The sequence below is a fragment of the Lysobacter sp. Root494 genome (genome assembly GCF_001427225.1).
In the GTDB taxonomy this organism is placed as follows: domain Bacteria; phylum Pseudomonadota; class Gammaproteobacteria; order Xanthomonadales; family Xanthomonadaceae; genus Agrilutibacter.
Genome location: NZ_LMFH01000005.1, coordinates 395,348 through 624,151, shown reverse-complemented (window position 1 = coordinate 624,151; position 228,804 = coordinate 395,348). Strand labels below are relative to the sequence as shown.

Sequence of the window (228,804 nt, the reverse complement as noted above, 5' to 3'; positions counted from 1 at the left end):
GCCCTCGCCCACGGGACACACCGGTGTTTGCGGCTGTGCGCAGTCCGCAGGCGTCGGTGTTGCCTGGCAGCGCGTAGGACATTGCGAATCGGTCGGGCTGATCGAACATGGATCGACGGGCACATTGAGGATCCGCGTGGTCGCCGGACGCCCCATGGCGTCGGCTGCGGTCAGTGTCACGCCGACCCAGTGACGTTTCGGCAAGACATACGGGCGGCTGTCATTGAAGTCAGGAACCGACACCGCGTCGCTGGCGGCGACTTTGTTGAAATACAACGTTGGCACTGCTGGATCGTTGGTCTTCACCTGCGCCCAGCGGCAGTTGCTGACGGACCACTCCACCGCGACCCGGTCGCCGACTTTTCCGCCGTGCGGATTGTCCATCAGGCTCTGCGTATCGCAACGACCCTCGGCAACATGGATGGCAGTGATGCGCGTCGACGTTTCGCCATTGGCGTTGCGTGCGATCAGGTCGTACTGAAGCTTGTCGCCATGCTGCGGCACGTTTGGCGCACGGGCCGGGCTGATGGTCAGCATCAGTGCTGCCTCACCAGGAGCCTGGGGACCATCAGGATCGCCACCGGCTTGCTGCGGACAACGCAGATCCGTGTAGCGCAGCTGCCCTCGACAGGTCGATACGAGTTCGATCGTGTACGCGCCCGTCGTCGGCAGAACAGGACGCGCGACAAAACCGACCTGTTGGGGATCGGGATAACGCAGCATCGTGCCGCTCGGCGTGTTCGGCGAAGACGGCAACGGCGGCCCCGCATTCTGCGAATGGTTGACGCGCGCAGCCATCGATGGCAATTCCGCACCCGTCGCCACATCGCGCACGATCAGGCCATCCGCCAACAGGTTCGCACCAGACACCTTGACCTGGAACGAATACGGATTGCCAACCAGCACGTCATTCAACCAGCCACGCGCGAAATGCGGTTGGTGCGCATCCTGTGACTGCCACGGGATGCGCGAGAAAAAGAGGGTTGTCCTCGCTTCTCCCGGTATCGAATCGGGCGCGCTGCTGTTCTCGGCAACGTCCACGATCGACCACCGCGCGGGTAATCCGGCTGGCGCGGTGGCGCAGCCTACGAGCGTGCACAGCGTGATCATTCCGGCAAGAAGCCGTTGCGTATGTGACGTCATTTGTCGTCCCCGTCCTTCAGGACAAGTGCATTCCTGCCCGCTCTAACCAACGTGCGCGGCGGCCAATGGAGGCCATGCTTGAAGCGCAAATTGCAGCAACAGCCCACGCCCTTCTCGAAAGGAAAACAGGCGTCAGTGATGCAGGGCGGGCTCAAGCCCGGCTTACGCGAGTTTCCGCAGGATGCTCAACGCCACCGCTTCCGCGGTCTTGATGCCATCCACGCCCGCCGACAGGATGCCGCCGGCATAACCGGCGCCTTCGCCCGCCGGGAACAGGCCGCGGGTATTGAGGCTATGACCATCCTCGCCGCGGGTGATGCGCAGTGGCGACGAAGTCCGCGTCTCCACTCCGGTCAGCACCGCATCGTGCATGGCGAAACCCTTGATCTGCCGGTCGAACGCCGGCAATGCCTCGCGGATCGCGGTGATCGCGTAATCGGGCAATGCCTCGCCCAGATCACCCAGGCGCACGCCCGGGGTGTACGAGGGCAGCACCGCACCGAATTCGTGCGACGGCCGCTTGCGCAGGAAATCGCCGACCAGTTGCCCCGGCGCGTCGTACTCGCCGCCGCCGAGCACGAACGCGTTGCTTTCCCAATGACGCTGCAGCGCGACGCCGGCGAGTGGTCCCTCGCCGTAGGGCGCGTAATCCTCCGGCGTGATCCCGACCACGATGCCCGCGTTGGCGTTGCGCTCGTTCCGCGAGTACTGGCTCATGCCGTTGGTTACCACGCGCCCCGGCTCGCTCGCCGCCGCGACCACGGTGCCGCCCGGGCACATGCAGAAGCTGTAGACCGAACGCCCGTTGCGGCAGTGGTGCACCAGCTTGTAGTCGGCCGCGCCGAGCAGCGGATGACCCGCCTGCGGCCCGAAGCGTGCCTTGTCGATCAGCGATTGCGGATGTTCGATGCGGAAGCCGATCGAGAAGGGCTTCGCTTCGAGGAACACCCCGCGCTCGTGCAGCATCGCAAAGGTGTCGCGCGCACTGTGGCCGAGCGCCATCACCACATGGTCGGCGCGTAGCTGTTCCCCGTTCGACAAGGTCACGCCGCGCACGTGGCGCACGCCGGCGGCATCGGTTTCGACCAGCACGTCGTCGACGCGGCTGCTGAAACGGATCTCGCCACCGAGCGCCTCGATCGTCGCGCGCATGTGCTCGACCATCGACACCAGCCGGAACGTGCCGATGTGCGGCTTGCTGACGTACTCGATCTCCTCGGGCGCACCGGCCAGCACGAACTCGCGCAGTACCTTGCGCCCGTGATGCAGCTTGTCGCTGATCTGACTGTGCAGCTTGCCGTCGGAAAATGTTCCTGCCCCGCCCTCGCCGAACTGCACGTTCGATTCCGGATTGAGGACCCTCTTCCGCCACAACCCGAACGTATCCACCGTGCGCTCGCGCACCGCCTTGCCACGCTCCAGGATGATCGGCCGGAAGCCCATCTGCGCCAGCAGCAGCCCCGCGAACAATCCGCAGGGGCCCATGCCGATCACCAGTGGGCGCAGCGGCAGGTTTGCGGGTGCTTGGGCGACGAATTTGTAGGACGTGTCGGGAGTTGGGCCGAGCTTGATGGGGCTTGCCTTGCTTGCGCTTGCCTTGCTTGCGCTGCCCTTGCCATAGCGCTCTGCATCGGAAACCGCCTTGCCGCTCTCGCCCTCCAGAGCCCGCAGGAGCTCCGCCTCGCGCGGCGTCTCCACGTCCACCGAATAGATCAGCACGATCGACCCGCGCGTGCGCGCGTCATAGCTGCGCCTGGCAACCGTGTAGCCGGTCAGTTCGTCAGCGGAAATCCCGAGCCGCGCCAGGATCGCATCGCGAAGCGCGGATTCGGGGTGATCCAGGGGAAGCTTGATATCTGTGAGGCGCAGCATTCCCGAATTTCCTGATCCTTACGGCCGAACGGCGTCAGCGACAATTATCGAACAGGAACGTCACTGACGCCGTTTTTGCTATTGGCAGCCGCGTAGGCTGGGTTGGCTTCATCAACCCAGCACGTCCGCGAAATGAGGGCTGGGTTGATGAAGCCAACCCAGCCTACGGTCCTGATTTGTTCTTTTCCTCGCCGCTTCAGTGCCCACGCAGCAGCACCAACGGCAGCGCCATCAGGCCGAGCAGGAAGATGATCGCGAGCACCGTCAGCACGACGCGCAGCGGCTCGGCGCGCAACTGGGTCCAGAACGTCTCCGCGGTGCCGTCGCGTAGCGCGGCTTCGCGTTCGGCGCGTGCACGGGCACTGCGCTGCGCCTGGTAGTCGGCCATCAGGCGCTTGGCTTCCGCGACGTCCGCGTTCTCCGTGACCCAGATCCCGCCTGCCGAGATGCCCCATCGGCTGGGCGGTGTTTCATGGAACGCGATGCGCGCCGCATCGAGCATCGCGCGCACGTCGTCGGCCTCGTCGTCGGGCACGTTGCGGAGGTTGAGCAGGAGTTTGGCCATGCCGGGATGATAACGGCGGGCTAGAGGGACCAACGTTCCTCTCTCCCTGCCCGAATTCCGTGGGCGCACTAGCCCAAGGCATCCAACGGGGGCTTCCTTCGGTCGTAATGCGCCAGATGTGTCCGGCTCCGGACAATCATGCGGCGCAATTTCATTGCGCCCTACGGGATCTTCCTTCGGTCGTAATGCGCCAGATGTGCCCGGCTCCGGACAATCATGCGGCGCAATTTCATTGCGCCCTACGGGATCTTCAATCGCGCCGGAGATTGCGCGCAGCGGCGGCCGCGGCCTGCAGGATGCGGATGTAGTCCTCGCGGGCCCGCGGCGCCTGCTGTGCAGCGTTCTCCAGCCCCTCGATATACGAGGCCACCAACGCCTGCGCGTTGAAATGGTCGGCCAGCTCGTTCATCGTCCTGGCGACCGTATCGCGCAGATGCCAGTCCACGTTCTTGCCCTTCTGTGCCTCATTGGCGAGTTCGATAACCCGCAGGAGATGCGGCGTTACGAGTCCGACGACGGTGGTTCTCATCCTTTAAACCCTATTTTCGGAACGCCGCAAGACTAACGCGGCGGCTACACGTGGAGTGTAAACCGACGCACACCCCTCGCCCGCTTGCGGGGAGCGGGACAGCGTTGCGCAGCAACCCAGGGTGAGGCGCGGGGCAAGAAGCAAAAACGAGGTGGTCCCTCCGTCCCCTACTCCCGTGACTCGGCAATCAGCGCATGGAGGATGCTGGCGTCCTCGTCGTCGAGCGTCGTCGTGTCGATGCCACGATAGTGCAGATGGAAGGCGCGGATGGCGGCGGCGGGATCGTCCAGCTGATAACCGAGCAGTCGCAGCGCCAGCATCGGATCGAAGCCGGGTGGCGCCGGTGCGCGGTCCGCGGCAGGCCAGCGGCCGAAGCCGGCTTCGGCGAGGCGTTGCCAGGGAAACAGGCGGCCCGGGTCGATCTTCCGCGTCGGCGCCATGTCGGCGTGGCCGATCACATTGGTGCGCGGGACGTCGTAGCGCGTGCACAGATCGTCGAGCAGGCGCAGCAGCGTGGCTATCTGCGGTTCGGTGAACGGTTCACGGCCGTCGTTGTCGATCTCGATGCCGATCGAAGCCGAGTTGACGTCGCTGATCGTGCCCCAGCTGCCACCGCCGGCATGCCAGGCGCGACGCTCGTCGGCGACGAGCTGGTAGAGATCGCCCGCTTCGCCGATCAGGTAGTGCGCACTGACCGGCCCGTCGGGATTGCTCGTACGCAAGGTGTGCAGGCTCTGCGCTACCGATTCCTGCTCGGTGTAGTGCAGGACGATCAGCATGGGCTTGCGCGCGCTTTGGTTCGGCGACGGCACCCACTGCGCCATCGGGTTGCGCGGTGGGGCATGCGTGCATGCGGCCAGCAGTAGTGCCATGCACATCAACGCGAGTCGCCACAGGTTCGATTGCACGATTGCCTCCACGCCGCATTCGAAGGCACCCATGGTGCTTGCATCGAATGCATGAGTCCATGCCCCTGCATTCCGGTCGTCTACCTAGCGACGAAGGTATCCAGGTAGGGTGCAATCCCGCAAGGGGACTTCCTTCGGTCGTAAGCGAAGCGCATTGCACCGCCCGCAACCCCAATCGCGTCAAGGAGGACGCTTATGCCCAACTACCTGCGCCCGCACCGCCCCGGCGCCATCTGGTTCTTCACGGTCAATCTGCTTCAGCGCCGCAACAACGACCTGCTGGCCCGCAAGATCGCCCTGTTGCGGACCACGGTGGCCCATGTGCGCGCGAGCCACCCATTCCATATCCATGCGTGGGTGGTCTTGCCGGATCACATGCACTGCGTGCTTGAACTGCCTCCCGGTGACGCCGACATCGCCAATCGCTGGCGCCTGATCAAGCAGCGCTTCTCGAAAGCCCTACCGAAGACGGAACGCCGCTCCACGGTCCGCCAGCGACGCGGCGAACGCGGCATCTGGCAGCGCCGCTATTGGGAGCACCTGATCCGCGACGAAGCGGACTACCGGGCGCACGTGGATTACGTGCACATCAATCCGGTGAAGCACGGCCTCGTCGCACGAGTGGCCGATTGGCCTAACTCGACATTCCACCGCCTGGTCGAGCAAGGCGTATACCCACCAGATTGGGCCGACGAAGCCCAAGCCATCCGCCTTCCGTACGACGATTGATCCCGCCATCCGTAGGGCGCATTAGCCGAAGGCGTAATGCGCCGGATGCATCGGCTCCGGACAAACATGCGGCGCAATTNCTTCCGTACGACGATTGATCCCGCCATCCGTAGGGCGCATTAGCCGAAGGCGTAATGCGCCGGATGCATCGGCTCCGGACAAACATGCGGCGCAATTTCATTGCGCCCTACGGGACTCTGGTCGAGCAAGGCGTGTACCCACCAGATTGGGCTAACGAAGCCCAAGCCATCCATCTTCCGTACGACGATTGATCCCGCCATCCGTAGGGCGCATTAGCCGAAGGCGTAATGCGCCGGATGCATCGGCTCCGGACAAACATGCGGCGCAATTCATTGCGCCCTACGGGGCTCTGGTCGAGCAAGGCGTGTACCCACCAGGTTGGGCTAACGAAGCCCAAGCCATCCGTCTTCCGTACGACGATTGATCCCGCCATCCGTAGGGCGCATTAGCCGAAGGCGTAATGCGCCGGATGCATCGGTTCCGGACAAACATGCGGCGCAATTTCATTGCGCCCTACGGGCCTTCCGTACGACGATTGATCCCGCCATCCGTAGGGCGCATTAGCCGAAGGCGTAATGCGCCGGATGCATCGGCTCCGGACAAACATGCGGCGCAATTCATTGCGCCCTACGGGGCTCTGGTCGAGCAAGGCGTGTACCCACCAGGTTGGGCTAACGAAGCCCAAGCCATCCGCCTTCCGTACGACGATTGATCCCGCCATCCGTAGAACCGTAGGGCGCATTAGCCGAAGGCGTAATGCGCCGGGATGCATCGGCTCCGGACAAACATGCGGCGCAATTTCATTGCGCCCTACGGGCCTACGGCCTGCCTACCGCCCCGGCTTCGTATCGGTTCCGCCCCTGTCGCGCTCCGGCAAATGGTCGCGAAACGCCTCGAACCCCTTCCACGCCGGTACCGGCGGGGTGTAGCCGGGCCGCGGCGCGTAGGGCGAGAGCGCGTCCAGGTGCATACGATGGATGTAGCGCGGGCAGTTGGGAAAGATCGCCTGCGCAGCGACGCGCACCACGAACACCGCGCCTTCGAAGAGCGCAAGCAGCGGGTCGTCGGCGTGGACCGTGGCGGTGCCGTTGACGCGGATGCGCTTGGGGTTCTCGAAGTCGATGAACAGCAGGCCGACGTGCGGGTTGACCATCACGTTGCCCCAACTGCGATACATGCCGTTGCCGTCGTAGTCCGGGAACGCAAGCGTGGTGGCGTCGACCACGCGCACGAAGCCAGGCAGGCCGCCCTTGTAGGAGCAATCGGGGCGTCCCTCGGCGTCGGCGGTGGCGACGAAGAACAGCGGGCAGCCTTCGATGAAGGCCCGGTCCTCGTCGGTGAAGGCGGGGCGCAGGGTCACTTCGGAAAGGCGATCGGCAATGCGGCGCGTATCGCGCGCGTCCTGCAAGCGGCGCATGCCTTCGTGATAGATCGGGACGTCAGCCATGGAACCTCCCGTGCTCGCAGGCAACTGGCTACCAGCCACCCGATGCTACTCCGGAAAACAAGCGGGATCAGATTCACTTCCGACAGCGCATTCATCCCCAAATGAAATGCCTTGCCAGGTCGGACCCTGGCGCAGCGCATGGTGACCGTCGCGCGGTCGTGCATAACCGGATTCCGACTGCGCGTGACCGTTTTGCGGTGGCCGATGGCCGCGCCACGGTTGCGCGTGACCGTTTTCCGGTCGTCGATGACCGCGCCGTGGTTGAGCACGACCGTTTTCCGGTCGCCGATGACCGCGCCACGCTCGATCGCAACCGCTTTCCGGTGGCTGGCGACCGTTTTGCGGTCATCGACGAACGTTTTCCGGTTGCTCGCGACCGTGCCGCGGTTGCGGACGAGCGTTTTCCGGTCGCGCCCTGCCCGTCCGGGCAAAAAGAAGGCCGCCCGGAGGCGGCCTTCGGTCTTGCGGTGGTGGCGCCGGCTTATTCCGGCTTGGCCTCCGGCTTGCGGCGGCCGCGCGCCCAGCGGGCGCCGACTTCCTTGCGCAGGTCGTCGAGGCCGTGCGCGGCGCCGGACAGCTTGAGCTGGCCGTAGCCTTCCAGCGTGGTGACCATCACGTCGCTGCCCAGCGCGAGCAGCGTGTCGTCGAGTTGCGACACCAGGCGGCGCAGGCGTTCCACCACCGGGCGCAGCTGGTCGATGGCGGCGAGGTCCGCCTTCGCGCCGTCCACGTCCAGGCTCGGCGGCACGATGTGGCGATTCTGGTCCAGCACCCGCACCGTCTGCCGGCAGAACGGTTCCGAACGCGGCCCCATGAAGACCATTCCCGTGCGGTCTTCCAGCGGCAGCGACACGAGATCCGGCAACGCCGCCTCGGTCTGGGCGATGCCACCAAAGGCGGCGGCGATCTGTTCGGGGGTCAGGACGAAAGAAACAAGATCTTGAGGCACAGCAATCTCCCTTGCATTTCCATGTGTTTGAGGAGCCGGCAAACCGCCGGCACTCCGCCGCGTCCGTGTGGCGTGTTGGGATCGCTATGCGGGGCGATCGGAGCGGGCGGGAGTTTGGCAAAGAGATCGCGGGTTGAAAAGCACAAGACCCGCCGGGCGGCGGGTCTTGGTGATGCGGCTTGCGTCATTGAGCGGCTCAAAGACCTACTCTGCCCCCTATTTTCCCCATCCGTAGGCGCATTAGCCAAAGGCGCAATGCGCCGAATGCATCGGCTGTGACAACCATGCGGCGCAGTTTCATTGCGCCCTACGGGACTGTCCTTGCGATGCCGTTGCAAACATCAATGGAGGGGTCACATTGGCAGCACATACAGAATCCGAGGCTGCATATGAAGTTCCCACACACAACTATTGCCGAGACTTTCCTGGCATCAGTTGATAGCGAAGTAATTGTCCTTGACGTCTGGGCTGGCTATCAGCTGCTCAATCGAGGACGCAATGAGGCCTGCGCATTCCCGCCTGCGTACTGGATAGTCGAAGACCGCAACGGAAAGCAGTACCGCGTCANGTCATCGATCACGATACGTTCGAAGCCGATGACGGCAGCATTGCGAAACGTTGGACGGCCCGCGAGTACGGCGCAATTTCATTGCGCCCTACGGGGCCTACGAAGATCGAAAACCGTAGGGCGCATTAGCCGAAGGCGTAATGCGCCGAATGCATCGGCCCCGGACAACCATGCGGCGCAATTTCATTGCGCCCTACGGGCTCTGGCTATCAGCTGCTCAATCGAGGACGCAATGAGGCCTGCGCATTCCCGCCTGCGTACTGGATAGTCGAAGACCGCAACGGAAAGCAGTACCGCGTCNGTCATCGATCACGATACGTTCGAAGCCGATGACGGCAGCATTGCGAAACGTTGGACGGCCCGCGAGTACGGCGCAATTTCATTGCGCCCTACGGGGCCTTGAGGCACAGCAATCTCCCTTGCATTTCCATGTGTATGAGAAGCCGGCAAACCGCCGGCGCTCCGCCGCGTTCCGTGTGGCGTGTGAGGGATCGCTATGCGGGGCGATCGGAGCGGGCGGGAGTTTGGCAAAGAGATTGCGGGTTGAAAAGCGCAAGACCCGCCGGGTGGCGGGTCTTGGTGATGCAGCCTGCGTCATCGAGCGAATCGAAAAACTACTCTGACCCTGTTTTGCCCAAAGCAGTGGGCCAGGTCTCACCCTACGCATCATGAAATGAGAGGTCATAGGGCGGGCTCAAGTCCACCTTACGCGGGTTGACTCAGCTCGTCTCGGCACCTCGTTTTCTGCGAGGGGCCATTAAATAGCCAATCGGGAGTGGCTTGTATTTCCCAGCATTAGTTCCGTGTTCTTGAAAATCGCGCAAAGCCAAGTGGTCGAATGATGCAACGACGAAGAAGTCCCGATCACCTCCCTTGATGCGCACAACATCTCGTTCGTAGTCCACTTTGTATGGCGCCCGAATTCGACTGTCGCCATATTCGCGATTATTGATTTGAACAACCGGCGCATGGAGATCGTGTGAGGCGGACTCAACAAGATAGGAGAATGTGTCCACATCAGGATTCCATTCCAACACAAAGAGGCCATCAATCTGACCCTGCAATGCCCGCCGGTGATTGATGTTGGTCAAGTCGCTGCACAACAACACGGAAAACAAGAAATCCCCATGCACGTAGAGAGGACGCCCTCTGGGCGCCTTAGGCTCACGATAATGAAGCTTGGCCTTTTCCACATCTTCTGCCTCACGATGCGCCAACGCCATCTTTGGCTGCCGAAAAATGAGGCTGGCTTGGTATCCACCAAAATTCGTCACCAAAGAAACGAGCGCGTCGTTGCGGTATCGCCCTGCTTTGGGCGCCGTCTCTAGTCCACAGATAAGTGAAATTCCGACTTTAGAAAGGTTCTTGGCTATCGAAAACGCCCAATGAAAAGGAATACTGCTCTCAGGCAAAGCTATGTAGTTCACCTCTGGAGCCTGCCGAATAATTGAGTTCACCAAGGTGATAAGACGTTCGTATCTGTCTATCGAGAGATCGGGCGTTCCAACTAACGCTTGATCCCACTGTGAGCGAGTAGTAAGGAAGCTCGACACTGCTACTGATATCGCCCCTGGTTTCCGGCGAAATGGAACATGGTGATCGAAGAATCTCTTCTTTGCTCTGGCAATCCGCAGCCCTCGGCTTGACGTCGGAACTCCGGCACCTCGTATAGCCAACAACGCCTTTGCGACCCCTCCAGACTCCTCCAGCAATGCCGGCATCATCAAGCCAATCTCAGGAAGGGTCGGCGGTCGAGTTGCAAAGGCGATCGCTGGCCAGTGTGGATCGTTGAGCGACCGAACGAGATGGCGTTTGAGCCCAGAAACCAATTCAACCATCTGACGCACAAAGCGAACTTCGGGTATTGGGCGCGGACTCCTGCTTTTCGGATTCTCGTTGTACCAGTAATCCTTATAGGGTCTCCGCCCCAGGTCAGACAGCAACATCCTTGACGATTTTTCCTTCGCTGCAGAAGTGGTTATTTCTGAAATTCGGAAGTAGGTGCTACTCGGATCAAGGCGGCGCAGCAATTTCCTGAAACTTTTTGGGAACGTGAAACCAGCGACAGTGGATGCCGAGACGGCAGTTTCAAGAAAGCTTCGCCTATAAACATCGGCCATCGATGCCAGCTTTTCACTGCTGGCTTTGTCAATTCCATCGCGGACAGCCAGGAACACTTCATTTACACGATCTAGGAGCTTAGTAGCAGATGACCAGTCGCCACACGCCACCATCACACCAAAGACACGGGCGATATAACGCCAGTAATTGAACAAACCGATAGGCGTTATCACGTGCCGGAGAACTAGGCCATAAGCCTCCTTGCGCTTCTCTTCCCATTCGATTGGCAATACATCTCTGGCATAACCCTCGAGATTGCGAGTAGCAATCGACAGACCATGCCTTCGAATACTCATCGCCTCCGCCTTTCTTAGCGCGTCAGCCTCTATTGCTGCATCATCAGTCGCCAACAACGCGCTGGTCAGAACTTTGTTCACTTCACCAAGCGAAGGAACAAGCCGATACTCGCTGGAGGCTTGCCTAATGTGCTCTGATATTTGACGAACAAGATCCGCCCCATGGTGTCCGCTGAGAAGAAAGATCTTCTGCTTAGATCCAGCAAAAACAACGCGAGAGCCTTCCAGATACGGCAATGTCACCCTCAGGCCGGTTGACTCTCCCTTTGCCCTGTCTAGGACCACATACCCATCGAGCCGTTCTCGCATCCATCGAATTACTTCTTCGGCGTTAGAAAGACCTTCACCTCTAACAACTAGAAAGACGTCATCCACATAACGACCGTAATAGATGCAATCGAGACGTTCATTTACAGCCCTGTCAAACTCAACAAGCAGTACGTTGGCAATGATCTTTGAGGCAGATAAGCCCACCGGAACCGCACCAATACTAGAGCCATCAGAATCAGGCGTCCCCGCGTACCAGAACTCGAGAGCATCAACCATCTCAGCGGTAAAGCGGAGCTTCTCTTCAGAGAGGACAACTCCACTCGCAGCCAAGAACGATCGCGAAAGTAGAAATCGCGGTGAGATCGAGTGGTAATAACGCTGGGCATCCATCGTCACTGCGATAATCGAATCGCCGCCTTCGATCGCGCCACGCATCGCACGCAAGCCATTCTCACGCCACTCGCGATAGCCTGAGAAGTAGGGTTTAAAGAGTGCAAAAGAGTCGTCTTCAATAACGATTCCACCCTCTTCGTCTCGAACAGCCTTTCGCGGCCGATTTCCATATACACATCGGTCAGACAGCGCCGCGTCGTACACGCGCCCAACGTGCATGACCCAGAGTGCCGAAATGATCTGAAACTCGATACTAGGGACGATCACCAGTCGAAATTCAGCGTTCGCCCTGACTCCAGCCCTATGAAACTTGGATGTCCAGTCCCGGACTTGATCTCCTGTGGAGAAATGAGCTATCTCGCCCGCTTCTGCATTCACAGCAGAAAGACTTTTTGGGAGGTAGGTAAATCCGCAAACTATCTCCGGCCTCCGATACCACGGCTTAGCCTTGTTAGCGAGAATCCTGCCAAGTCTTTCTAGGTTCTGATCTAAATTGGCCTCGTACTCAACGAAGCTAAGCAAACTTGGCTGAGTCCCATCAAAGAATGCCTCGTGCTTCGCCTTGCGATAAGCGCGATACAGATCTTCCTTTCCGAACATTCATCCCCCTGACTCAAGTAGAAAGGGCGCCAATGGCGCCCTTCAACCGTTACATATTCCTTCGATACTCTCCACCCACGTCATAAAGCGCATGGCTAATCTGCCCCAAGCTATGCGTCTTCACCGCCTCCATCAAACTCGCAAACACATTGCGCCGCTCACGCGCCGTCGCCTGTAGCGGCTTCAACCCCTCAGCCGCATACCCATTGCGATTGCGCTGATACCCCGCAACGTTCTCGATCTGCTGCCCCTTCTCCGCTTCCGTGCTGCGGATCAGTTCGATCTCGGTGACGATGTCCCCGCCGTGGTCCTTGGGCAGGAAGGTGTTGACGCCGATCAGCGGCAGCGAGCCGTCGTGCTTCTTGTGTTCGTAGTAGAGGCTCTCTTCCTGGATCTTGCCGCGCTGGTACATGGTGTCCATGGCACCGAGGACGCCGCCGCGCTCGCTGATGGCTTCGAACTCCTTGTAGACGGCTTCCTCGACGATGTCGGTGAGCTTGTCGACGATGAAGCTGCCCTGCCAGGGGTTCTCGTTGAAGTTGAGGCCCAGTTCCTTGTTGATGATCATCTGGATGGCGACGGCGCGGCGCACGCTTTCTTCCGTCGGCGTGGTGATGGCTTCGTCGTAGGCGTTGGTGTGCAGGCTGTTGCAGTTGTCGAACAGCGCGTACAGGGCCTGCAGCGTGGTGCGGATGTCGTTGAACTGGATCTCCTGCGCGTGCAGGGAGCGGCCGCTGGTCTGGATGTGGTACTTCATCATCTGGCTGCGCGCGCTGGCGCCGTAACGCTCGCGCATCGCACGCGCCCAGATGCGGCGGGCGACGCGGCCGATGACGGTGTACTCGGGGTCCATGCCGTTGCTGAAGAAGAACGACAGGTTGGGCGCGAAGTCGTCGATCTTCATCCCGCGCGCGAGGTAGTACTCGACGATGGTGAAGCCGTTGCTCAGGGTGAAGGCGAGCTGGCTGATCGGGTTCGCGCCGGCTTCGGCGATGTGGTAGCCCGAGATCGACACCGAGTAGAAGTTGCGGACGTTCCTGTCGACGAAGTACTGCTGGATGTCGCCCATCATGCGCAGGGCGAACTCGGTGCTGAAGATGCAGGTGTTCTGGGCCTGGTCTTCCTTGAGGATGTCGGCCTGCACGGTGCCGCGCACGGTGGACAGCGTGTGCGCCTTGATCTTCTCGTAGACCTCGGGCTCGACGACCTGGTCGCCGGTGACGCCGAGCAGGCCCAGGCCGAGGCCGTCGTTGGTTTCGGGGAGCATGCCGGCGTACTGCGGGCGCTGCCTGCCTTCGAACATCGCTTCGATCTTGTTGTGCGCGGCGTCCCAGCGCGCGCTGTCTTCGCGCAGGTACTTCTCGACCTGCTGGTCGATCGCGGTGTTCATGAACATCGCGAGGATCATCGGCGCGGGGCCATTGATGGTCATCGACACCGAGGTACTGGGCGCGCACAGGTCGAAGCCGGAGTACAGCTTCTTCATGTCGTCGAGCGTGGCGATGTTGACGCCGGAGTTGCCGATCTTGCCGTAGATGTCCGGGCGCACGGCGGGGTCTTCGCCGTACAGGGTGACGCTGTCGAAGGCGGTGGACAGGCGCGCGGCGGGCTGGCCGACGCTGAGGTAATGGAAGCGGCGGTTGGTGCGCTCGGGCGTGCCCTCGCCGGCGAACATGCGGATCGGGTCTTCGCCGGTGCGGCGATACGGGTAGACGCCGCCGGTGTACGGGTAGTAGCCGGGCAGGTTTTCCTTCTGCAGGAAGACGAGCAGTTCGCCCCACGACTTGTAGGTGGGGGCGGCGATCTTGGGGATCTTCTGGTGGCTGAGGGATTCGCGGTAGTTCTCGACCTTGATGGCCTTGCCGCGGACTTCGTATTCGGTGACTTCGTCGGTGATGGACTTGAGGCGTTGTGGCCAGTCTCGGAGGAGCTTTAGGGCTTCGTTGCTTAGGGACTGGATGGCGTCGTTGTAGCGTTGGCGGAGGGTCAGGAGCGTGCGATCAGCCACCTTGTCGTCATCCCCGCGAAGGCGGGGATCCAGTGACTTTGCTTCGTCCGGCGAAAGTCGCTGGGTTCCCGCCTGCGCGGGAACGACGAGCAAGTGTTCGGCGGCGTAAAGGTCGAGGGCCTTCGGGAGTGCTTCATCGCCCAGGTCGTGCAACGACTGCCAATAGCTCTGCGCGCGATCGGCGACTTCCGCCTGGCTTTCGATCTTGCTGTTGATGCCGCGGCCCTGCTCGGCGATCTCGGCGAGGTAGCGCACGCGGGCGCCGGGGATCAGCACGGTGGCGCGCGGTTCCTTCAGGCTCGTGTCGATCTCGGGCGACCACTCCTCCGCCGGCAGCGACAGCTTGTCGCGCATCAGGCGGCACAGGTTGGCGAACATCCAGCTGATGCCGGGATCGTTGAACTGGGAAGCGATGGTCGGATAGACCGGGACGTCCTCGTCCCTGGTCTGGAAGGCGACGCGATTGCGCTTCCACTGCTTGCGCACGTCGCGCAGCGCATCTTCGGCGCCGCGCTTGTCGAACTTGTTGAGCACGACGAGTTCGGCGAAATCGAGCATGTCGATCTTTTCGAGCTGGCTGGGCGCGCCGAAGTCGGAGGTCATCACGTACATCGGGAAGTCGACGAGGTCGACGATCTCCGAATCGCTCTGGCCGATACCGGCGGTTTCGACGATGACGAGGTCGTAGCCCAGCGACTTGAGGAAGCCGATGCAGTCCTTCAACACGATGTTGGTCGCCATGTGCTGGCGGCGCGTGGCCATCGAGCGCATGAAGACGCGGTTGGAGCGCAGCGAGTTCATGCGGATGCGGTCGCCGAGCAGCGCGCCGCCGGTGCGGCGACGGGTCGGGTCGACCGAGATCACCGCGATGTGCATGTCGGGGAAGTTGCCGAGGAAGCGGTTGAGCAGTTCGTCGGTGACCGACGACTTGCCGGCGCCGCCCGTGCCGGTGATGCCGACGACGGGCGTCTTGCCGCCGGCGAGCTGCCATTCCTTGCGGAGGTGGGCAAGCTCGGATTCGTCCAGCGCACTCTCTTCGATCGCGGAAAGCATGCGGCCGATTTCGATCTCGTTGTCGAACGCGACCTTGTGCGGCTTGTCGATGGGCAGGCGCGCGGCTTCGGCGCGGCGCACGACGTCTTCGATCATGGAGACCAGGCCCATGTGCATGCCGTCGTTGGGGTGGTAGATGCGCTCGACGCCGTAGGCCTGCAGTTCCTTGATCTCTTCCGGCGTGATGGTGCCGCCGCCACCGCCGAACACGCGGATGTGCGAGGCGCCGCGTTCCTTGAGCATGTCGACCATGTACTTGAAGTACTCGACATGGCCGCCCTGGTAGGACGAGAGCGCGATGGCGTCGGCGTCTTCCTGCAGCGCGGCGCGGACGACGTCTTCCACCGAGCGGTTGTGGCCGAGGTGGATCACTTCGGCGCCCTGCCCCTGGATCAGCCTGCGCATGATGTTGATGGCGGCGTCGTGACCGTCGAACAGGCTGGCGGCGGTGACGAAGCGCAGCGGGCTGCGGCTCTGATCGAGAGCGCTCTCTTCGGGCGCGAGGGTGGCTTCGGGGAGGTTGCTTACGGGAGTGCTCATGACGCGCTCAGTACGGAAACGATCGAATCCGCATTGTAACGCGCCGGTGTGGAGGGCCTTTCCGAAGCGGGATGCAGGCTGCGTTGGCTCGACCGCCGGGCCATGCAGCCGCCTGCGGCCTCACGCAGGAACCGGAGGTGTGGCGTTGCAGCGGGTTATGGCACACGTGGTCGGAAAGCTGTCGATCGCATCGCCGTTGCAGGTTGCGTCCAGGCCGATCCACGCCGGCCTGCCATAAACTCGGGCACCACCAACCTTGCTTGCGCCCCTCGATGACCGACGACGCCGTAATCGCGCAACTCCGGCAGCGGGCCGCCAGCGGTTCGCCGCAGGCGCTGTATCAACTGGCCAGCGCGCTGGTGCTGCGCCAGGAGATCGACGAAGCCTTGCCCCTGCACCGGCGCGCGGCGGAACAGGGTCTGGTGAGTTCGCAGATCGAGTACGCGCGCATGCTGATGTTCGGCATCGCTGCCGAGCCTGACCCCGCGCAAGCGGCGCAGTGGTTCCTGCGGGCGGAGGCGGCAGGCAGCGCCGTTGCCGGATATTTCCTCGTACTCCTGTCGTTCGGCGACGGGATGGTGCCTGCGGACGGCCGCTTCAACGAACGTCTGCTCAACGCGGTCCGCGCCGACCACGCGCCTGCCCTGCGCGCCGCGGCGATCCACTTCGGCCGCAAACAGAACGAGGCCGACCAGGCCCGCTGCCTCCAGTTGCTGGAACGCGCAGCCGCGCGCGGCGACGCCATCGCGGCGCGGCTGTTGGCCGAACGCCTTGCACGCGGCGAAGGCTGCCCGCCACAGCCCGATGCAGCGCGCGAGATCACGCTCCAGCTGGCGCGGCACGGCATCGGTGCGATGCCCGCCATCGAAGTTGCTCCTGCCGGACGCGAAGCGATGCCGGCCGCTGGCGTTCTCGCGCTGGAGGAAGTGCTGCGGCCCACGGAACGAACCGAACAGGCTGAGCACCCGCGCGTCTGGTTGGCGGATGGGCTGTTGTCTGCGGACGAATGCAGGCTCCTGGTCGCGTGCGCCGAACCGCGGCTGCAGCGATCGCGCACCGTGGACCCGGAAACGGGTCTACCCGTACCGATGGAACTGCGCACCAGCGAGGACGCCAGCTTCGATCCCATCCTCGAGGACCTCGCGCTGCGCCTAGTGCAGCTGCGCATGGCGACGGCGGCTGGCATGCCCTTGTCGCACGCGGAACACCTCATCGTGCTGCGCTATCGCCCGGGCGAGGAATATCGTCCACATCGCGATTACCGGCCGCCGGCTTCAATCGAACACGACCGTCCGGACGCGGGAAACAGGCAGCGCACGATCTGCGTGTATCTCAACGAGCCCGAAGCCGGCGGCGAAACGGAATTCCCCGTCGCCGGATTGAAGATCGCACCGCGTGCAGGGCGTGCGGTGATCTTCGACAACCTGCATGCGGATGGACGGCCGGATACGGATTCGCTGCATGCCGGGCTGCCCGTGCAGCAGGGTGAGAAATGGCTGGCGACGTTGTGGATTCGCCAGGGGCGATACAGGGCGTACTGAAGCACTTCGTCGCGCAAGGTTTGCCGGTTCGGGGCCCCATTCACATACGCCGACGTACTGGAATCGGGCAGCGCACTCGCCTCTCCGGATACGGGCCGGCTCCGGACGATTGGCGTAGACTACGCCGCCTGCGGACGGGCACAGCCCCTGTTTTTTACCGCAGTTATCAAGCCCCTCAATGACTTACATCACCTTGTTGGCGCCGCTTGCCAAGCGCATCCCGGCCGCCAACCGGAGCATCCGATGATTTTTGAAACCCTCGACACCTTCGGCCATGAACAGGTCGTGTTCTGCCACAACAAGGACGCCGGCCTGAAGGCCATCATCGCGATCCACAACACGGTGCTCGGCCCCGCGCTGGGCGGCACCCGCATGTGGCCGTACAAGACCGAAGCGGACGCGTTGAATGACGTGCTGCGCCTGTCGCGCGGCATGACCTACAAGAACGCGGTCGCGGGCTTGAACATCGGTGGCGGCAAGGCGGTGATCATCGGCGATCCGGCGACGGACAAGTCCGAAGCGCTGTTCCGCGCGTTCGGCCAGTTCGTCGAGTCGCTGGGCGGCCGTTACATCACGGCCGAGGACGTCGGCATCGACGTCAACGACATGGAATACGTGTATCGCGAAACCGAGTACGTCACCGGCGTGCACCAGGTGCACGGTGGTTCGGGCGATCCCTCGCCGTTCACCGCCTACGGCACGCTGCAGGGCCTGATGGCGACGCTCAACAAGCGTTTCGGCGACGAGGAAGTCGGCAAGTATTCGTATTCGGTGCAGGGCCTCGGCCACGTCGGCATGGAATACGTGAAGCTGCTGAAGGAACGCGGCGCGAAGATCTTCGTCACCGACATCAACAAGCAGCTGGTCGAGAAGGCGGTCGAGGAATACGGCGCCGAAGCGGTCGGCCTGGACGAGATCTACGACGTGCCGGCCGACGTGTATTCGCCCTGCGCGCTGGGCGGCACGATCAACGAACAGACCCTGCCCCGCCTGAAGGCCAAGATCATCTGCGGCGCGGCCAACAACCAGCTGGCCAACAACGCCATCGGCGACGAAGTGGTCAAGCGCGGCATCCTGTACGCACCGGATTACGCGGTGAACGCGGGTGGCGTGATGAACGTGGCGCTGGAACTCGACGGCTACAACCGCGAACGCGCCATGCGCATGATGCGCACGATCTATCACAACCTCGCGCGCATCTATGAGATCGCCGAGCGCGATGCGATCCCGACCTACAAGGCCGCCGACCGCCTCGCCGAAGAGCGCATCAGCGCGATCGGCAAGCTGAAGCTCCCGCTGGGCCGTGCGCAGCCGCGCTTCCAGGGTCGTATCCGTGGCGGGCACTGACCGCTACCTGTAATGCAAAACGCCCGGCCTGTCCGGGCGTTTTCATTTGGGACGGAAGTACCGAAGCGATAGAATTCACGCGGGCCGCCACTTTTTTTCATCTTCAAGCAAGGATTCCCATGCGCCCTTTCCCCCTCGGTGAAGAAATCGATGCATTGCGTGATGCCGTGCGCCGGTTCGCCGATGCCGAGATCGCACCGCGCGCGGCGCAGATCGACCACGACAACTGGTTCCCGCAGGACCTGTGGCCGAAGCTGGGCGAAATGGGGCTGCTGGGCCTGACGGTTCCCGGCGAGTACGGCGGCAGCGACATGGGGTATCTCGCCCATCTCGTCGCGATGGAGGAGATCTCGCGCGCGTCGGGTTCCGTCGGACTGTCGTACGGCGCGCATTCCAATCTCTGCGTCAACAACCTCTTCGCCAACGGCAACGAGGAACAGCGCGCGAAGTACCTGCCGAAACTGTGCAACGGCGAATGGAAGGGTGCGCTGGCGATGAGCGAGCCGGGCGCGGGCTCGGATGTCGTCGGTTCGATGTCGTGCCGCGCGGAACTTCGCGACGGCGCCTGGATCGCGAACGGCAACAAGATGTGGATCACCAACGGTCCCGAAGCGGACGTACTGATCGTCTACATGCGCACCGCCGGCAAGGATGCGGGCAGCAAGTGCATGACGGCCTTCATCGTCGAGAAAGGCATGAAGGGTTTCAGCACGGCGCAGAAGCTCGACAAGCTCGGCATGCGGGGGTCCAACACCTGCGAGCTCGTGTTCGAGGATTGCGAGATCCCGCAGGAAAACGTGCTCGGTGAAGTACACAACGGAGTAAAGGTCCTGATGTCGGGCCTCAACACCGAACGCCTGGTTCTCACCGGTGGCCCGCTGGGACTGATGCAGGCTGCACTCGACATCGCCCTGCCCTATGTTCGCGAACGCAAGCAGTTCGAGCATGCCATCGGCACGTTCGGCCTGATGCAGGGGAAGATCGCCGACATGTATACGTCGCTGCAGTCGTCGCGCGCGTTCGCCTACCAGGTCGCGCGCGATTACGACGCCGGCCACAAGAGCCGCATCGACGCGGCGGCCTGCCTGCTGCATGCGTCGGAAGCCGCCGTGCAGGTCGCGCTGGAAGGCATCCAGGCACTGGGCGGCAACGGCTACATCAACGAATTCGCCACCGGACGGATACTGCGCGACGCGAAGCTCTACGCGATCGGCGCAGGCACCAACGAGATCCGGCGGATGCTGATCGGACGCGAGCTGTTCGACGGCCGCAGCTGAAAACAAAAAAGCCGCCCATCAGGCGGCTTTTTCGATCATGCGGTTGTTCAGAACGGCCTGGCCCAGCGCAGCATCGCCCGCTGGTAGTCGGCCACTGCTTCATGACGATTGTCGGGTCAAGACGAAGCATCTTGCCGCTGCTCCAGCGCGGTTCGATATCGAATCCACAGGCTTGCCCAACCTGGAGACACCGCAGTTGGGCTCGCGGAACGAGCGATTTGCGGCACTGCAACAAGGAAGCCCATAATCCAGGGGTTCCGGCCGCGCGCCGGCCTGTCCAACTCCGGAGTCCTCCATGAGTGACGTTGTCATCGTCGGTGCCAAGCGCACCGCCATTGGTTCCTTCCTCGGTCAATTCACGGGCGTCCCGACGCCGACGCTCGGTGCCGCAGCCATCACTGGCGCGCTGGAACAGGCGGGGGTTGCTCCTGATCAGGTCGACGAAGTGATCATGGGTTGCGTGTTGCCGGCCGGCCTCGGCCAGGCCCCCGCCCGCCAGGCGTCGCTGGGCGCCGGCCTGCCCGCTTCAGCGGGCTGCACCACCATCAACAAGGTCTGCGGCTCGGGCATGAAGGCGATCATGCAGGCGCACGACGCGATCAAGGCCGGCTCGTCAAAGGTGATCGTCGCAGGCGGCATGGAGTCGATGACCAATGCCCCGCACCTGCTCAACAACTCGCGTACCGGCACGCGCTACGGCAGTGCCGAAATGCTCGACCACATGGCATGGGACGGCCTTACCAATCCGTATGACAAGCAGGCGATGGGCGTGTTTGGCGACATGGCCTGCAACAAGTATGGCTTCGATCGCGCTGCGCTTGATGCGTTTTCCGAAGAGAGCGCGAAGCGCGCGCAGGCGGCGGTGTCCGGCGGAGCATTCAAGGACGAAATCGTTCCTGTCACGGTGAAGGGCCGCAAGGGTGACGTCGTCGTGGATACGGACGAAGAGCCCGGCAAGATCGATACGTCGAAGATCCCGACCCTGCGCGCCGCATTCGGCAAGGACGGCGTTCTCACGGCCGCCTCGTCGTCGAAGATCTCCGACGGTGCAGCCGCTACCGTGCTGATGTCCTCCGGCGAAGCCGCGAGCCGTGGCCTCAAGCCCCTCGCACGCATCGTGGCGCACGCCACCCATTCGCAGGCGCCGGAATGGTTCACCACCGCGCCGGTGACGGCGATTGCCAATGTCCTGAAGAAGGCCGGATGGGAAGCGGCCGAGGTGGATCTGTTCGAGATCAATGAAGCCTTCGCCTGCGTCGCCATGGCGCCGATGAAGGATTTCGGCATTCCGCATGACAAGGTCAACGTCAACGGCGGGGCCTGCGCGCTTGGCCACCCGATCGGTGCCAGCGGTGCCCGCCTGGTCGTGACGCTCATCAATGCCCTGCGTCAGCGTGGCGGCAAGCGCGGCATTGCTTCCCTCTGCATTGGTGGTGGCGAAGCCACTGCAGTTGCAATCGAAATCATCTGAATCTCGCGAGTCGCATGCCATGCGTAGTTCGTGCGCGCCACACGCATGGCAATGTGCAAATGAGGTGAAAAACATAACGATCGTTTTACGCAGCCGTGATGCTTCTGAATGCGTCCGAGCGGCTAACAACGTAATAACGAAATAAAGACGGCCTCCCGCTTGACACGGGTAGCGGCCTTGTCATCATGTTGCTGACGCGCTCCCTGCGCGTTGACCCATTCCACGACGAGGAAACGAACATGACTTTCAATAAGGCGCTGATCGCCCTGGCTCTGGGCTTCGCTCTGGCCGCGTGCTCGAACCAGAACCAGGCCGAAGAAGCGGCTGCTGACGCCTCTGCTGCCGCCACCGACGCCCAGGCTTCCGCAGATACCGCGGCTGCCACCGGTGACCAGGCGGCTGGCGATGCGGCCCAGCAGGCTGCCGACGCTGCCGCCCAGGCCGCTGACGCCGCTGCCACTTCGGCTGACGCCGCCGCCACCGCTCCGACCAATGCCGCTGCCGACACGGCTGCCGACACGGCCGAAGAGGCTGCCGACACCGCGAAGCAGGCTGCGGACACCGCGGAAGAAGCTACCGAAGAAAAGAAGTAACAGATCTTCCTTAACAGGCTGAATCTGTTAGAGTGAACAGGGAAGGGCCGTCGGCTTGCCGGCGGCTCTTTCCATGTGGGTCAGTGAACGATAGGAAGCCGGCTCCTTGCCGGATCGCTGCGCGCACTGGCGTTGCCTGACGGTAAACCTAGTTTTTCAGACAACTCCTCGGAGACATCCATGAACACCAAGCTCTACGTCCTCCTCGCCGCTGCGGTCCTCGCCCTGTCGGCCTGCAACAAGTCCGATGAAGCCGCTGCCGCCGCCGACCAGGCCCAGGCCGCTGCTACCGACGCCGCCACCGCTGCTGGTGACGCTGCCACCGCCGCTGGCGATGCCGCTGCTGCTGCCACCGACGCTGCCGCTACCGCCACCACCGACGCTGCTGCTCAGGCCGGTGACGCTGCTGCCGCTGCCGCGACCGACGCTGCCGCCACGACCGCCGACGCTGCTGCTGACGCCGCTGCCGCTACGGCCGACGCCGCCGCTGCCACGGCCGACAAGGCCGACGCTGCTGCCGAAGAAGTCAAGAAGTAATAGCGACTTCGCAAGCAACACTGGAAGGCCCGCGAAAGCGGGCCTTCTTTTTTGCCCAAGTTGAATGACACAGCCGGTTTCAAGATTCCGACCCGGCGCATTCCAGCGTGACTCTCCTCGCCCCGGTGTGGTTTGATGCCGCGTCTTTCGCCGCAGCCCACCGATGCCCGCGCTTACTTCCCAGCTAGACCCCCGCTCGCAGGAGTTCCAGGACAACGCCACGTATCACCGTGCGCTTGTCGAAGAACTCGATACCCGCCTCGCCCGCGCAGCCAGCGGCGGAGGCGAGAAGGCGCGACTGAAGCATACCGAGCGCGGCAAGCTGCTCGCGCGCGACCGCATCACCGCCCTGCTCGATCCGGGTTCGCCCTTCCTGGAAATCGCCCCGCTCGCCGCCGAAGGCATGTACGACGATGCAGCACCTGCGGCGGGCATGGTCTGCGGAATCGGACGCGTGATGGGACAGGAAGTGGTGATCGTCGCCAACGACGCAACCGTCAAGGGCGGCACCTACTTTCCGATGACGGTCAAAAAGCATCTGCGCGCGCAGGAAGTCGCACGCGAGAACCAGCTGCCATGCATCTACCTGGTCGATTCCGGCGGCGCATTCCTGCCGCTGCAGGATGAAGTATTCCCTGACAAGGAACACTTCGGCCGGATCTTCTACAACCAGGCCCGCATGAGTGCGGAAAACATTCCCCAGGTCGCCGTGGTGATGGGATCTTGCACTGCGGGCGGCGCATACGTTCCTGCGATGTGCGACGAATCGATCATCGTCAAGGAACAGGGCACGATCTTCCTCGGTGGTCCGCCACTGGTGAGAGCCGCGACCGGCGAAGTCGTGGATGCGGAGGCTTTGGGCGGCGCGGACGTGCACACCTCCGTTTCCGGAGTCGCCGATCACTTCGCCGAAGACGACCGGCACGCGCTGCAGATCGCACGCGACATCGTCGGTACGTTCAATCGCTCGAAGACGCTGCCCGTTGCCGCGCGACCGTCATGCGAACCGCTGTATCCAGCCGAAGAACTCTACGGCATCGTTCCGAAAGACACCCGCCGTCCCTTCGACATCCGCGAAGTCATCGCGCGCGTCGTGGACGGCAGCGAGTTCCAGGAATTCAAGGCGCGCTACGGCAAGACCCTGGTGACCGGCTTCGCGCACCTGCACGGCTATCCAGTGGGCATCGTCGCCAACAACGGCATCCTCTTCGCCGAATCCGCGCTCAAGGGCGCGCACTTCATCGAGCTGTGCAACCAGCGCGGCATCCCGCTGGTGTTCCTGCAGAACATCACCGGCTTCATGGTCGGACGCAAATACGAAAACGCAGGCATTGCAAAGGATGGCGCGAAGATGGTGACTGCCGTGGCGTGCTCGCACGTGCCGAAGTTCACCGTGGTGATCGGCGGAAGTTTCGGCGCCGGCAACTATGCGATGTGTGGTCGCGCGTACGGAGCGCGCTTTCTCTGGATGTGGCCTAACGCGCGCATCAGCGTCATGGGCGGCGAGCAGGCCGCATCGGTGCTCGCCACCGTGAAACGCGACGGTCTCGAAGCTGCAGGCAAGGTATGGACGGCCGGGGACGAAGAAGCGTTCAAGTCGCCGATCCGGGAACAGTACGAAACGCAGGGCAATCCGTACTACGCGACGGCACGCCTGTGGGATGACGGCATCATCGATCCGGTCGATACCCGTCGCGTGCTGGGTCTCGCGATATCCGCCAGTCTCAATGCACCGATCGGGGATCGCACGCGTTTTGGCGTGTTCCGCATGTAACTCACGCGCAGCTGGCTTTACTCGGATCCGCTTGAGTACCTGAACGCTTTCGCCTCGTCTCCAGCATTTCCTGCGAGCGCCGGCTTTTGCTGCACCGTGTCACAGCGCGACCACAGCTATCGCGTGATAGGCTCGAAAACCCGCATTTCGACTATTCCTGTCCCCCCACAGAGGAGTCCGCGTCATGGCGATTTTCAACCAGCCTTCCGCACCCAAGCGCGATATTCCGGCGCCGCCGGAACCGATCAAATCCCCGGAAACTGCGCTCAAGCGTGAGCCCGATCCGAACGAATTCAGCCCCGTCGCTCCTGCGCCTGTTTCGCGTGCGGCACCAGCCGAGCGCAGCGACGGCAAGGAATCGCTGATCGCCTCCGACCTCACCATCGAAGGCAAGATCGAAGGTGCCGGTCACATCCGCATTGCGGGCCGCTTCAAGGGCGACGTGCACGTGCAGGGCGATCTCACCATCGAAGTCGGCGCCAAGCTCAATGGCGGCGTGCGCGCGCGCAAGGTCGTCATCGCTGGCGAACTCGAAGGCAACATCGAAGCCGCGCAGCGCGTCGAACTGCTTTCCAGCGGCGTGATGGTCGGCGATCTCAAGGCCGAAACGCTTACGGTGGCAGCCGGCTCGCGCATGAAGGGCCAGATCGACTTCGGTGGCGAAGGCAAGGGCACCAAGTCCACCAACGGCACCGCGGAGCCTGGCGCGGCGTCATGAGCACCCCGCGTCCGGGCATGCCGGGAGCAACCCGGACGTGCCCGCACTGCAAGACCATCATCCTGGAGAGCGCCAGCGTCTGTCCGGCGTGCCGGCACCACCTGCGCTTCGACGAATCCGCGATTGCAGGGGCAAAAGCAAAGATCTCGCCCCTGCATGTCGAAGGCACGATCTCGCCGCCGGCGGGTGAAGTGGCGTGGGAATACTCGATGGTGGTGTCCATCAAGAACGAGCGCGGCGAGGAAGTCGCGCGTCAGGTGATCGGTGTCGGCGCCTTGTACGCCGATGAGCAACGTACGTTCACGCTCGCGGTCGAGATGACGGAAGCGACGGGCAGTAAGGCAAGACGCAGACACTGAGGCTTGTGCTGCGCTCGCGCTCGCCTCATGCACGCGATGTCAATTCAACATAAGCACATGCCGGGTACTTCCCGGCATTTATTTGCCCGTGTCGCAACTGGTGCATCCGCCGCAGTCGCCGGCATTGGACACCGGTGCAGGCGCAAGCCATCGGCCCATTCGCTGCAGCCATGGATTCCTTCCCTCGCGCACCAGCGGCACCGCGCAAACGATACGCAGCCGGCGCACGCCAGCGGGAAACTGCTTCTTGGCGACGAATACGATGCTCAGCAGCACCGCGATCGCGATCATTGTGTATTGCGCGAGCACGCCGGCGTCCATCAGCCAGCCCCCAGCGCGACCGCGACCTGATAGGTAATCAGCGAAGCGAGATAGGCCAGCCCGAACAGGTAACCGGCGCTCATGCCCACCTGCTTCCACGACTGCGTCTCGCGTTTGATGGTCGCAAGCGTGGAGATGCACTGCGGCGCGTAGATGTACCAGACAAGCAGCGACAGCGCGGTCGCCAGCGACCAGTCATGCGTGATCAAGGGCGCCAACGCCTGGGCGGCGGCGGCATCATCGGCAGCTGACAGCGCGTAGACGGTCGCCAGTGATGAAACCGCTACCTCGCGCGCCGCAAGGCCCGGGATGAGTGCGATGCAGATCTGCCAGTTGAAACCGATCGGCGAGAACACCGCAGTCATCGCACGGCCGATATGACCGGCGAAGCTCTGCGTGACGTCGCCACCACCGTTCGGAAAATACAACAGCACCCACAGCAGCACGGTCAACGCGAGGATGATGCCGCCCACGCGCTTGAGGAAGATCGCCGCGCGTTCCCACAAGCCCAGTGCCAGATCGCGTGGGTGGGGAAAACGGTACGAGGGAAGTTCCAGCAGCAACACGTGTTCGTTCTTGTCGCGACGCCACTTCTTCATCACCCAGGCCACGGCCAGCGCACTCGCGATGCCGGCCGCGTACAACGCGAACAGCACCAGGCCCTGCAGGTTGAACAACCCGACCTTCTGCTGCGGAATGAAGGCACCGATCAGCAACGCATACACCGGCAGCCGCGCCGAACACGTCATCAGCGGCGCAACGATGATCGTCGCAAGGCGGTCGCGCGGATCCTGGATCGATCGCGTGGCCATGATGCCCGGAATCGCGCAGGCGAAGCTCGAGAGCAGCGGAATGAAGGAGCGTCCCGACAGGCCGGCGGACGCCATCAGCTTGTCGAGCAGGAAGGCGGCACGCGGCAGGTAACCGCTCTCTTCCAGCGCAAGGATGAAGGCGAACAGGATCAGGATCTGCGGCAGGAACACGATCACGCCGCCGACACCTGCAATGATCCCCTTCACAATCAGGCTGTTGAGTGGGCCCGGCGGCAGTGTGGCTTCGGCCCATGCACCTAGTGCGGCGGTTCCTGCGTCGATCAGGTCCATCAGTGGCGTGGCCCAGGCGTACACGGCCTGGAAGATCAGGAACATCACGACCGCCAGCGACAGCAATCCGACGACCGGATGCAACAGCCAACGATCGAGTGCGTCGTCGATCTCGGCGGTCCGGCGCGGCATTGTCACGGCGAGCGACAGCAGTCGGCGGGTCTCAGCGTGCAGCGCTTCGGGTTCGAGCGCGCCGTTTCCGCTAAGGAGGGGCGCGCGCGGCTCGTGCAGCGATTCGGTAACGGCATCGAGCCTGGCGATGAGTTCGTGTGCCCCATCGCGACGCACCGCGATCGTGGGAACGACCGGGACACCCAGCTCGCGCTCGAGTGCCACCAGGTCAACTTCGATGCCGCGGCGGCGCGCCGCGTCCATCATGTTGACCGCCACCACCATCGGCTTGCCGAGCGCGCGCACTTCGAGCGCGAAGCGCAGATGCAGTCTCAGGTTGGTGGCGTCGACGACACAGACGATGACGTCCGGCGCAGGTTCGCCAGGGTAGAAGCCGCGGCAGAGATCGCGGGTGATCGCCTCGTCCAGGCTCGCCGCGTGCAGGCTGTAGGCACCGGGAAGATCCAGCAGCGCATAGTGCCGGCCCGAAGGCGCGTGGAAGCGGCCTTCCTTGCGTTCCACGGTGACGCCCGCGTAGTTGGCGACCTTCTGCCGGCTGCCGGTCAGCAGGTTGAACAGCGCGGTCTTGCCACAGTTCGGGTTGCCGACGAGTGCAAGCCGGATGGCGGACGCGCTGCTCACGCGGGCACCTCGACGGCACCGTTGTCGGCAACGACCCGCACGCGGGCCGCCTCACTGCGGCGCAGCGCGAAACGGGTGAAGCCGATCTGGACAAGCAATGGTTCCGCGGCAACCGGCCCGGCCGCCATTACTTCCACGCGTTCGCCGCGGACAAAGCCGAGTTCGCGCAGGCGGCGCGCGATGGCATCGTTCGGCACCTGGTCTTCCACCCGCTCCACGGTGGCGGCGATGCGGCGTGGCAGTTCGGAGAGCTTCAAGATCGTTCACCCGGTGGCTGGCATGGCCACAAATGGGAATTGTTCTCATTCTAGCAGGCGCGCGAGCGCACCGTGACAGGACCGTGAGAAGCAGTGGACGGGTCCTGCTCGCTATCATTCAGGCTTCACGACACGGACTGCCCATGAGCCATCCCCTGTTGAGCCTGCGCGAAGGTCCGGTCTGCCGGCTGCGCATGAACCGTCCGGATCTGCACAACGCGTTCGACGCCGTGCTCATTGCGGCGTTGACCGGTGCACTGGAAGCCGCAAGCGGCGACGAAGCCGTCCGCGTCGTCATCCTCGAAGCCGAAGGCCCATCCTTCTCCGCCGGCGCCGACCTGAACTGGATGCGCGGGATGGCCTCGGCAAGCGAAGAAGCCAACCGCCAGGACGCCCTCGCCCTCGCCCGCCTGATGCGCACGCTCGACGACCTGCCCAAGCCGACCATTGCACGCGTGCACGGCGCGGCCTTTGGCGGCGGCGTCGGCCTGGTCGCCTGCTGCGACATCGCGATTGGCACGCCGGAAGCAAAGTTCGGCCTGACCGAAAGCAAGCTCGGCCTGTTGCCCGCCGTAATCTCGCCCTATGTGATCGAAGCCATCGGCGCGCGCCAGGCACGGCGATGGTTCGCCACTGCGGAGATCTTTAATGCGGCCGAAGCCCAACGCATCGGCCTGCTGCACGACGTGGTGAATGCAACGGCGCTCGACAGCGCCGTGCAACGCCAGGTCGACTTCCTGCTGAAAGCCGGCCCGATCGCGGCGGCATCGGCCAAGCGCCTGGTGCGCCGGGTCGCTGGCGAAACCGACCGCGACCGGCTCGATGCCGACAATGCGGCGCTGATCGCGAAGCTGCGCGTTTCGCCCGAGGGACAGGAAGGGCTCGGCGCCTTTCTCGAAAAACGCAAGCCGTCCTGGACAGGCCCGAACTGAGATGCTGGATCACGTCGACTTCGCCGTGACCGACCTGGCGCGAAGCCGCGCCTTCTACGAAGGCGCACTCGCGCCATTGGGGATGTCGCTCGTTGTCGAGATCGATCGGAAGGACGGCGATGGTCACCAGGGCAGTGGGTTCGGGTTCGCCGATCGCCCGGTCTTCTGGATAGGCGCTGGGCGTCCGCCCAGTGGCCGGCTCCATGTGGCCTTCGCTGCGCAATCACGCGCGGCCGTGGACGCCTTCCACAAGGCTGCGGTCGCCGCCGGTGGCATCGATAACGGCGCGCCTGGCCTGCGACTACGCTATCACCCGAACTATTACGCGGCGTTTGTGCTGGATCCGGACGGACACAACATCGAAGCCGTCTGCCACAGCAAGGAATGACGATGTTCTCCAAGATCCTGATCGCGAACCGCGGCGAAATCGCCTGCCGTGTGATCCGCACTGCGCGTCGCCTCGGCATTCGCACCGTGGCCGTGTATTCGGAAGCGGATGCGGATGCACAGCACGTCCGGCAGGCGGACGAGGCGTATTGCATCGGTGGTTCTCGTCCGCAGGCGTCCTACCTCCGCGGAGATGCGATCATCGAAGTCGCCCGACGCAGCGGCGCGCAGGCGATCCATCCGGGCTACGGCTTTCTCAGCGAGAACGCCGACTTCGCCGACGCCGTGGAAGCGGCAGGCATCGCCTTCATCGGGCCCAAGGCGGCTTCGATGCGCAAGATGGGCAGCAAGGCCGGCGCAAAGGAACTGATGCACGCAGCCGGTGTGCCCGTGGTGCCGGGATACACCGGCGAAGACCAATCCGCGGACGTGCTGCAACGCGAGGCCGACGCGATCGGTTATCCGCTGATGATCAAGGCGGCGCATGGGGGCGGTGGCAAGGGCATGCGAATCGTGCGCTCTGCCGCCGAGTTCGCGGCCAATCTCGAAAGCTGCCAGCGCGAAGCGCGCAACGCCTTCGGCCGCGACCGCGTGTTGCTGGAGCGCTACGTCGAGAAGCCGCGCCATATAGAAATCCAGGTATTCGCCGATGCGCATGGCCACACGCTGCATCTCAACGAGCGCGAGTGTTCAGCGCAGCGCCGGTACCAGAAGGTGCTGGAAGAGTCGCCTTCCGTTTTCCTCACGCAGGAACTGCGCGAGGCGATGGGCAGCGCAGCCGTCGCGGCCGCGCGCGCGATCGACTATGTCAATGCGGGCACGGTGGAATTCATCGTCGGCCAGGACGGTCGCTTCTACTTCATGGAAATCAACACGCGCCTGCAGGTAGAGCATCCGGTAACGGAATTCGTCACCGGGCTCGACCTGGTCGAATGGCAACTGCGCGTGGCCGCGGGAGAAACACTGCCGTCGCGGCAGGAAGACATCCGCCAGGAAGGCCACGCCATCGAAGTGCGGCTGTATGCGGAAGATCCGGAAGCCGGCTTCCTGCCGGGTTCCGGCAAGCTCGAACGGCTGCGCCTGCCCCTTGGCGATGCGCACGTCCGCATCGATTCCGGCGTGATCGAACACGACACGGTCACGATCTTCTACGACCCGATGATCGCCAAGCTGATCGTCTGGGATCGCGATCGCCCGCGTGCCCTCGCCCGCCTGCGTGATGCGCTGGGCCAATGCGACATAGCGGGCCCGAAATCGAACATCGATTTTCTCGAGCGTCTCGCCCGCCATCCGGCCGTCGTCCAGGGCACGATCGATACCGGCTATCTCGATCGGCATCTCGACGAGTTCGTCCAATCATCGGCACGCGACGAGGCGGTCGCGGACACCGACCTGCTGCTCGCGGCAACCACGGTACAACTGCTCACGCAGGAGCGGGCCACGCGCGTTGCGGCGCGGGCTTCGGCCGATCCGGGGTCACCCTGGGCAATCGCGGATGGCTGGCGCCTCGGCCACGGCGGCCATCGCAGCCTCGCGTTCCTGCATCGCGGGCTGCGCCTGGAACTTCGAACACATGGCAGCAACGGTGAGTACCGCATCGAAGGCGTTGGATCGAACGATGCAACCCCCACCCTTTCGGGTGCACGCCTTGAAGGCGATAGCCTGACCCTGCGCATCGATGGCCGCTCGCGCCGTTTCACCGTGCTGGAGCAGGGCCGCCGCGTTGTCGTGCACGATGGTGAAAAGCGGCTGAGCCTGGAACCGGTCGCGATGTATCGTCACGAGCAGGCCCATGCCGGCAGCGGTGCGGACCGCGTCACCGCACCGATGCCCGGTCGCGTGGTCATGGTGCGCGCCACAGTCGGCGACCAGGTCGAAGCCGGCCAGGAGGTCATGGTGATCGAAGCGATGAAGATGGAACTGAGCCTCAAGGCGCCGCGTGCCGGCATCGTCAAGGAAGTGCGCGCGGCCGGTGGCGATTTCGTCGAGGCCGACGCGGTGCTCGTCGCGCTGGAGGCCTGACATGTCCATGCCCGCACTTGTACGCATCGTCGAAGTGGGTCCGCGTGACGGTCTGCAGAACGAAAAGACCACCATCGCGACCGCAGACAAGATCGCACTCATCGATCGCCTCTCGGGGACGGGACTGCGCAGCATCGAAGCGACGAGCTTCGTCAGCCCAAAGTGGGTGCCGCAACTGGCCGATGCCGCCGAAGTGTATTCGGGCATCCACAAACGACCGGGCGTGAGCTATCCCGTGCTGGTCCCCAACGAACAGGGCTATGGACGCGCACGTGCGGTTGGCGTCGAGGAGATTGCGGTCTTCACCGCCGCATCCGAGGCATTCAACCAGCGCAACATCAACGCCACCATCGACGAATCGCTCGCCCGCTTCACACCGGTGATGGAACGTGCAAAAGCCGACGGCGTAAAGGTGCGCGGCTACGTTTCCACCGTGCTCGGCTGTCCGTACCAGGGCGAAGTACCGCTCACCGACGTGGTGCGCGTCGCCAAAGCCCTGCATGCGATGGGCTGCTACGAAGTCTCGCTCGGCGACACCATCGGCGTGGGCACACCGGGCAAGGCGCGTGCCATGCTGAAGGCGGTCGCCAGTGAAGTGCCGATGTCCTCGCTGGCGGTCCATTTCCACGACACCTACGGCCAGGCGCTTTCGAACATCCTGGCCTGCCTGGAAGAAGGCGTGGCCGTGATCGACTCGGCCGTATCGGGAACCGGCGGCTGCCCGTATGCAAAGGGCGCCAGCGGAAACGTCGCCAGCGAAGACGTTGTGTATATGCTGCACGGACTCGGCATCGGGACCGGGATCGATCTCGACGGGCTGGCCGAAACAGGGCGCTGGCTTGCCGCTCTTCTCGGGCGCGAGACCGGCAGCAAGGCAGGAAAGGCGCTGCTTTCGACATGATGGGATCGAAATGAACATCACGGGGCCGTTGAGGGTCGTCGAACCGGCATCGGAAACCGATGCGGCTTCCACCCTTGCGGCTCTCGAGCAAGCCTGCGGCGATGCTTCCCTGCCGGAGTACGTGCGCACGCTGCTGCTGCAAGCCCGGGATGCACTGCGCAAAGCCGGCCAGGCCGCCGATGTCGAACGCAGCCGGTACCGCGCAGTCTTCGACGCCGTTCCCGATCCGGTCAGCATCATCGATTGGGACGGCACGGTGCTGGACGTCAACAAGGCCGGCATGGCGGCGTACCAGCGCACGCTCGATGAAATCGTCGGCAAGCCGATCGAGTTCCTCAATCCGGACCTGCCACGCGACCACCTGCGTCCGGTATGGGAATCGCTGAGCCGTGGCGAAACCTATGTCATCGAAGTCACCAACATGCGCGCCGACGGGACGCGCTTTCCGGTGGAAGTGCATTCGGCGGGCATCAACATCGACGGCAAGATGCGCATCGTTGCCGTCGCGCGCGATCTCAGTGGACGCCATGCAGCGGAGCTGCGCTATCGCGAACTGATGGAAACGATCGACAAGGGCATCGTCGTCCGCGATGCGCAGGGCACCATCATCCACGTCAATCCGGCCGCGATGCGCATCCTGGAAATCCGCGACGGGGCCACGCTGGAAGAGGACCTGCGCGCCGACAACTGGCAGACCTTCGACGAGCACGGCCGCGAAGTTTCCGAGATGGAACAGCCGGCGACGTATGCCCTGCGGACCGGCAGGATCGTCGAGAGCACGGTGCTCGGCTTCTACAACAAGCGCGTGCGCCAGCTGAAGTGGTTGTCGGTGACGTGCGTGCCGCAGTTCGCCGCCGGCGCGAGCAGCCCCGAACAGGTGCTCTCGCTGTTCTCCGACGTGACCGAACTCAAGCGCGACAGCGCGTTGTTCGATCGTGCGCAGGCGCTCGCGCATATCGGTGGCTGGGAATGGGACACCGGACGGAACACGCTGTACCTCACCGAGGAAGCGCGCCGCATCGTCGGCCAGGAACCCTCGCCCGTCACCATCGACGAGCTGATGGCCTGCCTGCGCGAACCCGATCGCCGCCGCCTGCGCACGGCGCTCGACCACGCGCTCGCGGACGGACGCAGCCTCAACCTTGACCTGCAGGGCTGGCAGGCGAACGGCCATCTGTTCTGGGTCCGCGTGATCGGCGAAGCCGACACCGCCGACCCGCTCAGCACGCACGTCACCGGTACGCTGCAGGACATCACCGAGCGCAAGCAGGCCGAAGAAACCCTGCGCGTGCAGGCGCGGACCGATCCGCTGACGGGCCTGCTCAATCGCGATGCCGTGCTGGAAGAACTCGAGACACGCCTGTCGGACGCGACGCTTGCGCGCGCGGCGGTGCTCTATATCGACCTCGATCGCTTCAAGATCGTCAACGACGTACTCGGCCATGCCGCGGGCGATCGCCTGCTTTCGGCCGCTTCGCGCCGCATCCAGCGTGCGGTCGGCAGCGAGGGGCTTATCGCCCGATTCGGCGGCGACGAGTTCCTGGTGATCTGTTCCATCGGCGACGAACCCACGCGACCAGAACGCCTTGCCGACGCGATCCTCGAGGCCTTCTCGGAAAGCTTCCGCATGGATGGCGAGGAATTCAGCATCACCGCCAGCATCGGGATTGCCCAGGCGCCGATCGACGGCCGCCGCGCGCAGCAGCTGATCCAGAACGCCGACGTCGCGATGTACGCCAGCAAGCGCCGTGGCCGCAACGACTGGCAGGCTTTCACCGCCGAACTCGCCGAGCAGCAGCTGCAACGCCTGCAACTGGAAACCCACCTGCGCCGCGCGGTGATCAACGACGAATTCAACCTCGTCTACCAGCCGCTGGTGCAGATCGAAACCGGCAAGGTCGTCGGCGCCGAAGCCCTGATCCGCTGGAACAATCGCCTGCTCGGCGAAATGCGCCCGGATCATTTCATCAGCCATGCCGAAACCACCGGCGACATCGTCGGCATCGGCGGCTGGGTCCTGCGCGAAGCGTGCCAGCAGATGCGCCGCTGGCTCGATCGCGGACTGCAGCTCGAGCGCATCGCCGTGAACGTGTCCTATCGCCAGTTCCTCGGCGAGGATCTCTCCGGACACGTGCGCGCCGCCCTCGCCGAATCCGGCCTGCCCGGCAGCGCGCTGGAACTGGAATTCACCGAGCGCGTGCTGATCGAGGACGCGCCGGACACCGTGCGTACCTTCGCCGCGCTTCGCGACATGGGCATCGTGCTCACGATCGACGACTTCGGTGAAGGCTACAGCGCCCTCAATTACCTGCGCCGCCTGCCGATACACGGGCTCAAGCTCAGCCAGCTGTTCGTGCAGGGGGTGCCGGATCGCGCGTCCGATGTCGCGGTCTGCCAGGCCGTCACCGGCATCGCGCGCAGTCTTGGTCTTGGCCTCGTTGCCGAAGGCATCGAAACCGAACGCCAGCGCCGCTTCCTGCTGGACCTCGGCGTCACGGTCGGCCAGGGCTTCCTGTTCGCACCCGGGCTGACCTCGGAAGAACTGCAAGCTGCGTATCCACCCATCAAGGAGCCCCGTTGAATGTTGTCCCGTTGGAAGATCAGACCCATCGAACCCCGTGACGATGCGGCCGTGGCTGCGATCATCCGCACCGTGATGCCGGAATTCGGTGCGATCGGCGATGGATTCGCCATCAACGATCCGGAAGTCGACTGGATGCAACGTGCTTATTCGCAGCCGCGCAGCGCCTACTTCGTGGTGGAACTCGAAGGCAAGATCGTCGGCGGTGGCGGCGTGGCGCCGTTGGCGGGTGGCGACGAGGACACCTGCGAGTTGCGGAAGATGTATTTCCTCAAGCACGTCCGCGGCCAGGGCATCGGCAGCGAAATGCTCAAGCGTTGCCTCGAAGCCGCGCGCTCGTGCGGCTTCCGCTTCTGCTACCTGGAAACGCTGAGTGGCATGAACGACGCGATCCAGCTCTACGAGCGCCACGGCTTCAAGCGCATCGGCACGCCACGCGGCCGCACCGGGCATGGCGGCTGCAACACCTACTACCTTCGCGAGCTGTGATGTCGCGTTTGCTCGCGACTGTGTGCGCTGGCGTGCTCCTGCTAGGGGCTGTTTTTTCTGCGCATGCGGGCGCACCGGTTTCGACGTTCCTGCTTCGTCCGGACAAGGTATGGACCGGCGACGACGCACCGGCGCATCCGGGTTGGGCGGTGCTGGTACGCGATGGCGTCATCGTCGCTGCCGGCGAGGAGCGGACCCTTTCGGTTCCCGCAGGCGCACGACGCATCGACCTGCCGGGCACCACGCTGACGCCCGGCCTCATCGACCTGCATTCGCACCTGTTCCTGCATCCGTACAACGAAGCCGCCTGGAACGACCAGGTATTGAAGGAACCGGAGGCGTATCGGACGGTGCTCGCCGCCAGGCACGCGCGTGACACGCTGATGGCCGGCTTCACCACGCTGCGCGATCTCGGTACCGAAGGCGCCGGTTATGCGGATGTCTCGATCAAACGCGCGATCGACGAAGGGCTGATTCCCGGTCCGCGACTGTTCATCGCGACTCGCGCCATCGTCGCCAGCAGCAGCTACGGGCCGGCGCCGCGCGGCTTCCGTCCCGACATCGAGTTGCCGCAAGGCGCGCAGGAAGTCACTGGCCGCGAGGAAGCCATGCGCGCCGTGCGCGAGCAGGCCGGGCGCGGCGCCGACTGGATCAAACTTTATGCCGATTACCGCATCGGCAGCGAAGGCAGCGCGCAACCGACGTTCACCGCCGGAGAATTGCAGGCGATCGTCGAAGCAGCACACCTGTCGGGACGCCCCGTGGCTGCGCACGCCGCCAGCGACAAGGGCATGCGCATGGCGATCGAAGCCGGCGTCGACAGCATCGAACACGGTTATGCCGGCAGCGAAGCGACATTCCGCCGGATGCGCGATCGCGGTGTCGCCTACCTGCCGACGCTGACGGCCGTCGAAGCCACCGAGCAATACTTCAATCACTACCAACCGGGCCAGCCGCCGACGCCGAAGATGCAGGAAGCCGAACAGGGATTCCGCAGGGCGCTGGCGGCAGGCGTGACCATTGGCTGTGGCAGCGACGTGGGCGTGTTCCGCCACGGCGACAACTGGCGCGAACCCACATGGCTGGTAAAGCTGGGAATGACGCCTGCGCAGGCGCTGCGTGCCTGCACCAGCGTGGCCGCAGGAATCCTGCGTCAACAGGACCGCATCGGCCGCATCACGCCAGGACTGCGCGCCGATCTCGTCGCATTCACCGGCGATCCAAGCGAGCGGATCGAAGCGCTGCAGCAGCCCGTATTGGTGATGAAGGACGGCGTGTTGCTTCGCCAGCCCTGAAGCAACCGTTGCTCGCCACGGCCAGCGGCGCGCGGCTTTGGCCCGTGGTACGCCCGGCTACCCCCGAGCGGCTAAAATCGCCTCTTTCCGCCTTCAGGGACTCTCCATGCAGCTCAATACCGTCCGCGCCATCGTCACCGGCGGCGTCTCCGGCCTCGGCCTCGCCGTCGCGAAGCATCTCGTCGCCAACGGCGGCAAGGTCGCGCTGTTCGATGTCAACGATGACAAGGCTGCCGCCGCTGTTGCCGAACTGGGCGACGCCAACGCGCGCTACTTCAAGACGGACGTGAGCAACGAAGCCGGCGTGACTGCGAATGTCGAAGCCGCAAAGCAGTTCCTCGGCGGCCTCAATGCGGCAATCAACTGCGCGGGCATCCTCGGCGCGGGCCGCGTGATCGGCAAGGAAGGCCCGATGCCGCTGTCGCAGTTCCAGACGACGGTGATGGTCAACTTGGTGGGCAGCTTCAACGTCGCCAAGGCCGCTGCCTCCGTGATGCAGAACAACGAAGCCGGCGAAGACGGCGAGCGTGGCGTGATCGTCAACACCGCGTCGGTCGCCGCCTTTGAGGGCCAGATCGGCCAGGCCGCGTATTCGGCGAGCAAAGGGGGCGTGGTCGGTATGACCCTGCCAATGGCGCGCGAACTCTCGCGCTTCGGCATCCGCGTAATGACCATCGCGCCGGGCGTGTTCTGGACGCCGATGGTCGATGGCATGCCGGAATCGGTGCAGCAGTCGCTCGCAGCGACCATCCCGTTCCCGTCGCGGCTCGGACGTCCGGAAGAATTCGCGGACCTCGTCGCCTACATCCTCGGCAACCGCTATCTCAATGGCGAGACCATCCGCCTTGATGGCGCCACCCGGCTACAGCTGAAGTGAACTTCGGCCAGCGCACCGAGTTGTGGATCCGCGAACAATGGCCGGCCATCCGTGCCCGTGGGTTCGCGCGCTTCGTACTGGTGCGCGGGCTGCTGACCTATGGCGGGAGCATGGCCGTGGCGATCGCCGTCATGGTCACGCTCACGTTGGGAACCGATCATCCTCGCCTGCCTATGCTGCTCGGCATCGCCATGCCGCTCTGCGCCATCGGCGGACTGCTCTGGGGCGCGCTGACCTGGTGGGTCAACGAGCGTCTCTTCCGATCCCTCACTTCAAGATGAATCCATGAAGGCTTACGACGTAAAAAAAGGCAACGTTGTCGAATACAACAACGGCGTGTACCAGGTGCGCGACATCGAGCGCAGCTCGCCGCAAGGCCGCGGCGGCAACGTGAAGTACCGTTTCACCATGTACAGCGTTCCGGGCGGCAACAAGCTCGACGTCAGCATGGGCGCCGAGGACGAGCTCAAGGAAGTCGAACTGAGCCGCCGCGAGGCCACGTTCTCGTACAAGGACGGCGATGCCTTCGTGTTCCTCGACGACGAGGACTACACGCCCTACACGCTCGACGCGGATGTCGTCGGCGATGCCGCAGGTTTCATCGTCGATGACCTGACCGGTTGCTACGTGCAGATCATCGACGACCAGCCGGTCGCGTTGCAGCTGCCACAAAGCGTGGCTATCGAAGTCGTGGAAACCCCGCCGGAACTCAAGGGCGGCACCGCCACCAAGCGCCCGAAGCCGGCCAGGCTGTCGACGGGCATCGAGATCATGGTTCCCGAATACATCGGTTCGGGCGAGAAGGTACTGGTGAACACGACGACCGGCGAATTCGCGGGTCGCGCCGACTGATCCGCAGTTCGCTGCGGACCAAACCCAGGGCCAGACCGCATATGCGTCTGGCCTCTTGCTTTCACGCGAACCGATCGATTCGAGACAGCCACTTCCCCGCCATGCGCCGCATGGATTCGTCGGCGCCGGCGGCGTCCGCAATGCCCGCGATTTCGCGCCACGCGAGATCATGTGACTCGTCGCTCACGACGTATTCCTCGTCAGCTCCCGCACGCACGACATAACGCACGTCGTAGTGCCAGTGCCCGGGCACGTCGCCGCGCGCGGGGATCCAGTGACGATCGAGATCGAAGATCTCGCGTACCACGTCCAGCTCCTGCAGCCCCGATTCTTCCTCCGCCTCCCGCAGCGCCACGCGCGCCAGATCGCGATCGCCGTCGGCGTGGCCGCCCAGTTGCAACCAGCGATCGAGCTTGCGGTGGTGCGTGAGCAGCACACGCATGCCTGTCCGGTCGACGAGCCAGCAGGACGCTGTGAAGTGTCCTTCCAGCCGCTCGCGCGTGAACGGATCCGCCGCGTCGTGATCCGCCAGCAAGCCGCCAAACAAATCCACTGCAGCAGCCTCGTCGGGCCAGCGCCGCGCATAGTCGCGCAGCGCATGATGCAGTGCGTCATCCAGGGAAGGCGTGTCGGCTGTGGCGGCGATCTCGTTCATGGTCAAGCAGCTCGTGGGGTACGCAATTATCGCCCCTGCCAGCCGCACCTTGTGCCTTTGCGGCGCCGCACGGTATGGTGCGGCCGGCTCACGTACCGCCCCAACGCGGGAAACCGTGTGTCTGGTCAACCGCTTTTGGGGGAGAACGTAATGCTGTTTCAACGCAGGAAACCGCTGGACCTGATTCTGGAGACCGCCGGCAAGCGCGCACTGACGCGCCAGCTCGGCGCGTTCGACCTCACGATGCTCGGCATCGGTGCGGTCATCGGCACGGGCATCTTCGTGCTGACCGCCGTGGCGGCCAACAAGGCCGGTCCCGGCATGATGTACTCGTTCATCATCGCGGGCATCGTCTGCGCGCTGACCGCGCTGATCTACTCCGAAATCGCCGCGATGGTGCCGGTGTCCGGTTCGGCCTATACGTACTCGTATGCCGTGCTCGGCGAGCTGATCGCCTGGATGGTCGGCTGGGCGCTGATCCTGGAATACGCGGTCGCGGCGGGGGCGGTGTCGGTCGGATGGTCCGGCTACGCCAACGGCTTCCTGCATGTACACAACATGGGACTGCCGGCGGCGCTCACGGCCGGTCCGTTCGACACGATCACGCTTCCCGACGGCACCACGGCAAAGGGCAGCTTCAACCTCATCGCCTTCCTGCTGGCGCTGGTGGTGACCTGGCTGCTCGCAATCGGCACTTCGAAATCGGCGAAGGTCACGGCCGTGCTGGTGATGATCAAGATCGCCGCGCTCAGCGCCTTCGTCCTGCTCGCGTTCCCCGCCGTGGAAAGCCAGAACTTCGTGCCGATGCTGCCGAACGGCTGGGGCACCCCGCTGGCCGGCGTGGGCGTGCTCGGCGCCGCGGCTTCGATCTTCTTCGCCTATGTCGGATTCGATGCGGTTTCCACCGCCGCGGAAGAAACGAAGAACCCCAACCGCAACATCCCGATCGGCCTGATCGGCTCGCTGGCGATCTGCACCATCTTCTACCTGCTGGTTGCCTACACGGCCGTGGGCTCGATGGGTGCACAGCCGGGCGGCCCGCTTTCGCAGAGCAAGGAGCCGCTGGCGTTCGTGCTGCGCAACATCGGTTGGCCGCGCATCGGTGACCTGGTCGCGGGTGCCGCCATCATCGCGCTGCCTTCGGTCGTGCTGATGATGATGTTCGGCCAGACGCGCATCCTCTTCACGATGTCGCGCGACGGCCTGATGCCCGAAGCCCTCTCGCGCGTGCATCCGAAGTTCCACACGCCGTACATCGTCACCTGGATCACCGGGATCTTCGTGGCCTTCTTCGCCGCGCTGTTCCCGGTGGGCGAGCTGGCCGACATCTCGAACGCCGGCACGCTGTTCGCGTTCTTCATGGTGGCCGCGGGCGTGATGGTCCTGCGCATCACCGAACCGTCCCGTCACCGCCCCTTCCGGACGCCACTGATCTGGGTCGTCGGCCCGCTGGCGATGGCGGGCTGCGTGCTGCTGTTCTTCAGCCTCGGCTGGAATCCGACCATCAAGTTCTTCTGCTTCTGGGCCGTGTTCGGCCTCGCCATCTACTTCTTCTTCGCCCGGCGCCGCAGCCACCTGGCGCCCGGCAACGAACACCTGTTGCACGGCATGATCGAGAAGCTGCCGCCGGATCCGCTGGTGCACGAGGGCCCGAGCACCGGCCCATAACGCAGCAGTCAGTCCGTGTGAAAAGCCCGGCTCCGGCCGGGCTTTTCCGTTATGGCACCGTCGGCATGCCGCCGAAGCGGGGTTGATACAATTTGCGCATGAATCCTCCCCCGCCCTACGACCCCGAGCGCCTGGCGCAGTGCGCCGGAGAAATCATCGCCAACGTGCGCGAGCTGTCCGAACGCGGCTGGACACCCGCGACGAGCAGCAACTTCTCCCAGCGCATGGACGAACGGCACGTGGCGATCACCGTGTCTGGTCGGGACAAGGGCAAGCTCACCGAAGCCGACATCATGGTCGTGGACGTGGACGGACAGCCTGTTGCCACCGATCTGAAGTCGTCCGCCGAAACCCTGCTCCACACCCAGCTCTACAAGCGCTTCCCCGAAGTTGGTTGCGTGCTGCACACGCACTCGCATAACCAGACCGTGGCTTCGCGCCTGTTCGCCGGCATGGGACACGTGCACCTGGAAGGCTATGAGTTGCTGAAGGCCTTCGCCGGCAACACCACGCACGACACCGAAATCGACGTGCCGGTGTTCGCGAACACGCAGGACATGCATACGCTCGCCGCGCAGGTCGATGCCCTGCTCGACAAGCAATGCATGTGGGGCTACCTGATCGATGGCCATGGCCTGTATGCCTGGGGCCGCGACATGGGCGAAGCGCGCCGTCACCTGGAAGCCTTCGAATTCCTGCTCGGCTGCGAGCTGGACCTGCGCCGCCTGCGCTCGTAGGGCGGACTCGAGTCCGTCGATCGATCCCATCACTTGCCGGTGGGCCAGCGCCCACGCTACAGAAGAGCACCATGAGCCGCCTGCGAATCTTTGCCGAAGACAATCCCCGCGAACCGCAGCTGACCACCGGCGACCAGGCCGAAATGGCCCGCGAACTGGCGAAGATCAATGTCGGTTTCGAGCAGTGGGCGGCGGACAAGCCCGTTGCGCCCGGCGACGCGCCGGACATCATCCTCGATGCGTATCGCAGCGACATCGACCGCCTCATCGCCGAACGCGGCTTCAAGACGGTCGATGTCGTCAGCATCGCGCCGGACAATCCGCAGAAGGAAGCGATGCGCGCGAAGTTCCTCGACGAACACTTCCACAAGGAAGACGAGGTGCGCTTCTTCGTCGCCGGTTCCGGCCTGTTCACCCTGCACGTCGGCGACAAGGTCTACGAGATCAGGTGCGAGGAAGGCGACCTGATTTCCGTTCCCGACAGCGCGCTGCACTGGTTCGACATGGGACCGGAGCCGAGTTTCGTGGCGATCCGCTTCTTCACCGAGCCGGATGGCTGGGTCGGGCACTTCACAGGCACCGATATCGCGCAGAAGTTTCCACGTTACGAGCCACGCCTCGAGGAAGGGCAGTAACGATCCGTTCCAACGCCTCGCGGAAACGGCGCGCCGCGCTCTTCTTCCCGCTGCAGCCTGACGTATGAAAGCGACTGCCTGCCGCCCGTAAATTGATGACCCCATGCCCATCCGCGCCATCCTCACCGACATCGAAGGCACCACCAGCAGCATTTCCTTCGTCAAGGACGTGCTGTTTCCTTACGCGCGCCGTGCGCTGCCGGCATTCGTCGCCGCGCGCAGCAGTGAACCGGGCGTGCGCCGCTGGCTCGACGCGGTCGCCACTGAGAACGGTGGCATGTGCGACGACCGCATGATCGTCGAGGTGCTGCAGGGCTGGATCGACGAGGACCGCAAGCACACCGCGCTGAAAGCGCTGCAAGGAATGATCTGGGCCGACGGTTACCACAGCGCCGATTTCACCGCGCACATCTATCCAGACGCTGCTCCTGCACTCGCCGCGTGGAAGGAAGCGGGCATTCCGTTGTACGTGTATTCCTCCGGCAGCGTGCCTGCGCAACGCCTGTTTTTCGGGCACAGCGACGCAGGCGACCTGACACCGTTGTTTTCCGGCTGGTTCGATACCGAAATCGGCGGCAAGCGCGAGGCTGCGAGCTATCGCCGGATCGCCGAATCCATCGGCGTCGAACCGTCCGCGATCCTGTTCCTCTCCGACATCGTCGAGGAACTGGATGCGGCGCGCGAAGCTGGCCTGGCGACCGTGCTGGTCGACCGCCGCGAGGACTACCTGCAACCGCGCAGCGGCGACGCCACGCACGGCCACACGCGCGTCGAGTCGTTCGCCGATATCCCGCGGGAACTGTTCGCTTCCTGAACCCCCACGACAGGAATCCTATTCGGCTGCTTCGTCAAGCCGATAGTTCGTTTCCGCCAGTTGTTCCCCCTGCCAGCGGTCGAATGCGCGCACCTGCACGCGATGCGCGCCGGCAGGAAGATCGGTCGGCAATACACCGCGCCACAGGTGCGGCGACGGCTTGGCGGGCGGCGCGCGATCGTACCCGCGCAATACCGACGCCTGATCGTCCTTGAGGTTTTCGGCGAGCAACCGCGGATCGGGTTCCGCAACCATCTTCATGGATTGCCACGCACCGCCATCGACGCGGTATTCCACCTTTATCTTCGCATCGCCCATGAACACGTTGGCATACACGCCGAAAGATGGCCACGATCCGCGACGCAGCACGTTCGGCGCGTACAGGAACATCGCCGGGGTAACCGCGGTATCGCCGGCGGGCAGTCGCACCGGATGCCAGGAGAGACGGTAGTCGCCACCCGCACGTACCTCAAGCCGCGCATACCCGTTGGGCGTGCCGTCCTGCATCGTGGAATCCGGAATGCCGTCGGCATCCTTCACTCCGGACCAGAACGCGCCGCACGCCGCGCCGACGTTGTATTCGTGCAATGGCGTTTCACCGTGCCAACCGCCATCGGCGCCGTGCCACACGTGCTGTTGTGCGTGGGCATGGCCGCTGAGCAGCAACACCTTCGGAAACTGACGAAGCAGCGCGAACAAGCGATCGCGATCGGCATGGCGGAAGGTCTCGACGCCAGGCGCGGTATCGAAAAGCGGGATGTGGACTGCAAGCACGAGTAGCCGATCCTTCGGTACCGATGGCAGGTAACGTTCGAGGAAGGTGAACTGCTCTTCGCGCAGGCCACCGACGTAGGCCGGCGCATGGCCGGGACTGGCGACAACGTCGTCGAGTACTACAAAAGCTGCTTCAGGCTCTTCCCACGCCCAGGTATCCGGACCGAAGTGGCGATGGAAACTGACCAGCGAATCCTCGTCGTCCTTTGCACCCACATCGACATCGTGGTTACCGGCTGCATGCAGCCAGGGCACCCCGAGCTTCGCGGTTGTCGCGATCACCGCCGGATACAGCACAGGCTGGTCATTCACGATGTCGCCAAGGCTCAGGCCGAGATCACCGGCCAGGCCCTGGAAATAGAACTGCCCGAAGCCGTGCCCCATGTCGACCGCACGTTCACGCTGCAGGGGTTCGACGATATCGCGACGGTAATAATCGACATCGCGCAACGATTTTACTTGCGGATCAGTCATCACGATCACGCTCAGCTGCTTCCGGCGATTCGGCGACGGCCGCGATGCCCGCAGCGCGAAATCGCATGCGGAGCTTTCCGCCCCCTGATCGGTGGAACGCCACAGGTCAGGCAAGCCGTCGGCGCGGCGCACGCTGTCGTAGTTCGCAGGCTTGATGGCAAACAACGCGCGATCGCCGGATGCGGCGAGTTCGTACTGGCCTTGCGAATCGGTGGAACTCAACTGCACGCCGTCGGAAAGTTTTACGCCTGCAATGCCCGGCTCGCCGGCGTCGCGCTTTCCATTCCCATTGCGGTCCTCGAAAACGGTGCCCGAGTTGCACCCGGTTCCCGCCAGCACGTCGGTGACCAACAGCGAGAGAACGATGGCAAATACGATCCGCATGCAACCTCCTATGGCTGCAGCGATTATCCGAGCCTCCGGCTACTTCGCAAGCCGGTCAGGCGACAGGTCGTGAAGCCTCGGCGTGACGGGAACGCAAGACTTCCGTTGCATCATGGAGCGACAACCCGCGCGAGCGCAGCAACACGATCAGGTGGAACAACAGGTCAGCCGCTTCGCCCAGGAGCGCCCTGTCGTCCTGTGCAACGGCAGCCAGAGCGGCCTCCACGCCCTCCTCGCCCACTTTCTGCGCGATCGCACGAACGCCCGCGTCGAAGAGTTTCGTGGTGTAGCTGCCGGCCGGGCGCTCGCAGTCGCGGCGATCCACCAGACCCTGCAACTCGGCGAGGAAATCCCCCTTCGCGGTGGCGAAGCAGCTGGCCCGCTGCAGATGGCAGGTCGGCCCGTTTGGACGCGCGGTGACCAGCAGGGTGTCGCCATCGCAATCGGCTTCTATCGAAACCAGATCGAGGAAATGTCCCGATTGCTCGCCCTTCATCCACAACCGGCCCCTGCTGCGGCTGAAGAACGTGACGCGACGGCTGTCCAGCGAGACCTGCAAGGCCGCACGGTCCATGTAACCCAGCATCAGGACGCGTAACGTGCCTGCATCCTGCACGATCGCTGGCAGCAGTCCGTCCTGCTTGTCCCAGGCGAGTGCGTCGATCTGTTCAGCCTGCATCGCGCACCTCGATGTCCTGCTCGCGAAGTGAACGCTTGAGTTCCGGAATGCGGATCGCCCCGGAATGGAATACCGATGCGGCCAGAGCGCCATCGACATCGGCATCGCGGAATACCTGCGCAAAGTGTCCGGCGGTGCCGGCTCCGCCCGACGCGATCAGCGGCACATCGCAGAGTTTACGCACCGCCCGCAGCTGCACCAGGTCGTAACCATTACGCACACCGTCGCTGCCCATGCAGTTGAGCACGATCTCGCCGGCACCAAGCTGCTGCGCTTCCACGACCCAATCCAGCATCCGCTTCGCGAGCGCGCGCGTCCGCGAGGGGTCGCCGGTGTACTGGCGCACGCGCCACTCGCCGTCTTCGTCGCGCAGGCTGTCGATGCCGACCACGATGCACTGGACCCCGAATGCGGCCGCGAGCTCGCCGATCAATCCAGGGCGCTCCAGCGCAGGCGTGTTGACGGAAATCTTGTCCGCACCCGCGTAAAGCAGCACGCGTGCGTCTTCGACGTCGCGGATGCCACCCGCCACGCAGAAAGGAATGTCGATGACTCGCGCCACGCGTTCCACCCAGCTGCGATCGGCGCGCCGGCCTTCTGGGCTGGCGGTGATGTCGTAGAACACGAGCTCGTCCGCACCTTCGTCGCGATACCGCAACGCAAGTTCAAGGATGTCGCCCATGTCGACGTGATCGCGGAACTTCACGCCTTTCACGACGCGGCCATCGCGCACATCCAGGCAGGGAATGATCCTGCGGCTCAGCATGCGCGTTCCTCCACCAGACGTTCCTCTGCCAACGCCGCAGCCAGGTCGAAGTGGCCTTCCAGCAACGCCTTGCCGAGCACGACGCCAGCGCAACCTGCGGCGCGCGCCGCGACGATGTCTTCGATACCGCGCGCGCCGCCTGAAGCCTGAAGCTGCAACCGTGGCGCCTGCGCGAGGATGCCGCGATACAGGGCGAGGTTCGGACCCGCCAGCATGCCGTCGCGATCGATGTCCGTGCACAGCGCATGCCGCAGTCCGGCTTCGGCATAGATCGCGATCATGTCGGCTAGCATCATCCCGCTCTGCTGCGTCCAGCCCGCGATCGGCAACTGCCAGCTGCCACCGACGTTACGTGCGTCAAATGCTACGGTGATATTTTCCGCACCGACGGTTTGCAACCAGCCGAGTACGGTATCGGGATCGCGCACGGCGAGCGAACCGATCACGACGCGATCCGCGCCCGCTTCGAGCATGCGATTCACGTCGTCGCTGCTGCGCACGCCGCCGCCGGTCTGTACCTGCAATCCCGTCGCAGCCTTGATGGCACCCAACAACGGCGACAGCGTGTAACCGCCTTCGCGCGCCGCGTCGAGATCGACGAGATGCAGCCAGCGCACGCCCGCTTCTGCGTATCGCTTCGCGATCGTAAGCGGATCGTCGGAATAGCGGGTTTCCTGTTTGTAATCGCCCTGGCGAAGCCGGACGACGCGGCCTTCGCGCACATCAACAGCGGGCAACAACGCGAAGTCGCTCATGCCAAACGCTCCGACAGGAAGTTCTCGAGCAGCTTCGCCCCAACAGCCGCGGAACGCTCCGGATGGAACTGCGCGCCCCAGCAGTTTCCATGGCGCACCACCGCGGCGAATTCTTCGCCATGCGACGACGTCGCCAGCGTGTCTTCGCCCATGGGAGCGACATAACTGTGGACGAAGTAGGCCTGCGCGCCTTCCGGCACACCGCTGAGCAAGGAATCTTCACGAAGCGGCTTCAATGTGTTCCAGCCCATCTGCGGGACGCGGATGCCCTGGCCGCCCGCCAACTTGCGCACACGCCCGGGAACGAGGCCCAGGCACTGCGTGTCGTCCTCCTCCGAGGAGTCGAACAACAACTGCATGCCCAGGCAGACGCCGAGCAGCGGCTGCCTGACTGCGCGCACCACGTCGACGAGTTCAAGTTCGCGCAGCCTTGCCATGCCTGGCCCTGCCGCGCCTACTCCGGGCAGGATCACGCGATCGGCGCTAGCTATGACCTGCGGATCTGCCGTGAGCTGCGCGTTCACGCCCAAGCGTTCCAGCGCGTATTTCACGGAGCCGATGTTGGCGCCGCCCGAATCGATCAGCACCACTTGCATCACAGTACGCCCTTGGTGCTCGGCAATGCGGTTCCTTCGCGGCGAACGGCTTCCCGCAGTGCGCGCGCCAGCCCCTTGAATGCACCTTCGATCATGTGGTGGTCGTTTTCGCCGCGCAGCTGCACGTTGATGTTGATGCCGGCCGCATCGCTCAGCGAACGGAAAAAATGCGGAACCAGCTCGGTCGGCAGGTCGCCGACGCGCTCGCGCCTGAACTCGCCTTCGAAAACGAGATATGCGCGGCCGGAAAAATCGAGTGCTACCTGCGCCAGCGCCTCGTCCATCGGCAGCACGAAACCGTAGCGGCCAATGCCCCGCTTGTCGCCGAGCGCATCCTTGAGCGCCTGCCCCAGCGCGAGCGCGGTGTCCTCGACGGTGTGGTGCTCGTCGATGTGCAGGTCGCCTTCGGCGCGAACCGAAAGCGCGATGCCGCCGTGCTTGCCGAGCTGTTCCAGCATGTGGTCGAAGAACGGAAGGCCGGTGTGGACCTGTGGTTCGGCTGCACGATCCAGGTCGATTTCGACGGTGATGTCGGTTTCCTTGGTCCTGCGCCGGACCTTTGCGGTACGCGGTGCGTCGGCGAGTTCGTGGGCGATGCCCGCCCAGTCCCATTCGCCGCCGAACTGCGGCGTCTTCAGCTGGAATGCGCGGATGCCCATGTTCTTCGCGAACTGGTTGTCGGTCTCGCGATCGCCCACCATCGCGGATGTGTCGAGGTCGATGCTGCGATCGCGCAGGTAATGCATCGCGAGGCCGATGCCCGGCTTGCGCGTAGGCAGGTTTTCCTCGGGGAAGCTGCGATCGATCAGTTCCTCGCGGAAGGTGATGCCCTGGCTTTCGAACACCTGCAGCATCAGCCTGTGCGGGCCGTCGAAGCTGCCCTGCGGATACGTCTCGGTACCGAGGCCGTCCTGGTTGCTGACGATGACGAATTCGTAGCCTGCATCGCGCAGCTTGAGCAGTGCCGGGATCACGCCATTGACGAAGCGCAACTTCTCGAAGCTGTCGATCTGGAAGTCTTCCGGCTCCTCGATCAGCGTGCCATCGCGGTCGATGAACAGTATTTTCGTGCTCATGCGGCGGCTGCCTTGCGTTTATCCAATGCTGCGATCACGCGATCGTTCTGTTCCGGCGTGCCGATGCTTATCCTCAATGCGTTGCCTAGCTGCGGCGCGGCGCGCTGGTCGCGCACCACGATGCCGGCTGCAAGCAGCGCGCGGAACGCGGCTTCGGCGTCGCTGAAACGCACCAGCAGGTAATTGCCCTGCGACGGATAGACGCGGAGCACGCCGGCCATCGCGTCAAGCACGGGCAGCAAACGAGCGCGCTCGCCCTGGATGGTTTCCACGCGCTGGCGGGTAAGATCGAGCGCCGCTTCGGACAAACCGGATAGCGCGAGTTCGGCGCACGGTGTCGGCACGGGATACGGTGCCTGGCAACAGCGCAGCACGTCGATCAGTTCGGTGTTTGCGACTAGCGAACCGATGCGTGCGGCAGCCAGTGCGTGCGCTTTCGACAGCGTGCGCAGCACAGCGATGTTGGAGAACCCGTCGAGCAACGTGATCGCCGAAGGAACGTCGGAAAACTCGCCGTAAGCCTCGTCTACGACTACCAGGGCACGGCCTTCGAGCCTGCGCGCCAGTGCTTCGACTTCCGCCAGCGGGATCGCGGCGCCGGTGGGATTCGACGGCGAGCACAGGAACACGAGCTTGGCCTGGTTAGTCAGCGCCGTTTCGGTGATTGCTTTGAAATCAGGCGTGAATCCCGCTTCGCCATCCACCAGCGGCACGTCGATGCGACGCGCATCCTGCAGGCGCGCGCAGACCGCGTACATGCCGAACACCGGAGGCGTCACCACGACAGCGTCGCGGCCCGGCTCGCACAATGCGCGCACCAACAGGTCGATGGCTTCATCACTGCCGCGCCCGATCAGCAGTTGTGATGCATTGCAGCCATACAGCTGCGCAAGCCGCTCGCGCAACGCCTGCGGTTGCGGATCGGGATAGCGCCGGCTGCCGCCGCTGTCGTCGGCGGGATTAGCCCAGGCCGATTCGTTGGCGTTGAGCCAGATCTCTCCCTGCAACGATTCGGTCCGTGCCGAGGAATAGCCGGCGAAGCCGCGCAGGTCGCTGCGCACGAAATCGAGCACGCTCATGCCGCAAGCGCCTCCAAGCGCAGTTGCACTGCAAGGCGGTGCGCATCCAGTCCTTCGGCGGACGCGAGCTCGACGGCGCAAGGACCAATGTCGCGCAGCCCACCGATCGTCACTTCCTGCACCGTGATCGCGGTCTGGAAGCTCGCCACGCTAAGGCCACTGCACCAGCGCGCTGCGCCGCTCGTGGGCAGCACATGGTTCGTTCCGCTGCAGTAATCGCCGAGCGCTTCCGGCGCCCAGTCGCCGAGGAAGACAGATCCTGCGCTGCGCACTCGCGGCAGCCAGCCGCGCGCATCGCGCAAGGCGAGAATGAGATGCTCGGGCGCGTACTGGTTGCTGATTTCGAACGCCTGTTCCAGCGAATCCGCGCGGATCGCCAGCGAGGCGTTCAACGCTGCTCGTGCGATCGCTTCGCGCGGCAGGCTGGATACCTGGCGCTCCACTGCATCGCCGACGGCATCGAGGATCTCGCTGCCATTGCTGATGAGCACCACCTGCGAATCGGTGCCGTGTTCGGCCTGTGACAGCAGGTCGGCCGCGACGAATTCCGGGTTCGCGCCGGTATCGGCTATCACGAGTACTTCGGAGGGACCTGCGGGCATGTCGATGCCCGCGCCGCCTTCCATCATCGAGACCAGGCGTTTGGCTTCGGTCACGTACGCATTGCCGGGACCAAACAGCTTGTCGCAGCGCGGTACCGATTCGGTACCGAACGCCATGGCCGCAATCGCCTGCGCCCCGCCAATCTTGAACACGCGGCGGATGCCGCAGCATTGCGCAGCGAACAAAACGGCCGCGTCCGCCTTGCCGTCGGCACGCGGCGGCGTGCACAACGCGATGTCATCGCAGCCGGCGAGCGATGCGGGAACGCCCAGCATCAAGGCAGTGGATGGCAAGGGTGCCGAGCCCGCCGGCACATATAGTCCGACGCGCGGAATGGCGCGAAGAATGCGGCCGCAGTGCACGCCGGCAGCGGTATCGACAGTGAATTCGCCGCTCATGCCGGCTTCGTGAAAACGGCGGATGCGCGAAGCCGCTTCGATGATGGCCGCACGCAGAGTCGCGGATAGACCGGCTTCCGCGGCAGCGAACTCGGCAGCTGTCACTGCGAAATCTTTCAGCTCAACACGATCGAAACGCGCCGTGTAGGCGCGCAGCGCGGCATCCCCGCCAGCCCGCACCGCATCCAGTATTTTCGCCACGGCAGCACTGGTTTCGGGTGCGGTGACCTGCGACGGACGGCGCAACACCGATGCACGTTTCCCGGCATCGAGCTGGCTCCACTCGATGCGCTTCATGCGAGCAGTCCTTCCACCGGCAGCACCATGAGGCCGCGGGCGCCTGCGCGCTTGAGTTCCTCGAGGCGCTGCCAGGTCAGTGCGCCGTGGCACAGCGCCTGCAACGCGAGCCGCTCCTCGCCATCGATCAGCATCACTGTGGGTGCTTCGGCATCAGGCAACAGCGGCAACAGCGTCGGCAACAATTCGCGCGGCGCCTGGAACATCAGCAGCTTGCTGCGTCGAATGCGCAGCGCTCCGTCGAGGCGCCGAAGCAGCAACTCCATCAATTCGCCGCGCACATCCTCCAGCTCCGCGGCGGGGCCAGCCAGAACGGCTTCGCTCTCGAACAATGTCAGCACGGGCTTGAGCTGGTTCGCCGCGAGCGTTGCGCCGCTGGAAACCAGATCGCAGATCGCATCGGCCTGGCCGAGGCGCGGTGCGATTTCCACCGAACCCGACAGCAACACGACCTGTGCTTCGATGCCCTGCTCCGCCAGCCACTTCGACAACAGCTGCGGATAGCTCGTGGCGATGCGCTTGCCGGCGAGTTGCGATGCATCGCGCCAGGTCCAGCTGTCGGGCACTGCGACCGCCAACCGGCAACCACCGAAGCCGAGCGGCTGCAGTTCGCGGAAACGCGCGCCGGACCCATTGACCTTCCCGGACAGATCCTGCTCGCACAGTACATTGCGGCCGACGATGCCCAGATCGCAGACGCCCTCGGCGATCAGGCCGGGAATGTCATCGTCGCGCACCAGCAGCAGGTCGATGGGAAGGCTCTCGCCGTAGCAGAACAGGCGGTCGCGGCTCTCGCGCCAGCTCAGACCGCACGAAGCGAGCAAGGCACGCGCGGGTTCAGCCAGGCGGCCCGACTTCTGGATGGCGATGCGCAGACGGTCGCGGCCTGCTACCGGGGTGGCTGGAGTCATCACAGCGCCCTCAACGCGAGCCACGGCGCTTGAGTGCCGCCGCATAACCGCCCGCACCGCGCTCGAACGTGCGCGCTACGCGGCCGATGGTGGTAACACTCACCAGGGTCCGCTCGTGGATTTCCCGGTATGGCACGCCATCGGCGACGAGCGGAACCACCTTCCAGCGGTCGCTCATCGCTTCCAGCTCCGCCGGGGTGCACAGGTCTTCCAGGAATGCGCGCACCTGCGCGGCGGTATTGAGCCGCTGCAGGGCGTTGGCGAGGTCGTCGATGGCGTCCTCGGCCTGGTCGGTGTCGTTGGGGCGGCGTTTCATGTCTGTCCAAATGTATTAATGCGCTAATACATTAGTCCATCATCACCACACCGGTCAACACGCCCTTGGTACTCCTGTCTGAATGCGCTCATCGCTCGCGACCCCGCGAATTCCCTGAAGTACACTCGCCGCTGGACATGCAGGCCGTGCAAGCGGCTGCCGAGGGGCGGATGGGGATCGTGCGCGCGCTGCTGGGAACCTGCCTGGGCTGCCTGCTGTTGCTGGCCGCGGTTCCTGCGCTTGCGGACCACACGGTGGTCCTGACCGATGGCACGCCACGCGTTCCACTGTCCCCTTATGTCGTGTACTACCACGACATGGCGGCGAAGGATTCGCTTCAGGTCGCCGCCCACAAGCTCGCGGGAAACCAGTTCACCCGGCTGCCGGACGAAAGCGCCGCATTCGGTTTCCAGAAGGGCGCGTACTGGTTCCATGTGCGCCTGCTCAATCGGTCGCAACGTGAGCAGCGCTGGCTGCTCGTCCAGCAATACGCGCTCAGTGATCACCTGGACGTCTACGCGAATTACGCCGACGGGCGCACGCAGCACTGGAAGGGCGGCGATGCCCTGCCCTTCAACGAAGGTCGCAGCATCCGTTACCGCCATCCCAATGTCCTCGTCGACCTGCCGCGCGAACAGCCGGTCGACGTATTCGTTCGCGTGCAGAGCCAAAGCTCGATGCAGGTCCCGCTGACGCTGTATACGCAACCTGCTTTCACCGAGATGTCGCGCGATGCGCAGCTCGGCATGGGCGTGTACTACGGCATCCTGCTGGCGCTGTTCTTCTACAACATGGTGCTGTGGTTGTCCCTGAGGGATGCAAGCTACTTCTGGTACCTGTTGCACATCAGCGCGTTCGGGCTGGTGCTCTTCACGCTCAATGGGCTCGGCTTCGAATACCTGTGGCCGAACTCGACCTGGCTCGCCGACAAATCGGTTCCGCTGTCGATCTGCCTGTCGCAGGTTGGCATGCAGCAGTTCACGCGCACGTTCCTGGGGTTGCGCGAGCGCTGGAAGCTGGGCGACCGCATTACCTTGGGCATCATCGCGTTCTATGTCGTGCTTGGCCTCGCGGCCACGCAGCTCCCGTACCACATCTCCACCCCCATCGCGTCGGCCTCCGTCTTCCTCAGCATCACCTGGGTGGCGACGCTGGGATTGATGATCACGCGGCGCGGCTACAAGCCGGCGGTGATCTTCCTGCTCGCATGGGCGATGTTCCTGCTAGGAACGGGGATGTTTGCAGCGGTCGCCTTCGGCCTGGTGCCGAAGGTGTTCTTCACCGAATACGGCAAGGAGATCGGTTCCGCGCTCGAAATGCTGCTGTTGTCGATCGGCCTGGGTTACCGCTATTCGGCATTGCGCACTGAGAACGAACGGATCATCCGCGAGGCGCGCGACCAGCTCGAACAGAAGGTGAGCCAGCGCACCGCCGAACTCAGCAACGCACTCGGCCAGCTCGCCGATGCGCACGCGCGCCTGCGCGAGTCCAGCCAGCGCGACGGCCTGACTGGTTTGCACAACCGTGCGTATTTCCGCGAAGGCTTCGAAAGCCTCTTGTCGCAGGCGCGCAGCGGGCGGCGGCTGTCGCTGCTGATGATCGACCTCGACCACTTCAAGCAGATCAACGACCGGCATGGACACCTGGTCGGCGATGAATGCCTGCGCTGGGCCGCCGGCGTGATCGGCCAGACATTGCGGCAGCACAATGCATTGCTGGCGCGTTTTGGCGGCGAGGAATTCGTGGTCGCACTGCCGGGCATGGACCTCGACGCCGCTGCAGGCGTGGCCGAAGAACTGCGTTTGCGACTGCGCGCCGAGCCGTTCAAAAGCCAGGGTGCAACGATCGTGGTGACCGCCAGCTTCGGCGTTCATGCAGTGGATACGAACGTGCGCGGCGGCGTGGAAACCGCGCTGCAGATCGCCGACGACGCGCTCTACCGGGCGAAAGCCGACGGCCGCGACTGCGTGCGTACGTCGGCCGTTCTCGCCGCCTGAAGACCGCGCCGCGGGTCAGCCGCGCGCGGCGGACAGCACCACGCCTTCCCTGACCAGCCACACCGCGGTGGCGACTTCGCCATCGAGTGCGCGATCGCGCGCCAGGAACGGAATGTGTTCGCGAATTGCCGCATGCGCGCGAGCAACCGCGTGACCCGGATGGAACGCCTCGGCGCCAGCCAGCTCGGCGCGCAGGCCTTCGACTTCACGCAGGAAACCATCGTGGTCACCGCCGCCGGCGAGGGGCGGCCCCTGCACCTTCGCAGCCAGTCCGACGGCATCGGTATGCGCAGCGAGCGAACGCGCCGCGTTGATCATGTCGCGGCGCAGGTCCAGCGCCTGAGCGGCGGTGTACAGCTCCAGCGCGAGCACCTTGCCCATGTCGTCGGCCATCGCGAGCACGTGGCGCGCTTCGTTGGCGCCCATCGACACGTGGTCTTCGGCATTTGCGCTGGTCGGGATCGAATACACCGACGCCGGCATCGCGCGGCTGGCGAGATCGTTGACGATCGCCGCCGCGGTGTACTGCACGATCATGAAGCCGGACTCGGTGCCGTCCTCGTTGCCGATCAGGAAGCCTGGCAGCCCATCGTTGGTAGCACCGTCGACGAGCTTGTTGAGGCGGCGCTCGGAAATGCTCGCCAGTACCGGGATTGCCGCCTTCACGTAACTCATCGCCAGTGCGAGCGGCATACCGTGGAAATGACCTGCGGAGATCACCTGCTGCTCGACGTGTTCCGCCTTCGCATCCGGGAACACGATCGGATTGTCGGTGAGCGCATTGAGTTCGATGTCGAGCACGCGTCCGGCCTGCGCCAAGGCGTCGCGCACGGCGCCGTGCACCTGCGGGATGCAGCGCAGCGAATAGCTGTCCTGCGGCTGGTGCTTCTTGCCCCCACGGAACGGGCGGAAACGCTGGTAGAACTTCTCGCGGCCATGGCGTTGCGTGAAGGGCACCCAATCCCAACCGATGTCGAAGCGAAGCTGCTGCGCCTCGGCGTCATCCCAGCTCTCCGGCAGCCACGGGCGGAAACGCGGCACCAGGTGGTAGGCGATGTCGCACAGCGTCGAACCTTCCAGCAGGCGTCGCAGGTTGGCGGCGGTTTCAACCTGGCCCGGATGTGGACGCAGTGCATGCACTTCTTCGGCGAAGGCGCCCAGGCGGCCGGCGAACGCGTCAATCGTCATCGCGGCGGCGAGGTCCGCGGTCTCCACCAGCACTTCGAGTTTGGCGAGCGCCAACACGCCGGTCGCGAGCATCTGCGCGGTACCGTTGTTGAGCGCGAGGCCTTCCTTGTACGAGAGCTTTACCGGTTGCAAGCCGGCGCGTGCAAGCGCATCGGCACCGGCAAGCCGCTCGCCCTGGTAGAGGGCTTCGCCGCCACCCAGCAGTACGATGGCGAGATGCGACAACGGCGCGAGATCGCCGCTGGCACCGACCGAACCGAGTTGCGGCACGACCGGCACGATGCCCGCATTGAGCAGATCGGTCAGCGCCTGCAGGATCTGCACGCGAATTCCCGAATGCCCGCGCATCAGCGTGTTGATGCGGATGCACAGCATCGCGCGCACGACTTCCGGCGCGAAGGGCTCGCCCACGCATACGGCGTGGGTCACGATGAGGTTGCGCTGCAGCTCTTCATGCAGCGTTTCGTCATTCGCCTCCCGGCCCGGCAGCGAGTCGCGCAGGCGATGCGCCCCCAACAACTTGTCCGCGTTGCTGCCGAAACCGGTGTTTACTCCGTAGATGGGCTCCTCGCGACGGGCCTGTTCGGCAAGGAAATCCGCGGCTCGTTGCACTGCCGGCAACTGCTCCGGGGCGAGTTCGACCGCCGCACCATGCGCAACGGCAACCAGTTGCGCCCGCGTCAGCGAACGTCCATCGAGGCGAACGGGTTTCATGCTTGCTTTCCTTGCAGAACTTCCGCCTGCGCGAGTTCCACGCGCAATGCGCTAACCAGTTCGTGGCGGCTGATGGTGAACTGGTCCTCGCGGCGCAGGTCCTTCACGGTGACCGTGCCGTTCGCGATCTCGTCCTCGCCAAGCACGATGACGAAGCGGACGCCTCCGCGATCGGCGTACTTGAACTGCCTTGCGAGCTTGCCAGCCTCCATTACCACTTCGGTATTGAAACCGCCGCGGCGCAGGTCGTTGGCCACCGCCAGGCAATGCGGCAGGTGCGCCGCTTCCATCTGCGTAACCAGTACCTGCACGGTGCTGCCCGTCGCGGTGCGCAGCAGGCCCGCTTCGCGCAGCTGCCAGAACAGGCGGGTCAGACCGATGGAGATGCCGACGCCCGGAAGCTTCGACTTGGTGTAGTGGCCGGCGAGGTTCTCGTAACGGCCGCCGGAGCAGATGGAACCGATCTGCGGATAGTCGTTGAGCGTGGTTTCGTACACCGTGCCGGTGTAGTAGTCCAGGCCGCGCGCGATGGAGAAGTTGAGCGCGTAGTGCGTTTCAGGCACGCCCATCGCATGCACGAGCTCGAGTACTTCGCGTAGTTCTGCAACGCCTTCGCTCAGTGAATCGTTGCCGTCACCCAACGCGTCGAGCTGCGCCAACGCATCGGCGCGCGAAGTCGAACGCACGTTGACGAACGCCATGATGCGGTCGACCGCCTCGGTGGAGAGCCCGAAACCTTCGCCAGTCAGTGTTTCGCGAACGTAGTCCTCGCCGCGTTTGTCGAGCTTGTCGACTTCGCGCAGCACCAGTGCCTGCAGCTCGCCATCGGCGACGCCCTGCGCCTCGAAGAAGCCGCGCATCAGCTTGCGGTTGTTCATCTGGATCGTGAACGCGCCGATGTCCAGCTCGGAGAAGACCGAATAAATGACTGCCGGAATCTCCGCATCGAAGCGGACGCTCAGCGAATCCTTGCCGATCACGTCGATGTCGCATTGGTAGAACTCGCGGAAGCGCCCACGCTGCGCGCGTTCGCCGCGATACACGCGTTGCATCTGGTAGCGGCGGAACGGGAATGCGAGATCGTGCTCGTGCTCGGCGACATAGCGCGCCAGCGGCACGGTGAGGTCGAAGCGCAGTGCAAGTTCGGGGAGGCCTTCGCCCTGTCCTTCGGCGGCCTTGCTCAGCGCGCCGGTCGACTGCACGAAATACACCTGCCGCTCCGTCTCGCCACCGGACTTGGTGAGCAGCACGTCGGACAGTTCCATCACCGGCGTTTCCACCGGCAGGAAACCGAAACGTTCGTAGTTGCGGCGGATCACGTCCAGCATGCGCTGGAAGGCGATCTGGTCAGGAGGCAGCAGCTCCATGACCCCGGGCGGGGTGCGAGGCTTGATCAAGCAGGTGCTCCAGTATCTGGGGGCCCGAAAACACGGCTTTCGTAAGAAAGTCCGGCGCGGAAGCGCGACGTCACAGTTTAACTGGCGGCAGGGCGCGAAGCCTCGTTTTCGTGGCCGTGGCATCTGACCACTTGCCCGGACATACTTGCCGGAACCGGGACGCACCTTTAGAATGCCGGGCTCTGCCGTCGGGGTGTAGCTCAGCCTGGTAGAGCGCTACGTTCGGGACGTAGAAGTCGCAGGTTCAAATCCTGTCTCCCCGACCAACCGATTTGCGAAACAGCCGGCCTTGCGCCGGCTTTTTCGTTTGCATGTCCCTTGCCGGACCTAGGTTCTCAGCCGGGATCCGGGGTGCCGCACCTGCCCTTCCCCACGCACGACGAAACGCTCGATCGTCAACGACTCCGCGCCCATCGGCCCGTAGGCATGCAGGCGGGTCGTCGAGATGCCGATTTCCGCGCCGAGGCCGAGTTCGCCGCCATCGTTGAAGCGGGAAGACGCGTTCACCATCACCGCCGAACTGCGCGTGCCGCGCACGAAGGCTTCCGCTGCAGCCCCGTCTTCCGTGGCGATCACCTCGGTGTGGTCGGAACCATGCCGCGCGATGTGCGCGAGGGCGTCGTCCAGGCTGTCGACGACACGTGCCGCGATGATCAGGTCGAGATATTCGGCGTCGAAGTCGGCTTCGTCCGCCGGCTTCACCTCCACGCCGGCATAAGCCGATTGCAGCCGCGTACGATCGCAGCCCCTTGTTTCCACGCCATTTCGGGCTAGGAGCGACAGTGCGCGCGGTAGGAAGCGGGCGGCGATGTCGCGATGGACCAGCAGCGTTTCCACGGCATTGCACACGCCGGGACGCGAAGCCTTGCCGTCCACGAGAAGATCCAGTGCCCGCTCCACGTCGGCCGCGGCGTCGACATACAGATGGCACACGCCCTTGTAGTGCTTGATCACTGGAACCCGCGCATGCTCGGCGACGAAACGGATCAGGCTTTCACCGCCGCGGGGAATGGCGAGATCGACCAGGTCGCTCAGCTGAAGCAGTTCCAGCACGTGTTCGCGGGCGGGATCGGCGACCAGCGAAACCGCCGCTTCCGGCAACTCCTGTGCGCGCAACGCGGCATGGAGACATTCGGCAATGGCGGCATTGCTGTTGCGCGCCTCGGAACCGCCACGCAACAGCACCGCATTGCCCGCCTTGAGGCAGAGTGCGGCGGCATCGGCGGTCACGTTCGGGCGCGCTTCGTAGATCATGGCGATCAGTCCCAGCGGCACGCGCTGGCGTTCGATCACGATGCCATTCGGCCGTGTCTCCCGACGGGTTACCTCGCCCAGTGGATCGGGTTGCGCGGCGATCTCACGCAGTGCATCGGCGATTGCAAGAAGACGGGGTTCGTCCAGCAACAGGCGATCGAGCATGGCCGTGCCAATACCGGCTTCGCGTGCGCGTGCGATGTCCTGTGTGTTGGCTTGGAGGATTGTCGCCGTGCCGCGTCCGATTTCATCGCCCATGCGGCCAATCAGCGCTCGGCGCTCGTCAGGATGAAGCACGGCGATCGCGGCCTGCGCCTCGCGCGCCTGCAGTGCCATGTCGCGCACGTACCCGCTCATTCGGCCACCTCCAGCAGCACAAGGTCGTCGCGGTGGATCACCGACTCACCGTAGCGGAACCCGAGCACGGTTTCGATGTTGTTGCTGTGGCGCCCGACGATGCGACGGATTTCATCGGCGCCGTATTGGGCAAGTCCGCGCGCAAGCGGCGCAGCCCCGGCAACTGAAACCACTTCGATCACGTCGCCGCGACGGAAATCGCCCTCCACTCCGGTGACGCCACCTGGCAGCAGCGAAGCACCGCGCCGATGCAATGCCGATGCCGCGCCTTCGTCGATACGCAGGCAACCTGAAGCGGGTGCGTGGCGCAGCCATTGCTTGCGTGCGCGCAGGCGGTCGCCCTGTGCGCGGACCAGCGTGCCGCGTAATTCATCCTTCGCCAGCGCGCTCACCACTGCTTCGTCGCGGCCACAGAACAGTGCAGTGGCAATGCCGGCCGTGGCGGCCTTGGCCGCCGCTTCGAGCTTGGTTCGCATGCCGCCCGTGCCCAGTACGCCGGCTGCGCCACCGGCGGCGGCGAGCAGTTCGGGCGTGACGCGTTCGACCTGCGTGATCGGCACGGCATCCGGGTCGCGCTGCGGGTGCGCGGTGTAGAGGCCATCGATGTCCGTCGCGATCAGCAGCAGGTCCGCATCGACGAGCGACGCGACGGCGGCGGCAAGATTGTCGTTGTCCCCGAGCTTGAGTTCGTCGACTGCAACGGTGTCGTTTTCGTTGATGACCGGCAGCGCGCCCAGGCGCAACAGTTCGCGCAGCGTCGCGCGCGCATTGAGATAACGTCGGCGATTGCGCAGGTCATCATGGGTCAGCAGCACCTGCGCGACCGGCGCATCGAGCAGCTGCTGCCAGAACGATACGAGCGATGCCTGGCCAAGAGCGGCAAGCGCCTGGCGAAGTACCAGTCCATCGCCGCCCGATGCGACACGCGAACGTCCCGCGGCAACCGCGCCCGAAGACACCAGCACCACCTCGCGCTGCTTCGCCCGTGATTCCGCGATGAAGCGCGCGATTCCGGCCGCGTGGCGGGGATCCAGGCCACCCTCGCCCGCCAGCAGGCTGCTGCCGATCTTCAGGACAGCGCGGCGCCACTGTGGCAGCGGTTGTGGGGTGAAGCCGGGACCGCTCATCGAAAAACGCCTGTGTAACCGGGCAAGCACCCGTTGATTGAGTCGCGCCCGGCAACGACTTGCGGTCGTATCCGGGCTACTTCATCCGAGCATTCTTCGCATCACCAACGCCAACGCGATGACGAAGCTTCATATCCTCATGCGGCCGGAATGGCTTCGAGCCGCTGTTTCAGTACCTGCAACCTGAGATCCGCCGCTGCACCCGGCGAAACGCGAGCCGCGAGGCTCGCCTCCGGATCGCCTTGGGCCCAGCGTGCCGGATCGGCGGCCTGGCGGTAGGCCTCGCGGAACGGCAGGCCTTCGCGTGCGAGGTCGACAGCGAGATCGGTTGCGTACATCGACGGGTCCAGCGCGGCGCGCATCGCGTCCGACCTCCACTCCAGATTGCGCAATAGGTCTGGCAGCAACTCGAGTGCACCCAAGCCTCGACCGAAGGCGTGGAAGATCGCGCCCTTGGAGAACTGCAGGTCGCGGTGGTAACCCGATGGCAGCGAGAGCAGTTGTTCGATTTCCGTGCGTGCGGCCGCGGCCGCGGAATAGCTCGCGCGCATCAGTTCGATCACGTCGGGATTGCGCTTGTTCGGCATGATCGAACTGCCGGTCGTGTACTGCGGCGGCAACGCGACGAAACTGAATTCGGCGCTGGTGAACAGGCTCAGGTCCCACGCCAGGCGGCGCAGGTCGAGCAGCGCCGACGACAGGGCCTCGATCGCAGCCATCTCGAACTTGCCGCGCGAAAGCTGCGCGTATGCCGCCGACACCTGCATGCGGCCGAAACCGAGCGCTGCCGTGGTGTGGTCGCGATCCAGCGGCAGGTTGACGCCATAGCCGGCCGCGCTGCCAAGCGGATTTGCGTCGACCCACTCCAGCGTCTGCCGTGCGCGCAGTGCGTTGTCGATGAAACCTTCTGCCCACGCAGCCCACCACATGCCCAGCGACGACACGACGGCACGCTGCAGGTGGGTGTATCCCGGCAGTGGTACCGAAGCTTCGGCTTCGGCACGGGCCAATGCGATTTCCGCGGACTCCCGGCTCAGCGCGACCACGCGCGCGAGGCGATCCTTCAGCCACAGGCGCGTGGCGACGAGGATCTGGTCGTTGCGGCTGCGACCGGTATGGATCTTCTGGCCGGCATCGCCGAGGCGTTCGACCAGGCGCGCTTCGATCGCGGAATGGCCGTCCTCGAAATGTTCATCCAGGATGAAATTGCCCGCACGGAACTCATCGGCGAGCACGTCCAGTTCGCGCTCGAGCCCCGCGAGTTCATCGGCCGTGAGGATGCCGATGCGTTGCAGCCCCTGCGCGTGCGCGCGACTGGCCTGGATGTCGAAAACGAAGAACTCGCGATCGAGGATCACGTCTTCGCCAGCCAGGAACTGCTGGATGCGTGCATCGACCTTGACGCCGGGTTTTTGCCACAACAGATCGGACATGGTCGTATTCCGTGGGGTGGGCCCTGGCCCACCATTATTTTCGGCTCGCGGCGGGCCTGGGGCCCGTCCTACACCGGAATCCCGGTGGTTTCCGGGAATCCGAACGCGAGATTGAGATTCTGCAATGCCTGTGTCGCCGCGCCCTTGAGCAGGTTGTCTTCGGTGGATACCACCACCAGTCGCGTTCCATCCGCGCTCAGGGTGAACCCACCGACATCGACGTGGTGGGCATTGGCGATGTGGCTTACCCACGGCGCCTCGTCGACCACGCGTACCAGCGGCTCACCGGCGTAACGCTGGCGGTAGCGTTCGACCACTTCTTCGCGCGTGAGCGCGTTGCGCAGGTGAAGATTGGAAGTGATCGTCAGACCGCGGAAATGCGGGGCGACATGCGGCATGAATTCGATGGCATGGCCAAGCTGGTGTCCGACCTCGCGCTCGTGCACGTGGTTGGCCAGCGAATACGGCATCAGGTTGTCGCGCAGCTTTTCCGGATCGTTTTTGTCCGACGGCGTGGTGCCCGCGCCGGAATAACCCGATACGCCGAAGCACTGCACCGGACCCTCGATCTCACCGAGCATCGGTGCAACCGCGAGTTGCATCGCGGTCGCGTAGCAACCCGGGTTGCTGATGCGGCGCTGGCCGGCGTACTTCGCACGGGTGAGTTCGGGCAGGCCGTAGTACCAGCCGTCGTCGAAGCGGTAGTCGGCCGATAGGTCGACCACCAGCGTGTCCGGCGCTATGCTGTCGAGCGCCGCAACGAACGGCGCGGCCTTGCCGTTCGGCAGGGCAAGTACCAGTGCATCGACGCCCCGCCCTGCGGCCTCCTCCGGACCATAGGCGACGTACGCCAAATCGCCTCGATAGCCCGCCTCGTGATCGGCCAGCTTCTGGCCAGCACGCTCGCGCGAGGAGACGAAGGCGAGCTCCAGCTCCGGATGCGCGGCGATGAGGCGGATCAGTTCCGATCCGACATAGCCACGCGCACCGATGATGCCAACGGACCTGGCCACGTCAGAGTTCTCCCTTTTGATCGCGTTGCTTCGAAGAATTCAGTTCGAGCTTGTGGGCCAGGTTGCGCTTAACCGCCGGCCATTCCGACTCGATGATCGAGAACGCCACGGTGTCGCGCACACTGCCATCGGCATGGCGCCGATGACTGCGCAGCACGCCATCCTGCTTCGCACCCAGGCGGGCAATCGCTGCACGCGAAACCTGGTTGAACCAGCTGGTTTCGAAGCCGACGCAGATGCATCCCATCGTTTCGAAGGCATGGCCGAGCAGCAACAGCTTGGCTTCGGTGTTGAGACCGGTGCGCTGAACGCCCGGCGCGTACCAGGTATAGCCGATCTGTACGCGTGGAACGACCGGGTCGACGTCGTAGTAGCGCGTGCAACCCACGATCACTCCTTCCGCATTGCGAACTACGAACGGCAGCGCCTGTCCCTTCGCCTGCATTTCCAATGCGGCGGTTATGTAACCACCTGCCTGTTCCGGGGGCGGCACGTTCGTGTACCACAGCGTTGAAAGCTCGCCGTTACCGAGTGCGGCACGCAGCCCGTCGGCATGCGAAAGGTGCAATGGTTCCAACACCACGTGGCGACCACGCAATGTCGGAACGGTCGTCCAATGAGACGCGTCAGTATCCATCAGTCCGCCAACGTGGGAACGCGCATCGCGCAATGCGCCACGCAGCGTTCGATCTCGCCGAACCCCTCCACCCCGTACCAGAACACCTTCCACTTCTCCTGCTTGTAGCAGCCGTCCGACTCCGAGTAGTAGAACGGATTGACGGAATTGCCGTGGCGGGAACGCCAGAACAGCCGCGGATTCTGTTCGCGCATCACCTGCCATACCGCGCGGCCGAGTCCTTCGCCCTGCGCTTCGTCGAGCACGGCGAACTTGTCGAGATAAATGCCTGCATCTTCCGCGGTGAGGATCACCGCGGCGCGGTAGTTCTCGCTGACGTAAGCGCGATGCAGGCGCGTGCGTTCGAAGTAATCGGGCACCAGGCGGCGGCCGAAGGCGGATTCGATCAACCCGCGCAGGCGCTCCGGATCAAGGTCCTTCCACTCCGACACCTCCAGTACGCGCTCGCCACGACGAACCAGCGTGCCGGAACCCTTGTGCGTGAACAGTTCCTTTGCCAGTTCGGACGGCTTGGTGATCGACACCGAAGACGTGAGCGGCAGCTTGTCCAGCAGGTCCTTGATCTGCTCGATCTTCACGCGCATGCCGCCGTTGATCCACGGCTGTTCGATGAGATGCTCGTATTCGGTGGACAGGTTGATCGAATCGATCACCCGCCCGTTGTCGTCCAGCAAACCACCGGTGCCGGTCAGGAACACGATCTTGTACGGCTGCAGCACCTGCACCAGTTCGTTGGCGGCGAAATCGGCGTTGACGTTGAGGATCTGTCCGCCGGCGGTCTCGCCCAGGCTGGCGATCACCGGAATGGAGCCGGCCTTGAGCGCGGCCTCGATCGGCGCGAGGTCCACGCGCTTCACTTCGCCAACGAGGCCATAAGTGTCGCGATCCAGGTATTCGGCTTCGAACACGCCCGAGACGATCGAAGTCGCGCGCGCGTCGAATGCCTGCAGCGACTCGACGAGCTTGAGGTTCTGCGAATGGAAGACCCGGCGCACGATCGCCAGCGCTTCCGGCGAGGTGATGCGCAGGCCATTGACGGTCTGCTTGACGATGCCAGCCGCCGAGAGTTCCTCGTCGAGCTGCGGGCCTGCGCCGTGAATCACGATCGGCGTAAGGCCGACGTCCTGCAGGAACGCCAGCGAGGACGTCAGTGCGTCGAGGTCGTCGCGCAGCACCGCCCCGCCGACCTTGACCACGGCAAAGCGCTTCGCGTCCAGCTGCGAAAAGCGCTTGAGGTACTGCGAGATCTCCTTCGCGCTGGCCATGCTCGAAAGCAGGCGGACGATGGTCTGGCGCGTCTGGATGTCACGGGCGTCGTTCATGACGGTGATGTTCAACCGAGGATCCTGGTAATCGATGTTGTGTAAGCGTTGAGTTGTTCGAGCGACACCCATTCATCGGCAGTGTGTGCCTGGGCGATGTCGCCGGGGCCGTAGACGAAGGCAGTGAGGCCGGCTTCCGAGAACAACGAGGCTTCGGTCCAGAAATCGACCGCGTTGCCGATGGGGAATTCCAGCGAATCGGCCAGGTCGCGCGCGGCAAGGCGCCTCTGCTCTGCATTTGCGACGTTGCCGCTCGGCAGCGAAGGGCCGTGAAACGTGGCTTCGTAGGATTCGAGCGCATTCGATCCGGGCAGCGCGCGGAAGTGTTCATGCAATGCGTCGATCGGCATCGACGGCAACGGACGGAAACCAAAGCGCACCTCGGCGCTCGGCGCGATCATGTTCGCCTTGATGCCGCCTTCCACGCGACCGATGTTGAAGCGCAAGCCGGTGAGTCCGCCGAAGCGCTGGTGCGATTGCGACTCGACGAATTCGAGCGCCGCATTGCCCCAGCGCATAGCGTTGTGCAGGGCACTCGCCTGCAGTGCGTTGGCCCCGGAAGCGTGGCCGGCATTGCCGCGGAACTTCATCAGCACCGAAGCGATGCCGCGGTGGGCCAGTACCGCTTCGCAGTTCGTAGGCTCGGCGATGATCGCTTCGCGGAAGCCGTGGTCCTTCGCGAGGAAGGCGGCGATGCAGCGCGCATCGTTGGCTTCCTCGTCCGTGCTGAAGAGGAACGCGGCATCCCCCTTCGTCGCCGAAGCGGCCACCAGGAGACTCGCGGCGGCCCCCTTGATATCGCAGGCGCCGAGTCCGATCGCCCGGTCGCGGGTGATGCGCAGCTTGTGCGGATCGGCCGACCAGGCTTCCGACGACGGCACGGTGTCGAGGTGCACGTTGAACAGCCGCGTGGGATTGCCACGCACTGCCAGCATCGACACGGCACCGGCACCGTGATCCGTAACTTCGATACGGAAACCGTCGAGTTGCGAACGCAAGTAATCGAAGATTCCCCCCGTGCTGATGTCGCGCGGCGGGTTACGGGTGTCGTACGACACCAGCGCTTCGAGATGTTTGATGACGGTATCGAACATGTGGTTTCCGGCTTGGCCTGCCTTGGCCTTGTAGAGCGGCTTGCTCCGCTGCACTTCGGCGTTTTGGGAGAAACGGCGGAGCAGTTCCGCTCTACACAGTGGGTTACTGGCGATTGACCTCGGCCCAGAGCGTCGTACTCATGCCAAACAGCTTGATGAAGCCCTCCGCCTCTTCGACGCCCCAGTCCGCCGACTGCGCATAGGTCGCGCCCTTGGCGTTGAGGATGTGCTTCGAGTCGATGGCCACGGCGTTCACTACACCACCCTGCGTTTCGAGCACCACCTCGCCGGTCACGGTGGACTGGCTCGACGCGAGAAACGCTTCCAGGTCGGTCTTCAGCGGATCGTGGAAGAAGCCTTCGTACACCAGCTCCACCCACTTGCGCGCGACCTCAGGCTTGAAGCGGTTCTGCTGCTTGCTCAGCACGGCTTCTTCCAGCGCGCGATGCGCGGTGAGCAGCGAGATCAGGCCCGGCGCTTCGAAGATGATGCGGCCCTTGAGGCCGATCGTCGTGTCGCCGGTGTAGATGCCGCGGCCGACGCCATACGGTGCGAACAGCGCATTGAGCTTCGCGAGCAGCTTGTGGCCTTCGATCTTCTCGCCGTCGAGCGACACGGCTTCGCCGTCGACGAAACCGAGCTTCACGCGCAGCGGCTGCGCCGGCCATTCGGCGCGCGGCTTGCACCAGCCGCGTGCGCCTTCGCCCGGCGCTTCCCACTTGTCGATCTCGCCACCGGACATGGTCAGGCCGAGCAGGTTCTCATTGATGGTGTAGGCCTTCTGCTTGGCGCGCACGCCGAAGCCGCGCTCTTCCAGGTACTTCTGCTCGTAGGCGCGCGTCTGCGTGTGTTCCTTCTGGATTTCGCGGATCGGCGCGACGATCTCGTAGTCGCCGAGCGCCTTCACGGCGAGGTCGAAGCGCACTTGATCGTTACCCATGCCAGTGCAGCCGTGCGCGATCGCCTTCGTGCCGAGTTCGGCGCAACGCTTCAGTGCCGCATCGACGATGAGATAGCGGTCGGACACCAGCAACGGGTACTGGCCCTGGTAGCCCTCGCCCGCCCACACGAACGGCTTCACGAATCCTGCCCAGATCGCCGGACCGCCGTCGACGGTGACATGCGAGGCAACGCCCAGTTCGGCGGCCCGCTTCTCGATGAAGTCGCGCTCTTCCGCGTCCACGCCGCCGGTATCGGCGAACACGGTATGCACGTTCCAGCCGCGCTCCTGCAGGTAGGGAACGCAAAAGCTGGTGTCGAGGCCGCCGGAGAAGGCGAGGACGATGTCTTTGTTGGCCATTGCTTGTTTCTCGTCGGTGGAGATATCCACCTGGGTCGCGGGGAAGAAGTCGGGGAAGAAATCAGGACACCAGCGCGGCCATGATCGCCTTCTGCACATGCAGGCGGTTCTCGGCTTCGTTGATGGCGATGCATTGCGGCGAATCCATTACCGCGTCGCTGGCCTTGACGTTGCGACGCAGCGGCAGGCAATGGCTGAAGACGCCGTTGTTGGTGAGCGCCATCTTCTGTTCGTCGACCATGAAGTGCCTGTACTGGTCGCGGATGGGCTTCTCGGGACCCCAGTTGCCGAAGAACGGCAGCGCGCCCCAGCTCTTCGCATAGACAACGTCAGCGCCGCGGTAGGCGCTCTCGATATCGTGGCTCACGTTGAGCGAACCACCGCTTTCGGCGACGTTCTGTTCGGCCCAGCCCATGTAGCGCTCGTCGAGGATGTAATCGGGCGTCGGGCACAGCAGGGTCACGTCCATGCCCATGCGCGTGGCGATCGTCAGCGCCGAATTCGCAACCGCGGTGTTGAGCGGCTTGGGGTGGTAGGTCCAGGTGAGCACGTACTTCTTGCCGCGCAGGTCGGTGGTGCCGAAGTGCTCCTGCAGCGCGAGGATGTGCGCGAGTTCCTGGCAGGGATGTGTGATCGTTTCCATGTTGATCACCGGCACGGGCGAGTACTTCGCGAAGCTCTTGAGGACGATGTCCTCGCGGTCGTAGGCCCAGTCGATGAACTTCGGGAACGCGCGCACGCCGATCAGGTCGACATAGCGACCCAGCACCTGCGCGACTTCCTTGATGTGTTCCTCGGTGTCGCCTTCCATCACGGTGCCGAGGTCGAATTCGATCGGCCACGCATCCTTGCCAGGCTGCAGCACGACGGCATGCCCGCCGAGCTGGAACGCGCCCAGTTCGAAGCTGGTGCGTGTGCGCATCGACGGGTTGAAGAACACCAGCGCGACCGACTTGCCCCTGAGTTCGTCGCCGAGCCTGGTCTGCTTGAAGATCGCGGCCTGGGTCAGCAGCGCGTCCAGGTCCGGACGGGACCAGTCCTGGGTATTAAGGAAATGCTTTATCGAGGCGGGCTTCATCGCGGTCTCCTGAACGAATCGGTGAACTGCCGGGCCCGAAAAGCAAAAAAGCCCAGCGCAGAGGCTGGGCTTTCCGTGTGTCATGCCGTCGTGACAACCGACGGCGCGTACGCGCGTTACCCAGCCAGGATTGGCGGCAACGGTCGGCGCGCGCGCGAGGTCATGCCCGCCGCCATCCAGGCGGAGGTCATCACGTCAGCGTCGGCGCGCAGGGTCTTCATGAGGGCGCGAATGCTCGCACGACAGGTCCATGGGCGCAACCCGCGTGCCATCACCATCGGGAATATCGCCGCGTCAGGGCGTGGTCGCGCCGGGCACGGCCGGGGTAATCGCGATGCGGATGCGCAGGCGATTGCCCGGATCCTCGGGCAGGCGCGAGCGGAACTTGGCGCCTTTGTAGACGTAGTCGACGTCATACGCGATCGGGCGGCGGAACTCGCGCTCGACCGGGACGGCACGGCAGTTGCCGTCGGTCTGCTGGGCTTCCTCGCGGCGCAGCGCATCCTTGATCGCCCCGACCGCACGCGAAATACGCGAATCCGATTTCGCCTGCGGCTCGCAGCGCTGCTCGGTGCGGGTGGCGGTGAGCGTCTGGTAAACCGGGGTCACGCGCAGGACCTGGGCGTAGTCGTAGCGCACGTTCTCCTGCTGGATCACCGTGTGCTGCGCGGCGACCGGGCCCGTCCAGAGCACGAGACAGGTGAGCAGGAAGGGCAGCAACAGACGGAGAAGGATCATCGCACTCGGGTTCGCCAGGACCGGACGATTGTAGGCGACAGTCGCGCCGAAGCCCTGAATCCCGGCTTTAGGCCGCTAGAATTGCAGCCAATCACCGCGGTATTCCCATGAGCCTGCAACTCTTCAACAGCCTGACGCGCCGCGTCGAACCCTTCGCGCCCCTCGATCCGTCCCGCGTGACCATGTATGTCTGCGGCCCGACGGTCTACAACTACGTGCACATCGGCAACGCACGTCCGTACGTGGTGTTCGGCGTGCTGGCGAACCTGTTGCGTCGCCGGTACGGCGCGGTTCGTTATGCCCGCAACATCACCGACGTCGACGACAAGATCAACAACGCCGCCCGCGAACAGGGCGTGCCGATCGGCGTGATTACCGCTCGCTTCGCGGCCGCTTATCGCGAAGACATGGCGGCGCTGGGCATCGCCCCGCCGGACATCGAGCCGGAAGTCACCGCGCACATCCCGCAGATCATCGAGATGATCCAGCAGCTGATCGCCAACGGTCACGCGTACGAAGCCGAGGGCCACGTGCTGTTCGCGGTCGGCAGCTTCGGGGGCTACGGCAAGCTGTCACGCCGCGACACCGATGAAATGCTCGCCGGCGCCCGCGTCGAGGTCGCCCCCTACAAGCGCGATCCCGGCGATTTCGTCCTGTGGAAACCCTCCACCGATGATCTCCCCGGCTGGGATTCGCCGTGGGGACGCGGCCGTCCGGGCTGGCACATCGAATGCTCGGCGATGGCGGCGGCACACCTGGGCGAGACCATCGACATCCACGCCGGCGGCGTCGACCTGCAGTTCCCGCACCACGAGAACGAGATCGCGCAGAGCGAATGCGCCCACGGCGGCCGCATCTTCGCCCGTTACTGGCTGCACAACGGCATGCTCAACTTCGGCGGCACCAAGATGAGCAAGTCGCTGGGCAACATCGAGAAGATCCACGATCTCGTCCGCGCGCATCCGCCCGAAGCGCTGCGCTATGCGCTGCTCTCCGCGCAGTACCGGCAGCCGCTGGAATGGTCGGACGGACTGATCGAACAGAGCATCCGCACGCTCGATCGCCTCTACGGCACCCTGCGAGACTTGGCAGACGTGGATGCGCCGGCAGTGATTCCGCCGGGCGTGGAAGCCGCGCTCGATGACGACCTCAATACGCCTTCGGTACTGGCCGAGATCGCACGCATCGCCGGTGAGGCGCGCAAGGCGGAATCGAACGAGGCCCGACAGCAACTGAAGTCCGACCTGCTCGGCGCCGGCTTCGCGTTGGGCCTGCTGCAGCAGGATCCCGCCGCCTGGTTCGCGCGCGGCACTTCCGGCGACGACGACGTCCGCATCCAGGCGCTGATCGACGAACGCAATGCGGCGAAGAAGTCGCGCGATTTCACGCGTGCCGATGCGATCCGCGACCAACTGGCCGGCGAAGGCATCCTGCTGGAAGACACGCCACAGGGCGTGCGCTGGAAGCGGGCGTGACGGGTTGTGCGCTGGGCGAGGCAATCTCGTCCACCCCTGCCCTGCGTGTTGATCACGCAAAGATGTCGCGGGGATGTCCGCGGTAAAATCACCTCCATGGATGCCTCGACCTTCCCCCTCGAAACCAGCGCCATCGACGCGCAGGGCGCCATTCGCGATGAATTCGCCTTCTTTGGCGACTGGTCGGAGCGCTACCAGTACCTGATCGATCTCGGGCGCAAGCTGCCGCCGTTCCCCGATGAGTGGAAGAGCGAGGAAAACCGCCTGCACGGCTGCCAGTCGATGGTGTGGATCGTCGCCTCCGGCAATGCCGACCGGCTGGACTTCCAGGCGATCAGCGACTCGGCGATCGTGTCGGGCCTCGTCTATCTCGCCCTGCGCGTGTACTCGGGTCGCAGCGCGAAGGAGATCCTCGCCACCGAGCCGGACTACATCGCCGACATCGGCCTCGCGAAGCATCTTTCGCCGACGCGCAGCAATGGCCTGATGGCGCTGCTCGGCTTCATCCGCGACCGGGCGCAACAGGCACTGTGAGTGCCGCGGACGCGGGCGCCGCTGGTGGCATTGCGGCGCTGTTGCGCAACCGCGGCTTCACCGGGCTGCTCGGCTATCGCCTGCTGGCGCTGCTGTCGTACCAGATCGTCGCGGTCACGGTCGGCTGGCACATCTACGAGATCACCCGTGACACGCTCGCGCTCGGCCTGATCGGCCTGGCCGAAGTCATTCCTTATTTCTGCTTTGCCCTGTTCGCCGGTTATGCGGTGGACCACCTGCCACGACGCAAACTGGGCATGGCGGCGTGCCTGGGATTGTCGGCGACCACGCTGGTGCTGGCAGGCGTTGCGGGTGGCGTGGTGCCCGCGGGATTCGGTCGCTTCGAAACGATCACCATCTACGCGGCGATCGCTGTCAACGGCATGGTGCGCGTGTTCTTCGCACCGGTGTACATGTCGCTGCTCGCGCGCGTGCTCAAGCGTGCGGACTATCCGCGTGGCGCTGGCATCAGCAGCGTCGTCATGCAGAGCGGGCTGGTGCTGGGCCCGGCACTGGGCGGCCTGCTGGTGGCATGGGGCGGCAAGACCACGGCGTATCTCGTAGCGGCCATATTCGCCGTCGTCGCGTCCGTTGCCGTGATCACCCTGCGCGTGACCGAACCGCCCCTGCCTTCGGAACGCGCGCCAGTCTTCAAGAGCATCGGCGAAGGCCTGCGCTTCGTGTTCAACAACCAGGTCGTATTTGGGGCGCAGGCACTGGACATGTTCTCGGTGCTGTTCGGCGGCGCGGTGGCGCTGCTGCCCGCCTTCATCAAGGATGTGCTGCATTACGGGCCGGAAGCTCTGGGACTGCTGCGCGCCGCTCCCGCTGCAGGCGCGGTCGTCATCGGCATCTACCTGGCCCGCCGTCCGCTGCAGCGGCATGCCGGGCGCGTGCTGCTGATCGCGGTCGCCGGGTTCGGCGCGTGCATCATCGGCTTTGCGCTTTCACGGGAGCTGTGGCTCTCCGCGCTGTTCCTGATGATGTCGGGCATGTGCGACGGCGTTTCAGTGGTGCTGCGCTCCACGATCCTGCAGCTGGCCACGCCAGACCACATGCGTGGGCGCGTGTCTTCGATCAACGGCATCTTCATCGGCTCATCGAACGAACTGGGCGCATTCGAATCGGGTGTCGCCGCGCGCCTGCTCGGGCTGGTGCCCTCGGTGGTATTCGGCGGCTGCATGACGATGCTGGTCGTTGCGGCGACGACGAAACTGGCCCCGAAGTTGAGACGGCTGGATCTGCGCGAATTGCATTGATTTGCGCGGTTCGCTCGTATGCGCAGCGCAGGCTACAGAAGCAAGAGGGACCGTAGCGTGCTGTGCGCACGAGACGCACCGCGAACTGATGGCGACATGAAAGCGCCAGAAACAAAAAACCCCGCTTGAGGCGGGGTCTTCTTTTTGCACATCCGGGAAATCAGTCTCCCATCTGCTTCTGCATGTGCTCCCAACGCTCCTGCGCGTCGATCGTGCGCTCGGCAGTAAGGCGGGCTTCCAGGCGCTCCAGGCCGATTTCCTCGCCGGTGTCGACGCAGAAGCCGTAGTCGCCCGAATCCACGCGCTTGAGCGTGCTGTCGATCTTGCTGATCAGCTTGCGGTACCGATCGCGCGTGCGCAGTTCCAGCGAGTTCTCGGTTTCGCGGGTAGCGCGCTCGGCTTCGTCGCCGACATCGCGCACTTCGTCCTTGAGATTCTCGATGGTCTGCTTGGATTCCTCGACCAGGTCCGCGCGCCAGTGCAGCAGGCGCTGGCGGAAGTACTCGAGCTGCAACGGGCTCATGTATTCCTCGTCCGGCGAGGGCACGTAACCCTTGGGGACGATCGGGCGGCCAGTGGCCTCATCGGTCTTGTATTCCACGACTTTGACCTTGCCGCGCGGCGCCGGGACCCTGTCCCTGGTGGCGGCGACGGCGACGGCGACCTTGCCGGCCGGACGCTGCGGCGGTGCGGGGCGCGACGGAGCATTACCGATGCCCGTCGTGCCGGTGGAGGCTTTCTTTGCGGTTTCCACGGACTTGCTCACTGCGGGCTTGGCCGGTGCAGCAGCCTTCGCGGGAGCGGCAGGCGCAGCATTGACGGGAGCCGATTTGGATGCCGGGCGCGCGGCCGGCTTCTTCACTACCGTGGGCTTGGCGGCGGGAGCCGGCGCAGCCTTGGCGGGAGTGCTCTTGACGGGAGTTGCCTTGACCGGAGCAGCCTTCGCGGGCGCGGCCTTCTTGTTGGCTGGGGCCACCTTCTTCGCCGCAGCCTTGGCCGGTGCCGCCTTCTTGGCGGCCGGCTTCTTGACTGGAGTCGCCTTCCTGGCAACAGGCTTCTTCGCTACGGGCTTCCTGGCCGGAGCTGCCTTCTTCGCTGCGGGCTTGGCGGCCGGCTTCTTTGCCGCGGACTTCTTCGGGGCGGCCTTCGCAGCCGGCTTCTTGGTGGCCTTGGCGGCCTTCTTCGCGGGTTTCTTTGCTGCCACGAGCGGCGTGTCCTCTGTTCCTTCGAATGAACTGCGCGGAGATCCTGCAAGGTTGTCGAAACAGCCTGCAAGAGTCCGGACAGCCAGAGTTGGGGTCTTGAGCGGGAAAAGCAATGCGCCTTTCGTCAGCCCTTGCAGCGCGACCCTGTTTCTGGAAAGCGCGCTGTTATACCCTGCCCCGGCTACCGCGGCAACCGCATTCCCATTGCGGTTTTTTCCTGGTCGCCCCGTACTTGAATACATGGCGAAACGGGCGCACACATGCCCCGTATGAACAGTCGCCAGTAACTGCCTGTAGGCATGAAGGAATCGTGATAGATCGCCTGCTTATCCTGATGCTGCGTGGCTACAAGCGCTGGATCAGTCCGCTGATCGGTCCCGCCTGTCGCTTCCATCCCACGTGTTCCGTATACGCGATGGAAGCGATCGCGCGCTTCGGCGCACTCAAGGGCAGCTGGTTGGCACTGCGGCGCCTCGTGCGCTGCCATCCGCTGCATCCGGGCGGCTTCGATCCGGTGCCGCCGCACAATCGAAATTCATCCGACAGGACCGCCGAATGCCATCGACACTGATCGTCAACGCCCGCCTGGTCAACGAAGGACGTGAATTCGACGGCGACCTGCGCTTCGCGAACGGTCGAATCGACCAGATCGGCACAGGCCTGCATGCGCGTGATGGCGAAACCGTGATCGATGCCGAAGGGCGTCGGCTGCTGCCGGGAATGATCGACGACCAGGTGCATTTCCGTGAGCCGGGGCTCGAATACAAAGCCGACATCGGCACTGAATCAGCAGCGGCGGTTGCCGGCGGACTCACCAGTTTCATGGACATGCCCAACACGTCGCCGCCGACGCTCGACTCAGCGGCACTGGAGGACAAGTACCGGCGTGCGCACGGGCGGGCATGGGCCAACTACGGATTCTATCTCGGGGCGAGCAACGACAACCTCGAGGCCATCCGCCGATTGGATCCGAGCAGCGCACCCGGCGTGAAGGTCTTCATGGGCGCGTCGACCGGCAACATGCTGGTGGACAATCCCCAGATCCTGGATGGCATCTTCCGCGATGCGCCCGTGCCGATCATCACGCACTGTGAAGACACACCGATGATCGAAGCCGAACTCGCCCGCTTCAAGGCGAAGTACGGGGACGACATCCCGCCATCCTGTCATCCCGACATCCGCTCGCGCCAGGCGTGCAAGAAGTCCACCGAGCTGGCGATTTCCCTCGCGCGCAGGCATGGCTCGCGCCTGCATGTGCTGCACATCAGCACCGCGGACGAGCTCGCGCTCTTCGACTCCGGTCCGATCGAGGGCAAGCGCATCACCGCCGAGACGTGCATCCATTTCCTGCGCTTCGACCGCGCCGATTACGAGCGCCTCGGGAACCTGATCAAGTGCAACCCCGCTATCAAGGATGCGTCCGATCGCGAGGCGCTGGTCATGGCGCTGGCCGATGACGTGATCGACGTGCTCGCCACCGACCACGCGCCGCACACGATCGAGGAAAAGGCGAAGCCCTACCTCTCCGCACCTTCGGGCCTGCCGCTGGTGCAGTACGCGCTGGTCGCCGCGCTCGAACTGGTGCACGAAGGCAAGCTCACCACCGCGCAGGTCGTGCAGAAATTCGCGCATGCGCCGGCGAAGCTTTTCAACGTGAAGAACCGCGGCTTCCTGCGCGAAGGCTATGCAGCCGACCTCGTGCTTGTCGAAGACACGCCGATGACCGTGCACGCGGACGACGTGTTGTCGAAATGCGGCTGGTCGCCGTTCGAGGGGATGACGTTCCACTCACGCATAGCTTCCACGTGGGTGAACGGCGTGCTCGCCTGGGACGGTCGTCAGCTCGTCGGCGATGCCATGGGGCAGCGACTGGAGTTCGATCGTTGAAATGCTTCGTCGTTGCGGCGGCCCTGGTGTGGCTAACTGCCTGCGCGAGCTCTGTCAACGTGAAAGCAGCCGCGGCAACGACGACAGCCGACATCACGCCTGTCCCCGCAGCTGCTGCAGTCGACCAGCGCATCGTGTTTCCCGCCTCCGCTTCGCAAGGCGCGCTCGTGTTCGGCAAGGTCCCCGCCGGCAGCATCGTCCGCTATGCCGGGCGCGTATTGCGACCGACACCTTATGGCACGGTCGTCTTCGGCATCGGCCGCGATGAAAGCGGCCCGTTGCTCTTCGACGTGCAACATGCCGACGGCCGCATCGAAAGCGCCAGCATCGCAGTTACGCCTCGCGACTGGCCGATCGAACGCATCGATGGCGTGCCACCCAGCACGGTAAATCCCCCGCCGGCGATCGCCGAAAGGATCGAACGCGAGCAGGCTCTGGTGGTCGCCGCGCGCGAACGAGACGACGATCGCGCCGACTTCGCGCAGAGCTTCGCCTGGCCTGTGCAGGGACGCATCAGCGGGCGCTTCGGAAATCAGCGCGTTTACAACGGCAGCGCGAAGTCGCCGCACTCGGGCATGGACATCGCCGCGCCCCAAGGCACGCCGGTACTCGCTCCAGCTGCGGGGGTCGTGACCTTCGCGAATGCCGACCTGTATCTCACGGGAGGCACCGTCCTGCTGGACCACGGACATGGCGTGAGCTCCAACTTTCTGCATTTGTCGCGCATCGACGTGAAAGTCGGCGATCGCATCCAGCAGGGTCAGGTGATCGGTGCAGTGGGTGCCACCGGACGTGCGACCGGGCCGCATCTGCATTGGGGCATGAACTGGTTCGACGTGCGCATCGATCCTCTGCTGGTGCTCGAGCGCAAACCGTAGTCGTTCTGTGGCTCACCCGTGTTGCGCGCCTCGGCGTTCGTCCCTGGCTCCGGGAAGGTGCGTGCGGCTCGATGCTCGGACCGTCTACTGCTCGCGCTTGATCGCGGAAATTGGGATCGCCATTCCCGCGAAGATGGGAATCCAGGGACTGCTGCTCAAGTAAAATTGGCGCCAGGATTCCCGCCTTTGCAGGAATGGCGAGAAATCAACGAAGCGACCTGGACTGCGTGTTTTGCCAATGCCCGTGATCACTGCGGCGGGCGCCCTTCCGGCAGGATCAGCCGCGGCCTTCACCGCTTACGCGCGCAACTGCGTCATGCGCATGCAGGCTTTCAAAATGCGACACCTGCGCGTCGTATCGTTCGACTCGCGGGTCGGCCGACAGGGCAGCAGCCACTCGACGCGCGGCATCCTCGCAGAACATGAGGTTCTCGGCGTTGAGGCGGGCAAACGCCTGTTCGTCCTCGCGCTTCACTGCAGTCTGGACCGGCGTGCCCAAGGCCTGCTCGGTCGCGTCCACCAGGGCGACCAGCGGCAACTCATCGAACGCCGGCCGCAGCTCGACATGCATATCGGCACGGCTGCGTTGGGCATGTGGAGTGGCTGCCAGGCCGCGTTCCGAAGCCAGCCATTCGTGGACGGCGCTCGACAACGGTCGCGTATCGGCGAAGTCCTCGGCGAAGCGTTCCGCATTGAGCTGGCGCGACAGCGCGGCGGAAGCCGGGCACGTGCTCGAATACTCCACTGAGAAGCGCAATCCCAGTCTCAGGTGACCGTCGATGAGCGACGCGTCGATCTCGACTGGATACCGCTTCCAGCCGGCATGTTCGCTGGCGAGCGCCGGCCGCAGCATGAGGTGTTCGTAGCGCAATACGAGGCGCGCCCTCGTGGACAGGCCGCCCTGCGTTTCGATCAGCGTCTGCAGCACGCGGCGCAGGCCAGCCGGGGTGACGACCTCGCTCGCGAAGGCGTGCTGCAGTTCCAGGTACAACCGCGACATATGGATGCCGCGCGCGCTCGCATCGCGCAGGTCGACGAAGACATCGACCGAGGCCGGCACCGTGATCGTCTCGTTCGCCGAGGCCACGCGCAGGGGCAGCGCGATGTTCGACATGCCGACCCAGTCCAGCGGACGCGCCAATGCTGCGGCGTCGAATGCGACGTCGGGAAGGTGGCGGACCTGGTCTGGGCGTGAATTCACGGAGCTGATGTGGAGTCGAGGGGGAGGATCGCAATGCGGGGAATTCTACCGGGCCCGACTGGAGCGGCCTTCACTCCGCGCGGAACGGTCTGGTCCAGACATTGCCTGGTCTCAGCCGCGCGCGGCACGCCATGCCACCCATAAGGCGTGCAGCGCGGACACGGGTTGCACGGCTTCACCACGGCGCAGGCGTGCCCATGCGAGCCCCCCGAGTATCCGTCGCGGCCGCACCGCGGTACCGGAGGGCGCCTGTGCCGCGGCCAACTGGCGCGTCCACTCGGCAATCGCGGCACCCTCGCCGGCCTGCGCCAACGCCTGCAGCGGCGCCGCATCCGCGGGATGATGCGCGAGGCGCATGTGCAGCAGGTTCGCCGCGATGGTCTCGTCTGCTCCGGCGGATCCGTCGAACAGGACCTGTTCCGTGGCGGCCACTGCGGCGGCGAACTGCTGGATCTGGGCGAATGCATCCGCCGCATCGACCGGACGCTCGCGACTGACACGCAGCTGCGGCAACGACGCAGCCAACTGCACCCACGGCGCTGGAAATTTCTGCAGCACCTGTCCCAACGGATGGCGGCGAATACCGCGCGACCAGCCCTCCAATTCTTCGACCCACCAGCCGAGCTTGGCTTCGCCCGGCCGAGGGTCGCTGCCGCCCCAGGCGGCGTCGGTGAGTTCCTGCAGCAGCGCCATCCAGGCGAGCACCGTCTCGCGCTGCCCCTGTGGAATGAAGACTTCCGCGACCGACCATTCCGGCCAACGCATGCGCCACTTGTCGACGAAGCTGTCGATGGCTTCCTGGTCGCTCATGTGCGATCCACTATGCGCGAGCGCCGGGCCACGCCGCGGCTTCGCACAGCTCGCGCGGTTCGTGCACGAGGACGTCGCCCTGCCACGCGAACGGATCGTCCTCGTGCAGGCGGTAGCCCCACAGCGCAACCACGGACGGCATGCCAGCAGCGCGCGCCGCAAGGATGTCGCGTTCGTCGTCGCCGACGTAAACGCAGTCGCTCGCCGCAACGCCGATCGACTCGGCCGCGTGAAGCAGCGGCAGCGGATCAGGCTTGCGCACCGGCAAGGTGTCGCCGCCGATCAGCACGGCGCAGCGCGATTCCCAGCCCAGCACGGGCATCAGCTTCCGTGCGAGGTACTCCGGCTTGTTGGTGACGATGCCCCAGGTGGTGCCATGCGTTTCCAGCGCGCCGAGCATCCGTTCGACGCCGTCGAAGGGGTTGCCATGCAGGCCGAGCCCGGCTTCGTAGCGATCCAGGAATTCCTGCACCCAGGTTTCGCGTTCGCCTGCGGGCACATCCGGAAATGCGGCAGCGAGCATCGCGCGCGAGCCCTTCGACACTACCGGTCGCAGATCGGCCATTGCCATCGTGTCGCTACCGCGATCGGCACGCATGCGGTTGATCACCGCGATGAAGTCGGGAGCACTGTCGACCAGCGTGCCGTCGAGATCGAACAGGACGGCTCTCGGGAATGCCATCGTCACGCCTGCCCTTCGCCCTTGCGGGCACAGGCGAGGTAATTGATGTCCGTGCGCGAAACGACGCGCGCCGCCTTCCGCCATGGTTCGTACATGAGCCCGCTCACGTCCTCCAGCTCGAAGCCGGCGGCGCGCAACCATGCGGCGAGTTCGGACGGCTTGATGAAGTCGCGGTACTGGTGTGTGCCCTTCGGCAGGATGCGCGCGATGTATTCCGCGCCCACGATCGCCAGCGCGAACGCGGCCGGCGTACGGTTGAGCGTGGACAGGAACAGGCGGCCGCCCGGCTTGAGCAGTGTTGCGCAGGCACGGATGATCGACGCTGGATCAGGCACATGCTCGAGCATCTCCATGCACGTGATCGCATCGAACTGGCCGGGCACCTCCGTGGCCAGCGATTCGGCCGACTGAAGCCGATAATCGACGCTGACGCCGCTCTCGAGCCGATGCAGCCTGGCGACCTTGATCAGCTCCGGGGCGAGGTCCAACGCCGTGACCTGCGCCCCGTTGCGCGCGAGCGCTTCGCTCAGCAGGCCGGCGCCGCAGCCGACATCCAGCACCGTGGCGCCCTGCAGTTTCACGCGTTCGGCGACGTAGCCCAGGCGTGCAGGATTCAGTGCATGCAGCGCCTTTTGCGGGCCTTCGGGGTCCCACCAGCGCTGTGCCAGCGCACCGAACTTGTCGAGTTCGGCCTGGCTGAAGTTTTCGTGGTTCGCGGAAGCTGCACTCATGTGGTTCACCGGTTGCCGCAGCGCGCACGGCGGGAAGACAGGTTACGAAACCCGGATGGACGCGATGCGATCACGCCATTGCCGTGCGTTGGCGACGAGTGCGTCGGTATCGATGTCGACCAGCACGCGCTCAAGCAGCTTGGCCTTGCCGGCAATCCACACGTCGCTGACCTGATGGCGGCCCGCGGCATAGATGAGCTGCGAGATGACATGGTGCAGCGGCTGGGTTTCCAGTTGTCCCAGGTCGACGCACGCGAGGTCGGCCTGCTTGCCTGCCACGATAGAGCCGACCTGTGCATCGAAACCAAGCGCCTTCGCGCCGCCCAGCGTCGCGGCGCGCAGCGCGCTTGGCGCGTCGAAGGCCGAAGCGTCTTCGGCCACCGCCTTCGCCAACAACGCCGCGGTGCGCGTTTCGCCGAACATGTCGAGGTCGTTGTTGCTCGCGCAGCCGTCGGTGCCGATCGCGATGTTCACGCCGGCCTTCTGCAGCTTGCCGATGGGACAGAAGCCGGAGGCGAGCTTGAGGTTGGATTCGGGGCAATGCACGACGCTCACGCCACGCTGCGCGCACAGCGCGATCTCGGCGTCGGTGAGCTGGGTCATGTGCACGGCGATCAGGCGATCATTGACCAGGCCAAGGCGGTCGAGGCGTGCCAGTGGCCGCTGGCCAAGTTTCTCTCGCGATTCGGCGACTTCGTGCGCGGTCTCGTGCGTATGCAGGTGCACGGGCACGTCGAGCTGGTCGGCCAGCATGCGGATGCGCTCGAAGTTCGCGTCGCTCACCGTGTACGGCGCGTGTGGCGCAAAGGTGGTGGCGACAAGCGGATCGTGGCGCCATTGGTCGTGCACTTCGGTGGCGCGATCGAAGTATTCGTCGGAGGACTTCGCCCATGCGGTGGGAAAATCGATCACCGGCAGGCCCACGCGAGCGCGGAATCCGTGTTGCTTGTAGATCGCGGCCTGCACGTCGGGGAAGAAGTAGTTCTCGTTGGCGCAGGTGGTGCCGCCACGGAGCATTTCGGCGATCGCGAGCGCGACGCCATCGGCGACGAATTCGGGGCCGATCACCGCGCCCTCGATCGGCCAGATGTGACCCTGCAGCCATTCCATCAGCGGCAGGTCGTCGGCGACACCGCGCAGCAGGGTCATTGGGTTGTGCGTGTGCGCGTTGACGAGGCCCGGAATCAGCGCGCCGTCGGGACGCGTGACGGTTTCGGCAGCGACATAGCGTTGGCGCGCTTCATGGATCGGCAACAGGTCGATGATCACGCCGTCGCGAATGGCAACAGCGTGGTTTTCGAGGACCACGCCGTGCGGCTCGACCGGGACCACGAAGCCGGCTTCGATGAGGAGGTCGCAGGCTTCGGGGTGGGTCGTGGGCGTCATTCAGTGGTCCTTGTGGATGCCGCTTGTGGCTTTTGCCCGTCATTCCCGCGAAGGCGGGAATCCAGGGACTTTGCTTCTGCCCTGGATTCCTGCCAAGGACGGCGGAGCGAGATCCGCTCTACAAGGCAATGGCAATGACAACAGCAACAGCAAAGTCGCTGGATCCCCGCTAAAAGCATGCGGGGATGACGATCTGACAAAACCGTGGCCGCTGCGGCCACGGTTCAAATCGTCACTTCACGCGCGAAACGTACTCGCCGGAACGGGTATCGACCTTGATCACTTCGTCCTGGCCGACGAACAGCGGCACGCGGACCACGGCGCCGGTTTCCAGCGTCGCCGGCTTGCCGCCACCGCCCGATGTGTCGCCGCGGACGCCCGGATCGGTCTCGGTGATCTTCAGTTCGACGAAGTTCGGCGGCTGCACTGCGATCGGCGTGCCGTTCCACAGTGTCACCACGCATTCTTCCTCGCCCTTCAGCCACTTCTCGGCGCCGCCCATGCCGGCCTTGTCGGCCTGGACCTGCTCGAACGATTCCTGGTTCATGAAGTGCCAGTACTCACCGTCGGCATAGAGGAACTGCATGTCGGTGTCCACCACGTCCGCCTGTTCCACGTTGTCGGTGGCCTTCATCGTCATTTCGACGACGCGGCCCGACTTGATGCTGCGGTACTTGATGCGCGTGAAGGCCTGGCCCTTGCCCGGCTTGACGTATTCGGTCTCGGTGATGATGCACGGGTCGTTGTTGACCAGGATCTTCTGTCCGGTCTTGACGTCGTTCATGCCAAGGCTGGCCATGCGTGTAACTCCTGAAAGTGATCGTGAATGCGGATGGGCGGGTGCAGACCGCCCCGCTGCCATGCTGCCTGCGGCTACGGGCGCGGCAGACGGCTAGAATGGCGGGCTGCGCCGCGAAGGTCGGCAGCGCCGGAAAATCGCGATCCGACATGATACCCGTTGCCCCTGCCCTCAGACAGCACGCCGCTGACCCGCAGCTCCCTGCCGCGCCCCCTCCCCGTTGGCAACAGCTGTGGCGTGAAGCCGTGCGCGACCCGCGCGAACTGCTCACCCTGCTCGGGCTCGAAGGCGCCGTGACCGATATTTCCGAAGCCGCGGCGCAACAGTTTCCCCTGCGCGTGCCGCGCGGCTTCGTGGCGAAGATGCGGCATGGCGACCCGCACGATCCCTTGCTGCGGCAGGTCCTTCCCCTCGACGACGAGATGAAGCCGATGCCCGGCTTCGCCTTCGACGCGGTCGGCGATGCGGCGGCGAAGGCGGCCGACGGGGTGATCCGCAAATACCAGGGCCGCGCCCTGCTCGTCACTACGGGCAGTTGCGCCGTGCATTGCCGTTACTGCTTCCGACGCCACTTCGACTACGCCAGTGAAACCGCCGCGGCCGACCACTGGCGCGAAGCCGTCGACCTGATCCGGGCCGATGCCGGACTCGATGAGGTCATTCTCTCCGGTGGCGACCCCTGGTCGTTGTCGACCGCCAAGCTGACCGAGCTGACCGATGCGCTCGCGGACGTCCCGCACCTCAAGCGCCTGCGCATCCACACGCGTTTGCCGGTAGTGCTGCCCGAACGGGTCGATGCGCCCCTGCTTGCCTGGATACGCAGCCTGCCGTGGCCAGTCACCGTGGTCCTGCACGCCAACCACGCAAATGAAATCGATTGCAGTGTCCGGCAGGCCTGCAGGGCATTGCGAGCGACCGGTGCGACCCTGCTCAACCAGGCCGTGCTGCTTCGCGGCGTCAACGACAGTGTCGATGCATTGGCCGCACTGAGCGAACGCAGCCACGAGGCGGGGGTCCTGCCCTACTACCTGCACCAGCTCGACCGCGTACAGGGCGCGGCCCACTTCGAAGTCGGCGATGACGAGGCGCGGCAGCTGCACGGGGCACTGGCCGCACGCCTTTCGGGCTATCTGGTACCGCGACTGGTGCGTGAAGTCGCGGGAGATCCGGGCAAGCGGCCGCTCTGATCAGCAGGAGTCGTTGGAACGAATGGGGTTTCCCCCATCACCGGCCGCAACCTGAGGGGAGAGTGCATGCCGCCGAAAAGCAAGCGAACTGTCGAGCCCGCCACACCGGGCGTTACAGCCCGTGGACGCAAGCTGCGGCTTCATGTCATAAACGCTGAATATGGTGCGGCTGGGCAGGATGCAGGGGGACCGCCGCGAACGGAGGTAGGAAGAATGCAATTCGGCAAAGACATGGCCCTGCGAGTGCTGATCGTCGACGACAGCGTCGAAGCCGCCGAGGCCATCGTCAGCGGACTGCGCAACGCGGGCATCGCGGTGCGCCCGTCGCGCCCGGAAAACGAGGACGAGTTCCAGTCGCTGCTCGAATCGCAGCCGCTGGACATCGTGCTGGCCTCGCAGAACGCCAGCAGCGTCCCGCTCGCCAAGGTGATGGAAAAGGTCGGCGCGAGCGGCAAGGACCTGCCCGTGCTGGTGCTTGTCAATGCGCTCGATGAAGCCGCGCTGCTGAAGATGATGTCCATTGGTGCGCGGGGCGTAGTCCTGCGCGAACACATGGATCACATACAGAACGTAGTGCGTTCGGAATGGGTGGACCTCGAAGCGCGCCGTTCCTATCGCCGCCTCGAAGCGCAGATGCGCGAACTCGAGCGCCGCTGCGATGCGCTGATCGACTCGTCGCGCGATCCAATCGCCTATATCCACGAAGGCATGCACATCCGCGCGAACTCCGCCTACCTGGAGATGTTCGGCTTCGAGTCCTTCGAGGACATCGAGGGCATGTCGCTGCTCGACCTCGTTGCCTCCAAGAAGGTCGACGAATTCAAGAAGCTGTTGAAACAGCTGTCAAAGGGCGAGACACCACCGCCTCGTTACGAAACCGAGGCCGTCACCCTGGACGGGAACCATTTTCCGGCAGTGATGGAGTTCACGCCAGCGACCTACGAAGGTGAGAACTGCCTGCAGGTGATCCTGCGCAAGCAGGAGGAAGTGTTCGATCCCAAGGCAGCGGAGGAACTCGAGCGCCTGCGACAGGTCGACCAGGTCACCGGGCTGCTCAACCGCCAGACCTTCCTGCGCGCGCTTGAAGACGCGGTGGCCGAAACGGCCGCCAAGGCGACCGCGCATGGAATGCTGCTGGTCGAACCCGATCACTACACGCGCCTGCTGCAGGAAATCGGCCTGGACGCCGCCGATGACCTCGCGGTAGCCATCGCAGGACGCCTGCGTTCCGTGGCGGGTCCGGACGATGTCATCGCACGCTTCGGCGAGCACCAGTTCGCGGTGATGACCCGCAACAGCGACCATGCGCAGACCTCGCGGCTTGCCGAATCGCTGCGCAGCGCCTTCGCCGACAGCGTGCTCGAGGCACGCAACCACTCGCTCAACGTCACCCTGAGCATCGGTGGCGTGCAGGTGGGCGAGAAGATCGCCAACGTCCCGGCCATCCTCGCCAAGGCCAGCCAGGGGCTGCAATCGACGATCGGCGTCGGCGGCAACCGGGCCGAACTCTACGATCCGAGCGCCACCGATCGCGCCGAACTCGAACGCGTCGCAGCCTGGGTCACGCGCATCCGTGACGCGATCGCCAACGACCAGTTCGTCATGTATTTCCAGCCACTGGTGCCGCTCCACGGCACGCCGGACGAGATGTACGAGACGCTGCTGCGCCTGCGTGGCGAGGACGGCAGCCTGGTGCAACCGCTCACCTTCCTGCCGATCGCCGAGGAACACGGACTGCTCGGCGAAATCGACCGCTGGGTCATCGGCCGCGCGATCCGCCTGATCGCGGATCGCCAGCGGCTCAACCGCCGCACGCGCCTGCTGGTAAAGATCACCCAGGCATCACTGCAGGACGAGAGCCTGGCACAGTACATCGGCGAACAGCTGAAGATGCATGCCGTCGACGGCCGCCTGCTGGTGCTGCAGATCCCCGAGTCCAAGGTCTTCACCAACCTGCGCGCCGCGCAGCAGCTGCAGTCGGCCGTGGCGCAGTTTGGCGTGCGCGTGGGCCTGGAACAGTTCGGCATCGGCCTCAACTCGTTCCAGCTGCTGTCGCACTTCGATGCGGCCTTCATCAAGATCGACCGCTCCTTCATGCAGGAACTCGCGGCGAATCCGGAACACCAGCAGCGCGTGCGCGAATTTGCTTCGAAGGCGCAGGAACTGGGCAAGCAGACCATCGCCGAACACGTCCAGGACGCCGGCAGCATGACCACCCTGTTCAGTGCGGGCATCGACTACGCGCAGGGACACTTCCTCGCGCCTGCCGGGCCGGAGATGGACTACGAATTCGGCTGATTCGCAAAGCGCGCAAGAAAAAAGCCCGCCAACAGGCGGGCTTTTTTGTTTCATCGAACCTCTGCGTTGCGCATCAACCCTGGCGCAGGCGCTGGATGCGCTCTTCCAGTGGCGGATGGCTCATCATCAGCCGGCGCAGGCCATGACCCACCGCCCCGCTGATGCCGAACGCCTGGATCTGCCCCGGCAGCGTGGTGTGCCCGTAGGTCTGCGAAAGGCGCTGCAACGCCGCTACCATCTTCTCGCGGCCCGCCAGCGAGGCACCGCCCTCATCCGCGCGGAATTCACGATAACGCGAGAACGCCATCGCAATCATGCTGGCGAACAGGCCGAACACGACGTCCAGCACCATCACCGTGACGAAGTAGCCGATGCCGCCACCGCTGCCTTCGCGGTTGCCGTTGAGGAAGCCGTCAATCACGCGGCCGACCACGCGCGACAGCACGATCACGAAGGTGTTCAGCACCCCCTGGATCAGCGCCATCGTCACCATGTCGCCGTTGGCGACGTGGCTTACTTCGTGGCCGAGCACGGCTTCGGCTTCGTCGCGATTCATCGAACGCAGCAGGCCCGTCGACACGGCGACCAGCGCGTTGTTGCGATTGGCGCCGGTGGCGAACGCATTGATTTCAGGCGCATCGTAAATCGCGACTTCCGGCTTGCCGATGCCCGCCTTCTCGGCCTGGCGATGCACGGTCGACACCAGCCATTGTTCGAGTTCGTTGCGCGGCTGCTCGATGACCTGCGCACCGGTGCCGCGCTTGGCGACCCATTTGGACATCAACAGCGAAATGATCGAACCGCCGAAGCCAAACACTGCAGCCATCACCAGCAAACCGCCTTCGTTGCCCAAGCGGATGCCGAAGAAGTTCTGCAATACGGACATGACGATGCCCAGCAGCACCAGCACGGCAAGGTTGGTGGCAAGGAACAGGGCGACACGTTTGAACATGGGTTTGGACCTCTCGCGCGCAGGCGCGGATTGATGGCTTCCGGGTGAAGATGTGGCAGGCTCGCTGAATTTCAAGCTGAATGCTTTACGCAGGCTGTCGCGCTGCGTTGCCGATCCCTAGCCATGCCTATGACCCGCCCCGATTCGTACCGCGGCCGTTTCGCGCCGTCGCCTACCGGCGACCTGCATTTCGGCTCCCTGCTCGCCGCCGTTGGGAGCTGGTTGCTGGCACGGCACGCCGATGGAGCCTGGCTGGTACGCATCGAGGACGTGGATCCGCCGCGTGAAATCCCGGGCGCGTCGGTACGACAACTGGAAACGCTGGATGCGTTCGGCCTGCACCCGGACGAAAAAGTGGTGCGGCAAAGTCGGCGCGGCCACCTGTATCAGGATGCGCTCGATCGCCTGCTCCGTTCGGGCGACGCCTTCGAATGCCATTGCAGTCGAAGCGATCTCGCCGCTTCCGGCGGCGTGCACCGGCGATGCGTCGCGCGTTCGCCGCGTCCCGACCCAGCCATTCGCCTGCGCGTGCCTGACGGCACCGTCATCGGGTTCGAAGACGCCATCCAGGGCCCCCAGGAACAGGATGTGTCCCGCGACGTCGGCGATTTCGTCCTGCGCCGGGCGGAAGGCTACTGGGCGTACCAACTGGCGGTCGTGGTCGATGACAGGGCGCAGGGCATCACCGACGTCGTGCGCGGCGCCGATCTGCTCGGATCCACGCCACGCCAGATCTTCCTGCAGCAGGTCCTCGGACTGCCCACGCCGCGGTATGCCCACCTGCCGCTCGTGGTCGATGCCCACGGGCGGAAGCTGTCGAAGTCGGACGCTGCGCTTCCGGTGGATGCGGGCAACCCGCTTCCGGCCCTGAAAGAGGCATGGCGTGCGCTGGGACAGGATCCGGTAATGATTGAAGCCGCCGACGGTGTCGCTTCGCTGCTGGAACGAGCCCGCGCCGGCTTCGATCCCGATCGCATTCCGCATTCGGGTCACATCGCCCTCGCCGCAACGCACAACGATGGTTTCATATTTGCTCCATAGAATGCCTGCGGGCTTCCTTCGCCGCTTCATGGAGAGAAAAAATGCAATCACGCGTCGCACTCGTTACGGGCGGTACCGGCGGCATCGGCACCTCGATCGTCAAACGCCTCGCTGGGATGGGACACAAGGTCGCTACCAACTATCGCAACGAGGAAAAGGCGAAGGCATGGCAGGAACAGATGCGCGCCCAGGGCGTGGACGTTGCGCTGGCACCTGGCGACGTGTCCTCGCCTGAAGATGCCACGGCGATGGTGCGCGAAGTGGAACGCCAGCTCGGTCCGGTCGAAATCCTGGTCAACAATGCCGGCATCACCCGCGACACCACCTTCCACCGCATGACGCCGCAGCAGTGGAACGAAGTGATCACCACCAACCTGAATTCCTGCTTCAACGTCACCCGCCCGGTGATCGAAGGCATGCGCGACCGCAAATGGGGCCGGATCGTGCAGATCAGTTCGATCAACGGCCAGAAAGGCCAGTACGGTCAGGCCAATTACGCAGCGGCCAAGGCCGGCATGCACGGCTTCACCATTTCCCTGGCCCAGGAAAACGCGCGCTTCGGCGTCACCGTCAATACGGTCTGCCCGGGCTACATCGCGACCGACATGGTGATGGCGGTACCGGAAGACGTGCGCAACAAGATCATTGCCCAGATCCCGACCGGCCGGCTCGGCTCGCCCGAGGAAATCGCCTACGCCGTGTCGTTCTTCATTCCCGACGAGGCCGGCTGGATCACCGGCGCGAACCTGTCCGCCAACGGCGGCCAGTACATGGGCTGGTAACCGCAGACGCCCGTTTTCGCCGTCCCCGCCGCAGCCGGCGGCACATATCCGGGGCGAGTTGCAAGGCAACCGCCCCTGCGCCATGCTGCGCAGCATCACGATTTAGAGTCGGCGCTCGATGAGTTCGCACCGCATCATCAAGAAGTACCCCAACCGTCGTCTCTACGACACCGAGATATCGAGCTACATCACCATCGAGGATGTGCGGCAGCTCATCGTCGATGGCGAGGACTTCGAGGTCCGTGACGCGAAGTCGGGCGAGGACCTCACCCGCCAGGTACTCCTGCAGATCATCGCGGAGCACGAGTCCGACGGCGACCCCGTCCTGTCGACACAGTTGCTGAGCCAGATCATCCGGTTCTACGGCGATTCGCTGCAAGGCTTCATGGGCAACTATCTCGAGCGGTCGATGCAGATCTTCCTCGACCAGCAACAGCAGTTCCGCACCCAGATCGGCGGACTGCTGGGCCAGACCCCGTGGACGATGATGAACCAGCTCACCGAGCGCAATCTCGCGATGTGGCAGGAATTCCAGAAGAACATGGCCGGCAGCATGGGCACCAGCGCCAATCCGGGAACCGCAAAGCCGAAGGCCGACACGAAGCGCTGACGGCGTCGTTCCGACACGTTCGCTTCAACCAGAAGAGCCGGGTTTCCCGGCTCTTCTGTTTTGCAGTTCACCGCGTGCACGCGCGCAGCACGCGTTACAGCGCTGGTCTTCTCGTTCCCTTCGTTTTCCGGGCGAAACTATCGACCAGGCTTCAGCGCAGGGGCGGCTGCCCGGCGCAATATTTCGAGTAGAACGCTTCCGCCGTAGGCATCAGGGACTGCAATGTCTGGATGCGGTTCGCCGGGTCCGGATGGGTCGACGCGAATTCCGGCGGACGCTCGCCGCCGCCCAGCTGCGACATGCGCTCCCACAAGGGAATGGCTTCGCGTGGGTCGTAGCACGCCGCCGCCGCAAGCATCAGGCCTACCTTGTCGGCCTGGGTCTCGTGGTTGCGTCCGTAGGGCAGGATGAAGCCGTACTGCGCGCCTGCGCCGAGCGCCGCCATCACCGCCTGTTGCTGCTGCGGATCCATGCCACCCAGCGCGACACCCGCGGCCATCTGTCCCACCTGCACCAGCTTCTGCTGCGCCATGCGCTGTGAGCCGTGGCGAAGCAGCGCGTGTGCGATTTCATGGCCCATCACGATCGCCATCGCGTTCTGGTTCTCCGCAATCGGAAGCAGCCCCGTGTACACCGCCATCTTGCCGCCCGGCAGGCAGAACGCGTTTGCCTCCTCGGACTGGATCACGCTCACGTCCCACTGGAAGCTCTGGTACGTGCCCGGGACCTGCTGCTGGTTCATCGCAGCCAGATCCGCCGTCACCTGAGGCACGCGATTGACCAGGCGGCTGGCGATCTCCCGGATCTGCTGGCTCACTTGAGAGTTCGCAGGGAGGAGTGCGCCCTGCGCCGCCGCGTCGCTCTGGACCTGCTGGTAAGCCTGCGCGCCGAGCTGCACTTCTTCCTCGGGCGAGGCGCCGTAATGTGCGGTTTCGCCGGTGTAGGGATCGGTTTCGGCACTGCCGAACCATGACCACGCCGCATAACCGGCGAACAGGATCAGGATCCACCAACGAATGCCACCCAGTCCGAAGCCGCGCCGGCGAGGCGCCTGCTGGTTGCCGAAAGGATCAACTCTCATCGTGGTCTCCGTGTCGTGATCGGCCACGATGATCATCGCGGCCGATGCGGGCCAGCATGCCTCAATTCAGATTTCCCGCACCAGCCGGAACCCTACCCGCGCGTTCGTGTTGTTGATGTCGGTGCCCTGCCGCCAGGCCGAGCGCGTGTGCGCCGGCGAGTTCGCCCACGAGCCGCCACGGATGACCTGGTTGCGGCAGCCCGGATTCACCCAGGAGCGGCCATCGCGGGGCGCGCGCCGGTAACTGCTGTGCCAGCAATCCTCGACCCATTCGCTCACGTTGCCTGCCAGATCGTGCACGCCCCAGCGATTGGGCTGGTAACTGCCCACGGGAGCAGGACCCCAGGCACCATCGCCGTATCCCGCGAACGCGTTCGTCCACCGGCGCCCGCCCGGCGACACATCGTTCGCACCGGTGACGTTCCCCGCGCGGGCCGGTGGCGATCCTTCGCCCCACGGATAGCGCGACTGATTGCCCGCACGCAACGCGTATTCGAACTCCGCTTCGCTCGGCAGCCGGTAGCGCTGTCCGGTCTGCTCGGACAACCACTCGGCATAGCGCGTCGCGTCGCCCACGCTGACATGCAGCACCGGCATGTCATCGGCCGCGGGCCTGCCCACGTAGTCGGACTGCCAGTCGACATTGCCCGCTCGCACGAAGTTGCCGCTGCGCTCGTCATAGATCGTCGAATAGCCGCGCCGGCTGGCACGCGCCCGATGACCGGTCGCTCTCACGAAACGGCGGAACTCCGCCACGGTGACTTCGGTTCGCGACATCGCGAAGCCGCGTTCGAAGCGGATATTGCGCGCAGGCCGTTCGGCATCGGTGGAGTCGAGCTCTGCTTCCGCCGCCCCCATGCGGAACGCGCCATGCGGCACGACCACCAGCTGCGGACCACGACCACCGTTCACCATCGCATCGGTGAATGCCTGTCCGGAACGGAACAAGCCATAGTGCGCCGCCATTTCGATGCGCGTACGCAGTTCCATCACCGCCGGATCCGCGGGCGCCGCAATGCGCAGCAGTTGCCCGAGTTTTTCGCGCGCGCGCCGCAATCCGGGCGCGGTCGGCGTCGCAAGTTCGGCAATGCCCGCGTCTCGCAAGCCATTCACGCGCGTTGCGCGCAGCATCGCGATGCGTCCACGTGCGTCCGGCACCGTACCGAATTTGGGGCGGACGATGCTGGCCGAGTCGAGCCAGCGGGCGGCACCTTCAAAATCATCCTTGCCCGCCGCCATTTCGGCGCGCCGAATCAACGCGCTTTCCGCGGCGGCCAGGCCCTGTTGCGCGCGACTGTCGGCAGGCCGTTGCTCCAGCGCTTCCCGGAAGTAGGCGATTGCACCGTCGGCTTCGTTCTTTTCACCGATGCGTCCGGCATTGAGGGCGATCTCGCCCAACTGGTTGGCATGCGCAGCCTCGTCCGCACTGTCGAGCTTGTCGAGGAACGCCTCCACGCGCGCATCCCCTGGCGCGACCACGCGCGCCACGGCCGCGATTTCGTGCGCATGGCGCAATTCCTGCGGATCGTCGTCGATCGCGGCCAGTGCATCAGCGCCTTCACCCAGCAATGCACGCAAGGCTTCGCGCAATGCCTTGCGGATGTTCGCGTCCTGCGGCGCGTGCTTCTGCAGCGCGAGATACAGCGGAATGGCGGCATCGGCGTCATTGGCATCGCCGTACAGATGTCCCGCCTTCAGCGCCGCTCCTGCGCGCTTGCGCAATGCCGTCGCGCTCTCGTCGGTCACTTCGATGGCGGGGGCGCGCCACGCGGGCACGGATGACACCGACTGGTCTTCGCCGATGGTGACCAAAGGCGTGCGGGACGCGACCTTCTCCTTTTCAGCCTGCTTTCGGCCGCAACCACCTGCCAGCACCAGCAGCACGAGGCAAAGCCCGATCCCCGATGCCAGTCGTGGTGAGGTTTGCCGCTTCCGGTTCAAGGCCACCCAACTCCCCGCACGCAATGCGAAATGTCGACGGACGTGGCTCCGCTGCAGATGAATCCGGAGCCGATCGCGCCAACGCGAAAGTAGGCTATTGTCGCCCGCCGCGGCAACCTGCCCTATCCTCCCCTTCATGCACGTCTGGATTTCCGACCCCGCCGCATTGCTGGCGCACTTCTCGCACGTTCCCGCTCGCATCGGGCTCGATACCGAATTCATCCGCGAGCGCACCTATTGGCCGCAACTCGCGCTGGTGCAGATCGCACTCGACGACAGCAGCGGGAATCCGGCCGTGCTGCTGATCGATCCTCTGGTTCCAGGCATGAATGCCGCGCTCGCGCCGATCCTCGCCAACGAGGCGATCCTGAAGGTGATGCACAGTCCCAGCGAGGACCTCGTCGCCTTCAGGCACGCCTGCGGCGTGGTGCCCAAGCCGCTGTACGACACGCAACTCGCCGCGGCGCTTGCGGGCATCGGCGCTGGCGTCGGCTACCAGAAGCTGGTGGAACAACTCACCGGCGTCGCCCTGGCCAAGGGCGAAACCCGGTCCGACTGGCTGCGCCGTCCGCTCTCGCCCTCGCAGCTCGAATATGCCGCCGACGATGTACGGCATCTCGCCGCCATGCATGACACGCTCGACGGGATGCTCGCGCAACTGAACCGTCGCGAGTGGCTTGTCGAAGACGCGATCCGCACGATCAGCAATGCCGAGAACGAAGGCCCGGAACGCTGGCCGCACCTGTCCATGCGCAGCGCGCAGTTCCTCGACATGCCAGCCCAGCAGCGGCTCGTTCGCCTGCTGCGCTGGCGCGATGCCTACGCCCGCGACAACGATCGTCCGCGCGGCTGGATCCTCGACAACGAACTCGCGGTTGCGCTCGCGCGCATGCCACCCGCCGATCGCGATGGCCTGCAGGCGCAACTCGACGCGCATCCGAAAGCGCCACGCAAACTCGGTGACGCAATCTGGCGCGCACTGACCACGCCACTCGCGGACGAAGCCGATGCTCCCGATGCCAGCGTCGGGGAAACCCGCGACAAGCAGCGCCTGAAGAAAATGCAGGATGCCGTCAGCAAGCGCAGCGCCGAACTCGGGCTGCCGGACGGTGTGCTCGCATCCCGTCGCTGGCTTCAGGCCCTGCTCGATGAAGGCCGGTGGCCCGCCGCCCTCGCCGGGTGGCGCCGGGAGGCGCTGGAACCTGCCCTGGCCACACTGCTCGCCGCGCAGGACTAGCGCCCCCTGAGTTCGGCCGGTAGACTTTGCAGCCTTACGTGGGGCGGTAGCTCAGCTGGGAGAGCGTCGCGTTCGCAATGCGAAGGTCGGGAGTTCGATCCTCCTCCGCTCCACCAATTCATCCAGTCTCGAAAGCCCCGGAAAAACAGCTTCCGGGGCTTTCCTGTTTCTGGGTGATCGGTTACTGCCCGTAGTCGCGCAGATAGGCGACGCTGAATCGCAACGTGCTGGCGCCGGCGATCAGTTGCCCCGCATCGTTCTCGACATCGTGCGTGGCGCGCCACTCGTTCGCGATGTACTGCCCGGCCCGCGCCTGTACGCGTGCACGGAATGCGTCGACGGCCGCGATGGCGGCGGGATAGTCGGCGGCATCGACAGCCGCATCCGCCTGGTCGAGCAACGTATCCAGCGGTGCTCGTTCGGAGACCGGCAGCGCAGCGACGTGGTTGCGCAGCCATCCGATCTTTTCGTCGACCACCATGCGGGTGGGACGCAGGTCGACCAGGATGAGGAATTGCGAGAACCCGCCGTACGTCGTGCGGGCCCGCACGCTGCCTTGTGCGATCTCATCGGTGACATCGCGGAACGGTCCCAGCAACGGCGCCTTGAAGACGCGAAGCGAACTGCCTTGCGTGTAAGGCAACAGGTGCGTGTGGATTTCGAGCCGGCCGGTGCCGCGGAAGCTGAGGCCGCCATTCGCCGGTGGCTCGATCGTGACCAGTATGTTGAGCGTGTCGGTGAGTGGCGTGAGGTTGAGGTCGGCCAGGCGTGCCAGGAGACCGGCATCGCCGGGATTCACCAGTCGCGCGGAAGCGCCAAGCGACGAAGGGCTCAGGCCCGTGGCGTCCTGGAAGTCGAGACTCACCTCCAGCAAGGGCAGGATCGGTTCGCCGACCTGCATCTCGGCATGGTTCCCGCTTGCGCTGACGCTGACGGGCAGTAGTGCCGCCGCGGCCTGCGTGAGGTCTGCGGTGGTGTCGGCCAGGGCCGCAGTATTTTGCTTCGGCGAGTTGACGGCGTTGGACAGCTGTTGTGCCGATACCAATGGACTGGCGCCAGTCAACAACGCGATACAGAGCAAGCGGATGCCCCAGGACGCAGTCCTGGAAGCACTCCGCGAATGCGTGCGCAACATGGGTCGCATGAGCGGGCTCCTGATCACCCCCGGTGATCCAGGCTCCTGCCTGGACCGGCACCGCCACAGGGGCAGCGCCGTTCGCATCCTATTGCGCTTCGATCTGCCTTGCACAAGCTGCGACGGCCACGCCCTGCTGGTCGAATACCGACGTCAGATGCCGCTGGGCCAGGTCTCCGGCGGCTCGTCGTGGTGCCAGCGTACTCCGGGCTCCAGCGGTCCCAGTGCGCGCGTCTGGTCGACATGGATCATCCAGTCGAACTGATCGCTCAGTCGGGCATTGAAGTAATGGCTCAGGCGTTCGGTCTCGGGCCGGTAGATCACGCCGATCGCGCGTTGCAGCAGCGGGCCGCGCAGGTCCGCCTCGAGCGCTGGATTGGCGAGATCCAGCTGGAAGCGCGACAGCCCGGTTTCGTGAAACAGCTTCTCGTAGCTGCCGGCCATTCCGGGACGAACCCGGCGTCGCTGCGCGGGTTCGTCCCAGTTCGTCGCCGCGGTGACCGTGCCTTCGTAGGTGCTGAAGCCAACCAGCACGCTACGAGCCGCATGGTGCTCGCGAACCAGCTGTCCCAGGTTGAGTTCGCCCCGCTCGCCCATCTCGGTCGCACGCGCATCGCCCAGGTGCGAGTTGTGCGCCCATACCGCCACCTTCAGTGGACGGCCGCGCTGTTCACCACGATCGATCAACGCCTGCAGTGTTTCCATCATGTGCGTATCGCGCAGGTTCCACGACGAAACCCGGCCACGGAACATGCTTCGGTAATATGCCTCCGCATTGCGCACCAGGCGCGCGTTCTGTTCGGCGAAAAACAGATCGTCGTCGCGATGGCCGTCGATGCGCGATGCGGCGCGGCTGATCTCGCGCAATTGCGCCACGACTTCGTCCTCGCAGCTCTGCGACAGGTCGAAGCTGGCTGCGTAACCGTAGGCCTGCACGTCCTCGCCGAAGTGGTCGAAACAGGAATAGCGATAACGGGCGCGCTGCGCGGCCTCCGGATCGGTCTGGTGCAGGTAATCGAGCACCGCTGCAATGGAGCCGTGCAGGCTGTAGAGATCGAGCCCATAGAAGCCGACGCGTTGCGACTCGGCGACGCCGTCGTTGTGCTGCCGCAGCCAGCCGACGAAGTCGCGCACCACCTCGTTGCGCCACATCCAGGTCGGGAAGCGCAGGAAGCCGGACAGCGCGGCGTCCGCATCGGCATCCTCGTCATCGCCGCGGACGAAGCGATTCACGCGATAGGCATCGGGCCAGTCGGCTTCCACAGCGACCGCATTGAAGCCACGCTCGGTGATCAGCCGTCGCGTGATGTCGGCCCGCGTGCGGTAGAACTCGTCGGTACCGTGCGACGCCTCACCCAGCAGTACCACCGGCGCATCACCGATACGTTGGAGCAACACGTCGAAATCGGCGTCCGCGCCGGCCATCGGCAGCACGTGCTGCAGCAGGCGCTGCGACGCCCTGCTTCGTTTCGATGGCGACCCATGCGTGCCGACCACCGCCCCTGCCGAAGCAGCCAGCAGTTGCCGCACCTCGTCGTCCCCGGTCTGGCTGAAGTCGTCGTACCAGGCCCCCACCCCGCCGAAGGGCTCGGGTGTGTGCAGGCAGATCACTTCATCCGCTTCGCGGCGTAGCGCTTTGCAGGTGTCTTCCGCACCGACCGGCACGGCTACCACGACCTGCCTGGGCTGACGCATCCGCAACGCCTTCACCGCAGCGCGCATCGTCGCGCCGGTGGCGAGGCCGTCGTCGATGATGATCACGACCCTGCCACGGACATCCACGTCGCTGCGGCCCTCGCGATAGGCGGTTTCGCGACGCGCGAGTTCGCGTTGTTCGCTCGCTGCGACCGGTTCGATGTGGGTCTTGTCCAATCGCAGCGCGCGTACGATCTCGTCGTTCATGACGCGGACGCCGCCACTGGCGATGGCGCCCATGGCAAGTTCTTCGTGTCCGGGCACGCCAAGCTTGCGTACGAGAAAAACATCCAGCGGCGCGCGCAACGAACGAGCCACCTCGAACGCCACCGGCACACCGCCGCGCGGCAGCGCCAGCACCACCACGTCATCGCGGCCGGCATAGCGCGACAACGCTATCGCCAACGCCTGTCCGGCATGGCGGCGATCGCGGAACTTCATGGTGTTGTCCCGCTGGACAGATGGCGCTTGAACCATTGCGCCGCGAGGCGCGCCGCGATATCGAGCGTGCCGGCCTCCTCGAACAGATGGCCGGCACCGGGCACGATCTCGATGGCCTTGGTCGTCCGCAGTTCCCGCAACGCCATCTGGTTCAACGTGATCACATCGGTGTCGTCGCCGCCGACGATGAGCAGCGTGGGCGCGCGGACTTCGTGCAGCGCGGCCCCCGCGAGATCCGGACGACCACCACGGGAAACAACAGCGCCGATATCGAAGCCGGCTGTTCCAATATCCTGCGCCTGCATGGCGGCTCCCGGTTTCGCAGCGGCCACCAATGCTGCCGCTGCGCCGGTGCTCGCACCGAAATAGCCGATCGGGAGCGATTTGAGCGAAGGCTGCGCCCTCACCCACAGCGTCGTCGCGAACAGGCGTTCCGCCAGCAGGCCGATGTCGAAGCGAAGATGGCGCGTGTAGCGCTCGCGCTCTTCTTCTTCCGCCGTGAGCAGGTCGAAGAGCAGCGTAGTCAAGCCGGCTTCATTGAGCACCGTGGCAACGAACTGGTTGCGTGGACTCCTGCGGCCGCTTCCGGAGCCATGCGCGAACACCACGATGCCCCGCTCCTCGCCCGGTCGCCCCAGGATGCCCTGCAACCGCAAGGAGCCGAGGACGATGTCCACGTCGCTGTGGACGGTCATTGAACCCTTCGCGTCCATCGGTCGAGCGTAGTGGCCGCGAGGTGATTGGCCTGCGAACAGCATGAAGACTCATCTTCCTGATCATGCATGTCGTTGCCGCACACTCGTGATGCATCCGTAACGGCAGCGAATCGATACTGGCCGCGAACACGAACCGGACACGCCCGAGGTGCTCACGCCGCGCCGCGACATCATCGTGATCGGCGCTTCTTCCGGAGGCGTGCCGCTCATGCTCGACATGGCCGCGGCGCTGCCCGTGCCGTTCCCCGCGTCCATACTGCTGGTTCAGCACATCGGCACGCACGAAAGCGTCCTGCCGGAACTGCTCAGGCGGAGCGGCCGCAACCCTGCGATGCACGCGCGGTCGGGACTCTCCATCGAACCCGGCCACATTTACGTGGCACCGCCGGATCACCACATGCTGGTGGTCGGCAACGAGATCCGCCTGACGCGCGAAGCGAAGGAAAACCACACCCGTCCCGCGATCGATCCGTTGTTCCGCTCCGCCGCCATCTCGATGGGCCCGCGGGTGATCGGCGTCGTGCTGAGCGGAAGGCTGGACGATGGCACCGCAGGCCTGCAGGCGATCAAGGCCTGCGGCGGATTGGCGGTCGTGCAGGAACCCACGGATGCGGAAGCGCCGGACATGCCCGCAAGCGCGAGCGCGAATGTCGCCGTCGACCATTACGTTACCCGTGCGACGCTGGCCGCCACGCTCACGCGACTGGCCGATGAACCGGTCAGCATTCCGCGCGTAGCCGCACCACCGGAAATGGTGCGCGAATTCCAGCTCAGTCTCGGAGAGGGAAACCCCATGGAACAGCTCGATGCCATCGGTCGCCCGTCGAAGATCACCTGTCCCGACTGCAGTGGAGTGCTCTGGGAAATCCGCAACAGCCATCCGCCGCGTTACCGGTGCCACACGGGTCACGCGTATACGCAGCAAACGCTCGAGCATACCCAGGGAACGCGTACCGACGAAGCGCTATGGAGCGCGCTGCGTGCCCTGCAGGAGCGCGAAGCGCTGCTCAGTTCGATGGCCGGCGCCTGCCGCGAACGCAGCGATGCGCACGAGGCGGAGCGGCTGGAAGCGGAAGCCGTGCACATGAAGACCCATGCGCTGCAGCTGCAGCGGATCATGGCGGGGGAGTGATCCACTGAAGCCTCCAGTGTCGAGGCGGAAGCAGACTGCTGCCGGCTTCACGGCGCGTTGCCCCTCCCCTCTTTGCGGCGGATACTTCCGGGACACCGGCCCCGGCGCAGTTGATGACTTCTTCCGAAAAGACCCGAGCACGCCCGCGCAAGGCCACGCCGACCGAACAACCTGCGACCCCGCATGAATTCGCGGAGGGACGCGGCGATCATCCGCGCACGCCGCTCATCGTCGGCATCGGCGCCTCGGCCGGGGGACTGGAGGCATATCGGGCCTTCTTCGGCCACATGGAAGCCAGCGAGGACATCGCCTTCGTCCTGGTCCAACACCTCGCGCCGGACAAGAGCAGCCTGCTGGCCGAACTCATCGCCAGGAGCACCGACATGCCGGTGCTGGAAGCGACGGATGGAACGGTCGTGGAAGGCAGGCACATCTATGTGATTCCGCCGGATGCCACGCTCACCATCCAGCATGGCGTCCTGCAGCTGAGCAAGCCCGCGCCACCCCGGCAATACCGCTGGCCGATCGATACGTTCTTCACCTCGCTCGCCGAGGACCAGGGCGACAACGCCGTCGCGATCGTGCTCTCGGGCAGCGGCAGCGACGGCGCGCGCGGACTGCACGCGGTGAAGGACTGCGGCGGCCTGGTGCTCGCCCAGGCCGGCTTCGACCACGTCGCCATGAGCGGCATGCCCGCCAGCGCCGCCGCCACCGGCTTCGTCGACGACGTGCTTCAGGTCGAAGGCATGCCCGCCCGGGTACTGACGCACCTCGCCTATCTGCGCGCGACGCAGGGCAGCAAGGGGCCCGATGGCGCGCGCCGGGACCTGGCCGGGTACCTGCAGACGATCAGTAGCCTTATCCGTGCGGAACTCGGACACGACTTCAGCCAGTACAAGGAAAAGACCCTCGTGCGCCGGATCCAGCGGCGCATGCAGGTGGTGCAGACCGACACCGTGCCGGGCTACATCGAGTACCTGAAACAGAATCCGCCCGAACTGGAGAATCTCTTCCGCGAGCTGTTGATCAGCGTGACGGAGTTCTTCCGCGACCCCGAGGCGTTCGAGGCGCTGCAGAAGCAGGCGATCCCGATGCTGCTGGCGGACAAGGGCGCCGCCGACATCCTGCGCGTGTGGATACCGGCGTGCGCGACGGGTGAGGAAGCGTATTCGATCGCGATCGCCTTTGCGGAAGCCATCGCGCAACTGCGCGGCGGCGGGCCGAAGGTGCAGATCTTCGCCACCGACATCGACGACCGCGCGATCACCGCCGCGCGCAGCGGACGCTTCCGCGGCCCCTTGCCCGGCGTATCGCCCGAGCGGCTGGAACGCTGGTTCACCGCCGACGGCGAGTACTTCGTTGTGGTGAAGCCGATCCGCGAAATGATCGTGTTCTCGCCGCACAGCGCGATCAAGGATCCGCCCTTCTCGCGGCTCGACCTGGTGTCGTGCCGCAACCTGCTGATCTATCTCAATTCGGAGCTGCAGGAACACCTGATCCGCACGTTCCATTACTCGCTGCATACCGGCGGCGTCCTGATGCTGGGGCCTTCCGAAAGCCTCGGGCGCAGCACCGCGCTGTTCTCGACGCTCGACAAGAAGCACCGACTGTATGTGCGCCGCAGCGACGGACGTGCCACGTTGCCGGTGGCCCTCCCCCGCCGCACCGTGAACCCCGGAGCCGTCGCGCGCCAGGCAAGCACGCGCGCCACCAGCACGGAAGACGCCATCGACCGCAGTGCGCGCAAGCTGCTCGAACGCCATGTTCCCGCCTACGTCGTCATCGACGGCAACCACGACGTGCTGCGTTTCTCGGGCGACACCGGACGTTATCTCGGGCCATCGTCGGGGACGGCGAGCCTCAACCTGTTCGGGCTGCTGCACAAGGGACTTCGCGCACCCGCGCGCGCCGCCGTGCAGCAGGCATTGAACAAGCGCAGCACCATCGCGCAGGAAGGCCAGATGCTGGCGCCGGGTGGCGAGCGCGTCACCGTGAGCCTGATCGCCGAAGCCATTCCCGATGAGACCAGCGGCACCGACCGCCGCACCTCGTCGCAACTGTGCCTGTTGATGTTCAAGGACGTGCCGGCACCTGCAACCACCGCATTGCCCCACGTCGCCACTGCGAAGAGCGATGCGAGCGGCGAAGCGCGCCGCGTGCAGGAACTCGAACTGGAACTGGCGACCACGCGCGAGCAACTGCACACCGCGATCGACGAGCTGGAAACCGCCAACGAGGAAATGAAGTCGGCGAACGAGGAATACCAGTCCGTCAACGAGGAGTTGCAATCCTCGAACGAGGAACTGGAAACCTCCAAGGAGGAGATGCAGTCCATCAACGAGGAGCTGCAGACCGTCAACGTCGAGCTCCACAGCAAGAACGAAGTCCTCGCCCGTCTCAACAGCGACCTGCAGAACCTGCTGGAAAGCACGCAGATCGCGACGCTGTTCCTGGACTCGTCGCTGCATGTGAGCGGCTTCACGCCGGCGATCAGCGACCTGTTCCACCTGCGCGAAGGCGACCACGGCCGCCCGATCACCGAGATCACCGCGCGCATCCCCTACCCCGAGCTCAGGCAGGACGTAAAGCAGGTCCTGCGCACGCTCGCCATGGTGGAACGCGTGCTGCAGGGCGGCCAGGATGGCGCGGTCTACCTGCTGCGCATGCGTCCGTACCGCACGACGGACAACGTCATCGACGGCGTCGTGCTCACCTTCATCGACATCACCGAGCGCCAGCAGCACGAATACGAACGCGGGCGCCTGGCCGCGATCGTCGAATCCTCGCAAGACGCGATCATCGGCCACGCCATCGACGGCACCATCCATACCTGGAACAAGGGCGCCGAGCAGATGTTCGGTTACCCCGCTTCGCGCGTGCTCGGAAAGTCGCTGGGCATGCTGCTGCCGAAGGACGCCGACCAGCACCTGCGCGACATGCTGTCCTCGTGTGCCGGCACCTCGTCGCAGAACGAGATGGAGATGAGCTGGCAGCACCAGAATGGCACCTCCATCCAGGTGTCGGTCCGCTGCTCTCCAATCTTCGATCCGTCCGGTGCGATCGTGGGCGGGTCGACCATCGTGCGCGACATCACCGGCCGGCAACGCGCGGCGCGCAGGCTCCTGGAAAGCGAACGACGGCTGACCGCGATCATCGAACAGACTTCCGTCGGCGTCGCCCAGACCGACCTCGCGGGCCGCTTCGAGCTGGTCAATCCACGCCTGTGCGAAATCGTCGGCCGCAGCGCGGAGGAACTGGGCAACCTGCGCATGCAGGACCTCGTCCGTCCCGAAGACCGGGTTGAAAGCGAAGCGAAGTTCCAGGCGCTGGTGGCGGGAGGATCTCCCTTCAACACCGAGAAGTCCTACGTGCGGCCGGACGGATCGACGGTGTGGGTGAGCAAGTACGTCTCCCTCATCTGCGACGACGATGGCCGGCCCATGCATGCAGTGGCCGTCGTCCTCGACATCACCCGCCGGAAGCTCGAAGCCGAGCACCGCGAGCTGCTGCTGCATGAACTCAATCACCGGGTCAAGAACTCGCTGGCCACCGTGCAGGCCATCGCCATGCGCACGTTCGCCAGTGCGACGGACCTCGCCTCGTTCCGCGATGCTTTCATGTCGCGGTTGCTGGCGCTTTCCGGCGCGCACGACCTGCTGGCACGCGAGTCCTGGCGTGGCGTGGAGCTGCGCGACCTGGTCGAGGCGGAACTGACGCCTTACGCCGAGGCGGGCCGCCAGTCGCCGGACATCTCGGGTGACCCTGTCCATCTGAATCCTAGAACCGCCGTAGCCCTCAGTCTTGCCCTGCACGAACTGGCCACGAATGCAGGCAAATACGGGGCCTTGTCGGTGGCGGACGGACGGGTGGACGTGCGATGGAAAGCGTTCACCCGCGACGGCCAGCCCTGGGTCGAACTGGTGTGGAGCGAACGCGGCGGTCCCGAGGTTGCGCCACCGCAACGCCGCGGGTTTGGCTCGCGCCTGATCGCCGAAGGCATCACGCACGAACTGGCGGGCGAGGTGTCCCTTGACTTCCCCATAACGGGCGCGGTCTGCAGAATCACGATCCCCCTCGCGGACCCGGATGCCAGCGATGACTGAGCCCCGCATCCTGATGGTCGAAGACGAGATGTGCCTCGCGATGATGCTCGAGGACGTGCTCAGCGATGCGGGTTACCAGGTGGTGCGCGCCGCACGCCTGAAGGACGCCATGAACATCGCCCGCCAGGAGCACATCGACGCGGCGATCCTCGACGTCAACCTGCACGGGGAACCGGTGTATCCACTGGCCGCGCAGCTGCACGAATCCGGCGTGCCTTTCATGTTCGCTTCCGCCTATGGCAAGCCGGGCATCCCTGAAGCATTCAGCCGTTACCCGGTGATGGCCAAGCCCTACCCGATCCACGAACTGATCCCGGCGGTGGAAGGCCTGCTGGAAATGGGGAACCGGTATGCGGCCAACGACCTGTTGCAAGGCGGTTTCCAAGCGAGCCCGCAGGTCCGCTGAGGCGGTCGCGCCATCAATGCGTTGCGTGTGGCAGTCGGTCTGCCCAGCGGTTTCCGCGCGACCCTCCGGTCGTTGAATACCTTTGCGACACCTCACCCGATCGGGTGATGGTCCGTCCCGCCGACGGCCGGCGTTAGCCGATGAACGCGACGCCGCGCTAACAAAACGCGTAGAAAATAGGCTCCCGGCACCTCAACAGCGCCGGTTCCAGTCGCGGCGAGGAGGACGTTGCGTCATGGCCAGCAGGCTCAATCTGATGCGCGAGATTGCAGAACTGGACTTGCAATTGTCGAAGTGCGGGGATCACCGGCCGCAGGAGCAGACGAGCACCTTGAACAAGTGCGCCGAGATCCTCGACAGTGCCGAAGAAGATGATGAGTACGCCATCTGCCAGGCGATCCATTACCTGATGCGGAAACATCATCTGCAGCCGACGGGTGGGTGGCCGGATGCATATGGTCACTGAGCTGCGACCTTTCGCGGGTATCGGCCACACCCACCCACGCTTAAATTAAGCCGAGCCGCGAAGCGGCTTCGCTTGAAATCTTTGCCGTAGAAGTAGTCGCAGGAACACTGGTTTTCTACCGGTGCATTTTTGATCAGCTGTCGGCGATCAAGATTGAAGAGATTGATGGCAAGGCCTTGACCGTCAAGCGTGAACGGCTTGAGGTGGCACCGCGGGACGAAATGTTGGTTTTTGTTGGTCGCCAAGAATCGTTCCATCAGGCCAAACGCCTGAATTAAATCGAGCCGCGAAGTGGCTTCGGCCTGAATGAATTGTTAGGGGGACGCGGGACGAAACGTCTCTGGGTTGTAGGCCCTATCGAATTTTTCGCGATCGATTGTTTTTCCACTCTCGATGAGTCTCCGGGTCTCGCCCTTTACGCTATCAAGATAGATCAGAAAGCTTTCATGATGCCCAGTGCCAGGGGATAAATCAGGCCTGGCTTGGTGCGCCAAGTGATACTCGACCTGCCACTTTAGGGAGGCGCAATGCTGGTACTCAGCGCTTGCCTTATCGGCCCACGCCTTTCCAGCCTTGACGATCTTTGGGCTCATGCCATTTGCAAAGTGCTCGTCATGAATGTCGACTGTTATTGCCTTGAACTCAGTGATCCCGCTATTAATCTGATCAATCAGAGCGTGAATCATCTGAAAAGAGATTCTTTGCTGCTGGTTTAGCGAAAGAAGGGCGTCTTTGTAATAGCCCTTAAAAATTGGGTTGGAAATGCCGGCGGCGCTAGAGTTGCCGATGCCTTTAGCGCCATGAATCTGAAGCTGGCGGCCATAAAACATGAGCAGTCGATCGATCTCCAGAAGAACGTCTCGTAGTTCTTCAAGTAGGAGCTTCTTGATTTTTCGTCGTTGGAACCAAGTTTTTGCAGCACCAGTGAACTGCGCCAGAATCCAGCCAACAAAGGCGGAGGTCACGCCAATTAAGACCTTTAGTAAGTCGTCGCCCGACATAGATGCCTGCCCCCTAACGACCTAATTAGACGGACCTCGGTCCGGTTATACACATCGTAACGTACCTGTCCAACTCCTTGATCGCGCAACAGAACCTGACGCCAAGCGCGTGGCAGTGAGCGGCTAGGAGCGGACACTCGGAGTAAGCGCACTGTGGGTTCGCTTCGCTTGCCGGGCAGTCGGCCTCGTTGCAACAGAAGCAGCGATTTTCGTGGCGTCCTTGCTCGGGGAATTCGTCGCCTTGTTGTTGAGGCGAATGCTCGAGTCCAAGGTTGCCAGAAGGATCGCGTCCGAAAGGAATGGAGCCGCCGCGCGACAGCAGCTGCGGTCTACAACAGCCCGAACCCCACCTTTCCATTCACGAAGTCCTTCACCACCTTGAGCGCAGCGTTTAGCGCCGCCTGCACTGCTATGGCAGTCATCCCCTCGGTGGCGGTCAATACCGCAGAAGCCGCAACTTTCTGCTGATTCAGCAGGATTTTAGCCTCGGCTTTGGACATCTCACCCGTTGTGGATGCCTCGATAATCATCCTTAGGGTAATTGCCAGCTTTTCACTTTCGGCCTTCAGGTAAGCACGAACGGCTGGGAACCTCGTTCCAAACGACGCCTTGGCCGCCAAGAACATCTTGTCCCCAAGATTCGCGGAGCTAATTCTTGATGCGGCCATGTCGCTACCCTCTATCAGTCGCCAACTTTCTTCGCGAGCTCCAACGTGAGTGCTGCGCCAATTGTCTGGTTGATGCTCCGCCGCGATGCCTCGAGTGCCACCTTCGTAGGACCAGCTTTCCCTGAGTTGCAATGCAAGTCCCGCAAGCTTGCGCCGTCGGGATCGCATCTCCCTGATCCGAGTAGCACAGATCGAATATCTCCGACCAGCTTCACGGTGGGTGTATTTGCATGAATGGACGACACCCGAAATTCCAATCGACGGAGCTTCTGATCGGCAGCCTGATAGAAGTCCTGATGATGCCCATACGAATTGGCGTCTTCCGATGCGTGCGCAATGAGGTCGACGATAAAGTCATCGCTTGATTGCTGAAGCTCCGTGAGCGCCTTGTCTGTTGGCTCGTCATACGGCGAGACTGGCGTGATTGTGCTGCACCCCGCTAAAAACAGGCTGGCTAGAAATGTGGCGCAAGCTTTGCGGTGTTTAGCAGACAAAGCAATCATGTGCCTTCTCTCTCCTCGGTGCTTAAACGACTTCACTCGTACAAGATGTAGCCTTTGTTGATTTCACCGACCTTGCGCACCAAGGCATAGACGCCCCCACCCTCGCGGGTTTTCGAGGCGTCCGTATTGCCCTCAATCGTATCGAGCATTGCTCCGCGCACGCTGGCAACGAAACCGGTGTGACCAAGCCCGCCTCCCGATTCAATGACGAAGATCATGCCAGGAGCGATCAACTTCGGATCTGCCTTTGCAGCTTTCGCGTTGACTCGCCTGATACGGTTCTCGCCAGCTCGTTCCCACTGTTTCATGACGCCAGCACTCTTAGCACAAGGATTCGGTGTTCCTACTTGTTCGGAAGCTTGCTCGAGGCACCAGTAGACAAAAGCGGCACACCATGCATTGCCCGGCGGGCACCGCACTGATTGCAGGTACCTTTCGACGTCAGGTCCTCTATTCGAGTTGCGAGGATGTTCTCGAACGCCGACTTGGGACTGCGCAACTGCGATCGCGGCCTTCGTTAGGCCGTTGGCGGCCTTGCGACTTGTCTCCGGCGCAACATCAAAGAGAGTGCCCCAGGTCAGTGGTCCGATCTGGCCATCTGGCACCAAGTTGCGGCCGAATAGGTCGACGTTACGGATTTGAAAAAGCTTGACGTGCGCCGCGAGGTCGGTGTCGTAAGCGCCATACGCGCGCACGTCGAACTGTAACGCCCTCAGGCGTCCCCGAACCGCAGCCATTACCGTCCGATCGGCCTCTCCAATCTTGATAATGCGCCTTGGATAGTCCATGGCTCTGCTCCATCAACTTACTTTCCGGGAGCTCCGAATCGAAGCAATTTCATGAGCATTGTGTTCAAGACGAACGACAAAGGTCCGCATTGGAGGCCACTGGAAATGCGGCCGAGTCGCTTGCGGCTGTCGCTCCTACCCGAATCGACCGGTGTGAAGTATTAACGACCCAGCCCTCTCGAACCTTTGGCCGCTGATCGATCCAAACTGCGTTGCCCCACAAGGCAGGACATGAGCGCCAACTCTGCAGTCGCACAAGCCATGAGGACTTGGGTACGCATGCGCAAAAAGCGATGCCCCTGCATCGCGCAAGTTGCCTGCGACGACGCGGCAAATGGTGGTGAATCGGAGGAGAGAGACGGCGCCGACGCGTGACCGGGGCTTCTTTGCTTCGTTACCTGGCTCCCCAACGGGAATCCGAACTGGTCGTGACCCAGTCGAGATATCACGCCTGCCACGAGGAACCGAGCGGAGCATACGGCCATGATCGCGTGGAAACAAAAGACCTTCCAACTGCCTGATGACGCCAATGCGCACCGCACCGAGCCCGTGGTCTTGCATTGTCAGGATTATGCCTCTGAGTCTGAGAATCTAGTGCTTTTCGTGCATGGCTTGGGCGGATCGCGCTATGGCACGTGGAAGCAGTTTCCGAAGTTTGTCTTTGAGGATTTCCCCGACGCAGACGTCGGTCTGTATCAGTTCACCTCGGCATTCGGCCGATGGCGGCTGTGGGAATCGATCGACCTGGACCAAGAAGCACGGACTTTCGCCGGACTGCTGCGCGACCGCTTGAGCCACTACAAGCAGATCACTTTGATTGGTCACAGCATGGGTGGCTTGCTGTGCAAGGCGGCAATCCACTATCTGGTGACGGAGGGGGACAACGTCGCGATCGAGCGCATCTCGGGCTTAGTCTTGATGGCCACGCCCCAGTTGGGTTCGCGTTGGGTCACGCCATTCTTGGGGCGGCTGACGCCCGATGGCCGCGCCCTGCGCATCCATAGCCAGCTGATGACGGATGTGCAATCGACCTTTGCGAACAAGATCGCCATTGACGAAGGCGTTCACACTCGCCGCAAGATCACGATTCCTACTTGGGCTGTTCTGGCCGACGGGGACTTTTGGGTCGATCCATTGAGTGCCCGCATCGGCCTGACTTCGGCACGTGTCCAAACCGTCCGCGGCTGGCACACCTCGATCGTCAAGCCAACGGACAAAAACTCGGATGCGTACACGTTCGTCAAGGACGCCATCTTTAAGAGCTTTCGGCGGTTCGCATTCGATGTCTTTGTCGCCGCGCCGATGGCTGCCTTCGGCTCTGACCTGGACTACCAGGCCAACCGCGCCGCCGTCTTGCAGTTGCTGGAGGCGCTCAAGGCCAGCGGCTTCAATTCGGTCTTCTATGCCGGCGAGAGATTCTCCACCAAGAGATCGTTTGACCCGCATGCGATGGCCCTCATCGATGATATCGTCGCGCTGCGGCAAAGCCGCTATTTCTTGCTCTATTACCCGCAACGCGTTGCCTCGAGTGCCATTTTCGAGGCAGGCTGGGCTCTGATCATGGGCAAGCCGGCAGTCTACATCGTGCAAGACGACGCCCATCTTCCGTTCCTGATGAAGGACGCGTCCCAAGCCTTTGATACCCGCCAGGTGCGCATCTTGGAATGCTTGACTGTCGAGGCGGCGACGGAGACTGTGCGTAAGTTTGGCGCCAAGCTGTTCCGTGACCAAGCCAGGTCGCAGATGATCCCGAACTAGGGACCGCCTCAGGACCAGAGGGCAGATCCTCATCTGCCATTGGCGGGGAGAAGGCGGGCTTGTACTTACATCAACGCGAGTACTTGCAGTTGAACTGCATAACTGGCCGTCTCGACGGTGCTGTTGCCGGCATAGTCCGTCTACATGGCACAGACAACGCGTCACAATGAAGATCCCGGCGCCGGCGCGGGCGTCCCTGTCACGCGCATGCGGCCAAGCGGCCGGGGACGCGAAGTGTATTTGGCAGCTCGTCGGAAGTAACTAAGAAAAGCCCTACCTTGCCGACCGCTCTGCCACCGTGCGTTGGCTTTAGAACGCTAAGGCGGAGCATGACTATGGTTAGCGAGAAGCTGGGTAAGGCCCGTACCAAAGCGGCAAAGCAAAGCCGGGCAAGAAGCCGGGACGAAGCAGTGGCTGCAGTCGGGCCCAGCACCCCTCAGCTGCGTTCGCGCCGGCTCCAAGGCCCGAGCCCTAAATTGCCAGCAGGACTCTATGCGGCGACGATGGAGGCTCACATTGGAGCCGCTCAATGAATGAAATGGATGCCCTGCTAGACGACCTGTGCGCCGTGGCGATCGATGGTGATGCAGAAGCCGCCGTGTTCCTGCGGATGTTCGCGCCGTGGGTTACCGAAATGCGCGTGAACTCGCCTTTCGACCAGAATAGTACGGACTTCGATTAGAGCGGCGATCGCATCTCAGCGTAAATGGCGAGGTCTAGCTGGTTGCTAGAAGGCCCCGATAATGCCGAAGCGTTATCGAGGCCTTACAAGCTCAGGCTGACCTTGGCGACATAACTTATGCCGATTCGTCGGAATTCGGATTAAGTTCACGCCTCGACTTGGACCAGCGCGCCGATAAATCACGATGAAGGCCGTCTAGGCCTTGGCGCTTTCCTGAAACTTTGAGAAGTCCGTAGCCTTCCAAGGCGGCATCCATTACATCACTGCCCACCGCCATTTGGGTGTCAGTCCCGCGCTGAGCCAGTCGTCGTAGTCGTTCAACTATTGGATACAGTTGTTCGAGTGCGCCCAGCTTCGACAGAGCAGTTGCAAGATCCAAACTGGGTGGAACGATCTGCGGATTCAGTTCTAAGCCAATTAATGCTTGACGGCAAAACCCCTCTGAGCGCTTACCCATCTTCGTAAGGCCACGACGAGTTGTGTTGTCCAATGCAATAAGCCCTGAAAGAGTTGTCTCCAACACACCTAAGGCTTGCAACGCTTCAGATACCTGGACCGCAGTGAGACTAAACGCATAACGATTCTTTGCCATCTTTGTATTCCGTAGTGGTGACGTGACCCGTTCCATTCGGGTGACGACATCATCCGCAACGTTCACACTAAAGAAATCAGAAAACTACCCAGTTTTTGGTCAGAAAAATCTGAAATGGAGAAAAGAACAGTCATCGAAGCCCCCGGAATTTGTTCCGGGCATCTCGGAGCTCTTATCGAACAGATAAGAACACTGGCGATGATCAAATTTTGTCCACTTAAAGGACGGATTTCAGCTTTTGATTTGCAAATCTGAGCGGCTAAGCAGAGGAGAAGACCAACGCCGCAATGCAGGGGTTTGCAGAGCAAGCAATTGTCAGCTCGTAATCAGCAACTTTCTTCTCAGCCGGTGCGTTGCTCTTAGTTGATGTAGTTCTGGACACTCACGCGAGCCGAATGCGCAGCTGCGGCCCCGGACGTAGAAAGGGCGCGCGACCGCCATGCAGCCGCGCGCCCAAGGCCCCCAATCAGGTGCCGGAATTCGTCTGCGGCGTCGCTTCCTGCTGCGACGCCTGCTCCGGTGTCTATTACGGCTGCGGCATGGTGCCCGGCATCGCACGCATATCCGCGTAGTCGATCACCAGCGACACGTGGCGGTTGTCGCGCCCCGCTTCGCCCAGTGCACCGCCGCGCCCGTCACCGGCGGGCAGACCGTCGTCTTCCATCGCCGCGTTGGGTAGTCGCGCGACTCTTCGCGAACTCCGGGAAGGTCTCCGCTATCGACTCCGCCTCCGGCAAGACGTAGAACACCCCGCCCCGCTCGAACGTCGGACGGACGATCCGCTCGTAAAACTCGGGCGAGACGTTGATGCAGCCATGGGTGATGCGGTTGTCGTCCGGCGTAGGCGATGCGAGGCGTTCGGCGCGTTTCTCGGCCGGGACGTCGGTAGCGGTAGGGTGCATGGAGACCGCAGAATCGTAGTCAACCCACAGCACGCGCCCAGCGTCGATCGACGGACCGAAACCGCCCACAAAGCGACCCGCAGGCGTCGTGCGATCCCGGCCCGGAATCGCGCGAAGTGCCAGACCGGCGACGCCGGGGGCCGTGTGATCGCCGACTCCCGAGCCAAAGAGCCCAGGTGCCGCGCCACGAAGCCGGCCGTCCCCGCCGAACACCAGGATCTGTGCGTTGGCCTTGTCTATGACCGCGAACGGATAGCCTTGGGTGTCCTTGGTCGCGACCACCCAGCCCGCCAGCTCGATCACGGTGTCGGAGACCTCTTGGCCTTGCGGAAGCTCGTCGATGGGGGCGACCGGTTGCCCGCGGGCACCCTTGGCGCTCGCTACGCCGAAGGTCGCGAACGCCAGCACCAATGCAGCGGCCCGGATCGCAGGATGTATGTATGTACGAATGGGATGGTTCCTTAGAACGAAAACGGGTGGAGATAAGGAGACCGGCGGCCAGCAAAGGCCACCGGGTCCCAGTTCAGGCCTTTCATTGCGAATGAGCGATTAACCGCGCGGCTTGCGGGTCGGGGCTGCTTCGAGCTGCTGGACGCGACCTTCGATCTGATCCAGCCGTTGGTTGGCCTGCTGCGCCGCCTGATTGGCGGACTCGGCGCTCTGGGCCGCGCCCTGCACCTTCGTGTCGAGTTGATCCAGGCGCGAGTTGATCGTTGCGAACTCGTCCTTGTAGGTGGCGCAGGCGCCAAGGCTCAGGGCGATGATCGCCACGCCGAGAGTACGTGCCGTCGTTAGATGTTGCTTGGTCGGAAACATTCGAATCCTCCTGCGTTCAGGTTGTTGAGGAGTCCACTGAATCGCACAGCAGTTGTGAACGCTGCGTTGGCTAGATGTTCATACGGCGTGAACGAATTTGCCTCAAACCCTGCGAAACAAGGGGTTTCCGCGACTTTGCGGCGGCACGCATTACACAGCCGCCGTTAGGGTTCACTTCAGCTCGAAGCTGTCCGCGTCGAGCATCGCAGGGAAATGGTCGCGGTGCGCAATCAGCGGCGCGGCTTGCAGGAGGGTGGTGGAAACGACTTCCTCGTCGGTGGCTTCGCTGAGCGGATGGCCCATGAAGTCGATGAGCGCGCTGTCGCCCGAGTAGTTCAGGCCGTTGCCGTCGGTGCCCACGCGGTTGACCCCGGCGACGAAGCACAGGTTCTCGATCGCGCGCGCCCGCAGCAGCGTCTTCCACGGATAACTGCGCGCCGACGGCCAGTTGGCGACGTAGATCAGCAGGTCGTAATCGAGCATGCCCTCGCGCTCCACGTTGAAGCGGTTGCGCGAGAACACGGGGAAGCGAAGGTCGTAGCAGACCAGGGGACAGATGCGCCAACCCTTCCATTCCACGGTCACGCGGTCGCGGCCGGCGGCGTAGCGCTCGTGCTCGCGCGCGTAGCGGAACAGATGGCGCTTGTCGTAGGTGTGGAACTCGCCGTCCGGCTTCACGAACATCAGGCGGTTGAACACGCCCTCCTCCGTGCGGATCTGCACGCTGCCGCAGATCGCGGCGTCGATGCTGTCGGCGCGCTCGCGCATCCAGTCCAGTGTCGGGCCTTCCATGGTTTCGGCATCGCCGATGGCGTCGTTGCTGAAGCCGCTGGTGAAGGTCTCCGGCAGGATGACCAGGTCGGTGGTGTTGTGCAGCGGCTCGATGAGGTCGGCGTAGTAGGCGCGGTTGCTGGCGGGGTCGTGCCAGCGGGTCTCGCCCTGGACCAGGGATACGCGGAGGTTCTTCATGGGAATACTTTACCGCCGCCGGCTTGCTTGCGGCACCAGTGCACCTTGGCCTCCACTGCCGTCCGGCTTGTGTCCTCACCCGGCAACGACGACGGCTTCCGTAAAGAGCTGAAGCATTCAAGCGTTTAGCGTTTCATGCACACCGCTGGCGCGATGAAGTAACGACGCCACGCCTACCGTCGCACCTGCCACGCACGTGGCCGAAAGCACGAGGAAGCGGAGATTCCATCATGCCTACCAGTCAGAAAAAACCGAACGGGCGCAGCGATGAAAAAAGCAGCAAGAGCAGCAAACAGGCCTCAGGTTCAGAGAACTCGCAGCGCAAGAGCAGCTCCGGCCCCAGCCAGGACCGGAGCCACGGCAAATCCTCTAAGGAACGTTGATCCGGTCGTCAGGATCCAGACGCAGGCGAAGCGGATCGTGCATTGACCGCCACGACGGGTTCCGGATTGGTTGGAAACCCGGTCGTATCGAATGAGTGACCAGCGGGGTTGGGCTTTCGGGCCCAACCCCGTTTCGCGTGCGGCGGAGGTCGCGCGGCGCGCGCTTTGTCATTCGTGCGTTCGCATGGGGCGCCTGTTTACAGCAAGGGACACGCGGTGCCTTGTGTGAGGTGCATGGCCCGAGAGCATGGGCGGCGCTCGCCGCTTCGGAATCGAATGGCTGGGGACTGTCCCCAATCGGGAAACAGTCATTCACGAATTCGCTGTCTAGGCCGCTCCAGGACGGATACCCATACTCCTCGCCAACGCAAAGGAACCCGCCCGGGTATCCGCAGCGCAGGCAGATCCATTCCGTTCCGCACCCTTTCCAGGGAGTCAGCCATGAACCACCTCGCCACCCTGCTCGGCCGCATCGGCCTGGCCCTCATCTTCGTCGTTTCCGGCTGGAGCAAGATCGGCGGCTACGCCGCTACCCAGGGATACATGGACGCGATGGGCGTTCCCTCGGTCCTGCTGCCGATCGTCATCGCGGCCGAGCTCCTCGGCGGCCTTGCGGTCCTGTTCGGCTTCGCCACCCGTTGGGCGGCCCTTGGGCTGGCGGTATTCGCGCTGCTTACCGGCTTCCTCTTCCATGGCGCGGCCGGCGACCAGAACCAGGCGATCCACCTGATGAAGAACATTGCGATCGCGGGCGGCTTCCTCGTCCTTGCTGCAAACGGCGCCGGCCGCTTCAGCGTCGACCACGCCCTGCAGGTTCGCCGCGCCCGCATCTGATCGCGCGCACCGCGACACGACATCGTTTCATCGCATTGCACCACGTCCGGCCGGAAGGCTTGCCTCCGGCACGGCCAAGATAGGAGTTCCCATGATTACCGCCCGCCCCGCCAACGAACGCGGCCACGCCAACCACGGCTGGCTCGATTCGTGGCACAGCTTTTCCTTCGCCAACTATTTCGATCCCGACCACGTGCACTGGGGTCCGCTGCGTGTGATCAACGAAGACCGCGTGCAGGCGGGCCAGGGCTTCGGCACGCACGGTCATCGCGACATGGAGATCATCAGCTACGTGCTCGACGGCGCGCTCGGCCACCAGGATTCGATGGGCACCAAGGCGAGCATCGTGCCGGGCGAAGTGCAGCGCATGAGCGCGGGCACCGGCATCACCCACTCGGAGTTCAACCACAGCAAGGACGGCACGACCCACTTCCTGCAGATCTGGATCATCCCTTCACACGGCGGCTTTGCGCCGTCGTACGAACAGAAGACCTATTCCGCGGAAGACAAGCGTGGCCGCCTGCGCATCGTGGTGAGCCCGGATGGGCGCGATGGTTCGGTCAGCATCCACCAGGATGCGAGCATGTTCGCGGGTCTGTTCGATGGCGAGGAATCGGCGACGCACGATTTCGCACCCGGCCGCCTGGGTTACGTGCATGTCGCGCGCGGCGAAGTCACGGTGAATGGCCGTGCGCTGAAGGCCGGCGACGCGCTGATGTACAGGGACGAGCCGCAGGTGACGGTCGAAAACGGCAACGGCGCCGAAGTGCTGGTGTTCGACTTGCCGGATGTGCGCGCAGGCTGATCGCGGCTACGAAGCCCGGGCGACGCGGGTCGGCCGGGCTTTTTATTTGCGCAATGACTTTCCGCAGCGCTAGCGATTGCCGCCCAGCGACGACGCCATGAAGTCGATGAAGGCGCGCGTCTTCATCGGCATCCGCCGTGCCGAAGGAAACACCGCGTTTACCGTGATCGGCGGCGCGCTCCAGTCGGTCAACAGCGGCACGAGACGGCCGGCTTCGACGGCTTCGCCGACGATGAAGGCCGGCAATAGTGCGATCCCCATGCCGCCTTCGGCCGCGACCGCCAGCACGTCGCCGTTGTTCGCAAACAAGGGGCCGGTGGTATGCACGCGCACGCTCTCGTCGCCGCGCGTCAGCAGCAAGGTCGCACCGCCCTGCCGGTAGCCGTATTCGAGGAAGGCGTGGCTTTCGAGGTCGGCTGGGCTCTGCGGCACGCCGGCGCGTTCGAGATACGCGGGCGATGCGACGAGCAGCCGGGGTGCCGGCATGATCGTTCTCGCCGCAAGCGAGGAATCGGGCAAGCTCGCGATGCGCACGGTGACATCGAAGCCGCCCTGGATGGGATCCACGACCTGATCCGACAGCACGATTTCCAGTTCCACTTTCGGATGCGCCGCGTTGAAGAGAGGGACCAGGGGCGCCAGCACGCGGATGCCGAACGACATCGGCGCGTTGATGCGCAGGGTTCCCTTCAGTTCACCCGTGCCTGCCTGGGCACATTGCTCGGCTTCCTCGATGGCGGCGAGGATGTCGCGCGCCGATTCGAAGTACTCGCTGCCCGCCGAAGTGAGGTGGAGGCTGCGCGTGGTGCGCATCAGCAGCTGCACACCGAGCTCTTCCTCGAGCGCCTGGATCTGCTTGCTGACCTTCGACCGTGGCACGTCGAGCGTGCGCGCCGCAGCGGCAAAGCCGTTCGACTTCACCGCTTCGACGAAGGCACGCATGCACTCGATCCGGTCCACGACTGTCTCCTCCCGGGTGAATTACGAAGCGCGCTTCGACCGCGCGTGTGTCGGCGCATGCGATGCGAGCTTACCGGATGCACGCAACCGCTCGTCATGGCTTCGCCAATTTCCCGAGCGTCGCCAACGCGCCTTCGATACGTGCATCGAACGGATGGCCGCAATTGAGCCGCAGGCAGTTGCGGAAGCCACGACTCGCGGAAAACATCGGACCGGGCGCGATGCTGATGCCCTGCTGCGATGCGCGCTGTTGCAGCTGCAGGGTGTCGGCGCCTTCCAGCAGTTCGAGCCAGAGGAAGTAGCCACCGGCAGGACGCGTCACGCGCGTGCCTTCGGGAAATGCATCGGCGATCGTGGCGATGTAACGCGACTGCTGTTCGGCGAGCGTGCTGCGCAGCCGGCGCAGGTGGCGATCGAAGCCGCCGCGTTCGAGATGCTTTGCCAGCGCGATCTGCGCCGGCACGTTGGTGTTGAGTGTCGAGGTGAGTTTGCGTCGCGCGATTTCCTGCGCACGGCGGCCTGCCGCCACCCAGCCGATGCGGTAACCCGGTGCGAGGCTCTTCGAAAACGACGAGCAGTGCATCACCTGGCCATCGCGGTCGAACGCCTTCGCCGGCAATGCACGCTTTCCGGCGAAATGCAGTTCGGCATAGACGTCGTCCTCGACCAGCGGGATGTCGTGGCGCGCCAGCAGTTCGACGAGGGCGCGCTTGCGTTCTTCCGGCATGGTGCTGCCGAGCGGGTTGTGAAAGGTCGGCATCAGCCAGCACGCGCGCGGCGAATGGCGTTCGATCGCGGCTTCGAGTGAATCGAGATCGATGCCGTCGCGCGGATGCGTTGGCACTTCGATGGCGCGCAAGCCGTAGCGTTCGAGCGATTGCAGGCAGGCGTAGAAGCAAGGCGATTCCACCACGACGGCATCGCCGGGTTTCGTCACCGCGGCAATGCACAGGTTCAATGCTTCGAGCGCGCCGTTGGTGATGACGATTTCGTCGGCGCTGACATCCATGCCGTCGATGAGGTAACGCAGCGCGATCTGCCGGCGCAGCGCCGCATTGCCCGGCGTGAGGTCGTCGACGGTGCTCCAGGGATCGAGGTGCAATGCCGCGCTGGCCATCGCGCGGCCGATGCGATCGAGTGGAAACAGCCTCGGACTCATGAAGGCGGAGCCGAGCGGGACGACATCGCGGTGCATCGACGACTGCAGGATCTCGAAGACGAGATCGCTGACATCCACCGCGCGCGATTCGCCGTCGGGGCGCGATGCGGTTTCGGGTTCCGGCGGCAGTGTCGCGACCGCGCGGGTGACGTAATAGCCCGAGCGCGCACGCGACTCGATCAGGCCCTGCGCTTCGAGCCGGTAGTAGGCCTGGAAGATGGTGGCCGGGCTGAGCTTGCGTGCGGTGCTGGCCTGGCGCACGGACGGCAGGCGCTCGCCCGGCTTGAGCAGGCCGCTGCGGATCGAGCGGGCGATGTCGTCGGCGAGGGCTTCGTAGCGCTTCATGTCGCGAGGTCACCCCTTGCCGGACTGAACGGTTGCCTTGGCCGGAACTGATACGGTTTTTTTGCTCGTTTGTGATTCTAGAACGACTGATACGGTCGGCCTAGCATGGCGGCATCTCCCCATCCGCCCCCCTGTTTCCATCCATGAATCCCCGTCCATGAATCCACTGGTCGAACTCAACCTGGCCCTGATCCTGTTCCTGCCCTGGTTCACGATCCTGGCTGTCCTGTTCTGGAAATTCCCGCGCGCGCCGCGCGGCTGGCAGCGCACGCTGTTCGATTCCACGAGCCTGTTGCTGGCGATGGCCGCGGCGGCCGCCGGCATGTACTGGAGCATGGAAAACGCCGACCCGACGTTCGGGCACATGTGGCAGCAGGTGCTGGCGACGTCCGTCTCCTACGGGCTGTTCCTGCTGGTCGTCACCGTCGCGCTGATCGTGCGCTGGCGCTGGCTGCGCGGCTTTTCTTCTTCCACTACGGCGCCCGCCAACGGGGCCACGGGAGCGCTTTCATGAAGACGCTGGTGATCGTCGCGTTCCTCGGCCTGATCGTCTACAACCTGGGCGCCGGGCTCTACTACATGCTCGTCGACGTGGGCACGACCAAGCGCACGGTGAACGCGCTGACCAAGCGGATCGCGCTTTCGATCGTGCTGATCCTGCTGGTGGTGGCGGGGATTGCGACCGGGGTTATCGAGCCGCATGGGGTCGGGCGTTAGGACTCGACTCGCCAGATGGATTTCTCGCGCAGATCAATGCCCTTCTCCCCGCATGCGGGGAGAAGGTCGAAGCGGCGACAGCCGCTGAGGGCAGGGCCGATGAGGGGCGGCTGTTGCCGAGACCTTGCATGACGTCCCCTCACCCTGCTTCGCTGCGCGAAGCTGTCCCCCTCCCCGTAAACGGGGCGAGGGATATTCAGAGGAGGAATGTTCAGACCTTGCGGAACACCAGCGTCGCGTTGGTGCCACCGAAGCCGAAACTGTTCGACATCACCGTGCGCAGCGGCGCTTCACGCATTTCGCGCAAAACCGGATAGCCCTCGGCTCGCGGATCGAGCGAGTCGATGTTCGCCGAAGCCGCCATGAAACCGTGCTGCAGCATCAGCAGGCTGTAGATCGCTTCGTGCACGCTGGCGGCGCCGAGCGAATGGCCGGTGAGTGCCTTGGTCGACGACAGCGGCGGAATCTCATCGCCGAACGCACCGCGCACCGCTTCCAGTTCAATGATGTCGCCCACCGGCGTCGACGTGCCATGCGTGTTGAGGTAATCGACGCGGCCGACGCCCTGCCCGTCGAGTCCCGCCAGCGACATGCGCATGCAGCGCACCGCGCCTTCGCCATTGGGCGCGACCATGTCGGCACCATCGGAGGTCACGCCATAGCCCACCAGTTCCGCGTGGATGCGCGCGCCGCGCGCCTTTGCATGTTCGTAGTCCTCGAGCACCAGCATGCCGCCGCCCGAACCGATGACGAAGCCGTCGCGGTCAACGTCGTACGGACGCGAGGCGCGCTCCGGCGAGTCGTTGTACTGCGTGGACAGCGCGCCCATCGCATCGAATTCGCAGGTCATGCCCCAGTGCAGTTCCTCGCCTCCACCGGCGAAGACGACGTCCTGCGCACCATGGCGGATCAGATCGGCGGCGGCGCCGATGCAATGCGCGGAGGTCGCGCACGCCGCCGACAGCGAATAACTCAGGCCGCGGATGCCGAACGCGGTGGCAAGATTGGCGGACACGGTCGACGACATCGTGCGCGGCACCATGTATGGACCGACGCGGCGCACGCCCTTCGTGCGCAACAGGTCGCCGGTTTCGATCTGCCATTGCGGCGATCCGCCGCCGGAACCCGCGATCAGGCCGGTGCGCGGATCATGGACGGTGTCCTCCGTGAGGCCCGCATCGGCGATCGCATCGCGCATCGACACGTACGAATACGCCGCGGCGTCGCCCATGAAACGCTTGAGCTTGCGGTCGATCGCTGCTTCGAGGTCGATGTCGCAAACGCCCGCAACTTGGCTGCGCAGGCCGAGTTCGGCGTATTCCGGCACCGCGCGCAATCCGCTGCGACCCTCACGCAGTGCGCTGGCGACAGTTGCGGCATCGTTGCCGAGCGGCGAGACGATGCCCATGCCGGTGACCACGACGCGTCGTGTTGAAGCCGCTCCCATCAGAAGCCCTCCGTGGTCTGGAACAGACCGACGCGAAGATCCTTCGCTTCATAGATCAGGCGATCGTCGACATAGGTGCGACCGTCGGCGATGACGAGCTTGAGCTTGCCGCGCAGCACGCGCTTGACGTCGACTTCGTAGCGCACCACGCGCGCGTCGGGCAGCACCTGGCCGGTGAACTTCACTTCGCCGACGCCGAGTGCACGGCCACGGCCCGACTCGCCCAGCCAGGGCAGATAGAAACCCGCGAGCTGCCACATCGCATCGAGACCGAGGCAACCCGGCATCACCGGATCGCCTTCGAAGTGGCATGCGAAAAACCACAGGTCCGGACGGATGTCGAGTTCGGCGACCAGTTGGCCCTTGCCGTACGTACCGCTGGTTTCATCGATGCGGGTGATGCGATCGAACATGAGCATCGGCGGCGCCGGCAGGCGCGCGTTGCCGGGACCGAACAGCGCGCCACGGGCACATTCGAGCAACTGGTTTTTATCGAGTGAAGCAAGCCGTGTCATGGGCGGCGCCGTGCAAGGGAGATGGCACAGCTTGCCTGATGTTGCGTGCGTTGCCGTGATCCTTATCGGGTGATTTACCCATGCGGGGGCGCATGGTGCGATTGCGGTCACTGCGCGCTGCTGCGGCCGGCGGCATCGATCCCCGTCTTCCTGCAATTCAGTCAGCCGCGAGCCCAGCGTCTCCCCATCGGGGCCCGGGATGGTGCGCGACATCGTCGCGACTCATCGGTCGTTGCAATACCGACTACCGATATTGCGGCAACGCTTGGACAGGCGATGTGGAACAGCGCGATGCGTTCGCCTGTACGGCACGGAACGAATCGACATGAACTCAATCTGGCGAGAGGTAGCGCACCACAAAGAAAAAGCGGGCCGAAGCCCGCTTTTTCATCTGGAGCAAAGGAACAGGCAGCGGCTTATTCGGCCGGCACGCCCTCGCCTTCTTCCACGGCCTTGATCGACAGGCGGATGCGACCCTGCTTGTCGACTTCCAGCACCTTGACCTTGACCACGTCGCCTTCCTTGAGCTTGTCGGAGACCTTCTCGACACGCTCGCTGGAGATCTGCGACACGTGCACCAGGCCGTCCTTGCCCGGCAGGATCGTCACGAACGCACCGAAGTCCATGATCTTGGCGACCTTGCCTTCGTAGATGCGGCCAGGTTCGACGTCCGAGGTGATCTGCTCGATGCGGGCCTTGGCGGCCTCCGCGGCGGCGGCGTTCACCGATGCGATGACGATGGTGCCGTCGTCCTGGATGTCGATCTGGGTGCCGGTTTCCTTGGTGATCGCCTGGATGGTCGAACCGCCCTTGCCGATCACTTCGCGGATCTTGTCCGGGTGGATCTTCATCGTCAGCAGGCGCGGGGCGTACTCGCTCAGCTCGCCACGCGGCGCGGTGAGGGCATTGGCCATCTCGCCGAGGATGTGCAGGCGGCCTTCCTTCGCCTGGGCGAGGGCCGTCTTCATGATCTCTTCGGTGATGCCCTGGATCTTGATGTCCATCTGCAGGGCGCTGATGCCTTCCTTCGAGCCGGCAACCTTGAAGTCCATGTCGCCCAGGTGGTCTTCGTCACCGAGGATGTCGGACAGGACGACGAAGCGGTCGTCTTCCTTCACTAGGCCCATCGCGATGCCCGCGACCGGCGACTTCACCGGCACGCCGGCGTCCATCAACGCGAGCGAGGAACCGCATACCGAAGCCATCGACGAGGAGCCGTTCGACTCGGTGATTTCCGAGACGACGCGGATGGTGTATGGGAATGCTTCCAGCGACGGCATCGTCGCCAGCACGCCGCGCTTGGCGAGGCGGCCGTGACCGATTTCGCGGCGCTTCGGGCCCATCATGCGGCCAGTCTCGCCGACCGAGTAAGGCGGGAAGTTGTAGTGGAACAGGAAGTTTTCCTTGTACTCACCCGAGACGGCGTCGATGACCTGGCCGTCGCGGGCGGTGCCGAGGGTCACCACGACGATCGCCTGCGTTTCACCGCGGGTGAACAGCGCCGAGCCGTGGGTGCGCGGCAGCACGCCGACCTTCGAGGTGATCGGGCGAACGGTGCTCAGGTCGCGGCCGTCGATGCGGACCTTGGTGTCGAGCACCGAGTTGCGCATGGTGCTGTATTCGAGGTCGCCGAATTCCTTGTTGTACTCACCCTGCACCCAACCCGCTGCTTCAGCGCGGCCGGAGAGCTGCTCCCAGGTGTCTTTGCGGATCGCCGAGATCGCATCGCGGCGCTCGGCCTTGTTGCGGATCTGGTAGGCCTGCTTCAGCGGTGCGCCGGCCAGTTCGGTGATGGCGGCGATCAGCGCGTCGTTCTTCGCCGGAGCGACCCAGGTCGACGGCTTGGTGCCGGCTTCCACGGTCAGTTCGTTGATCGCGTTGATGACCTTCTGCATCTCGCGATGGCCGAACATCACGGCACCGAGCATCACTTCTTCCGACAGCATCTTCGCTTCGGATTCGACCATCAGCACGGCATTGGACGTGCCGGCGACGACGAGTTCGAGGTCGCTGTCGGCCAGTTCGGTGGCGGTCGGGTTGAGGATGTACTGGCCGTTCTTGTAACCGACCTTGGCAGCGCCGATCGGGCCCTGGAACGGAGTGCCGGCGAGCGCGAGCGCGGCCGAGGCACCGATCAGGGCGGGGATGTCGCCGTCGACTTCCGGATTCATCGACATGACGGTCGCGATGATCTGGACTTCGTTCTTGTAGTCCTCGGGGAACAGCGGCCGGATCGGACGGTCGATCAGGCGCGAGATCAGCGTTTCCTTCTCAGTGGCGCGGCCTTCGCGCTTGAAGAAGCCACCCGGGATGCGGCCGCCGGCGTAGAACTTTTCCTGGTAGTCGACGGTGAGCGGGAAGAAGTCCTGACCTTCGCGCGCGCTCTTCGCGGCAACCGCGGTCACGAGCACGACGGTCTGGTCCATCGTCACCATGACAGCGCCGCCGGCCTGACGGGCGATCTCGCCGGTCTCGAGCGTCACTGTGTGGTTGCCGTACTGGAAGGTTTTGGTGATTTTCGCCACGTTGGATAGTCCTGTTTTCTGATTCGTTCCGCGCGAGCCCCTGCCCGTCGCGGTCGGCTGCGGAGTGGCAGCCATTTGTTCGTTCGATCGGTTTACGACTGGGTGACCTGTTTACGCTTCGGGCGGTTAACACCCGGTGGTCTGCGCTGGCCAGCCGCCGTGCGGCCTGATCTGTTTCGTGCGTTTGTCGCACCCGAAAAAAACCGCGGCGCATCGCTGCGCCGCGGTCGGATTCGGTTTATCGGCGCAGACCGAGCTTTTCGATCAGTGCCTTGTAGCGCTCGTTGTCTTTGCGCTTCAGGTAGTCGAGCAGGCTGCGGCGGCGGTTCACCATCTGCAGCAGGCCGCGACGGCTGTGGTGGTCCTGCTTGTGGACCTTGAAGTGGCCGGTCAGCTGCTCGATGCGGGCGGTGAGCAGGGCGACCTGCACTTCCGGGGAGCCGGTGTCGCCGGCGGCGCGCTTGTGTTCTTCGATGATCTTGCTGGTGTCGATGGACATCGTGTGTACCTGTTGTAGATGCGAGGCCTGCAGAACGCGAATCGGCAACGACATTGCCGACGCACCGCCTGGTCCGCCGTTTGCGGGTGTGAACTGGTTATGCGAACGCTTTCCAAGTGCTTGAAAAGCGGGGCGGATTGTAACAGTGGGAGGGGCGCCGCGGAAGAAATTCGCCCTCGTGAACCCCAACGCGCCGCCGCGCGGGCAAGAACAGGCGTCCCCGACGCCTGAAAGCCGGCCACCCGCAGATGCAACCGGCCGGAACATCGCACGACTACCGGACCCGGCCTCCTGCCGCTGCTTCCGTGGTCCATGTGAAGAGACGACCCGGGCGGAGAACCCCATCCGAATCGATTTCACCCAGGCCAAGCACCCGGCTCGTCTCATCGTAGATGGCGACCTGGGCCGCGGGCGTGGCGACTTCTACCGGGAAGCGTTGTCCCTGCCCCAGCCGCAGCGCCTGTCCGGGATCGAGCACGACGCGCGGGAAGCCGACGAGTCCTGCTTCGATCGGCAGCAGACAGGCATCCAGCGCTGCTTCGCCCTGCGTTTGAGCCAATGCCTGCAGTTCCTCGAGGCTGTACATCCGCGGCATGGTGAAGGGATCGACCCAGAGCCTGCGCAGCGTCGCGACGTGGGCGCCGCAGCCGAGGTTCTCGCCGAAGTCGCGGACGAGACTCCGGACGTAGGTGCCCGAACCGCACTCGACGAGCAGCCGGATGCGGTTGCCTTCGCGTCGAAGGACGCGAAGCTCATGGACGACGACGTCCCGCTCCGGCGCTTCGATCGACTCGCCACGGCGCGCCTTGGCGTACAGCGGCTCGCCGCCCTGCTTCAACGCCGAATAGATCGGCGCGCGCTGGCGGATCGCTCCGCGCAACGGGACCAATGCGGTTTCGATGCGCGCGTAGTCGAGATCGGCGGGCACTTCGCGTTCGAGCAAGGGCGCGCCGTCGGCATCATCACTATCGGTGGTGAGCCCCAGTGCGGCCGTGGTTTTGTAGGCCTTGCGCGAACCCAGCAACAACCCGGCGATCTTCGTGGCTTCGCCGAAACACACCGGCAGCAGGCCGGTCGCCAGCGGATCGAGACTGCCGGTATGTCCGGCTTTCTCTGCGCGGAACAGATGGCGTACTCGTTGCAGCGCCTGGTTCGAACTCAGCCCCTGGGGCTTGTCGAGCAGCAGGATGCCGTCGAGCTTGCGAAACACGGTGCGAGGTTTCTTGCTCATCGGCGTGAAAACGTAGGGCGGGCTCAAGCCCGCCAGAAGATCGATGGGATCACGAATTCGCGCGCAGTTGGGCCTGGGCCCACCCTGCGTCAATCGGCGTCGCCGTCGTCAGTCGCAATGGCGGGATTGTCGCGCAGCAGGTTGTTGATGCGTTCGCCGCGATCGACCGAATCGTCGTACTGGAAATGCAATTCGGGAACGTGGCGCAGCTTCATCGCGCGTCCCAGTGCATACCGCAGTTCGGGGGCGATGGTCTTGAGCGCCTTCACCGCTTCGGCCGAGCGCTCCGCCTGCAGCGCGGTCACGAACACCTTGGCGTGGGCCAGGTCGCGCGTGACTTCAACGTCGGAAACGCTGACCGACGGCAGGCCATGCTCGCGCACCGCCGAGTGCACGATCGCGCCCAGCTCGCGGCGGAGCTGGGCGGAGACACGGTCGGTGCGATGGAACGATTTGCTTGGCATGTCGATGGCGCCGCCTTACAGCGTGCGCTGGACCTCGATGCGTTCGAAGCACTCGATCTGGTCGCCCGGCTTCACGTCGTTGTACGCCTTCACGCCGATACCGCACTCGGTGCCCTGGCGGACTTCGTCGACGTTCTCCTTGAAGCGGCGCAGCGATTCCAGTTCGCCCTCGAAGATGACGGTGTTGTCGCGCAACACGCGGATCGGCTTGCTGCGCTTGACCACGCCCTCGACCACCATGCAGCCGGCGACCGCGCCGAACTTGGAGCTGCGGAACACGTCGCGGACTTCGGCGGTACCGATGATCTCTTCGCGGATTTCCTTGCCCAGCACGCCGGAAGCGATCTGCTTCACCTGGTCGATCACGTCATAGATGATCGAGAAGTAACGCAGGTCGACGCCGTTGCCTTCGATCACGCGGCGCGCGGACGCGTCGGCACGGACGTTGAAGCCGATGATCGTGGCCTTCGACGTTGCGGCGAGCGTGGCGTCGGATTCGGTGATGCCACCGACGCCGCCGCCGATCACGTTGATGCGGATCATGTCGTTGGACAGGCCGGTCAGCGCTTCGCGCAGGGCCTGCACCGACCCATGCACGTCGGCCTTGACCACGAGGTTGAGGTTCTGCTGGCCGGCGCCCTCGCCCATCTGGGCCATGACGTCTTCCATGCGGTTGCCCGCCTGGGCGACGAGGCGCGATTCGCGGCGCTTCGCATCGCGCTGCTGCGCGACGTCCTTGGCCAGGCGTTCGTCTTCGACCACGACGAAGTCGTCGCCGGAATCAGGCACGCCGGACAGGCCAAGCACCTGCACCGGAATCGACGGACCGGCGGCATCCACTTGCGAGCCGGTTTCATCGAACAGCGCGCGCACGCGGCCGTACTGCACGCCGCAGACGAGATAATCGCCCTTGCGCAGTTCGCCCTGCTGCACGAGCACGGTCGCAACCGGGCCGCGACCCTTGTCGAGCGAGGATTCGATGACCACGCCAGTGGCGCGGCCGGTCGGCACGGCGCGCAGGTCGAGCACTTCGGCCTGCAGCAGGATGTTGTCGAGGAGGTCGTCGACGCCCTGGCCGGTCTTCGCGGAGAGTTCGACCATCTGCGTGTCGCCACCGAAGTCCTCGGCCACGACGCCCTCGGCCAGCAGCTCGTTCTTCACGCGCAGCGGGTCGGCACCGGACTTGTCGATCTTGTTGATCGCGACGATCAGCGGCACCTTCGCCGCCTTCGCGTGCTGCACGGCTTCGCGCGTCTGCGGCATCACGCCGTCGTCGGCAGCGACCACCAGGATCACGATGTCGGTGAGCTTGGCGCCGCGTGCACGCATCTGCGTGAACGCCGCGTGGCCCGGGGTATCGAGGAAGCTGACGACGCCCTTCGGGGTTTCGACGTGGTAGGCACCGATGTGCTGGGTGATGCCGCCGGCTTCGCCGGAGGCCACCTTGGTGCGGCGGATGTAGTCGAGCAGCGAGGTCTTGCCGTGGTCGACGTGGCCCATGATGGTGACGACCGGCGGACGCGTGACCTTTTCGCCCTGCGTTTCTTCCACGTGCGCCAGCAGCGCGTCTTCGGCCGTGTTCTCGCTGGCCTTGACGACGGTGTGGCCGAGTTCTTCGGTCACCAGCGCGGCGGTGTCGTGGTCGATGCTCTGGGTGATGGTGGCCATCACGCCCATCTTGAACAGCGCCTTCACCACGTCGCCACCCTTCAGCGCAAGCTTCTGCGCGAGGTCGGCAACCGTGATCGTGTCGCCGATGGCGACTTCGCGCACGATCGGTGCGGTCGGCCTGGAGAAGCCGTGCGCACCGCCGCCCGAACGGGCCTGTTCCGCCTGGCGGCGCGGCTTGGTCTTGCCGCGCGCACCGGTGGTGCGGCGGGCACGCTCCTGCGCACTGAGATGCAGCTGGCCGGCGAAACGGCTGGCGGCATCGTCGTCTTCCACGCCGGCGACCATGACATGCGAGCCGCGTGCCTTGTGCTTGGGTGCGTTGCGGTCGTCCACGCGCGGCGCGACCGGAGCCGGATGCGGGTGCTTGGGATGACCGTGGCCGGTCGGCTTGCGCACGACGGGCTCGTCTTCGCCTGCGGCCAATGCAGCCTCGGCAGCGGCACGGGCTTCTTCTTCGGCCTTCAGGCGCGCGGCTTCTTCCGCCTCGAGACGGATACGCTCGGCCTCTTCGGCACGGCGGCGATCGGCATCGGCCAGGCGCTGCTGCTCCGCGGTGTTGCGGGCGCGCGATTCTTCGAGCTTGCGCAGGATCTCCGCGCGCTCGTCGGTCACGGGCTCGCCAGTCTTCTCGGTCGGCTTGACCAGCGTGACCTTCTTGCGAACGACGACATCGACGGTCGACTTGTTCTTGCCACCGCCAACGGTGAGTTCTTCCTTGCGGCTGCGGTTCAGCGTGATCTTCTTCGGCGCGGCAGCGGCTTCGGCGGTTTCCGCCTTGCCGTGCGAGCGCTTGAGGAAGCCAAGCAGCTTGACCTTCTCGATGCTGGTCACGACCTGGTCGGGGCCGCTGAACTTCATGCCGGCCTCGGCCAGTTGTTCAAGCAGCTTCTCGACCGGCGTGTTCACCAGTTCAGCGAGCTTGCGGATGGTGGTTTGCTGCGACATTCGGTTCCGTGTCCTCGTGGCGCGGGACGCATCCCGCGCGTGATGGAGCGATTCTAACGTGTGGCTTCCGGACGGGCCGTCCAGACGGCCGGACCAGCCGGTTGGCACGCGCCTTTCGACGCCATGCCGGGTTGCTGCTTGAACGTGTTACTCGAACCAGTGCTTGCGCGCTTCCATGATCAGCGCCTTGGCACGGTCCTCGTCTACGCCTTCGATATCGGTCAATTCGTCGGTGGCGAGGTCGGCCAGGTCGTCGCGGGTGATCACGCCACGCGCGGCGAGCGTGAACGCGAGTTCCTCGTCCATGCCTTCCAGTTCGAGCAGGTCGGCCGCGGGCTGGTGTTCGTCGAGCTCTTCTTCGGCGGCCAGCGCTTCGTTGAGCAGCGCGTCGCGGGCACGCGAACGCAGCTCTTCGACGATGTCTTCGTCGAAGCCTTCGACGGCGAGCAGCTCGCCCACCGGTACGTAGGCGATTTCCTCGACCGTGTTGAAGCCTTCCGATACCAGGATCGTCGCAATTTCCTCGTCGACCTCGAGCTTGTCCATGAACAGCTGGCGCGCTGCGGTCTGTTCGGCTTCCGATTTCGCGGTGACCTGATCCTGCGTCATAACGTTGAGCTGCCAACCGCTCAGGCGGCTGGCGAGGCGCACGTTCTGGCCACCCTTGCCGATCGCCTGGGCGAGGCGGTCTTCGGCGACCGCGAGGTCCATCGAGTGCTTTTCTTCATCGACGATGATCGACTGCACTTCAGCCGGTGCCATCGCATTGATGACGAACTGCGCCGGGTTGTCCGACCACAGCACGATGTCGACGCGCTCGCCATTGAGTTCATTCGACACCGCCTGCACGCGCGAACCGCGCATGCCGATGCAGGCGCCGATCGGATCGGTGCGGTTGTCGTGCGCCTGCACGGCGATCTTGGCGCGGTCGCCCGGATCACGTGCGCAGGCCTTGATCGACACGAGGCCCTGGCCGACTTCCGGCACTTCGAGCTTGAACAGCTCCATCATGAATTCCGGCGCAGCGCGGCTGATGAACAGCTGCGGGCCGCGCGGCTCGGTGCGCACGTCGAACAGGTAACCGCGGACGCGGTCGCCGGCACGCAGCACGTCGCGCGGGATGCCCTTGTCCTTCGGAATGATCGCTTCGGCATTGCCGCCGAGGTCGACGTAGATGTTGCCGCGCTCGGCGCGCTTAACCACGCCGGTCACCAGTTCGCCGATGCGATCCTTCCATGCATCGACGACCTGCGCGCGCTCGGCTTCGCGGACGCGCTGCACGATCACCTGCTTGGCGGCCTGGGCGGCGATGCGGCCGAATTCGGGATTTTCGATCTGCTCTTCGATGTAGTCGCCGATCTCGACGCCTTCGGCTTCATCGACGGCGTCCATCATGCGGATCTGGCGATCCGGCGATTCCATCACTACGTCGTCGGCCACGACTTCCCAGCGGCGGAAGGTTTCGTAGTTGCCGTCCTTCTGGTCGATCGCAACGCGGACCAGAACGTCCTGGTCGTGGTAACGCTTCTTCGCGGCCGACGCCAGCGCGGCTTCGATCGCGTCGAAAATGACTTCGCGCGGCACGCCCTTCTCGTTGGCGACCGCGTCAACGACCAGCAAAAGTTCCTTGCTCATCTTTCTTACTCCGCACTGGACGGCTTGTTGGCCGCCGGCTTGTTGGTGGATTTCTTGTCTGCTTGCTTCTTCGAAGGCACGCCTTTCGACGGCTTGGCGCCCTTGCCTGGCTTCGCCTTCTCGGCGCTCAAACCAAGCGCTGCCCAATCGGGAACCAGGCGCGCCTTCTCGATGTTGTCCGCACGCACGGTGATTTCGTTTCCGTCGACGTTGAACGTGATGTTCTCGCCATCAACGCGCGCGATTTGGCCCTGTAAACGACGGCGGCCGTCCTGCGGCAGGCGCAGGGCGACCTTCGCCGACTCGCCGAGGAAGCGCGCGAACTGCATGGCACCGAACAGCGGACGGTCGATACCGGGCGAAGACACTTCCAGCGTGTAGTGGCTGCTGATCGGGTCCTCGACATCGAGCTGCGCGGAAACCTCGCGGCTCACGGCTTCGCAGTCTTCGATGGTGACCGCGCGCGGCTCCTCGCCCTCGCCCGCCGAATCGGCCGGCACATCGATGTACAGGCGCAGCATCGCGCCACCCGGGGAGGGCAGGTATTCGGCGCCGAGCAGTTCCAGGCCCAGCGACGCTACCGTCGGAGCCAGCAATGCGGCGATTTCGTTGGCCTTGTCCGTCATGTCTGTCTTGTCCAGCCGTGCGCATCGCACGGAATTCCGGAAAACGTTGCTTTGAAGCTACGTTGCCTTGCATGGAGCTGGTTCGTGAAGCCGCGATATGCAATGAGGCCGCTTCGAACACGAACCGGAAACGCAAAAACAACAAGGGGCCCGACGGGCCCCTTGTCCGTTACAACTGGATTTCGGTGCAGCGACTCCGATACTCCGGTGCCGCTGCAAAGCCCGAGCCTTGCGACTAAAAAGAAAAGCCTCGTGAGAGGCCTTTCTCCAGCCGAAGCTGGTAGCGGGGGCAGGATTTGAACCTGCGACCTTCGGGTTATGAGCCCGACGAGCTGCCAGACTGCTCCACCCCGCAGCAGGAGCGGAATTATGACGGCTTGTGAAAATCCTTGCAAGCCAAAATTTGAACGAATGTTGGGGTAGCTGAAAAAACGCCTGGAAACAGGGATTTCATGCGCCGAAGGCGTACTTGCACCACGCCATGATCGGGTTCCATGCGAAACCCAGCGCCAGCAAGGCCAGCGCATTGACGCCGAAGAGCACATGCAGCGGCCGATCCTGGTTCGGCGCGTGTTGCTCACCCTGCGCCTCTTCGAAGTACATGGCCTTGACGATGCGCAGGTAATAGAAGGCACCCACGACTGCGAACACCAGACCGACGATCGCCAGCCACCACAGGCCGCCCTCGAATGCTGCGCGCAGCACCGCCAGCTTCGCCCAGAACCCGAGGAACGGTGGCACACCGGCCAGCGACGCCATCACGCAGAGGATCAGGCCCGCCAGCCACGGGTTGCGCGAATTCAGGCCCTTGTAGTCGTCGATGTTGTCTGCTTCGAAGCCACGACCGGCGAGAACCACAATCGCGCCGAAGGCTGCGGCCGACATCACCGCGTAGCTGATCGCATAGAACAACGCCGCGGCCATGCCTTGCGCGCCACCACCGGCCAGCCCCATGAGCAGGAAGCCCACGTGCGAAACGGTCGAATACGCCAGCAGGCGCTTGAAGTTGCTCTGCACCAGTGCGCTGAGGTTGCCGATCACCAGCGATGCGACGGCGAGCGCAGCCAACAGCAGGCGCCAGCGATCATCGAGCGGGCCGGCGCCGGTTTCGAGCAGGCGGAATGCCATGCCGAAATACGCCAGCTTGGGTGCGGAACCGATGAACAGCGTGATCGGTGTCGGCGCGCCGTGATAGACGTCGGGCAGCCACATATGGAACGGCGCCGCGCCGAACTTGAAGGCGATGCCGGCGACCGTGAACACCACGCCGGTGATCAGCAGGGTCGAGCTGGTGGTTGCCCCCGCGGCGGCACCGATGGTGGCGAGATCCAGGGAGCCGGTGGCGCCGTAGATCAGCGACATGCCGTAGAGAATCAGGCCCGACGCCAGCGAACCCAGCACGAAGTACTTGATGGCCGCTTCCGACGCGATCGGGCTGTCGCGGTCGACCGCCACCAGCGCGTACGAGCACAGCGCCAGCATTTCCAGGCCGAGGTAAACCATCAGCAGGTTGCCCGCAGACACCAGCAGCATCATGCCGGCGATCGCGAACAGCATCAGCACCGCGATTTCACCCTGGTAGAGGTTGCGCTGACGGAAGTAAGGCCAGCCGTAGACCAGGGCGAAAGCGCTGATGCCACAGATCGCCACCTTCATCACGTCGGCCGCTGTGTCGCGCACGAACATGCCGTTGAGCACCGTGCCCTGCCCGCCTACGCCGCTCGCGATCATCGCGATGACAACCACCAGCGTGGCCACCGCCAGCACGTGGGTGATCACGCGTTGCCGCGCATCCAGGAACAGGTCGAGCATCAGCCAGGCGAACGCGGCGCCGACAAGCACCAGTTCGGGCAGCAGCGGCATCAGGTCGGCGGCGGTGGGTATGGTCATCTGCATGTCTGGATCTCTGAAGCGAGGGTTGCTGCTTCACCCTGTGGAAGCGTCTGTGGGCGCCACCGTTCCATGGCTAAGCGTCGCGCCCAAGGGCTCTCCTACAACTTGGAAGTGGCGATCTGTGTGGCGAGATTGGCGATCGAAGGTTCCATCAGGTCGGTGAGCGGCTTCGGGTAGATACCGAGCACCAGCACGCCGATCGCGAAAACACCAAGAACGATTGCCTCGCGGAAGTTGATGTCCTCCATCTCGGCTACATGCGCGTTGCCCACTTCCCCCCAGATCACGCGCTTGACCAGCCACAGCGTGTAACCAGCACCGATGATCAGCGTGGCAGCGGCGGCGAAGGCAATAAGCGGGTGCGTCTGGAAGCTCGACAGGATCACCATGAATTCGCCGACGAAGCCCGACGTGCCCGGCAGGCCCGAATTGGCCATCGCGAACAGCACGAAGAACGTCGCGAACCACGGCATGACGTTCACCACGCCGCCGTAATCCTTGATCATGCGGCTGTGCATGCGGTCGTACAGCACGCCGACGCAGGTGAACATCGCGCCGGAAATGAAGCCGTGGCTGATCATCTGCACCATCGCGCCCTGCAGGCCGAGGCGCGCCGCGTCGTAGTTGCCGTACTCGCGCACCAGCGCGAACGATATGAACGTGCCCAGCGTGACGAAGCCCATGTGCGAAACCGACGAGTAGGCGATCAGCTTCTTCATGTCGTCCTGCACCAGCGCCACGAGGCCGACGTAGACCACCGCGATCAGGCTCAGCGCAATGACGAACATCGCCCATTCGGTTCCGGCGTCCGGCACGATAGGCAGCGTGAAGCGCAGGAATCCGTATCCGCCGATCTTCAGCATGATCGCGGCCAGGATCACCGAACCCGCGGTCGGTGCTTCCACGTGCGCATCCGGCAACCATGTATGCACCGGGAACATCGGCACCTTCACCGCGAACGCCGCGAGGAAACCGAAGAAGATCCACGTCTGCTCCGTCGCCGACAGCTGCAGTGCGTACATGTCCGCGAGCTGCCAGCTGCCACCCTTCAGGTACATGTAGATCAGCGCGGCGAGCATGAATACCGAGCCGAGGAACGTGTAAAGGAAGAACTTCACCGCCGCATATACGCGACGCGGACCGCCCCAGACGCCGATGATCAGGAACATCGGGATCAGCATGGCCTCGAAGAACACGTAGAACAGCATCGAGTCGAGCGCCGAGAACACTCCGACCATCAGGCCTTCCAGGATCAGGAACGACGCGTAGTACTGGCTGACGCGCTTGTCGACCGAACCCCACGCGGAGATCAGGACGAGCAGCGAGGTCAGCGTCGTCAATCCGATCAGCGCGACCGAAATGCCGTCGGCGCCGAGGCTGTAGCGGATGTCGTACGCGGGAATCCACGCGTGTTCTTCGCCGAACTGCATGCCCGGACTGGTGTAGTCGAAGCCGGTGAACAGCGGGATGCTAGCCAGCAACGTGGTGAATGCGACGGCGATACCGAACCAGCGCGCGGCATTCGCGCGCTCGTTGCCGAATGCGAGGGTGACGAAGCCACCGAGGATCGGCAACCAGATCAGGAGGCTAAGCAAGGGCCAGGAAGTCACGTTGCGAGGTCCTTTAGCGCCAATAGCGGATGAGCACGGCCAGCGAAGCAATCAGGCCGAGGATCATCGCGAACGCGTAGTGGTAGAGGTAACCGGTCTGGCCGCGACGCACCAGGCGCGCGGTGAAATCGGTGACGCGGGCGCTGGCGTTGACCAGGCCATCGATCACATTGGTGTCGAACCAGCGCGAGAGCTTGCCGATCAGCACGCCGCCACCGGCAAAGCCATTGATCCAGAGCGTGTCCATGCCGTACTTCTCTTCGAGCACGCGCACCGGCAGCGCAAAGGTTTCGCGCAGCTTGCCCGGCAGCTCAGGCTTGATCAGGTACAGGAATGTCGCCAGTGCGAAGCCTGCGAACGCCAGCCAGAATGCCGGCGCCATGAAGCCATGGAGCGCAAACGCCACCGGGCCGTGGAATTCCTCGGACAGCTGGCCAATGGTGTCCTGCGCGGCTGGCAGGTCGATCGCACCAAGGAAGAACGGCAGCTGCTTGTGATGGCCCAGCATGTCGGTGCCGAACAGCATCGGTCCGACCGTGAAGAAGCCGATCAGGATCGACGGGATCGCCAGCAGGATCAGCGGAACCGTCACGACCCACGGCGATTCATGCGGCGTGTGCGCATGATCGTCATGGCCGTGGCCATGGTCGCCATGGTCGCCATGGTGCGTGGCGTCGCCAGCGCCGTGCACTTCGTGCTCGTGGGCGATGGAAGCTTCGTGCTCTGTGCTGTCCGCTTCGGGCGCGACGTAATTGGCCGGCGCCGGATCGTGGAAGTGTTCCTTCCCGTGGAAGGTCATGTACAGCAGGCGGAAGCTGTAGAAAGCGGTGACGAAGGCACCAAGCAACACGGCCCAGTAGCCATAGGTCGCGACCCAGTTGTTCGCTTCGTGCGCATGGTGTGCCGCGGCCTCGATAATGGTGTCCTTCGAGTAGAAGCCGCTGAAGAACGGCGTACCGACCAGCGCGAGCGTGCCGATCACCATCGTGATGTAGGTGATGGGCATGTACTTGCGCAGGCCGCCCATGCGACGCATGTCCTGCTCGTGGTGCATGCCGATGATCACCGAGCCCGCGCCAAGGAACAGCAGCGCCTTGAAGAAGGCGTGCGTCATCAAGTGGTACACCGCGCCCGAGTAAGCCGACACGCCCAGCGCGACGGTCATGTAACCCAGCTGCGACAGCGTCGAGTACGCGACTACGCGCTTGATGTCGTTCTGCACGATGCCGATCAGGCCGGTCCAGAACGCCGTCGTCGCACCGATGAAGAGGACGAAATTCAGCGCCGTCTCGCTCAACTGGAACAGCGGCGACATGCGGGCGACCATGAAGATGCCCGCCGTCACCATCGTCGCGGCGTGGATCAGCGCGGAGATCGGGGTCGGGCCTTCCATCGAATCCGGCAGCCACACGTGCAGCGGCACCTGCGCCGACTTGCCCATCGCACCGATGAACAGGCAGATGCAGATGACGGTCGCCACGGACCACTCGTGTCCGCTGAGGATGGTGATGGTCGTATTCGCGATCGTCGGCGCGTTTGCGAACACCGTCGCGTAGTCGAGCGTGCCGACATACATCAGCACGGCGGCGATGCCCAGCAGGAAACCGAAGTCGCCCACGCGGTTGACCAGGAACGCCTTGAGGTTCGCAAACACCGCCGTCGGGCGCTTGAACCAGAAGCCGATCAGCAGGTACGACACCAGGCCGACCGCTTCCCAGCCGAAGAACAGCTGCAGGAAGTTGTTGCTCATCACGAGCATCAACATCGAGAAGGTGAACAGCGAGATGTAGCTGAAGAATCGCTGGTAGCCCGGGTCGTCTTCCATGTAGCCGATGGTGTAGACGTGCACCAGCAGCGCGACGAAGGTGACGACCACCATCATCATCGCGGTGAGCTTGTCGATCATGAAGCCGACATGCGCGTCGATGCCGCCCACCTGGAACCAGGTGTAGACGTTCTCGTTGAACGGCGCGGCGCCCTGCGAGACCAGCTGCCACAACACGTACATGGACAGCGCGCAGCTGATGGCCACGCCGCCGATGGTCACGCTGTGGGCACCGACGCGGCCGATGCGGCGACCGAACAGGCCCGCGAGGATCGCACCCAGCAAGGGCGCGAGCACGATGATCAGCAGATGGGTTTTGGAGATTGCCATTTGTTATCCGTTGATCAGAACCGTATGGCGCGGACCGTTAGCGTTCTTGTTTTCTTCTTACTGCCATCCATGGCGACATCGAGAGGACCTTCGAAGAGCCCGGCCCAGCCTCGCCGCGCTATCGCACGGTTCGATCTGGCCGGGTGTTCGCGGTCACGCGCGGATTGCCGCGCAAAAGCAACCGCTCACCCCTTCAGCGTGTCGATCTGTCCGACGTTGATCGTGTGGCGGTTGCGGAACAGCGTCACGAGGATCGCCAGGCCGATTGCCGCTTCCGCCGCAGCCACGGTCAGGATGAAGAATACGAATACCTGCCCCGCGGGATCGCCGAAATGGCGCGAGAACGCGACGAAGTTGACATTGACAGCGAGCAGCATCAGCTCGATCGACATCAGCAGGATGATCACGTTCTTCCGGTTGAGCACGATGCCCGCGACGCTGATGCAGAACAGCGCGGCGCCGAGCGCGAGATAGTGGCCGAGAGCCACGCCTTCACCCAGCAGATTCATGGCTGTCCCTCCTCGCTCGCGGCAGGCAGCTGCGGCTTCACGGCATCCATCTTGATGATGCGGATGCGGTCGCTGGCGCGAACACGCGCCTGTGCGGACGGATCCTGATGACGCGCACCGACGCGCCGGCGCAGCGTCAGCATCACGGCCGCGATCACGGCGATGGTCAGGATCACCGCGGCGACCTCGAATGGCAGCATGAAATCGGTGAACAGCGCACGTGCCAGCCACGTCGTGTTGGGAATGTCACCGACGTTGTCGGCGAACGGCGTGGCGATCGCCGCCTTGACGCCAATCAGCGTCAGCATTTCAGCCAGCATCACGACCGCGACGATCAGCCCGACCGGCAGGTAGCGGACGAAGCCTTCGCGCAAGGGCGCGACGTCGATATCCAGCATCATCACCACGAACAGGAACAACACCATCACCGCGCCGACGTAGACCAGGATCAGCGCGATGCCGAGGAACTCGGCGCCAGAGATGATCCAGGTGCAGGCAACGGAGAAGAACGTCAGCACCAGCAGCAACGCGGCGTGCACCGGGTTGCGGACGGTGACAACGCCTGCCGCCGCGATGGTGGCCATCGCAGCGAAGGCGAGGAAGGCAATCTGCGCGAAATCCATGGCAGTCCTCAGCGGAACGCGGCGTCGGTGGCGCGGCGCTCGGCGATCTCGGCTTCAAGCCGGTCGCCGATCGCCAGCAGCTGCGGCTTGGTGACGATGTTCTGGCCGCGCTTGTCGAAGTGGTATTCGTGGATGTGGGTCTCCACGATCGAGTCGACGGGGCAGGACTCCTCGCAGAAGCCGCAGAAGATGCACTTGAACAGATCGATGTCGTAGCGCGTGGTGCGACGCGTGCCGTCGGCCCGCTTCTCGGAGTCGATGGTGATCGCCAGCGCCGGGCATACCGCTTCGCACAGCTTGCAGGCAATGCAACGCTCTTCGCCGTTGGGATAACGGCGCAGCGCATGGATGCCGCGGAAGCGCGGCGACTGCGGCGTCTTCTCCATCGGGTACATCAGCGTGTACTTCGGCTTGAACAGATACTTGAGCGTCAGCCCAAGCCCCTGCAGCAGCTCGATGAGCAGCAGGCTCTTGAAGTAGGAAGTAATGCGAGTCATGCCTTTCTCACTGCCCCGGCGTGAACACGTTGAAGTACGCCAGCAGCGCGGTGACGCAGATCCACGCGATGGTGATCGGAATGAATACCTTCCAGCCCAGGCGCATGATCTGGTCGTAGCGGTAGCGCGGGAACGACGCGCGGAACCAGATAAAGCAGCTGGCGAAGAAGAACACCTTCGCGAGCAGCCACCACCAGCCATCGACCGACAGCAGCGGAATGCCCAGGCCCTGGAACGGGCTCAGCCAGCCGCCGACGAAGAACAGCGACACCAGGAAGCTGATCAGGATCATGTTCGCGTATTCGGCGAGGAAGAACAGCGCGAAGGCCGACCCCGAATACTCGACCATGTGGCCAGCGACGATTTCCGACTCGCCTTCGACCACGTCGAACGGAGCGCGGTTCGTCTCGGCGACACCCGAAATGAAATAGACCACGAACAGCGGCAGCAGTGGCCACATGAACCACTCGAACGCGCCGGCATTGCCGGACTGCGCCATCACGATCTCGCTGAGGTTCAGGCTGCCCGCTGCGATCAGCACACCGACCATCGCGAAACCCATGGCGATTTCGTAGCTCACCATCTGCGCCGCGGCGCGCATCGCACCGAGGAACGCGTACTTCGAATTCGACGCCCAGCCGGCAAGGATGATGCCGTACACGCCCATCGATGTCATCGCCAACAGGTACAACAGGCCGGCGTTGGCGTTCGAGAGCACGAGCTTCGCGTCGAACGGCACCACGGCCCAGGCGGCGAATGCAGGCGCCAGCGCCAGCAGCGGAGCGAACTTGAACAGGAACGGCTGCGCGCGCGTGGGCTGGATGACTTCCTTGAACAGCAGTTTGAAGACGTCGGCGAACGCCTGCAGGATGCCCTTGCCGATGTACATCGGACCGCGGCGCACGTGCATCCAGCCGATCAGCTTGCGCTCCCACACCACGTAGAACGCCACGGAGATGATCACCGGCATCGCGATCAGCAGGATCTTCAGCACGATCCAGGCAACGTTGCCGCCCGCGCCGAAGTCCAGCATCCAGTCGCGGAAAGAATCCACCATCTGCATGGTTACGCCCTCCCCGCCTGCACGCGGCCCGCACCGAGTGGTGCAGTTGCTCCGTGGCCGCTCTCGATCCAGATCGCGCCGCGCGCGACCTTGTCGCTGATGGCGACCGGTAGCGTGGCGGTCCCCGCAGCAGCAGTGAACTTGCCGATCACCCCCTCACGGAAGCCGAGCGCTTCCGCATCGGCCGGATGCAGCACGGCATGCGGTTCGACGTTCAACGGATGCGACTGCAGGCCTGCCGCGCGACGGACTACCGCGTCGCTGCGATAGATGCCGGTGCTGACAGCGAGTTCGAGGCCCTCGCCGGAGACGACCGGCGCGGCGCCCGGCGCGGGGCGAACATCCTGGCGATGGATGCTGGTGCGCAGTCCGGCCAGGTCGGTGAAACCGAACCCTTCGGCGTCGAGCTCGCCACCGAGCGCGCGCAGTACGCGCCAGCCGGCACGGGCATCGCCAGGCAGCTTGCCGCCAGCGACGGTGGACTGGTCGACGCCGGCAAGGTTGGTGAGCGTTGCTTCGATCTCCGGCAACGCGCCGATCGGCAGGATCACGTCCGCGACTGCACGCGTGGAGCGGCAGGCAAAGTGACTGAACGCGACGACCTGCGCGGAAGCCAATGCCTTGTTGGCCGTCGCGACGTCCGCAAAATCCAGCCCCGGCTCGATGCCATAGAGGACGTAGGCCGAACGCGGCTGCGCGAGCATCGCCCGCGCATCGCGCGAGCGCGGCAGCACGCCATGCTTCGACAAGCCAACTGCATTGGCGCCCTGCGGAATGCGGCACAGCTTCGCATTGGTCGCGGAAGCAAACTCGGCGGCGGCCTTACGGATCGCCGAGGCATACGGACTGTTCTCCGCAACGCCGCCGACGATCACGACCGCACGCGTGGTGCTCGCCAGTGCGTCGCGCAGGCCGGCGTTGGCCAGGGTCGCTGCAATCTGCGACGGTGCAACGATGTGGCGGCTGGTGGTCGTGAAGGTGAAATCAAAGTCGACCGGGTTGACGACGTGCACCTTCGCGCCACGGGTTGCTGCCTTGCGTACGCGGGCATGCAGCAGCGGCACTTCATGGCGCAGGTTGCTGCCGACGATGATGACGGCGTCGGCATTGTCGAGGTCGGCGACAGGCACGCCGAAAGTTTCGGCGACCGCGCTGTCCGACAGGTCGTGTTGCGAGATGCGGTGGTCGATGTTGCCGGTACCGAGCGCATCGGCGAGCCGGGCGAGCAATGCGCCCTCCTCGTTCGAAGTCGCCGGATGCACGAGCACGCCGAGGTTGTCGGCGGCGTTGTCGCGCAGGATCTTCGCGGCCTTCGCCAGCGCTTCTTCCCAGGATGCTTCGCGGAAGTCCGCGCCGTCCTTGATCAGCGGCTGCGTCGCGCGATCTGCGGCATACAGGCCCTGGTGCGAATAACGGTCGCGATCCGAGAGCCAGCATTCGTTCACGGCTTCGTTGTCGCGCGGCACGGTGCGCAGCACTTCGCCACGGCGAACGTGCAGGAACAGGTTGCTGCCCAGCGCATCGTGGTAACCGAGCGACTCGCGCGCGATTAGCTCCCACGGCCGCGCCTTGAACTGGAATACCTTGTTGGTCAGCGCGCCCACCGGGCACACGTCGATCACGTTGCCCGAAAGTTCGGTTGTCAGCGGCTTGCCGTCGAACGTACCGATCTGGAGGTTCTCGCCGCGGTACATGCCACCGAGCTCATACGTACCGGCGACTTCCGCGGTGAAGCGCACGCAGCGTGTGCACTGGATGCAGCGGGTCATCTCGGTGGCAACCAGTGGACCGAAGTCCTCGTCCGGCACCACGCGCTTGCGTTCGGAAAAACGGCTGACCGACCGGCCGTAACCCAGCGACAGATCCTGCAGTTCGCATTCGCCGCCCTGGTCGCAGATCGGGCAATCGAGCGGATGGTTAATCAGCAGGAACTCCATCACGTTGCGCTGCGACTTCAACGCCTTGTCACTGCGCGTCGATATCTTCATGCCATCCATCACTGGCGTGGCGCAGGCAGGCGCCGGCTTCGGCATCTTCTCCACTTCGACGAGGCACATGCGGCAGTTGGCCGCAATGGCGAGCTTGTCGTGATAGCAGAAGCGCGGAATCGGAATGCCGGCCTTGTCGGCGGCCTGGATGATCATCGAGCCCTTGGGCGCGGCCATCTCGACACCGTCGATGAATACGGTGACGTGATCGGGCGGAAGATTCGGATTGATGGGCTGTGCGCTCATGCGGCGACCTTTTGCACGACGGTGCCCGCGCTCTGGTCATCGACCAGGAAGCGCTTGTTCACGATCGCGTACTCGAACTCATCCCAGTAATGACGCAGGAAGCCCTGCACCGGCCACGCAGCAGCTTCGCCGAATGCGCAGATGGTGTGGCCTTCGATCTGGCCGGCGGCGGCACGCAGCATCTTCAGGTCGTCGAGCGTGGCCTGCTTCTCGACGATGCGCGTCAGCATGCGGTACATCCAGCCGGTGCCTTCGCGGCACGGCGTGCACTGGCCGCAGCTTTCCTTGAAATAGAAGCGCGCGATGCGCTGGCACGCACGCACCATGCAGGTGGTGTCGTCCATCACGATCACGGCGCCCGAACCCAGGCCGGAACCAGCCTTCTGGATCGAATCGTAATCCATCGTGAGGCCCATCATGGTCTCGCCCGGCAGCACCGGCATCGAGGAGCCACCCGGGATCACGGCCTTCAGCTTGCGGCCGTCGCGCATGCCACCCGCGAGCTGCAGCAGCTCGGAGAACGGCGTGCCGAGGCGGATTTCGTAGTTGCCCGGACGCGCGACATGGCCCGAGACCGAGAATATCTTCGGACCGCCGTTGTTGGGCTTGCCGAGATTGAGGAACCACTCGGCGCCGTTGCGGATGATCGCCGGCACCGAAGCGTAGGTCTCGGTGTTGTTGATCGTCGTCGGCTTGCCGTACAGGCCGAAGTTCGCCGGGAACGGCGGCTTGTAGCGCGGCTGGCCCTTCTTGCCTTCCAGCGATTCCATCAGCGCGGTTTCTTCGCCGCAGATATAGGCGCCCGCGCCGAGCGCGTTGTAGATGTCGATGTCGATGCCCGAACCGAGCACGTTCTTGCCCAGCCAGCCATTCTTGTAAGCCTCGGCGAGCGCTTCCTCGATGTGCTCGAACGGCTCGTGGTGGAACTCGCCACGCAGATAGTTGTAGGCAACGGTGGAACCGGTCGCGTAGCACGCGATCGCCATGCCTTCGATCACCGCATGCGGGTTGTAACGCAGGATGTCGCGGTCCTTGGCCGTGCCCGGCTCGGATTCATCCGAGTTGCACAGGATGTACTTCTGCGTGCCCGAACCCTTGGGCATGAAGCTCCACTTCAAACCGGTCGGGAAGCCCGCGCCGCCGCGGCCACGCAGGCCGGACGACTTGACCATGTCGACCACGGCCGCAGGTTCGATCTTCTCGGTGAGGATCTTGCGCAGTGCGGCGTAACCGCCGGTCTTCAGGTAGTTCTCGTACGACCAGGGCTTGTCGAAGTGCAGCGTCGTGTAGACGACGTTGTGTTCCTGCGGGACAGGACCGACCGGGCCGTGGGGCTCGGAACCGTGGTGCTCGTGATTCGCCATCTCGTCCGGCCTCACTTCAACTCGTCGAGCAGCTCGTCGACGCGGCTGGCGTCGAGCTGTTCGTGGTAATGGCCGTTGATCACCACCACCGGCGCACCGCAGCACGCGGCGACGCATTCTTCCTCGCGCTTGAGGTAGATGCGGCCGTCGGCGGTGGATTCGCCCAGCTTGCAGCCGAGCTTCTGCTCGGCATGCCGGACAAGGTCTTCGGCGCCGTTGAGCCAGCAGCTGATGTTGGTGCAGAAGGCGACGTTGTTGCGGCCGACCTTCCCGGTTTCGAACATCGAGTAGAACGAAGCGACCTCGTAGGCCCATACCGGTGGCAAGTCGAGATACTTGGCCACGGCAGCGATGAGTTCATCGCTCAGCCATCCGCCATTTTGCTCCTGTGCGGCATGCAGGCCCTGCAACACGGCAGAGCGCTTGCGGTCCGTCGGGAACTTGGCGACCCAATGGTCGATGTGCGCACGGGTCTTGTCCGACAGGGTCACCATCGGGTCGACATTGCGCGCGTTTTCGAAATTGCCAGTGGCCTTCATCGATCCTGCTCTTATCGGTGCCGCAATTAGCGGTCAATCTCACCAAACACGACGTCGTACGTACCGATCATCGCCACCACGTCGGCCAGCATGTGGCCCTTGACGATCTCGTCCATCGAAGAAAGGTGCGCGAATCCCGGTGCGCGCAGCTTGCAACGGAACGGCTTGTTGGCACCGTCCGAAACCAGGTAGCAGCCGAACTCGCCCTTGGGCGCTTCCACTGCGGCGTAGGTCTCGCCCGCCGGGACGCAATAGCCCTCGGAAAACAGCTTGAAGTGATGGATGAGGGCTTCCATGTCGTCCTTCATCTCTTCGCGGCTGGGCGGCGCGACCTTGAAGTTGTCGACGATCACGGGGCCCGGATTGGCCTGCAGCCATTTCACGCACTGCTGGATGATGCGATTGGACTGGCGCATCTCGGCAACGCGAACCAGATAGCGGTCGTAGCAATCGCCATTCACGCCCACCGGGATGTCGAAGTCGACTTCGGCGTACTTCGCGTAGGGCTGCTTCTTTCGCAGGTCCCACGCAATGCCCGAACCGCGGATCATCGGACCGGTCATGCCCCACGCGAATGCCTGCTCCGGCGTCACCACGCCGATGCCGACAGTGCGCTGCTTCCAGATGCGGTTGTCGGTCAGCAGCGTCTCGTATTCGTCAACGCGCTTGGGGAAATCCTCGGTGAAGCGCTCGAGGTAATCGAGCAGCGATCCTTCGCGCCATTCGTTGAAGCGCTTGAGCGACTGGCCCTTGCGCCACGGCGATTCCTTGTAGCGCGGCATCTGCGCCGGCAGGTCGCGGTAGACGCCGCCCGGCCGGTAATAGGTTGCGTGCATGCGGGCGCCGGAGACCGCTTCATAGCAGTCCATCAGCTCTTCGCGCTCGCGGAACGCGTACAGGAACACCGCCATCGCGCCGAGGTCGAGCGCATTAGAGCCGACCCACATCAGGTGGTTCAGGATCCGCGTGATCTCGTCGAACATCGTGCGGATCCACTGCGCGCGTTCCGGTGCCTCGATTCCCATCAGGGTTTCGATCGCACGCACGTAGGCGTGTTCGTTGCACATCATCGAGACGTAATCCAGGCGATCCATGTAGCCGATCGACTGGTTGAACGGCTTGGATTCGACGAGCTTCTCGGTGCCGCGATGGAGCAGGCCGATATGCGGATCGGCGCGCTGCACGACTTCGCCGTCCATCTCGAGGATGAGGCGGAGCACGCCGTGCGCAGCCGGGTGCTGCGGGCCGAAATTCAGCGTGTAGTTGCGGATTTCGGCGTTGAGCAGACCGGAACCATTCGAAGGATTGGAAAGCACGGAACTCACTTCTTCACCTCCGCGTCCTGCGCCGCTTCACCAGCAGCGGTCGCGTAACGCGCATCGTCGCGGATCACGCGCGGCACCAGCACGCGCGGCTCGATCGAAACGGGTTCGTAGACGACACGGCGCTTCTCTGCGTCGTAACGCACCTCGACGTTGCCGATCAGCGGGAAATCCTTGCGGAACGGATGGCCGACGAAGCCGTAGTCGGTCAGGATGCGGCGCAGGTCCGGATGGCCTTCGAAGACGATGCCATACAGGTCGAAAGCTTCGCGTTCGAACCAGTTCACGCCCGGCCACACGGAGGTCAGCGAAGCGACAACCGGAAGATCGTCATTCTCCGCGAACGTGCGCAGGCGGACGCGCTGGTTGTGCTGGCACGACAGCAGGTGCGCAACGGCGGCAAAGCGGCGCTCCGGCGAGTTGGCTGCGCCGTTGGGCGCCTCGCCCCAGGCGAAGCGGCCGGCGCCCTTGCCTTCCACGCCGCGCGAGAAGCCTTCAGACGAGACGTCGGTGTCCCACTCGTCGCTGCCGTAGCTCAGGTAATCGACGCCACTGACGTCGACGCATTGCTCGAAACCGAAGTCGTCGCGCAGCGCCTGTGCCGCGGGGAGCCATTCCGCGGCGGCAACGTCCAGCGTGATTTCGCCGCGCGGCTCGGCGACGATGACCATCGCGCCTTCGAATCGGGCGCGCAGGCGATCGGCGAGTGCAGATCCTGTCGCAGCCATGTCAGCGCACACCCTGCTTGTTGTCGCCGAAATTGGTGCCGCGGCGGATCTTCTTCTGCAGTTGCAGGATGCCGTAGACCAGCGCTTCGGCGGTCGGCGGGCAGCCCGGAACATAGATGTCGACCGGCACGATGCGATCGCAACCGCGCACAACGGCATACGAGTAGTGGTAATAACCGCCACCATTCGCGCACGAGCCCATCGAGATCACCCACTTCGGGTCGGGCATCTGGTCGTAGACCTTGCGCAGCGCCGGGGCCATCTTGTTCACGAGAGTGCCCGCTACGATCATCACGTCCGACTGTCGCGGCGAGGGACGGAACACGACGCCGTAGCGGTCGAGGTCCAGGCGCGCGGCACCCGCGTGCATCATCTCGACAGCGCAGCAGGCCAGGCCAAAGGTCATCGGCCACATCGAACCGGTACGTGCCCAGTTCCACAGCGTGTCGAGATTGGTGGTGACGAAGCCCTGCTGCATCACCGGGTTCTGGTCTTCGGGCAGCAGCAGGTCGTCCAGCCGCCCTTCCGGCAGCGGGTTGTGCATCAGGCCCGAGACAGTCTGGATCACTCCCATTCGAGCGCGCCCTTCTTCCACACGTAGACGAAACCGATCACCAGTAGCGCGAGGAACACGCCCATTTCAATGAGCCCGAACACGCCGAGTTCCCGGAATACCAGCGCCCACGGAAAGACGAAGGCAATTTCCAGGTCAAAAACGATGAACAAGATGGCGATGAGGTAATAGCGCACGTCGAACTGCATGCGCGCGTCCTCGAATGCGCCGAAGCCGCATTCATAGGGCGAGAGTTTCTCGACCGTGGGACGCTGGGGGCCGAGTACACGGCCCACGACCAGCAGGGCGACGCCAATGCCACCGGCGACGATCAGGAACAGCAGGGTCGGCAGGTATTCGGCCAGCACTCGCGTTCTCTCGGCTGATGCCGCGTTGCCGCGGCGTTGGCTCGGCATCTGGGTGCCGTTGTTTGCTTACGCTGAAGGGGCCGCACGCTTTCGTGCGAACCCCTTCAGAAGATTTGGTGCCCAAGGGGGGACTCGAACCCCCACGACCTAAGTCGCTACCACCTCAAGGTAGTGCGTCTACCAATTCCGCCACCTGGGCTGAAACTCTATGAAGCAGGTTGTCGCCAACCCTGGCTGCTCCCCGCGCATGCCGGCCGGGTCGCCTGCGGCCTTCGCCAGATACATCGGCGCCGGCCGGCACCCGGCTGATCCGTGCCGGGCTGGAAAGAATGCTAATGGTACCGCGTTTGTTTCGCTTAGCCGCCTGAGGCGGGTTGCGTCGGCGCGGGTTGCTGCTGCGTCGAAGGCTCGACTGGCGCCGGTGCCGTGCTCCCCGCCGGAGCCGCAGGAACCGTGCTGGCCGGAGCGGCACCCGTCGGCGCGGTCGTAGCCGGAGCCGCAGGAACCGTCGCGTTGCCAGCGGGTGCTGCCGGAGCGGCCGGCACTTGCGACATCAGGCCCTTCTCTTCGCCTGCCGCCGGAGCGCTGACGCTGCCACGACCAGCATTCCACGCCATGAACAGGCTGATGGCGAAGAAGAGGACGGCAAGCCACTTGGTCGACTTCGACAGGAAATTCGAAGCGCCGCGCGAACCGAACACAGTGCCGGATGCGCCCGCGCCGAAGCCCGAACCCGCCTGCGCACCCGCGCCGCGCTGCATGAGGATCAGCGCGATCATCGCGATCGCGATCAGCACATAGATGACGTTGAGGAACAACAGCATCGTTGGAAACTCGATAGTTACGCCGCCGCAGCGACAATGGCATTGAAGTCGTCGGCGACGAGGGAAGCCCCGCCAACCAGGCCGCCATCGACATCCGGCTGTGCGAACAGCGCGGCGGCATTGTCGGCCTTCACGCTTCCGCCGTACAGGATCGGTAGCAAGCCAGCAATTCTAGCATCGTATTGCGAGATTTCGCCACGGATGAATGCGTGCACTTCTTGTGCCTGCTCCGGTGTCGCCGTTTTGCCGGTACCGATCGCCCAGACGGGCTCGTACGCGATGATCGCGCCCTCGAGCACGCCAGCGCCCTGCTCCAGCACGGGAGCGAGCTGTTCCTGCAGGCGCCATTCGGTCTGCCCGTCCTCGCGTTCGCTGAGGGTCTCGCCGATGCACAGGATCGGAATCAGGCCGGCCGACCTGGCCGCGAAGAACTTGCGGGCAACGAGCTGGCTGCTTTCGTGATGGTATTGGCGGCGCTCGGAATGACCCACCAGCCCATAGCGCGCGCCTACATCAAGCAGCATCGCTGCTGATACCTCGCCGGTATACGCCCCCTTGAGGTTCGCGCTGACGTCCTGCGCGCCGAACTGCAATCCGCGCCCTTCATAGCGTTCCACCAGCTCGCCGAGATACGGCAGCGGCGGCAGGATGATGCGCTCCACGCCTGCTGCTGCAGGTGCGGACGCAATCGCGTCCAGCAGTTCGAAGGCGAACTTGCGGTCGCCATGCAACTTCCAGTTTCCGGCAGCGATCTTGCGGCGCATCGGCATATCCATGAATGCGGGGTGCGCAGTTTAACGCAGCGCTAATGAGAAGAAGCCGATCACTTCGCGCGCGGGAACGCGCGAGGTGATGAGCAACGGATGGTTACTTGAGCTTGATTTCGGCCAGCCGCTCTTCGAGATAGCCGTGGGCCGTGATCGGCTCGGGATAGCGACTCGGATTGTCGGCGCTGATGCACGAAGGCAGCACGTCGATCAGGAAATCCGGATTCGGATGCAGGAAGAACGGGGTCGAATAGCGCGGCTGGCGCGCCTTCTCTCCAGGAGGATTCACCACGCGATGCGTAGTCGAGGGATACACGTGGTTGGTGAGGCGCTGCAGCATGTCGCCGATATTCACCACGATGGTGTCGGCGTCGGCGGTGAACGGCACCCACTCGCCCTTGCGCGACTTCACTTCCAGCCCTTCCGAACTCGCGCCGACCAGCAGCGTGATCAGGTTGATGTCCTCATGCGCGCCGGCGCGGACATTGGGGATGTCGTCGGTGGTGATCGGCGGATAGTGGATCGGACGCAGGATGGAATTGCCGAAGTCCGTCTTGTCGGCGAAATAGTTCTCCGGCAAACCGATGTGCAACGCCAATGCGCTGAGCACGCGCGAACCCAGCTGATCCAGTGCCTGGTACAGGCCGTACGCGAGGTCGCGGAATTCCGGGATCTCTTCCGGCCACAGGTTCGGTGGCATCACGTCCGCGTACTTCGAGTCGCGCGGGATCTCACGACCGACGTGCCAGAACTCCTTCAGGTCGAAGTACTTCGAATCCTTCGCGGTTTCGATGCCGAATGGCGTATAGCCGCGCGCGCCGCCACCGCCGGGCACGTGGTACTTGCGCTTGACTTCGTCGGGCAACGCGAAGAAGCGCTTGAACACATCGTAGGAACCGTCGATCAGAGATTGCGAAATTCCGTGATTGCGGATGCCTGCGAAGCCCCACTCCCGATATGCAGCGCCAATTTCGGCGACGAATGCGTCACGGTCGGTGTCGTAACGACGGATGTCGAGGGTCGGGATCTGGCTCATGGATTCTTTGGAGGAATTCGGTAGGAGAACTGTGCTGCGATAGGCAGCGATGGATTGACCGGGTCAACCGGCCGCCGAACGCACGGCGCTGGCGAGGCTCTCCAGGATCGAGTCGACCAGTGCTGCGTCGTCGGCTTCGACCGTCACGCGCACCACCGGTTCCGTGCCGGATGGCCTGAGGAACGCGCGGCCACGCCCGGCAACCGCCGCCTGCGCACTCGCCAGTGCAGCCTGCACCGACGGCGCTTCCGCAGGCTTGCCGGCACCGACGGCGTAACGCACGTTCACCGTCCTCTGCGGCACGCGGTCCAGTCCCTGCAGTGCATCGCGCAGCGAAATGCCGCGACGGCGCAGCGCTTCGAGCACCTGCAACGCGCTGACGATGCCATCGCCGGTACCACTGCGGTCCAGGCACAGCATGTGGCCGGAAGCTTCGCCGCCAAGCACACCGCCATTGGCGACCAGTTGCTGGTGAACGTAACGGTCGCCGACCTTCGCGCGTATGAAACCGATGCCATCGCGCTCCAGCGCGCGTTCCAGGCCGTAGTTGGTCATCAGCGTGCCGACGACCGGGCCGGCAAGACGGCCGGTTTCCTTCCAGTCGCGCGCCAGCACGTACAGCAGGTCGTCGCCGTCGCGCACCGTGCCGTCCCCGTCCACGAACATCACGCGATCGCCATCGCCATCGAAGGCGATGCCGAGGTCCGCGCCGGTTTCGCGAACACGTGCGGCCAGCGTTTCGGGATGGGTCGACCCGACGCCGTCATTGATGTTCAGGCCGTTGGGATCGATGCCGATCGCGTCGACGCGCGCGCCGAGTTCGCGCAGCACCAACGGACCCAGCTGGTAGGTCGCCCCGTTCGCGCAGTCCATCGCGATGCGCATGCCGCCGAGGTCGAAACCCTTCGGCACCGAATTCTTGCAGTGCTCGACGTAACGGCCGAGCGCGTCGCGCGTGCGCACGGCCTTGCCGAGCAGTTCGGACGAAACCGTGCGGAACGGCTCGTCCAGCGCCGCTTCGATGGCGAGTTCGGTGTCGTCGTCGAGCTTCTCGCCTTCCGCGGAAAAGAACTTGATGCCGTTGTCGTAATGCGGATTGTGCGAAGCCGAGATCACGATGCCGCCATCGGCACGCATCGAATGCGTGAGATGCGCGACGGCCGGCGTCGGCATGGGCCCCATCAGCTGCACGTCGACGCCCGCGGCGACGAGGCCGGCTTCCAGCGCGGCTTCGAACATGTAGTTCGAAATGCGCGTGTCCTTGCCGATGATGACCTGCGGCTTGCGCCAGTCGCGGCGGCCATCGAAGGACTTGGTCAGGGCATGGCCGTAGGCGTTGCCGAGGCGCAGCACGAAATCGGCGGAAATCGCGCCTTCGCCGACACGGCCGCGAATGCCGTCGGTGCCGAAATACCTGCGGCTCAAGCAGCAACCTCGTTGTCTTCCTGCGGCATCGGCTGCTTCAGCATCAACGCGAACAGGTGCGCCAGGCGATCGCGCATTTCACGGCGGTCGCAGATCTGGTCGACGGCGCCGTGTTCGACGAGGAACTCGGAACGCTGGAAGCCTTCCGGCAGTTTCTCGCGCACGGTCTGCTCGATGACGCGCGGGCCGGCGAAGCCGATCAGCGCTTCGGGTTCGGCCATGTTGATGTCGCCGAGCATCGCGAACGATGCCGAGACGCCACCCGTGGTGGGATGCGTCATCACCGAGATGTATGGCAGGCCCCTCGCCCGCATGCGCGCGAGCGCGGCGGAGGTCTTGGCCATCTGCATCAGCGAGAACAGGCTTTCCTGCATGCGCGCGCCGCCGCTGGCGGAAAAGCACACGAACGGGCAACCGAGTTCCAGCGCGCGTTCGGCCGCGAGGGCGAAGCGTTCGCCGACGACCGACCCCATCGAACCGCCCATGAACGCGAAATCGAACGAAGCCGCCACCAGGTCGCGGCCCTTCAGTCGGCCCTGCATCGCGATCAGTGCGTCGCGTTCACCGGTCGACTTCTGCGCGGCCTTGATGCGGTCGGAATACTTTTTCTGGTCCTTGAACTTCAGGACGTCGGTCGGGCCGAGCCCGGCGCCGATCTCGCTGGTGCTGTCGGCATCGAACAGTGACGCCAGCCGCGCGCGGGCGCGGATGGGCATGTGGAAGCTGCACTTCGGGCAGACCTCGAGGTTCTCCTCGAGCTCCGGGCGGTACAGCACCACGCCGCAGCGGTCGCACTTCTCCCACAGGCCTTCGGGGACGCTGCGACGTTTGGCCGTACTACCTTCGGTACGGATGCCGGACGGCATGAGTTTCTTCAGCCAGGACATGCGGTGCGTGTTCCCCTGCGGTGCGGATGGTGCGTGAGCGAACGGGCAGTTTACCGCGAGCGCGCAGGGGACGAACCGGAGGGCATGGCGACCGGCTTAACCGGCTTCGATTTTGCGGGTCGGCGTCGCGGAATGGGCTTCAGCCCGGCCGGACGCGTGCGAATCAGCCGTCCAGGGCCTGCCGTAGCGGGAGCAGGAAGTCACGCGCGCTCGCAGCCGGATCGGCCGCATCGGCCAGGACCGAAACCAGGGCGCTGCCAACCACGACGCCATCGGCTTCGCGGGCCATGGCCACGGCCGAAGCGGTGTCCTTGATACCGAATCCGGCGGCCACGGGCAGGCGGCTGCGGGCCCGGATCGCCTGCAGGCGACCGGTGGCCGCCGTGGTGTCGAGCCGGTCGGCCCCGGTCACGCCGGCGAAACTGACGTAGTAGAGGTAGCCCGCGGCCTGATCGGTCAGCAATGCCATGCGCTCGTCGCTGGTCGTTGGCGACGCGAGCAGGATCAGGGCCAGGCCGTGCGTCGCGAAGGCGCTCCGGAACTCAGCGGCTTCCTCGGGCGGCAGGTCGACCAGCAGCACTCCGTCCACGCCGGCGTCCACTGCTTCGCGGGCGAAGCGCTCGGCACCGCGGATTTCCACGGGATTGAGATAACCCATCAGCACCACGGGCGTCGCGGCGTCGCGCTCTCGGAACGCGCGCACGCAGTCGAAGACATAGGACAGTCCGGCGCCGCGGGCCAGCGCGCGTTCGGAACTGCGCTGGATCGTCGGGCCGTCGGCCATGGGGTCGGAAAACGGGACGCCGAGTTCGATCACGTCGGCGCCCGCTTCGGCCAGCGCGTGCATGACCGGAACCGTGGCCTCCAGCGAGGGATCGCCCGCGGTGATGAAGGGGATCAGCGCCTTGCGCTGATTGGCCTTGAGTTGGGCGAAGCGGATGTCGATGCGATTCATGCGTTTCTGTAGGCCTTTTGAAGCCCCTCTCCCAGCGGCGACCGAAGGGAGTGCAGAGCTGAGAGGGGTTGGGCTGAGGGCCGGCGAAGGAATGGTGCTGGGTTTGAAGCCAAAGAACGTGAGCTGACGAACTTGTCCGCGAATTCCCACTGGATCACTACGCCATTCCTCACACGCCCAGAGTGCTTCCTTCGGGGCGTCCGCCCTTCGGGCACCCTCTCCGCTCAGCACTCCCTTGGTCGCCGCTGGAGGAAGGGAAATTCAAAGCGTTAGACCTTCCCGCCCCGCAATCGTGTGCACGTCCTTGTCGCCGCGCCCGGACAGGTTGCACAGCACGATCGCGTCCTTCGGCATTTCGCGCGCCAGCTTGATCGCCTGTGCGATCGCGTGGCTCGATTCGAGCGCCGGGAGGATGCCTTCGGTGCGCGCCAGTTGGTGGAATGCGGCGAGTGCTTCGTCATCGGTGACGCCGACATAATCCGCGCGACCGGTTTCTTTCAGGAACGCGTGCTCGGGACCCACGCCCGGATAGTCCAGGCCCGCCGAGACCGAATGCGTTTCGATGATCTGTCCGTCGTCATCGCACAGCACATAGGTGCGATTGCCGTGCAGAACGCCCGGCCGCCCGGCCGCCAGCGACGCAGCATGGTGACCGGTCGCAATGCCCTCGCCCGCCGCTTCGGCACCCACCAGGCGCACGTCGCGGTCGTTGAGGAACGCATGGAACACGCCGATCGCATTGCTGCCGCCACCGACGCACGCAGTCACCGCATCGGGCAGGCATCCGTATTCGGCCAGCATCTGCGCGCGCGCTTCGCGGCCGACCACGGCGTTGAAGTCGCGAACCATGCGCGGATATGGATCAGGGCCGGCCACGGTGCCGATGATGTAGAACGTGTCCTGCACGTTCGTCACCCAGTCGCGCATCGCTTCGTTGAGCGCGTCCTTGAGCGTGGACGAGCCGCTGGTCACGGGCACGACGGTCGCACCAAGCAGCTTCATCCGGTAGACGTTGATCTTCTGGCGCTCGATATCGGTTGCGCCCATGTAAACCACGCATTCCAGCCCGAGCCGTGCGGCCACCGTCGCCGACGCCACGCCGTGCTGCCCCGCTCCGGTCTCCGCGATGATCCGCGTCTTGCCCATGCGGCTGGCCAGCAGCGCCTGGCCGATGGTGTTGTTGATCTTGTGCGCGCCGGTGTGGTTCAGGTCCTCGCGCTTGAGCAGGATCCGCGCGCCGCCGGCCTCGCGGCTCAGGCGCTCGGCGAAGTAGATCGGACTGGGGCGGCCGACGTAGTGGGCGAGGTCGGCTTCGAAGGCGGCGATGAAGGCCGGATCGACCCGCGCTTCGTCATAGGCCCTGGCGAGCTGCTCCAGTGGACCGATCAGGGTCTCGGCAACGAACCGGCCCCCGAAGCGGCCGAAATGACCGGACGAATCCGGGTAGGCATGGAAATCTTCGATGCGGGCGTTCATGGCTTTACTTTAACGCGCTGTTTTCGAACGCAGAACGCATTAAATTGGTCGCATCTGTCAGCAAATCTCACATATGAGTCGCGACCTGCCCCCATTGAACGCCCTGCGCGCCTTTGAAGCCGTCGCCCGGCTGGACAGCGTCAGCCGCGCGGCCGGGGAACTGCATGTCACCCACGGCGCGGTAAGCCGCCAGTTGCGGGTTCTCGAGGACGCATTGGGTACGGCCCTCTTCGTCCGTCAGGGCCGCGGCCTCGCGCTGACGCCGGCGGGTCGGCAACTGCAGGAAGCCACGGAAGCCGCCTTCGACCCGCTGCGTACCCGTTGGGCAGAACTGCGGCGGCGCCAGGATCACGCTCCGCTGGTGCTCGGCTGCCCCGGCAGCGTGCTGGCGCGCTGGATGATTCCGCGGCTGGAGCGGCTCGCCCTCGAGCAGCCTGGTCTGAAGCTGCACCTGTCCGCCAGCGAATCCACGCCCGATGCACAGCTCACCGGCCTCGATGCGGCGCTACTGATCGCCGATGGTCCCTGGCCCGCAGGCTGGCAGGTGCATGAACTCGCGCCGGAACGTATCGGGCCCGTGATCAGCCCGCGGCATCCAGCTTTTGAACGTCTGCGCTCAGCCGCGCCCGAAGCCCTGTCGTCAATGCCATTGCTGCACACCGCGTCGAGACCGCAGGCATGGAGTGAGTGGGCACGACGCGCAGGCGTCGATGGCGCCCACCTGCAGATGGGAACCGGCTTCGATCACCTGTACTACCTGCTCGAAGCCGCGGTGGCGGGACTGGGGGCGGCGATCGCGCCGGAGCCGCTGGTTGCCGAGGACCTTGCGTCGGGCCGTCTCGCCGCGCCGTGGGGATTCGTCGAAACGGATGCGCGATGGGTGCTGTGCGCACCGCGCGGAAGGGAGAACCGCAACATCGCGCCATTGGCGGAATGGCTTCGAGAGGAACTATCCCTCTAGCGCCGTAGCGCCGCGCTTGCGCGGTGCGCTTTTGTTGACACAGGCCAACACACGAGCCAAGTAGCACCGGACGAGCACGGCGCTACGAAATTCAGGTGTGGCAATCCGCGCGACGCACTTCATCCACGAACTTGCGCATCAGGTCGCCGTCCTTGATGCCTGGTGACAACTCGATGCCGCTGGAAACGTCCACGCCCCACGGCCGCGTTGCGATCGTCGCTTCGAAGGCGTTCGACGCGTTGAGGCCGCCCGCGAGCAGCCACGGCTTCCCTGGATCCTGCGGAATGCGCGACCAGTCGAACACCTTTCCGCTACCGCCGTCTTCGCCCGGCTCGTGGCTGTCGAAAAGAAAACCCGCGGCATTCGGATAGCGCGCGCGCAACGGCATGGTCGAAGCCGGCGCATTCCCGCCCATCGGGATCGCCTTGAGGTAGGCGACGCCGAAGCTGCGGCAGAACGCATCGTCTTCGCTGCCGTGGAACTGCAGCAGGCTCGGGCGCATGTGGCGCACGATCTCGCGGACCTCGTCCTGCGTGTTGTCCATGAACAACGCCACCGAATCGACGAAGGGCGCGAGCGCGGTGCGCATCGCGCGGGCTTCCTCGGGTTCGACACGCCGCTTGCTATGGCGCGCGAACACGAAGCCGACGGCATCGACGCCCAACTCGCTCGCAAGACGTACGTCGCCGGCGCGTGTCAGGCCACAGAACTTGATGCGGGTACGGAAGAAGTTTGGTTTCACGGTTCCGATCCTAGAACGATCTTCCGGAGGGCGGTGTTCACAAGCGTGTGTTCACAGGCGCAACTGGGCAGGCAATCCGAACTGCTCGACGACGTCGGTCGGATAACGCGGCCCGAGGAACACCAGGCCATTGGATGGCGCGGTGGGCCCGGCCTTGGTGCGGTCGCGGCCCGCTAGCAGGTCGGCGATCCAGCGTTCGGGCGCGTCACCACGTCCGACCACCAGCAAGCTTCCGACAATGTTGCGCACCATGTGGTGAAGAAAGGCGTTCGCCTGCACTTCCACCGTAACCACGTCGCCATCACGCCACACGCTGATTTCCTGCAGGTCGCGACGCGCATGCGGCGCCTGGCAGTGCACGGTGCGGAAGGCGGAGAAGTCGTTTTCGCCCAGCAATGCCTGCGCGGCACGATGCATCGCATCGGCATCGAGGGGTCGGCGTTCCCATGTCAGCACCTGGCGGTTGAGTGCAGGCCGCACCATCCGGTTGAGGATCGAATAGCGATAGCGCCGCGCGCGTGCGGAGAAGCGCGCGTGGAATCCGCCGTTCACCGGCACGCACCACAGCGCGCCGATCGCCGGCGGAAGCTTGCTCGTGGTTCCGAGCACCCAGCCGCGCGGATCGCGCTGGACCGGACTGTCGAAATGGATGACCTGTCCGGCGGCGTGCACGCCCGCATCGGTGCGTCCCGCGCAGATCGTTTCGATCGGGGTCCCAGCGACGAACGTCAGCGCTTCCTCGATCACCGATTGCAGGGTGACGTAGCCCTCCGGATCGCTTTCCCCGTGCTTGCTCAGGCGCTGCCAGCCGCTGAATTCGCTGCCGTCATATTCGATGCCCATCGCGTAGCGCTGCATCAGCGGCACGCAGTTCTCATCCGGGTCTGGCGGAATGTGCGACATGGACTCCATGGTGCCGCGCAAGGCGGACACGCGATTCGCTTCTATGGGTACGACTCCGCATCAACCGGCCGGGTCGGTGAGGTGCCGGAGAGGCCGGCACCGGACTGTCATTCGAGTTCGCGCAGCATCCGCGACGCCTGCTGGCGGGCTGCATGGTCGCCATTGATCACGACTTCGCCGAGCAGCTGGCGGGCACCGGCCAGGTCACCGAGATCGAGATAGGCGCGCGCCAGTTCCAGGCGCTCGTGCGCAGCCTGCGTCGCCGGATCGAGCCGCACCGCCCCGCCGTTGTGCCATGCGGGGACCGACTTGGCGGGTGGTTCGGGTGCGCGCACCAGCGCAGGTTCGACAGCCACCGGCTCCGCCGCCGGTTCTGGTTCCACGCTGCGTGCCGGCTCGGCTTCGACGTTACGCGCGGGGGCGAAGGCATCGGCAATGGAAGGCGCGGCCGATGCCACCGGCGCACGGAACTTCGGAACGGACGCATCGCGGCGGCGCAGGAACCATGCGACCAGGGCGCCGATCAACAGCGCGCCACCGACACCGAGCATCCATGGCAGCACGGATGCCTGCGTCTGCTGTTTCTGCGTGTCGGCCAGGCGCTGTTGCGCGGCGGCGAGTTCACTGTCCTTCATCGCGATGAGCTGCTGCTGTTGCTGCTGCAGCTTCTCGAGCTCGGCGACACGGCCCTTGAGCTCCTCGGTTTCGGCTTCGCGCGCGGCAAGCGTTTCCTTGGTCGTGGTGAGTTCCTGCTGCAACATCGCCCCCTCGCCTCCGGCACTGATGCCGGATTGTGTGCCCGCCTTCGTCGCATCGCTGGCGCCCGGCGGAACGATTTCCAGACGCGCATCGGCGACGCGCGGTCCCGCGGATTTCGAAGTCGAAACCTGCTTGTTGTTCGTCGCTGCGGCCGAAGCCGAAGCGACATCGGCGTCCACCGGCTGAGGCGAGGCACGGCGCGAAGCGCGCCACTCCTGGATCTGCGAGTGGACGATCGCGCTGGCCTGCTGGGCATCCAGTTCGGTCATCGCGGTGTCGCCCGGCATGCGCAGCACGGCGCCGGCCTTGAGGCGGTTGATGTTGCCGCCGATGAAGGCGTCGGGATTCGCGCGGAGCAGCGCGATCATGGTCTGGTCGAGCGTGCCCGGACTGCCCACGCGCGCGGCAATGGCGGACAAGGTGTCGCCGCCGCGCACTTCGTAATCGCTGCCGTCGAGGGCGGGTCGCGACACCGGCGCGGGCGCGATGGCGGCCTGCTGCTGCGGCGCGATCGCCTGCGTTTCCTGCGGCGTGGGTTCGCCGGTTGGCGTTTCCGCGGGCGCCGGCTCGGGTTCGGGCTGCGTTTCCGCGGCGACGGTTTCGGAAGGCTCGGCCGGGCGCTCGATGATCGCGGGTGCTTCCACCGTCGGCGCCGAGATATCGGGCTGCAGCGGCGCGGACACCGTGCGCGGCGTGTCGACCAGTGCGGAGTATTCGCGGACCAGGCGGCCCTGCCCCCAATCGACTTCGACCAGGAAGGTCAGCAGCGGCTCGCCGACCGGCTGCGTACTCGTGACCCGGATGATCGGATTGCCGCGGGCGTCGAGTGCCTGGGTGAACTGCAGGTCGGCGATGATGCCGATCGGCGGGCGCAGGCCGATGCGGGAGAAGGTTTCCGGCGACGCCAGGCCTGCCTGGAGCTGCTCGAGTTCGCTGGGGTCGCTGGTGACGATGGGAATCTCGGCCACCAGCGGCTGGCCGATCTTCGACTTCACCTCGATCTGCCCGAGACCGAGCGCGGACGCGCCGAAGCTGGCGAACATCGCCAGCAGCGCCAGAGCAGTTCCCGCGAGTCGTTTCACGTGCAGTCCCAGGCCATCCCCGCGCGACTCTAGCCCTCACTGCAGGCGGTTTGCAATGAAGCTGCTGCAAATGCTTGAGCAGGTTCAGATTTCCCGCTTCTCCGCGTTGTTGAAGCGAAGCTTGCTCCGCTGCTTTTGGTTTCCCTCGACGGGCCGGAGCACCAGCCGACCAAGCTCGACTCTACAAAGCAGGGAATATAGCGCCGCGCCTCCGCGGTGCCGGGGCCGCCGGCACTCAGGGCACCGCACAGTTGCGACGCTACAGCCAGAAAATCAGGCGGTTTCGGCGATGACCAGCTCCGCCAGTTGCACCGCATTGGTCGCGGCGCCCTTGCGGATGTTGTCGGCAACGACCCACATGTCGAGGCCACGCGGATGCGAGACGTCCTCGCGCAGGCGGCCGACGTACACAGGATCGTTGCCGGAGGCGTGGGTGACCGGGGTCGGATAGCCGCCGGCCTTGCGTTCGTCGACCAAGACCAGGCCTGGTTGCGCGGCCAGCAGCTCGCGTGCCTTGTCGACGCTCAGCTTCTCGCGCGTCTCGATGTGCACGGCCTCGGAGTGACCATAGAACACCGGCACACGCACCACCGTGGCGTTCACCAGGATGCTGTCATCACCGAGGATCTTGCGGGTCTCAGTGACGAGCTTCCATTCCTCGGTGGTATAGCCGTTGTCGAGGAAGTCGCCGCCGTGCGGGATCACGTTGAAGGCGATCTGCACCGGGTACACCTCGGGCTTGGCGTCCTGGAAGTTGAGCAGCGCCGCGGTCTGGCGGCCTAGCTCCTCCATCGCCTTCACCCCAGTGCCCGAAACGGACTGGTACGTCGCGATGTTGATGCGCTCGATCCCCACGGCCCGATGGATCGGCGCGAGCGCAACCATCAGCTGCATGGTCGAGCAGTTCGGATTCGCGATGATGCCGCGCGGGCGGTTCTTCGCGGCTTCCGGGTTCACTTCGGAGACGACCAGGGGAACGTCGGCGTCACCACGGAATGACGAGGAGTTGTCGATGACGACCGCGCCGGCGGCCGCGAACTTCGGCGCGTATTCCTTCGAAACCGCACCACCCGCCGAGAACAGCGCGATGTCGACGCCGGTGGGATCGAACGTGGCGAGGTTTTCCACGACCAGCTGGCGGGCGCCGAAATCGATCTTGCTGCCGGCCGAGCGCTCGCTCGCCAGTACGTGCAGCTTGCCGATCGGGAACTGGCGTTCGGCGAGCACCTTCAGCATGGTTTCGCCGACGGCGCCGGTGGCGCCCACGACAGCTACGGTATAGGTCTTGCTCATTGCTTCGATATTCCTTTGATATGGCGGCCGATGGCGTCGGGAATTGTGTGCCTTGCCGGACGCGGAACTGGGTTGTCGTGCCTGAGGTGCGCGCGGCGCGGCTGCAACCGGGGCTTCCCGAACCTGTTCCGGGGAAGCTGCAAGCAGCCGGCCGCTATCGTTTTTTCGCGTCCGGATCGACGGCGCTGCGTTTGCCCGGAATGCGTGGCGTCACTTCACCGACGTCGCCGCACTGGGCCCGATGGCGCAGCGCCTGGTCCATCAGCACCAGCGCGACCATGGCTTCGCAGATCGGCGTGGCACGGATGCCGACGCAGGGATCGTGGCGGCCGGTAGTGATGACTTCGACTTCGTGGCCCGCGGTATCGAGGCTCTGAACCGGGAGGCGCAGGCTCGAAGTCGGCTTGAAGGCAGTGGAGACGCGCAGCGCCTGCCCCGTGCTGATGCCGCCGAGGATGCCGCCGGCATGATTGCTGAGGAATCCGTCCGCGCTGATTTCGTCGCGATGGAAGCTGCCCTTCTGCGCCACCGACGCGAAACCGTCGCCGACCTCCACGCCCTTCACCGCATTGATCGACATCAGCGCCGCGGCGAGTTCGCCGTCGAGCTTGCCGTAGATCGGCTCGCCCCAGCCCGGCGGCAGTCCGTCCGCGATCACGTCAACGCGTGCGCCGACGGAGTCGCCCGACTTGCGCAGGGCGTCCATGTAGCTTTCCAGCTCGCCGACCTGCGCTGCGTCGGGCCAGAAGAATGGATTGGATTCGACGACGGCCCAGTCGATGCTGTCGGCGTCGGAGTTGCGCGGAACGACGCCGCCGATCTGCGAAAGATGGCCGCGCACCTGCACGCCGTACTTTTCCGCGAGCCATTTTTTCGCGACCACCGCGGCCGCGACGCGCATCGTGGTCTCGCGCGCGCTCGAACGCCCGCCACCGCGCGGATCGCGGATGCCGTACTTCTGCCAGTAGGTGTAGTCGGCGTGCCCCGGGCGGAACTGCGCGGCGATGTTCGCGTAGTCCTTGCTGCGCGCGTCGGTGTTGCGGATCAGCAGCGCAATCGGGGTGCCGGTGGTGACGCCTTCGTATACGCCGCTGAGGATCTCGACTTCATCGGCTTCATGGCGCGCCGAGGTGTGGCGCGTCTTGCCGGTGGCGCGGCGTTCCAGGTCGTGGCGGAACTCTTCGGGCGTGATCGCGAGCCCCGGAGGGCAGCCGTCGATCACGCAGCCGATCGCCGGACCGTGGCTTTCGCCGAAGGTCGTCACTGCGAAGAGCTTGCCGAAGGTGTTGCTGGCCACGGGATCAGGCACCTGGAGTTCGCGCCCGAAAACCGGCGCGGATGATGTGGGCGGATAACGCCTTGAAATATACGGGAAAGCTGCGGCGGTAGAACGTCGCGCTCTTATTCGATGTGGCTATGCCCGCCGGCAAAATCAGCCGCGTGCATCCGCCAGCTGTTTGATGCGGGCCCGATGCTCGACGAGATCGTCGCGTTCCACCACGAAGATCCCCATCTGCCCCACCTTGAACTCCACCCACGCCATCGGCAGTTCGGGCAGCAGCTCGACCAGCGCGTTCTCCGCCTCGCCGACTTCGCAGATCAGCAGGCCGTTCTCGCTCAGGTGCTCAGGCGCGTCGCGCAGGATCTTCAGCGCGAGATCGAGGCCGTCGTCGCCCGCGCGCAGGCCGAGGTCCGGCTCGTACGAATATTCCTTCGGCAACGCATCGGTTTCGGCGTTGGTGACATACGGCGGATTGGTGACGATCAGGTCGTACACCTCGCCTTCCAGACCCCTGAACAGGTCCGACTTGCGCAGCGCGACGTTGGTCGCGTGCAGGCGTCCCTTGTTTTCCGCGGCGAGCGACAGCGCCTCGTCGTTGATGTCGACGCCGTCGACCTGCCAGTTCGGGTGGTAGTGCGCCGTGGCGATCGCGATGCAGCCCGAGCCTGTGCACAGGTCGAGCACGCGCTCGACGTCGCGACCGCCCAGCCACGGTTCGAAGCCCGAAAGAATCAGCTCGGCGATCGGCGAACGCGGTACAAGCGCGCGGTGGTCGCTCTTGAAACTGAGGCCGGCGAACCAGGCCTCGCCGGTTAGATAGGCGGCAGGAACGCGCTCGTTGATGCGGCGTTCGAACAGCGCCAGCACCCTCGCCTTCTCCTCCGCGGTCACGCGCGAGGGACCGTAGACGGGACTGAGATCGTGCGGCAGGTGCAGCGCGTGCAGGACCAGCTGCGTGGCCTCGTCCAGTGCGTTGTCGTAGCTATGGCCGAAGGTCAGGCCCGCTTCGCTGAAGCGGCTGCCGCCGTAGCGGATCAGGTCGATGATCGACACCTGCTCGAACGACAGTTCGGACGCGACCTTGCTGGAACTGGGGGATTCGGCGGTCACGGCAGGTTCTGCGGAAAAGGAGGGGCGGCGATTATACGGGGCCGCAGCAGCGACGCCGGACAGGAAGAAGCATCGAACCGGCCCGGGCGCCCGCAGCCGGTCAGTCCATGGTCCCCCGCGTGACCATCCCAAGGCGGAACAATGGCGGGCGGTTACCATGTGCGCGCATTTTCCGGGAACCGACGATGTTCAAGCGCTCCACTCTCAACATCCTGCTGCCGGTGCTGGCGGCGATCCTCGGCCTGGCCGTGGCCTGGCGCTGGTTCGGTGGCGAGCCTTCGCCGGAGCGACCGGCGCTGCGCGCCGTGACGTTGTTCAGTCCGGCCCGCGAAATCCCATCGTTTTCGCTGCGCCAGTCCGATGGCACGCCGCTGATCCCGGGCGAGCTGAAGGGCCACTGGACGCTGGTCTTCCTCGGCTTCACCCACTGCCCGGACGTCTGCCCCACGACGCTCGCCCAATTGGCGGGTGCGCAGAAACAGTGGGCGCAATTGCCGGAAGCGACGCGACCGCGCGTGCTGTTCGTTTCGGTCGATCCGGAGCGCGACACGCCCGACGCGATCGGCGAATACGCGCACGGCTTCCACCGCGACACACTCGCCGCAACCGCCGATGTTCCGGCGCTGGAATCGTTCGCGAAGTCGTTGAGCATGGTGTTCGCCAAGGTGCCCGCTCCCGATGGCGCGCCCGCCGACCAGTACTCGATGGACCACAGCGCGTCGATGGCGGTGCTCGACACGCAGGGCCGGCTGTCCGGCTTCATCACGCCGCCCTTCGATCCGAAGGACATTGCGGCCGACATGACTGCATTGAGCGAGGCTGCCAAGTGAGCCCGATCACCGCTCTCACCTACGTCCTGCCACACCGCCTGCTGTCTTCGCTGGCGCGCAGGCTGGCTTACTCGCCCAATCGCGCGGTCAAGCAGTGGCTGATCGATACGGTGACGCGCAAGTTCGGCGTCGATCTCGATGAAGCGGCAAATCCCGATCCCACCAGCTATCCGACGTTCAATGCCTTCTTCACCCGTGCGCTCAAGCCCGGCGCGCGCACCGCCGATCCGGATCCACGCGCAGTGCTGATGCCGGCCGACGGCAAGATCAGCGAGTGCGGCCATATCGGCCGTGCCGATGAAGGCGTGCTGCACGAAGACGCGGGCCACATCTTCCAGGCCAAGGGGCACGGTTTCACCACGGCCGACCTGCTCGGTGACGAGGAAGCCGCGCGCGCATTCGATGGTGGCGTTTACGCGACCGTCTACCTGTCGCCGAAGGATTACCACCGCGTGCACATGCCGTGGACCGGCACGTTGCGCGAAACCGTGCACGTGCCTGGCAGGCTCTTCAGCGTCGGCCCGGATGCGGTGGGTTCGGTGTCGCGCCTGTTTGCCCGTAACGAAAGGCTTGTGTGCCATTTCGACTGCGACTTCGGCCCGATGGCCGTGGTGATGGTCGGGGCGCTGCTGGTATCCGGCGTCGAAACCATGTGGGGCGGCGTCGAGATTCCGCCGTACGGCGGACCGATCACGGTGAAGGACTATCGCGAGCGGAACATTACCCTCGAGCGCTTCGCGGAAATGGCGCGCTTCAATTACGGTTCGACAGTCATCGTGCTGCTGCCGAAGGGCGTCGCGGAACTTGCGCCGCAGCTCAAAGCGCAACTGCCGGTTCGGTTGGGAGAAAAGCTCGCGACGCGGATGTAGCGTTTACACGCTACGTCGCGCGTCTTCGACCTGCTCGCGGGAAATCAACCGCCGCAGCCATCCAGCTTCAACTTCTGCCCCGGCCGGATCGCAAATCGCGGTCCCTTGATCTTGTTGTTCTTCGCAAGGTCGCCGGTATCGCACTGGAACTTCTGCGCGATGGCGGTGAGCGTTTCACCCCGCTGCACGCGGTAATGGGCCGGGCGCTTGGGTTTGGTGTCCTTGCGCTTGTCAGCCTTCGCAGACGTGATCGTCTGAAGCGGCTTCGCATCACCATCCTCCGCTTCCGAAGCCGCAAGCGTACCCACGGTCGAAACCGGCCCCATCCGCACGATCGCCGTCGTCGGGTCACTCAGCACCAGCGTACGGGCGAGGTCGGCGCGCGCCCCCGACGTGCACCAGCGGTTGTACAGGCCCACGATCTTGGTCGTCGCGTTGATCGTGGTGCCGGCGGGCAGCCAGCTTTCGGCCTGGTAACGTGGATTGAGGTTGCGCAGCGCGCGCATGTAGCCCTCGCGCTCGCCGCGGTTTCCGAGGCAGATCGTCAGCTGGTAGATCGAGCTGGGCTGCGCCAGGCGCAGCGTCGCCGGCTTCGCGTCCACCTTCGGGAAGGTCAACCCGTACTCGGTCGGGTGCAGGTACAGCCACGCGGCCGCAATCACCATCGGCACGTAGTCCTGCGTTTCCGACGGGAACTGGTTGTAGACGTCCGCGTCCCAGAAGTTACGGCCGCCACTGCCCTGGTAGACGCGCAGCGCCCGTCCTTCGCCGCCGTTGTAGGCCGCCAGCGCGAGCTCGATGCTGCGATTGAGTTGGCCCATGCGTTCGTTGAGATACGCCGCGCTGGCTTCGGCGACGGCGCGCGGGTCGTAACGGGTGTCGAAACCGGTGCCGTCGTCGCCAAGGCCGAAGCGGCGTCCGGTCGCATACATGAACTGCATCGGGCCGGCCGCGCCGGCGCGCGAGGTCGAATGCACCTTGCCATTGGATTCCTTGGCCATGATGCCGAACAGCAGCGCCTCGGGCAGGCCGGCGCGCTCGTACTGCGGCCACATCAGGTGGCGCATGTACTGGTAGTTCTCGTAGCTGCTGATCAGCGGCCCGCGCATGTCGGTGAGCCAGCGGCGGATGCCGGCCTGCACGGCGGGATTGAACTGCACCATCTTGTCGAAGCGATGGTCGTCCGAGAGCAGGTGCGCGGCGTGCGCGGCTTCGGGAACGTCCGCGGTGAGCGCACTGGCGTGGTCCTCGTCGGCTTCTTCGTCGGAAGCCTCGGCTTCCGCGTCGGCGTTCAGCTTCAGCAGGCGCTTGTAGGCGGCGAGCATTGTCGGGACGGAACAGCCGCGCTGCTTCATGCAGTCGGCCACCACGTCTTCCATGTCCTCGAGCGCGGCGTCGCTCTGCTTCTGCCCCTCAGGATCGGCGTTGCCGATCATGACCACGGCTTCGCGGTACCTGGTTTCGGCGGCCTGCATCCGCTGGTTGAGCGCGTCGACTCCCTCCTGGTCGCGTCGTGACAGTGCGGCGGCGTTGCCGGAAATCGCCGCAAGCACGGCCAGGACGAGGATGGAGCGGAACTTCTGTGACATGGGGAAAATCAGCTGGACTGGCGAAACGAAGACGGGAGGGTAGACGCGCAACCCCGTCGCGGCAATGGCGAAAAGAGCGCCAGCGAACCTGTATGCGCTACCCCGTGCAACGGAACTCGCGTAATGCGATCGGAGTCCGGTTGCGGGGTTGGTGTGCCCGCGGCAAGGAAAGTTCGACGCTGGCATAGAATCCCCCAACCATTCATCCGGACCCACCCATGGCAGACAACGCGATCCTTATCGGCAAGGCGGTCACTTCCCCGGATTCCCTGCCCGAGACGCACGGACAGGTCTTCCTGCAGGGGCGCCTGGGCAACCGCCACGGACTGGTCGCGGGTGCCACGGGCACCGGCAAGACGGTCACGCTGATGACGATCGCGGAAGGTTTCTCGCGCATGGGCGTACCGGTGTTCCTCGCCGATGTGAAGGGCGATGTCGCCGGCCTCGCTGTCGCGGGCGCGATGAACGACAGGATCCAGGCGCGCGTGAAGGAGATCGGCATCGCCGATTACGTGAACGAAGCCAGCCCGGTCGTGTTCTGGGACCTCTTCGGCAAGAACGGCCATCCCATCCGCACTACGGTGAGCGAGATCGGCCCGACCCTGCTCTCGCGCATCCTCGAGCTGAACGACACGCAGAGCGGCGTGCTCGACATCGTCTTCAAGCTCGCCGACGACCGCGGCCTGCTGCTCCTCGACCTGGAAGACCTGCGCGCCCTGCTCGGCCTGGTCGCCGATGAGCGCAAGGACATCTCGACGTCCTACGGCCTGGTGAGCTCGCAATCTATCGGCGCGATCCAGCGCTCGCTGCTGCGCCTGGAGCAGGAAGGCGGCGAAATGTTCTTCGGCGAGCCCGCGCTGGAACTCGCCGACCTCATGCGCACCACGACCAACGGCCGCGGCGTCGTCAACGTGCTCGCCTCCGAGCAGCTGATCCTGAAACCGCGCCTGTATTCGTCCTTCCTGCTGTGGTTGCTGTCGGAATTGTTCGAGCAGCTGCCGGAAGTCGGCGATCTCGACAAACCCAAGCTGGTATTCGTCTTCGACGAAGCGCACCTGCTGTTCGACGACGCGCCGCCCGCGTTGCAGCAGCGCGTCGAGCAGGTCGTGCGCATCATCCGTTCCAAGGGCGTCGGCGTGTACTTCTGCTCGCAGTTTCCCGACGACGTGCCCGACGAAATCCTCGGCCAGCTTGGCAACCGCGTGCAACATGCGCTGCGTGCCTTCACGCCGCGCGACCAGAAGGCGGTGAAGACGGCCGCGGAAACGTTCGTCGCCAATCCGAAGCTCGATGTCGCCGAAGCGATCTCGCAACTCGGCACCGGCGAAGCGCTGGTCTCCACGCTGCAGGACAAGGGCATCCCGATGCCCGTCGAACGCACGCTGATCGCACCGCCGCGCTGCCGCATGGGCGCGATCACCGACGCCGAACGCGCGCAGGTGCGCGCCGGCAGCCCGGTGGGCGCGAAGTATGACAAGGGGGTCGACCGCGAATCCGCTGCAGAAATGCTGGCCAAGAAGGCCGAGGTCGCGACCGAGCAGGCCAAGGCACCGCCGGCAAAGACGCGCGAACAGGACGATGCCGAGGAAGGCGGCTTCGGCCAGTCGGTAAAGGATGCGGTGTTCGGCACCAGGCGTCGCCAGGGCATGGTCGAAACGATGGCGAAGCAGACCGCGCGCACGGTGGGCAGCCAGATCGGCCGCCAGATCCTGCGTGGCGTGCTCGGCGGCATCTTTGGCGGCCGCCGCTGAGCACGATGATCGACGCGATGGTGCAGCGCAGGTTGACGCGCCAGCTGCGTTCGCCTCGAATGCGCGCTCGCTTTCGCCCCTTCATCTCCACAGGAGTGTTTCGATGAATCGCATGTTGCTGCTGGCCGTCATGGCTTCCACGCTCGCCATCGCCGCGTGCAAACCGCAGGCGCCGGCCGAGCCCGCCGCAGAGGCCGCGCCCGCTGCAACCGTCGAGCCCGGCGCTCCGGTCGCGGTCGAATCGGCGCCGAGCGTCGCCACCGCTGCTCCCTTCGACGTGAAGGGCTTCGCCGGCACGTTCAGCGGCACCCTGCCGTGCGCGGATTGTCCCGGTATCGACACGACGATTTCGCTCAAGCCCGATGGCACCTATACCGTGCACGAGGCTTACCAGGGCAAGCCGGACAGCTTCGACGGCGACGGCACCTGGACTGCGGAGGAAAACGGCCAGCGCGTGCGCCTGGATCCGAATTCCAAGAGCGAACAGGACCGCCTGTTCGTGGTGAAGTCGAACGATGAGATCGAGAGCCTCGACCTCGAAGGCAAGCCGATCGCCGCCGAAATGCCGCATGCACTCAAGCGCGAAGGCGTCGCGAAATAACGCAACATCGCATAACGAAGCTTTTGCGCAAGCCGAAGGCGGCCCGTCAGAATGGGCCGCCTTCTCTTTTGGAGCAACGATGGGTCGCTGGCGTCCACCTGCCGAAAAGAGCACGGCGTTGATCACGCCCGAGGGGCATGCACGCCTCAAGGCCGAGCTCGACGAGCTCTGGCGCTTCAAGCGGCCGGAAGTGGTGAAGGCGCTGGCCGCCGCGGCGGCCGAAGGCGATCGCTCCGAGAACGCCGAATACACCTATCGAAAGAAACAGCTCGGCGAGATCGATCGCCGCGTGCGTTACCTGTCCAAGCGGCTGGAAGCCCTGCGCGTGGTTGGCGAAGCGCCAAGCGATCGCGAAGCGGTTTTCTTCGGCGCAACAGTCGAAGTGGAAAACGTCGTGTCGGGCGACACGCAGCGCTATCGCATCGTCGGCCCCGACGAAACCGACGCCAGGCACGGCCACATCAGCATCGACTCGCCGCTGGCGCGCGCCATGCTCAAGAAACGCATCGATGACGAATTCGAAGCACAGCTGCCCGGCGGCGTGCAGCAGTTCGTGATCGTGGACGTCGCCTACGCGAACTAGCCGCGCGGCGGCGGTTCGCCGCGATCCTTCCCGCGCGAACGCTTGGCGATGTTTTCGTATTGCTCGCGCAGTTTGTCCAGCTCGTCTTCCTCGCGTTCTTCCAGGTCCATCAGGCGGTTGTGGGCGCCGCGCGTGGCGCGGATCAGTTCGTCGAGCTTGAGGTGCATCGCTTCCGTGTCGCGGTTCTGCGTCGCCTGGATCAGGAACACCATCAGGAACGTGATGATCGTGGTGCCGGTGTTGATCACCAGCTGCCAGGTATCGCTGAAGCCGAAGATCGGGCCGGTGACAATCCAGGCGAGCACCACGAGTAACGCCAGCCCGAAGCAGAGCGGTCGTCCGGTAAAGCGCGATGCCATCTTTGCCACACGGGTAAACGCATTGTTCGATGTCATGGCCTGCCTCGCTTTTTGCTCGATGCGATCAGTATGCACAGCACCCGAATGGGTGAGGTGGACGCAAACCTGTCCTTGGCAGGCATTTCCCCAACGTTTACTGGGTGCGGACAGCCAATCCGCCTGCGCCGGGGAGTCGCCGGCATTCCCCGGCCGGCCATCGCCCGGCACCAGCGGTTTTTACCGCGAAGGAATCACCCATGCTCCGCGCCCCGCGTTCCACCTTATCCCTGATGGTCGCCCTGGCCCTCGGCATCGCGGCATTGCTGCCCTCACCGCAGGCGTGGAGCCAGGAAGCCCCGCACGGCATGGTGTCCATTTATCACGTCGCGCCTGGAAAACATCTCGAGTTCCTGCGATGGAACGCGGCGCGCGACGCCGCGTCCGTCGAAGCCGGGATCGGCCCGACGCAGTGGTATGCCCATCTCGATGGCGACAGTTGGGATTATGTGGGCATCTCGCCGGCAACCACCGAAGCGCAGGACAACCAGGTGGATGCAATCCTCAAGCGCAACCGGCTCACGACCGGCTTCAAGGCCTCGCTCGAGTTCAGGACAATGATCACTTCGCACACCGACACCTACGCGATCGGGCCGACCACGGCCGCCGCACTGATCGATTCCGCGAAATAGGCAGCTCGCGGCAGCGGTGCTTCAGTCGATCGCTGCCGCCTCGTGCCAAGCGCGCGCGTCCCGCGTTTTCAATTCGAGATCACGCATCGAACGGCACTTCGCCGTACAGATCGTGCTCGTCGCTGCCCATGATCTCGACGTCGACGAATTCACCGGGCTTCAATCCGGCTTCGAAACCGTTCTGGATCTGGACGAGGCCGTCGATTTCCGGCGCATCGGCCATCGAACGCGCAATCGCCAACTCACCGTCGAGCGCGTCGACCAGGCAGCGCTGGATCGTGCCGACCTTGGCTTCTAGCTTGGCGCTGGAGATTTCCGCCTGGCGTTCCATGAAGCGCGCGAGGCGCTCCTGCTTCACCTCTTCCGGCACCGGATCGGGCAGGTCGTTCGCCGCAGCGCCGTCGACCGGCGAATAGGCGAAGGCACCGACGCGATCGAGCTGGGCTTCGTCGAGGAAATCGAGCAGTTCCTCGAACTCGGCCTCGGTCTCGCCCGGGAAGCCGACGATGAAGGTCGAACGGATCGTGATGTCCGGGCAGATCCCGCGCCATTTGTGGATGCGCTCGCGCACCTTGTCGACCGCGCCCGGGCGCTTCATCAGCCTGAGCACGCGCGGGCTGGCGTGCTGGAACGGGATGTCGAGGTACGGAAGCACCTTGCCTTCGGCCATCAACGGAATGATCTCGTCGACGTGCGGATACGGATACACGTAGTGCAGGCGCGTCCACAGGCCGAGTTCACCAAGGCCTTCGCACAGCGCCTTCATGCGTGTCTGGTACTGCCTGCCGCGCCATTCGCGCTCGGCGTATTTCACGTCGACGCCGTAGGCCGAGGTGTCCTGCGAAATCACCAGCAGTTCCTTGACGCCGCCCATCGCGAGCTTCTCGGCTTCGCGCAGCACCTGGTCGACGGGGCGCGAGACGAGGTCGCCACGCATCGAGGGAATGATGCAGAAGCTGCAGCGGTGATTGCAGCCTTCGGAGATCTTCAGGTAGGCGTAGTGCTTCGGCGTCAGCTTCACGCCTGTGTCGGGCACCAGGTTGATGAAAGGATCGTGTTTCGGCGGCAGCGCCTTGTGCACGGCTTCCATCACGCTGGTGTAGTCCTGCGGGCCGCTGATCGACAGCACGCCTGGGTGTGCCTCGCGGATCATTTCTTCGCGCTTGCCCAGGCAGCCAGTGACGATGACCTTGCCGTTTTCCGCCATCGCCTCGCCAATGGCGTCGAGCGATTCGGTCACGGCCGAATCGATGAAGCCGCAGGTGTTCACCACGACGACATCCGCATCATCGTAGGTCGGCACAAGGTCATATCCCTCGACCTTGAGCTGGGTGAGGATGCGTTCGGAATCGACCAGCGCCTTGGGGCAACCGAGGCTGACGAAACCGACTTTGGGATTGGCGAGGGACATGACGGCGGAAACCAGGAGAAGGCGAAAAAACACGCAATTATACCGGCAGCCCGCAACGCGGACGGGCAACTTGCAGGGCACTGCCGCGAAGGGGTTAAGTTAGGCATCCCCCAGGACTTCACTACCGCCATGGGCCACTGGATTGACCTGAACACGCCCCACGGCCTCGTCCGCGCCTGGCGCGCCGAGCCCACGGGCCCGTCGCGTGGCGCGGTCGTCGTGCTGCAGGAGATCTTCGGCGTTAACTCGCATATCCGCGACGTGGTCGATCGGTTCGTATCGGCGGGGTTCGTCGCACTCGCACCCGCTCTTTTCGACATCGTCGAGCAGGATGTCGAGCTCGGTTATGGCGAATCCGAAACCCAGCGCGGCGTAGAACTGCGCAATCGAGTCGGTTTCGATCGGGCCATCGACGTGGTCGAAGCCGCCTCGGACCTGCTGCAATCGGAAGGACTGCGCACCGCCGTCGTAGGCTTCTGCTGGGGTGGCAGCGTCGCCTTCCTCGCCAACACGCGCCTGGGGCTACCGACCGTGACTTATTACGGTGCGCGCAGCGTGCCGTTCCTCGACGAACCGGCACGTGCACCCCTGATGTTCCATTTCGGCGCGCGCGACAGGAGCATTCCGCCGGGCGACATCGAACTGCATCGCCGCAAGCAGCCCAGCGCGAAGATATTCGTCTACGAAGACGCCGACCATGCGTTCAACCGCGACGTCGACAACAGTCATTACCACGCGCCCAGTGCCCAGCTCGCCTGGCAGCGCACCCTCGATTTCCTCGCGGAGAACCTGCGATGAACCGTTCGACCGCTCCCACCGGCTGGCACCTGCATCCGCAGCTGGGCGAAGACACGCACCCCGTGGCGCATTTCCCGCTGAGCGACCTGCAGCTGATGGACGACGCCAACCACCCGTGGCTGATCCTGGTGCCTCGCGTGGAGAACGCCGTGGAATGGGTCGATCTCAATGAACAGCAGCAGGCCGAACTCACCCGCGAGATCAGCCGCGCATGCCGCGCGTTGCAGGCCGTCTTCCAGCCGCACAAGCTCAACGTCGCCGCGCTCGGCAACGTGGTGCCGCAACTGCACATCCACGTGATCGCGCGTTTCCGCGAAGACATCGCCTGGCCGCGCCCGGTGTGGGGAATGGCGACCGCGCAGCCCTACTCGCCAGAGGAACTGGTCCGGCGCATCGAACGCCTGCGCACGGCGCTGGCGTGAGCTTTCCACCCGAAGCGGAGTTCGAGGCCATCGCAGACGACGCGCTGGTGTTGCGCATCGGCGACCGCATCGATTCGCGCACGAACGCGCGCGTGCACGCACTGTGCGAGCGCATCCGTGCACAACGGCCTGTGTGGCTGCGCGACCTCGTGCCGGCCTATGCGAGCGTCGGCGTGTTCTTCGATCCGCTGCTGATCGAAGCGGGTGCGCTGGAGACGTGGCTTCGCACGACGCTCGACACATTGCCCGCCGCTACGAAAAAAGCCGCGGATTCCACGCGCATTGTCGATATTCCGGTCGTGTATGGCGGCGACGCCGGCCCGGACCTGGAAAGCGCCGCGGCCGAACTCGGGCTCACGCCGGCGGAGGTGGTGGAGCGCCACGCATCGGCGGAGTACACGGTGGCAATGATCGGTTTCGCGCCCGGGTTCCCGTACCTGCTCGGCCTCGATCCCGCGCTGGCGCTGCCGCGCCTGGCGACGCCGCGCATTTCCGTCCCGGCGGGCAGCGTGGGCATCGGCGGCACGCAGACCGGCATCTATCCGCGCGAGAGTCCCGGCGGATGGCGACTTATCGGCCGCACGCCGCTGGTGCTCTTCGATCCTTCGCGCGATCTGCCGGCCTTGCTCGCACCGGGCGATCGCGTGCGTTTCGTCGCCACGGATGCAGGCGCGTGAAGCTGCATGTGCTTACACCCGGCCTGCTGACCACGGTCCAGGATGCGGGCCGCTTCGGTTGGCGGCACCTGGGCGTCGCGCATTGCGGCGCACTCGACGTGGCTGCCGCGATGCTTGCCAACCATCTCGTCGGCAACAGGCCTGATGAAGCCGTGCTTGAACTCACGCTGCAAGGCCCTGCCCTGCGGTTCGAGCGTGCGGTGCGGCTCGCCATTTGCGGAGCACGCGTACTCGCGCGCTTCGAATGCAAGGACGGGAATCGGCATGTGGTCGAAGCCGGCCGCCCCGTCACCCTTCCCCCGGGCGTGCTGCGCATCGGCAACCTGCGCGATGGCGCCCGTGCTTGGCTCGCGTTCGCAGGCGGCATCGATGTCCCATTGAAGCTCGGAAGCCGCAGCACCGACCTGCGTGGCGGCTTCAGCGGCCTCGAAGGACGCGCGTTGCGAAGCGGCGACGAACTTAAGCTGCGCGCGCCACCGCGTCTCTCCTGCACGCGACCGCGCATGCCGAAGTGGTGGATCGATCCGCACTTCGACGAACGCGGATTGCCGATCCGCTACGTTCCTTCGCAGTCGCCGGTGGAGCTGGGAGGCCGCGCCTGGCAGGTCAGTGCCCGCAGCAATCGCCAGGGACTGAGGCTGGAAGGCGCCGTGCTCGAAAGCCTGCCTGGCGAAGAGATTTCCGCGCCGGTCGCGCCCGGCACGGTGCAGCTTCCGCCCGACGGAAAGCCCATCGTGCTGCTGGCGGACGCGCAGACCGTCGGCGGCTATCCACGAGTTGGCCATGTGATCGCCGCCGACCTGCCGCGACTGGCGCACCTGTGTCCCGGCGAAATCGTGCGTTTCCAGTCCTGCGACGCGCAAACCGCGACACGCCTCGCTTGCGCAGCGCGTGCACGGATCGCCAGAATCCGGCTGATGACCGACAAATACGTCATCGACCAACCATCCAGGGGAAATTAGCGAATGAAGGGCAACATCATTGCAGCGCTCGTGCTGATCATCGTCGGCACGCTGTTCCTGCTCAGGAACCTCGGCTTCAACGTTCCGGGTCTCGGCAACCTCATCTCGACGTGGTGGCCGGCGATCCTGATAGTGGTCGGACTCGGACTGCTCTTCAACCGCAAATAGCCGCGAGCAACGTGCGCATTGACTTCAACTGCGATCTCGGCGAAGGCTGCGGCGACGATGCCGCGATCATCCCGCTGGTCACTTCGGCCAGCATTGCCTGTGGCGGGCACGCTGGCGACGAAGCCACGATGCGCACGACGCTGCGCCTTTGCCGCGAACACGGGGTCGCGGCCGGCGCGCATCCGGGCTACCCGGATCGTGAGGGGTTCGGAAGGCGCGAGTTGCCGTTTTCACCCGATGAAATACGGGGGTTCGTGCGCGAGCAGATGGATACGCTCGGCGCCATCGCGGCTTCGGAAAACATGCGCCTGGCGCACGTGAAGCCGCACGGTGCGCTCTACAACGTCGCCGCGCGCGACCGGCTCATCGCGGAAGCGATCGTTGCGGCCGTGCGGGAAGTCGATCCGGAACTGGTTGTGTTCGGGCTCTCGGGTTCGCAGTTGACCGCGTCGGCGGAAGCCGCGGACCTGCGTGTCGCACATGAAGTATTCGCCGAGCGCAGGTACGAAGCGGACGGTTCGCTGACGCCACGCAGCCGCGACGAAGCGGTGATCCACGGTCTCGGCGAAACCATCGAACAGGTGCGTGGCTTCGCCCGCGACGGCAGCGTGGTCGCGCGCACCGGCGAACGGATCCGGCTTCGCGCCGACACGCTTTGCCTGCATGGCGATCGCGCCGATGCCGCACAGTTCGCCAGATCCATCCGCGATGCGCTGGCCGCTGATGGCATTCGCATCCTGCCCGTGGGAGCCGTCGAATGAACTACTGGCCGCTGCTCGGCGTCGCGGTAGTGGTGATCGGCTTCGTGTTGCGATGGAACCCGGTCATCGTTGTGGTCGGCGCCGGCGTGGTCAGCGGACTGGCCGCGGGAATGTCGCTCCCTGATCTGCTCGCGCTACTCGGCGAAAGCTTCGTCTCCAACCGCGCGCTGCTGCTGTTCGCATTCACGCTGCCCACCATCGGCCTGCTCGAACGCGCCGGCCTGCGCGAACATGCGCTGTCGTGGATCGCGCGCTTACATGGCGTGACCTTGCCGCGATTGCTGACGACGTATCTTGGCGTGCGCCAGCTGCTGAGCATGGTCGGCCTCATCGACATCGCGGGCCATGCGCAGACGGTGCGTCCGTTGCTGGCTCCGATGGCGGAGTCGGCTGCGGAAAAAAGCCACGGCGCCCTGCCACGTGAGCACGTCCAGCGCGTGCATGCGCTTTCGGCCGCCACCGACAATGTCGGTCGCTTCTTCGGAGAAGACGTATTCCTGGCGTTTGGCGCCGTGCTATTGATCCAGGGCTTCTTCAACGAGCACGGCATCGTATTGCAGCCCCTGGAAATCGCCTTGTGGGCGTTGCCGACAGCCATTGCTGCATTTGTCATCCACGCGATCCGCATCGCATTCTTCCAGCGCGGGCTGGCTCGCCATGTCGCGGCGTTGGAGCGAGCCGATGCTGCGGATTGAGCACTTCTATTTCGTGCTCGCGGCCTTCCTGCTGTATGCGGGCTGGCGCAACCTGCGCGAGCGGCGGTTCGTGCACGCGGCGTTCTGGAGCGTCCTGGCCTTGCTGTTCTGCAGCGGCGAGCTGATCCTTGCCGCCAGCAAGGCGGGCGACAGGCTGCCTGCGCAACTTGCAGGCGTGGCCGTCATCACCCTGGCGTTGCTGGCTGCGCGGATGCGCCGCGAGCACATCGCCGAAGCACCCGAAGTACAGCGGCGCGCATCGGCCGCTCGTTTCGGCCATCGTTTGTTCGTTCCTGCGCTACTGATTCCGCTGGTCACCGTCGCGATAGTGCTGGCGGGCCCGAAGCTGCGTCTTGGCGAACTCGCGCTCTTCGCCGCTGGAAACATCACCCTGCCGGCGCTCGCACTGGCCGGCATCATTGCGGCATTCGCCGCCATCGCGACCACGCGGGAACAGCCGGTACAGGCCGCGATCGAAGGTCGCCGCCTGCTTGACACGATGGGCTGGGCCGCATTGCTGCCCCTCGTGCTTGCGACGCTCGGCGGCGTGTTCGCGGCGAGCGGTGTCGGTGAAGCCGTGGCATCGCTGGTCTCCGCGGTGATTCCCTCCGACAGCCGCGTCGCGTGCCTGCTGGCCTTCGGGCTGGGGATGGTGCTGTTCACCATCATCATGGGAAATGCATTCGCGGCATTTCCCGTGATGATGGCCGGCATCGGCTTGCCGCTGCTGATCCAGCGGCACGGCGCCGATCCGGCTGCGCTGGGCGCGATCGGCATGGTCACGGGTTACTGCGGCACGCTGATGACGCCGATGGCGGCCAACTTCAATCTCGTGCCCGCCGCGCTGCTGGAGCTCGACGATCCCAATGCCGTCATCCGCATGCAGCTGCCTACCGCCATTCCACTGATGCTGTTGAACCTGCTGCTGATGTACTGGCTGGTGTTTCGATGAGTTCGGAAAAGCAAAAGGTCGTGTTGCTGACCGGCTTCGCCCCGTTCGATGACGAATCCGTAAATCCGAGCTGGCAGGCAACTCGCGCATTGCATGGCCGGCACATCAATGGACATCGCATCGTCGCGCGGCAACTTCCGGTCGAGTTCGGCGCATCCCTCAAGGAATTGCGCACGGCAATCCGCGAAACGAAGCCGGTGCTGGTTCTCTGCGTGGGCCAGGCCGGTGGTCGCGCTTCGATGTCACTGGAACGCGTGGCGATCAATGTCGATGACGCGCGCATTCCCGACAACGCTGGCGCGCAACCGATCGACAGCGAAATCGTCAGGGCTGGCCCCGCGGCCTACTTCACGGCTCTTCCGATCAAGGCGATGCTGGCCGCGCTGCACGAGGCAGGCATTCCGGCGGAGGTGTCCCAAACCGCCGGCACTTACGTGTGCAATCACGTCTTCTACGGACTGATGCATGCATTGCGCAATCGCCGGATTCGCGGCGGCTTCGTGCACATTCCCTATTCTCCGGAGCAGGCGGGACGACATCCGGGCGCGCCTGCCCTGCCCGTCGAGACCGTCATCCGCGGGCTTCGGATCGCATTGCAGGTTGCACTCGAAACCGGCACGGATCGCAGGCTCGCGGCTGGTGCGGAACACTGATGCTCAAGAGCAGCAGTATTCGTCCTGCGTGATCGTTACAAAGGCCTGGCGCAAAAAAAGGCGTGCCGGACGGGCACGCCTTCGATTCGAGCGAGCCGTTTCGTATCAGGTGCGCGGCAGCGTGACGCCCATCTGCCCCTGGTACTTGCCACCGCGATCGCGGTATGAGGTCTCGCAGACTTCGTCCGACTGGAAGAACAACATCTGCGCGACGCCTTCATTCGCATAGATGCGCGCCGGCAATGGCGTGGTGTTGCTGAATTCCAGCGTCACATGTCCTTCCCATTCCGGCTCCAGTGGCGTCACGTTGACGATGATCCCGCAGCGCGCGTACGTGCTCTTGCCCAGGCAGACGACCAGCGTGTCGCGCGGAATACGGAAGTATTCGACGGTACGCGCCAGGGCGAACGAATTCGGCGGGATGATGCAGACGTCCGATTCGATGTCGACGAAGCTGCCGCTGTCGAAATGCTTGGGATCGACGATCGTCGAGTTGATGTTCGTGAACACCTTGAACTCGCGCGAGCAGCGCACGTCGTAGCCGTAGCTCGAAGTGCCGTAGCTGACGATGCGTTGGCCGTCGGCGGCGCCGCCTTTATTGGAAAACTTGACCTGGCCGGGTTCGAACGGCTCGATCATGCCGTGCTGCTCGGCCATGCGACGGATCCAGCGGTCGGACTTGATGCTCATGCGGATGCGGCATTCCAGGTAAAAGGAACGGCGATTCTAGCCGCTCTGATGGTCCGCCGGTTTCGCCACCTTCGGCGCTCCACAGGGCAAATCAGCCCAGAAGCGACACCGCCAACGGCCTGGCGACCTGGGGACGCTTGGCGAGTTCGATCGCGACCCGGCGTGCAGTCAGCTGGAACAGCTGGGCCGCGGCTGAATCCGGGTCGGCGGCCACAATGGGAATGCCCGCGTCGCCCTGTTCCCGCACGCGTGCTTCGAGCGGAAGGCTGCCGAGCAGTGGCACGCCATAGGTTTCCGCCATCCGCTGCCCGCCGCCTTCGCCGAACACGTGCTCGGCATGGCCGCAGTTCGGGCACACGTGCACCGCCATGTTCTCGATGAGGCCGAGCACCGGCACATCGACCTTCTCGAACATCTTCAGCGCTTTGCGCGCATCAAGCGTGGCTACGTCCTGCGGCGTCGTGACGACCACTGCACCTGCCACCGGAATCTTCTGCGCCATGGTGAGCTGGATGTCGCCCGTCCCCGGAGGCAGATCGAGGATCAGGTAGTCCAGGTCGCCCCACCGCGTTTCGGTGAGCAACTGCGTAAGCGCCGAAGTCGCCATCGGCCCGCGCCAGATCATCGGCGTGTCCTGGTCGACCAGCAGTCCGATCGACATCGCTTCCACCCCATGCGCGCGCATCGGCTCGATCGTCTTGCCATCCGGGCTGTCCGGGCGCCCCGCGAGTCCCAGCATCAAGGGAACGCTGGGGCCATAGATGTCGGCGTCGAGGATGCCGACCTTCGCGCCATCTGCGGCGAGTGCCAGCGCGAGGTTCACTGCAACGGTGGACTTGCCGACGCCGCCCTTGCCTGAGCCCACCGCGATGATGTTGCGGACATTGGGAAGAGGCGAAAGTTTTTCCTGCACCGCGTGGCTGGCGATGCGGGAATCCAGACGGACTGCCGAAAGATCAAGCCCCGCTGCCGCTGCAAGCCCCATGGCTTGTTTCCGAAACCAGGAATCCAAACCACCTGGCGGGAATCCCAACACGACGTCGATCGCCAGGCGTCCACCCGACTCAGCAACTCGAATTCGGGCGCCCGCATCCGCAAGGGTCGCATCCAGACCAGGCAATACCAGATCCGCGAGGCGGGACGTCAGGGAATCATTCAAAGGAGATCACACCAGGAGGCGTCGGTTGCAACATTCTACGATCACGCAGGGTTGGCCGAACCGTCAAAAGAGTCCTTGCACGGCAGTAAAAAACCAAGATCGGCAAAGTTCGTAGCTTCGTCGCCTATGCCACGGGCGTTAATCGCGTGTTAAGTTCGAACCGTTGGGCCATGCCCAACCGCTGGGGGCCGGCGAAACAAGTAAACCAATCATCAGCTAAGGGGAAAGTGATGGCAGTTAGCAACACCGCGCGCCTGCAACGTAGCAGGCTGACAGCGGCGCTTTTGAGCGCCCTACTCCTGTCCACGAATGCTGCAATAGCGCAGGAGAGACAAGAGCAGAACGCCTCTACCGACGAACAAACCACGAACCTCGACCAAGTCGTGGTTACTGGCTCCCGCATCAAGCGCGCGGAGATCGAAGGTCCGGCTCCGATCACCGTTATCACCGCGAACGATATCGAGAAAGAAGGTTTCACCACGGTCTACGATGCGCTGAACACCCTGACCCAGTTCACCGGCAGCGTTCAGAACGAATTCAACCAGAACGGCTTCACGCCCAATGCCAGTTTTCTCAACCTGCGTGGCTTGGGTCCGGGCTATCAGTTGATCCTCATCAATGGTCGGCGCGCTGCCGATTACCCACTGCCGTACAACAGCGAATCCAACGCGGTGAACCTGGCCAATATCCCGGCCGCCGCGATCGAGCGCATCGAAATCCTGACTGGCGGCGCATCGGCCATCTACGGTTCCGACGCAGTCGCGGGCGTGGTCAACATCATCCTGAAGAGCAACTTTGACGGCGATCAACTGACGGTGCGCGCCGGTACTACGACGCGCGGCGGCGGCGATACCGGCCAAGTGCAGTGGGTCGGCGGCAAGACCGGCGAGAACTGGAGCGTGACTTACGCCTTCGAGAGCCTGGAACGCGAAGCGTTGTATGCCAGCCAGCGCGACTTCATGGATTCTTACTTCGATGATCCTTCCGTGCCGGACCAGGATGTAAATCCGGTCGAAGGCCTTCTGGCCTTTGATTTGTTCGACAGCAACCGCCTTTTCCCGGATGGCGCCGAAACCACCTGCGGTCGTTTTGGAGATTTCGACACCTTCTTCTTCGAGACATCCGCTGTATACACCGGCCCGCGCTGCGGTTATTTCGGTTATCCGGCTACGCAGGCCATCCGTAATAGCGACAGCAATCAGTCCTTCTACGTTTCGGGAACGATGGATTTCACGGACAACCTGCAGGGCTTTGCCCAGCTGTACCACACCCGTGCGAAAGCCAAGTTGACGAGCGGCGTGCAGTTCTGGTCAACCCCTGGGATATATCTCGCCAATGTGCAGTCGCCTTTCCTGGAACAGTTCGGTGTGCCGGGCTCGTATGCGCAGCTTCAGCGCATCTTTACCCCGGCAGAAACCGGCAACTCATTGGTAACGACCATTGAAGAGAAGTCCTTCGACTTCGCTGCAGGCTTGCGCGGTACCTTCGCCGACGGGCGCTTCGATTGGGATGCAACCTTGTCGCGTGCGCAGTATGAGCTCGACAGCCGCACACCTCGCTTCCTTGCCAATCCGTTGCAGGAATATTTCCTCGGCCAGCCACTCGCAGGCGGGGACATCCTTGGGTATGGCTATGACGCTTATAATCTGAATATCGACCGCTTTTATAACCCGATCGATCCGGCAACCTTCGCATCGCTCAATACGATTGTCAGAGACAAGGCCGAGACCAGCGTCAATCAAGCCAGTTTCGTAGTGTCCGGCGACATCTTCGAGCTGCCGGCAGGCTCCGTGGGCATGGCTGCTGTATTGGAAGCAGCGAGCCAGGAATACGAGATCAATCCTGATCCACGCACCAACCCGAACTACTCCGGTCCCGAACCGATCTACAATTTGACAAGCACCGGGGGCAGGGGTGATCGGGACCGATATGCGGCCGGCTTGGAACTGAGCGTGCCCATACTGAGTTCCCTTAAGCTGAATGCGGCCGGACGGTGGGACAAATATGTCGACGCGAGTGCTATCGATAATGCGTCGACCTGGCAAGTTGGCCTTGAGTGGCGCCCGTTCTCGAACCTGCTGATTCGCGGCAGTCACGGCACCAGCTTCCGTGCGCCTGACATGCACTATGTCTATGCGGAAGAATCCGGTTTCTTCACCTCGATCTTCGACGAGTACAAGTGCCGGCGCGATGGCTTCGATCCGCGTGACCCGTCCAATCCCTGCAGCGGCGCCGACTACAACTATCAGGTCCAGGGAACCCGTGCGGGCGACCGCAACCTGGAAGCTGAAAAGGGCAAGTCCACCACCGTCGGCTTCGTTTGGGATGTCATGGATGACATGTCACTGTCGTTGGACTATTACGCCATCGAATTGCGTGATGCCGTGGCAGACATCTCTGGCCTGCTGTTCCGCAATGAAGCCGACTGCTTGCTCGGAGAAACGCGCGAGGGCGCTGCCGTCGATCCAACTTCCGCTGCTTGTCAGTTCTACACTGGCCTTGTCAACCGCGAGGACGCCGGCGGTCCGTTCAATGATGGCGACGTCACCGAGTTCCGCTCGTTCCCGATCAACCAATCCCTCAACCGCACGAGCGGTATCGATGCGGCCTGGCGCTACAAACTCGATACCGACCGCATGGGCGAGTTCACTTTCGGCCTGAACTGGACGCACGTACTGAAACTCGAGCAGCAGGAGTTCGAAGGCGAGCCCGTCGAGGACATCCGCGATCATCCCCAATTCTTCAACAACCGCAGTCGTATCAGCGGCAATGTGGTGTGGGAGAAGAGCGACTGGACTACGGCCGTGTACTACACGCGTTGGGGTTCGCTACCGAACTGGGCAGAAACCGGTCGCATCGGTCCGCAAATCCTGTGGAACCTCAACGTCTCGAAGGAGATCACCGAGAAGGCGACTCTTGGCCTGTACGTCAATAATGTTTTCGATCGCATCCATCCGCGCGACGACACCTTCAACACCTATCCCTTCTTCTGGCGTCAGTTCAGCCCGATCGGTCGCGAGGTATTCGTTCAGTTCGATTACAAGTTCAATTGAGACCTTCCGAACGTCACAAGAAGCCCGGCCATGTGCCGGGCTTTTTTTATCAGGCAAGACGTTTGTCCAAGCGCAGTTACTAAGCTAGTCGACTACAATGCCGGCCTGCTCCAGCAGCGACTTCAGAGCGGTCAGATGCGATTCATAGCGCTTCCACCGCTGCAACGAACTGCGATATACCGGCGAACGCACCTGCACCGCGCTCGCGGTGGCCACAGGCGCCTCATTCTCTTCAAAACGAAGGCAAGCTTCGTCCCAATCCAGTCCACAATGAGCGAGTAGCGCGCGCGTGGTCGCTTCCTGCGATTCCACCAGCGACTCGTAGTGCACTTCCAGGATCCGGCCAGGGATCACATGTTGCCAATGCGTCATCAGGCGATCGAACAGAAGGTAGTAGCGGCCGACGCCTAGCAAGTCGAATGAATAGTCGTAGAAAGACGAACCCATCTGAAAGAGTTGCCGGAAGTTGCTCAGGCAAGTGTCCATCGGGTTGCGTCGCAGGCAGATGATCCGCGCATTTGGCAATGCTCGCGCGATATGACCTGCGTAGAGGAAATTCTGCGGAAGCTTGTCGATGAAACGAGGGGTACGACCTGTGCCAGGGCGTGTGCTGGCTACATACGCCTCTCCGACTCGCCTCCAATCCAGCTCACGCGCCAGCACGATGGTATCCGCATCCAACAAACTGGCTGTCCGGCTTCCTGATGCACGCTTCAGGACGGCACCAAAATTGGGAAGCTCACCGGCGGAATGCACGTCCGGATGGCTGGAAAGGATGCGATCCACCAAGGTAGTGCCTGTACGAGGCATTCCGATGATGAATATCGGTTCTTCACTAGGATGTCCTCCCGAGCGTTCGCGCACCGGCTGAACATTCGCCATGAGCGTATCAAACAGCACTTTGTCGCTTTCCGCCGTGTAGTTCCGACCCCCGCGCCCGGCTGCCTTGCCTGCGGATAGATGTTCAAAACTCCTGTCGAGATCACCTAAGTCTTCGTACTCCTTGGACAGGGAGAGATGCAGGTACATCTCTCCGACGCGATCTCCATCGATCCGTTCCAGCTCGTGATGCAGGCGCATCAAGTGATTGCGTTCTGGATCTTGGCGGCGCAGCTGCGACAATCCCAGATGCGATTGCCAATGTGATGGCTGCAACCGCAGGCATGTTTCGTACTCGACCTCTGCACCGTCGAGATCGCCGTGGAAGGTCATCGACGTCGCCAAGTTGAACCGAAATGGCGCGGAATTCGGGTGCAGGTCGACCGCGCGTTTGTTTATCCTCGCGGACTTCTCATATGCGTTCGCCTGCGAATAGACCACCGCGAGCGTGTTGAGCGTCTGCGGATCGGTAGGTCGCAGTGCAGCGGCAGCGTCTGCCGCTTCAACGGCCTCAGGAAGCATTTGGGCAGACGCCAGCGCACGCGCGAGTGTGGCCAGGTAGTCAGGGCGACGGCCATCCAGGCGAACGGCCTGTTGTAAGGAGCCGACCGCGGAGCGGAGGTCTGACAGATTCAGCGCAGCCATTCCGGCGACATAGTGAACGCCTGCTACTTCAGGCACCTCATGCGCCAATCGCTGGGCCAGATCCAGGGCCTCGCGCCAATCCTGGCGGTTCAATGCGGCTATTGCATTTACGTAGACCTGGGCGCGTTCAGTCGTCGGTGCAGTCGGTGTAGTCATCCGCCGATACTAAGCCTATCCCCTCATTGATCCGACCGCATGCCGGCTTCCCTACGGCACCGAATGCGATATAAAGGCGCCGTCGCACCGCCATCCGGCGGCGCAGGACAGAGTCCGGAGGGGACTGATCAATGCGCAACAATCTTTCTAAGAATCTGCTGTTGGCGGTGTTTGGCCTGACGCTGGTCGCTGCTTCCGCGCTCGTTCTCGCGCAGTCGACGGCCTCGCCCATCGGGCGCTGGAAGACGCTGGATGACGAGACCGGCAAGGCCATGACCGTCGTGGAGGTCTACACCGCGAAGAATGGCCATCTCGCGGCGAAGATCGTCGAGAACATTGCCGCGCCGGCGACCTGCGAGAAGTGCTCGGGCAAGGACAAGGGCAAGCCGATCGTCGGCATGCCGGTGCTCTGGGACCTGAAGGCCAAGGCCGACGGAACGTGGGGTGATGGCCAGGGGTTCAAGCCGTCCGCCGGCATGAACTTCAAGGCCAAGTCGGTGAAGCTGCTCGATGGTGGCAAGAAGCTGCAGGTGACCGGCTGCAAGGCCGTGTTTATCTGCCGCGACGCGACGTGGGTACGCGACTGATCGACTCTTGCAAAATGCCTTTCACAACGGCCCGAAAGCGGGCCGTTGTGCTATCTGGCACCACGCAGCGCTACAAAGGCTCAAGGCCCGTGCACAAGCGCCTCTTGCCGACACCGCTCCGGGTAATGTTCAGCGCGACGGCCAGGGGTGCTTTGCCCCGCATGCGATAATCGCGCCCTCTTCGCCGCTGTCGTTCCCATGCCCCGCGACCTGCTCGTCACCTGCGCCCTGCCCTACGCCAACGGTCCACTGCACCTGGGTCATCTCGTCGGCTATATCCAGGGCGACATCTTCAAGCGCGCGCAGCGGATGTCCGGGAACACCGTGCATTTCGTCTGCGCCGATGACACGCATGGCACACCGATCATGCTGGCGGCGGAGAAGGCGGGCACCACGCCCGAGGAATTCATTGCCGGAATCCAGATCGGCCACGAGCGCGACTTCGCTGCCTTCGGCGTTGACTTCGACAATTACGGCTCGACGCACTCCGCCACCAATCGCGCCCTGACGGAAGCGATCTACAGCCGTCTGGAATCCAATGGTCATATCCAGCGCCGCTCAGTGGCACAACTGTACGACCCGGTGAAGGGCATGTTCCTGCCCGACCGCTACGTGAAGGGCATCTGCCCGAACTGCGGCACGCCGGACCAGTACGGCGACAACTGCGAGAACTGCGGAGCGACGTATGCGCCGACCGAACTCAAGGAACCGCGTTCGGTCTTGAGCGGCGCGGCGCCGGAGATCCGCGAGTCGGAGCATTTCTTCTTCGAAGTTGGCGACTTCAGCGGATTTCTGCGCGAATGGCTCGCTGGCGATGTCGCCACGCCGGGCGTGAAGGCCAAGCTGCTCGAATGGCTTGATGCCGAAGGTGGTCTTCGCGCCTGGGATATCTCGCGCGATGCGCCCTACTTCGGCTTCGAGATTCCGGGCCATCCCGGCAAATACCTGTACGTATGGCTCGACGCGCCGATCGGGTATCTCGCCAGCTTCAAGGACCTGTGCGCGCGCGAAAGCATCGATTTCGACGCCTACCTGACACCGGGCACGGGTGCGGAACTGCACCATTTCATCGGCAAGGACATCGTCAATTTCCACGGCCTGTTCTGGCCCGCGGTGCTGCATGGGGCCGGCCACCGCGCGCCGACTCGACTGCACGTCAACGGCTACCTCATGGTGAACGGCGAGAAGATGTCGAAGTCGCGCGGCACCTTCATCATGGCGCGCACTTTCCTCGACCACGGGCTCGCGCCGGAAGCGCTGCGTTATTACTTCGCGACGAAGACTTCCGGTGGCGTGGATGACGTCGATCTCAACTTCGGCGATTTCACCGCACGGGTGAATTCGGACCTAGTTGGGAAGTTCGTCAATCTTGCCAGTCGTTGCGCCGGTTTCATCGAGAAGCGTTTCGACGGCATGCTCGCTTCGAACCTACCCGACCCGGTGATGTACACGCACTTCGTCGCGCAACTTCAGCCGATCGCGGACGCCTACGCGCGCAACGAAGCCGCCACCGCACTGCGATTGACGATGCTGCTGGCGGACGAAGCCAACAAGTACATCGACGAACATAAGCCCTGGGTGCTCGCCAAACAGGAAGGCAGCGACGCGCAGTTGCAGGCGGTGTGCACGCAGGGCCTGAACCTCTTCCGCGTGCTCGCCGCGGCGCTCAAGCCGGTCTTGCCGCGCGTCGCCGAACAGGCGGAGGCCTTCCTCACCGCGCCGGTGTCGCGCTGGAGCGATCTCGAAACACCGCTGCTGGCGCAAGGCATCGCCGCCTACACTCCCCTGTTCACCCGCATTGATCCGAAACAGATTGAGACCATGATCGAAGCTTCCAAAGAAACCCTTCAGGCCACGGCGCCAGCGGCCGCTACTCCGGCGGTTCCCGCGACCAAGCCGTCCGCGAGCGAAGCACCGGCACCGGCACCGGCAACGATCGGCATCGACGACTTCGCCAAGCTCGACCTGCGCGTTGGCAAGGTGCTCGCCTGCGAATTCGTAGAGGGTTCCGACAAGCTGCTGCGTTTCGAGCTCGACGCCGGCGAGCTGGGCAGGCGGCAGATCTTCTCCGGCATTCGCGGCTCGTATGGCGAACCGGAAAAACTGGTCGGCCGCAGCGTCGTGTTCATTGCCAACCTCGCGCCGCGGAAGATGCGCTTCGGCGTGAGCGAGGGAATGATCCTGTCCGCCGGTTTCGATGGCGGCTCGCTACACCTGCTCGATGCCGACAGCGGAGCGCAGCCCGGAATGCCGGTGCGCTGAAAACCCTGGCACTCGGACGCGCGCAGATGACTGACCTGATCGAACGGCTCGACCGCGTGCTACCTCAAACCCAGTGCGGCCAGTGCGGCTATGCGGGATGCCGCCCGTATGCGGAAGCGATGGCGCGCGGCGAAGCGGGTATCGACCACTGCCCGCCGGGAGGCGATGCGGGCGCGCGCGCGCTGGCGAAGGCGCTGGGCGTTCCTGCACGGCCCTACGATCGTTCGCGCGGGGAACACAAGCCGCTGCAGGTCGCGCTGATCGTCGAAGCCGACTGCATCGGCTGCACCAAGTGCATCCAGGCGTGCCCCGTCGACGCGATCATCGGCGGCTCCAAGCACATGCACACCGTTATCGAGCCTTTGTGCACGGGTTGCGAACTGTGCGTGCCGGCGTGTCCGGTAGATTGCATCGAGCTGATCGCGGCCGCCTGAAGTTCAGTGCGATCCGGCGTCTTGTCTTGTAGCGCCGAGCTTTCCGCCTGCTTTGTTTCCGCGATCAAAAAAGCGAGCCGAGCAAGCTCAGCTCTACAAAGATGCGTGTCGCACAATGTGCTACTTGCAGGCGGAGCAGATCCGCTCGACCTGATAGCCCTTCGCACGCAGTTTCTCGACCACGCCATCTTCGCCGAGCAGATGCATCGCGCCGACTACGACGAGCGTGTCGTTGCCTTCTGTGGCTCCGTCGAGCATCTGTTGCAGCTTCGGCACCCAGGCATCGTTGCGCTCGACGTTGATGATGCGATAGGTCACCGGCGTTTCCTTGCTTACCTCGTCGATGACCAGCGAGTTGAGCTTGGCAAGGTCACCATTGCGCCATGCGTCGTGCGTTTCGTTGAGCAGCTTGGGAACTTCGCCGGGCTTGTTGAAGAAATCGCGCAGGCCCGCGATCTGTTCGTCCATCGGCGATGCGTCGAGCACGGCGAGTTGCGCCTCGGCCGTTTCGAGCCCGGAAACAGGCTTGTTTGCCGCTTCGGCCATGCGCGCGATGTGCAGATCCAGTCCCTGGTCGGCCTTGAAACCCATCTGCTGCGAAATGCCGATCAGCAAGCCGAGGTTGATGAACCAGGGCTCCATCGCTTCCATCTGCGCGACCCGGTCCTTACCGAGTACCTGACCCATCTTTTCGCGCACGTCCGGCGGCAACACCTGGCTCAGACTGCTGCCATCGCTGAAGCCCGCCATTTGCTGCATCTTCTGTGCGAGCAACGGGTCGGTGAGCTGCGACGGTGGCACTTCAAAGACAAGGTTTTCCGCTTCGGAAAAGACCGTGTCGATATCCGGCGACAGCGGATAGTCGTCGGCCTTGAGCAGGTGGAAGGAGCCCAGCAGGTACACGGAGTTGTCCTGGTCCGACACTTTCCACAGCAACGGTGTCGGCGGCGCTTTGGCAGACAAAGCAGCAGCTGGAGCCGGCGATTTACCAGGCGCCCACGCATAGACCGCCGGCGCGATCAGCGCGCAAGCAAGCAGGGAGTACACGACGGACTTGCCGCGGCGAAGCATGGATGGACTCATGACTGCGTGCTCATGACTGGTTTGGATTCCTCGAAGTGGTACGCCTTCTCGCCGGCAACGATCTCCAGGTCCAGCCGGTTTTCCGGCGGCGGCAGGGGACACGTGGCGAATGCGGTGAACGCGCAGGGCGGGTTGTAGCTCTTGTTGAAGTCGATCACGACGTCGCCAGCGGCATCCGGCTTCGGCGCATCCAGGAAGCGGCCTGCGGGATAGCTGCCGTGGCCGCTGGTGCGGTCGGCGAAGACCAGGAACAGCGTGCCTTCGCCTTCATCGAGCGCTTCGATCCTGAACGTCTTGCCGTCGCGCTGGAATTCGACGGCGCCTGGATTGGGCACTTCATCGACCGTGCCGATGATGTTCGCGATCGGAATGGTCTTGCCCGGCGGATTGGGAATGTATTTCGCGGTAACGATCCAGTCGTCGCCGCCGGGCCAGTATTCGATGCCCTTGAAGCCGGTCCGTGTCGGCGCATCTGCATGCTTCACGCGGAACGCATAGCGATCGCTGCGCTTGATCAAGGTGATGATACCCTTGTCCTCGTCGAAGCCTATGCGGCTCGGCCCTGCCGGATCCGCATCGCTGAGCAGCGTCACGGCGCCGGTCAGCGGCTCGTCGTTGAACGTGAGCGCCACGCCCTTCTCGGGCTGGAAACGTACGCGGTCGTCCTTGCGCGACACCATGCCGACATGCGCGGGCCCGACGGCGAGCCGGATGCCGTTGTCGGCATCGCTGCCGAAGTAATGCTCGCCTTCGTCGATCCAGTGCAGACCCACGAGGCTCGTCCAACCATCGGGCCGGGTGAGCTTGGCGCGGCGCTCGTTGCGCCAGGGCTGCTGGCTGCTGGCGAACGCCTGTTCTTTCGCTGCAGCGGCCTGCCGGGTCGCTTCTTCGTCCTTGCATGCGGTGATGGCCAGCGCGACGAATAGCAACAACGGCAGCTTGTAGGTCAGTCGCAGCATTCAACGTCCTCGCAGGAACCAACGGTCGATTTCGGCCAGGGAAAAGCGCGCCCAGGTCGGGCGGCCATGATTGCACTGGCCCGAGCGCTCGGTCACTTCCATCTCGCGCAACAGCGCGTTCATCTCGGGCAAAGTGAGACGGCGGTTCGCCCGGACGGCGCCGTGGCAGGCCATCGTCGCCAGCAACTCGTCGCGGGCGGCGGCGACGCGCCGGCTTTCACCGTGTTCACGCAGGTCGGCGAGCACGTCGCGAAGCAGCGCCTCGACGTCGCCATGAACGAGCAACGCCGGCACCGAACGCAGCGCCAGCGACTGCGGTCCGCTGCGAGTGAGTTCGAAGCCGAGTGCGGCGAGCGTATCGGATTCCCGCTCGGCGACGTCGGCCTCGCGTTCGGAAACCGCAATCGCAAGCGGCACGAGTAGCGGCTGCGTGCGCAGGCCCTCGCCGTCATGCGCACACTTGAGCTTCTCGTAACCGATGCGTTCGTGCGCCGCGTGCATGTCTACGACGATGAGTCCATCGGCATTTTCGGCAAGGATGTAGACGCCATGCAGTTGCGCAATGGCGTAGCCGAGCGGCGGCATCGTCGCTTCGTTGCCGGGAGCGAGGGCCGCAATGGAAACTGCTGTTGGCGCAATTGGCGACTGCGACGCACCGCCATAAAGCGCCGCATAACCGGCACGCGCTTCGGCCACCTGTTGCAGGCCGAGCGGCGATTGCGGCGCGGCGGCGTTCCATCGGTAGGCGACTTCGGCGTACGACTGCTCCGGTGCAGGCGGCGGCGCACTCCCGGCGCGCGTCTCCGCCAGCGCATCGTTGAGCGTGCGATAGACGAAATCGTGGATCAGGCGCGCGTCGCGGAAGCGCACTTCGTGCTTGGCCGGATGGACGTTGACGTCGACGCGGCGCGGATCGAGCTCGAGGAAGAGCACGTATGCCGGCTGCCGTCCATGGAACAGCACGTCCGCGTACGCCTGCTTCACCGCGTGGGCGACGCTGCGGTCGCGCACGGCTCGGCCGTTCACGTACAGATATTGCTGGTCAGCGCTCGCGCGGTTGTACACGGGCTGCGCGATCCAGCCGTGCAGGCGCAGGCCGGCGGCGCTGTGGTCGATGCGCAATGCATGGTTGGCGAATTCCTCGCCCAGCGCTTCGTGCAGCCGTACTTCCGACAACAGGTCGCCCTCGCCTTTCCAGCGCCGCGATGGCTTGCCGTTGTGCGAGACGCGCAGCTCGACGTCGGGACGCGCAAGCGCGAGCTGTCGCAGCCAGTCCTCGATGTGGCCGAGTTCGGTGCGCTCGGCCTTGAGGAACTTGCGGCGCGCGGGAACGTTGAAGAAGAGGTCGCGTACTTCGACCGTCGTCCCCTGCGGATGCGGTTTCGGTGTGATGTCGCCCATGCGGCCGCCATCGATTTCGAGCGCGGCGCCATGCGGCGATCCGTTGTGGCGCGAAGCGAGCACGAAGCGGCTCACCGAAGCGATGGAAGGCAGCGCTTCACCACGGAAGCCAAGCGTAACGACGCCTTCGAGATCTTCTAGCGATGCAATCTTGCTGGTGGCATGGCGCGACACCGCGAGCGGCAGGTCGCCGGGCGGAATGCCGCCGCCATCATCGCGGATGCGGATCAGGCGGACGCCGCCTTCCTCGAGATCGATGTCGATGCGCCGTGCACCCGCATCGAGCGCGTTCTCGACCAGCTCCTTGACCACGGAAGCGGGACGCTCGACGACTTCGCCTGCGGCGATCTGGTTGATGAGGGTGTCGGGTAGCTGTCGGATCGCCACGGGAAAAAACGGCGCTGACGCCGCGAATGTGCTGGTCCGGGATGATATGCGGCGCGCGGCGTTAATCCCACCGCGCCGGCAACTATTTAGGGACTGCCGCCACCCGCGCCCGCTCCGGCAGGAACGTCGGCTGCCGCGCGCGCCGCATACAGCGTGCCCGGCGGCGGCTGACGCAGGAAGTAGGTGTTGACGCCATCGAGCACCGCGCGAGCCAGCTGGCGCTGATAGTCCGGGTCGGTCAGGCGGCGCTCTTCGTCCGGATTCGAGATGAACGCGGTTTCCACCAGCATTGCCGGCATGTCCGAGGTGCGCAGCACGGCGAAGTTGGCGCGTTCGATGTGCGGCTTGTGGTTGCGGCCGATGCGGCTCAGGCCGTTGAGCACGTGCGTCGCGGCGTCCTCGGACGCCTTCATCTGCCCGCTCTGGGTCAGGTCGATCAGCACCGACGCCAACGTGCCGCTGGTCTTTTCCAGGCGCACGCCGCCGATCAGGTCAGAAGCGTTTTCCTTGTCGGCCAGCCAGCGCGCGCGCTGCGAAGACGCGCCCTTCAGTGACAGCACGTACACCGAAGAGCCATTGGCGCCGCGGTTTTCCGCTGCGTCGGCATGGATCGACACGAACATGTCCGCCTTCGCCTGCCGCGCCAGTTGCGCACGGCGATTGAGGGGAATGAAGACGTCCGTGTCGCGGGTGAGATAGGCCTTCAGACCTGGCGTGGCATTGATCTGGCGCGCCAGTTCGCGCGCGATCGCCAGCGTCACGTCCTTCTCGCGCTTGCCGCTCTGGCCGGTCGCGCCTGGATCCTGGCCACCATGGCCGGCATCAATGGCGATGACGAGTGGGCGCATGCCGCGGCTACGCATCAGGTCCTTCATCGTCTTCACCGCATCGCCTTGGGGTGCGGAGGTTATCGAAGCCGTCGCAGGCGGATCCGTGGGGACGGCCTTCATCGGCGTCGGTACGCCGGTTGCGATGCGGGCCGGCACGCCGGTGCTCGAAACCAGCGCTTTGGATGGTTCTGACGCGCTGATCGTGCTCGAAGCTACGCCACCAAAGGGCGCGGCAACACTCGAAGAAGGCTGCGGTGGACTGGCGGCAGCAGTCTTCTGCAGGCTGTCGAACGCCTTGACTTCGCCACGCGCGGCCAGCTCGGAAATCAGGCGTGTCGTGGCTGCATTGGAAGCGGCGACATCGTCGGCGGAGGCATGCGCTGGCGCATTCGACTGAGCGCTGGTTGTCGTCGGCGCAGGCTCGAGTGCGGCTTTGGCAGGGGGTGCCGCCACGCTCGCCGGCTGTGAACCCGCAGCAGGCATGCCTTCACCGTCGCCCGGCCATTCGAGAACCAGTCGCGGACCGTCAGCTCCCGGCTCGATATGCGGTTTCAGCACCGCGACCGGCTGGGAAAGGTCGAAAACCACCCGGACGATGCCCGGTTCCGGCTGGCCAGTGCGCACCGACTTCACGATGCCCGCGCCCGCCGGCATCACGAGGCCACGACGAACCCGGGAAGCGGGAAGATCGACCACGAGACGTTCTGGAGCGGAGAGACGGATGACCTTGAACTCGGCCGCCTGATCCAGGGCGAGTTCCGCACGCGTCCCGGTAGCGCCCGCACTTACGCGCAAGTCTTTGATTTCACTGGCATGCGCCAAGTTCCAGGCAAGCGCTGACAGCAGCGCCATGCCGAGCAGGAACTTCTGGACGGTGGCCCCCGATACGCGCATGGCCGGTAGTCAAGCACCGGCGGCGTTGGGCTGTCAAGCAGTTTTTCCTTACGAATCCGGTACCTGCCGCCTTTTCCTGTCGGATTGTTCAGGAGTCGATCGCAACTGCCATTGGATTTACGGCCTGCAAACGGGTCACCCACGACCTTCCTGTTTCCGTGAGGCCGGCCACAGTCGCGCGCCTGCCTCGCCCTGCCACCTGCAGGCCGATGCGGAGATCCGCCGGCGGCAGGAACCCGGCGCCGCGCTCGGGCCATTCCACCAGCCAGAGCGTGGCTTCGTCGCTGTCGAGCCCGAGGAATTCCAGTTCGGCGCCATCGCCGATCCGGTACAGATCCAGATGCCAGGCCTCGCCCTCCGAAGAAAGCGGATAGCGTTCGACCAACGTGTAGGTAGGACTGCGAATGGCGCCAGTGACGCCCAGCGTGCGCAGCAATGCGCGCGCGAGTGTCGACTTGCCTGCGCCGAGATCGCCTTGCAGGTGCACGACCCCACGCGCCGGCCGCGTGTGTGCGAGCGCCGCGCCCAACGCATCGGTCGCATCGGCGTTGTCCAGCAACATCGAAATCACTTCGCCCCCTGTGGATTCGCGAATCGTCGCAACGATGGCATGAGGTCGGAAGGCAACAGACCGCGCTCGCCGCTTTCCGCCGCCGCATCACCCGCAACAGCATGGAGCAATGCACCTGCGCACGCTGCATCGAACGCAATGAGGCCTTGTGCGCGCAGCGACGCGATCGTCCCGGCAAGTACATCGCCCATGCCGCCGACGGCCATCCCGGGATTGCCCGCGCCGATGACACGCGGCATGTGTTCCGGAGAAGCAACAATGCTGCCAGCACCTTTCAGCACGACAGTGCAGCGATAGCGCGAAGCCAGTTCGCGCGCCGCGCCATAACGGTCACGTTGTACATCCGCAATCGAACAACCGAGCAGGCGTGAGGCTTCACCTGGATGCGGCGTGACGATGCAGTCAGCCGGCAATGCATTTTCCGATGTCGCAAGGAAATTCAGCGCATCGGCATCCAGCACCAGCGGCTTGCCCGCTGACATCGCAGCGCGGCACAGCATTGCGCCCCATTCGCGCTGGCCCAGGCCCGGACCAATGGCGATAACGCCTGCTTTTTCCAGCAACTCGCCCAGAGGGGCGTCGTCTTCGACAACATGCGCAAGCGCTTCGGGTGATCGCGCGAGCAATGCGGGCAGATGCATTCCGCGCGTCGCGACATCGACCAGCCCTGCGCCGCAGCGCAACGCGGCTTCGGCGCAAAGCAGGATTGCACCGCCACCGCCGAAGTCGCCGCCGACGCAAAGCACACGGCCGTTCGCACCCTTGTGCGAGTCGCGGCTTCGCGGACGCAACCATCGCGCGAGATCGCGCGCCTCCAGAAATTCGGCGGAAGCGGCTGCTTCTTCCGCTATGTTTGTTGGAATGTCCAGCGTGGCGAGCGTACGCGTGCCTACGTGATCCAGCGAGGCACCGGTGTACAAGCCCTTCTTTCGCGCGATGAATTCCAGCGTATGGGTAGCGCGCACGGCCTCGCCGGGCACGTTGCCGAGATCGCAATCCACGCCGGTGGGAGCATCGAGTGAAAGAACCGGAGCGGCCTGCGCGTTGATGGCTTTGATGAGCGCTGCGGTATCAGCATCCGGCGCACGCGACAGGCCGGTGCCGAACAGCGCATCGACGATCAGATCGGCCTCCGGAAGCTGGTTCGCGAATGACAGCACGCGTCCATAAGCCGCCTGAAAATCACTTCTCGCGCGGGTCGCGAGCTCACTGTGCGGCTCGTGTTGCGGCAGCCGCACGACTTCCACCTGGCGGCCGGACATGAGCGCCTGCCGCGCCAGCACGTAGCCGTCGCCACCATTGTTGCCCGGACCGCAGACCACCACGACGCGTAGCGCCTGCGGCCAGCGTTCCAGCACTTCGCGCCACGCCGCCTGGCCGGCCCGGCGCATGAGTTCGAACGCGTCGCCCAGCGACGCCGCCGCACGCGTTTCGATGCCACGCAGTGCCGCTGCGTCGAGCAGATAGGAAGTCCTGTACATGCGGCGGATTCTATACTTGGCGTCGATGAGCGGACCTTTCACCCACGCCGAGCCTGACTACGCCGCACTGGCTTCCCGCATTCGCGGACTGGCGCGCGAATACGGCTTCCAGCGTTGCGGCATTACCGGTGTGGAACTGGGCGAAGACGAAACCCACCTTCGCGACTGGCTTGCACAGGGCCTGTACGGATCGATGGAGTGGATGGCGCGCCACGGCGACAAGCGTTCGCGCCCCGAAGATCTCGTGCCCGGGACCTTGCGCGTCATCTCGGTCGGACTCGATTACGGTCGTCGCGATGACGAGGAAGCCTGGCAGACGCTCGCCGATGGCGAACGCGCATACGTGGCGCGTTATGCGCTAGGCCGCGACTATCACAAGCTGATGCGGCAACGCCTTCAGAAGCTTGCCGATCGTATTGGCCAGGAAGTGGGGCCATTCGGCCACCGCGTGTTCGTGGATTCGGCGCCCGTGCTGGAGCGCGCACTTGCCCGCAACGCGGGACTGGGCTGGATCGGCAAGCACACCTGCCTGATCGACAAGGACGGCGGCTCCTGGTTCTTCCTCGGCGAGATCTACGTCGATCTGCCGCTGCCCGTGGACGCGCCCGCAACTTCGCACTGCGGCACATGTACGCGCTGCATCGACATCTGTCCGACCCAGGCGATCGTCGCACCCAATCGGCTCGATGCGCGACGCTGCATCGCCTATCTCACCATCGAGCATGAAGGCTCGATCGACGAAGAACTGCGGCCACTGATCGGCAACCGGATTTTCGGCTGCGACGATTGCCAGCTGGTGTGTCCGTGGAACAAGTTCGCCAAGCGCACCGACGAGCCGGATTTCCGCGCGCGCAACAATCTCGATGCGGCGACGCTGCCGGAGTTGTTCGCCTGGAGCGAGGAAGAATTCCTGCAGCGCACGGAAGGCACCGCGATCCGTCGCAGCGGTCACGAACGCTGGTTGCGCAACATCGCCGTTGCGCTGGGCAATGCGCCAACTACGCCGGTGGTGATGGAAGCGTTGGCTTCGCGTCGCGATGATCCTTCGCCATTGGTGCGCGAACACGTGGCGTGGGCGTTGGCGAGACATGCGCAAGCAGGCCCGTAGGCCTTTCCGTCTCCCAATCGGGGAAAGGTGTCGCGAAGCGCCGGGCGCCCCGAGGGAAGTCCATCGGGGTTGGGCTGGGCAATGCAGGGAAGGTCGTGCAGTGGAACAGGGATGCGCGAGCCAGCGCGACTTCGTCGAACCTGCTCCCGGCGGAAAGGGACTTGAAAATCAACCGCGTGCTTTCAACTCGGCAAGCAGCGCCTTCGTCACCGGATCGGAAGCGTCGCTTTCGCCCTTCAATGCCGGCATCAGCCCATTCGCCAGTTGCTTGCCCAGTTCGACGCCGAACTGATCGAACGCGTTGATGCCCCACAACACCGACTGCGCATACACGCTGTGTTCGTACATCGCGATCAGCGCGCCGAGCGACTGCGGCGTCAGGGAATCGAGCAGGATCATCGTGCTCGGACGCCCGCCCGCATAGCTGCGATGCGGATCGTCGCTGCGCTTGCCGTTCGCCAGTGCTTCACTCTGTGCGAACAGGTTCGACAGCAGCGCAAGGTGATTCTCCGCGAATGGATCGTCGTTGCGCACGGTGCCGACGAAATCCAGCGGCACGATCTGCGTGCCCTGGTGCAGCGCCTGGAAAAAGCTGTGCTGCACGTCGGTGCCCGCTCCACCCCACCACACCGGAACGGTGTCGCCGTCGACCGGCGAGCCGTCGAGCTTGACCGACTTGCCGAGACTCTCCATCACCAGCTGCTGCAGGTAGGCCGGCAGCAACGCGAGTCGCTGGTCGTAGGTCATCACGCCCTGCGCGGCATGGCCGAGCGCATTGCGATTCCATACCGCGGTGAGTGCATGGCGCACGGCGAGGTTCCGGTCGAGCGGCGCGTTGAGCGCGTGCGCATCGAATTCCGCCGCACCGGCCAGCAAGGCTTCGAAGCGGTCGAAACCGATCGCCAGCGCAATCGGGAAACCCACGGCCGACCACAGCGAATAACGCCCGCCAACCCAATCCCACATCGGCAGCACGCGCTCGGCGGCGATGTCGAATGCGGCAGCGGCGTGCCCGGGATTGGCACTGACGGCGTACAGGCGTTCGCTGCCGCCAAGCCAGTCGCGAAGGATGGTGCCGTTGAGCAGGGTTTCCTGCGTACCGAAGGTCTTGGAAATCAGGACTGCGGCGGTCTTCGCTGGATCGAGCGGCGCCAGCGTTCGTTGCGCGGCGGCGCCGTCGACGTTGGAGATGAAGTGGACACGCAGCTTCGACGGCAGTGCCTCGCGCAGCGCGTCGGCCACCAGGCGCGGACCGAGATCGGAACCGCCGATGCCGACGCTGACGATGTCGGTGAGACCGCTGCCTTCGAGCTCGGCTACCAACCGGCACATGCGCTGGCGCACTTCGCTTGCGGTGCCAAATGCTTCGCGCGCGGCAACAGCCTGCGACAGGTTGCCGCGCAGCGCGGTATGCAGTGCGGCGCGGCCTTCGGTGACGTTGACGGTTTCGCCGTCGAAGAGGCGACGGAAGGCGGTGTCGAGCGAGGCGGACTCCGCCAGCGCGTTCAATGCCCCCAGCGCTTCACGGTCATACCCTTGGCGGGCAAAGTTGGCGTAGAGCGGTCCGACCCGGATCGAAAAATCGACGGCGCGCGCAGGGTCGGCCTGCAGCATCGAAGCGAGGGTCACCGCCGCCAGGCGATCGGCCTGGGCCTTCAACTGCTCAAACCGATGCTTCGCCTGCATGTGTTTCCCGTTATGCCGCGGCCTGCTGCGGCATCGAATGGTTGGTATGCGTGAGCTGGTTCTGGCGATCGACGTAGACGCAGGTCGGCTTGTACTTCGCCGCTTCGGCCTCGTCGCAGACGCCGTAGGCGCAGATGATGACCAGATCGCCCGGCTGCGCGCAGTGCGCGGCGGCGCCATTGACGGAGATCACGCCGCTGCCTTCTTCGCCACGGATCGCGTAGGTCACGAAGCGGGCGCCGTTGTTCACGTTGTAGATGTGGATCTGCTCGTACTCGCGGATGCCGGAAATATCGAGCAGGCGGCCGTCGATCGCGCACGAGCCTTCGTAGTGCAGCTCGGCGTGGGTAACGCTGGCGCGGTGGATCTTGGCCTTGAGGACGTTCAGTTGCATGTTCGGCGTCTCCGGCCGCCGGGCTTGGCGGCGAGAAAGCGTGAGTTTACCAGCGCATGGCGCGGTGCAACATGGACGCAGGCTGGGACGCGGCGTCCCGTTACCGGTGATTTAACCGTCCGGGAAGCCTCTTAGGTCTCGAATTCGAGGTTGTCGATCAGCCGGGTGCGGCCGAGTCGCGCCGCGATCAATGCAACCTTGGCGCCGGGCCCTTCCGAGGGGATTCCCAGGTCCCGATCACGGACGACGGCGTAATCGACTTCGAAGCCGGCACTCCCGAGACGGCGTGCCGCCTGCGCTTCCACTTCCGCGCGGGCTGTTCCGCTGCGGACGGCCTCGCGCATCCACTGCAGGGTACGGCTGATTTCCGAAGCCACGGGACGCTCTTCAGCCGAGAGGTACTGGTTGCGGGAACTCATGGCCAGGCCATCGGCTTCGCGCCGTGTTTCTGCTGCAACGATTTCGATCGGGAACGCGAGGTCGCGCACCATGTACCGGATCACCGCGAGTTGCTGGTAGTCCTTGCGCCCGAACACGGCCACATTCGCCTGCACCTGGTTGAAGAGCCGGGCGACCACGGTGGCAACCCCGTCGAAATGACCGGGACGATGCGCGCCTTCCAGCGTTTCGGTGACGCCGGGAACGCTCACGCGAACTGTCGCGTGCACGCCATACGGATACATGGTTTTTACTGACGGCAGCCACATCGCATCGCAACCGGCATCGGCCAGTCCGGCGCTGTCGGCTTCAGGAGTACGCGGATAACGGTTGAAGTCTTCGTTGGGCCCGAACTGCGTCGGGTTGACGAAGACGCTCGCAACGACGCGATCGGCATGGCGTCGCGCAAGTTCGATCAGCGAGAAGTGGCCGGCATGGAGGTTGCCCATGGTGGGCACCAGGGCGACGCGCTGGCCCGCCTGCTTCCACCCGGATACGAGGCCGCGCAGCGCAGCGAGTTCGGTGACGACATCGATCATCGGCAATACGGTCAGCCGTAGGAATGCGCGGCGTCGGGGAAGCTGCCGTCGCGGACGGCAGCGGCATAGGCTTCGGCGGCGCCGGTGATCGTACCGGCTTCAGCCAGGAAGTCCTTCACGAATTTCGGCCGGCGATGCCCGCTGTTGACGCCCAGCAGGTCGTGCAGCACCAGCACCTGCCCATCGCAATGCGGGCCTGCGCCGATGCCTATGGTGGGGATAGCGAGGTCCGAGGTGATGGCCTGCGCCAGCCCGGTCGGCACGCATTCGAGCACCAGCAATGCGGCGCCTGCTTCGGCGACCGCGCGGGCGTCGGCGCGCAACTTCCCGGACGTGGCGTCATCCCTGCCCTGTACCTTGTAGCCGCCCAGGCGCAGCACGGATTGCGGGGTCAGTCCGAGGTGGGCGCACACGGGAATCTCGCGCTCGACAAGGAAGCGGATGACGTCCAGTTTGTGGCCCGCGCCTTCCAGCTTGACCATCGTGGCGCCCGCCTGGAGCAGCATGGTTGCGGCTTCCAGTGCTCGCTCCGGGGTTGCGTCGGACTGGAACGGAAGGTCGGCGATCAGCAATGCCTTCGACAATCCACGCGCGACGCAGGCGACGTGATAGACGGTGTCGGCAACGGTGACCGGCAGGGTGCTGTTGTGGCCCTGGACGACCATGCCAAGCGAATCGCCGACGAGGATCAGATCCGTACCGGCCTCGTCGAGCGTGCGGGCGAAGCTGGCGTCGTAAGCGGTCAGCATCACGAGCTTGCGGCCGTCCCGTTTGGCGTCGGCAAGCATCGGGACGGTCCACGGCTTGTCCTGTTGCGCGGGCTTTTCGTGCGGCTTGGAGGTGTACATCAGCCTATCGCCTCGATGTCGGAGGGTTCCAGCGCGGCCAGGGCGGCGCGCGCGGAACCGATGCCGGGAATCATCGCGTCCGGAGCGATTTCCACCAGTGGCACCAGTGCAAAACTGCGTTCGTGCAAATGCGGATGTGGCACGTGCAGGCCGGGTTCGTCGATTACGGCATCGCCGTACAGCAACAGGTCGAGGTCCAGCGTGCGCGGCCCCCAACGTTCTTCGGCGTGACGTTCACGGCCGGCATGGTGTTCGATCTCAAGCAATGCATCCAGCAACTCTCGCGCATCGAGGTTGGTCTGCAGCATGGCCACCGCATTGGTGAAGTCGGGCTGATCGGTGCGGCCCCATGCGCGACTCCGGTACAGCTTCGACGCGCGCAACAGGCGCGTCTGCGGCAATGCGTCGAGGTCCTTGAAGGTGTGGCGCAGCGTCGCCGCGGCATCGCCGCGGTTGCCGCCCAGGCCGACCAGGGCAATGGTGCTCGCGTTCACTCGCCTGAAGCCGCGGAACCACGACGCCGGCGGCGACGCCGCCGCGGTGCGCCGGCGGATTCGCCTTCGGGTTGCGTATCGAGCTGCGCCGCCAGCACGTCGCCAGGCTGATGCTGCGCTTCGCGCCAGAACGCGACGTCATCGGCGTGTTCGTTGGATGCCGCCATTCGCAGGTTGAGGAAATCGTAGGCAGCTCGGAAACGTGGATGCGCGAGCAAGCGGAATACACGCTTGCGCTGCCGCTGCGAGAAACGCGACTGCAGCAGCCAGATTTCCTGCATCGGCAACGAGAACCTGCGCGGAAGCGCAATCGTGTTGAGCTGGTGCACGGTGACGCGATCGGCGGCCCGGCGTTCGGCTTCCGCCGCATGCATGCCACCGTGCTGCAGCTGCGCCAGTGCGCGGCAATACGCCGGCCACAGCAGCAGTGCGAACAGGAAGGCCGGCGAAACCGGTTCGTCATTGGCCACGCGCGTATCGGTACCACGCAGTCCGGCGATCAGCATGCGCCGCAATGCGCCGCTGCGATTCGCGCGCAGAGCGATGGCCGATTCGGGGAACAGCACGTCGAGCAGGCCGTGGTATTCCAGCCTTTCAAAACTGGCGACAGCGTGGCCGGTGAGAAACAGCTTCAGGCACTCTTCGAACAGGCGCGCGGGCGCCGCCTCGCCGAGCAGTGGCGCCATGCGTGGAATGGGTTCTGCCGTCGCGGCTTCGATCTCGAAGTCGAGCTTTGCGGCGAGGCGCACGGCGCGCAGCATGCGCACCGGATCTTCGCGATAGCGTTTCTCCGGATCGCCGATCAGGCGCATCAGGCGATGCTGCACGTCCTCGAAGCCGCCGACGTAATCGCGCACCGAGAAATCCTCGATCGCGTAATACAGCGCATTGACGGTGAAGTCGCGGCGGACCGCGTCGTCTTCGATCGTGCCAAAGACGTTGTCGCGCAGCACGCGGCCGCCTTCGTGGGTTTCGCGTTCCCCGCTGCCATCGTCGGCATTCGAACGGAACGTCGCGACCTCGATGATCTCGCGGCCGAACACGACATGCGCCAGGCGGAAGCGGCGGCCGATCAGGCGGCAGTTGCGGAACAGTTGCTTCACCTGTTCCGGCGTCGCGTCGGTGGCGACGTCGAAGTCCTTGGGGTGCCCGCCCACGAGCAGGTCGCGCACCGCGCCTCCGACGAGGTAGGCGCCGAAACCGGCTTCGCGCAGTCGATACAGCACGCGCAGGGCGTTCGGGCTGATGTCCCGGCGCGAAACGTTGTGCTCTTCACGCGGGATGACCCGCAGCGTCGGATGGATGGTCTGGAGTTCGGACATCAAGAGTCGAGCCGCGGTCCCTGTCGACGGAAATTACCAATTGCCCCACGGCAACGGCGCTGCGTATACTAACAGGCCGCGTTCAGCCCATGCCGGGCGCGGAAAGAGAGCAATCAGCTCCCTTCGTCTAGAGGCCCAGGACGTGGCCCTCTCAAGGCTAAAACACGGGTTCGAATCCCGTAGGGAGCGCCACCTTCGCAGGGCCCGAGTTTGAGATAGGGTCTTGAACATCAAACCCGGCCCTGGCCGGGTTTTTTGTTGCCACCGATGCAGTGCCGTCCGCGCGCCGTGTCGCTACACTAATTGCCCGTTCGATCTCCATCACCGCCGGAAGCCGTCGCTCATGCCCTTCGTCGTCACCGAGAACTGCATCAAGTGCAAGTACACCGACTGCGTCGAAGTGTGCCCGGTGGACTGCTTCCATGAAGGTCCGAATTTCCTGGTGATCGATCCGGACGAATGCATCGACTGCACCTTGTGCGAACCCGAGTGCCCGGTGAATGCGATCTACCCGGAAGACGACGTGCCCGCGGGCCAGGAAGCGTTTGTCGCATTGAATGCGGAACTCGCACAGGCCTGGCCGGTGATCACCACTCGCAAGGATGCCCTGCCCGACGCGAAGGAATGGGAAGGCAAGCCGGGCAAGCTGGATCTGCTCGAGCGCTGAACGAATCAGATTCGCGGAGATAAAAAAACGGGCGCTTGGCGCCCGTTTTTTCTTGCTGCTACGGCGAGTGGGTCAGTTCGCGCCCAGCGCCGCCTTCAGTGCAGCGATCGCCTTGGTCGGCGCATCGCCCGTCGCAGGCTGGCCGCGCGGATCGACCGCGGACACGTACACGCCTGCATCGACCGCGCTCACGCGGACGAGGAAGTTGCTGCCTTCGTAAGCGACGTCGTACACGCCGAGCAACTGCGCGCGGCTGGCGACCGACAGGCCTTCGATCTTGCCGAGTGCTTCACCCACCTTGGTGAACACGTCGTCGCGGTTGCCGGCGATGGTGAACCCGTTCGACACGCCAGCAACAGGTGCGGCCGTAGCGGTGGCGGAAGCGGTAGCAGACGTAGTCGCCGACGCGCCCGGCACCGCGACGGCGCCTTCGGTGCGCGGCATGTCCAGGTCCGGCGGCACTTCCAGCGGACGGCTGGTGGGCTCGCCGGCATACAACTTGTCTTCCCTGCGGAACCAGCTGCAGCCCGATGTCGCCAGGACGGCAGCGAGCACGAGGACGGTGGTCGCGACGCGGCTCGCTGAGCGGCTCGCGGAGTGGTTCAGGCGCATCGGGTGTCTCCTTCGGGAATACTGCAAAAAAAGATCAAGCGGCGGTGGTGCAGGCGCTTTCAAGTTCGCGCACCATCGCCGTCGTGCTGGAAGCCGCATCGGCGTGAACAGTAGACAATGGCAGCAACGGCAGGCGAAGGCCATGGCCGATGCCCTGCAACGCGAGCACGGCCTTCACCGGGATCGGGTTGGGCTCGACGCCGAGAAAATCGAATGCTTGCTGCAACTGCGCGTCGATTTCGTTCGCCGCGTCCGCCTTGCCGGCACGCGCGAGGTCGCACAGGCGGCGCATCGCAGCGGGCAACACGTTGGACGCTACGGAGATCACGCCGTCCGCGCCTGCGAGCATTGCGCGGCACGCGGTCGGATCGTCACCGCTGAGCACGGCGAAGTCGCCGCTCTTGAACTTCAGCAGAGCTTCCATCCGCTCGGGTTCGGCGCGAGCTTCCTTGATGCCGACGATGCGCGGGTGGCCACACAGCTCGGCCACGGTTTCCGGCAGCAGGTCGCCGCCGGTGCGGCCGGGCACGTTGTAGAGCACGATCGGCAACGCATTGTCGTCGGCGATGGCACGGTAATGGGCAATCAGACCGGCCTGGGTCGGACGTACGTACGGTGGTGTGACGATCAATGCGGCATCGGCGCCCAGTGCAGCGGCACGGCGCGTCTGTTCGATCGTTTTCGCGGTGTTGGAGAGACCGGTACCGGCGAGCACCGGAATGCGGCCGGCAACGAACTCGACGGCGGTACGCAACAGCAGGTCGAACTCGGCGTCGTACAGCGCCGCGGCTTCGCCGGTGGAGCCTGCGACGACGATCGCCTGCGTGCCCGCGTCGAGTTGCTGTTGGAGCAGCCGCTGCCAGGCGTCGAGGTCGAGTTCGCCAGCGGCATTGAACGGTGTAGCCAGCGCGGTGATGCTGCCGGAAAGTCGCAAGTCGGTAGCCCTGGTTGGAGCTGCGGTGGGTGGGTAGGCGGGCCTGTGAAGATCGCGCTGGGCGGATCCATTCGAAGCGGCAAACAGGCTCGCAGGTCGAGCCTGAATGTTACTTGCGGGCTGAAACCACGGGCAAGTATGCTGGCTGCGGCTGTCGGTGTGACAGTCGCGTGCTTCCAGTTACTCGTTCGAGGCACTCGCTGCGACGAGTTGCGTCCGATGAGTCATGTTCCAACGATCCGGGCATCTTGCCCCCAATGCCAGGCGCCGCCTTGACCGATAACGCTCCCCGGCCGTCGCCGAACGAAAACCACCTCCTGATCAACGCCTACACGACGCATCCGGAGTCCCCGCTGCTGTCGGTGACGCGGCGGATCACCGACAGTGGTTGCAATCTGGTCGACGCGCGCCTTTCGACCGTGGGTCGTGACGTTTCCGTCACGGCGCTCGCCGTCGGCCCGTGGGACGCCGTCGCCAAGCTCGAAGCCATGCTGACGCGCCTGGAGCGCGAGGAAGGCCTGAAGCTCAACTGGTATCGCACCGGCCCCAAGCAGGTGCAGTCGAACCTGTTGCCGTACGTGGTCGAAGTCGTGGCCGCCGACAAACCGGGCATCCTGTTCCAGCTGGCTGACTTCTTCGACCGGCAGGGCATCACCATCGAAAGCCTGCACTGCTCACGTTATCGCGCAATGCAGACCGGCGCGGACATGTTTTCGGCACAGGTCACCATCGGCGTGCCCGCCAGCATGCACATTGCTGCATTGCGCGATGACTTCCTCGAATTCTGCGATCACCTTAACCTCGACGCGATCATGGATCCGATGAAGTTCTGACGGACCGTCGGCGCTACACGCAAGACCACAACGAGAGAACGATGCTGGATACAGGCGACAAGATTCCCGATCTGCCCATCTCGCTTTCCAGCGGTTCCAGTGGCCGCCTCTCCGATTACAAGAGCCAATGGCTGGTCCTGTACTTCTATCCCAAGGACAGTACGCCCGGTTGCACGACCGAAGGCATCGACTTCAACGCGCTGCTGCCCAAGTTCAGAAAGCTCAGTGCGACCGTACTCGGCGTTTCCCGCGATTCAATCAAGTCGCACCAGAACTTCTGCGCGAAGCAGGGATTCAAGTTCGACCTGGTCAGCGACGCTGACGAGAAGCTCTGCAACGCCTTCGGCGTGATCAAGCCCAAGAAGCTCTACGGTCGCGAATACGTCGGCGTGGAACGCAGCACCTTCCTTATCGATCCCAAGGGCGTCATAGTCCAGTCATGGCGCCCCGTGAAAGTCCCGGGACACGCTCAAGCCGTGTACGACGCACTCAAGGCTGCCTCAACTAAGTGATCGCCCTGTATTTCCAAGATTCCACCACCCCGCTTCGCGGGCTTGTGGTGGCCTGCCGCTGTTCGCTATTACGGAAAGCACGATGACCCGAAGCAAGCGCATCTACGTCCTCGACACCAACGTGCTGATGCACGACCCGACCGCGCTGTTCAAGTTCGAGGAGCACGATGTCTACCTGCCGATGCAGGTAATTGAAGAGCTGGACAACGGCAAGAAAGGCACCAGCGAAGCCAGCCGCAATGCGCGCCAGGTCAGTCGCTTCCTCAACGAACTCGTCGAAAGCCACGGCACCAGATCGATCGCCGAAGGCATCCCGCTGTCGCGTCCCCAGGGCCTGCAACTGCGCGGCGCGCAGAGCATCGGCAAATTGCGCTTCCAGACGCGCGACTTCGATTCGGGCAAGCGTTTTGGCGCGGTCATTCCGGACAACCACATCCTCGGCGCGATCCTCGCACTCAAGGAAGCCGAACCCGGCGCGTCCGTCGTCTTCGTTTCCAAGGACATCAACCTGCGGATCAAGGCATCGATCGCGGGCATCGATTCGGAGGACTACGAGAACGATCGCGCGCTCGACGACTTCAGCCTGCTCTACACCGGCGCCACCGCGCTGCCGGAAGACTTCTGGCAGCGTTACGGCAAGGACCTGCGTTCGTGGACGGAGAAGGGCCGCACGTTCTACGAAATCCGCCGCAGCGAAGACGATGACTGGTATCCGAACCAGTTCCTCTACCTGCCCGGCGACGACGAAGCCGAGATGAAGGTCGCGCACGTCGAAGGCGAGCGCGTGATCCTGCAGATCGTCGACGACTACCGCCACAACCAGCATGCGGTATGGGGCATCACGGCGCGCAATCGCGAGCAGAATTTCGCGCTCAACGCATTGATGGATCCCGAGATCGACTTCGTGACCCTGCTCGGCACCGCCGGCACCGGCAAGACATTGCTGGCGCTCGCCGCGGGCCTCGCGCAGACGATGGACCAGCAGCGTTACCGCGAAATCATCATGACCCGCGCGACGGTGAGTGTCGGCGAGGACATCGGCTTCCTGCCCGGAACGGAAGAAGAAAAGATGACGCCGTGGATGGGCGCGCTGACCGACAACCTGGAAGTGCTCACGCACAATCCGGAAGGCGGCAGCTGGGGCCGCGCGGCGACCAACGACCTGCTCGCTTCGCGCATCAAGATCCGATCGTTGAACTTCATGCGCGGCCGCACGTTCCTGAGCCGCTGGCTGATCCTCGACGAGGCGCAGAACCTCACACCCAAGCAAATGAAGACGCTGATCACGCGCGCGGGTCCCGGCACCAAGATCGTGTGCCTGGGCAACGTCGAGCAGATCGATACGCCGTATCTCACCGAAACTACTTCAGGGCTGACTTACGCCGTGGACCGCTTCAAGGGCTGGGATCACAGCGCGCACGTGACGCTGCGTCGCGGTGAGCGTTCGCGACTGGCGGATTACGCTTCCGAAGTGCTGTAAACCGGCGTGGGTGTGCAACTGCCACGTTGGGTGTGGATCGGCGCAGGCTTGCTCGCCTGCGTCGCCGGCATGGTGAACGTAGTCGGCTACCTCGGCTTCGAACATCAGGCCGTCACCCACCTCACTGGCACCACGAGCCTGCTGGGAGCAGCGATCGCAGAGGGCGACGCGCGCGCGACCCTGCATCTGCTCGGCGTCGCTGTCGCGTTCACTCTCGGCGCGGCGCTGAGCGGGATGATCATCCAGGACAGCACCCTGCGGCTTGGCCGGCGTTACGGCGTGGTGTTGACCATCGAGTCAGTCCTGCTGTTCGTTGCGATATTCCTGTTCAAGCAGCAGCAGATCGCGGGCGCATTGCTGGCGGCAACGGCTTGCGGACTGCAGAACGCGATGGCCACGACGTTCAGCGGCTCGGTGGTGCGCACGACCCACCTGAGCGGAATGTTCACCGATCTTGGCATCGGGCTCGGGCATTTCGTGCGGGGCATGGCGTTGCCAACACGACGGCTGGCCCTGAGTGCGCTGATCATCAGCAGCTTCTTCACGGGAAGCGTGATCGGCGCCTGGCTCTTCCGTCACCTGGGCTACGACGCCCTCGCCGTTCCTGCAACGCTGACCGGCCTGACGGGGATCAGTTATGCCGCCCTCCGCCACTGGCGTGCGATACACCAGACAGCAGAAGCCGGCCCGGAATCATCTTCGGGGAAGTAAACCCGCCGCCGATTCGCAGCGGCATCGCGACACCGTGATATGCGGAACGTGGAGCTGCTTACCACCGGGCAGCACCTCTGTTGCTGCTGCCAGGCTTTATCCTGCAGCTGTCCCCGTGATGAATCGCCACGGCATTGAGCGCTCGGGCCTACCGCAGCACCCCGAGGCGTCATCTCGTAGATACCTGTGCATCCACGCGAACCTCTGCCACCCACGGATGATGTATTGCATATGACCGATCCGCGCTGCGCTTCCGTACTGACCATTGCCGGTTCCGATTCCGGCGGTGGCGCGGGCATCCAGGCCGACCTCAAAACCTTCGCTGCTCATGGTGTGCATGGGCTCAGTGCGATCGCCGCATTGACGGCGCAGCACACGCGCGGCGTGACCGCGATCGAAGTGCCGTCCACCGATTTCCTGCGGGCCCAGATCGACGCCTGCTTCGACGACTTCCGCATTGGCGCGGTGAAGCTGGGCATGCTCGCGGATGCGCGGGTGATCCACGCGGTCGCCGATGCGCTGGAGCTCTATCGTCCCCCGCACGTCGTGATCGATCCGGTGATGGTGGCAACCTCCGGCGCACGGCTGCTGCAACCGGAAGCACTGGACGCACTGCGCACTCGGTTGATGCCACTGGCGACACTGGTTACACCCAACCTGCCCGAAGCGGGATTGCTGCTGGATTTCGAGATATCCGACGAAACGGCGATGCGCGAGGCCTGCATGCGACTGCGAAACAGCGGCGCGAACGCCGTGTTGTTGAAAGGCGGACACCTACCGGGCAACACCGACGTGGTCGACCTTCTCGCCGATCAATCCGGCATCCACATCTTTCGCCATGCACGGCTGGACATCGAGGCACACGGCACCGGATGCACGCTCGCCTCCGCAGTAGCCGCCAACCTTTGCCGAGGCCTTGCGCTTGACGAGGCCTGCCGCGCCGCAGGCGATTACGTGCACGCGGCACTGCGTGGTGGCTACCGCCCCGGACGCAGCGATATCGTCGTGCTCGATCATTTCGGAGCCATGCGCGATGCATGAGCTTCCGGTTCAGAGCATCGATGTCCAGGCCAAGGATGGGCACACGTGGCAGCTGCTGGCCGTCGCCCCCGAGCGACCGAATGCGCGATTGTTCTGGTTGCCGGCGATGGGCGTCGCCGCGAAGCACTATCTGGTGTTTGCGCAGGAAGCGGCTGCGAACGGCATCGCCGTCTTCCTTCACGACTGGCGCGGCAATGGCTCGAGCAGCGTGCGTCCCGCACGGGGCGTCGACTGGGGTTATCGCGAAGTGCTCATGCATGACCTGCCGGCAAGCGAAGCGGCGATCGCTCGGCATCTCGATGGCCTCCCGCGCATCCTCGGCGGTCACAGCCTGGGTGGGCAGCTCGCCTGTTGCCATCTCGGCCTGGCGCCCGGGAGTGCATCCCAACTCTGGCTGGTCGCCAGCGGCTCACCGTATTGGGGCGCATTTCCGCCGCGGAACAAGTGGTGGTTGCCGATGGCCTATCGCTTTCTTCCTTGGCTGGCCGACCGGCGGGGTTTCCTGCCGGGGCGCAGCGTTGGCTTCGGCGGCAACGAGTCGCGCCGTCTGATTCACGACTGGGCGCGCAGCGCACTGAGCGGCCGCTACATAGCGGAAGGACTGACGTTCGATATCGAAGCAGCGATGAAGCAGGTTGTCGTCGACGCGCATGCCGTTGCATTGATGGAAGACTGGATGGCACCTGCGAGTTCAACTCGCTACCTGTTGTCGAAGCTGCCGCGCTCGCGTCGTCGTATCGACAGCCTGGATCGGCTTGCGTTGGGAACGCGTGCGGGGCATTTCGAATGGATGAAGCAACCGCAGGCAGTCGTCAGCTCGCTGCTGCGCCCGCTTTGACTCAATCACCGATACACAAAACGCAAACGACGCCAAAAACAAAAGGGCCGACGATTGCTCGTCGGCCCTTTTGCTTGTATGGCGCGCCCGGAGAGATTCGAACTCCCGACCACCAAGTTCGTAGCCTGGTGCTCTATCCAGCTGAGCTACGGGCGCAAAAGCTAGAAGCGAAATTATGCTCAGTTGTTATCGTTTCGTCAAACCTTCAGCGATAAAAACTGGCGGAGACTGAGGGATTCGAACCCTCGATGGAGCTTTTGACCCCATACTCCCTTAGCAGGGGAGCCCCTTCGGCCTCTCGGGCAAGTCTCCGCGGTAACTTCGCGGGGCGCAGAGCATAACGGCTCTGCGCATGGGCGGCAAACGTTTTAGCTGGCTTCGCCCTTTCGATCCTCTTCCGAGTTGCCTTCCCCGCGCTGGATGCGCTGGTAGATCTCCTCGCGATGGACCGCGACATCCTTCGGCGCATTAATTCCAATACGCACCTGGTTGCCCTTTACACCGAGCACGGTGACCGTAACGGAGTCACCGATCATCAAAGTCTCGCCGACGCGACGCGTCAGGATAAGCATGCAAAATCTCCTCGATACCGGCCAAGATCGCCGGTCAGGGCGCCCATTTCCCTCCAAGGACGCCTTACTTCCTGAAAACAACGCCGGCTTTCCATGGACCGCGAAAACGGCCGGAAAGTTCGACGCCCCCTGTCACTTACCACATTCAGCATCATGCCAGTTTTAGATCCAGCCAATCCGTGACGCTGGACAGTGCCCGTTGCAGTGCAGGGCCATCGTCGCCACCGCCTTGCGCCATGTCGGCCCGGCCTCCGCCTTTGCCGTTGATCTGGGCAGCTACGTAGGACAGTAGCTCTCCGGCCTTGACCTTGCCAGTGAGGGATTCACTGACGCCGGCAACGAGCGCGGCCTTGCCGCCGCTCGCTCCCGCGAGCAGTACCACCGTATTGCCGAGTTGCTGTTTGAGGCGGTCGACCGCATCCCGCAGCGCTTTGGCGTCGAATCCCTCCAGCCTGGAAACCACCACCTTCACTCCACGCACGTCGACGGCCGAACCGGCCAGATCCGCGGTGGCGCCCGAAGCCGCCCTGGCCTTCAGCGACTCGAGCTCGCGTTCGAGCTTTTTCTGGCGATCGAGCAGTGAACGCAACTTGTCGGCCACGTCGGCTGCATTGCCGCCGAGCAGATCGGCCGCTTCGTCCAGGCGGCGTTCCTCTTCGGCAACGTAATCGAGCGCACCTTGCCCGGTTACTGCTTCGATGCGGCGCACGCCGGCCGAGACGCCACTTTCGGAAACGATCTTGAACAGGCCGATGTCGCCGGTGCGTGACACGTGGGTGCCGCCGCAAAGCTCGGTCGAAGTTTCGCCCATGCGCAGCACGCGCACGCGTTCACCGTATTTTTCGCCGAACAGCGCCATCGCGCCGAAGTCGAGCGCTTCCTGCATGTCCATGTGGTGCACTTCGGCCGCATGGTTGCGGCGCACTTCGGCGTTGACCTGCCGTTCGATCTGCGCGAGTTCGCTCGCGGCAACTGGCTGGAAGTGGGCGAAATCGAAACGCAGCCGCTCCGGCGCGACCAGCGAACCCTTCTGGGTGACGTGCGTGCCGAGCACATCGCGCAACGCCGCGTGCAACAGGTGCGTCGCACTGTGATTGAGCACGGTGGCCGCGCGGCGCTCGTGGCTCACGGCGCCGACGAGGTGGTCGCCGCGCTTCAGGGTGCCAACCGCGAGCGTGCCGACGTGACCGTGGAACTGGCCGGCGAACTTCTGCGTATCGCGGACCGTGAACATCACGCCCTGCTCGGCGAGCTGGCCGGTGTCGCCCACCTGTCCGCCGCTTTCGGCATAGAACGGCGTCTTGTCGAGAAACACGATGGCTTCTTCGCCGGCATTGATCGTGTCGACTGCCTTGCCGTTTTTCAGGATGGCGACGACTTCAAGTCCACCCGCTTCCAGGTGCTCGTAACCGACGAATCCCGTCGGCTTCAGCTGTGCGATCAATTCGGTCGGGAGCGCGGTGCCACCACCGAACTTCCCGGCGGCACGCGCGCGTTCGCGCTGTTGCTCCATCAGGCGCTCGTAGTCGGCCATCGCCGTCGGCGGCAGCTCCGTGCCCTTTTCACGAAGGATGTCGGCGATCAGGTCGGGCGGACAGCCGTAGGTGTCGTGCAGCTGGAACAGCTGCTCGCCATCTATCATGCCGCCAGCTTGGGCAAGATAGCTTTCGAGACGCTGCATGCCGGCGTCGAGTGTCTGCGAGAATGCGGCTTCTTCGGCCTTGAGCGCGCGTTCGACCAGTTCGCGCTTCTGTGCGAGCTCGGGGTAAGCGTCGCCCATCACGTCGATCAGCGGGGCGCCCATGCGCCAGAAGCTGCCTTCCGAACTCAATGCGCCCAGCTTCCAGAAATGACGCACGGCACGGCGGACGATGCGACGCAGGACGTAGCCGCGACCTTCGTTGCCCGGCAGCACGCCGTCGACGATCAGGAAGCTGCAGGCGCGAATGTGGTCGGCGATGACGCGCAGCGACTTGTGTTCCAGGTCGCTGGTGCCGGTGATCGTCGCGGCGGCCTTGATCAGGTGCTGGAAGAGGTCGATTTCGTAGTTGCTGTGCACGTGCTGGAGCACGGCCGAAATGCGCTCGAGCCCCATGCCGGTGTCGACGCACGGCGCGGGCAGCGGCACGAGCGTGCCGTCCGGCTGGCGGTCGAACTGCATGAAGACGTTGTTCCAGATCTCGATGAAACGATCGCCGTCTTCATCCGGAGAGCCGGGAGGGCCACCGGGGATGTGCGCACCGTGGTCGTAGAAGATTTCCGTGCAGGGGCCGCAGGGGCCGGTATCGGCCATCTGCCAGAAATTGTCGGATGCATACGGCGCGCCCTTGTTGTCGCCAATGCGGATGATCCGCTCGGTCGGCAGGCCGACGACCTTGTTCCAGATGTCGAAGGCTTCGTCGTCCGTGTGATAGATCGTGACGAGCAGTTTTTCCTTCGGCAGCTTCCAGACTTCGGTCAGCAGCTCCCATGCCCACGCGATCGCGTCCTTCTTGAAGTAATCGCCGAAGCTGAAATTGCCCAGCATTTCGAAGAAGGTGTGGTGGCGCGCGGTATATCCGACCTGGTCGAGGTCGTTGTGCTTGCCGCCGGCGCGCACGCAGCGCTGTGAGCTGGTCGCGCGCACGTAGCTGCGCTTTTCGGCGCCGAGGAATACGTCCTTGAACTGAACCATGCCCGCGTTGGTAAACAGCAAGGTCGGGTCGTTACCCGGCACCAGCGAACTCGAGGGCACCACGGCATGGCCCTTGGAACGGAAGAATTCGAGGAAATCGCGGCGGATTTCAGTGGTGCTGGTCTGGCGGGAGCTATTCATGCCTGGCACGGGTTCAAAGGGGCTGGACGGGTTGCGATGACCCGGCTTCCGACAAGATGGCGGCGGAAGACCGAGCAGGCAACCCAGAAAGCCGTCTAGCGTAGCAGGCGGGATAACGATCGGTGTCAGGCCCGCGACTTGGAGCCTTGCGCTTTGCCGCTTCGGCGGTGATCAGTCGGCTTCGATACGCGTGGCCGCACGGATGCTGGCGGCATCGAATCCACGACGGAGCAGGAAATCAGCGGCCTTGCGCCGCTGGTTCAGGTCAAGGGCGGCGACTGGGCCGTAACGCCGACGGACGAGGTCGGAGGCATTTTCGGCCCAGTCGCCATGGAAGGTTTCCAGGGCAGCCGCAATAATTTCGCGGTTCAATCCGTGGGTAGTGAGTTCCGCCCGGATTCGCAATGGCCCGTAACCACCGGAGCTCCGGGCGCGTACGAGACTTTGGGCAAACCGGGAGTCGTCCTGCCAGCCGTCGCGGGAAAGCTTTTCGACAGCTGTTTCGACCTCAGCGGCATCCATGCCACGCGAGGTGAGCTTGCGAGTGAGCTCCTTCCGTGAGTGTTCGCGCCGGGTAAGCAGCCCTAATGCCCGTTGCGTCGCGCTCAACGCCGCCCTGCGGCGTTGCGGCTTGCGATCGGTGCTGTCGGGAGAGTCTTCCAAGCGTGGCTTACCTGCGGCTCGACTCAGTCTTCCGCTTCGGCTTTCCCAACTTCATCGCGGGGTGCTTCGGCAGGCTTGAACTTCTCGCGCAATGCGGCTTCCAGCTGGATGGCAAGAGCCGGGTTGTCCTTGAGGAACTGGCGGGCGTTCTCCTTGCCCTGTCCGATGCGCTCGCCGTTGTAGCCGTACCAGGCGCCGGATTTCTCGACCAGCTTGGCTTCCACGCCCATGTCGATCAGTTCGCCTTCGCGCGAGATGCCTTCGCCGTACAGGATCTCGGTCACGACCTGCTTGAACGGAGGCGCCATCTTGTTCTTGACCACCTTGATGCGGGTCTGGTTGCCGACAATCTCGTCGCCCTTCTTCACCGAGCCGATGCGGCGGATGTCGAGGCGCACGGAGGCGTAGAACTTGAGCGCGTTGCCGCCGGTGGTGGTTTCCGGGCTTTGTCCCGGCATCATCACGCCGATCTTCATGCGCAGCTGGTTGATGAAGATCACCATGCAGTTGCTGCGTTTGATGTTGCCGGTGAGCTTGCGCAGGGCCTGGCTCATCAGGCGGGCCTGCAGGCCGGGGAGCTGGTCGCCCATTTCGCCTTCGATTTCTGCCCGCGGAGTGAGCGCGGCGACCGAGTCGATGACTACCATGTCCACTGCGTTGGAACGCACCAGCATGTCGGCGATTTCCAGCGCCTGCTCGCCTGTATCGGGCTGGCTGACCAGCAGGTCGTCGACGTTCACACCGAGCTTGGAAGCGTAGGTCGGATCGAGCGCGTGTTCGGCGTCGACGAATGCACAGGTACCGCCGGCCTTCTGGCATTGCGCGATGGTTTGCAGGGTCAGCGTCGTCTTGCCCGAGGATTCCGGGCCGTAGATCTCGACCACGCGACCCTTGGGCAGGCCGCCGATGCCGAGCGCGATGTCGAGCATCAGCGACCCCGTGCCGATCACTTCAACCGGTTCGGCGACCTGGTCGCCCATGCGCATGACGGCACCCTTGCCGTACTGCTTTTCGATCTGGCCCAGGGCAGCCGATAGGGCGCGCTTCTTGTTCTCATCCATCGTGGCGGTTCCTTGGTTCGTGTTTGGTTGGCAGCAGGTTAGTCGGCGCGTATCGCACGGGCTGAGACGCTGGCGATCCGGTGCAAAAAAGTTTTATCGAAGCCAGCTTCCGCGGAAATCAGGACCTTTCGCGAAGTCAGGTAGGAAAACCCCGTGGCGGTCCACGCACTCATCGGTTCGGCCGCACCAGGCCGCAATACAGGCCTTCGATCGCGAAGTCCTGGTCAGGCAGCACTTCGATCGGCGCGTAATCGGGATTGCGCGGCAGCAGGCGGATGCGGTCCTTGCCAAGCTTCAGCAGCTTCACGGTGATTTCGTCGTCGATGCGCGCGACCACGATCTGGCCGTTGCGCGCGCTCGCGGTGCGGTGCACGCCGATCAGGTCGCCGTCGAAGATGCCCTCGTCGCGCATCGAGTCGCCCTTGACCTTGAGCAGGTAGTCCGGCGCGGGGGCGAAGAAGTTCTTGTCGAGCAGGACGTAGTCGTCCGCTTCGAGGTCCGCGCCGGCTCCGATCGGCAGACCGGCGGCCACCCGGCCGAGCACCGGCAGCCGCAAGGCATCGTCATTCGCCGCGGGTGCGCGAACCGGCGCCTGGGTCAAACGGATACCGCGGGCCTGCCCCGGGATGCGCTGGATCGCGCCGGCGCGCTCCAGCGCCTCGAGGTGGTATTGCGCCGCGCGGACGCTGCTGAAACCGAAGGCCGTCGCGATTTCGGTCTGCGACGGCGGCATGCCCTCGCTCTCGATCCGCTCGGTGATGAGCGCCAGGATGGCGCGCTGGGTGTCGGTCAGGTTCATTAGTAGTAATACTACTAACGGTCTTTTACAGAAAGCAAGCCCCTCGCTTCGAACTTACCCGGCCAGGCGAAGCAGTCCCAGCAGCGCCGCCGCGACGGTCTGCCGCCGCACGGCCTCGCGGTCGCCGTCGAAATGGAGGACCTCGGCGGTCGCGTAACCCCCTCTCCGCTTCCATGCGACCCAGACCGTCCCGACCGGCTTGTCATCGGTGCCGCCCGAGGGCCCGGCGATGCCGGTCACGGCGACTGCAAGCGTTGCCCCCGAATGCACCAGCGCACCGGACACCATCTCGAGCACGGCTTCGCGACTGACCGCGCCAAAGTGCTCCAGGGTCTCGGGTCGCACGCCCAGCAAGGCCTGCTTGGATTCGTAGCTGTAGGCCGCGATGCCGCATTCGAACCACGCCGAGGACCCGGCGATGTCGGTCAGCACCTTCGCTATCCAGCCGCCGGTGCAACTCTCGGCGGTGACCAGCGTGTGGTGGCCTGCGAGCGCGGTTTCGCCCAACTGTCGCGCGACCTGCTGGAGGTCGGCATCGGAAGTTCCAGTCATGCGCGCAACTATAGCCGCAGCACTGAAATAAAACGGCCCGCCATTGCGGCGGGCCGTCGTGCATCACGTGGTGATCAATAGGTCACGCGGAACGTCAGCCCGTATGTACGCGGCGCGCCGAGGAACGCGTTGTACGAATTGAGCGGATCGCCCGGCAGCGACGTACCCGGTGCCTGCAACGGAGCGTCGAACGCCACCTGCATGTATTCCGCATCGGTGAGGTTCTGCGCCCACAGCTCGACGCTCCAGCGCTTGTTGCGGCTGCCGACGCCCGCGCGGGCGTTGACGACGGTGTAGGCGTCCTGCTGTTTCTCAACGTCCAGGTCCGAACCGGTGTTGTATTCGGACATGTACTTGGCGCCGAGATTGAAGCGCGCCACGAGGTCGTTACCGAAGCCCCATTCGTAAGTCACCGAACCCGACCCCGACCACTTCGGCGCGAAGCTGGCCTGGCTGCCCGGCAGCTTGTACAGCGAGCCCGGCGCGGTTGCCGGCGTGTCGCTGAATTCCGCGGTCGGACGCTCGTCCCCGTACTTCGTATCCGCATACGTCAGGCCGCCCTGGAAGCTCAGCCCCTTGATGCCGGTCTGCCACAGGATTTCGGTGTCCAGGCCCTGCGACACGACTTCGGGAATCGACCGCACGACGAAACTGGTGCCCAGGAAGCTGTTGAGCTGGAAGTCGCTATACGTCTGATGGAACAACGTCGCGTTCAACAGCAGGTTGCCGCCGGCCCACGTCGTCTTCGCGCCGAGCTCGTAGCTGTCGACGAACTCGCCCGGGAAGGACGTGTCATCCACCGGTATCACGCCGGAACCGCTGCTAGACAATCCATCGGCCGACTGCACGCGATCCAGGTTGAAGCCGCCCGCCTTATAGCCGCGCGCCGCGGAGAAATACGTCATCCAGTTCTCGTTCCAGCGATACGCCGCCTTGAACGTGCCCGACCATTCCTTTTCGGTGCGCTCCTGGTGCGTCACGCGGCCGTTGTGCAGCGCGTTGGCCCACGGCAGGCACATGAAGCCCGCGATGGTTGGCGCGACCGCGTTGATGATTGCCGCTTGCTGGGCCGCCGGGAGCGATGCCCAGTTCGGAATGCGTTGCGACAGCGCCGTGCCGACGCGCACCCCAGGGTTGGCCAGCACCGATCCGCAACCGATGCTGCCGTTCGGGTTGCTGAAGACGGAGTCGAGCTCCTTGTCTTCCTGCGTGTAACGCAGGCCAAGCGTGAGGTCGAGCGCGTCGGTGGCGTGCCAGGTGTTGTTGGTGAAAAGCGCCTTGCTCTTGGAGTTCTGCCGGTGTTCGTCCAATGCACCCAGGCCAGTGAAATTCGTGCCGAACGGCTGTCCGCTCACCTGTGAAAGGAACGTCGCGGGATTGGCCGCGTTGACCGGCAGGCCCATCGCTGCCAAGGCACTGAACACCCGCGATCCCACCAGCGTCGACAGGTACGGCTCGTACGCGGCACCGACGCGATAGGAATCGTTGCGGTCCAGGTCCTCGTCCGAATAGAACGCACCCACCATCCAGTCGAGGCGCTCGGTCGAGCCGGTCAGGCGGAATTCCTGGCTGAAGGTCTCGAACGCCGTCAGCGATTCGTCTTCATCGGGATTGCGATACAGGATGTCCGCGCTGGTGAAGTCGAAGTCCAGGCCGTTGATCGAATCCCACTCGCGCGACGCGGTGATCGAGGTCAGCGTGGCTCCGCCGAACCACGGCGTGATCCAGTTGACCTCGCCCTGCACGCCCTTGTCCTTGATGTCCTGCTCGGTGCTGCGGTTGCTCCAGGTCTGGCGGTCGAAGGGATCCGTTCCCGCCGGCGCCACGCCTTCGTCCGCCGCCAGCGCATCGACGATCGCGGCGGTCGCGCCACGCACGATGGTCGCGGCCGCGCAGCAGTTCTCTTCGCGACTGGTGAAGTCGGCCATCAGGAGGATGTCGAGGTTCTCGGTAGGCTCCAGCAGCAACTGGCCGCGCAGCGAGTGGAAGTTCTGGTCGCCGTCTTCCTCTTCCTGGCGCGGACCGGCGCCGGTATGCACGTCCATGAAACCGTCGCGTTTGCGCTTGGCGGCGTACACGCGCATCGCGGCGTTGTCGCCGAGCGCGGTATTGAAGGCACCCGACACGCCGAGCGCACCGTAGTTGCCGACGGTGAATTCGCCTTCGACGCCCGTTTCATAGCCGGGCCGCCGGGTGATCACGTTGATCACGCCGGCGGAGGTGTTCTTGCCGAAGACGGTGCCCTGCGGGCCTTTCAGCACTTCGATACGTTCGAGTTCGCCGAGGTCGCCGAAGCCGACGCTGTTGCGCGGCCGGTATACGCCATCGATCACGACGCCGACCGACGATTCCAGGCCGGCGTTGTCGCCCACCGTGCCGATGCCGCGGATGCGCGCCGTCGTGATGGCTTCGTTCTGGGTGCTCGTCACCGTCAGGCCGGGCACCAGGACCTGCATGTCCTTGATGTCGCGCACGCCGTTGTCGCGCAGCAGCTGCTCGGGCAAGGCGGTGAGCGAAATCGGCACGTCCTGCATGGTTTCCTCGCGTTTCTGCGCGGTCACTACCAGTTCGGACAGCGTCGTGGCCTTGTCTTCGTCCGGCGTGGCTGGCGCCTGGGCCTGCGCGGCAGCCGCACCCTCCTGCGCCAGTGCGGGCGACGCCGCCAGCGTGCCCAGGACAGCCGCTACGGCCAATGACAGCAGCTTCTTCTGCGTCGTGCACAAGATCATCGCGAACCCCCGTTCGTTTCCGTTGTAGGGCCGAAGTGCACGCGATGTGCGCCGGCCACCCCTGTCCCATCGTGTCGGACGCTTACCCCAATACGCCACCGAATGCACCGTGACGGCCGGAACCTATCACAGGCGTTCGAGACTGTGAGCGGAATCGGCACAGCTCCGCTGCGCGAGCCGGCAACTCGCCGCGCCTGCTGTCATCATGTTGTGCATTGCACAGCGCCCACTGCGCCGGAATCGATGGACAGCAATCCCCACATGCACGGCTCCGCCCCCGGCCCCGCCGCCGAACACACCCCGCTGATGAAGCAGTTCTTCGCCGCCAAGGCGGAGCATCCGGACGTGCTGCTGTTCTTCCGCATGGGCGACTTCTACGAGCTGTTCTACGACGACGCCCGCAAAGCCGCGCGCCTGCTCGACATCACCCTGACCCAACGCGGTAATTCCGCGGGCCAGCCGATCCCGATGGCGGGCGTGCCGCATCACGCGTACGAGGGTTACCTCGCGCGTCTCGTCGCACTCGGCGAATCGGTCGCGATCTGCGAGCAGATCGGCGATCCGGCGCAATCGAAGGGACTGGTCGAACGCAAGGTCGTCCGCATCGTCACGCCCGGCACGGTCACCGACGAGGCTCTGCTCAACGAGCGCCGCGACACCCTGCTGCTCTCGGTCGCGCGCGGAAAGCAGGGCTTCGGGATTGCCTGGGCAGACCTGGCGGCGGGGCGCCTGCTGGTGAACGAAGTTGCCAGCGAAGACGCGCTGGAAGCCGAACTCGCACGCCTGGAGCCGGCCGAGACGCTGGTTGCCGACGAAGAAGGCTGGCCGGCCTTCATCGAAACCCGCAACGGCATGCGCCGCCGCGCGCCATGGCTGTTCGATGCGGACAGCGGCCGTCGCCAGCTGCTGCGATTTTTCGGCGTGCACGACCTCACCGGTTTCGGCATCGAAGACAAGCCGCTCGCGATCGCCGCCGCGGCCGCACTACTGGGCTACGTCGAAGAAACGCAGAAGCAGCGGCTGCCGCACCTGACCTCCATCGCGGTCGAATCCGGTGACGGTGCCATCGCGATGAACGCCGCCACGCGCCGGCATCTCGAGCTCGACAGCCGCGTCGATGGCGATACGCGCACCACGCTGCTCGGCGTGCTCGATTCGACGATCACGCCCATGGGCGGACGCCTGCTGCGGCGATGGCTGCATCGTCCGCTGCGCGATCGCGCGACGTTGCGTTTCCGGCACCACGCTGTTTCGACATTGATCGATTCCGGTACGGCCGACCAGTTGCGCGAAGCGTTCCGCGCGCTGGGCGACCTCGAACGCATTCTGTCCCGCATTGCGCTGCGTTCGGCACGACCGCGCGACCTTTCGACCCTGCGCGATGGCCTCGGCCTGCTGCCGGCCGTGCGATCGCTGCTGCAACCGCTCGATTCGCCGCGCTTGCGCGAGCTGTGCGATTCGCTCGGCGAACATGATGCTCATGCCGCACTGCTTGCGTCCGCCATCGTGCCGCAACCACCGGTGCTCGCGCGCGACGGCGGCATCTTCGCGGAAGGCTACGACGCCGAACTCGACGAACTGCGCACGCTGTCGACCAACGCCGACCAGTTCCTGATCGACCTGGAAGCACGCGAACGCGCCGCCACCGGCATCGCGACGCTCAAGGTCGGCTACAACCGCGTCCACGGTTATTACATCGAGATCAGCAAGGGCCAGAGCGACAAGGCCCCGGTGCACTATTCGCGCCGCCAGACGCTGACCGGCGCCGAGCGCTACATCACCGAGGAACTCAAGCAGTTCGAAGACAAGGTGCTGTCGGCGCGCGAACGCTCCCTCACCCGCGAACGCCTCCTGTACGAACAGCTGCTGGATGCATTGAACGAACGCCTGGAACCGCTCAAGGGCTGTGCGTCCGCATTGTCGGAGCTGGACGTCCTCGCCTGCTTCGCCGAACGCGCGCAGGCGCTGGACTGGTCGCGGCCGGAGCTCGTCGACGAGTCCGGCATCTGCATCGAGCGTGGGCGCCATCCGGTCGTCGAAGCCGTGCGCAGCGAACCCTTCGAGCCCAACGATCTGGTGTTGCATGAAGATCGCCGCATGCTGGTTATCACCGGCCCGAACATGGGCGGCAAGTCGACCTACATGCGGCAGAACGCGCTGATCGTGCTGCTCGCGCACATCGGCAGCTTCGTGCCGGCCTCGCGCGCCGTGCTTGGCCCGATCGACCGAATCCTGACCCGCATCGGTGCCGGCGACGACCTTGCGCGCGGGCAGTCGACCTTCATGGTCGAGATGAGCGAGACCAGCTACATCCTGCATCACGCCACTTCGCAGTCATTGGTGCTGATGGACGAAATCGGCCGCGGCACGTCGACCTACGACGGCCTGGCCCTCGCCGAAGCGTGCGCGCGCCATCTCGCGCACAGCAATCGCGCTTACACCCTGTTCGCCACGCACTATTTCGAACTGACTGCACTGGCCGAACCTGGTGGCGGCATCGCCAACGTGCACCTCGATGCGGTCGAGCACGGTGACACCCTGGTCTTCATGCACGCGGTGAAGGAAGGCGCCGCGGACCGCAGCTTCGGCCTGCAGGTCGCCGCGCTGGCCGGCCTGCCAAAGGCAACGCTGCAACAGGCACGGCGGCGCCTGGCGGAACTGGAACAGCGCGGCGGCGATACCCAGGCATCGCGGATGGCGCCGCAGGCGCTCGACGCGCCGCAGCAGTTCGGCCTGTTCGCTCCCGCTTCGTCGGCTGCGCAGGAAGCCCTCGCCGCCATCGACCCCGACGAGCTCACGCCCAAGCAGGCCCTTGAAGCGCTGTACCGGCTGAAGTCGCTGCTCTGACCTGGCGGGCACGAAGCCCCGAGCTCGGTCCGCCGGGCAAAAAGCTCGGATGACGGAGCTCCGAGCTCGGTGCGCCGAGCAAAAAACTCGGACGACGGAGCTCCGAACTCGGTGCGCCGAGCAAAAAGCTCGGACGACGAAGCTCCGAACTCGGATCACCGAGCAAAAAGCTCGGACGACGGAGCTCCGGGCTCGGACCGCCAAGCAAAAAGCTCGGACGACGGAGCTCCGGGCTCGGACGACCGAGCAAAAGGCTCCGACCGCCGAAAAGATGGGCAGGACAGGGACCTGGCCTGATCGCCCGCGACCAGACACCGGCGCTGTGGGAGCGCACCGCAGGGGCGCGCCCCCCATGTGCTGCACCTGCGGCCGCGCCCTGCGGGGCGCTCCTGCCGGATGGGCGCTTCGCCTGCGCCGTGGGTGGTCGGCATCGGGGTTCCCCGGACATCGGCGCGTGAAGCGCCGCGCTAGTATCAGTCGCTCCGGCCAACGGGTCGGTTTACCAACAAGGATGCGACATGAGCAACTCTCTGGCCGAAGAACTCCTCCAGCAACTTCAGGGCGCACCGTTGCAGCAGCTCTCGCAGCAGCTTGGTACCGGGCACGCGGAGACTTCCAACGCGATCGGTACGGCCGTACCGCTGCTGCTCGGCGCGCTCGGCCGCAATGCCGCGCAGCCGTCCGGTGCAGATGCCTTGCTTGGTGCACTCCAGAACGACCACAGCGCCGGCCTCGACATCGGCAGCGTGCTCGGTTCGGTCCTCGGTGGCGCGCAGACGCGGCAGACCAACGGCGCCGCGATCCTGGGACATATCTTCGGCGACAACCAGGAACGTGCAGCCGCGGGCCTGGGCCAGGCTACGGGCCTGGGCAACGACAAGGCCACGATGCTGATGCAGGTTCTTGCGCCCATCGTGATGTCCTTCCTTGCTCAACGTTTCCTCGGAGGCCAGCAGGGCGGTGCTTCGCCGGCCGTGCTCGGACAGGTGCTCGGCCAGGAGCGACAGGCTGCACAGCAGAGCGGCGGCGGTGGCCTGCTCGGTGCGGTGTTCGACCAGGACGGCGATGGCCAGCTCGGACTGGGCGACCTGCTGAAGATCGGCGGCGGCCTGCTCGGCGGCAAGCGCTGAGCTGCCTCGTGATGGTGCTTCGATAGGTTCACCCTATCGAAGCAGTCTGATAGTTCAATTTCCCCGCATTCGCGAAACAACCTAGTGTTGGTTCGGACCAAGCACGTCGCATGTCCGGCGCCGTGCGAAGGATGCGGGCGCACAGCTGACGACTGACGCCTGCTCGACCCCACAGGAGAGCGGATGCATGTCCACAGCAGCGAAGTGCCCTTTCAACCACACCACCGTGGGGGGTGGCGCGCAGAACCGGAACTGGTGGCCGAACCAGTTGCGGGTCGACCTCCTCAACCAGCATTCCGATCGCTCGGATCCGATGGGCGGGGACTTCAACTACGCGGAAGAATTCAAAAAACTCGACTACGCCGCGCTGAAGCGGGACCTGCTCGCGCTGATGACCGATTCGCAGGACTGGTGGCCGGCCGACTTCGGCCATTACGGCCCGCAGTTCATCCGCATGGCATGGCATAGCGCCGGAACGTATCGCACCGGCGATGGCCGTGGCGGTGGCGGTCGTGGCCAGCAGCGCTTCGCGCCACTCAACTCGTGGCCCGACAACGTCAACATCGACAAATCGCGCCGCCTGCTGTGGCCCATCAAGCAGAAGTACGGCAAGCGGATCTCCTGGGCCGACCTGCTGATCCTGACCGGCAACGTCGCGCTGGAATCGATGGGCTTCAAGACGCTCGGCTTCGCTGGCGGGCGCCCGGACACGTGGGAACCCGACCAGGACGTCTATTGGGGTTCGGAAAAGGAATGGCTCGCCACCAGCGACAAGCCGGACAGTCGGTATTCCGGCAACCGCGACCTGGAAAACCCGCTCGCCGCCGTGCAGATGGGCCTGATCTACGTCAACCCGGAAGGCCCGGACGGCAATCCCGATCCGATTGCCGCAGCGAAGGACATCCGCGAAACGTTCGCGCGCATGGCGATGGACGATGAAGAGACCGTCGCGCTGATCGCGGGCGGCCATACCTTCGGCAAGGCGCATGGTGCCGGTCCGGCGACGCACGTGGGCTCCGCGCCGGAAGCGTGCGAAATGGAATCGCAGGGTTGCGGCTGGTGGAGCAGCTTCGGCAGCGGCAAGGCTGGCGACACGATCACCAGCGGCCTCGAAGTCACATGGAGCGACACGCCGACGCAATGGAGCCATTACTTTTTCGAGAACCTCTTCAAGTTCGAATGGGAACTCACGAAGAGCCCTGCCGGCGCGCACCAATGGGTCGCCAGGGGCGCCGACGAATGCATCCCGGATGCGCACGATCCTTCGAAGAAGCATCGCCCGACGATGCTGACCACCGACCTGTCGCTGCGCATGGATCCGGCTTACGAAAAGATCTCGCGCCGGTTCCTCGCCGACCCGCAGGCCTTTGCCGATGCGTTCGCACGCGCGTGGTTCAAGCTGACCCATCGCGACATGGGTCCGCGTGCGCGCTATCTCGGCCCGGAAGTGCCGGCGCAGGAATTCACCTGGCAGGATCCACTTCCGGTCGCCGATCACGCACTGATCGACGATGGCGACATCGCGGCGCTCAAGGCCAAGGTCCTGGCATCGGGTCTATCGGTTTCCGAGCTCGTGTCGGCGGCCTGGGCGTCGGCTTCGACCTTCCGCGGCTCCGACAAGCGTGGCGGCGCCAACGGTGCGCGCATCCGCCTGGCGCCGCAGAAGGATTGGGAAGTGAACCAGCCCGCGCAGCTCGCGAAAGTGCTGGAAGCGCTCGAGAGCATCCGCACCGGGTTCAACGGCGCCGCATCCGGCAACAGGAAGGTCTCCATTGCCGACCTGATCGTGCTGGCGGGCTGTGCCGCGGTCGAAGAGGCGGCGAAGAACGCGGGCGTCAACGTAACCGTGCCCTTCGCACCCGGTCGCGCCGATGCCTCGCAGGAGCAGACCGATATCGAATCGTTCTCGGTGCTTGAACCCTTCGCGGATGGTTTCCGCAACTACGTCAAGGGCAGATATTCCGTCCCGGCCGAAGCGCTGCTGGTCGACAAGGCCCAGCTGCTGACGCTGACCGCGCCGGAGATGACGGTGCTTGTCGGCGGCATGCGCGCCATCGGCACAAACGTCGGCCCCAGCCAGCATGGCGTCTTTACCCACAGGCCGGGCGCGCTCAGCAACGACTTCTTCACCAACCTGCTCGACATGGGCACGGAATGGAAGGCGGTTTCGAACGACAAGGCCGTCTTCGAGGGAAGGGACCGCAGATCGGGCGAACTGAAGTGGACGGGTACCCGGGTCGACCTGGTGTTTGGTTCCAACTCCGTTCTGCGCGCGATCGCTGAGGTGTACGCAAGCGCGGACGCGCAGGAGAAGTTCGTCCACGACTTCATCGCGGCCTGGAACAAGGTGATGAACCTGGATCGCTTCGATCTTGCGTGATCGCCGAGACGCTTGAATCAAAAAAGCCCCGCCGCGATGCGGGGCTTTTTACTGCGCTGTCCAGCTGGAGGTCGGCGCGAAGCAGCAGATCGTTTCAGGTCGCGTCGATATCGCCCAGCGCGCGAATCAGCCGGCGCGCACGCTTGTCCGGTTTGGTCTCGGGCGCCTGGTAGCCCGCGCGCGCGGCCGCACGCTCGGCGCGTTCGCTCTCGCGCTTTGCACGCGATGCTTCGGTTTCCGAATACAAGGTTTGCGCGACGCTCGCCGGACCGCGGATTGCACTCAGTGCGCGCACTTCGATCTCAAAGATTTCTTCACCGCGCATCACCTTCAGCGCGTCGCCGATGCGCACGCCGCGGGCGGGCTTCGCCCGCTGTCCGTCGATTTCGATCTTTCCGGTTTCGATCGCGTGCTTGGCGAGGGCCCGTGTCTTGAAGAAACGCGCGGCCCATAGCCACAGATCAAGACGGATGCTTTCCGGAGCAGTTGCATTGTTCATCGGGTGGATTATCCGCCGCTGTGCTTTTTCGCCGGTGAGCTGCGAGTGACCGATGCCATAACGGCCACGTTCGGAACATGCCGCTCGCGTCATCCATGTCGCACAAAAGCAAACGGCCGCCCGTTTGAAGGGGCGGCCGCCGTAGCGCTGTGCGCTGGTATTGCTGGAATTACTGGATCTTGGCCTTGGCGTAGGCGGCGAGGTCTTCCTTGATGCGCGCCTTCTTGCCTTCGAGGCCACGCAGGTAATACAGCTTGCCGGCGCGGACCTTGCCACGGCGCTTCACTTCGACCGAGTCGATGATCGCGCTGTGGGTCTGGAAGACGCGCTCGACGCCGTAGCCGTGCGAGATCTTGCGCACGGTGAAGGAGGAGTTCAGGCCGGCATTCTTGGTGCCGATCACCACGCCTTCATAGGCCTGGACGCGTTCGCGGTTGCCTTCCTTGACCTTCACGTTGACGACGATGGTGTCGCCCGGGCCGAAATCCGGCAGCTTGCGCTGCACCTGTTCGGCTTCGAAATTCTGCAGGAGCGTATGGAGCGAGGGCTTGTTCATGGGTGTGGCCTGTTGGATTAGTTGTAGCGCGAGTGCACGTGGACCCGCGTCTGGCATCGGTGGAGCGGTAAAACGAAGCCGCGCATTATAGCGGCAAATTTCCTTATGGCGCCAAGGGGTTAGCGGCGGCAGCCAACACCTATGGCAGGGGCGCCGGTCGCCGGCGGCGAACCAACCACCCCTTGGCACAGGGATCAGCGGTCGTCGGGACGGCGGTGACCTGGGCCTACCGGCCTCATCCATCAAAGTCGTCGCCAACTTCCGCGAAACGGGCGCGATATTCGTTCAATAGCTGGTGATCTGCCTTGGACAGCGCTGGCTCGTCAAGCAGGTCCGGTCGCCGCTGCCAGGTGCGGCCCAACGCTTCGCGGCGGCGCCAGCGGGCGATTTCCGCATGGTTGCCGGACATCAGGACATCCGGCACCCGCCCCAGCTCATGCTCGACCGGCCGGGTGTAATGCGGGCAATCCAGCAGGCCGCCTTCGAAGCTGTCCTGGGCTGCCGATTCGGCGTCGCTGAGGGCGCCTTCCTGCAGGCGGGCGACGGCGTCGATCACCACCGCGGCCGCCAGTTCGCCACCCGAGAGCACGTAGTCGCCAATCGATACTTCCTCATCGACCTCGGCTTCGATCAGTCGCTCGTCGACGCCCTCGTAGCGGCCGCACAGCAGGATCACGCGCTCGCGGGTTGCGAGTTCCCGCACCTTTGCCTGCGTGAGCGGCGCGCCCTGGGGAGTGAGATAGACGATCCGGGCCGGCGCCGGATCGGCTGCCCGCGCCGCCGCGATCGCAGCGCGCAGGGGATCGATCAGCATCACCATGCCAGGACCACCACCGAACGGTCTTTCGTCGACGCGGCGGTAATTGCCTTCGGCGTAGTCGCGGGGATTCCAGCCATGCAGCGACAGCAACTGGCGCTCGCCGGCGCGGCCGGTTACGCCGAAGGCGACGCACTGGGCGATGAAGTCGGGAAACAGGGTGATGACGTCGATGCGCACAGGGGCAGCCCGGATGGGAGACGGAGATTCTGGCATTCGGCGCGTTAGCAGGAGATCGGCGGCGCCCGGTGCGAGGCGGCGGAAGATCGCCTAGAAATCCGCATCCCAATCCACGGTCACGACACCCGCATCGAAATCGACGCCGGTGACGAACTGCGGCTCTACGAAGGGGATCATGCGCTCGCGCTCGCCATCGCGCGCCACCAGCACGTCGTTGGAGCCGGTGGAAAAAAGATGCGAAACGGTGCCGAAGTCCACACCTTCGGTATTCAGCACGCGCAAGCCTTCCAGATCGACCCAGTAGTACTCACCGGGTCGCGGCGGCGGCAGGACCGAACGGGGAACATAGATCTCGGTGCCGCGCATCGCTTCGACCGCATCGCGATCGGTGACGTCCGGAAACGTCGCGACAAGCGTCTTGCCACTTTCCTTGCCCCGCACGCCGTGCAGCTCGCGCTCGTTACCCTGGGGATCGCGCAGGATCCACGGCTGGTAGCGGAAGATGGCGATTCGCGGCTCGGTCCAGGACTCGAGTTTGGCTTCGCCACGAACGCCAAAGGCGCCGTTCACCCTGCCCAGCAGGATGCGGCGCCCTTGATCGTCATTCATTGGAACGGCTGGCAGAAGTGGCCGCGCGAAGTTCGGTTCGCGCGGCTGGCACTCAGGCCGCGGTCGCGGTCTTGGCCGCTTCCTTGTAGAGCACGGCGACCTTGTCGGTCAGCTGCGCACCCTTCGAAACCCAGTGCTTGACGCGTTCGACGTCGAGCTCGACGCGCTTCTCGGCACCCTGCGCGACCGGGTTGTAGAAACCCACGCGCTCGATGTTGCGGCCGTCGCGCGCGCTGCGGCTGTCGGTGACGATGACGTGGTAGAAGGGGCGCTTCTTGGCGCCGCCACGGGTAAGGCGGATCTTGACCATTACAGTTCTCGTGTTGCCCAGCTGCCGGAATGGCAGGGTAAGCAGGCAATTGTAAGCCATTGAATCGGCCCGGGAAACCGCTCGCCTCAAAAATTGGCAACTTGAGGGTCTCCGCGCCGCCGCGCGCCCGTGAAAAGGGACGTGCGGCCGCTTTTCTCTCGCTCAGGCGACGGACACAACCGGGGTTGGCTGTTACCGGAACGGCATCCCGCCGCGGCCGCCCATCATTCCCTTCATCCCGCGCATGAGGCCCTTCATGCCCCCGCCGGACAGCTTGCTCATCATCTTTTCCATCTGCTGATACTGCTTCATCAGCTTGTTCACGTCGGCGGGCGTGAGGCCGGCGCCCTTGGCAATGCGGGCCCGGCGCGAACCGTTCAACAGGTCGGGATTGCGGCGCTCCCGGGGCGTCATCGAATTGATGATCGCGACCATGCGCGGGACTTCCTTGCCGGTGACCTGGTTCTTCACGTTGTCCGGGATCTGGCCCATGCCCGGCAGCTTGTCCATGAGGCCGGAGATGCCGCCCATGTTCTGCATCTGCTCGAGCTGGTCCTTGAGGTCATTGAGGTTGAAGCGCTTGCCCTTGGCGACCTTCTCGGCGAGCTTCGCCGCCTTGTCCTTGTCGACCTGCTGCTCGACCTGCTCGACCAGCGACAGCACGTCGCCCATGTCGAGGATGCGGCTCGCGATGCGATCCGGATGGAAGACGTCGAGTCCGTCCAGCTTCTCGCCCGTACCGATGAACTTGATCGGACGGTGGGTGATGTAACGCACCGACAGCGCGGCGCCGCCGCGGGCGTCACCATCGGTCTTGGTGAGCACGACGCCGGTAAGCGGCAGCGCTTCGGAAAAGTGTTTCGCGGTGACCGCGGCGTCCTGGCCCGTCATCGAGTCGACGACGAACAGGGTTTCGACCGGATTCACCGCGCCGTGCAGCGCCTTGATCTCGGCCATCATCGCTTCGTCGATCGAGGTGCGGCCGGCGGTGTCGACGATGAGGACGTCGACGTACGACTTGCGCGCATCCTCGATCGCGGCCTTCACGATCGCTTCGGGCTTCTGCGAGGGATCCGACGGGAAGAACAGCACGTCGACCTGCTGCGCCAGCGTCTTCAGCTGCTCGATCGCGGCTGGACGGTAGACGTCCGCGCTGACCACCATGACCTTCTTCCTGCGCTTTTCCTTCAGGTGCCTGGCGAGCTTGCCGACCGTCGTGGTCTTGCCCGCGCCCTGCAGGCCCGCCATGAGGATGACGGCCGGTGCCGGCACGTTGAGATTCAGTTCGGCCGCAGTCGAACCCATGACGGCCGAGAGCTCGTCGCGTACGACCTTGATCAGCGCCTGGCCCGGCGTGAGCGACTTGAGGACTTCCTGGCCGACCGCGCGGACCTTGATGCGTTCGATCAGCGCCTGCACGACCGGCAACGCAACGTCGGCTTCGAGCAGCGCGATACGCACTTCGCGCGTGGCTTCGCGGATGTTCTCCTCGGTCAGGCGTCCACGGCCACGCAGGCGGTCGATGGTGCCGGAAAGACGCTGGGTGAGGGATTCGAACATGCCGGGAACCTGCGCGCATAAAACGAAAAACGGGCGCGAATTATACGGGCTGCAAGCGCTCGCCCGCGCACGGATTCAGGGGGCGACCGCTCGCGTCGGGCGTATGCGACACTGCGCCGATGACAATCGTTCTCATCGCCGTCGTTCTTTATCTCACCGCTGCTGGCCTGCTGGTCTTCCAGTTGCGGCAGGAAGGCACGCGTAGCCTGAGCTGGCTGCTACCCGCACTCGTCGCGGTAGTACTGCATCTCTCGGCACATGCGATGACCTGGCGAAACGCGGGCGGTGCGGATCTGCACTTTTTTTCGGCACTCTCGCTGGTGGCGCTCGGCATGGCGGCGATGACGACGCTGTACGGTGCCGCCGGCCGCATGGCGGCGCTCGGAGTCGTCGTGTTTCCGATCGCCGCGGCGTTGCTGGCGGCCTATGCGAACTACGGGCACGTCACGGCCGAAGCTCTGGACTGGCGCCTGCAATTGCACGCCTGGTGCGCACTCCTGGCCTACGCGACGTTGGCGATCGCAGCGCTGCTGGCGATCACCTCGTGGCTGCAGGAACGTGCACTGCGCCGGCGCGAGTTCCATGGCTGGTTGCGTGCACTGCCGCCGCTGGTCGAACTCGAGAGCCTGCTGTTCCGCACGATCGCGGTCGGCTTCGTGCTGCTCTCGGCCACCCTGCTGACCGGCGTCCTCTTCGTGGAAAACCTCTTCGCCCAGCACCTGGTCCACAAGACCGTGCTCAGCGTGCTCTCCTGGCTGCTGTTCGGCGGACTCCTGCTCGGACGCTGGCGGCGTGGCTGGCGCGGGGAAACCGCGGTTCGCTGGACCCTTACCGCCATGGGCCTTCTGGTCCTCGCCTTTTTCGGCAGCAAATTCGTCCTGGAAGTCCTGCTGGGTCGGGCGTGAGTCCTGAACGGCGATCCTGAGGGCTGATCAGCGCTCAGCATTCCATTGCTGCAACAATATTTGCCTTGACAAATATTGCACTGGCCGACATATTTGCGCGCCATGAAAACGATCCCCTCCGTCGCCTGTGGCGGCTCGACCCTCGCCCTGCTCCTGCGCGAAATCCGGGCCGGCTTCTGGACCCAGATCGAAGCGGAGATGCGTGCCGCCGGCCATGAGCTCAACTTCAGCCAGTACGTAACGCTGAAGCACCTCGCCGAGGGCACCGCGAGCGTTACCGACCTCGCCAACGTCGCCCAGGTGAATCCGGGGGCCATGACCCGGCTGCTGGACAAGCTTGAGCAGCGCGGCATCGTCGCCCGCGTCGCTGATCCCACGGACCGCCGGGCGTTGCGGATCCACCTGACCGAAGCGGGCGTAGCGATCTGGCAGGACATCAACCATTGCGGGCAGCGCGTACGCGAACGCGCGATGCGTGGCATGAGCGATGCCGATCGCGACACGCTCACCCGCCTCCTCGCCCAGGTTCGCGACAATCTTTCTCCTTCGGAAGGCTGACATGTCCCTCACCTCCCCCCGCCGCCTGCAGGTTCCGCTTGCGCTGGCACTCACCCTGTTCGTCGCGGCGTGCGCCAGCACGCGCGGACTCGAGCCACAAGGCCGGCTCCTGGATGGGGATTCGCTCGCCACGTCCCAGAGCTTCGGCAATGCGCAATCCGATGCAGGTTTCCCGCAGCAGGACTGGTGGAGATCGCTCGGCGATCCGCAACTCGATGCGCTGATCGCCGAAGGTCTTGCCGGCACGCCTTCGCTGGATGCCGCCGACGCGCGCGTTCGCCTGGCGATTGCACAAGCCGGTCTCGCCGACGCTGCGGGCAAGCCGACGCTAGGCGCTACCGCGCAGTACTCGGGCGTGCAGATTCCCGAAACGGTCGCACCGCCCCCGATCGGCGGTGACTACGTGGGAGTGACCCTGGTCGGCCTGCAGTTCAAGTACAGCCCCGACATCTGGGGTGGCCATCGCGCACGCACGCAGGCCGCGATCGGACAGGCGCGCGCGGCCGAAGTCGATGCCCAGGCTGCGCGGCTGACGCTGTCGTCGAACATCGCGCGGGCCTACGTATCGTTGGCACAGGCGCATGAAGCCGCCGACATCGCGAAGGCGGATGAACAGCGCGCGTCGCACCTGCTCGAACTGGGCCGACAGCGCGTCAAGGCCGGACTCGACAACCAGCTGCAGATCCGCAATGCGGAAACCGCGGTCGCCACTGCACAGCAGCAGGCTGAAGCCGCGCAACAGCAGATCGATGCCGCGCGCAATGCGCTGGCGGCGTTGCTCGGCAAGGGGCCGGATCGTGGCCTGGAAATCGCGCGTCCGTCGCTGCTTTCCGCACCCACGCCGAGCGTTCCATCTGTCGTTCCCAGCGAGTTGCTGGGACATCGCCCGGACGTCGTCGCGGCGCGCTGGCGCGTGGAAGCCGCACGCCATGGCATCAAGGCGAGCAAGGCGGAGTTCTATCCGACCGTGAACCTCAGCGCGCTCGTCGGCGTGGCCGCCGGCAATCTCTCGGACCTGTTTTCCAGCGACGCGTTGCTCGCACAGGGCGGGCCGGCGATCAGCCTGCCGATCTTCGATGGCGGCCGCCTTCGCAACAACCTCGCCAAAAGCGACGCCGACTACGACCTCACCGTAGCGACGTACAACCAGAACCTCGTCGGAGCGCTGCGCGAAGTCAGCGACGCGTTGCAGGCGTCGCGATCACTCGATGCACAGATCGCTGCGACCAGGCGCGCGCAGGAATCCGCGCAGGCGGCATGGCAACTCGCCACGACCCGCTACAAGGCCGGACTCGGCACGCAGCTCGATGTACTCAATGCGCAGCGTCCGCTGCTGCAGATCGAACAACAGGTCGCCGCATTGCGCGCGCAACGTCTCGCCGCCGCGATCGATCTCGATCGTGCGCTCGGCGGAGGTCTCGCATTCGCCGCACCGCCAGCGACCGAACTC

210 protein-coding genes and 7 tRNA genes (2 of these 217 only partly in view) are annotated in these 228,804 nt (G+C 64.4%); 84 read left to right on the top strand and 133 right to left on the bottom strand.

Annotated features, from left to right (window positions below; translation table 11 throughout):
* From ASD14_RS06150 to ASD14_RS06130, 5 genes are all read right to left on the bottom strand, one after another.
* On the bottom strand, nt 1-1,143 hold the 5' portion of the coding sequence (locus tag ASD14_RS06150; RefSeq protein ID WP_157475126.1) for a hypothetical protein. Its footprint begins 390 nt before the window's first position; the window shows 1,143 of its 1,533 coding nt (coding positions 1-1,143); its start codon is at nt 1,141-1,143; the stop codon falls past the left edge of the window.
* 162 nt (nt 1,144-1,305) lie between these two features.
* Nucleotides 1,306-3,015 (bottom strand): NAD(P)/FAD-dependent oxidoreductase, encoded by a 1,710-nt coding sequence (locus tag ASD14_RS06145; RefSeq protein WP_056130499.1) that lies wholly within the window; start codon nt 3,013-3,015, stop codon nt 1,306-1,308.
* A gap of 196 nt (nt 3,016-3,211) precedes the next feature.
* A complete protein-coding gene (locus ASD14_RS06140; protein WP_056130495.1) occupies nt 3,212-3,580 on the bottom strand; it encodes a DUF6164 family protein in 369 nt (122 codons plus the stop codon).
* A gap of 250 nt (nt 3,581-3,830) precedes the next feature.
* Nucleotides 3,831-4,109 carry a hypothetical protein gene (locus ASD14_RS06135; protein WP_056130492.1) on the bottom strand — a complete coding sequence of 93 codons (279 nt, stop codon included), beginning with the start codon at nt 4,107-4,109 and terminating at the stop codon, nt 3,831-3,833.
* Nucleotides 4,110-4,276: 167 nt separating this feature from the next.
* A complete protein-coding gene (locus ASD14_RS06130) occupies nt 4,277-5,050 on the bottom strand; it encodes an N-acetylmuramoyl-L-alanine amidase (RefSeq protein ID WP_056130490.1) in 774 nt (257 codons plus the stop codon).
* Nucleotides 5,051-5,212: 162 nt separating this feature from the next.
* On the opposite strand from ASD14_RS06130, the gene ASD14_RS06125 reads away from it, so the two are divergent.
* Nucleotides 5,213-5,746, top strand: a complete 534-nt coding sequence (locus ASD14_RS06125; RefSeq protein WP_056130487.1) for a transposase — start codon at nt 5,213-5,215, stop codon at nt 5,744-5,746.
* 850 nt (nt 5,747-6,596) lie between these two features.
* On the opposite strand, the gene ASD14_RS06120 is transcribed toward ASD14_RS06125, so the two are convergent.
* From ASD14_RS06120 to ASD14_RS06110, 5 genes are all read right to left on the bottom strand, one after another.
* On the bottom strand, nt 6,597-7,214 hold the full coding sequence (locus tag ASD14_RS06120) for a pyridoxamine 5'-phosphate oxidase family protein (protein ID WP_056130484.1): 618 nt from the start codon (nt 7,212-7,214) through the stop codon (nt 6,597-6,599).
* A complete protein-coding gene (locus ASD14_RS15990; protein WP_157475124.1) occupies nt 7,124-7,645 on the bottom strand; it encodes a hypothetical protein in 522 nt (173 codons plus the stop codon). The genes ASD14_RS06120 and ASD14_RS15990 overlap by 91 nt, the downstream gene beginning before the upstream one ends.
* Before the next feature lie 50 nt (nt 7,646-7,695).
* A complete protein-coding gene (locus ASD14_RS06115) occupies nt 7,696-8,163 on the bottom strand; it encodes a hypothetical protein (protein ID WP_056130481.1) in 468 nt (155 codons plus the stop codon).
* 1,287 nt (nt 8,164-9,450) lie between these two features.
* Nucleotides 9,451-12,411 carry an RNA-directed DNA polymerase gene (locus tag ASD14_RS15985; protein ID WP_157475122.1) on the bottom strand — a complete coding sequence of 987 codons (2,961 nt, stop codon included), beginning with the start codon at nt 12,409-12,411 and terminating at the stop codon, nt 9,451-9,453.
* Between the two features lie 49 nt (nt 12,412-12,460).
* Nucleotides 12,461-16,012 (bottom strand): methylmalonyl-CoA mutase family protein, encoded by a 3,552-nt coding sequence (locus ASD14_RS06110; RefSeq protein ID WP_056130477.1) that lies wholly within the window; start codon nt 16,010-16,012, stop codon nt 12,461-12,463.
* A gap of 272 nt (nt 16,013-16,284) precedes the next feature.
* Between ASD14_RS06110 and ASD14_RS06105 the strand changes: the two genes are divergently transcribed.
* The 9 genes from ASD14_RS06105 (at nt 16,285) to ASD14_RS06065 (ending at nt 25,629) form a co-directional block, all read left to right on the top strand.
* On the top strand, nt 16,285-17,553 hold the full coding sequence (locus ASD14_RS06105) for a 2OG-Fe(II) oxygenase (protein WP_082538765.1): 1,269 nt from the start codon (nt 16,285-16,287) through the stop codon (nt 17,551-17,553).
* A 243-nt stretch (nt 17,554-17,796) separates the two neighbouring features.
* Complete coding sequence (locus ASD14_RS06100) at nt 17,797-18,900, top strand: Glu/Leu/Phe/Val dehydrogenase dimerization domain-containing protein (protein ID WP_056130473.1); 1,104 nt, start codon at nt 17,797-17,799, stop codon at nt 18,898-18,900.
* Between the two features lie 119 nt (nt 18,901-19,019).
* Nucleotides 19,020-20,177, top strand: a complete 1,158-nt coding sequence (locus tag ASD14_RS06095) for an isovaleryl-CoA dehydrogenase (protein ID WP_056130471.1) — start codon at nt 19,020-19,022, stop codon at nt 20,175-20,177.
* 295 nt (nt 20,178-20,472) lie between these two features.
* Complete coding sequence (locus ASD14_RS06090; protein WP_056130468.1) at nt 20,473-21,648, top strand: acetyl-CoA C-acyltransferase; 1,176 nt, start codon at nt 20,473-20,475, stop codon at nt 21,646-21,648.
* A 185-nt stretch (nt 21,649-21,833) separates the two neighbouring features.
* The gene (locus ASD14_RS06085) at nt 21,834-22,241 is read left to right on the top strand and encodes a hypothetical protein (RefSeq protein ID WP_235565317.1); all 408 of its coding nucleotides are present in this window, start codon (nt 21,834-21,836) and stop codon (nt 22,239-22,241) included.
* A gap of 180 nt (nt 22,242-22,421) precedes the next feature.
* Nucleotides 22,422-22,778, top strand: coding sequence for a hypothetical protein (locus ASD14_RS06080; RefSeq protein WP_056130466.1), 357 nt, complete (start codon nt 22,422-22,424; stop codon nt 22,776-22,778).
* Nucleotides 22,779-22,941: 163 nt separating this feature from the next.
* Nucleotides 22,942-24,552: a carboxyl transferase domain-containing protein gene (locus tag ASD14_RS06075; protein ID WP_056130463.1), complete on the top strand. Its 1,611-nt coding sequence runs from the start codon at nt 22,942-22,944 to the stop codon at nt 24,550-24,552.
* Nucleotides 24,553-24,736: 184 nt separating this feature from the next.
* Nucleotides 24,737-25,270, top strand: coding sequence for a polymer-forming cytoskeletal protein (locus ASD14_RS06070; protein WP_056130460.1), 534 nt, complete (start codon nt 24,737-24,739; stop codon nt 25,268-25,270).
* On the top strand, nt 25,267-25,629 hold the full coding sequence (locus ASD14_RS06065) for a hypothetical protein (RefSeq protein ID WP_056130455.1): 363 nt from the start codon (nt 25,267-25,269) through the stop codon (nt 25,627-25,629). The genes ASD14_RS06070 and ASD14_RS06065 overlap by 4 nt, the downstream gene beginning before the upstream one ends.
* Nucleotides 25,630-25,707: 78 nt before the next feature.
* Here ASD14_RS06065 and ASD14_RS06060 read toward each other — a convergent pair whose 3' ends face one another.
* Genes ASD14_RS06060 through ASD14_RS06050 form a run of 3 tightly spaced genes read right to left on the bottom strand, consistent with a single transcriptional unit; the run spans nt 25,708 to nt 28,063 of the window.
* Nucleotides 25,708-25,950: a DUF6587 family protein gene (locus tag ASD14_RS06060; protein ID WP_056130451.1), complete on the bottom strand. Its 243-nt coding sequence runs from the start codon at nt 25,948-25,950 to the stop codon at nt 25,708-25,710.
* On the bottom strand, nt 25,950-27,806 hold the full coding sequence (gene feoB / locus ASD14_RS06055; RefSeq protein WP_056130449.1) for a ferrous iron transport protein B: 1,857 nt from the start codon (nt 27,804-27,806) through the stop codon (nt 25,950-25,952). Before feoB ends, ASD14_RS06060 begins: the two co-directional genes overlap by 1 nt.
* On the bottom strand, nt 27,803-28,063 hold the full coding sequence (locus tag ASD14_RS06050; protein ID WP_056130446.1) for a FeoA family protein: 261 nt from the start codon (nt 28,061-28,063) through the stop codon (nt 27,803-27,805). The genes feoB and ASD14_RS06050 overlap by 4 nt, the downstream gene beginning before the upstream one ends.
* A gap of 143 nt (nt 28,064-28,206) precedes the next feature.
* Between ASD14_RS06050 and ASD14_RS06045 the strand changes: the two genes are divergently transcribed.
* The 10 genes from ASD14_RS06045 to yeiP all read left to right on the top strand — a co-directional run bounded on the left by ASD14_RS06045 (nt 28,207) and on the right by yeiP (nt 38,399).
* Entirely contained in the window at nt 28,207-28,995 is a 789-nt protein-coding gene (locus ASD14_RS06045; protein ID WP_056130443.1) for an enoyl-CoA hydratase/isomerase family protein, read from the top strand.
* 1 nt (nt 28,996) lies between these two features.
* Nucleotides 28,997-29,383, top strand: coding sequence for a VOC family protein (locus tag ASD14_RS06040; protein ID WP_056130440.1), 387 nt, complete (start codon nt 28,997-28,999; stop codon nt 29,381-29,383).
* A gap of 2 nt (nt 29,384-29,385) precedes the next feature.
* Entirely contained in the window at nt 29,386-31,404 is a 2,019-nt protein-coding gene (locus ASD14_RS06035) for an acetyl/propionyl/methylcrotonyl-CoA carboxylase subunit alpha (RefSeq protein WP_056132173.1), read from the top strand.
* Nucleotides 31,405-31,411: 7 nt separating this feature from the next.
* On the top strand, nt 31,412-32,305 hold the full coding sequence (locus ASD14_RS06030) for a hydroxymethylglutaryl-CoA lyase (protein WP_056132171.1): 894 nt from the start codon (nt 31,412-31,414) through the stop codon (nt 32,303-32,305).
* A 10-nt stretch (nt 32,306-32,315) separates the two neighbouring features.
* Nucleotides 32,316-34,886 (top strand): EAL domain-containing protein, encoded by a 2,571-nt coding sequence (locus ASD14_RS06025; RefSeq protein ID WP_056130437.1) that lies wholly within the window; start codon nt 32,316-32,318, stop codon nt 34,884-34,886.
* The gene (locus ASD14_RS06020; protein WP_056130434.1) at nt 34,887-35,375 is read left to right on the top strand and encodes a GNAT family N-acetyltransferase; all 489 of its coding nucleotides are present in this window, start codon (nt 34,887-34,889) and stop codon (nt 35,373-35,375) included.
* Nucleotides 35,375-36,670 carry an amidohydrolase family protein gene (locus tag ASD14_RS06015; RefSeq protein ID WP_056130431.1) on the top strand — a complete coding sequence of 432 codons (1,296 nt, stop codon included), beginning with the start codon at nt 35,375-35,377 and terminating at the stop codon, nt 36,668-36,670. The genes ASD14_RS06020 and ASD14_RS06015 overlap by 1 nt, the downstream gene beginning before the upstream one ends.
* A gap of 106 nt (nt 36,671-36,776) precedes the next feature.
* Nucleotides 36,777-37,547 carry an SDR family NAD(P)-dependent oxidoreductase gene (locus tag ASD14_RS06010; protein WP_056130428.1) on the top strand — a complete coding sequence of 257 codons (771 nt, stop codon included), beginning with the start codon at nt 36,777-36,779 and terminating at the stop codon, nt 37,545-37,547.
* Nucleotides 37,544-37,828, top strand: a complete 285-nt coding sequence (locus tag ASD14_RS06005; RefSeq protein WP_056130425.1) for a hypothetical protein — start codon at nt 37,544-37,546, stop codon at nt 37,826-37,828. The genes ASD14_RS06010 and ASD14_RS06005 overlap by 4 nt, the downstream gene beginning before the upstream one ends.
* Before the next feature lie 4 nt (nt 37,829-37,832).
* Nucleotides 37,833-38,399 carry an elongation factor P-like protein YeiP gene (gene yeiP, locus ASD14_RS06000; protein WP_056130422.1) on the top strand — a complete coding sequence of 189 codons (567 nt, stop codon included), beginning with the start codon at nt 37,833-37,835 and terminating at the stop codon, nt 38,397-38,399.
* Nucleotides 38,400-38,460: 61 nt separating this feature from the next.
* Here the strand turns inward: yeiP and ASD14_RS05995 are convergent, their stop codons facing one another.
* Nucleotides 38,461-39,054 carry an NUDIX hydrolase gene (locus ASD14_RS05995; protein ID WP_056130419.1) on the bottom strand — a complete coding sequence of 198 codons (594 nt, stop codon included), beginning with the start codon at nt 39,052-39,054 and terminating at the stop codon, nt 38,461-38,463.
* A 150-nt stretch (nt 39,055-39,204) separates the two neighbouring features.
* Between ASD14_RS05995 and ASD14_RS05990 the strand changes: the two genes are divergently transcribed.
* The 4 genes from ASD14_RS05990 to mtnC all read left to right on the top strand — a co-directional run bounded on the left by ASD14_RS05990 (nt 39,205) and on the right by mtnC (nt 42,908).
* Nucleotides 39,205-40,722 (top strand): amino acid permease, encoded by a 1,518-nt coding sequence (locus tag ASD14_RS05990; RefSeq protein WP_056130417.1) that lies wholly within the window; start codon nt 39,205-39,207, stop codon nt 40,720-40,722.
* A 98-nt stretch (nt 40,723-40,820) separates the two neighbouring features.
* The gene (locus ASD14_RS05985) at nt 40,821-41,459 is read left to right on the top strand and encodes a methylthioribulose 1-phosphate dehydratase (protein WP_056130415.1); all 639 of its coding nucleotides are present in this window, start codon (nt 40,821-40,823) and stop codon (nt 41,457-41,459) included.
* Between the two features lie 71 nt (nt 41,460-41,530).
* Nucleotides 41,531-42,094, top strand: coding sequence for an acireductone dioxygenase (locus ASD14_RS05980; protein WP_056130411.1), 564 nt, complete (start codon nt 41,531-41,533; stop codon nt 42,092-42,094).
* Between the two features lie 103 nt (nt 42,095-42,197).
* Nucleotides 42,198-42,908 carry an acireductone synthase gene (mtnC, locus tag ASD14_RS05975; protein WP_056130408.1) on the top strand — a complete coding sequence of 237 codons (711 nt, stop codon included), beginning with the start codon at nt 42,198-42,200 and terminating at the stop codon, nt 42,906-42,908.
* Nucleotides 42,909-42,926: 18 nt separating this feature from the next.
* Here the strand turns inward: mtnC and ASD14_RS05970 are convergent, their stop codons facing one another.
* The 10 genes from ASD14_RS05970 to ASD14_RS05925 are packed head-to-tail and all read right to left on the bottom strand — an operon-like array spanning nt 42,927 to nt 52,016.
* Nucleotides 42,927-44,540 carry a calcineurin-like phosphoesterase family protein gene (locus tag ASD14_RS05970; protein WP_056130404.1) on the bottom strand — a complete coding sequence of 538 codons (1,614 nt, stop codon included), beginning with the start codon at nt 44,538-44,540 and terminating at the stop codon, nt 42,927-42,929.
* Nucleotides 44,541-44,595: 55 nt separating this feature from the next.
* Entirely contained in the window at nt 44,596-45,219 is a 624-nt protein-coding gene (gene hisIE / locus ASD14_RS05965; protein WP_056130401.1) for a bifunctional phosphoribosyl-AMP cyclohydrolase/phosphoribosyl-ATP diphosphatase HisIE, read from the bottom strand.
* Nucleotides 45,209-45,985 (bottom strand): imidazole glycerol phosphate synthase subunit HisF, encoded by a 777-nt coding sequence (gene hisF / locus ASD14_RS05960; RefSeq protein ID WP_056130397.1) that lies wholly within the window; start codon nt 45,983-45,985, stop codon nt 45,209-45,211. The genes hisIE and hisF overlap by 11 nt, the downstream gene beginning before the upstream one ends.
* Entirely contained in the window at nt 45,979-46,740 is a 762-nt protein-coding gene (hisA, locus tag ASD14_RS05955; RefSeq protein WP_056130394.1) for a 1-(5-phosphoribosyl)-5-[(5-phosphoribosylamino)methylideneamino]imidazole-4-carboxamide isomerase, read from the bottom strand. Before hisA ends, hisF begins: the two co-directional genes overlap by 7 nt.
* Nucleotides 46,737-47,336 carry an imidazole glycerol phosphate synthase subunit HisH gene (hisH, locus tag ASD14_RS05950; protein ID WP_056130391.1) on the bottom strand — a complete coding sequence of 200 codons (600 nt, stop codon included), beginning with the start codon at nt 47,334-47,336 and terminating at the stop codon, nt 46,737-46,739. The genes hisA and hisH overlap by 4 nt, the downstream gene beginning before the upstream one ends.
* Nucleotides 47,336-48,412, bottom strand: coding sequence for a bifunctional histidinol-phosphatase/imidazoleglycerol-phosphate dehydratase HisB (hisB, locus tag ASD14_RS05945; RefSeq protein ID WP_056130388.1), 1,077 nt, complete (start codon nt 48,410-48,412; stop codon nt 47,336-47,338). Before hisB ends, hisH begins: the two co-directional genes overlap by 1 nt.
* Nucleotides 48,409-49,491 carry a histidinol-phosphate transaminase gene (gene hisC, locus ASD14_RS05940; RefSeq protein ID WP_056130385.1) on the bottom strand — a complete coding sequence of 361 codons (1,083 nt, stop codon included), beginning with the start codon at nt 49,489-49,491 and terminating at the stop codon, nt 48,409-48,411. The genes hisB and hisC overlap by 4 nt, the downstream gene beginning before the upstream one ends.
* Nucleotides 49,488-50,789, bottom strand: coding sequence for a histidinol dehydrogenase (hisD, locus tag ASD14_RS05935; RefSeq protein ID WP_056130384.1), 1,302 nt, complete (start codon nt 50,787-50,789; stop codon nt 49,488-49,490). Before hisD ends, hisC begins: the two co-directional genes overlap by 4 nt.
* Nucleotides 50,786-51,700 carry an ATP phosphoribosyltransferase gene (hisG, locus tag ASD14_RS05930; protein ID WP_056130382.1) on the bottom strand — a complete coding sequence of 305 codons (915 nt, stop codon included), beginning with the start codon at nt 51,698-51,700 and terminating at the stop codon, nt 50,786-50,788. The genes hisD and hisG overlap by 4 nt, the downstream gene beginning before the upstream one ends.
* Nucleotides 51,701-51,710: 10 nt before the next feature.
* A complete protein-coding gene (locus ASD14_RS05925) occupies nt 51,711-52,016 on the bottom strand; it encodes a YerC/YecD family TrpR-related protein (protein ID WP_056130380.1) in 306 nt (101 codons plus the stop codon).
* Nucleotides 52,017-52,153: 137 nt separating this feature from the next.
* Here ASD14_RS05925 and ASD14_RS05920 point away from each other — a divergent pair, with 137 nt between their 5' ends.
* A complete protein-coding gene (locus ASD14_RS05920; protein ID WP_056130378.1) occupies nt 52,154-54,013 on the top strand; it encodes a diguanylate cyclase in 1,860 nt (619 codons plus the stop codon).
* A gap of 15 nt (nt 54,014-54,028) precedes the next feature.
* Here ASD14_RS05920 and ASD14_RS05915 read toward each other — a convergent pair whose 3' ends face one another.
* Entirely contained in the window at nt 54,029-55,915 is a 1,887-nt protein-coding gene (locus ASD14_RS05915; protein WP_056130375.1) for an aromatic amino acid lyase, read from the bottom strand.
* A complete protein-coding gene (hisS, locus tag ASD14_RS05910) occupies nt 55,912-57,312 on the bottom strand; it encodes a histidine--tRNA ligase (RefSeq protein ID WP_200947023.1) in 1,401 nt (466 codons plus the stop codon). Before hisS ends, ASD14_RS05915 begins: the two co-directional genes overlap by 4 nt.
* Before the next feature lie 189 nt (nt 57,313-57,501).
* Between hisS and ASD14_RS05905 the strand changes: the two genes are divergently transcribed.
* Nucleotides 57,502-57,578: transfer RNA gene (locus ASD14_RS05905), tRNA-Pro, on the top strand.
* Nucleotides 57,579-57,639: 61 nt separating this feature from the next.
* Here ASD14_RS05905 and ASD14_RS05900 read toward each other — a convergent pair.
* From ASD14_RS05900 to ASD14_RS05855, 10 genes are all read right to left on the bottom strand, one after another.
* Entirely contained in the window at nt 57,640-58,923 is a 1,284-nt protein-coding gene (locus ASD14_RS05900) for a glutamate-5-semialdehyde dehydrogenase (protein ID WP_056130371.1), read from the bottom strand.
* Nucleotides 58,920-60,050, bottom strand: a complete 1,131-nt coding sequence (gene proB / locus ASD14_RS05895) for a glutamate 5-kinase (protein ID WP_056130368.1) — start codon at nt 60,048-60,050, stop codon at nt 58,920-58,922. The genes ASD14_RS05900 and proB overlap by 4 nt, the downstream gene beginning before the upstream one ends.
* Nucleotides 60,051-60,187: 137 nt before the next feature.
* The gene (gene argH / locus ASD14_RS05890; protein ID WP_056130365.1) at nt 60,188-61,483 is read right to left on the bottom strand and encodes an argininosuccinate lyase; all 1,296 of its coding nucleotides are present in this window, start codon (nt 61,481-61,483) and stop codon (nt 60,188-60,190) included.
* Between the two features lie 68 nt (nt 61,484-61,551).
* Nucleotides 61,552-62,496, bottom strand: coding sequence for an N-acetyl-gamma-glutamyl-phosphate reductase (argC, locus tag ASD14_RS05885; RefSeq protein WP_157475120.1), 945 nt, complete (start codon nt 62,494-62,496; stop codon nt 61,552-61,554).
* Between the two features lies 1 nt (nt 62,497).
* The gene (locus tag ASD14_RS05880) at nt 62,498-63,133 is read right to left on the bottom strand and encodes a GNAT family protein (protein WP_056130359.1); all 636 of its coding nucleotides are present in this window, start codon (nt 63,131-63,133) and stop codon (nt 62,498-62,500) included.
* Complete coding sequence (locus ASD14_RS05875) at nt 63,133-64,455, bottom strand: acetylglutamate kinase (RefSeq protein WP_056132168.1); 1,323 nt, start codon at nt 64,453-64,455, stop codon at nt 63,133-63,135. The genes ASD14_RS05880 and ASD14_RS05875 overlap by 1 nt, the downstream gene beginning before the upstream one ends.
* Nucleotides 64,456-64,466: 11 nt before the next feature.
* A complete protein-coding gene (locus ASD14_RS05870; protein ID WP_056132164.1) occupies nt 64,467-65,549 on the bottom strand; it encodes an acetylornithine deacetylase in 1,083 nt (360 codons plus the stop codon).
* 103 nt (nt 65,550-65,652) lie between these two features.
* Nucleotides 65,653-66,849, bottom strand: a complete 1,197-nt coding sequence (locus tag ASD14_RS05865; RefSeq protein ID WP_056132161.1) for an argininosuccinate synthase — start codon at nt 66,847-66,849, stop codon at nt 65,653-65,655.
* Between the two features lie 61 nt (nt 66,850-66,910).
* Nucleotides 66,911-67,927, bottom strand: coding sequence for an N-acetylornithine carbamoyltransferase (locus ASD14_RS05860; protein ID WP_056130356.1), 1,017 nt, complete (start codon nt 67,925-67,927; stop codon nt 66,911-66,913).
* A gap of 294 nt (nt 67,928-68,221) precedes the next feature.
* On the bottom strand, nt 68,222-68,665 hold the full coding sequence (locus ASD14_RS05855) for a hypothetical protein (RefSeq protein WP_056130353.1): 444 nt from the start codon (nt 68,663-68,665) through the stop codon (nt 68,222-68,224).
* Between the two features lie 107 nt (nt 68,666-68,772).
* Here ASD14_RS05855 and cysS point away from each other — a divergent pair, with 107 nt between their 5' ends.
* From cysS to ASD14_RS05840, 3 genes are all read left to right on the top strand, one after another.
* Complete coding sequence (gene cysS, locus ASD14_RS05850; RefSeq protein WP_056130350.1) at nt 68,773-70,140, top strand: cysteine--tRNA ligase; 1,368 nt, start codon at nt 68,773-68,775, stop codon at nt 70,138-70,140.
* A gap of 96 nt (nt 70,141-70,236) precedes the next feature.
* Nucleotides 70,237-70,674, top strand: coding sequence for a SufE family protein (locus ASD14_RS05845; protein WP_056130346.1), 438 nt, complete (start codon nt 70,237-70,239; stop codon nt 70,672-70,674).
* Nucleotides 70,671-71,933, top strand: a complete 1,263-nt coding sequence (locus tag ASD14_RS05840) for an MFS transporter (protein WP_056130342.1) — start codon at nt 70,671-70,673, stop codon at nt 71,931-71,933. Before ASD14_RS05845 ends, ASD14_RS05840 begins: the two co-directional genes overlap by 4 nt.
* Nucleotides 71,934-72,093: 160 nt before the next feature.
* Here the strand turns inward: ASD14_RS05840 and dksA are convergent, their stop codons facing one another.
* Nucleotides 72,094-73,137, bottom strand: coding sequence for an RNA polymerase-binding protein DksA (gene dksA, locus ASD14_RS05835; protein WP_056130339.1), 1,044 nt, complete (start codon nt 73,135-73,137; stop codon nt 72,094-72,096).
* Between the two features lie 335 nt (nt 73,138-73,472).
* Here dksA and yidD point away from each other — a divergent pair, with 335 nt between their 5' ends.
* The 3 genes from yidD to ASD14_RS05820 are packed head-to-tail and all read left to right on the top strand — an operon-like array spanning nt 73,473 to nt 75,903.
* The gene (yidD, locus tag ASD14_RS16465) at nt 73,473-73,709 is read left to right on the top strand and encodes a membrane protein insertion efficiency factor YidD (RefSeq protein WP_056130336.1); all 237 of its coding nucleotides are present in this window, start codon (nt 73,473-73,475) and stop codon (nt 73,707-73,709) included.
* On the top strand, nt 73,694-75,025 hold the full coding sequence (locus tag ASD14_RS05825; RefSeq protein WP_056130334.1) for a dihydroorotase: 1,332 nt from the start codon (nt 73,694-73,696) through the stop codon (nt 75,023-75,025). The genes yidD and ASD14_RS05825 overlap by 16 nt, the downstream gene beginning before the upstream one ends.
* Nucleotides 75,026-75,084: 59 nt before the next feature.
* Entirely contained in the window at nt 75,085-75,903 is an 819-nt protein-coding gene (locus tag ASD14_RS05820; protein WP_056130329.1) for a M23 family metallopeptidase, read from the top strand.
* Between the two features lie 277 nt (nt 75,904-76,180).
* Here ASD14_RS05820 and folE2 read toward each other — a convergent pair whose 3' ends face one another.
* The 6 genes from folE2 to efp all read right to left on the bottom strand — a co-directional run bounded on the left by folE2 (nt 76,181) and on the right by efp (nt 81,512).
* Complete coding sequence (folE2, locus tag ASD14_RS05815) at nt 76,181-77,104, bottom strand: GTP cyclohydrolase FolE2 (protein WP_056130326.1); 924 nt, start codon at nt 77,102-77,104, stop codon at nt 76,181-76,183.
* A 111-nt stretch (nt 77,105-77,215) separates the two neighbouring features.
* Entirely contained in the window at nt 77,216-77,914 is a 699-nt protein-coding gene (locus ASD14_RS05810) for a hypothetical protein (protein ID WP_056130322.1), read from the bottom strand.
* A 10-nt stretch (nt 77,915-77,924) separates the two neighbouring features.
* Entirely contained in the window at nt 77,925-78,596 is a 672-nt protein-coding gene (locus ASD14_RS05805; protein ID WP_056130320.1) for a phosphoglycolate phosphatase, read from the bottom strand.
* Nucleotides 78,597-78,598: 2 nt separating this feature from the next.
* Nucleotides 78,599-79,327 (bottom strand): bifunctional 2-polyprenyl-6-hydroxyphenol methylase/3-demethylubiquinol 3-O-methyltransferase UbiG, encoded by a 729-nt coding sequence (gene ubiG / locus ASD14_RS05800; protein WP_056130317.1) that lies wholly within the window; start codon nt 79,325-79,327, stop codon nt 78,599-78,601.
* A gap of 42 nt (nt 79,328-79,369) precedes the next feature.
* Entirely contained in the window at nt 79,370-80,713 is a 1,344-nt protein-coding gene (locus ASD14_RS05795) for a TRZ/ATZ family hydrolase (RefSeq protein WP_056130314.1), read from the bottom strand.
* 232 nt (nt 80,714-80,945) lie between these two features.
* A complete protein-coding gene (gene efp, locus ASD14_RS05790; protein WP_056130307.1) occupies nt 80,946-81,512 on the bottom strand; it encodes an elongation factor P in 567 nt (188 codons plus the stop codon).
* 149 nt (nt 81,513-81,661) lie between these two features.
* Between efp and epmB the strand changes: the two genes are divergently transcribed.
* Together epmB and ASD14_RS05780 are read left to right on the top strand one after the other, a co-directional pair.
* On the top strand, nt 81,662-82,699 hold the full coding sequence (epmB, locus tag ASD14_RS05785; RefSeq protein WP_056132158.1) for an EF-P beta-lysylation protein EpmB: 1,038 nt from the start codon (nt 81,662-81,664) through the stop codon (nt 82,697-82,699).
* Nucleotides 82,700-82,912: 213 nt separating this feature from the next.
* The gene (locus ASD14_RS05780) at nt 82,913-84,997 is read left to right on the top strand and encodes an EAL domain-containing protein (RefSeq protein ID WP_056130304.1); all 2,085 of its coding nucleotides are present in this window, start codon (nt 82,913-82,915) and stop codon (nt 84,995-84,997) included.
* 73 nt (nt 84,998-85,070) lie between these two features.
* Here the strand turns inward: ASD14_RS05780 and htpX are convergent, their stop codons facing one another.
* On the bottom strand, nt 85,071-85,949 hold the full coding sequence (gene htpX, locus ASD14_RS05775; protein WP_056130302.1) for a protease HtpX: 879 nt from the start codon (nt 85,947-85,949) through the stop codon (nt 85,071-85,073).
* A 129-nt stretch (nt 85,950-86,078) separates the two neighbouring features.
* On the opposite strand from htpX, the gene gluQRS reads away from it, so the two are divergent.
* The 3 genes from gluQRS (at nt 86,079) to phaR (ending at nt 88,382) form a co-directional block, all read left to right on the top strand.
* Nucleotides 86,079-86,990, top strand: coding sequence for a tRNA glutamyl-Q(34) synthetase GluQRS (gene gluQRS / locus ASD14_RS05770; protein ID WP_056130299.1), 912 nt, complete (start codon nt 86,079-86,081; stop codon nt 86,988-86,990).
* A gap of 41 nt (nt 86,991-87,031) precedes the next feature.
* Nucleotides 87,032-87,772 (top strand): beta-ketoacyl-ACP reductase, encoded by a 741-nt coding sequence (locus ASD14_RS05765; protein WP_056130296.1) that lies wholly within the window; start codon nt 87,032-87,034, stop codon nt 87,770-87,772.
* Between the two features lie 118 nt (nt 87,773-87,890).
* The gene (phaR, locus tag ASD14_RS05760; RefSeq protein WP_056130294.1) at nt 87,891-88,382 is read left to right on the top strand and encodes a polyhydroxyalkanoate synthesis repressor PhaR; all 492 of its coding nucleotides are present in this window, start codon (nt 87,891-87,893) and stop codon (nt 88,380-88,382) included.
* A 151-nt stretch (nt 88,383-88,533) separates the two neighbouring features.
* Here phaR and ASD14_RS05755 read toward each other — a convergent pair whose 3' ends face one another.
* Both ASD14_RS05755 and ASD14_RS05750 read right to left on the bottom strand, forming a co-directional pair.
* Nucleotides 88,534-89,463 (bottom strand): M48 family metallopeptidase, encoded by a 930-nt coding sequence (locus ASD14_RS05755; RefSeq protein ID WP_056132156.1) that lies wholly within the window; start codon nt 89,461-89,463, stop codon nt 88,534-88,536.
* A gap of 66 nt (nt 89,464-89,529) precedes the next feature.
* The gene (locus ASD14_RS05750; RefSeq protein WP_235565316.1) at nt 89,530-91,347 is read right to left on the bottom strand and encodes a formylglycine-generating enzyme family protein; all 1,818 of its coding nucleotides are present in this window, start codon (nt 91,345-91,347) and stop codon (nt 89,530-89,532) included.
* Between the two features lie 193 nt (nt 91,348-91,540).
* Here ASD14_RS05750 and rnd point away from each other — a divergent pair, with 193 nt between their 5' ends.
* Nucleotides 91,541-92,641 (top strand): ribonuclease D, encoded by a 1,101-nt coding sequence (gene rnd / locus ASD14_RS05745; protein ID WP_056130291.1) that lies wholly within the window; start codon nt 91,541-91,543, stop codon nt 92,639-92,641.
* Nucleotides 92,642-92,681: 40 nt separating this feature from the next.
* A tRNA-Ala gene (locus ASD14_RS05740) sits at nt 92,682-92,757 on the top strand.
* A gap of 65 nt (nt 92,758-92,822) precedes the next feature.
* Here ASD14_RS05740 and ASD14_RS05735 read toward each other — a convergent pair.
* The 3 genes from ASD14_RS05735 to ASD14_RS05725 all read right to left on the bottom strand — a co-directional run bounded on the left by ASD14_RS05735 (nt 92,823) and on the right by ASD14_RS05725 (nt 96,607).
* Nucleotides 92,823-93,785, bottom strand: coding sequence for a DUF6689 family protein (locus ASD14_RS05735; protein WP_157475114.1), 963 nt, complete (start codon nt 93,783-93,785; stop codon nt 92,823-92,825).
* A 144-nt stretch (nt 93,786-93,929) separates the two neighbouring features.
* Nucleotides 93,930-95,912, bottom strand: a complete 1,983-nt coding sequence (locus tag ASD14_RS16460) for an erythromycin esterase family protein (RefSeq protein WP_056130285.1) — start codon at nt 95,910-95,912, stop codon at nt 93,930-93,932.
* Nucleotides 95,909-96,607 carry an alpha/beta family hydrolase gene (locus tag ASD14_RS05725; protein WP_200947022.1) on the bottom strand — a complete coding sequence of 233 codons (699 nt, stop codon included), beginning with the start codon at nt 96,605-96,607 and terminating at the stop codon, nt 95,909-95,911. Before ASD14_RS05725 ends, ASD14_RS16460 begins: the two co-directional genes overlap by 4 nt.
* 169 nt (nt 96,608-96,776) lie before the next feature.
* On the opposite strand from ASD14_RS05725, the gene ASD14_RS05720 reads away from it, so the two are divergent.
* From ASD14_RS05720 to ASD14_RS05705, 4 genes are all read left to right on the top strand, one after another.
* Nucleotides 96,777-97,760, top strand: coding sequence for a chemotaxis protein CheB (locus ASD14_RS05720; protein WP_082538761.1), 984 nt, complete (start codon nt 96,777-96,779; stop codon nt 97,758-97,760).
* Between the two features lie 113 nt (nt 97,761-97,873).
* Complete coding sequence (locus ASD14_RS05715; protein WP_056130279.1) at nt 97,874-101,863, top strand: PAS domain S-box protein; 3,990 nt, start codon at nt 97,874-97,876, stop codon at nt 101,861-101,863.
* Nucleotides 101,856-102,269 (top strand): response regulator, encoded by a 414-nt coding sequence (locus ASD14_RS05710; RefSeq protein ID WP_200947021.1) that lies wholly within the window; start codon nt 101,856-101,858, stop codon nt 102,267-102,269. Before ASD14_RS05715 ends, ASD14_RS05710 begins: the two co-directional genes overlap by 8 nt.
* A gap of 235 nt (nt 102,270-102,504) precedes the next feature.
* The gene (locus tag ASD14_RS05705; protein WP_056130272.1) at nt 102,505-102,735 is read left to right on the top strand and encodes a hypothetical protein; all 231 of its coding nucleotides are present in this window, start codon (nt 102,505-102,507) and stop codon (nt 102,733-102,735) included.
* A 314-nt stretch (nt 102,736-103,049) separates the two neighbouring features.
* On the opposite strand, the gene ASD14_RS05700 is transcribed toward ASD14_RS05705, so the two are convergent.
* The 4 genes from ASD14_RS05700 to ASD14_RS05690 all read right to left on the bottom strand — a co-directional run bounded on the left by ASD14_RS05700 (nt 103,050) and on the right by ASD14_RS05690 (nt 105,695).
* A complete protein-coding gene (locus ASD14_RS05700) occupies nt 103,050-103,736 on the bottom strand; it encodes a hypothetical protein (protein WP_056130269.1) in 687 nt (228 codons plus the stop codon).
* Nucleotides 103,737-104,065: 329 nt separating this feature from the next.
* Nucleotides 104,066-104,404 carry a hypothetical protein gene (locus ASD14_RS05695; RefSeq protein ID WP_157475108.1) on the bottom strand — a complete coding sequence of 113 codons (339 nt, stop codon included), beginning with the start codon at nt 104,402-104,404 and terminating at the stop codon, nt 104,066-104,068.
* Between the two features lie 14 nt (nt 104,405-104,418).
* Nucleotides 104,419-104,907, bottom strand: a complete 489-nt coding sequence (locus ASD14_RS15970) for a hypothetical protein (protein ID WP_157475106.1) — start codon at nt 104,905-104,907, stop codon at nt 104,419-104,421.
* Between the two features lie 32 nt (nt 104,908-104,939).
* Entirely contained in the window at nt 104,940-105,695 is a 756-nt protein-coding gene (locus ASD14_RS05690) for a CHAP domain-containing protein (RefSeq protein ID WP_056130264.1), read from the bottom strand.
* Nucleotides 105,696-106,178: 483 nt separating this feature from the next.
* Here ASD14_RS05690 and ASD14_RS05685 point away from each other — a divergent pair, with 483 nt between their 5' ends.
* On the top strand, nt 106,179-107,453 hold the full coding sequence (locus tag ASD14_RS05685) for an alpha/beta fold hydrolase (RefSeq protein WP_056130261.1): 1,275 nt from the start codon (nt 106,179-106,181) through the stop codon (nt 107,451-107,453).
* Between the two features lie 529 nt (nt 107,454-107,982).
* Nucleotides 107,983-108,135 carry a hypothetical protein gene (locus ASD14_RS15965; RefSeq protein WP_157475104.1) on the top strand — a complete coding sequence of 51 codons (153 nt, stop codon included), beginning with the start codon at nt 107,983-107,985 and terminating at the stop codon, nt 108,133-108,135.
* Nucleotides 108,136-108,250: 115 nt separating this feature from the next.
* On the opposite strand, the gene ASD14_RS15670 is transcribed toward ASD14_RS15965, so the two are convergent.
* The 5 genes from ASD14_RS15670 to ASD14_RS05670 all read right to left on the bottom strand — a co-directional run bounded on the left by ASD14_RS15670 (nt 108,251) and on the right by ASD14_RS05670 (nt 111,414).
* On the bottom strand, nt 108,251-108,727 hold the full coding sequence (locus ASD14_RS15670) for a hypothetical protein (protein WP_082538759.1): 477 nt from the start codon (nt 108,725-108,727) through the stop codon (nt 108,251-108,253).
* Nucleotides 108,728-109,253: 526 nt separating this feature from the next.
* Nucleotides 109,254-109,391 (bottom strand): hypothetical protein, encoded by a 138-nt coding sequence (locus ASD14_RS15960; protein ID WP_157475102.1) that lies wholly within the window; start codon nt 109,389-109,391, stop codon nt 109,254-109,256.
* Complete coding sequence (locus tag ASD14_RS05680) at nt 109,363-110,040, bottom strand: L,D-transpeptidase (protein WP_056130258.1); 678 nt, start codon at nt 110,038-110,040, stop codon at nt 109,363-109,365. The genes ASD14_RS15960 and ASD14_RS05680 overlap by 29 nt, the downstream gene beginning before the upstream one ends.
* Nucleotides 110,041-110,178: 138 nt before the next feature.
* Complete coding sequence (locus ASD14_RS05675; RefSeq protein ID WP_056130255.1) at nt 110,179-110,445, bottom strand: hypothetical protein; 267 nt, start codon at nt 110,443-110,445, stop codon at nt 110,179-110,181.
* Between the two features lie 171 nt (nt 110,446-110,616).
* A complete protein-coding gene (locus ASD14_RS05670) occupies nt 110,617-111,414 on the bottom strand; it encodes an amidohydrolase (protein WP_056130253.1) in 798 nt (265 codons plus the stop codon).
* Nucleotides 111,415-112,238: 824 nt separating this feature from the next.
* Here ASD14_RS05670 and ASD14_RS05665 point away from each other — a divergent pair.
* Entirely contained in the window at nt 112,239-112,631 is a 393-nt protein-coding gene (locus ASD14_RS05665) for a DoxX family protein (RefSeq protein WP_056130250.1), read from the top strand.
* Between the two features lie 91 nt (nt 112,632-112,722).
* Complete coding sequence (locus ASD14_RS05660; protein WP_056130239.1) at nt 112,723-113,436, top strand: pirin family protein; 714 nt, start codon at nt 112,723-112,725, stop codon at nt 113,434-113,436.
* Nucleotides 113,437-113,505: 69 nt separating this feature from the next.
* Here ASD14_RS05660 and ASD14_RS05655 read toward each other — a convergent pair whose 3' ends face one another.
* On the bottom strand, nt 113,506-114,396 hold the full coding sequence (locus ASD14_RS05655) for a LysR family transcriptional regulator (protein ID WP_056130236.1): 891 nt from the start codon (nt 114,394-114,396) through the stop codon (nt 113,506-113,508).
* Between the two features lie 94 nt (nt 114,397-114,490).
* Nucleotides 114,491-115,900: a PLP-dependent aminotransferase family protein gene (locus tag ASD14_RS05650; RefSeq protein WP_056130233.1), complete on the bottom strand. Its 1,410-nt coding sequence runs from the start codon at nt 115,898-115,900 to the stop codon at nt 114,491-114,493.
* A 157-nt stretch (nt 115,901-116,057) separates the two neighbouring features.
* On the opposite strand from ASD14_RS05650, the gene ASD14_RS05645 reads away from it, so the two are divergent.
* Entirely contained in the window at nt 116,058-116,414 is a 357-nt protein-coding gene (locus ASD14_RS05645) for a hypothetical protein (protein WP_056130230.1), read from the top strand.
* Nucleotides 116,411-116,617, top strand: a complete 207-nt coding sequence (locus ASD14_RS05640; protein WP_056130227.1) for a twin transmembrane helix small protein — start codon at nt 116,411-116,413, stop codon at nt 116,615-116,617. The genes ASD14_RS05645 and ASD14_RS05640 overlap by 4 nt, the downstream gene beginning before the upstream one ends.
* A gap of 211 nt (nt 116,618-116,828) precedes the next feature.
* On the opposite strand, the gene fabB is transcribed toward ASD14_RS05640, so the two are convergent.
* The 32 genes from fabB to trpB all read right to left on the bottom strand — a co-directional run bounded on the left by fabB (nt 116,829) and on the right by trpB (nt 151,003).
* Nucleotides 116,829-118,064, bottom strand: coding sequence for a beta-ketoacyl-ACP synthase I (fabB, locus tag ASD14_RS05635; protein WP_056130224.1), 1,236 nt, complete (start codon nt 118,062-118,064; stop codon nt 116,829-116,831).
* On the bottom strand, nt 118,064-118,579 hold the full coding sequence (gene fabA, locus ASD14_RS05630; RefSeq protein ID WP_056130221.1) for a 3-hydroxyacyl-[acyl-carrier-protein] dehydratase FabA: 516 nt from the start codon (nt 118,577-118,579) through the stop codon (nt 118,064-118,066). The genes fabB and fabA overlap by 1 nt, the downstream gene beginning before the upstream one ends.
* Before the next feature lie 416 nt (nt 118,580-118,995).
* Complete coding sequence (pnp, locus tag ASD14_RS05625; RefSeq protein WP_056130216.1) at nt 118,996-121,104, bottom strand: polyribonucleotide nucleotidyltransferase; 2,109 nt, start codon at nt 121,102-121,104, stop codon at nt 118,996-118,998.
* 238 nt (nt 121,105-121,342) lie between these two features.
* Nucleotides 121,343-121,603, bottom strand: a complete 261-nt coding sequence (gene rpsO / locus ASD14_RS05620; RefSeq protein ID WP_056130214.1) for a 30S ribosomal protein S15 — start codon at nt 121,601-121,603, stop codon at nt 121,343-121,345.
* 274 nt (nt 121,604-121,877) lie between these two features.
* Nucleotides 121,878-122,834, bottom strand: a complete 957-nt coding sequence (gene truB, locus ASD14_RS05615) for a tRNA pseudouridine(55) synthase TruB (RefSeq protein ID WP_056130210.1) — start codon at nt 122,832-122,834, stop codon at nt 121,878-121,880.
* Nucleotides 122,835-122,923: 89 nt separating this feature from the next.
* Nucleotides 122,924-123,298 (bottom strand): 30S ribosome-binding factor RbfA, encoded by a 375-nt coding sequence (rbfA, locus tag ASD14_RS05610; RefSeq protein WP_056130208.1) that lies wholly within the window; start codon nt 123,296-123,298, stop codon nt 122,924-122,926.
* 15 nt (nt 123,299-123,313) lie between these two features.
* Nucleotides 123,314-125,914, bottom strand: coding sequence for a translation initiation factor IF-2 (gene infB / locus ASD14_RS05605; protein WP_056130204.1), 2,601 nt, complete (start codon nt 125,912-125,914; stop codon nt 123,314-123,316).
* A 147-nt stretch (nt 125,915-126,061) separates the two neighbouring features.
* On the bottom strand, nt 126,062-127,549 hold the full coding sequence (nusA, locus tag ASD14_RS05600; RefSeq protein WP_056130202.1) for a transcription termination factor NusA: 1,488 nt from the start codon (nt 127,547-127,549) through the stop codon (nt 126,062-126,064).
* A 5-nt stretch (nt 127,550-127,554) separates the two neighbouring features.
* Nucleotides 127,555-128,175 carry a ribosome maturation factor RimP gene (gene rimP, locus ASD14_RS05595; RefSeq protein ID WP_056130199.1) on the bottom strand — a complete coding sequence of 207 codons (621 nt, stop codon included), beginning with the start codon at nt 128,173-128,175 and terminating at the stop codon, nt 127,555-127,557.
* A 278-nt stretch (nt 128,176-128,453) separates the two neighbouring features.
* A tRNA-Met gene (locus tag ASD14_RS05590) sits at nt 128,454-128,530 on the bottom strand.
* Between the two features lie 95 nt (nt 128,531-128,625).
* Nucleotides 128,626-130,065 (bottom strand): NADH-quinone oxidoreductase subunit NuoN, encoded by a 1,440-nt coding sequence (nuoN, locus tag ASD14_RS05585; protein WP_056132151.1) that lies wholly within the window; start codon nt 130,063-130,065, stop codon nt 128,626-128,628.
* A gap of 101 nt (nt 130,066-130,166) precedes the next feature.
* Nucleotides 130,167-131,678, bottom strand: a complete 1,512-nt coding sequence (locus ASD14_RS05580; RefSeq protein WP_056130195.1) for an NADH-quinone oxidoreductase subunit M — start codon at nt 131,676-131,678, stop codon at nt 130,167-130,169.
* Nucleotides 131,679-131,691: 13 nt separating this feature from the next.
* Nucleotides 131,692-133,833 (bottom strand): NADH-quinone oxidoreductase subunit L, encoded by a 2,142-nt coding sequence (gene nuoL, locus ASD14_RS05575; RefSeq protein ID WP_056130192.1) that lies wholly within the window; start codon nt 133,831-133,833, stop codon nt 131,692-131,694.
* Nucleotides 133,834-134,018: 185 nt separating this feature from the next.
* The gene (gene nuoK / locus ASD14_RS05570; RefSeq protein WP_056130189.1) at nt 134,019-134,342 is read right to left on the bottom strand and encodes an NADH-quinone oxidoreductase subunit NuoK; all 324 of its coding nucleotides are present in this window, start codon (nt 134,340-134,342) and stop codon (nt 134,019-134,021) included.
* The gene (locus tag ASD14_RS05565) at nt 134,339-134,965 is read right to left on the bottom strand and encodes an NADH-quinone oxidoreductase subunit J (RefSeq protein WP_056130185.1); all 627 of its coding nucleotides are present in this window, start codon (nt 134,963-134,965) and stop codon (nt 134,339-134,341) included. The genes nuoK and ASD14_RS05565 overlap by 4 nt, the downstream gene beginning before the upstream one ends.
* Nucleotides 134,966-134,973: 8 nt before the next feature.
* Nucleotides 134,974-135,462, bottom strand: a complete 489-nt coding sequence (nuoI, locus tag ASD14_RS05560; RefSeq protein WP_056130183.1) for an NADH-quinone oxidoreductase subunit NuoI — start codon at nt 135,460-135,462, stop codon at nt 134,974-134,976.
* A gap of 7 nt (nt 135,463-135,469) precedes the next feature.
* Nucleotides 135,470-136,519 carry an NADH-quinone oxidoreductase subunit NuoH gene (gene nuoH, locus ASD14_RS05555; RefSeq protein ID WP_056132148.1) on the bottom strand — a complete coding sequence of 350 codons (1,050 nt, stop codon included), beginning with the start codon at nt 136,517-136,519 and terminating at the stop codon, nt 135,470-135,472.
* A gap of 8 nt (nt 136,520-136,527) precedes the next feature.
* A complete protein-coding gene (gene nuoG / locus ASD14_RS05550; RefSeq protein ID WP_056130180.1) occupies nt 136,528-138,759 on the bottom strand; it encodes an NADH-quinone oxidoreductase subunit NuoG in 2,232 nt (743 codons plus the stop codon).
* Complete coding sequence (gene nuoF / locus ASD14_RS05545) at nt 138,756-140,123, bottom strand: NADH-quinone oxidoreductase subunit NuoF (protein ID WP_056130177.1); 1,368 nt, start codon at nt 140,121-140,123, stop codon at nt 138,756-138,758. Before nuoF ends, nuoG begins: the two co-directional genes overlap by 4 nt.
* Nucleotides 140,124-140,134: 11 nt before the next feature.
* Entirely contained in the window at nt 140,135-140,662 is a 528-nt protein-coding gene (nuoE, locus tag ASD14_RS05540; RefSeq protein WP_056130175.1) for an NADH-quinone oxidoreductase subunit NuoE, read from the bottom strand.
* Nucleotides 140,663-140,688: 26 nt separating this feature from the next.
* Nucleotides 140,689-141,987 carry an NADH-quinone oxidoreductase subunit D gene (locus ASD14_RS05535; RefSeq protein ID WP_235565315.1) on the bottom strand — a complete coding sequence of 433 codons (1,299 nt, stop codon included), beginning with the start codon at nt 141,985-141,987 and terminating at the stop codon, nt 140,689-140,691.
* Entirely contained in the window at nt 141,984-142,712 is a 729-nt protein-coding gene (locus ASD14_RS05530) for an NADH-quinone oxidoreductase subunit C (protein WP_056130172.1), read from the bottom strand. The genes ASD14_RS05535 and ASD14_RS05530 overlap by 4 nt, the downstream gene beginning before the upstream one ends.
* A gap of 1 nt (nt 142,713) precedes the next feature.
* Nucleotides 142,714-143,286, bottom strand: coding sequence for an NADH-quinone oxidoreductase subunit B (locus ASD14_RS05525; protein ID WP_056130169.1), 573 nt, complete (start codon nt 143,284-143,286; stop codon nt 142,714-142,716).
* Nucleotides 143,277-143,633, bottom strand: a complete 357-nt coding sequence (locus ASD14_RS05520) for an NADH-quinone oxidoreductase subunit A (RefSeq protein WP_056130166.1) — start codon at nt 143,631-143,633, stop codon at nt 143,277-143,279. Before ASD14_RS05520 ends, ASD14_RS05525 begins: the two co-directional genes overlap by 10 nt.
* Nucleotides 143,634-143,747: 114 nt before the next feature.
* Nucleotides 143,748-143,832: transfer RNA gene (locus ASD14_RS05515), tRNA-Leu, on the bottom strand.
* 157 nt (nt 143,833-143,989) lie between these two features.
* Nucleotides 143,990-144,457, bottom strand: a complete 468-nt coding sequence (gene secG, locus ASD14_RS05510; RefSeq protein ID WP_056130163.1) for a preprotein translocase subunit SecG — start codon at nt 144,455-144,457, stop codon at nt 143,990-143,992.
* Nucleotides 144,458-144,474: 17 nt separating this feature from the next.
* Nucleotides 144,475-145,221 carry a triose-phosphate isomerase gene (gene tpiA, locus ASD14_RS05505; protein ID WP_056132143.1) on the bottom strand — a complete coding sequence of 249 codons (747 nt, stop codon included), beginning with the start codon at nt 145,219-145,221 and terminating at the stop codon, nt 144,475-144,477.
* 103 nt (nt 145,222-145,324) lie between these two features.
* Complete coding sequence (locus ASD14_RS05500; RefSeq protein WP_056130159.1) at nt 145,325-146,260, bottom strand: 2-oxoglutarate and iron-dependent oxygenase domain-containing protein; 936 nt, start codon at nt 146,258-146,260, stop codon at nt 145,325-145,327.
* Nucleotides 146,261-146,323: 63 nt separating this feature from the next.
* The gene (gene glmM, locus ASD14_RS05495; RefSeq protein WP_056130157.1) at nt 146,324-147,685 is read right to left on the bottom strand and encodes a phosphoglucosamine mutase; all 1,362 of its coding nucleotides are present in this window, start codon (nt 147,683-147,685) and stop codon (nt 146,324-146,326) included.
* Nucleotides 147,682-148,572, bottom strand: coding sequence for an acetyl-CoA carboxylase, carboxyltransferase subunit beta (accD, locus tag ASD14_RS05490; RefSeq protein ID WP_056130153.1), 891 nt, complete (start codon nt 148,570-148,572; stop codon nt 147,682-147,684). The genes glmM and accD overlap by 4 nt, the downstream gene beginning before the upstream one ends.
* Nucleotides 148,573-148,735: 163 nt before the next feature.
* On the bottom strand, nt 148,736-149,527 hold the full coding sequence (trpA, locus tag ASD14_RS05485; protein ID WP_056130150.1) for a tryptophan synthase subunit alpha: 792 nt from the start codon (nt 149,525-149,527) through the stop codon (nt 148,736-148,738).
* A gap of 261 nt (nt 149,528-149,788) precedes the next feature.
* Nucleotides 149,789-151,003 carry a tryptophan synthase subunit beta gene (gene trpB, locus ASD14_RS05480; protein ID WP_056130147.1) on the bottom strand — a complete coding sequence of 405 codons (1,215 nt, stop codon included), beginning with the start codon at nt 151,001-151,003 and terminating at the stop codon, nt 149,789-149,791.
* 73 nt (nt 151,004-151,076) lie between these two features.
* On the opposite strand from trpB, the gene ASD14_RS05475 reads away from it, so the two are divergent.
* Nucleotides 151,077-151,964, top strand: coding sequence for a LysR family transcriptional regulator (locus ASD14_RS05475; RefSeq protein ID WP_056130143.1), 888 nt, complete (start codon nt 151,077-151,079; stop codon nt 151,962-151,964).
* A gap of 91 nt (nt 151,965-152,055) precedes the next feature.
* Here the strand turns inward: ASD14_RS05475 and ASD14_RS05470 are convergent, their stop codons facing one another.
* The 6 genes from ASD14_RS05470 to prmB all read right to left on the bottom strand — a co-directional run bounded on the left by ASD14_RS05470 (nt 152,056) and on the right by prmB (nt 159,093).
* Nucleotides 152,056-152,706: a phosphoribosylanthranilate isomerase gene (locus ASD14_RS05470; RefSeq protein ID WP_056130138.1), complete on the bottom strand. Its 651-nt coding sequence runs from the start codon at nt 152,704-152,706 to the stop codon at nt 152,056-152,058.
* Nucleotides 152,707-152,757: 51 nt separating this feature from the next.
* A complete protein-coding gene (gene truA, locus ASD14_RS05465) occupies nt 152,758-153,564 on the bottom strand; it encodes a tRNA pseudouridine(38-40) synthase TruA (RefSeq protein WP_056132140.1) in 807 nt (268 codons plus the stop codon).
* Nucleotides 153,565-153,716: 152 nt separating this feature from the next.
* Entirely contained in the window at nt 153,717-155,450 is a 1,734-nt protein-coding gene (locus tag ASD14_RS05460) for a FimV/HubP family polar landmark protein (protein ID WP_343123455.1), read from the bottom strand.
* 273 nt (nt 155,451-155,723) lie between these two features.
* Nucleotides 155,724-156,752 carry an aspartate-semialdehyde dehydrogenase gene (locus ASD14_RS05455; protein WP_162247694.1) on the bottom strand — a complete coding sequence of 343 codons (1,029 nt, stop codon included), beginning with the start codon at nt 156,750-156,752 and terminating at the stop codon, nt 155,724-155,726.
* A gap of 145 nt (nt 156,753-156,897) precedes the next feature.
* The gene (gene aroC / locus ASD14_RS05450; RefSeq protein ID WP_056130128.1) at nt 156,898-158,040 is read right to left on the bottom strand and encodes a chorismate synthase; all 1,143 of its coding nucleotides are present in this window, start codon (nt 158,038-158,040) and stop codon (nt 156,898-156,900) included.
* Nucleotides 158,041-158,175: 135 nt separating this feature from the next.
* Nucleotides 158,176-159,093, bottom strand: coding sequence for a 50S ribosomal protein L3 N(5)-glutamine methyltransferase (prmB, locus tag ASD14_RS05445; protein WP_235565354.1), 918 nt, complete (start codon nt 159,091-159,093; stop codon nt 158,176-158,178).
* Nucleotides 159,094-159,320: 227 nt separating this feature from the next.
* On the opposite strand from prmB, the gene ASD14_RS05440 reads away from it, so the two are divergent.
* Together ASD14_RS05440 and asd are read left to right on the top strand one after the other, a co-directional pair.
* Nucleotides 159,321-159,965, top strand: a complete 645-nt coding sequence (locus ASD14_RS05440; RefSeq protein WP_056130122.1) for an SCO family protein — start codon at nt 159,321-159,323, stop codon at nt 159,963-159,965.
* Nucleotides 159,962-160,834 carry an archaetidylserine decarboxylase gene (gene asd, locus ASD14_RS05435; protein WP_056130119.1) on the top strand — a complete coding sequence of 291 codons (873 nt, stop codon included), beginning with the start codon at nt 159,962-159,964 and terminating at the stop codon, nt 160,832-160,834. Before ASD14_RS05440 ends, asd begins: the two co-directional genes overlap by 4 nt.
* A gap of 44 nt (nt 160,835-160,878) precedes the next feature.
* On the opposite strand, the gene ASD14_RS05430 is transcribed toward asd, so the two are convergent.
* Nucleotides 160,879-162,423 carry a transglycosylase SLT domain-containing protein gene (locus ASD14_RS05430; RefSeq protein ID WP_056130114.1) on the bottom strand — a complete coding sequence of 515 codons (1,545 nt, stop codon included), beginning with the start codon at nt 162,421-162,423 and terminating at the stop codon, nt 160,879-160,881.
* A 218-nt stretch (nt 162,424-162,641) separates the two neighbouring features.
* Here ASD14_RS05430 and ASD14_RS05425 point away from each other — a divergent pair, with 218 nt between their 5' ends.
* The 3 genes from ASD14_RS05425 (at nt 162,642) to greB (ending at nt 165,358) form a co-directional block, all read left to right on the top strand.
* Complete coding sequence (locus tag ASD14_RS05425) at nt 162,642-164,174, top strand: helicase HerA-like domain-containing protein (protein WP_056130111.1); 1,533 nt, start codon at nt 162,642-162,644, stop codon at nt 164,172-164,174.
* Between the two features lie 103 nt (nt 164,175-164,277).
* On the top strand, nt 164,278-164,775 hold the full coding sequence (locus tag ASD14_RS05420; protein WP_056130108.1) for a copper resistance protein NlpE: 498 nt from the start codon (nt 164,278-164,280) through the stop codon (nt 164,773-164,775).
* 79 nt (nt 164,776-164,854) lie between these two features.
* Nucleotides 164,855-165,358: a transcription elongation factor GreB gene (greB, locus tag ASD14_RS05415; protein ID WP_056130106.1), complete on the top strand. Its 504-nt coding sequence runs from the start codon at nt 164,855-164,857 to the stop codon at nt 165,356-165,358.
* Here greB and ASD14_RS05410 read toward each other — a convergent pair.
* A complete protein-coding gene (locus ASD14_RS05410) occupies nt 165,355-165,753 on the bottom strand; it encodes a low affinity iron permease family protein (protein WP_056130104.1) in 399 nt (132 codons plus the stop codon). The two genes, greB and ASD14_RS05410, sit on opposite strands and share 4 nt — an antisense overlap.
* A 200-nt stretch (nt 165,754-165,953) precedes the next feature.
* On the opposite strand from ASD14_RS05410, the gene ASD14_RS05405 reads away from it, so the two are divergent.
* Nucleotides 165,954-166,385, top strand: a complete 432-nt coding sequence (locus ASD14_RS05405) for a hypothetical protein (RefSeq protein ID WP_157475098.1) — start codon at nt 165,954-165,956, stop codon at nt 166,383-166,385.
* Between the two features lie 79 nt (nt 166,386-166,464).
* On the opposite strand, the gene rimO is transcribed toward ASD14_RS05405, so the two are convergent.
* The gene (gene rimO / locus ASD14_RS05400; protein ID WP_056130098.1) at nt 166,465-167,796 is read right to left on the bottom strand and encodes a 30S ribosomal protein S12 methylthiotransferase RimO; all 1,332 of its coding nucleotides are present in this window, start codon (nt 167,794-167,796) and stop codon (nt 166,465-166,467) included.
* Nucleotides 167,797-167,925: 129 nt separating this feature from the next.
* On the opposite strand from rimO, the gene ASD14_RS05395 reads away from it, so the two are divergent.
* Genes ASD14_RS05395 through pcp form a run of 9 tightly spaced genes read left to right on the top strand, consistent with a single transcriptional unit; the run spans nt 167,926 to nt 173,884 of the window.
* Nucleotides 167,926-168,594: a dienelactone hydrolase family protein gene (locus tag ASD14_RS05395; protein WP_056130095.1), complete on the top strand. Its 669-nt coding sequence runs from the start codon at nt 167,926-167,928 to the stop codon at nt 168,592-168,594.
* Entirely contained in the window at nt 168,591-169,016 is a 426-nt protein-coding gene (locus tag ASD14_RS05390) for an HIT family protein (protein WP_056130093.1), read from the top strand. Before ASD14_RS05395 ends, ASD14_RS05390 begins: the two co-directional genes overlap by 4 nt.
* Entirely contained in the window at nt 169,013-169,693 is a 681-nt protein-coding gene (gene pxpB, locus ASD14_RS05385) for a 5-oxoprolinase subunit PxpB (protein ID WP_056130089.1), read from the top strand. The genes ASD14_RS05390 and pxpB overlap by 4 nt, the downstream gene beginning before the upstream one ends.
* A complete protein-coding gene (locus ASD14_RS05380; protein ID WP_056130087.1) occupies nt 169,690-170,655 on the top strand; it encodes a biotin-dependent carboxyltransferase family protein in 966 nt (321 codons plus the stop codon). The genes pxpB and ASD14_RS05380 overlap by 4 nt, the downstream gene beginning before the upstream one ends.
* Nucleotides 170,656-170,658: 3 nt before the next feature.
* Nucleotides 170,659-170,823 (top strand): DUF5668 domain-containing protein, encoded by a 165-nt coding sequence (locus tag ASD14_RS16300; RefSeq protein WP_187711801.1) that lies wholly within the window; start codon nt 170,659-170,661, stop codon nt 170,821-170,823.
* Nucleotides 170,824-170,834: 11 nt separating this feature from the next.
* Complete coding sequence (locus ASD14_RS05375) at nt 170,835-171,584, top strand: 5-oxoprolinase subunit PxpA (protein ID WP_056130085.1); 750 nt, start codon at nt 170,835-170,837, stop codon at nt 171,582-171,584.
* A complete protein-coding gene (locus ASD14_RS05370) occupies nt 171,581-172,279 on the top strand; it encodes a DUF969 domain-containing protein (protein ID WP_056130080.1) in 699 nt (232 codons plus the stop codon). The genes ASD14_RS05375 and ASD14_RS05370 overlap by 4 nt, the downstream gene beginning before the upstream one ends.
* The gene (locus ASD14_RS05365) at nt 172,266-173,231 is read left to right on the top strand and encodes a DUF979 family protein (protein WP_056132137.1); all 966 of its coding nucleotides are present in this window, start codon (nt 172,266-172,268) and stop codon (nt 173,229-173,231) included. Before ASD14_RS05370 ends, ASD14_RS05365 begins: the two co-directional genes overlap by 14 nt.
* A complete protein-coding gene (gene pcp, locus ASD14_RS05360; RefSeq protein WP_056130077.1) occupies nt 173,228-173,884 on the top strand; it encodes a pyroglutamyl-peptidase I in 657 nt (218 codons plus the stop codon). The genes ASD14_RS05365 and pcp overlap by 4 nt, the downstream gene beginning before the upstream one ends.
* A gap of 105 nt (nt 173,885-173,989) precedes the next feature.
* Here pcp and dcd read toward each other — a convergent pair whose 3' ends face one another.
* The gene (gene dcd / locus ASD14_RS05355; RefSeq protein ID WP_056130074.1) at nt 173,990-174,574 is read right to left on the bottom strand and encodes a dCTP deaminase; all 585 of its coding nucleotides are present in this window, start codon (nt 174,572-174,574) and stop codon (nt 173,990-173,992) included.
* 91 nt (nt 174,575-174,665) lie between these two features.
* Nucleotides 174,666-175,733 (bottom strand): iron-sulfur cluster carrier protein ApbC, encoded by a 1,068-nt coding sequence (apbC, locus tag ASD14_RS05350; RefSeq protein WP_082538755.1) that lies wholly within the window; start codon nt 175,731-175,733, stop codon nt 174,666-174,668.
* 170 nt (nt 175,734-175,903) lie between these two features.
* Between apbC and ASD14_RS05345 the strand changes: the two genes are divergently transcribed.
* Nucleotides 175,904-178,786, top strand: a complete 2,883-nt coding sequence (locus tag ASD14_RS05345; RefSeq protein WP_235565313.1) for a TonB-dependent receptor — start codon at nt 175,904-175,906, stop codon at nt 178,784-178,786.
* An 84-nt stretch (nt 178,787-178,870) separates the two neighbouring features.
* On the opposite strand, the gene ASD14_RS05340 is transcribed toward ASD14_RS05345, so the two are convergent.
* Nucleotides 178,871-180,466: a tetratricopeptide repeat-containing sulfotransferase family protein gene (locus ASD14_RS05340; RefSeq protein ID WP_056130068.1), complete on the bottom strand. Its 1,596-nt coding sequence runs from the start codon at nt 180,464-180,466 to the stop codon at nt 178,871-178,873.
* A 131-nt stretch (nt 180,467-180,597) separates the two neighbouring features.
* Here ASD14_RS05340 and ASD14_RS05335 point away from each other — a divergent pair, with 131 nt between their 5' ends.
* From ASD14_RS05335 to rnfB, 3 genes are all read left to right on the top strand, one after another.
* On the top strand, nt 180,598-181,053 hold the full coding sequence (locus ASD14_RS05335; protein WP_056130065.1) for a DUF2147 domain-containing protein: 456 nt from the start codon (nt 180,598-180,600) through the stop codon (nt 181,051-181,053).
* Between the two features lie 198 nt (nt 181,054-181,251).
* A complete protein-coding gene (metG, locus tag ASD14_RS05330; protein WP_056130061.1) occupies nt 181,252-183,315 on the top strand; it encodes a methionine--tRNA ligase in 2,064 nt (687 codons plus the stop codon).
* Nucleotides 183,316-183,341: 26 nt separating this feature from the next.
* On the top strand, nt 183,342-183,749 hold the full coding sequence (rnfB, locus tag ASD14_RS05325; protein WP_082538754.1) for an Rnf electron transport complex subunit RnfB: 408 nt from the start codon (nt 183,342-183,344) through the stop codon (nt 183,747-183,749).
* 120 nt (nt 183,750-183,869) lie between these two features.
* On the opposite strand, the gene ASD14_RS05320 is transcribed toward rnfB, so the two are convergent.
* From ASD14_RS05320 to ASD14_RS05295, 6 genes are all read right to left on the bottom strand, one after another.
* Nucleotides 183,870-184,832 carry a TraB/GumN family protein gene (locus ASD14_RS05320; RefSeq protein ID WP_056130054.1) on the bottom strand — a complete coding sequence of 321 codons (963 nt, stop codon included), beginning with the start codon at nt 184,830-184,832 and terminating at the stop codon, nt 183,870-183,872.
* Nucleotides 184,829-185,791 (bottom strand): DUF1684 domain-containing protein, encoded by a 963-nt coding sequence (locus ASD14_RS05315; RefSeq protein ID WP_056130051.1) that lies wholly within the window; start codon nt 185,789-185,791, stop codon nt 184,829-184,831. Before ASD14_RS05315 ends, ASD14_RS05320 begins: the two co-directional genes overlap by 4 nt.
* Nucleotides 185,792-187,579: a DNA mismatch repair endonuclease MutL gene (mutL, locus tag ASD14_RS05310; RefSeq protein WP_056130050.1), complete on the bottom strand. Its 1,788-nt coding sequence runs from the start codon at nt 187,577-187,579 to the stop codon at nt 185,792-185,794.
* 86 nt (nt 187,580-187,665) lie between these two features.
* Entirely contained in the window at nt 187,666-189,261 is a 1,596-nt protein-coding gene (locus tag ASD14_RS05305) for an N-acetylmuramoyl-L-alanine amidase (RefSeq protein WP_162247693.1), read from the bottom strand.
* A gap of 130 nt (nt 189,262-189,391) precedes the next feature.
* Complete coding sequence (tsaE, locus tag ASD14_RS05300; RefSeq protein WP_056132132.1) at nt 189,392-189,865, bottom strand: tRNA (adenosine(37)-N6)-threonylcarbamoyltransferase complex ATPase subunit type 1 TsaE; 474 nt, start codon at nt 189,863-189,865, stop codon at nt 189,392-189,394.
* A 5-nt stretch (nt 189,866-189,870) separates the two neighbouring features.
* Entirely contained in the window at nt 189,871-191,355 is a 1,485-nt protein-coding gene (locus ASD14_RS05295; RefSeq protein WP_056130041.1) for a bifunctional ADP-dependent NAD(P)H-hydrate dehydratase/NAD(P)H-hydrate epimerase, read from the bottom strand.
* 25 nt (nt 191,356-191,380) lie between these two features.
* Between ASD14_RS05295 and queG the strand changes: the two genes are divergently transcribed.
* The gene (gene queG, locus ASD14_RS05290; RefSeq protein WP_056130038.1) at nt 191,381-192,463 is read left to right on the top strand and encodes a tRNA epoxyqueuosine(34) reductase QueG; all 1,083 of its coding nucleotides are present in this window, start codon (nt 191,381-191,383) and stop codon (nt 192,461-192,463) included.
* Between the two features lie 168 nt (nt 192,464-192,631).
* Here the strand turns inward: queG and pgi are convergent, their stop codons facing one another.
* The 6 genes from pgi to pcnB form a co-directional block, all read right to left on the bottom strand.
* Nucleotides 192,632-194,149 (bottom strand): glucose-6-phosphate isomerase, encoded by a 1,518-nt coding sequence (gene pgi, locus ASD14_RS05285; RefSeq protein WP_056130035.1) that lies wholly within the window; start codon nt 194,147-194,149, stop codon nt 192,632-192,634.
* A 10-nt stretch (nt 194,150-194,159) separates the two neighbouring features.
* Complete coding sequence (panD, locus tag ASD14_RS05280) at nt 194,160-194,543, bottom strand: aspartate 1-decarboxylase (RefSeq protein WP_056130033.1); 384 nt, start codon at nt 194,541-194,543, stop codon at nt 194,160-194,162.
* 131 nt (nt 194,544-194,674) lie between these two features.
* The gene (gene panC, locus ASD14_RS05275) at nt 194,675-195,520 is read right to left on the bottom strand and encodes a pantoate--beta-alanine ligase (RefSeq protein WP_056130030.1); all 846 of its coding nucleotides are present in this window, start codon (nt 195,518-195,520) and stop codon (nt 194,675-194,677) included.
* A gap of 11 nt (nt 195,521-195,531) precedes the next feature.
* Nucleotides 195,532-196,368 (bottom strand): 3-methyl-2-oxobutanoate hydroxymethyltransferase, encoded by an 837-nt coding sequence (gene panB / locus ASD14_RS05270; protein ID WP_056130028.1) that lies wholly within the window; start codon nt 196,366-196,368, stop codon nt 195,532-195,534.
* Nucleotides 196,368-196,862 carry a 2-amino-4-hydroxy-6-hydroxymethyldihydropteridine diphosphokinase gene (folK, locus tag ASD14_RS05265; RefSeq protein ID WP_056130025.1) on the bottom strand — a complete coding sequence of 165 codons (495 nt, stop codon included), beginning with the start codon at nt 196,860-196,862 and terminating at the stop codon, nt 196,368-196,370. Before folK ends, panB begins: the two co-directional genes overlap by 1 nt.
* Nucleotides 196,859-198,184, bottom strand: coding sequence for a polynucleotide adenylyltransferase PcnB (gene pcnB / locus ASD14_RS05260; RefSeq protein WP_056130023.1), 1,326 nt, complete (start codon nt 198,182-198,184; stop codon nt 196,859-196,861). Before pcnB ends, folK begins: the two co-directional genes overlap by 4 nt.
* A 116-nt stretch (nt 198,185-198,300) precedes the next feature.
* Here pcnB and ASD14_RS05255 point away from each other — a divergent pair.
* Together ASD14_RS05255 and fdxA are read left to right on the top strand one after the other, a co-directional pair.
* Nucleotides 198,301-198,376: transfer RNA gene (locus ASD14_RS05255), tRNA-Glu, on the top strand.
* Nucleotides 198,377-198,527: 151 nt separating this feature from the next.
* Nucleotides 198,528-198,851: a ferredoxin FdxA gene (gene fdxA / locus ASD14_RS05250; protein ID WP_056130021.1), complete on the top strand. Its 324-nt coding sequence runs from the start codon at nt 198,528-198,530 to the stop codon at nt 198,849-198,851.
* A 72-nt stretch (nt 198,852-198,923) separates the two neighbouring features.
* On the opposite strand, the gene ASD14_RS05245 is transcribed toward fdxA, so the two are convergent.
* The gene (locus tag ASD14_RS05245; RefSeq protein ID WP_056130018.1) at nt 198,924-199,463 is read right to left on the bottom strand and encodes a hypothetical protein; all 540 of its coding nucleotides are present in this window, start codon (nt 199,461-199,463) and stop codon (nt 198,924-198,926) included.
* A 34-nt stretch (nt 199,464-199,497) separates the two neighbouring features.
* Entirely contained in the window at nt 199,498-200,397 is a 900-nt protein-coding gene (dapA, locus tag ASD14_RS05240) for a 4-hydroxy-tetrahydrodipicolinate synthase (protein WP_056130015.1), read from the bottom strand.
* Nucleotides 200,398-200,654: 257 nt separating this feature from the next.
* On the opposite strand from dapA, the gene ASD14_RS05235 reads away from it, so the two are divergent.
* The 6 genes from ASD14_RS05235 to ASD14_RS05210 all read left to right on the top strand — a co-directional run bounded on the left by ASD14_RS05235 (nt 200,655) and on the right by ASD14_RS05210 (nt 205,812).
* Nucleotides 200,655-201,230 carry a glycine cleavage system protein R gene (locus ASD14_RS05235; protein WP_082538753.1) on the top strand — a complete coding sequence of 192 codons (576 nt, stop codon included), beginning with the start codon at nt 200,655-200,657 and terminating at the stop codon, nt 201,228-201,230.
* A gap of 41 nt (nt 201,231-201,271) precedes the next feature.
* Nucleotides 201,272-201,742 (top strand): peroxiredoxin, encoded by a 471-nt coding sequence (locus ASD14_RS05230; RefSeq protein WP_056130013.1) that lies wholly within the window; start codon nt 201,272-201,274, stop codon nt 201,740-201,742.
* Nucleotides 201,743-201,824: 82 nt separating this feature from the next.
* The gene (locus ASD14_RS05225) at nt 201,825-203,222 is read left to right on the top strand and encodes a PhoH family protein (RefSeq protein ID WP_056130010.1); all 1,398 of its coding nucleotides are present in this window, start codon (nt 201,825-201,827) and stop codon (nt 203,220-203,222) included.
* A gap of 6 nt (nt 203,223-203,228) precedes the next feature.
* Nucleotides 203,229-203,933 carry a YoaK family protein gene (locus tag ASD14_RS05220; protein WP_056130007.1) on the top strand — a complete coding sequence of 235 codons (705 nt, stop codon included), beginning with the start codon at nt 203,229-203,231 and terminating at the stop codon, nt 203,931-203,933.
* 231 nt (nt 203,934-204,164) lie between these two features.
* The gene (thiD, locus tag ASD14_RS05215) at nt 204,165-204,974 is read left to right on the top strand and encodes a bifunctional hydroxymethylpyrimidine kinase/phosphomethylpyrimidine kinase (RefSeq protein ID WP_056130003.1); all 810 of its coding nucleotides are present in this window, start codon (nt 204,165-204,167) and stop codon (nt 204,972-204,974) included.
* On the top strand, nt 204,967-205,812 hold the full coding sequence (locus ASD14_RS05210; protein WP_056130000.1) for an alpha/beta fold hydrolase: 846 nt from the start codon (nt 204,967-204,969) through the stop codon (nt 205,810-205,812). The genes thiD and ASD14_RS05210 overlap by 8 nt, the downstream gene beginning before the upstream one ends.
* Nucleotides 205,813-205,891: 79 nt before the next feature.
* Here the strand turns inward: ASD14_RS05210 and ASD14_RS05205 are convergent.
* From ASD14_RS05205 to ASD14_RS05165, 9 genes are all read right to left on the bottom strand, one after another.
* A tRNA-Arg gene (locus ASD14_RS05205) sits at nt 205,892-205,968 on the bottom strand.
* A gap of 63 nt (nt 205,969-206,031) precedes the next feature.
* A tRNA-Ser gene (locus ASD14_RS05200) sits at nt 206,032-206,124 on the bottom strand.
* A 56-nt stretch (nt 206,125-206,180) separates the two neighbouring features.
* Entirely contained in the window at nt 206,181-206,384 is a 204-nt protein-coding gene (gene csrA, locus ASD14_RS05195; protein ID WP_056129999.1) for a carbon storage regulator CsrA, read from the bottom strand.
* A gap of 151 nt (nt 206,385-206,535) precedes the next feature.
* Nucleotides 206,536-209,199, bottom strand: a complete 2,664-nt coding sequence (gene alaS, locus ASD14_RS05190) for an alanine--tRNA ligase (protein ID WP_056129996.1) — start codon at nt 209,197-209,199, stop codon at nt 206,536-206,538.
* Between the two features lie 171 nt (nt 209,200-209,370).
* Nucleotides 209,371-209,808, bottom strand: coding sequence for a recombination regulator RecX (gene recX, locus ASD14_RS05185; RefSeq protein WP_056132127.1), 438 nt, complete (start codon nt 209,806-209,808; stop codon nt 209,371-209,373).
* A 77-nt stretch (nt 209,809-209,885) separates the two neighbouring features.
* Nucleotides 209,886-210,923 carry a recombinase RecA gene (gene recA, locus ASD14_RS05180; RefSeq protein WP_056129993.1) on the bottom strand — a complete coding sequence of 346 codons (1,038 nt, stop codon included), beginning with the start codon at nt 210,921-210,923 and terminating at the stop codon, nt 209,886-209,888.
* A gap of 169 nt (nt 210,924-211,092) precedes the next feature.
* Nucleotides 211,093-211,722, bottom strand: coding sequence for a transcriptional repressor LexA (gene lexA, locus ASD14_RS05175; RefSeq protein ID WP_056129991.1), 630 nt, complete (start codon nt 211,720-211,722; stop codon nt 211,093-211,095).
* A gap of 54 nt (nt 211,723-211,776) precedes the next feature.
* Nucleotides 211,777-212,274, bottom strand: a complete 498-nt coding sequence (locus ASD14_RS05170) for a nicotinamide-nucleotide amidohydrolase family protein (protein ID WP_056129987.1) — start codon at nt 212,272-212,274, stop codon at nt 211,777-211,779.
* Between the two features lie 74 nt (nt 212,275-212,348).
* Nucleotides 212,349-215,003, bottom strand: a complete 2,655-nt coding sequence (locus ASD14_RS05165) for a TonB-dependent receptor (RefSeq protein WP_082538752.1) — start codon at nt 215,001-215,003, stop codon at nt 212,349-212,351.
* A gap of 261 nt (nt 215,004-215,264) precedes the next feature.
* Here ASD14_RS05165 and mutS point away from each other — a divergent pair, with 261 nt between their 5' ends.
* The 3 genes from mutS (at nt 215,265) to katG (ending at nt 221,360) form a co-directional block, all read left to right on the top strand.
* Nucleotides 215,265-217,850 (top strand): DNA mismatch repair protein MutS, encoded by a 2,586-nt coding sequence (gene mutS / locus ASD14_RS05160; protein ID WP_082538857.1) that lies wholly within the window; start codon nt 215,265-215,267, stop codon nt 217,848-217,850.
* Nucleotides 217,851-218,368: 518 nt separating this feature from the next.
* Nucleotides 218,369-218,980, top strand: a complete 612-nt coding sequence (locus ASD14_RS05155; RefSeq protein ID WP_056129982.1) for a DUF937 domain-containing protein — start codon at nt 218,369-218,371, stop codon at nt 218,978-218,980.
* A gap of 187 nt (nt 218,981-219,167) precedes the next feature.
* Nucleotides 219,168-221,360 (top strand): catalase/peroxidase HPI, encoded by a 2,193-nt coding sequence (gene katG / locus ASD14_RS05150; RefSeq protein WP_056129980.1) that lies wholly within the window; start codon nt 219,168-219,170, stop codon nt 221,358-221,360.
* A gap of 94 nt (nt 221,361-221,454) precedes the next feature.
* On the opposite strand, the gene ASD14_RS05145 is transcribed toward katG, so the two are convergent.
* The 6 genes from ASD14_RS05145 to ffh form a co-directional block, all read right to left on the bottom strand.
* On the bottom strand, nt 221,455-221,859 hold the full coding sequence (locus ASD14_RS05145) for an RNA-binding S4 domain-containing protein (RefSeq protein WP_056129978.1): 405 nt from the start codon (nt 221,857-221,859) through the stop codon (nt 221,455-221,457).
* A gap of 169 nt (nt 221,860-222,028) precedes the next feature.
* Nucleotides 222,029-222,415, bottom strand: coding sequence for a 50S ribosomal protein L19 (gene rplS / locus ASD14_RS05140; protein WP_157475097.1), 387 nt, complete (start codon nt 222,413-222,415; stop codon nt 222,029-222,031).
* A gap of 235 nt (nt 222,416-222,650) precedes the next feature.
* Nucleotides 222,651-223,412, bottom strand: a complete 762-nt coding sequence (gene trmD / locus ASD14_RS05135; RefSeq protein ID WP_056129975.1) for a tRNA (guanosine(37)-N1)-methyltransferase TrmD — start codon at nt 223,410-223,412, stop codon at nt 222,651-222,653.
* 90 nt (nt 223,413-223,502) lie between these two features.
* Entirely contained in the window at nt 223,503-224,021 is a 519-nt protein-coding gene (rimM, locus tag ASD14_RS05130; protein WP_056129973.1) for a ribosome maturation factor RimM, read from the bottom strand.
* Nucleotides 224,022-224,073: 52 nt separating this feature from the next.
* Entirely contained in the window at nt 224,074-224,331 is a 258-nt protein-coding gene (gene rpsP / locus ASD14_RS05125; RefSeq protein WP_056129970.1) for a 30S ribosomal protein S16, read from the bottom strand.
* A gap of 192 nt (nt 224,332-224,523) precedes the next feature.
* Nucleotides 224,524-225,891, bottom strand: a complete 1,368-nt coding sequence (gene ffh / locus ASD14_RS05120; RefSeq protein WP_056129967.1) for a signal recognition particle protein — start codon at nt 225,889-225,891, stop codon at nt 224,524-224,526.
* Nucleotides 225,892-226,010: 119 nt separating this feature from the next.
* On the opposite strand from ffh, the gene ccsA reads away from it, so the two are divergent.
* The 3 genes from ccsA to ASD14_RS05105 all read left to right on the top strand — a co-directional run.
* Nucleotides 226,011-226,796 carry a cytochrome c biogenesis protein CcsA gene (gene ccsA / locus ASD14_RS05115; protein ID WP_056129965.1) on the top strand — a complete coding sequence of 262 codons (786 nt, stop codon included), beginning with the start codon at nt 226,011-226,013 and terminating at the stop codon, nt 226,794-226,796.
* A gap of 102 nt (nt 226,797-226,898) precedes the next feature.
* Complete coding sequence (locus ASD14_RS05110) at nt 226,899-227,354, top strand: MarR family transcriptional regulator (protein ID WP_056129962.1); 456 nt, start codon at nt 226,899-226,901, stop codon at nt 227,352-227,354.
* Nucleotide 227,355: 1 nt separating this feature from the next.
* On the top strand, nt 227,356-228,804 hold the 5' portion of the coding sequence (locus tag ASD14_RS05105) for an efflux transporter outer membrane subunit (protein WP_056129959.1). It continues 39 nt past the right edge of the window; 1,449 of the gene's 1,488 nt are visible here — the first part of the coding sequence; the start codon lies at nt 227,356-227,358; its stop codon lies off the right edge, out of view.

Excerpts from the sequence above, each read along its gene's own strand:
- ASD14_RS06145 (WP_056130499.1), bottom strand. The coding sequence starts at position 3,015 with ATGCTGCGCCTCACAGATATCAAGCTTCCCCTGGATCACCCCGAATCC.
- ASD14_RS06140 (WP_056130495.1), bottom strand. The coding sequence starts at position 3,580 with ATGGCCAAACTCCTGCTCAACCTCCGCAACGTGCCCGACGACGAGGCC.
- ASD14_RS06135 (WP_056130492.1), bottom strand. The coding sequence starts at position 4,109 with ATGAGAACCACCGTCGTCGGACTCGTAACGCCGCATCTCCTGCGGGTT.
- ASD14_RS06130 (WP_056130490.1), bottom strand. The coding sequence starts at position 5,050 with ATGGGTGCCTTCGAATGCGGCGTGGAGGCAATCGTGCAATCGAACCTG.
- ASD14_RS06125 (WP_056130487.1), top strand. The coding sequence starts at position 5,213 with ATGCCCAACTACCTGCGCCCGCACCGCCCCGGCGCCATCTGGTTCTTC.
- ASD14_RS06120 (WP_056130484.1), bottom strand. The coding sequence starts at position 7,214 with ATGGCTGACGTCCCGATCTATCACGAAGGCATGCGCCGCTTGCAGGAC.
- ASD14_RS15985 (WP_157475122.1), bottom strand. The coding sequence starts at position 12,411 with ATGTTCGGAAAGGAAGATCTGTATCGCGCTTATCGCAAGGCGAAGCAC.
- ASD14_RS06110 (WP_056130477.1), bottom strand. The coding sequence starts at position 16,012 with ATGAGCACTCCCGTAAGCAACCTCCCCGAAGCCACCCTCGCGCCCGAA.
- ASD14_RS06105 (WP_082538765.1), top strand. The coding sequence starts at position 16,285 with ATGACCGACGACGCCGTAATCGCGCAACTCCGGCAGCGGGCCGCCAGC.
- ASD14_RS06100 (WP_056130473.1), top strand. The coding sequence starts at position 17,797 with ATGATTTTTGAAACCCTCGACACCTTCGGCCATGAACAGGTCGTGTTC.
- ASD14_RS06095 (WP_056130471.1), top strand. The coding sequence starts at position 19,020 with ATGCGCCCTTTCCCCCTCGGTGAAGAAATCGATGCATTGCGTGATGCC.
- ASD14_RS06090 (WP_056130468.1), top strand. The coding sequence starts at position 20,473 with ATGAGTGACGTTGTCATCGTCGGTGCCAAGCGCACCGCCATTGGTTCC.
- ASD14_RS06085 (WP_235565317.1), top strand. The coding sequence starts at position 21,834 with ATGTTGCTGACGCGCTCCCTGCGCGTTGACCCATTCCACGACGAGGAA.
- ASD14_RS06080 (WP_056130466.1), top strand. The coding sequence starts at position 22,422 with ATGAACACCAAGCTCTACGTCCTCCTCGCCGCTGCGGTCCTCGCCCTG.
- ASD14_RS06075 (WP_056130463.1), top strand. The coding sequence starts at position 22,942 with ATGCCCGCGCTTACTTCCCAGCTAGACCCCCGCTCGCAGGAGTTCCAG.
- ASD14_RS06070 (WP_056130460.1), top strand. The coding sequence starts at position 24,737 with ATGGCGATTTTCAACCAGCCTTCCGCACCCAAGCGCGATATTCCGGCG.
- ASD14_RS06065 (WP_056130455.1), top strand. The coding sequence starts at position 25,267 with ATGAGCACCCCGCGTCCGGGCATGCCGGGAGCAACCCGGACGTGCCCG.
- ASD14_RS06060 (WP_056130451.1), bottom strand. The coding sequence starts at position 25,950 with ATGGACGCCGGCGTGCTCGCGCAATACACAATGATCGCGATCGCGGTG.
- ASD14_RS06045 (WP_056130443.1), top strand. The coding sequence starts at position 28,207 with ATGAGCCATCCCCTGTTGAGCCTGCGCGAAGGTCCGGTCTGCCGGCTG.
- ASD14_RS06040 (WP_056130440.1), top strand. The coding sequence starts at position 28,997 with ATGCTGGATCACGTCGACTTCGCCGTGACCGACCTGGCGCGAAGCCGC.
- ASD14_RS06035 (WP_056132173.1), top strand. The coding sequence starts at position 29,386 with ATGTTCTCCAAGATCCTGATCGCGAACCGCGGCGAAATCGCCTGCCGT.
- ASD14_RS06030 (WP_056132171.1), top strand. The coding sequence starts at position 31,412 with ATGCCCGCACTTGTACGCATCGTCGAAGTGGGTCCGCGTGACGGTCTG.
- ASD14_RS06025 (WP_056130437.1), top strand. The coding sequence starts at position 32,316 with ATGAACATCACGGGGCCGTTGAGGGTCGTCGAACCGGCATCGGAAACC.
- ASD14_RS06020 (WP_056130434.1), top strand. The coding sequence starts at position 34,887 with ATGTTGTCCCGTTGGAAGATCAGACCCATCGAACCCCGTGACGATGCG.
- ASD14_RS06015 (WP_056130431.1), top strand. The coding sequence starts at position 35,375 with ATGTCGCGTTTGCTCGCGACTGTGTGCGCTGGCGTGCTCCTGCTAGGG.
- ASD14_RS06010 (WP_056130428.1), top strand. The coding sequence starts at position 36,777 with ATGCAGCTCAATACCGTCCGCGCCATCGTCACCGGCGGCGTCTCCGGC.
- yeiP (WP_056130422.1), top strand. The coding sequence starts at position 37,833 with ATGAAGGCTTACGACGTAAAAAAAGGCAACGTTGTCGAATACAACAAC.
- ASD14_RS05995 (WP_056130419.1), bottom strand. The coding sequence starts at position 39,054 with ATGAACGAGATCGCCGCCACAGCCGACACGCCTTCCCTGGATGACGCA.
- ASD14_RS05990 (WP_056130417.1), top strand. The coding sequence starts at position 39,205 with ATGCTGTTTCAACGCAGGAAACCGCTGGACCTGATTCTGGAGACCGCC.
- ASD14_RS05985 (WP_056130415.1), top strand. The coding sequence starts at position 40,821 with ATGAATCCTCCCCCGCCCTACGACCCCGAGCGCCTGGCGCAGTGCGCC.
- ASD14_RS05980 (WP_056130411.1), top strand. The coding sequence starts at position 41,531 with ATGAGCCGCCTGCGAATCTTTGCCGAAGACAATCCCCGCGAACCGCAG.
- mtnC (WP_056130408.1), top strand. The coding sequence starts at position 42,198 with ATGCCCATCCGCGCCATCCTCACCGACATCGAAGGCACCACCAGCAGC.
- ASD14_RS05970 (WP_056130404.1), bottom strand. The coding sequence starts at position 44,540 with ATGCGGATCGTATTTGCCATCGTTCTCTCGCTGTTGGTCACCGACGTG.
- hisIE (WP_056130401.1), bottom strand. The coding sequence starts at position 45,219 with ATGCAGGCTGAACAGATCGACGCACTCGCCTGGGACAAGCAGGACGGA.
- hisF (WP_056130397.1), bottom strand. The coding sequence starts at position 45,985 with ATGCTGAGCCGCAGGATCATTCCCTGCCTGGATGTGCGCGATGGCCGC.
- hisA (WP_056130394.1), bottom strand. The coding sequence starts at position 46,740 with ATGAGCGACTTCGCGTTGTTGCCCGCTGTTGATGTGCGCGAAGGCCGC.
- hisH (WP_056130391.1), bottom strand. The coding sequence starts at position 47,336 with ATGCAAGTGGTGCTGATCGATTCGGGCGGCGCCAACATCGGCTCCGTG.
- hisB (WP_056130388.1), bottom strand. The coding sequence starts at position 48,412 with ATGAGCACGAAAATACTGTTCATCGACCGCGATGGCACGCTGATCGAG.
- hisC (WP_056130385.1), bottom strand. The coding sequence starts at position 49,491 with ATGAGCGTGCTCGATTTCGTGCGCAGCGACCTGCGCGGCTTCGCCGGC.
- hisD (WP_056130384.1), bottom strand. The coding sequence starts at position 50,789 with ATGAAGCGCATCGAGTGGAGCCAGCTCGATGCCGGGAAACGTGCATCG.
- hisG (WP_056130382.1), bottom strand. The coding sequence starts at position 51,700 with ATGACTCCAGCCACCCCGGTAGCAGGCCGCGACCGTCTGCGCATCGCC.
- ASD14_RS05925 (WP_056130380.1), bottom strand. The coding sequence starts at position 52,016 with ATGAAACGCCGCCCCAACGACACCGACCAGGCCGAGGACGCCATCGAC.
- ASD14_RS05920 (WP_056130378.1), top strand. The coding sequence starts at position 52,154 with ATGCAGGCCGTGCAAGCGGCTGCCGAGGGGCGGATGGGGATCGTGCGC.
- ASD14_RS05915 (WP_056130375.1), bottom strand. The coding sequence starts at position 55,915 with ATGAAACCCGTTCGCCTCGATGGACGTTCGCTGACGCGGGCGCAACTG.
- ASD14_RS05900 (WP_056130371.1), bottom strand. The coding sequence starts at position 58,923 with ATGAGCGGGTACGTGCGCGACATGGCACTGCAGGCGCGCGAGGCGCAG.
- proB (WP_056130368.1), bottom strand. The coding sequence starts at position 60,050 with ATGAGCGGTCCCGGCTTCACCCCACAACCGCTGCCACAGTGGCGCCGC.
- argH (WP_056130365.1), bottom strand. The coding sequence starts at position 61,483 with ATGTCCGATCTGTTGTGGCAAAAACCCGGCGTCAAGGTCGATGCACGC.
- ASD14_RS05880 (WP_056130359.1), bottom strand. The coding sequence starts at position 63,133 with ATGGATACTGACGCGTCTCATTGGACGACCGTTCCGACATTGCGTGGT.
- ASD14_RS05875 (WP_056132168.1), bottom strand. The coding sequence starts at position 64,455 with ATGAACGACGCCCGTGACATCCAGACGCGCCAGACCATCGTCCGCCTG.
- ASD14_RS05870 (WP_056132164.1), bottom strand. The coding sequence starts at position 65,549 with ATGTTCGATACCGTCATCAAACATCTCGAAGCGCTGGTGTCGTACGAC.
- ASD14_RS05865 (WP_056132161.1), bottom strand. The coding sequence starts at position 66,849 with ATGGCCAACAAAGACATCGTCCTCGCCTTCTCCGGCGGCCTCGACACC.
- ASD14_RS05860 (WP_056130356.1), bottom strand. The coding sequence starts at position 67,927 with ATGAAGCCCGCCTCGATAAAGCATTTCCTTAATACCCAGGACTGGTCC.
- ASD14_RS05855 (WP_056130353.1), bottom strand. The coding sequence starts at position 68,665 with ATGATCCTTCTCCGTCTGTTGCTGCCCTTCCTGCTCACCTGTCTCGTG.
- cysS (WP_056130350.1), top strand. The coding sequence starts at position 68,773 with ATGAGCCTGCAACTCTTCAACAGCCTGACGCGCCGCGTCGAACCCTTC.
- ASD14_RS05845 (WP_056130346.1), top strand. The coding sequence starts at position 70,237 with ATGGATGCCTCGACCTTCCCCCTCGAAACCAGCGCCATCGACGCGCAG.
- yidD (WP_056130336.1), top strand. The coding sequence starts at position 73,473 with ATGCTGCGTGGCTACAAGCGCTGGATCAGTCCGCTGATCGGTCCCGCC.
- ASD14_RS05825 (WP_056130334.1), top strand. The coding sequence starts at position 73,694 with ATGCCATCGACACTGATCGTCAACGCCCGCCTGGTCAACGAAGGACGT.
- ASD14_RS05810 (WP_056130322.1), bottom strand. The coding sequence starts at position 77,914 with ATGAGCGACCAGGAAGCCATCGACAGCTTCGTCGACAAGTGGCGCATG.
- ASD14_RS05805 (WP_056130320.1), bottom strand. The coding sequence starts at position 78,596 with ATGGCATTCCCGAGAGCCGTCCTGTTCGATCTCGACGGCACGCTGGTC.
- ubiG (WP_056130317.1), bottom strand. The coding sequence starts at position 79,327 with ATGAGTGCAGCTTCCGCGAACCACGAAAACTTCAGCCAGGCCGAACTC.
- ASD14_RS05795 (WP_056130314.1), bottom strand. The coding sequence starts at position 80,713 with ATGACGCCCACGACCCACCCCGAAGCCTGCGACCTCCTCATCGAAGCC.
- efp (WP_056130307.1), bottom strand. The coding sequence starts at position 81,512 with ATGGCCAGCCTTGGCATGAACGACGTCAAGACCGGACAGAAGATCCTG.
- epmB (WP_056132158.1), top strand. The coding sequence starts at position 81,662 with ATGATACCCGTTGCCCCTGCCCTCAGACAGCACGCCGCTGACCCGCAG.
- ASD14_RS05780 (WP_056130304.1), top strand. The coding sequence starts at position 82,913 with ATGCAATTCGGCAAAGACATGGCCCTGCGAGTGCTGATCGTCGACGAC.
- htpX (WP_056130302.1), bottom strand. The coding sequence starts at position 85,949 with ATGTTCAAACGTGTCGCCCTGTTCCTTGCCACCAACCTTGCCGTGCTG.
- gluQRS (WP_056130299.1), top strand. The coding sequence starts at position 86,079 with ATGACCCGCCCCGATTCGTACCGCGGCCGTTTCGCGCCGTCGCCTACC.
- ASD14_RS05765 (WP_056130296.1), top strand. The coding sequence starts at position 87,032 with ATGCAATCACGCGTCGCACTCGTTACGGGCGGTACCGGCGGCATCGGC.
- phaR (WP_056130294.1), top strand. The coding sequence starts at position 87,891 with ATGAGTTCGCACCGCATCATCAAGAAGTACCCCAACCGTCGTCTCTAC.
- ASD14_RS05755 (WP_056132156.1), bottom strand. The coding sequence starts at position 89,463 with ATGAGAGTTGATCCTTTCGGCAACCAGCAGGCGCCTCGCCGGCGCGGC.
- rnd (WP_056130291.1), top strand. The coding sequence starts at position 91,541 with ATGCACGTCTGGATTTCCGACCCCGCCGCATTGCTGGCGCACTTCTCG.
- ASD14_RS05735 (WP_157475114.1), bottom strand. The coding sequence starts at position 93,785 with ATGCGACCCATGTTGCGCACGCATTCGCGGAGTGCTTCCAGGACTGCG.
- ASD14_RS16460 (WP_056130285.1), bottom strand. The coding sequence starts at position 95,912 with ATGAAGTTCCGCGATCGCCGCCATGCCGGACAGGCGTTGGCGATAGCG.
- ASD14_RS05725 (WP_200947022.1), bottom strand. The coding sequence starts at position 96,607 with ATGACCGTCCACAGCGACGTGGACATCGTCCTCGGCTCCTTGCGGTTG.
- ASD14_RS05715 (WP_056130279.1), top strand. The coding sequence starts at position 97,874 with ATGACTTCTTCCGAAAAGACCCGAGCACGCCCGCGCAAGGCCACGCCG.
- ASD14_RS05710 (WP_200947021.1), top strand. The coding sequence starts at position 101,856 with ATGACTGAGCCCCGCATCCTGATGGTCGAAGACGAGATGTGCCTCGCG.
- ASD14_RS05705 (WP_056130272.1), top strand. The coding sequence starts at position 102,505 with ATGGCCAGCAGGCTCAATCTGATGCGCGAGATTGCAGAACTGGACTTG.
- ASD14_RS05700 (WP_056130269.1), bottom strand. The coding sequence starts at position 103,736 with ATGTCGGGCGACGACTTACTAAAGGTCTTAATTGGCGTGACCTCCGCC.
- ASD14_RS05695 (WP_157475108.1), bottom strand. The coding sequence starts at position 104,404 with ATGGCCGCATCAAGAATTAGCTCCGCGAATCTTGGGGACAAGATGTTC.
- ASD14_RS15970 (WP_157475106.1), bottom strand. The coding sequence starts at position 104,907 with ATGATTGCTTTGTCTGCTAAACACCGCAAAGCTTGCGCCACATTTCTA.
- ASD14_RS05690 (WP_056130264.1), bottom strand. The coding sequence starts at position 105,695 with ATGGACTATCCAAGGCGCATTATCAAGATTGGAGAGGCCGATCGGACG.
- ASD14_RS05685 (WP_056130261.1), top strand. The coding sequence starts at position 106,179 with ATGATCGCGTGGAAACAAAAGACCTTCCAACTGCCTGATGACGCCAAT.
- ASD14_RS15965 (WP_157475104.1), top strand. The coding sequence starts at position 107,983 with ATGAATGAAATGGATGCCCTGCTAGACGACCTGTGCGCCGTGGCGATC.
- ASD14_RS15670 (WP_082538759.1), bottom strand. The coding sequence starts at position 108,727 with ATGGCAAAGAATCGTTATGCGTTTAGTCTCACTGCGGTCCAGGTATCT.
- ASD14_RS15960 (WP_157475102.1), bottom strand. The coding sequence starts at position 109,391 with ATGGAAGACGACGGTCTGCCCGCCGGTGACGGGCGCGGCGGTGCACTG.
- ASD14_RS05675 (WP_056130255.1), bottom strand. The coding sequence starts at position 110,445 with ATGTTTCCGACCAAGCAACATCTAACGACGGCACGTACTCTCGGCGTG.
- ASD14_RS05670 (WP_056130253.1), bottom strand. The coding sequence starts at position 111,414 with ATGAAGAACCTCCGCGTATCCCTGGTCCAGGGCGAGACCCGCTGGCAC.
- ASD14_RS05665 (WP_056130250.1), top strand. The coding sequence starts at position 112,239 with ATGAACCACCTCGCCACCCTGCTCGGCCGCATCGGCCTGGCCCTCATC.
- ASD14_RS05660 (WP_056130239.1), top strand. The coding sequence starts at position 112,723 with ATGATTACCGCCCGCCCCGCCAACGAACGCGGCCACGCCAACCACGGC.
- ASD14_RS05650 (WP_056130233.1), bottom strand. The coding sequence starts at position 115,900 with ATGAAGCGCTACGAAGCCCTCGCCGACGACATCGCCCGCTCGATCCGC.
- ASD14_RS05645 (WP_056130230.1), top strand. The coding sequence starts at position 116,058 with ATGAATCCACTGGTCGAACTCAACCTGGCCCTGATCCTGTTCCTGCCC.
- ASD14_RS05640 (WP_056130227.1), top strand. The coding sequence starts at position 116,411 with ATGAAGACGCTGGTGATCGTCGCGTTCCTCGGCCTGATCGTCTACAAC.
- fabB (WP_056130224.1), bottom strand. The coding sequence starts at position 118,064 with ATGGGAGCGGCTTCAACACGACGCGTCGTGGTCACCGGCATGGGCATC.
- fabA (WP_056130221.1), bottom strand. The coding sequence starts at position 118,579 with ATGACACGGCTTGCTTCACTCGATAAAAACCAGTTGCTCGAATGTGCC.
- rpsO (WP_056130214.1), bottom strand. The coding sequence starts at position 121,603 with ATGTCCATCGACACCAGCAAGATCATCGAAGAACACAAGCGCGCCGCC.
- truB (WP_056130210.1), bottom strand. The coding sequence starts at position 122,834 with ATGAGCAAGAAACCTCGCACCGTGTTTCGCAAGCTCGACGGCATCCTG.
- rbfA (WP_056130208.1), bottom strand. The coding sequence starts at position 123,298 with ATGCCAAGCAAATCGTTCCATCGCACCGACCGTGTCTCCGCCCAGCTC.
- infB (WP_056130204.1), bottom strand. The coding sequence starts at position 125,914 with ATGTCGCAGCAAACCACCATCCGCAAGCTCGCTGAACTGGTGAACACG.
- nusA (WP_056130202.1), bottom strand. The coding sequence starts at position 127,549 with ATGAGCAAGGAACTTTTGCTGGTCGTTGACGCGGTCGCCAACGAGAAG.
- rimP (WP_056130199.1), bottom strand. The coding sequence starts at position 128,175 with ATGACGGACAAGGCCAACGAAATCGCCGCATTGCTGGCTCCGACGGTA.
- nuoN (WP_056132151.1), bottom strand. The coding sequence starts at position 130,065 with ATGACCATACCCACCGCCGCCGACCTGATGCCGCTGCTGCCCGAACTG.
- nuoL (WP_056130192.1), bottom strand. The coding sequence starts at position 133,833 with ATGGCAATCTCCAAAACCCATCTGCTGATCATCGTGCTCGCGCCCTTG.
- nuoK (WP_056130189.1), bottom strand. The coding sequence starts at position 134,342 with ATGAATCTGCTGGGTGAAGGCGTGGCTCTCGGCCACTATCTCGCGCTC.
- ASD14_RS05565 (WP_056130185.1), bottom strand. The coding sequence starts at position 134,965 with ATGGATTTCGCGCAGATTGCCTTCCTCGCCTTCGCTGCGATGGCCACC.
- nuoI (WP_056130183.1), bottom strand. The coding sequence starts at position 135,462 with ATGACTCGCATTACTTCCTACTTCAAGAGCCTGCTGCTCATCGAGCTG.
- nuoH (WP_056132148.1), bottom strand. The coding sequence starts at position 136,519 with ATGGTGGATTCTTTCCGCGACTGGATGCTGGACTTCGGCGCGGGCGGC.
- nuoG (WP_056130180.1), bottom strand. The coding sequence starts at position 138,759 with ATGAGCGCACAGCCCATCAATCCGAATCTTCCGCCCGATCACGTCACC.
- nuoF (WP_056130177.1), bottom strand. The coding sequence starts at position 140,123 with ATGGCGAATCACGAGCACCACGGTTCCGAGCCCCACGGCCCGGTCGGT.
- nuoE (WP_056130175.1), bottom strand. The coding sequence starts at position 140,662 with ATGAAGGCCACTGGCAATTTCGAAAACGCGCGCAATGTCGACCCGATG.
- ASD14_RS05530 (WP_056130172.1), bottom strand. The coding sequence starts at position 142,712 with ATGGCTGCGACAGGATCTGCACTCGCCGATCGCCTGCGCGCCCGATTC.
- ASD14_RS05525 (WP_056130169.1), bottom strand. The coding sequence starts at position 143,286 with ATGGGAGTGATCCAGACTGTCTCGGGCCTGATGCACAACCCGCTGCCG.
- secG (WP_056130163.1), bottom strand. The coding sequence starts at position 144,457 with ATGCTGTTGTTCCTCAACGTCATCTATGTGCTGATCGCGATCGCGATG.
- tpiA (WP_056132143.1), bottom strand. The coding sequence starts at position 145,221 with ATGCGCCGCAAGATCGCTGCCGGAAACTGGAAGTTGCATGGCGACCGC.
- ASD14_RS05500 (WP_056130159.1), bottom strand. The coding sequence starts at position 146,260 with ATGAGCCAGATCCCGACCCTCGACATCCGTCGTTACGACACCGACCGT.
- accD (WP_056130153.1), bottom strand. The coding sequence starts at position 148,572 with ATGTCCTGGCTGAAGAAACTCATGCCGTCCGGCATCCGTACCGAAGGT.
- trpA (WP_056130150.1), bottom strand. The coding sequence starts at position 149,527 with ATGAATCGCATCGACATCCGCTTCGCCCAACTCAAGGCCAATCAGCGC.
- trpB (WP_056130147.1), bottom strand. The coding sequence starts at position 151,003 with ATGAACGCCCGCATCGAAGATTTCCATGCCTACCCGGATTCGTCCGGT.
- ASD14_RS05475 (WP_056130143.1), top strand. The coding sequence starts at position 151,077 with ATGAGTCGCGACCTGCCCCCATTGAACGCCCTGCGCGCCTTTGAAGCC.
- truA (WP_056132140.1), bottom strand. The coding sequence starts at position 153,564 with ATGCAGCGCTACGCGATGGGCATCGAATATGACGGCAGCGAATTCAGC.
- ASD14_RS05440 (WP_056130122.1), top strand. The coding sequence starts at position 159,321 with ATGTTCAAGCGCTCCACTCTCAACATCCTGCTGCCGGTGCTGGCGGCG.
- ASD14_RS05430 (WP_056130114.1), bottom strand. The coding sequence starts at position 162,423 with ATGTCACAGAAGTTCCGCTCCATCCTCGTCCTGGCCGTGCTTGCGGCG.
- ASD14_RS05425 (WP_056130111.1), top strand. The coding sequence starts at position 162,642 with ATGGCAGACAACGCGATCCTTATCGGCAAGGCGGTCACTTCCCCGGAT.
- ASD14_RS05420 (WP_056130108.1), top strand. The coding sequence starts at position 164,278 with ATGAATCGCATGTTGCTGCTGGCCGTCATGGCTTCCACGCTCGCCATC.
- greB (WP_056130106.1), top strand. The coding sequence starts at position 164,855 with ATGGGTCGCTGGCGTCCACCTGCCGAAAAGAGCACGGCGTTGATCACG.
- ASD14_RS05410 (WP_056130104.1), bottom strand. The coding sequence starts at position 165,753 with ATGACATCGAACAATGCGTTTACCCGTGTGGCAAAGATGGCATCGCGC.
- ASD14_RS05405 (WP_157475098.1), top strand. The coding sequence starts at position 165,954 with ATGCTCCGCGCCCCGCGTTCCACCTTATCCCTGATGGTCGCCCTGGCC.
- rimO (WP_056130098.1), bottom strand. The coding sequence starts at position 167,796 with ATGTCCCTCGCCAATCCCAAAGTCGGTTTCGTCAGCCTCGGTTGCCCC.
- ASD14_RS05395 (WP_056130095.1), top strand. The coding sequence starts at position 167,926 with ATGGGCCACTGGATTGACCTGAACACGCCCCACGGCCTCGTCCGCGCC.
- ASD14_RS05390 (WP_056130093.1), top strand. The coding sequence starts at position 168,591 with ATGAACCGTTCGACCGCTCCCACCGGCTGGCACCTGCATCCGCAGCTG.
- ASD14_RS16300 (WP_187711801.1), top strand. The coding sequence starts at position 170,659 with ATGAAGGGCAACATCATTGCAGCGCTCGTGCTGATCATCGTCGGCACG.
- ASD14_RS05370 (WP_056130080.1), top strand. The coding sequence starts at position 171,581 with ATGAACTACTGGCCGCTGCTCGGCGTCGCGGTAGTGGTGATCGGCTTC.
- ASD14_RS05365 (WP_056132137.1), top strand. The coding sequence starts at position 172,266 with ATGCTGCGGATTGAGCACTTCTATTTCGTGCTCGCGGCCTTCCTGCTG.
- pcp (WP_056130077.1), top strand. The coding sequence starts at position 173,228 with ATGAGTTCGGAAAAGCAAAAGGTCGTGTTGCTGACCGGCTTCGCCCCG.
- dcd (WP_056130074.1), bottom strand. The coding sequence starts at position 174,574 with ATGAGCATCAAGTCCGACCGCTGGATCCGTCGCATGGCCGAGCAGCAC.
- ASD14_RS05345 (WP_235565313.1), top strand. The coding sequence starts at position 175,904 with ATGCCCAACCGCTGGGGGCCGGCGAAACAAGTAAACCAATCATCAGCT.
- ASD14_RS05340 (WP_056130068.1), bottom strand. The coding sequence starts at position 180,466 with ATGACTACACCGACTGCACCGACGACTGAACGCGCCCAGGTCTACGTA.
- ASD14_RS05335 (WP_056130065.1), top strand. The coding sequence starts at position 180,598 with ATGCGCAACAATCTTTCTAAGAATCTGCTGTTGGCGGTGTTTGGCCTG.
- metG (WP_056130061.1), top strand. The coding sequence starts at position 181,252 with ATGCCCCGCGACCTGCTCGTCACCTGCGCCCTGCCCTACGCCAACGGT.
- rnfB (WP_082538754.1), top strand. The coding sequence starts at position 183,342 with ATGACTGACCTGATCGAACGGCTCGACCGCGTGCTACCTCAAACCCAG.
- ASD14_RS05320 (WP_056130054.1), bottom strand. The coding sequence starts at position 184,832 with ATGAGTCCATCCATGCTTCGCCGCGGCAAGTCCGTCGTGTACTCCCTG.
- ASD14_RS05315 (WP_056130051.1), bottom strand. The coding sequence starts at position 185,791 with ATGCTGCGACTGACCTACAAGCTGCCGTTGTTGCTATTCGTCGCGCTG.
- ASD14_RS05305 (WP_162247693.1), bottom strand. The coding sequence starts at position 189,261 with ATGGCGCTGCTGTCAGCGCTTGCCTGGAACTTGGCGCATGCCAGTGAA.
- tsaE (WP_056132132.1), bottom strand. The coding sequence starts at position 189,865 with ATGTTGCTGGACAACGCCGATGCGACCGATGCGTTGGGCGCGGCGCTC.
- ASD14_RS05295 (WP_056130041.1), bottom strand. The coding sequence starts at position 191,355 with ATGTACAGGACTTCCTATCTGCTCGACGCAGCGGCACTGCGTGGCATC.
- queG (WP_056130038.1), top strand. The coding sequence starts at position 191,381 with ATGAGCGGACCTTTCACCCACGCCGAGCCTGACTACGCCGCACTGGCT.
- pgi (WP_056130035.1), bottom strand. The coding sequence starts at position 194,149 with ATGCAGGCGAAGCATCGGTTTGAGCAGTTGAAGGCCCAGGCCGATCGC.
- panD (WP_056130033.1), bottom strand. The coding sequence starts at position 194,543 with ATGCAACTGAACGTCCTCAAGGCCAAGATCCACCGCGCCAGCGTTACC.
- panC (WP_056130030.1), bottom strand. The coding sequence starts at position 195,520 with ATGATCGATGTCGTCACCGAACTCGCTGCGCTGCGCGGCCTCGTATCC.
- panB (WP_056130028.1), bottom strand. The coding sequence starts at position 196,368 with ATGTACACCTCCAAGCCGCACGAAAAGCCCGCGCAACAGGACAAGCCG.
- pcnB (WP_056130023.1), bottom strand. The coding sequence starts at position 198,184 with ATGTCCGAACTCCAGACCATCCATCCGACGCTGCGGGTCATCCCGCGT.
- fdxA (WP_056130021.1), top strand. The coding sequence starts at position 198,528 with ATGCCCTTCGTCGTCACCGAGAACTGCATCAAGTGCAAGTACACCGAC.
- ASD14_RS05245 (WP_056130018.1), bottom strand. The coding sequence starts at position 199,463 with ATGCGCCTGAACCACTCCGCGAGCCGCTCAGCGAGCCGCGTCGCGACC.
- ASD14_RS05235 (WP_082538753.1), top strand. The coding sequence starts at position 200,655 with ATGCCAGGCGCCGCCTTGACCGATAACGCTCCCCGGCCGTCGCCGAAC.
- ASD14_RS05230 (WP_056130013.1), top strand. The coding sequence starts at position 201,272 with ATGCTGGATACAGGCGACAAGATTCCCGATCTGCCCATCTCGCTTTCC.
- ASD14_RS05225 (WP_056130010.1), top strand. The coding sequence starts at position 201,825 with ATGACCCGAAGCAAGCGCATCTACGTCCTCGACACCAACGTGCTGATG.
- thiD (WP_056130003.1), top strand. The coding sequence starts at position 204,165 with ATGACCGATCCGCGCTGCGCTTCCGTACTGACCATTGCCGGTTCCGAT.
- ASD14_RS05210 (WP_056130000.1), top strand. The coding sequence starts at position 204,967 with ATGCATGAGCTTCCGGTTCAGAGCATCGATGTCCAGGCCAAGGATGGG.
- csrA (WP_056129999.1), bottom strand. The coding sequence starts at position 206,384 with ATGCTTATCCTGACGCGTCGCGTCGGCGAGACTTTGATGATCGGTGAC.
- alaS (WP_056129996.1), bottom strand. The coding sequence starts at position 209,199 with ATGAATAGCTCCCGCCAGACCAGCACCACTGAAATCCGCCGCGATTTC.
- recA (WP_056129993.1), bottom strand. The coding sequence starts at position 210,923 with ATGGATGAGAACAAGAAGCGCGCCCTATCGGCTGCCCTGGGCCAGATC.
- lexA (WP_056129991.1), bottom strand. The coding sequence starts at position 211,722 with ATGAACCTGACCGACACCCAGCGCGCCATCCTGGCGCTCATCACCGAG.
- ASD14_RS05170 (WP_056129987.1), bottom strand. The coding sequence starts at position 212,274 with ATGACTGGAACTTCCGATGCCGACCTCCAGCAGGTCGCGCGACAGTTG.
- ASD14_RS05165 (WP_082538752.1), bottom strand. The coding sequence starts at position 215,003 with ATGATCTTGTGCACGACGCAGAAGAAGCTGCTGTCATTGGCCGTAGCG.
- mutS (WP_082538857.1), top strand. The coding sequence starts at position 215,265 with ATGCACGGCTCCGCCCCCGGCCCCGCCGCCGAACACACCCCGCTGATG.
- ASD14_RS05155 (WP_056129982.1), top strand. The coding sequence starts at position 218,369 with ATGAGCAACTCTCTGGCCGAAGAACTCCTCCAGCAACTTCAGGGCGCA.
- katG (WP_056129980.1), top strand. The coding sequence starts at position 219,168 with ATGTCCACAGCAGCGAAGTGCCCTTTCAACCACACCACCGTGGGGGGT.
- ASD14_RS05145 (WP_056129978.1), bottom strand. The coding sequence starts at position 221,859 with ATGAACAATGCAACTGCTCCGGAAAGCATCCGTCTTGATCTGTGGCTA.
- rplS (WP_157475097.1), bottom strand. The coding sequence starts at position 222,415 with ATGAACAAGCCCTCGCTCCATACGCTCCTGCAGAATTTCGAAGCCGAA.
- rimM (WP_056129973.1), bottom strand. The coding sequence starts at position 224,021 with ATGAATGACGATCAAGGGCGCCGCATCCTGCTGGGCAGGGTGAACGGC.
- rpsP (WP_056129970.1), bottom strand. The coding sequence starts at position 224,331 with ATGGTCAAGATCCGCCTTACCCGTGGCGGCGCCAAGAAGCGCCCCTTC.
- ffh (WP_056129967.1), bottom strand. The coding sequence starts at position 225,891 with ATGTTCGAATCCCTCACCCAGCGTCTTTCCGGCACCATCGACCGCCTG.
- ccsA (WP_056129965.1), top strand. The coding sequence starts at position 226,011 with ATGACAATCGTTCTCATCGCCGTCGTTCTTTATCTCACCGCTGCTGGC.
- ASD14_RS05110 (WP_056129962.1), top strand. The coding sequence starts at position 226,899 with ATGAAAACGATCCCCTCCGTCGCCTGTGGCGGCTCGACCCTCGCCCTG.